Here is a 169,928-nt window from a genome sequence, read left to right on the forward strand (position 1 = left end):
GCTGTTCGGCGTCTGCCGGCGGGGGCTGGATCGAGGGCCCTGCCCACTCCGCCGCACGGCTCCTGCCGTTCAGTCGCTGCCGGCGGTGGGGAGGGCCCAGACACCTCGCTGCCCGGCCCCTGCCGCTGCCCGTCCGGCGTCTGCCGGGGGTGGGGGTGGGCTGAGGGCCCGGACCATCTCGCCGCCCGGGCTTCTGCTGTTCGGCGTCTGCCGGCGGGGGCTGGATCGAGGGCCCTGCCCACTCCGCCGCACGGCTCCTGCCGTTCAGTCGCTGCCGGCGGTGGGGAGGGTTCAGAGACCTCGCTGCCTGCCCCTGCCCCTGCCGTTCGGCTCTGGCGGCGGCGGCAGGGTGGGGGTGGGGGTGGGCTGAGGGTCCTGGCTGTTCCGCCGCCCGGCTCCTGATGCACGGCCGCGCCGGTCGAGTGGCGCGGGTCAGTCGGTCGGGTGGCATCGGGTCAGCCGGTGGGGTGGCGCGGGTCAGTCGGTCGGGTGGTGGAGCAGGGCCGCGATGTGGGCCGCCGCCGTCGACAGGTGACGGCGGGTCTGACGGAGCTGGGCATCGGTGACGCCATGGTCGCGGGCCGCGTCGCGGATGTCGTCGCGGAAGCGGTCCAGCAGACGGTCCAGGTCGCGGGCCGGGTCGCCGGTGAAGTCCTCATGGGCCCAGGCGGGTTCGTACCCGGCCGGGAAGTCCTCCGCGGTGGAGTAGTGCGGTTCGGCCGCGGGCGCGGAACCGGCCGGGGCCGCCTGGGTACGGCCGAAGGGCCGCTCCCGGGCGGACTCCTTGCCGAAGCCCTTCCCGAAATCACCGAACTCCTTGGCCAGTTCCGTCAGGCCCTCGCGGACGCCGGTCGGCCAGTCACCGCGGGCGAAGTGGTCCTGCACGCGGTCCTGGACGTGCCGGGCGATCCGCTGCATCTCCTCCTGCGCCTGTGCCCGTGCCCGAGCCTGGGCCTCCTGGGCCTGGTGGCGGGCCTGCTGGGCCTCCTCGCGGGCCCGGCGGCTCTCGTCCTTGGCGCGGCGGGCCTGCTCCTTCCACTCCTGCCTGACCCGGCGCATCTCTTCCTTGGCGGCGCGCCAGGCCTCCTTGTCACCGAGATCGCCGCAATCCCCGAAGGGGCCCGCCGCGCCGCCCGGCGCCTTGGCGCCCCGGCGCGCCTCGGAGGCGGCCGCCCGCATCTCGCGGCGCAGGTCACCCGCCGCTCCGCGCACATCGGCCTTGATCTCGGCGGCCAGTTCCGCGACCGACTCGCGGATCTCCAGCTCCAGGTCGGCCAACTCGCCGCTTCGATCGGCCAGTTCGGCGCGGCCCGCGTCCGTGATGGAGTACACCTTGCGGCCGCCCTCGGTGGTGTGCCGGACCAGGCCCTCGGCCTCCAGCTTGGCCAGACGGGGGTAGACGGTGCCCGCCGAGGGGGCGTAGAGCCCCTGGAAGCGCTCCTCCAGAAGCCTGATCACCTCGTAGCCGTGGCGCGGGGCCTCGTCGAGCAGCTTGAGCAGGTAGAGGCGGAGGCGTCCGTGGGCGAAGACGGGGGGCATGTCAGAGCACCTTCTTGTCGTTCGTGCCGTCGGCCGGGGTGTCCGTGGCGTCGGTGGCCGGGCCGGGGACGGAATTGTCCCCCGGCGTGGCCGGTGCGTCATCGACCGACCCGGGTGCCGGGTCGGTGCCCGGGTCCCGTGGCGGCTCGGCCTCCCAGGGGGCGAGGTCCTCGTCCTCGCGTGACGGGCGGCGCAGCAGGGCGATCGAACCTGACACCGTGGTCGCCCGGAGCCTGCCGGTGCCCGCGCCGAGACGGCCGGTGATCTTGTGGGCGCCCCACTGGCCGCGCACCCGCAGCCCCTCGAAGGCGTTGGAGATCGTGCCGCTCGCCGTGTTCGCCTCCACCTCGGCGTCCGCCGGATGCGGCAGGCGGATGGCGATCTCGCCGGAGACGCTCGTGAGGCCGACGTCCGTGGGGCCGTCCGGGTCCAGGTCGACGATCATGGAGCCGCTGACGGAGTCGGCGCGGACGGAGGGCCCGGAGCCGTCGACCACGGTCAGGTCCCCGGAGACGGAGTGGAACCGCAGGTCGCCGGTGACCGCCTGTGCCTCCAGGTTCCCCGAGACGGTGTCCGCGCGGACCGGGCCGGAGACACCGACCAGCGTGGTGTCACCGGTCACGCCCTTGATCACCGCCGGGCCGCGGATGCCGGAGACGACCGCGCCGGCACCGACCACGCCCACCTCGACGCGCGTGCCGGCGGGGACCGCGAGGGAGACGACGGCGCTGCGCCGCCAGCCCTTGCGGTCGAGCCACTTCAGGAAGCCCTTCCAGGGCAGGTCGTCGTAGGCCACCGTGAGGGTGCCGCGCTCGTGCGTGACCAGCAGGGGTGGGCCCTCGATCTCGGAGACCTCCAGACGGGCGGAACCTTCGTCCGTGCCCACCACGTTCACCGTGCCGTTGACGATGCGGACGTGCAGGTCGCTCACGGTGGTGTCGAAGGTCAGCTTCTGGGCTTCGGCGACGGACCACTCGGACATGTGACCTCCTGGGCAGGACTCGACCGGGACGCGCCATATCGCGTTCTCCGAGAAACACGATATATCGTGCCCTCGCGAAGTCAAGACACCCTTTCGCGTGACCGCCCGACACCTTGCCGCCGTGCCGATCCGACCGCCGGCGAACCGCGTCGGCAGGCACGTGCGGACGGGGCGGGGCAGGGCTGAGCCGGGCACGGCGGGGTCGGACGGGGGGCGTCGTGATTGCACGGAGGGCGAGGGGCCGGCCGACGGCGCCGGGTGCGCGGCGTAGCGCGCCGACATCGGGTGTGCGGGGCGGCCGGGGCGCGCCGACATCGGGTGTGCGGGGCGGCCGGGGCGCGCCGACATCGGGTGTGCGGGGCGGCCGGAGCAGGCCGAAGGCGCCGGGCGTGCGGAGTGGCGAGGGGCGTGGCGGATGGCGTCGGGCGTGTGCCGGCGTACGCGGTCATGGGGCCGACGCAGGGGAAGCGGCAACCGGTGTACGGGCCGGCTCGGGCACGGGGCCAGGGAGCCGCGGCGGGATGGCGGTCCCCTGGCCCGCGGGCGGACTACTCGTCGTCGTCCTCGTCGTCCAGCCGGGCCAGCCAGGTCGCCAGGCGTTCCACCGGGACCTCGAAGTCCGGGTTCAGGTCGACGAACGTCCGCAGCTGCTCGGCGAGCCACTCGAAGGTGATCTCCTCCTCACCGCGCCGCTTCTCCAGTTCTTCAATTCCTCGGTCGGTGAAGTACACGGATGCTCTCCTGTGAATCGGCCCGGGGGGGCCGGGGGATGTACGGCTCCAGGGTATGCGGAGACGCCGACGGCCCTCACCCGGCCGGTCGCCGGCCGGGCCCAGCCGACCCCGGCCGGCGACCGGCCCGGCAAGGCGGCCCGGCAAGGCGGGACGGCGGGCCGGACAGCGACCGGGCTCGGCGGCCGGGCAGGGGCCGGGCCAATCCACTGGGTCCTGCGACCGTCCTCGGCGGCCGGGCAGCGGCCGGGCCAAGCCACCGGGTCCTGCGACCGGGCTCGGCGGCCGGGCAGCGGCCGACCCGATCCACTGGCTCCTGCGACCGGGCTCGGCGGCCGGGCAGCGATGGCCCCGCAGTCGGACGGCGGCCCTACACCGCGGCCGGGCGGTCGTCGGGCCCCACGAGCGACGGTGCAAGCGGACGGAGGAGCGGGCCGGAGTGTTTCGGGGGCCGTACGGGAAAAGGGCCCGGCCCCGAGTCCTGGGACTCGGGACCGGGCCCTTCGATGAGGGGCCGGAGGCCTTACGCCTCGAACACCTCACGCACCAGCTGCTCCTGCTCGGCCTGGTGGCGCTTGGCCGAACCCACCGCCGGGGACGAGCCGTGCGGGCGCGAGATGCGCCGCAGCCGCTCGCCCGCCGGGATGTCCGCGCCGACCGCCAGGTCGAGGTGGTCGATCAGGTTGAGCGCGATGAACGGCCAGGCACCCTGGTTCGCCGGCTCCTCCTGCGCCCACAGGTACTTCTCGGCGTTCGGGTACTTGTTGACCTCCGCCTGGAGCTCGGCACCCGGCAGCGGGTACAGGCGCTCGATGCGGATGATCGCCGTGTCCGTGGCGCCGCGCTTGGTCCGCTCGGCCGCCAGGTCGTAGTACACCTTGCCGGCGCAGAAGACGACCTTGCGGACGGCGGCCGGGTCGGCCGTGCTGTCGCCGATGACCGGACGGAACTCGCCCGTGGTGAACTCCTCCGCCTTCGAGGCCGCGGCCTTGAGGCGCAGCATCGACTTCGGGGTGAAGACGACCAGCGGCTTGTGGTGCGGGTTGTGCACCTGCCACCGCAGGAGGTGGAAGTAGTTCGACGGGAGCGTCGGCATCGCGACCGTCATGTTGTTCTGGGCGCAGAGCTGCAGGAACCGCTCGGGACGCGCGGACGAGTGGTCCGGGCCCTGGCCCTCGTAGCCGTGCGGCAGCAGCAGCGTGACGCCGGAGGTCTGGCCCCACTTCTGCTCGGCCGAGGAGATGAACTCGTCCACCACCGTCTGGGCGCCGTTGACGAAGTCGCCGAACTGGGCCTCCCACATCACCAGCGCGTCGGGCCGGGCCAGCGAGTAGCCGTACTCGAAGCCCATCGCCGCGTACTCGGAGAGCAGGGAGTTGTAGACGTTCAGGCGGGCCTGGTCGTCCGAGAGGTACTGCAGCGGGGTGTACTCCTCGCCGGTCTCCCGGTCGATCAGCACCGCGTGGCGCTGGCCGAAGGTGCCGCGCTGGGAGTCCTGGCCCGCCAGCCGGACCGGGGTGCCGTCGAGCAGCAGGGAGCCGATGGCGAGGGTCTCGCCCATGCCCCAGTCGATCGTGCCGTCCTCGACCATCGCCGCGCGGCGCTGCAGCTGCGGCAGCAGGCGCGGGTGGACGGTCATGTGGTCGGGGACGTTGACCTGGGACTCGGCGATCCGCTTGACGGTCTCCGCGGAGATGGCGGTCGGCACCGACACCGGGAAGCCGTCCTGCGGCACCTGGGTGTCGCCGGGGGCCGGCTGCGAGGTGGCCTCGCGGACCTCGGTGAAGACCTTCTCCAGCTGGCCCTGGTAGTCCTGCAGGGCCTGCTCGGCCTCTTCCAGGGTGATGTCGCCGCGACCGATGAGGGACTCGGTGTAGAGCTTGCGCACCGAGCGCTTCTTGTCGATCAGGTCGTACATCAGCGGTTGGGTGAAGGCCGGGTTGTCCGACTCGTTGTGACCGCGGCGGCGGTAGCAGATGAGGTCGATCACCACGTCCTTGTTGAACGCCTGGCGGAACTCGAAGGCGAGCCGCGCCACGCGCACGACGGCCTCGGGGTCGTCGCCGTTCACGTGGAAGATCGGGGCCTCGATCATGCGGGCCACGTCCGTCGCGTACATGGAGGAACGCGAGGACTCGGGGGCCGCGGTGAAGCCGACCTGGTTGTTGATGACGATGTGGACCGTGCCGCCGGTGCGGTAGCCGCGCAGCTGCGACATGTTCAGGGTCTCGGCCACCACGCCCTGGCCCGCGAAGGCCGCGTCGCCGTGGATCGCGACCGGCAGGACGGTGAAGTCCGTGCCGCCCTTGTTGATGATGTCCTGCTTGGCGCGGGCGACGCCCTCCAGGATCGGGTCGACCGCCTCCAGGTGGGAGGGGTTCGCGACCAGGGAGACCTTGATCTGCTCGCCGTCCAGGCCGGTGAAGGTGCCCTCGGCGCCCAGGTGGTACTTCACGTCGCCGGAGCCGTGCATCGACTTCGGGTCGAGGTTGCCCTCGAACTCGCGGAAGATCTGCGCGTACGACTTGCCGACGATGTTCGCCAGTACGTTCAGGCGGCCACGGTGGGCCATGCCGATGACGACCTCGTCCAGGCGGGACTCCGCCGCGGAGTCGATCACCGCGTCGAGCAGCGGGATGACGGACTCGCCGCCCTCCAGCGAGAACCGCTTCTGGCCGACGTACTTCGTCTGCAGGAAGGTCTCGAAGGCCTCCGCCGCGTTCAGCCGGCGCAGGATCCGCAGCTGCTCCTCGCGCTCCGGCTTGGAGTGCTGGCGCTCCACGCGGTCCTGGATCCACTTGCGCTGCTTGGGGTCCTGGATGTGCATGAACTCGATGCCGGTGGTGCGGCAGTACGAGTCGCGCAGCACGCCGAGGATGTCGCGCAGCTTCATCATCGACTTGCCGGCGAAGCCGCCGACGGCGAACTCGCGCTCCAGGTCCCACAGGGTGAGGCCGTGCTCGACGATGTCCAGGTCGGGGTGCTTGCGCTGGCGGTACTCCAGCGGGTCGGTGTCGGCCATGACGTGGCCGCGGACCCGGTAGGAGTGGATCAGCTCGAAGACGCGGGCGGCCTTGGTGACGTCGTCGTCGTGGCTGGCGTCGATGTCCTTGAGCCAGCGGACCGGCTCGTAGGGGATGCGCAGCGCCTCGAAGATGTCGTCGTAGAAGCCGTTCTCGCCCAGCAGCAGGTTCGCGACCTGGCGCAGGAACTCGCCGGAGGCGGCGCCCTGGATCACCCGGTGGTCGTAGGTCGACGTGAGCGTCATGACCTTCGAGATGCCGAGCTTGTTCAGGGTGTCCTGGCTGGTGCCCTGGAACTCCGCCGGGTAGTCCATGGAGCCGACGCCCAAGATCACGGACTGGCCGGGCATCAGACGCGGCACGGAGTGGACGGTGCCGAGCCCGCCGGGGTTGGTCAGGGAGACCGTGACGCCGGTGAAGTCGTCCATCGTCAGCTTGCCCTCGCGGGCGCGGCGGACGATGTCCTCGTAGGCCTGCCAGAACTCGAAGAAGTTCAGCGTCTCGGCCTTCTTGATGGCGGCCACGACGAGCTGGCGGTCGCCGTTCGGCTTGACCAGGTCGATGGCCAGACCGAGGTTGACGTGCGGCGGCTTGACGAGGGTCGGCTTGCCGTCCTTCTCGCCGAACGCGTGGTTCATCGCCGGCATGGCCTTGATGGCCTGCACCATCGCGTACCCGATGAGGTGCGTGAAGGAGATCTTCCCGCCGCGGGCGCGCTTGAGGTGGTTGTTGATGACGATGCGGTTGTCGAACAGCAGCTTCACCGGGACCGCGCGCACCGAGGTGGCGGTCGGCAGTTCCAGCGAGGCGTTCATGTTCTTCGCGACGGCGGCGGAGGGGCCGCGCAGCGTCACGTACTCCGGACCGTCGGGCGCCTCGGTGGCGGGGGCCGCCTTCGCCTTCGGCTGAGCCGGCGCCTGTGCGGGCGTCGCCGGCTTGGCCGGGGCGGGGGCGGCCTTGGCCGCGGGAGCGGGGGCCGGAGCGGGAGCGGCGGCGGGCTTCGGAGCAGCGGGGGCCGGCGCGGGCGCGGCCTGGGGCTGCGGAGCCTGCGGGGCCGGGGTGGTGGGCTCTGCGGCCCCCGCGGCCGCAGGTCCCGCCGGAGCCGGGGTGGCAGGAGCACCCGGCTTGTAATCGGCGAAGAAGTCCCACCAGGCGCGGTCTACCGAATTCGGGTCCTGGAGGTACTGCTGATAGATCTCGTCGACGAGCCACTCGTTCGGACCGAACGCCGCAGCGGGGTTCTTCCCGGTGGCTTGGTCCTCGGTGGAGACGCTCGGGTTACTGGGGGACTGTGGCGACACGGCGGCAACCGCCCTCTTCCGCTTCACAAGGTGATGGACAGCGGGAATCAAGGCTACGCCTCCAAGACCGCGAAGGTCAGGTCGGGTCCGTTCATCGTCGCGTAAGTCACATCGGAAATCTTGTTTCAGGGCTTGATCTGGCGGGAAACAAGCGTGGTTCCGCATATGGGAGGGTGCACCGGCACCGGCCCTGCGCGTCTTCGTTCGACGGGTGGCGCGGGCCTGTTCCCGATCACACGTGTCCAGCTGCACGGGAACGGCGGCGATCGTCGTGGATCTTGTGCTTCCGGTTCGAACTTTACGTCAACTTGAAGCTGGGGACGCTCCCGGAAGGGTGACGATGATCCGGCAGCCCCGCTCGGATTCGGCCACACCGATCCGGCCGCCGTGCAGATCCACCGCCCACCGGGCGATCGCGAGGCCGAGGCCGGTGCCGCCGTCGCTGCCCGGTCCGTGCGGCCGGGTCACCGAGCCGCGGTTGAACCGCTCGAACACGCGGTGCCACTCCGACCTGGGGATGCCGGGCCCCTCGTCCTGCACCTCCAGCTGCAGCGACTCGGGCTGCGGTCCGCGCCGCGCCTTCAGCGTCACCCGGCCGTGCGGCGGGCTGTGCTTGACCGCGTTGTCGATCAGGTTGGCGACGACCTGGTGGATGCGCTCGGGGTCGGCGTGCGCGGTCAGCTCCGGCGGGGAGACGTCGAGGTGCAGATGCACGTCGGTGCGGGTGTGGCTGCCCGAGCCGGAGGCGATGCCCGCGCGCGCGGAGGCGACCATGTTGGCCTCCTTCAGTACGCCCGACAGATACGGCCACACCTCGAAACGCAGCATCTTCAGCGGGACGACGCCGTTGTCCAGCCGGGACAGGTCCAGCAGCGTCTCCACCAGCCGGCCGAGCCGCTCGGTCTGCTTCAGGGCCGTGCGCATGGTCTCCGGGTCGGCCTCGGTGACCCCGTCGACGATGTTCTCCAGCACCGCGCGCAGCCCGGCGATGGGCGTGCGCAGCTCATGGGAGACGTTCGCCACCAGCTCCTTGCGCTGGCGGTCCTGGGCCTCCAGCTCGTCGGCCATGACGTTGATCGTCTCGGCGAGGTCGCCGAGCTCGTCCCGCCGGTTGTCCTGCACGCGGCGCGTGTAGTCGCCCTGGGAGATGGACCGGGCGACCGTGTTCATCTCGTCCAGCGGCATGGTGAGCGAGTGCGCCACGAACTGCGTGATCAGCAGGGTGGCGATCATCGAGAAGACCGTGATGAAGCGCAGCTCCGTCTTGGTGTGCACCGCGACGATCGACAGTCCCGTCGTGATCAGCACCGCGATGACGACCAGCGCGCCCAGCTTGGTCTTGATCGAGAACGGGCGTACGCCGCCCCAGGGCTCGTCCCCGGGGCTCCTCCGTGCGGCCTGGCGCCCGTCGGCGCTCACGGTGTCGGCGTCTCCAGTGCGTAGCCCACACCGTGCACCGTGCGGATCCGCTCGGCGCCGATCTTCCGCCGCAGCGCCTTGATGTGGCTGTCGACCGTACGGGTCCCGGAGGCGTCCGCCCAGTCCCACACCTCGGCCAGCAGCTGCTCCCGGGAGAGCACCGCGCGCGGGGTGTTCGCCAGGCACACCAGCAGGTCGAACTCGGTGGGCGTCAGGTGGACGTCCTCGGACTTCACTCGCACCCGGCGCTGCGCGTGGTCGATCTCCAGCTCACCGAGGCGCAGGATGCCGGAGCGGGGCGTGGAGGCGGCGACGGCCGCCCGTTCCACCCGCCGCAGCAGCACGTGCACGCGTGCCGCCAGCTCCCGCATCGAGAACGGCTTGGTCATGTAGTCGTCGGCACCGACCCCGAGCCCGACCAGCATGTCGGTCTCGTCGTCCCGCGCGGTGAGCATCAGCACCGGCACCGGCCGCTGCGCCTGTACCCGCCGGCAGACCTCGAGCCCGTCGAAGCCGGGCAGCATGATGTCGAGGATCAGCAGGTCGGGCTGCCAGGCCTCGGCCGTGTCGACCGCGGCCGGACCGTCGGCCGCGGTCTGCACCAGAAATCCCTCGGCGCGCAGCCGGGCCGCGATGGCGTCGACGATCGTGGGGTCGTCCTCGACGACCAGCACCCGGCGCTGTGCGCCCGGGGTCGTCGTCGCGCCGCTCTGGGAGGTGTGTGTCTGCTCCATCGCCCGCCCCTGTTGTTGCTTTCCGGAACCCGTGGGGTGATCCCATGTCTGCGATTGACGCTTGAATGATCCGCGTCAGTGCAGCACATTACGGGGACTCACCGCGCTGTCGCTATCCAGGTCGGACGCCGAGGTGCACGGCGTCCGGAACGCCCCGGGCAACCGGCACCTCTTCGGTACGCACCTGTCGGAACCCGGCATTCCGCAAGGTTCCTTCAAATTCCGGAGAGGGTCTCGCCGACCACACCGCGATCACCCCGCCGGGTGTCAACATCCTTGCGCACGCGGTGAGTCCGGCCGTCCCGTAGAGGTCGTCGTTGCCCTCCGTGACGGTCCAGCCCGGCCCGTTGTCGATGTCGAGGCACAACGCGTCGAACGTGTCCGATGTCTCATTGACGTAGGTCACCAGGTCGGACTCCACGATCTCGCAGCGCGGATCGGCGAGGGCGTCCGCGGACAGCCCGGACAACGGGCCACGGCGGTGCCAGTCGATGACGGCGGGCTCCCGCTCCACGACGACGATCCGTCCCCAGCGGGCGTCGGCGGCCGCGTGTGCGAGTGAGAAGCCCACCCCCAGCCCTCCGATCAGCACGTCCGGCGCCGGGCGCCCGTCCAGGGCGGCGTACGCGGCGTCGACCAGGAGCCGCTCCGAGCGGCCGTCGGAGGTGTCCATCAGGAAACAGCCGTTGGCGATGATCTGCAGCAGCGAGCCGTGCCGGCGCAGCACCACTTCGCCGTACGGGCCGTCGCGCCGGTCCAGGACCACGGGTGAATCGTCCACGGCAGTCATGTCGTCCACGGCAGTCATGGGGCCATCCTGCTTGAACGGGGCCCTGCGTTCACGGGAATTACGGATGACGGACCGGCCGCACGGGCCCGGCCGCCCGGTCCGGCGGCCTCCCGGAGCCCGGGGTGACGGGGTCCGGACGCGGCCGGAGCCTGAGAGGTTGCTGTGAATCCGCTCGCGCGTGGCGTCGGTCATAGACACCGGACCTGTGAACGCCAAGGGTGGGGCGCGACGGAAGGAGCGCCTCACCGTGGAACGGTTCGCGACGGGCCCCGAGACGGCCGCGTCCCGGCCCTCGCCGGGCACCGCCCTTTCCGACGGCACCGCCGCCTTCCGGCCTCCGGGCGCCGACGGCACCACCGTCTTCGCATGTCCCGGTGCCGACGGCGCCGCGGCTCTCCCGCTTCGCGGCGCCGACGGCGCCACCGTCTTCCCCCTTCCCGGCGTCGACGGCGCAGCGGCCCTCCCGGCTCCCGGCGTCGCCGGACTGCTGGACGGGATGCCGCGCCAGCGCGGTGCGACGGCGCCGGCCCCGGCACCCGTCGGAGCGCCCCCGGCCGTCCGGGCCCCGCGCTGGTGGCACCTGCTGCCCACGCCCGCGGGCACCCCGTTCACCTTCGCCTACGTGGCCGTCCTGGCCGTCACCTCCGTCGTCACCACGCTGGCCGGCCCCGCCCTCGTGCACTCCCTCCACGAGGGCTCCAGCACGGACGTGGCCCATCTGCTGCGCGCCCCCGTCTCGGTGCTGCTGGCGAGCGCGGTGTGGATCGCGGGCGGGCTCCTCTCGCCGTACGCGCTGGCCTTCGTGGTCGTGCTCACCGCCCTGGAACGGCGGGCGGGCGGGGTGCGCGCGATGGGCGCGTTCCTCGCCGGGCACGTGGTGGCCACGCTCGCCACCGAGGTCCCGGTGGGCCTGGCGGTGCTGTTCGGGCACCTTCCGCCGACCTCGCTGCACCGCCTCGACTACGGCATCAGCTTCGGCGTCGCGGCCAGCGTCGGCGCGCTGGCCGGTCTGCTCCGGCCGTGGCTGCGCTGGCCCCTGCTCGTGCTGGTGGGCGGCGCGCTCGTGGACGACCTGATCGCCTTCGCGGACCCCATGACCAACTGGGGCCACCTCATCGCCCTCGCGACCGGCGTCGCCTGCTGGCCGCTGGTCCGGCCCCGGCGGCGCACCGCCGCGGCGATCGCCCCGTCGTCCCGGTGAGCTCCCGCTTCCCGGTGACCTCCTGCTTGCCGGTGACCTCTCGCTTCCCGTCGTAGGGATCACCGGTTCCGACGGCACGTCCTAGGGATCACCGGTTCCGACGGCACGTCCTAGGGATCACCGGTGCCGACGGCACGTCCCAGAGGTCACCGGTTCCGACGGCACCCCCGTGACCTGGGCGGACGCCGACGCCTTCCACTGATCGCCCACAGCGAACACCGATTCAGGAACATCGGCGACTCCCCGTGCATTGAGCCGACATAGCTCAAGTTGACTGCCTAAGGGGAGATCATGGCTGCTGAGTCCACGGCGTTCACGCTCGTCCTGCCCGTGCTGCCGCTCGACGACGAGGTCGTGCTGCCCGGGATGGTGGTTCCGCTGGACCTGAGCGACGCCGAGGTGCGGGCCGCGGTGGAGGCCGCGCAGGCCGCCGCCCGGTCGGAGCCCGGGAAGCCCAGGGTGCTGCTGGTCCCGCGCATCGACGGGACCTACGCGAAGACCGGTGTGCTGGGCACGGTCGAGCAGGTCGGCCGGCTGGCCGACGGCGATCCGGGTGCCCTGATCCGCGGCCGGAGCCGGGTGCGCATCGGCGCCGGCACCACCGGCCCCGGTGCCGCGCTCTGGGTCGAGGGTGCCCGGGTCGAGGAGAGCGTGCCCGACCCGCTGCCGGGCCAGGCCGCGGAACTCCTCAAGGAGTACAAGGCCCTCGCCACCGCCTGGCTGAAGAAGCGCGGCGCCTGGCAGGTCGTCGACCGCGTCCAGGCCATCGAGGACGTCTCCGCCCTCGCCGACAACTCCGGCTACTCGCCGTTCCTCACCACCGAGCAGAAGGTCGCACTCCTCGAGACCGCCGACCCGGTGGGCTCAGGCTCGCCACCCAGCAGCTGCGCGACCACCTCGCCGAGCAGGACGTGGCCGAGACCATCGCCAAGGACGTCCAGGAGGGCGTCGACAAGCAGCAGCGGGAGTTCCTGCTGCGCCGCCAGCTCGAGGCGGTCCGCAAGGAACTGCGCGAACTGAACGGCGAGCAGGAGGGCGAGGAGTCCGACGACTACCGGGCCCGGGTGGAGGCCGCCGACCTGCCCGAGAAGGTCCGCGAGGCCGCCCTGAAGGAGGTCGACAAGCTGGAGCGCGCCTCCGACCAGTCGCCCGAGGGCTCGTGGATCCGCACCTGGCTGGACACCGTCCTGGAGCTGCCGTGGAACGAGCGAACCGATGACGGCGCCTCCGCCTACGACATCCAGGGCGCCAAGGCCGTCCTGGACGCCGAGCACGCGGGCCTGCAGGACGTGAAGGAGCGCATCGTCGAGTACCTGGCGGTGCGCAAGCGGCGCGGCGACCGGGGCCTGGGCGTCATCGGCGGGCGGCGCGGCGGGGCCGTGCTGGCGCTCGTCGGCCCGCCCGGTGTCGGCAAGACCTCGCTCGGCGAGTCCGTCGCCCACGCCATGGGCCGCAAGTTCGTCCGGGTCGCGCTCGGCGGCGTCCGCGACGAGGCCGAGATCCGCGGCCACCGCCGTACGTACGTCGGTGCCCTGCCCGGCCGCATCGTGCGCGCGATCAAGGAGGCCGGGTCCATGAACCCGGTCGTGCTCCTCGACGAGATCGACAAGGTGGGCTCCGACTTCCGGGGCGACCCGGCCGCGGCCCTGCTGGAGGTCCTCGACCCGGCGCAGAACCACACCTTCCGGGACCACTACCTGGAGGTCGAACTCGACCTGTCGGACGTCGTCTTCCTCGCCACCGCCAACGTCCTGGAGGCCATCCCGGAGGCGCTCGCCGACCGTATGGAGATCGTCCGCCTGGACGGCTACACCGAGGACGAGAAGGTCGTCATCGCCCGGGACCACCTGCTCCCGCGTCAGCTGGAGCGGTCCGGACTGGCCGCGGACGAGGTCACGATCGACGAGAGGGCGCTGCGCAAGCTCGCCGGCGAGTACACGCGCGAGGCGGGTGTGCGCACCCTGGAGCGGTCCGTCGCACGACTGCTGCGCAAGATCGCCGCGCAGCACGAACTCGGCGAGCGGACGCTGCCGTTCACCGTCCGGGACGAGGACCTGCGTGGCCTGATCGGGCGCCCGCACCACGTGCCCGAGTCCGCCCAGGACCCGGCCGAGCGCCGGACGGCCGTGCCCGGTGTGGCGACCGGCCTCGCGGTCACCGGCGCCGGTGGCGACGTGCTCTTCGTCGAGGCGTCCCTCGCCGACCCGGAGACCGGCGCGGCGGGCCTGACCCTGACCGGTCAGCTGGGTGACGTGATGAAGGAGTCGGCGCAGATCGCGCTGAGCTTCCTGCGCAGCCACGGCGCCGAGCTGGAGCTGCCCGTGGGCGACCTGAAGGACCGGGGCGTGCACATCCACTTCCCGGCGGGCGCGGTCCCCAAGGACGGTCCGAGCGCCGGCATCACGATGACGGCGGCTCTCGCGTCCCTGCTCTCCGGCCGCCTGGTCCGCACGGACGTGGCCATGACCGGCGAGGTCTCGCTGACCGGCCGGGTGCTGCCCATCGGCGGCGTGAAGCAGAAGCTGCTCGCCGCCCACCGCGCCGGGGTGACCACCGTGATCATCCCCAAGCGCAACGAGCCGGACCTGGACGACGTCCCGGCCGAGGTGCTGGACAAGCTCGACGTCCACGCCGTGACCGACGTCCGTCAGGTCCTGGAGCTGGCGCTCGCGCCCGCCGTGAACGGCGCGACGCCGGAGGTTCCGGTGGCGGCGTGACGGACGCCGCCGGATGAGTGAGGGCCCGGGCCTCCCGAGAGGGAGACCCGGGCCTTCGCCATGCGCCGCCCCGGCGCCGGCGCCGGGGCCGTGCCCACGCATTGCGCCCCGTGCCGCGCCCAGGGATCCCAGCCGCTCATCTCGCCCTCTGACTCGGCAGGCTGTCCCTGACCGGCAAGATCCCGGGCGGCGCGGAGCACCAACGCAGAATCCGGCGACGAAAGAGGGGGACGGGTGCGGCCTTTCCGGGTGCGGTCAGGCCGCGTGGCCGGCACCGGTGTCGGGCGGTCGGGGCTGGTGTGCGGCGCACGGTGCCGGTGCCACGCGGGCGGTGCCGGTGCGAGGCGCACGGTGCCGGTGTCGCGCGGTCGGTGCGGCGTCGGCTGGTCGGCATCGGTGTCGCAGGTGGGTCGGTGGCCGGGCTCTTCCCGGCCGTGGCCCCTGCCGGGTGCGGCAGGGGCCACGGGGTCGTCCGACGTCAGCCGTTGGCCAGGGCCTGCACCCGGTCCAGGGCTCCGTTGAACACGTCGTGGTCGCCGACGGTCGGGCCGGAGGAGGTGTACTGCCACATCGTGTAGTACGCCCAGCCGGCCGGCAGCGTGCCCGGGTCGGCGGCGTACCGGGCGATCCACAGCGGGTCGTCAGCGGCGAAGCCGCCGTAGTTCCCGGTGCACTGGGACCACCAGCTGGTGGCGGTGTAGATCACCGGGTACCTGCCGGTGCGGGCCCGGTAGGTGTTGACGAAGTCGGCGATCCAGCTGGTCATCTGGCTCGCGGTCTTGCCGTAGCAGGCGGCGCCGTAGGGGTTCCACTCGATGTCGAGGACGCCGGGCAGGGTCCGGCCGTCCCGGGACCAGCCGCCGCCGTGGTCGACGAAGTAGTTGGCCTGGGTGGCGCCGCTGGTGGTGTCCGGGGTCGCGAAGTGGTAGGCGCCGCGGATCATGCCCACGTTGTAGGAGCCGTTGTACTGCTGGGCGAAGTACGGGTTCGTGTAGTACGTGCCTTCGGTGGCCTTCGTGTACGCCCAGCGCACCCCGCTGTTCCACAGGGTCGACCAGGCGACGTTGCCCTGGTACGCGGAGACGTCCACGCCCTCCGTCTGGGTGACGTCGGCCGAGCTGGGCGTGCCGCTGCGGCCGTCGTGCGCGAGGACGCCGATGCCCATGTGGGCGGAGCCGCGGGCGGGCGCGGTCGCGGCCTGGGCGACGGTCAGGGGCAGCGAGAGGGTCAGCGCCGCGAGCAGCGTGGTGAGGAGGGCGGCGAGGGGGCGCGGGCGGACGGGGCCGGGTCTGTGCACGGGCATGACGTGCCTCCGGGGGAGAGGGGTGGGGGAACCATGGCGGTGGCCGGTGCGTGGGGGACCGCACCACTGGCGTGTGCATGCCATTGCTTGCCTGCTGAAGAAGCTACGCACGTAGATACGGGGTGGGAAGAGGGTCCGGAGTCCGCCGTTGGTCTACGCCTGCGAAATACTGACGGAGCTGGGGCGATGAGGGTGAATGACGGAAACTTTCAGGACCGCGAAACCGATCAGAGGTAGTGACGTGCACGAGGACGCGAACGGCGACGCGCATCGCGTCACCGGCCAGGTGACGCCCAGTGGTGCAGACCAGGAGTTCCTGGCGCTGGAGCGCGAGCTGACCGTGCTGCTCCGGCGCGCCCGGGCCAACCAGGGCGAGATGGCCCGCGAGGTCCATCCGGACCTGGAGTCCTCGGCGTACGGACTGCTCATCCGGCTGGACGAGCTGGGCGGCCAGCGGGCCACCGAACTCGCCGCCTACATCGGCGTCGGCAAGGCCACCATGTCCCGCCAGCTGCGCGCCCTGGAGGACCTGGGGCTGATCGCCCGCCAGCCCGACCCCGCCGACGGCCGGGCCTGGCTCGTCACCCTCACCGACGTGGGGCGCGGCCGGGTCGGCAAGGTCCGCGAGGCCCGCCGCGCTCGCTACGTCAGCCAGCTCGCCCACTGGGACCGCCACGAGGTCTCGGAACTCGCCCGGCTGCTGCACGAGTTGAACGGCGTCATGGAGCGGTAGTCCCGCTACCGGGGCCACCCCGTCCGGCCTGGGGCCGCGAGGCCCCGCAAGCTCCGCGAACGCCGCTCACAGCTCCACGTACGCCACCGTCGCGTCGTCGTGCGTCTTGCTGCGCCCCAGGAACGCCCGGTCCTCCCGGTCGGCCGCCTCGAGCTCCCGTACCCGCTCGACCACCGAGCGGGCGCCGGCCTTGACGATCACGTCGAAGAGGGCCGTCCAGTCGCCCTGGTGGAACTTCTCCGTCCAGCGGGTCGCCCCGTCCGTCAGCGCGGCCAGCGCGCGGACCTCGCGTCGGGGCAGGGTGCCGGTGACCGCGCGGGCCGCCACCAGGGGGTCGGCGGCGGCGGTGAAGAAGCCGCCCTCCCTGTTGCGCAGCGTGGCGTCCACCAGAGCGCCGTCGGCCAGCGCGGACGGGGGCAGCCGGTCGAGCCGGTCGTCCAGCACCGCGGTGACCGCGCCGTCGGGCCCCTGCAGCAGCAAGGCCGAATCGGACAGCACCAGGTACTCCACCGTGTCGGCGGACCAGCGGGTCAGGACCACGGTCGCCTGCGGGGTGCGCGGGTGAGAAAGGTCACAGGTGCCGGCGTGGGCCTCGGCGGTCCGGCGGATCGCCCGCGCGAGCACCTCCGGCAGCGTCAGATCTCGCCCGGAAACGGTCAGTTCGGTCAGCGCCCCGCCCAGTCGCGCGGTGAACCAGGGAACGGAGTGGAGACAGCCCGTCGCCCCGCCCGGCGGGGTGACCCCGTCCAGGACGACCACGCAACCTCCCTGTCCGGAGGCGGGTAGTCCGACGCTCGCGAAGTCCTCGTTGGGGCGGGCGGCGGTGCCGGGTTCCGAGACGAGATCAGTTCGCATCCGGCCAGTCTGCACCAGGCCTTCACACCCTTCGCCAAAGGGTGGCAAGCACCGTGGAATCAGCACGACCTCGCAGGTCAGGCGCCTGGTTTGAGAGGGATTGAGATGCTCCGGGAAGGCGTGGTGGCGAATACTGCCAAAGCTGGCCGCCGCGCGTCCAACCGGCCCGCCGCGCAAGGCCGCCGCATGCGCCGGTGGAACTTGCCCGCCAACTCCCCTCCGATGTTCACTCCTTCGGGTGGCGGGTCAGGTGATGCGCGACCACTGCCCACCGGCGCTGGGAGGGTCGGGAACCGTACGAAGCGGGTGCATGGACCACTTGGCTCCGAAATGACGGGGCGCCACCCGGGCCCTTGGGTACACGAGTTCAGGAATGCGAGCACCGGTGCAGAAAAAGCGGCCTCGGCGCACAGGCAGGCAGACGGCCCCCGCAGGGACCGCCCAGCAGACTTCCGTGGGCACCGGCCGTCCCACCCATGTGCGCACTCGGCTGATCGTCGCCGTCGCCGTGGTGGCCGCCGCCGTCGCGGCGGCCGGGGCGCCCGCCGTACTCACGGCCTCCCAGGACGTCGGCGACTCCCAGGGACTGGTGACGCTGGCCACCCGCACCCAGGACGCGCTCTCCCTCGCCCACGCGCTCGCCGACGAGCGCGACGAGGTCACCTCCTACATCGCGGCCGGCCGCGCCAAGGCCAAGGCGCCCTCGGAGGACCGCAGCGCCCGCGTGGACCGGCAGGTCGAGGACCTGCGCGCGAACAGCGACACCCCCGCGAGCCTGCGTGCCGACCTCGACGGCATCGCCGCCGTCCGCCGGGCCGCGCTCACCGGCAAGAGCACCGCCCTCCAGGCCCACCAGGCCTACTCGCGCACCATCACCGACCTGCACCGCATCGCCGCGCAACTGGCCGAGCAGATGCCCCCGCGGGCCGGCTCCGGCGCCCACGCGCTCGTCGAGCTGGACGCCGCCGTCCAGCAGTCCGCCGCCGCCCGCGGCCTGCTGCTGGCCGCGCTGAACGTCCCGTCGAGGACCCAGACGGTGATCAGCCCCACCACCGGCCTGCCCACCACGACCGCCACCTCGACCGAGGCGGACAAAAAGCAGCGCGACGCCCTGACCGCCGCGGCCCAGCAGGCCCGGCTGCGCGCCGACTCGGCCCTCGCCGACTTCCGCGAGAGCGCCCCCGAGGCGGCCGTCGCCTCCTACGGCTCCACGGTCACCGGCCCCGAGGTCAACTCCGCCGAGAAGTACCTCGCCAAACTCACCGACCAGCCGACCCTGGCCGACGACGAGCTGGCCACCAGCACCAAGAAGCTGGACGCCGCCCTGTCCGCCCGCGTCGACCTGATGCGGGGCGCGGAGTCCGCGCTGTACGACCACCGCACCAAGGACCTCGAAAAGCTCCGCGACGACGACGTCACCGCCCTGGAGATCCACCTCGCCGCCCTGGGCGCCCTGCTGCTGCTGACGATCGGCATCGCGACCGGCATGGCCCGCACCCTCACCCGCCCGCTGTCGGTGCTGCGCCGCGGTTCGGCGCGGCTCGCGGAGGCCGAGGACCCCGCGGCCCAGGAACCCATCGCCTTCACCGGCCGCAACGACGAGTTCGCCCAGGTGGTCCGCTCGGTCAACGCGCTGCACGCGCACGCGCTGGCCCTGTACGAGCGCGTGGGCACCCTGGAGACCGACCGCAAGCACCTGGTCGGCCAGCGGCAGAAGATGGCCGACGCCCGCGAGGAACTGCGCGCCGAACTCGCCGAGTCCGCCGCCCAGCTGGAGATGCTGCGCACCAGCATCGGCTCCACCTTCGTCAACCTGGCCCTGCGCACCCTGGGCCTGGTCGAGCGCCAGCTCGGGGTCATCGAGGGCCTGGAGGAGCGCGAGCAGGACCCCGACCGTCTCGCCACGCTCTTCAAGCTGGACCACTTCGCCACCGTCATGCGCCGGCACAGCGAGAACCTGCTGGTCCTCGCCGGTACCGAGCACGTCCAGCAGCACCACGGCCCGGTGCCCCTGGTCGACGTCGTCCGCGCCGCGGTCAGCGAGATCGAACGGTACGAACGCGTCCGCATCGCCGCCCTGCCCCCGCACGCCCACGTCGCGGGCTTCGCCGCCGACGACCTCTCCCACCTCCTGGCCGAACTCATGGAGAACGCCACCTCGTTCTCCCCGCCGGACGTGCCCGTCGAGGTCTCCGGCTGGCTCCTGGAGTCCGGCGAGGTCATGCTCTCCGTCCAGGACGAGGGCATCGGCATGGCCGGGGAGCGCCTCAACCGCCTCAACTCCCGCCTCGCCGAGTTCGACCCGGCATCCCCCTACGACCAGGAGGGCGAGGACGGCCTCGGGCTGGGCCTCTACGTCGTCGCCCGGCTCGCCCACCGGTACGGCGTGCGGGTCCAGCTGCGCGAGCAGAAGCAGGGCGGGATCGCCGCGGTCGTGGTGCTGCCCCCCACCCTGTTCGCCGAGGCCCCGCCGGCCGCGCTCCCGCCCCGGACCACCGTCCCCGGCGGCACGGGCACCTTCTCCCTCCCAGGCGCCGACGCCGAGGCCAACTCCAACGTCCTGCGCGGCCGCGACATGGAGGGCGACGTCCTGGTCGCCCTCGCGGAAAGGGCGGTACGCGACGCCTCCGGCGGCCCGGCCGGGGCGAGCCGGGACGACGCCCCCAACGGCGGGATCGCCGGGAGCCGTGACGGCGCGGCGGCCGGCCCGACCGCGGAGAGCCACGAGGACGCCGTCAGCGGCCCGACCGCGCAGAGCCGGGAAGACGCCGCGGGAGGCCGGGCCGCGGAGCATGACGGCGGCGCCGTGGCCGGTCGGGGCGCGGCGCGTCACGACGACGCCCCGCGCGGTCGGTTCGAGGAGCGTCACGAGCGCGCCGCCGGCGGTCCGGCGCAGGACGGCCTGGACGCCTTCGGCGGCCCGGCGGAGCACGCGCTCCACGAACAGGGCGAACCGGGCACCGCGCACCGGAGCAGCCCCCCGAAGGCCCCGGCGGAGACGGCCGCCGAGACGACGATGGAGCTGCTGCTCCCCGAACTGTCGCAGGAGCCCGCGCGGACCATGCCGCCCGGGCCGGCGGCCGCCCCCGGCGCACCCGCCGCACAGCGGCCGGCCGCACCCGGCGACGAGAGCCGCACGGGCGGTGCCACGCGGAACGGCGACCCCGCCCAGGGCGCGGCCGAGGCGGCCCCGGAGGACCCGGTCACCAGCAAGGGCCTCCCCAAGCGCACACCCAAGATCACCACACCCTCCGCCCCGCCGCGCCAGCGCAGCACCAGCGTCGACGCCGAGGCCCTGCGCCGCAGGCTCGGCGGCTTCCGCCAGGGCGCGCAGGCCGGCTACCGCGACGTGGAGGCGGAGATCTCCGAACAGACGGCCGGCCACCAGCGGCCCGCCGGCTATGCACACGCCGAAGAAACCACGGGGGGCACAGCCGAGGAGGCAAGCAGTTGACCGCGCCCAGTACCTACGGACTGAGCAGTGAAGCCCGCAACCTGCACTGGCTGCTGACCAACCTGGTCGAAGAAGTACCCGGCATCCAGTCCGTCGCCGTGGTCTCCTCCGACGGTCTGCTCCTGCTCTCTTCCGACCCGGGGCACACGGAGGAGGCCCGCCAGGCCCGCGGAGCCCAGCGCGGCGGACCTCGCGGCTCCGCCGCCGACCTCGCCACCATCGTCTCCGGCATCGGCAGCCTCACCGTCGGCGCCGCGAAGCTGATGGACTCCGGCGCGGTCAAACACACGATGGTCGCGATGGAGGAAGGCAGCCTGTTCGTGATGTCGATCAGCGACGGTTCGCTGCTCGGTGTGCACGGTTCCGCCGAGTGCGACATGAGCGTCGTGGCCTACCACATGGCCCTGTTCGTGGGCCGTGCCGGCCACGTCCTCACCCCGGAACTGCGCTCGGAACTGAGGCAGTCGCTCGAGACCCGGCCGACCGGGGGCGAGCGATGAGCGGTACCGCGAAGCTCCCCGTCCGCGGCGGCGACCGCAAGGCCGCCCGCGTGCGCCCCTACTCGCTCACCGGCGGCCGCACCCGCTTCGGCCACGTCCTCCTCGTGGAGACGTTCGTGGCCGCGCTGGAGGCCGGCGAGGAGCGCAAGGAACTGACGAACAGCCCGCTCACCACCCGGATCATGCCGGAGATGCGGGCCATCGTCGAACTGTGCCGCCGTATGCGCACGGTGGCCGAGATCGCCGCGCTGCTGCAGATGCCGCTCGGTGTGGTCCGCGTGCTCCTGAGCGACCTCGCGGACCAGGGAAAGATCCGTGTGTACGGCACCGGAACCGGTCATGGCACCGGCCGTCCGGACCGCGCTCTGCTGGAAAGGGTGCTGAGTGGACTCCGTCGTCTCTGACGCCGTCGCCTCCGCCGGAGGCAACCCCCTCGCCGTCGGACACACCGAGCCCGAGGGTGACCTGAAGTCCTGGCAGACGGACCGCAGCCGGGCCCCCATCGCCACGAAGATCGTGGTGGCAGGCGGCTTCGGTGTCGGCAAGACCACCCTGGTCACCGCCGTCTCGGAGATCACGCCCCTGCAGACCGAGGCGCTGATGACCGAGGCCAGCCAGGAGACCGACGACCTGACGGCGACGCCGGAGAAGCTCACCACCACCGTGGCGATGGACTTCGGCCGCATCACGCTCGACGACGACCTGGTGCTCTACCTGTTCGGCACGCCGGGCCAGCAGCGGTTCTGGTTCATGTGGGACGACCTGGTGCGCGGCGCGATCGGTGCCGTGGTGCTGGCCGACACCCGCCGCCTGAAGGACTGCTTCCCGGCGCTGGACTACTTCGAGAGCTGCGGACTGCCGTACGTCGTCGCGGTGAACCACTTCGACGGCAGCGAGCGGTTCCAGCCGGAGGACGTACGGGAGGCGCTGACCATACCCGCGCACATCCCTGTCATGATCATGGATGCGCGACGGCGGATCTCGGTCATCGAGACCCTGCTGGGCCTGGTGGCCCACGCGCTGGACGAAACCCCCGAGTAGTCCCCACCCGTAGGAGAACCACCCGCATGCGGAAGATACTCGTCGTCGGAGCCGGCCAGTCCGGACTCCAGCTCGCTCTCGGCCTGCAGTCGCACGGTTACGAGGTCACCCTGATGTCGAACCGGACCGCGGACGAGATCCGCTCCGGCCGGGTCATGTCGACGCAGTGCATGTTCCACACCGCCCTGCAGCACGAGCGCGATCTCCAGCTGAACTTCTGGGAGTCCCAGGCCCCGAAGATCGAGGGGCTCGGCGTCTCGGTCGCGGCCCCCGGCTCGCACGACCCGGGCCCCACGCAGCGGGCGATCGACTGGGTGGGCAGGCTGGACGGGTACGCGCAGTCGGTCGACCAGCGCGTGAAGATGGCCGGCTGGATGGACACCTTCGCCCAGCGCGGCGGCCAGCTGGTCATCCACGGCGCGGCGGTCGGCGACCTCGACTACTTCTCCCGCACCTACGACCTCGTCCTGGTCGCGGCGGGCAAGGGCGAGCTGGTGTCGATGTTCGCCCGGGACCCGGAGCGCTCCCCGTACGCCGAGCCGCAGCGCGCCCTCGCCGTGGCGTACGTCCACGGGCTCGGCCCGCGCCCGGAGCACCCGGAGTTCGACGCGGTCCGCTGCAACCTGGTCCCCGGGGTCGGCGAGCTGTTCATCATGCCGACGTTCACCACCTCCGGCCGGGCCGACATCCTGTTCTGGGAGGGCATACCCGGCGGCCCGCTCGACGCGTTCAAGGGCATCAAGGACCCGGCCGAGCACCTCTCCCTGACCCTGGAACTCATGGAGAGGTTCACGCCCTGGGAGTACGCGCGGGCGACGAAGGTCGAACTCACGGACGCCGGCGGCACGCTGGCCGGCCGTTACGCGCCGACCGTCCGCAACCCCGTCGGCCGGCTGCCCGGTGGCGGTCTGGTCCTCGGCGTGGCCGACGTGGTCGTCGCCAACGACCCGATCACCGGGCAGGGCTCCAACTCCGCGGCCAAGTGCGCGGCCGCCTACCTCGCGTCCATCCTGGAGCGGGACGACAAGCCCTTCGACGAGGAGTGGATGCGCGCCACCTTCGACCGCTACTGGACCACCGCCCAGCACGTCACCAAGTGGACGAACGCGATGCTGGCGCCCCCGCCGGAGCACGTCCTCAACCTGATCGGCGCGGCCGGCCAGCTGCAGCCGGTCGCCGACCGCTTCGCCAACGCGTTCAACGACCCGGGCGACTTCGAGAACTTCTTCTACGACCCGGAGAAGACGGGCGCCTACCTGGCGTCGGTCACCGAGGCGTGACAGTCCGCTGACAGTTCTCCGGCCCGCCGTCGGGCTGTCGTCGACAGTCGGCGTCGGCCACCCCCGGACGCCCGGATGCGGCCCGGGGGTGGCCCGACGCATTCCCGGTCGCCGCCGCCTCCATGGCGTCACCAGAGCGACGACTCCCGCTTTCATCTTGACGTCAAGATTTCCGCCCCGGCAGGCTGTCCTGTGAGCGCTTCGACCGTCCGGCCAGAGGGCGGCCACGGGCGCTGAGGCAAGGTCAGCCGCTGTTCCTCGCGTACGGGGGACGAAGGAGGAGAACATCAGCGACGCCGGCGCATTCGCGAGCATCCCGCCCACCACCCTCGCCGACCTCCTGGGCCGGGCGCAGGTCATGGACATCGGCATCCGCCCCCTGTGGTCCTCGATGCCGCGCCTGGCGGGCCCCGCCTTCACCGTGCGGTGCCCCCCTGGCGACAACCTCATGCTGCACGCCGCCATCTACCGCGCGGAGCCGGGTTCGGTCATCGTCGTCGAGTCGGGTGATGTCGACTACGCACTCGCCGGGGGGAACGTCTGCGCCGTCGCCCAGCGTCGGGGCATCTCGGGATTCGTGCTCGACGGGGTGATCCGCGATGTCGCGGAGGCGCGCGAGATCGGCTTTCCCGTCTTCGCCCGGGGGGTGATCCCCGTCCCCGGGACCAAGGCGGCCGTCGACAGGCTGAACCTCCCGGTCCGGTGCGGCGGTGTGAAGGTGGACCCCGGCGACATCGTGGTGGCCGACGAAGAGGGCCTCGTGGTCGTTCCCGGCGCCCACCGGGACGAGGTGCTCCTCGCGGCCCGGGCGAAGCTCGCCGAAGAGGCGGCCCGATCCCTCGAAGCCTGGGAAGAGGCCCATCGAAGGCGTATCGACGAGATCCTCCACGAGAACGGATTCCGGGACTGACCGACGCCCCGCCCCGGGGGGAGAGGGACGGGTACCCCGCCCGGGCCGATCGGTCGCCGCGTGCGGGGACCGTCGTGGCGGGAGCCGCCGTGGGTCCGGTGGCGACCGGCGGCAGCGGCCGTGCGGGGCCGCCGGTCCGCCTCTCCGGGCCGGACGGGACGCAGGCCTACCCGGCCCCGGTCGCCGGGGCCTGAGCGGCGGCCGGGCGGGGGCGGGCCGCCGGCGTGGGGCCGTCCGTGGCCGGTCGCGCGGTGCCCCGTGCTCCCGGCGGTTCGTCCGGGCGCACCGCGCCCAGGACCGGATAGGAGGCCAGGGGCGAGAGCTTCACCCGCTCGCCCGGCCTCGGCGCCTGTACGACCTTGCCGTCGCCGACGTACATCGCCACGTGCGTCGCCTCGGGGAAGTAGACGACGAGGTCACCGGGGCGCAGCTCCTTCAGCGGGATGTGCTCGAGCCGGCGCCACTGCTCCTGGCTGGTGCGGGGGATCGGTGTGCCCGCGTGCTCCCAGGCCTGCGAGGTCAGGCCCGAGCAGTCGTACGCCGAGGGACCCTGGGCCCCCCACCGGTAGGGCTTGCCGAGCTGGTCCATGGCGTAGTGGACGGCGCGGTCGCCCTCGCCGGAGGCCGGGCGGTCCGTCGGCAGGGCGCCGGCGGTGGTGAGCTTCCGCTGGGCCTCGTCCACCCCCTGCTGCTCCAGCCGGGCCACCGCGGCGAGCTGGGCCGGGGTGAGGGAGGCCAGCAGGCGTTCGACGTCCCCCAGCCTGGCCTGGACGTCGTCGCGTTGCTTCCGCTGCCGGTCCGCGAGGGTGAGCTGGGTGTCGAGCGCCTTGCGGGCCGACCGGGCCAGGGTGTCCGCCCGCTTCTCCGCGGCGGTCAGCCGGGTCACCGTCCGGGCGTGCTCGCGCGTCAGCTCGCCGATGACGTGCCCCTCTTCCAGGGCGTGCTGCGGGTCGCGGGCGAGGAGCAGGCGGAGGTAGGGGCCGAGGCCGCCGCTGTTCTGGTACTGCTGGCGGGCCAGGCGGCCGGCGTCGGTCCGGCTGCCCCGCAGGGCGAGGCGGGCGCGGGCCAGTTCGCCGTCCAGCCGGGCCACCTCGGCGCGCTGCCGGGCGAGTCCGACGGCGGTGGCGTTGTAGGTCTCGGTGGCCTGTTCGGTCTTCCGGTACAGCTGCTGAAGGTCCGTCAGCAGCTGCGAGACGGACTGCTCCGAGGCCGGTGCGGCCACCGCCGGCACCGGCGCGAGGACGGCCTGGGCCGCCATCGCGGCGGTACAGGCCAGACGGAGAAGCCTTCCTGACACGTCATCACCTCCGGTGCGGCGGAAGCGGACTCCCCGCCTCTCGTGGCAACCCGATAATCAGACGTGAAGGTGCCCGTTATGTGTGACGTGTGCGCGGTTCGGCGCAGCGCTTTCACCCGTTCGCGTCATCCGGCTTGCCGAACGGCGGGACGTCCGGCTTGGACCAGGGCCACCTGAGCCGGCCGCCGGAGGTGTCGTCCGGGTCGTACCGGTACTTCCACCCCTGGACCAGTCCGAGCCGCTTGCTGTGCCCCCGGGGCACCCGGCGGTAGACCAGCACGGTGGGCGACCCGCCTCCGGAGTCCGGGACGGGGATGCGGTACGTCTTCGGGGGGTGTCCGGTGGGGCCGAGCAGTACGGGCAGCACGCGCCCGTCCATGGGGCCGTCCTCGAAGGGGATGTCCTGGCTCTTCACGGCTCCAGTCTCAGCCTTCCCCGGCGAGCGCGCCGACGACGGCCGCCGTCTGCGGGTCCCGTCCCGCGGTGACCGTGAGGACGGCGACGAACTGCTCCACCAGCCAGTCGCGCAGCTCCTCGACCGGGGGCTGCTTGTCCTCGTCCAGCCAGATCAGCGAGGCCGCCTCCACGGCCGTGATCCAGGTCCGGACCGTCATGCGCAGCCGCGGGCCCGGTGCGGGAACGCCGAGGTGGCTGTAGATGTGCTCGGCGGCGGCCCGGCGCACCCCGTCCACGATGGCGGTCGTCCGGGACGTCTCCACCACGCTGCCGCCCTGCAGCAGCGCGCTGAAGCCGGTGTCGTGCTCGTCCACGAAGGTCAGATAGCGGTCGAGGGCGTGGGACAGCCGGGGCAGCAGCGGACCCTCGCGGGGTTCGTCGAAGCACTGCCGGAGCTCCTCGGCGGCGGACCGGAGGGCGGCCTCGTACAGCTGCTGCTTGCCGCCGGGGAAGTAGCGGTACACCAGCGGACGGGAGACCCCGGCCGCCTCCGCCACGTCGTCCAGCGACACGTCCTCGGGGGCGCGGTGCGCGAAGAGGGACAGCGCGGCGGTGAGGAGCTGGCTACGGCGTTCCTCGACGCTCAGGCGGCGGTACGCGGGGGTGGCGGCCGGGGTCATGACGGGCAGCCTAATCGCCGTACGGCCACGGGAGCGGGGCGGCCGCCCGCCCTGCGACGCCCCGCGGTACGGCGCCCGACGTCCCGTTGTATGGCGCCCGACGCCCCGCTGCACGCCGTTCGAGGCCACGCTGTACGGCGCCCGAGGCCACCCTGCACGGCGCCCGGCGCCCCGCTGCACGCCGTCCGCCGGCGCCGTGGATCCTCCGTCTCAGGCCAGCAGGCCCGAGGACTTCCACAGCCGCCGTCCGACGCCCCGCAGCACCCCGATGTCGTCCAGGAAGTCGGTCAGCTTCTTCGCGCCCGTCTGCATGACCTCCCGGCGGTGCGCGCTCGCCTTCACCTGGGCCATGGCCTCCCGCTTGTCGAGGCCCACGTTCGCGTACACGTCCGGGTTCACGAAGGCGACCGAGAACACCCGCGCGAACTCCCCGGACGTGACCCGGGTGAACTCCTGGGACCACTTCGGGGCGGTCACCATCTGGCGCCGCAGCTCCTCACGGGCGTACCGGACGTGGCGCGCCTCCTCGACCACGTGGATGCGCGTGACGCCCCGGATCAGCGGCTGCACCCGCTCGTCGGGGAACGTCAGCCGCTGCATCCAGTCCAGGATCTCCTCGCCGAGCAGCGTGGCCGTGAAGGAGCCGGGGGTCGTCGAGACGGTCTTGAACAGGCGGCCGAGGTTCAGGTGGGCGCGGCTCACCGGGTACCAGGGCGTGCCGCCCCGCGAGATCAGCCGCGCGAACATCTTCGAGTGCCGGCACTCGTCCTCGATCTCGGTGAGCGCGTACCGCACGTGCGCGCTCGTCGCCGCCTTGTCGTAGATGTGCCGGACGAGCAGCTGCATCAGGATGATCTCGAACCAGATGCCGAGCGAGGCCAGGGCGGCCGCCTCGTGCTGGGAGAGCAGGATGCGCTGTTCCTCGCTCATCCGCTTCCACATCGGGGTGCCGTACAGCGACACCAGCTCCGGCGGCCAGAACCACTTGCCCTCCTCGAAGGGTGCGTCCCAGTCCAGCTCCCTGTCCGGGTCGAAGGAGTGCTTGGCTGAGGAGACCAGCAGCCGTTCGGCCACCTGCTCCCGGTCCTTGAGCAGGCCGAGCGCGTCGCGCAGGCCGTCCAGCGCGTCCGCTTCCGTCAGGGTCGTCATGGCTCCCTCACCTCGTTACCCGGGGGTACGTCGTCCGCCTCTTATGAGACTGCCTGTCAGCAAGGTCGTCAATCCCTCGCGCGGGACTTGTTGACTCCGCATCCACGGAACGCTTCGCGGCGCCGGAGCGGGGACGGGTGGCCGAGACACGAGAGGGCGGTCGAAGCGAGCGCGGGGACGGGTGGCCGAGATGCGAGAGGGCGGTCGAAGCGGGCGCGGGGACGGGGAGCCGTGCGCAGGGAGAGGGGACTGGCCGTAGCGGGCGGGAAAGGGTGAATCGGGGCGCGGTTTCCGGCCGTTCACCCGTGTGCAGTAGCGTGCTGGCGTGTCCATGCCTCCGCCGCCACAGCCGCCGCAGCATCCGTATCAGCCCCAGCCTCCGTACGGTCAGCAGCCTCCGCAGCCCCCGTACGGCCAGCAGCCCCCGCAGGCCGCCCCGGGTCCGTACGGCGCGCCGTACCCCCAGCAGCCGTACCCCCCGCAGCAGGCCCACCCCCAGCAGCCGTACCCCGCCTGGGGTGCGCCGCCCCTGGCGCCGCCCCCGAAGAAGCGCCGGGTCGGTCTGGTGCTCGGGATCGTGGGCGGTGTGATCGCGGCGGCCGTCGCGGCGCTCGTCCTGATCGGCGTCCTGGCCGACAGCGGCTTCCCCGCGGCCGAGAACAAGCTCACCCTGCCCAAGTCGCTGCTGGACGGGCAGTACCGACTGAGCCAGGACATGTCCGCGTCCGAGGGCAGGAAGATCGAGTCCGAGGCGGACGGCGCCTGGGACGCCAAGGACACCCACGGTGTCGTCGGCACCTACACCGCGGGCGGTGACGGGACGAAGGGCACCCTGGTGGTGTCGGGCATGTACGGCCGGTTCAAGAACAGCGACGCGGCGCGCAGGAACATGATGAAGGGCGCCGCCGGGAGCGGCAGCGCGACGGTCGCCGTGCCGCCGAAGGAGTTCGACCTGGACGTCACGATCAGCTGCCAGGTGCTGACCCAGGACCAGCTCGGCACCAAGGTGACCCTGCCCATGTGCGCCTGGGCCGACGGCAACACGGGTGCCACGATCGCCGAGGTGACCACGGCCGCCGTGGCGCAGAGCCCGTCGGACGTGGACCTGGAGGCGCTCGCCAGGAGGACCGTCAAGATCCGCTCGGAGATGGTCGAGCCGATCGGCTGACCGCGTGCGGCCGCGCGGCCGCACGCGGACGACCGCGGCGGGTGCGAGGGCGTACCGGTGCCACCGGCCCGTACGCCCTCGGCGCGGCCGATGTCCCCGTCCCACGCCCCCGGCGCGGCCGCGTCCCGTCCCGCGGCGCGGCCGTCCCCGTCCCACGCCCTCGGCGCGCGGCCGCGTCCCGTCCCGCGGCCGGCGCCCCCTCTCACAGGCCGAGAACCGCCCGCATCACGTCCTTCGCGATCGGTGCCGCGTCCCCGCCGCCGCTGATCTCACCGCGGTCCGCCGAGGCGTCCTCCACCACCACCGCGACCGCCACCCCCGGCTCCACGGCGTCGTCGGCCTGCGCCCAGGAGACGAACCAGGCGTACGGCACACCGGTGTTGCCGACCCCGTGCTGGGCGGTGCCGGTCTTGCCGCCGACGATGGCGCCGGGGATGGCCGCCTGCGTACCGGTGCCCTCCTCGACCACGTCGGTCATCAGCTCCTTCAGCCGGGCGGCCGTCGACAGCCGCATGACCTGTCGGACCGGACGCGGCCCGGCCCCCGCGACCGTCTCCCCGCCCTTGCGGGTGGTCCGCTCCACCAGATACGGCGTCCGCAGCTGCCCGTCACCCGCCACCGCCGCCGCCACCATCGCCATCTGCAACGGCGTGGCCCGCGTGTTGTACTGCCCGATCGAGGACAGCGCCAGCTGCGCCTTGTCCACGTGGCTGTCGAAGGTGCTGGGCGAGACGGAGAACGGGATGCGCAGCCCGGTGTCGCTGAACCCGAACGCCCGTGCCGTGGCCGTCATGTCGGCGACGCCCACGTCCACGCCCAGCTTGGCGAACACCGTGTTGCACGACCACTCGAAGGCCGTCCGCAGTGAGGCGTCACGGCAGCCGTCTGCCTCGTTGGTGAGCCGGGTCGTGGTGCCCGGCAGCCGGTACGGGTCGGGCGAGTCCGTCCGCGCGTCCGGATCCTGAACCACGCCGGCGTCCAGCGCCGCCGCCGCGGTGACCACCTTGAACGTCGAACCCGGCGGATACGTCTGCCGCACCGCCCGGTTGAGCATCGGCTTCTCCGGATCGTGGTTGAGCCGCGCCCACGCGGACGACACCGCCTCGCCGTTGCCGGAGAGCGCCGAGGGGTCGTACGACGGGCTGGTCACCAGGGCCAGCACCCGGCCCGTGGCCGGCTCGATCGCCGCGACCGCGCCCTTGCGCCCGGCCAGACCCCGGTACGCCGCCTCCTGCGCCCGGCGGTTCAGGGTCGTCACGACGTCCCCGCCCGGACTCCGCTTGCGCGTCACGTCGTTCCACAGGGGCAGCGGCGACAGCATCGGATCGGTGCCGGAGAGCAGCCCGTCGTGGCTGTGCTCCAGGAAGGTGGTGCCGTACATCTGCGAGGCGAAGCCGGTGACCGGGGCGAACAACGGGCCGTCCCGGTAGGTGCGTTCGTAGCGCAGCTGCTCCCCGGTGTCCACGGACCCGGTGACCGGCTCGCCGCCGACCAGGATGTCCCCGCGCGGCTGCTGGTAACGGGCGATCGTGGGGCGCCGGTTGGCCGGGTTGTCGTCGTAGCGGCGCGACTGCACCAGCTGCACGCGGGCCGCGTTGACCAGCAGGGCCGCCAGCAGCAGGGTGCAGAACGCGCAGGCGTGCCGGATGTACCGGGCCATCGGCCGTCCGCCGGAGTAGTCGGTCACGGGGCCTCCTGCCCGTCGTACTGGCTGCGTGCCGAGTCGCTCACCCGGATCAGCAGGGCCACGATCGCCCAGTTGGTGACCACGGAGGAGCCGCCCTGGGCGAGGAACGGCATCGCCATGCCGGTCAGCGGGATCAGCCCGGTGACCCCGCCCGCGATCACGAACACCTGCAGCGCGAGGATGGAGGCCAGCCCCACCGCGAGCAGCCGGCCGAACGGCTCGCGCAGGGCCAGCCCCGCCCGGTAGCCGCGCTCCACGAGCAGGGCGTACAGCAGGATGATCGCCGCGAGCCCCGCAAGGCCCAGCTCCTCGCCCGCCGTTGCCAGGATGAAGTCCGACTTCACGGCGAAGCCGATGAGGATGGAGTGCCCGAGCCCGAGCCCGGTGCCGAGGAAGCCGCCGGCCGCGAAGGCGAACAGCGACTGGGAGAGCTGGTTGGGCCCCAGTCCGGCCTCGATGGTGGCGAACGGGTGCAGCCAGTCCTCGATCCGGCCGTTCACGTGCGGCTCGACACGGCCGACGGCGACCGCGCCGAGGACCGCCAGCACCAGCCCGACCGCGATCCAGCCGGTACGGCCGGTGGCGACGTACAGCAGCACCACGAAGAGGCCGAAGAACAGCAGCGAGGTCCCCAGATCGCGCTCCAGCACGAGCACGCCGACGCTCAGCAGCCAGATCGTCACGATCGGGCCGAGCACCCGCCCGGTCGGGAACTGCATCCGCCACACCCGGCGGCCGGTGTACGCGAGGGCGTTGCGGTTGTCGGCCAGATAGGCGGCGAAGAACACCGCCAGCAGCACCTTCGCGAACTCGCCCGGCTGGATGGAGAATCCGGCGACGCGGATCCAGATGCGGGCGCCGTTGACCGCCGGGAAGAGGATCGGCAGCAGCAGGAGCGCCAGCGCCGCGACCACGCACACGTACGAGTACCGCTGGAGGATGCGGTGGTCGCGCAGCACAAGGACGACAGCGATGAACAGTCCCACCCCGAGCGTCGACCACACCAGCTGGGTGGGGGCCGCCCGGTCGCCCGGGGTCTCCAGGTCCAGCCGGTAGATCAGCACCAGCCCGAGCCCGTTGAGCAGCACGCCGATCGGCAGCGGCAGCGGATCGGCGTACGGCGCCCGGACACGGACCGCGATGTGCGCGAACAGGGCGAGCACCCCGAGTCCGGCGCCGTAGCCGACGGCACCCGGCGGGACGGTACCGGTGCGCGCCAGACCCACCGCGCAGTAGCCGTACACGGACAGCAGCACCGCCAGCACGATCAGCGCGAGTTCGACGCCCCGGCGCCGGGGGAGGCGTACGGCACGCGCGGGCGCCTGGGCCGCCGCCACGGTGGTTCCGGCGTTCGTCATGCCCGGAACCTACCCAAACGTGACGTCTTGCGCCCCAAGCCCATCACCCCCGCGTGGCGAGCCCCGGCTCCGGCGGAGCCGGGCGGGGGAGCGCCGACTTGCGGAGCGCCGGCTTCGGCGGAGCCGGACAGTGGGGGGGCGCCGGCTCCGTCGAAACCGGCGGAGCCGGACAGGGCAGCCCCGTGGCACCCGTACCCGGACTCCCGGCATCGGCGTCAGCCCCTTCGGGCCCGACCCCCTGCCCCGGGCACCCCCCGCCCCTCACTCCTCCTCGGCCGCGGGCAACGTCAGTGTCGCCACCGCGCCCCCGTCCGCCGCGTTGCCGAAGCAGAGCCGGGCACCCAGGACCTCCGCCTGGCCCAGGGCGATGGTCAGCCCGAGGCCGTGGCCCTTGGACCCGCCCTCCGTGCGGAAGCGCTGCGGCCCGTGGGTCACGAGGTACTCCGGATATCCGGCCCCGTGATCCCGCACGGTCACGACGGGCCCGTCCACGGTCAGCACGACCGGAGGGTGGCCGTGCTTGTGCGCGTTGGCCACCAGGTTGCCCAGCACCCGCTCCAGCCGCCGCCGGTCGGTCTCCACGCGCTGGTCCCGCACGATCCGCACCTCGGTGTCCGTGCCCGACGCCCGGACCACCCGCCCGGCCAGCGCCCCCAGCCCCTCGGTGTCGGCCTCCAGCCGCTCCCGGCCGGTGTCCAGCCGGGAGATCTCCAGCAGGTCCTCGGTGAGCGTGCGCAGCGCCGCCACCCGGTCCCGGACCAGCTCGGTCGGGCGGCCCGGCGGCAGCAGCTCGGCCGCCGCGTGCAGCCCGGTCAGCGGGGTGCGCAGCTCGTGCGCCACGTCCGCGGTGAACCGCTGCTCGCTCAGCAGCTTGCCCTGCAGCGACGACGCCATGGTGTCCAGGGCCGCCGCCACCGCGGCCACCTCGTCCTGCGGGCGGCTGGCATCCCGCGTACGCGGGTCGTGCACCCGGGCGTCCAGGTCCCCGGCGCTGATCCGCCGCGCCACCCGCGCGGTGCCGTGCAGCCGCCGGGTCACCCGGGTCACCGCGAACACGCCGACCAGCACCGTCGCCCCGATGGCGAGCACGGAGGACCACAGGATCGCGTTGTCGAGCCCGGCGATGGTGCCCGACTGCTGGGAGTAGTCGACCTCCACGGCGAGGGCCCGGTGCCCGGCCGCCGGACCGGCCGCCCACATCGTCGGGTGCCCCCGGTGCCTCGACACCATCGTGCCGCGCTCGCCGGCCGCCGCCAGGGACCGCAGCGGCGCGGGCAGCCCCCCGGGGTCGACCCCGGCACCCGGCAGCAGCCGGTCCCCGGCCTCGTACGCCTCGGTCGCGTCCGCGAGCCGGGACAGCGCGAGGTCGCGGGCCTGGCCGACGGTCTGGTTGGTCACCGAGACGTGCACCAGGACGCCGAGCAGCGCGGCCAGCGCACAGCACATCACCGTGATGAACGCGGCGGCCTTCACGGCGAGCGTGCCGGCCCACTGGGGCAGCCCCGGTCTCACCGCGTGCTCGCGGACGGGCTGACCGACGGGGAGGGCGACGGCGCCGGCTTCTTGCCGTGCCGGCGGCCGTCGGTGTGCAGGTACTCGTCGCGGGAGAACGTCATCGCGCGCTCATGGGGATCCCACACCCACGTGGTGCGGTACTCGTAGCCGGAGATGTCGGCCGGGGAGCGTTCGATCAGCGCCCGGTCGGCCAGCTCCACCCCGATGATCGCGTCGTTGTCCGACAGCACCTGCACGAGCCGGTGCTTCTCCACGGTGTAGACCCGCACCCCCGTCTGGTTCGTCGGGTAGAGCCGGAAGCCGAGCGTCAGATCGGCCTTGCCGTCCCCGGTGAGATCGCGGTAGTACGGCTTCAGCAGCGGGCAGCGCGCCTCGTCCCCGCCCGCCCGGCACTCCTTCATCCGGTCCGGGGTCCCGCCGTAGGCGCCTTTGCCGGCGTAGTCGTCGGGATGCGCCTTGATCTCCGCCTCCACGACGTCCACCGGGTCGACCCTGCGGATGTCGTCACCGGGCACCCGCACCCCCTCGACGATCGCCCTGGTCGCCACGTCGTAGGGGTAGGCGGGACTGGACGCCGGCCTGAGGTCCGGCCAGAGCCGGGCGGGGCTGACCGCGGTCGGGGTGGACCCCGCGCCCTGCAGTGCGCCGGTGTCCCCGCAGGCCGTCGCCGTCGCCGACAGCAGGGCGACGGCGGTCACGGCGAGGGCGGTGCGCTGCAGGCGGCGGGATGACACGGTGCTCCTGGGGGCGTCGGGATCGGTCGGGGCCCGTCCACCTTAATTCGTCGTTTCGTATGCAAGTGTTCCAAGATTCCGAGAGAAGTCCGTTTTGCTCGGTCGCGGCGAGTGCCCGTTTCGGGGCATTCGCCGCGGCCGAAGACCGGGGAGCGTCCGTCTCCCGGGCGTCCGGTCGCGGCCGGAGCCCGGGGGCGTCCGATGTCCCAGTATCCGGGGCGGGGCCGGAGACCCGGGCCGGAAACCGCGGCCGGAAACCGGGGGACCGGTTTCCGCGGCAGCCGGTCGGCGGCCGGGAGAGAGGCTACTCGGCCAGCTCCTCCAGCAGCCGTACCGTGGACAGGCCCGCCCGCAGATACTCCACGAACAGCTCGTTGTGCAGCGCCCACGCCGAGCGCCGGTCGCGGATCAGCCGGATCGCCTCGTCGGGCGAGCGCCCCCGCTGCACCAGGGCGTGCGCGATGACCAGGCCCGAGCGGTTGTACCCGTGGTAACAGCGCACCAGCACCCGGCGGCCGGCGTCCAGCGCCTCGTTCACCGCGCCCGCCAGGCGCATCACCCCGGCGAGCTGCGTCCCGTCCAGCGGGCCGTCCGGGATCGGCCACACATGGTGCTCCACACCCGGATCCGGCCCGTACCCCGGCAGCCGCAGCAGCGACTGCACCAGATCGAACTCGGCACCCACGACGGCGACCTCCAGCCGCCCCGCACGGCCCCGGAACTCGTGCCCACCCATCCACAGACCGGGCACGATCTCGCTCCACGGGCACTCCGGCACCGGCACGTCGGGCTGCTCTCCGCGGGTCCGCACCGGCGCCTCCCCAACTGCCCCTCGCAGGGCCCGCATCCAAGGTAACCGGTCTTGCCCCGGGAGCACCCCGCCTGTTCCCATGGACGAGGGGTGATGGCGCATGAGCGGACTGCGCGTGGTGCCGGCCTTCCGGCACGGCCGGGAACGGCTGTACGTCTGCCGGCCGGACGGAAGCAGCGTCGCCTGGTACGACCGTGAGACGGCCCGGGTCAACCTGCTCGGCGAAGACAGCCGGGACGATGTCCTCGCGGCCCTGAAACCATTCCTGACCGGCCCGGTCACCGTCGGCCCGCCGCCGGTCCCCACCCCGGCCGAACTCGCCCGGCTGACCCTGCACCCGGACGACGACCTGGCGCCCAACCGTCCCGGCGAGGCCCTGCTCGTCGACCTCGACCGCGCCCCCGGCCCCGCCCACCGGCTGCGCCCCGACCCGCGCCGGCGCGCCCTGGCCGCCGAGCAGACCGTCGGCGAGGCCCTGGACCGGCTCGAGGGCGCCGGCTGGCACACCCTGCACTCCGTACCGCTCCCCGGCGGCGACCGCATCCACCACCTGCTGATCGGCCCCGGCGGCCTGTTCGCCGTCCAGGCCCTGTACGCCCACAAGACCCGGGTGCTCGTCGCCGGCCCCATGGTCACGGTGGGCCGCCGCGCGGCCGAGCCGCTGCTGCGCCGGCTGCGCTCCGTCGCCGACCGCGCCTCCTACGCCCTGACCGCCGAGGTCCGCCCGGTCCTGGCACTGGCCGGCCCGGCCCAGCTGACCGTCACCGCCGAGCCGCGGGGGATACGGATCCTGCAGGACCCGGAGCTGGAAGCGCTGGCCCGCCCGGGCGGGGTGCTGAAACCGGCGGACGTGGAGGCGCTGCACGCGATGGCACGGGACCGGAACACCTGGGGGAGGGTGTAGCTCAGGGCAGCGGAGCCGCCGTGGCGGGGTCCAGCAGCGGCGCCAGCAGATCGCCGTGGTCGCGCAGTCGCGCCGCCATGTCGTCGGCCAGGAACTCCAGCCGGCCGGGGCTGTCGCACTCCTCGACCTCCTCCCAGGTCACCGGCGCGGACACCAGCGGGGCCGCGCGGGCGCGCAGGGTGTAGGGCGCCGCGGTGGTCTTGCGGGCCGCGTTCTGGCTCCAGTCGACGAACACCTTCCCCGGCCTGAGGCTCTTCGTCATCCGGTGCACCACGAGCCGCGGCATCGCCCGCTCCGCCTCCACCGCCAGCGCCTTGGCGTACTCGGACGTCTGCTCCGGCGAACTCCCGCGCACCGCCGCCAGCAGGTGCAGCCCCTTGGAGCCGGCCGTCTTCACCAGCGCCTCGATCCCGTCCGCCGCGAGCCGCTCCCGCAGCCACAGGGCGACCTCGCAGCAGTCGACGACGGTCGCCGGTGCGCCCGGGTCGAGGTCGAAGACCAGCCGGTCGGCCGTGTCCGGGCTCTGCACCAGCCACTGATGGGTGTGGAACTCGGTGACCAGGTTGGCCGCCCACATCAGGCTCGGCAGGTCCTGCACGACCACCATCCGGGCCGGTCCGCCCGAGGACGAGCGGGGGACCTTCGCGGTCGTGACCCAGTCGGGCGTACCCGGCGGCACGTTCTTGGTGAAGAACAGCTGCCCCTCGGGACCGTCCGGGTACCGCAGGAACGACACCGCGCGGTCGCGCAGATGCGGCAGCAGGGCACCGGCGGTGGTCGCGTAGTAGTGCAGCAGCTCTCCCTTGGTGAAGCCGGTCTCCGGATAGATGACCTTCTCCAGGTTGCTGAGCGCGACCCGCCGCCCCTCCACCTCCGTGATAGGCGTCATAAGATGACAATCCCAGATGAACCGGAAAAAACGGGAAAGGGAGGGTGCGGCACGTGCGATCGATATGGAACGGCGCCATCTCCTTCGGACTCGTCAGCATCCCGATCAAGCTGGTGAACGCGACAGAGAGCCACTCGATCGCCTTCCGCCAGATCCATACCGAGGACAACGGCCGCATCCGCTACCGCAAGGTCTGCGAACTGGAGGACCGCGAGGTCACCCAGGCCGAGATCGGCAAGGGATACGAGGACGCGGACGGCACGATCATCCCGATCACCGACGAGGATCTTTCCCACCTGCCCATCCCGACCGCCCGCACGATCGACATCGTCGCCTTCGTGCCGGCCGAGCGGATCGACCCGCTGCAGATGGGCTCCGCCTACTACCTGGCGGCGAGCGGCGCCCCGGCGGCCAAGCCGTACACACTCCTGCGCGAAGCCCTCAAGCGCAGCAACAAGGCCGCCATCGCCAAGTTCGCGCTGCGCGGCCGGGAGCGCCTCGGCATGCTGCGCGTGGTCGGCGAGGCCATCGCCATGCACGGGCTGCTCTGGCCGGACGAGGTACGCGCCCCCGAGGGCCTGGCCCCGGACACCGACGTCACCATCCGCGACAAGGAACTCGACCTCGCGGACGCCCTGATGGACACGCTCGGCGAGGTCGACCTGGCGGACCTGCACGACGAGTACCAGGAGGCGCTGGAGCAGGTCATCGCCGCGAAGGCCTCCGGCGAGGCACCCCCGCAGGCGCCCGAACCGGCCGCCGGGGGCAAGGTGCTGGACCTGATGGCGGCCCTGGAGAACAGCGTGCGGGCGGCCCGGGAGTCGCGCGGCGCGGCGCCCTCCGGTGACGAGGCCGAGGTCAGGCCACTGCCCCGGCGCCGGGCGGCGCCCAAGGAGACCGGGGGCAAGAAGTCGACGTCCACCGCGAAGAAGACGGCCGCCGCCAAGAAGCCGGCGGCCGCCCGCAAGTCGACCTCCAGGTCCACGGAACCGACGAAGAAGACGGTGGGGAAGAGCACGACGGCGAAGAGCACGGCGGTGAAGAGCACGACGGCGGCGAACAGCACGGCAAGGTCCAGCGCGAAGAGCGCGGCACCGGAGAAGAAGACGGCGGCGAAGAGGACGGCTGCACGGAAACGGTCGGCGTAGGGGCGGGGGAGGGGCTTTCCGGCGCCAGGTCCCGGTTGCTGCCGCTGTCGTACGCAGCTGCCTCTGCCCCCGTCCCTGTCCGTGCGGGCGCTGGACGCGCTCCGGCGCTGCCGCTGCCGCACGCAGCTGCCTCTGCCCCCGTCCCTGTCCGTGCGGGCGCTGGACGTGCTCCGGCGCTGCCTCCGCGGTACGCAGCCGCCTCTGCCCCCCGTCCCTGCCCGTGCGGACGCTGGACGCGCTCCGGCGCTGCCGCTGCCGTACGCAGCCGCGTCTGGCCCCTGCCCCTGCCCGTGCGGGCGCTGCCGCTGCCGTACGCAGCCGCCCCTGCTCCTGCCCCTGCCCCGTGCGGACGCTGGACGCGCTCCGGATGCGGGCCACTTACCGGGATCCGATCAACAGTCCTCCGTATGTCAGGCATGGGGAGTTCAGGCGATTTGCGGCATTCACGAGATATGCAAGGTATAGGAACCGGGCGGCAGGCACGGCCGAAATGGACTCTTCCCTTTCGACTGGTGGAGGCGTAGGTTCCGGTTACCCCGCGAAGGCGCCTCTCGAGGCGCTGGCCCGCCAGTTCCGGAACGGTGGGCCGCGCGGGGGCCAACTTCCCGACCGTCGTAGCGGTACCCGGCGCACGCGGCCCGGCCGCCGGGTTCGGCCCAACTCCGCCGCCCGGTCCGCCAGGAGGACGAAGTCGTCGGCGGTCAGCCCGATCCGTCGATCCGCCCGATGGGCAAGAGCGGGTCTTGGGCACCACGTCCCGGCTGACGCTCCTTGCCGTCTCAGCGGCCTCTCTCCTCGATGTGCGAGACGCTGTGAGAACTCCGAGAATCAGCGGGTGGGAAAGTCCTCGAAAGATCTCGTCCGACCGTTCTTCGGACTCCCACTGCCGGCGCCCTTGCCTTCCTCCCGGCTGTTGGGCGAGCACTCTGCCGGGACGCGGTGCGCCGTCCACTTCGCGGCCCCGCCGCCGGACGTCGAGCGCCAGTGAAGGAGGGCTCTCATGCCCACCCCGCGATCCATGAGAGCGCTCGTGGCCGAAAAGGTCGGCGAGCCGAGTGACGTCCTTCGGCTGGAGACCCGGCCCGTTCCCACGCCGGGATCCGGACAGGCGTTGATCCGCGTGAAGGCGACTCCGATTCACGCCAGCGATCTGCATGTGCTGCGGGGCCGCTACGGTTTCTCCCCGGAATTTCCCACCGTCGGGGGTCACATGGAGTGCGTGGGCCGTATCGAGGCCCTGGGCCCGGACACCGAGGGACTGGAGATCGGCGAGCGCGTGGTGGTCGCCGCCGTCCCCGCGGTTCCGGGGCCGCCCGTAGAAGGCACGTGGCAGGAATACCTTGTCGCTGACACCCACAGGCTTCTGCCGGTACCCGACCGTCTGAGCGACTCCAGTGCCTGCCAACTCGCCGTCAACCCGTTGACCGCACTGCTCCTGGTGACGCGCGAACTCGACGTACGGCAGGGCGAACGGCTGGTGCAGACGGCCGCGGGCTCCACCGTCGGCCGCCTCGTCATTCAGCTGGCAAGGCATCTGGGTATCCGCACGATCAACGTCGTGCGGCGGCGCGACGCCGTCGAGGAGATCAAGGCGTTCGGCGGTGACGAGGTCATCTGCACCGAGGACGAGGACCTGGCGCAGCGCGTGGCTGAGATCGCGGGACCCGCCGGCGTGCGCAAGGCCGTCGACTGTGTCGCGGGCCCCGTGGGCGCCCAGGTGTCCCAGGCGTTGGCGCCGGGAGGAGAGCTCGTGATCTACGGCGCGCTCTCCACCCATCGGCAGACGGACCCGGCGGCGCTGACCGTCCCGCTGCAGGCACGCTCGGTCATCTACGAGACGAAGGCGGTCCGTGGCTTCTGGCTGAACCGCTGGTTCGGCACCGCGTCACCAGCGGACGTGCGGCGCGCGCTGTCCGAGGTCCGCGGCCTGGTCACCGAGGGTGTGCTGAGCATCCCCGAGGGCCGGCCGTTCCCGCTGGAACGCCTCACCGAAGCGATCTCGCTCGCCGAGGCACCGGCACACGGCGGCAAACCGTTCTTCGTCCTCGAAGACGGCCAGGGCCGGGCCGACGGGTAGGCCGCGGCAGCCGGGCAGGGGAAGGCTTCGGCGGCCGGGCCGGCTGAAAGCGCGGCAGGTCGGACCCGTCACCGGTACGGCCTCGGTCCCGTGGACCGGCGGCCAGGTCACGAGCCCCTCGACCTCCCGGGGGGTGCCGACGGTACGGACCGGCTCCCTTCAACTCTCCTCCCACCAGGCCACGGAGACGCGCAGGGGGAACCCTCCACGGGGGGCAGCCACCTCGTGCAGGGAAGCGGGTCGGCCCCTCGTGCAGGGAAGCAGGTCAGCCCCCTCGTGCAGGGACCCCTCGTGCAGGGAAGCGGGTCGGACAGCTCGTGCAGGGTCGCAAGCGGCTCTGACCATGCGGGGGCACGACATGGTCAGTGCTTGAACGAGCCTTTGGACCTCTCCTTCGCCCCCCGCATCTTGCCCCGTGCCTCCAGGGCGGCGCCCTTTGCCGCGAGGGTGTCCTTGTGCACCGCGTGGGCGGCCTTTCGCACGGCCTTTCCGGCGACCTGTTCGGCCTTTGCCTTGGCCTTCTCTCCAGCACTCATCTCAGGACCTCCGTGCTCACGGACCCAGTGCCTGTGAAGCAGGGGCGAAACCTGTACAGGCGGTGTCCCCATGTCCCACCCCCTCTCCCCGGGGGTGCCCGACGGCAGCAGCGCCTCTCCCGCACATGCTCTTCCCTGCTGCACCTCCAGCGCCGGGACGGCGTCCGATGGCTGCGGCCCCGGGCCCACAAGCACGTGCCCTGAGCCCGTATGCGCAGCCGATGCTTTGAATATCGCACATATGGCATATGTGGCAATATGGCAAACGGGGTATCTGACGCGAGAGGAGTGCATAGTGATCGCCAAGCTGCTCGGCAAGCTGTCCTTCACCCGGCACTACGGTGCGTACGGGGAAAACGAATGGAACGCGTACGCCGGCGACGACTGAGTCCGACCCCACCGCCGACGGGCGCTCACGGGCGCCCGCCGGCTTCCGGCAGGGCAGCCGACGACATCGGCCTGGACTCGTAGGGGGGTCGGGAACGATCTCATGGGCCAAGTGCATGAGCCGCCGCGGTTGCCCGACGGCGGCTTCGCCGCCTGGAGCCGCGACCGGCTGGCGGTGGCGCGCCGCGGCGCTGACGAGTGCGGGGACGTCTGGCAGCTGGAGCCGGGTGTCTACGTAGCCGCTGCGGCCGAACCGTGCGAGGCGGTCCTGCGCCGCGCGCACGACTTTCCCAAGGCGCCCTCTCCTCTCTTCCCGCCCTTGAAACGGTCGAGCGGAGCGCCGACGCGCGAGGAGCGCGCACACGCCCACGCCGCCCGCATGCGCGGACTACGCGCGCAGGCGGTTGCCGCCCGGATCGGTGAGATCGCGCCCGGGATCGCCCGATTCGCCGACCACTGGCCCACGGGTCAGGACGTCGAGATCCTGCCCCCGCTCCGGCGTACCCTGGCGGAGATCGGAGTGCGCTACCTCTTCTCCGAGGACGCTCCCACGCTGCTGCCCTTCGTCCCGCAGCTCTTCCTGGCCCGGGAGGTGCTCGCACGCCCCTCGCGCTGGGTATGGCCGCGCTGGGTCCCCACGCCGGCACGGCGGTTCCGCACCCGGCAGCAAGTCGCCTTCACCGACGCCCTGCGGCCCGTCGTCCGCCGGCGCCGTTCATCGGGCCGGCTCGGTGACGACGTGCTGGGGCAGATGCTCCGGCCCTCCTCCCGCCACGGCCCGCTGTCGGAGGAGGCGATCCTCGACACTCTCCCCGGGATCACCGTCGCCACCTTCGAGACACCCTCCCGGGCAGCCGGATGGATCCTGCTCCACCTGGCCCGGCACCCCGAGGCGGCGGCCCGCGTCGCGGCCGAGGCCGCCTTGCTGCCCGCGGACCCGGCCGCGACGACCAGCACCCACCTCGACAGCCTGCACTACACCCAGGCAGTGGTACGCGAGGTGCTCCGACTGCACCCCCCGAGCTGGCTGCTGACCCGCCACGTCACGCGGCGGACCCAGCTCGCCGGCTACACCATCGACGCCGGGTCCACCGTTCTCGTCTGCCCCTACACCGCCCACCGCGACGCACGGGAACACCCCGAGCCGGACCGGTTCCGGCCCGAGCGCTGGCTGGATGCCACGGGATCGCCGACGGAACCCGGGGCCTTCCTCTCCTTCGGTACCGGACCCCACGGCTGCGAGGGTGTCGCCCTGGCCATGGCGATGCTGACGCTCCTGACCGCGCAGACCGCCCGCCGCCACCACTTGAGCGAACCGCCCGGACCGGAACCGGCCTTCCAGGTCACCACCTTCGAAGGCCTCACACCGGTCGGCTTGCGCCTGCGTGCGACCTTGCGCAACTGAGGTCGGTCCTGCAATCGATGACGGGCTGCCCACCCAGGCGAGGGGCGAACGACGAACGGCGACGGCGACGGCGAACGACAGACAGCGAACGGCGAACGGCGAACGAACGGGCTGCGAAAGTCGGGCAGGTTCGGGTGCCGTTCCGCACACGCTCGGACGACTGGCGACCTGACGACCTGGCGACCCGACGTCCTGGCGACCCGACGGCCTGACACTGATGGCCTGATGGCCTGATGGACTGGCGGCCCGACGGCCTGACGACCGGCTTACGATTCGCTCACCATGTCTCGCTGCTCGAACTCGCTGGCGAGCACGCCCATCAAGACGAGGTCGTGGTGCCGGCCGCCGAAGAAAACGTGCTCCCGCAAGCGTCCCTCCTCGGTGAAGTCGAGCCTGTGGGCAAGTGCCAGAGAAGCCTCGTTGTGGGCGAATGTCGCCCCCAGGGCTTTGTGATAGCGCCGCTCGGCGAACATGAAGCGCAGCAGCAGTACGACGGCTTCCGTCGCGTGACCCCTGCGCCGGTGGTCGGCGCCGATCGTGACATCGAACTCGAACCAGCCTGAACGAGGGCCGGTGCGGTGAGAGCCGATCGTGCCAACCGCCTCGCCGGTGGCTGTCGTCTCGATCACCAACCGGAAGCGGTCGTCATCGCACTTGGCCATGGACTGCTCCTTCGCCCAGGCACGGTAACTCTCGGCGGACCGCGGCAACTTCAGCCGACTCCCTACCCGCCCGTCATCGTCGGCCAAGCGCATGAACGCGGTCCAGTCATCGGGCTCGACAGCACGCAGCCGCACCTGTCTACCAGTCCAGGACGATGCCATGCCCCATTCGATCACGCTGCACTCCGCACGAGCCCGAGAGGCACGCCGAGGTGGATGCCATCCCTCTTCCCCGGGCACGGAGGACGACAAGGCGGCGGTCACGCTGCCCGCGCGTCGATCCGTTGCTCTGCCTCACCGCCACCGGAGCGGAACCGGCGCCCATGCCACACGAAGTGCCGTTGCCCCACTCCAGTGCACCGCAGCCGGGGCCCGCGGGGCTATCAAGATCCTTGCGTGGGTTGCGTGAGCACGGGCGAACGGCTGCTTCCGGCGGCCATCCGCACGCACACACGCGAAGGCCCCGTCCACAGCGAAGCCGCTGTCGGCCGAGTCTCGAGACACTTCATACGAATCAGACGAAGTGCCCCGGCAAATCGGACGATGTGCCCCGGCCGCACTGGAACCTGCGCACAAGGCGTCCGGATGGTCTGTGTTGGACCGAGCGTATCCACTGGTCGGAGCCCAGTGGCGGTGCGTGGCGGGGCCTGCGTCGCGCACACGAGTGACGGCCACCCGACCGTGCCCGAGGCCCTGGGCATCCGCCGGATTCCGGGGGTCGGCCTCGTCGCCGCCGCTCAGGCCGCTCGCGTGGCGTACGACGCCAGGCCTTACCGGAAGGCCAGATCCAGCGGTGGATGAGCGCTCGTCCTGCATGCCTCACCTCTCCCGGCCACTTCCCCTGTTGTCGCGGGCTTGAGCTGATCGATTAGCGGGGGGACGGCGGCTCAGGCGAGAAACATGCGAAGTAGTTGAGCGTTGTAACGTCACAACTGGGTCACTTTGTTTACCGAGCCCTCACATCGGGCGTGGCCGCACAGATAGCTTCACCCCCCACGTACCAAACAGGGGGGATCCCATGAGCTACTACCCGCCCCAGCCGCCGTACCAGCCCCCGTCCGGACCGCCGGCCCCCCGTCCCGCACCCAAGTGGGCCCGCAAGCGATTCGTACTGCCCGCCCTGGGCCTGGCGTTCATCATCGGCATGGGCAGCGCCGGCGCCGACGGCCAGAACCCGAACACGACGAAGGCGGTGGCTGACGACAAGGCGCGGCCGGCCGTCACGGCCACGGTGACCGCGACAGCCACGGCGACGCAGACCGCGAAGCCGAAGCCCGCGCCGACGGTGACGAAGACGGTCAAGGTAAAGGTGACCGTCACCGCGCACGCCGCCGCCGCGGGGTCGGGAACGGGCGGCAGTTCGACGTCTGGCGGGTCGTCGTCGAGCGGCGGGACCAGCTCGTCGGGCGGCTCCAGTTCCGCGGGCGGCGGTGCGACGGCACTGTGCAACGACGGCACGTACTCGTACGCGGCCCACCACCAGGGGGCCTGCTCGCACCACGGTGGCGTGGCCGTCTTCTACCGGTAGTCAAGGTCGCAGGTCGGTGCGGAGGTGTGAACAAGGGCCACCTGCCCTCCACCGGCAAAAATGGTGCTGCGACTCCGGGACCTGGGGCCCCGCGCGACGTGTCAGGGCAGCAGCAGCGCCTCGGCGTGCTGGCGTTCTTCTCGTCGCTGCTCCGCGGCGGCCTGCAATTCCGGACGCTTTGTTCGGTCCGCGCGGTTCTGTGTCAGCAGCGCCACTCCTAGCATGCCCACCACGGCCGCCACGGCGATCAGCAACCCCGCCCAATTGCGGCCCGTAGTCCCTGCCTTCTGCCGCTGAAGACCTTCGACCAGCCTCACGCCCTTGACCGGGGCACCTGGCGCCTCTCGGAGGCGAAGCGTGAAATCTCGACGCCTTCGACATGCATTCAACAGAGGGGCGGGCGACACGGGTCGGCTGAAGCCGCCCGCCGGGGGTATCCGCCTGAACATGCTTGCTTTGATCGCCTACCGCTCGTACCACGGTGCAACGACCTTATGGGCCTTCGTCGTTGCCATTCTCATCGTGCTGATGGCGGGTTGGTACATCCGGCGTCGCAGGTAGGTTCGACGACCGCGTGAGGAGTGAGGCAAGGAGATCTGCGGACTGAGCCGCGACTGCGCCGGCCGAGGAAGCGAGTGGCTACCCGACCGTGAGGCAACGGTGTTGGCGCTGGTGGAGTTGTCGGTTGTCGAGGTCGATCTCACGGCCGCTCACTCTGGCGGCGCATAGGTGGCCGATCGAGTACCTCGACGTACATGATCCGCTCATCCACGACGTCCAGGCACAGCATGCCCGTCGAGGGCAAGAGAGGCACGCACCGATGGCCGGCGCCGTACGGCTCTCCCTGCGGATGGGCCGCTGTCCTGAAGCTCTGGCAAAAGTCATCGCCGCAGCCGCACTCGTCGACCAGCCGAAGATCCCACGCGCAGATGGCTAGCTCACGTTCTCCTTCGTTCTCCAGGAGAGTGATCAGCTCTGTGACGAGCTCCGGGAAGACGGTGCGGACAAGGGGGTGGTCCTGCTCCATGACCGGAGGGTAGCTGGAGACGGAACGATCCCTGGGCCCACCGTCGACCATCACCTGGAACCGGAATGTCAACCATCACCTGGGATCCGACACGGTCGCATGGGGCGTGTCTCGTCTCGGCTGATGCTTGACGTTGTGGCTTCAGCGGCCGCCGCAGAGCTGATCTCGATCGTGGCCCACGCCTCGGATACGAGGAGGTGGGCCTCAGATACGAAAGAAGCCGGGCCTCAGTTGCAGCTGCCGCTGCCGGAGTCGCTGTACTGCAGCGCTGTGGAGTCGAAGCCGGGGCCGGGCAGGACGGGCTTGTAGTCCCAGCTGTAGCCGTTGGGCTTGAGGGTCAGCTTCATGACGCCGAAGGCGCCGGCCTGGGCGGTGACCACGTTGGGGTTGTCGTAGTTGCCGGGCGAGCCGGCGAGGGTGTCGAGGGCCTCCCCGCCGGAGCCGACGATGAACTCCGGGATGCCGTGGGCCGGGTCGTACTGGCCGGCGGGGTTCATCGGGCGCAGTCGGGCGTACGCGTGCTCGTGACCGTTGAGGACGAGCGTGGCGCGGTGCTGGTAGAGGAGCTTCCACCACGCGTCGGTCGCCGCACCCTCCGCGCCGCCGGCGCCCGGCGCGGACGCGGGCACCGTGGCCGTCGAGGCCGTGGTGGCGCTGAAGGTCGCCTGGTGCCAGTACGCGACCGTGCACGGACGCTTGTTGGCGGCCAGGTCGTTCGACAGCCACTGGGTCTCCTGGCCGAGGAGGCCGCTGCCCGTCGTGGAGCAGTCGTGTTTGAACGCCTCGGAGTTGCACTCGGCGTTGAGCGAGATGATGTGCCAGTTGCCGAGGTTGTAGGAGTACCACCCCTGCTTGTCGGCGGTGTCGTCGCCGGCCTGGCCCTGGGTCTCCGGCGTGCCGGCCTGGTCGTGGCCGTTGAAGTAGCCGAAGTATCCGGCACCGTTCTGGCCGGCCTCGTTGTCGCCCTTCTTGGTGTACGGGTAGTACTCGTGGTTGCCCGGCGCCGGACGCTCGAGCAACCTCAGGCCGCCCCATGCCTGCTCGAAGGACTGCTCGAAGTCAGTCAGTTTGCCGACCTGGTACTGCTCGTCGCCCAGCAGTGCCACGGCATCGGGGTGCATGTCCGTGGTCTGCTTGGCGGTGGCGAACTCGGCGCTCATGCCGCCCAGAGTGGGGCTGCCGCACTTGAGCGACGCCGGGGTGGCGGCGTTCTCGGCGTCGTCGGGCTCGCAGGCGATGTCGCCGACAGCCGCGAGGGTGTACGAGACCGCGCCGTGGTGGGCGTAGGGCCAGTCGTTGTCGCTCTGGTGCGCGGCGGCGACGGCGGTGCCGGTGACCGCGAGGACGGCCAGGCCGACAGCTGCGGAGGAGATCTTGGTGACGCGTCTCATGTGCGGTGTCCTTCGACGGCGGGAGTGGCCAACGCACGTTAGGCCGCCGAACTATCAGTTGACACAAACACGTTCCAACGGTTCGGTGAACTCCGTTCGCGGCAAGGCGACCACGGCATCCCTGCCCCCTGCTGTGGCGGCTGCAAGGCATCCGTCTGGCCTGCCTGCCACACGCGGCCTCGCCGCTCGCGAGTGGGCCGTACGACCTTCGGCACTCGGCGCCGTCGACGTGGCTCGATGCCGGAGTGGATCCCACCGAGGTTGCCGAGCGCGCCGGCAACGGCGTTGAGGTCCTGCCGACCCGGTACGCGAAGTGCCTCGACGGTCGGCAGGACGCCGCCAACCGCCGCATCGAGGACCTGCGCCGCGAGTACGAGTGATGCGACGCGCACTCACACCGAGGCCCCAGAGGTGCTGCCTGGCGCCGCCATCGTTCCGTGCCCACCTGCGGCGATGCTTCGAACGGAAGGACGCGAGCCGGATCGCGCCGCTCGCCCTGCGGACTTGTGGCTATCCGCGGTCACGTCATGTGGTTCGCCCCGGTCGGCTCGGTCGATAAGAGCTGGTTCGCGCCCCGTCTCGTGCCTCAGAATTCTCGGCGTGACAGACACGGGACCCACCCAGGAAGAGACGCCGGACGGGCTGCTGGGCTGGTGCCTCGTGGCCAACGTGGTGCGAGAAACCGCGCACGGCGAGAGCGGCCTCGACATCCAGCACGGCATGAAGCACTTCCGCGCAGGCGCCCTGCTATGGCTCCCGCCCGTCCGCTGGGACCCCGGCCACGGTCGCTGGCCTGCGGTGGGCCGGCACCGAGGCAACGGCCGCCGGTACGTCAACATGGTCGTACGCGCGGGGGATCTGGAGAACTTCCGAGTCAAAGGTGTCTACAGCGAAGCTCTCGTCCGCAGCCTCAACGGCTACGAGCACGACCCGGCCGCCCCACGGACCCTGCAGAACCCGTGGACCCGCGAGCGGGCCCAGACAAGGGCGGACGCCTGGAACCAGCCCCGGGAGCTCGTCCGCATCGACGGCCACTCTCGCCCGTGGATCTCTGTGCTCAACCCTCCGCCGGCCGAGCTCCAGGTCGACGGTGAGACCCTGCACCTCGCCCACTACGGCACCAGGGGTGCCCACTACAGCCGCACACCCCCTCCCGTGGAACGGACCCCCGAGCCCTGAGCGGGGCGTTCGAAGGACCGAGCGGGGAAGTCGACGCCACTGGTGGGGCTCAAGTGGCTCTCCACGGTGGCCTCGTCTCACTCGCTGTCGGCATGTCGGCAACGTCGATGCGGGAGCACAGGGGGGCCTTGTTGGAGCTGCACGTCACGCGCTGGAAGCGGTACGGGCATGACCGTCTCTACGCCAACCTGCCTGATGGCACCGCGGTCGGTTGGGCGGACGTCACGACAGGGGACATCACGGTCTTGCGGGCCGAGTATCGCGACGACGTGATCGCCGTACTCACGACGCACTTACAGAACCTCACCGAGCCTGTCTCGTCAGGCAGGGCGCCGGAGAGTAAGGCGCGTCCGGTGCTGCCGCCTCTGACGCCGGCCGACGACCTGGCCGTCAACCCTCCTGGGCGGTCCTTGCGGGACCTGTTTGACGAATCCGGCCCAGGTCTGATGGAGCGAGTCGTCTCACGGCTTCTGCGGCGGCCCTCGGAATGGGACCGCTGGCGGAAGGGATTGGCGGGACGCCAAGTAGCGGCACTGGCGCCACTCTCAGGCGTGCTGACGGCGGAGCGTGTCGAGCAGGTCTACAGCGTGGCTCGCCACCGCCAGGCTTGGAGCCGGGCCTAGCGGCAGCACTCGGAAAGACACTGGACGCAAGATCGTGGGATCGGCCATGATCCCGGCGTGTACATACCGAGACGATACGCCGGGGCCCTCGCCGCCACCTTTCTGACGGCAGTGCTGGCCGGCTGCTCAACGCCACGCTCCCAGCCTTCGCCGGCGGCCACGGTCTCGGCGGCTTCATCTCCGTCGGCCTCCATTCCCCCCTCCTCGACCTCGGGCGCACCTGCGTCTGGGGCGGGAGCACGACTCATGGCCGCCATCGTGCCGGTACCGGCAGGCGCGCATGCCTGGACCGATCGCAACGGCGCGCTGGATCTGGACGGCTTCGCCCACGGGCTCTTCAAGGCGGAGGCCGTCTCGCAGGAGAAGGCCGTGCTCGTACGCCGGCGCTTCGTCGCGGCCGCGCGGCAGGGCTGGATCGCCAACGACGGAAGCCAGGCCGACATCTTCCTTGTTCGGTTCGCCGCACCCACCGGTGCCGAGAGCATGTACAAGTCCACGGCAGCCAGCTGGCGGACCAAGAGCACGCCGCACCAGCGGACCTTCGCGGACCCCGCGGACCACGCCACCGGGTGCGTCATCAGCAGCCTCGACAACCTTGGCAACGCGAGTGTCAAACTGATCAGCTTCCGCAGCGACCTGTTCGTCTACGTCCACTACTTCACCGCCGCGACCCCCGACCGCAGCGGGGCGCAGAAGCTCCTCCGTCGCCAACTCGACGCCCTCGACAAGTAGGAGGCGACCCGTCGCCACCGCCGATGGCCAGGCGGGCGGCAGGCTGCTTCTGGGCCTGGCATCGGGACGACCCCGAGGGTCGCCGGAGGTAGGCGGCCAGGCCGGTGCCCTCAGTAAGTACTGGCTCTCCTCGCATGCGCCTGTGAGAGCCCCGCGTCGTGACGGTTCGGAGTGGGCGGGGGCGCCTAGCCCTGGTTGCGGGTCCACGCCCATCCCGCCGTCACCTGCGGCGATGCTCCAAGATCCCGTCCACGACCGTAAACAGCTCACCGAGCGGGGAAGACGAGTCGCAGAACGATCTCGCCGTCGTCGATCTCCCCGGTGGGCTCGAACCCGAACTTCTGGTAGAAGGGCCACGGCTCGCCGTCGCCGGGCTCGTAGCTGGTCAGCAGCTCGGTGGCGCCGTCCGCGCGCACCAGGCTGGCGACCTGCGTGAGCGCCTCCCGGCCGATCCCTCGCCCCTGGTACCGCTTGTCGACGAGGAGGCGCCAGAGGAAGTGTCGCCCTTTGTAAGGACCGGCCGGCGGTTTCCACGACAGCATCACGAAGCCGACTGGCTCATCACCGCGGTACACGGCGCGGTACCAGGGATTGGCCTTCGGTTTCTTCGCCGCCTCCTTGAGGGAGTGGGACACGGAGGCGACGAATTGCTTCTGGTCACCTCGGACGCGGAGGGCACGGACGGCATCGCGGTTGTCGTCGGTGATCTCCCGTAGGTGCACACTCGGGGATCTCATGCCACACCCCTTCCGCATCCGACAGCTGCGCCGTCCCGGCCCGTCCCGGCCTACGTGAAGAGCCGCCACCGGGCGGCACTCCCGTGCATCCGCGAGGCCTCCCGGTCGGACGTCTTCGCAGCGTATTCGACCCAGGCGATCGGGAGCGGGACTGGCACGCCCGGCTGTGACCGCGCCCAAGGCAGCTCCCAGGAGAGCAACCTGGCCTGACGCGGCGATGCGCATGCGCAGGCACCTTCGTCGGCTAGATGGGCTGACCTGGGTAAACGCTCGGCCGCGATCGGCTCCCCGCCGACCCGCGGACGAGCCGCATGCCGCAGTCGGACGTGATCGAGAGAGGTTTCCTTCGAAATTTACCGAAAGACTATTGACTTATGTCATCTGGTGCGCATGGTGATGAGTAGGCCATAACACCGAAAGAGTTGCAAAGTCGCTGAGGACGTCTAGCCGGCTGTGGTGACTTGGACAGGATGTGGTTCAGGCCCCCGGCAAGCCGGCGCGATACCGACGCGACAGTGACGACTGAAACTTCAGGACACGAGCAGTACTACCGGGGACTGTTTTCCACCCTCAGGGTGCGGCCACTGCACTGCGCTCTACCGCGACGGTCAGCCGACCGAGATCGGCTACTGCGGGCGGGCAGCGCCGATGAACCGACCCTCAGGCCCCTGGACGTGTCCCGGGGCCTTGCCCCCTTGGGCTTGTCCCGGGGCCGTGCCGTCTGCCGGAGCTGACCTGGGCAGACGCCTCAAGATCCCGTCCACGCCTCGTCCACGGACCCCGGCATACGCCCGCTCCGAGCGACACACGCCTGCACATACGCGAAGACCCCGGCCTGCGTTTCCGCTGGTGACGGGGTCTTTGGGCACCTCATGCCGGGTGCCCCCGGCAGGATTCGAACCTCCGGAGGCCCCCTTGCATGTTGCGAGATTCGGCTGGTCAGAGCGTTGTGCGCCTTGCGGTAGCCAGTCTCATCCCGCAAACCCGCCGCGGGTGCCCCCAGCAGCCGCTGCCGCAATGATCACTGGAAGGGGCAGCCGGGGTTCGGCGCATCCTCCGAGAACGGGGCGCCGTGCGGCAGGACGTAGAGCACGTCCAGGACGAGGGGTGTGTCACCCATGTTGCGGCCGATGTGGACGTGGCCGGCTCCGGCCGGTTCCTGAATGGCACTGCCTGTGGGGTACACGCCGTCGGAGGCGCAGGTGGAATCGAAGTGGCTGAGGGTGCCCTGCTTGACGATGCCGTACAGCGGGCCGTCGTGGTAGTGCCAGCCTGTGCTCTGCCCGGGCGGGACGGTGATCTCTCGCAGGGTGTAGTCGGTGCCGTTCACGGTGGTCTGACGGATCACGCGGGCGGTGACCCCCGGTCCCGGAGGCGTGGCCTGGGCGGTGCCGCAGACCAGGACGGTGGCAGCGGTCACCACCCCTGTTATGGCGGTACGGAGAGCGTGGCGCATGCGGGGCCTCCTGCAGGTACGAGAGCCGATACCGCCGTGAACATAAGGCCAGACGGGACCTGTTGGGGCCGGAACCCACTCTTCCGCAGCCGACCTCGGGCGGTGGCACCTCATGAGAGAGGAGGATTGCCCGGTCCGTCACTCCTCGCCGCTCTCCTCGGCAACCTGGCCGAGTGTGCCGCCGGTGCGGACCGAGCGGGCCCGGCGCGGGCCGGGCGTACCGTGCCCGCTCGGCCGTCCGCCGTCCTTCTTCGGCAAGGCCCAGGTTCCGGACTTCCGCCGGAAGACCTGGTCCTTCCTCGTGACGTGGGGCTGGTGGGCACAGACGGAATTCTCGAACCGCCGGCATCGGCCTCGGCCTGGCGAATCCAGTTGGCAGCTCGTCACGATCCTTCGGGAGCACGTGACCACGTTCGGCACGGCCGAGGACGGGCGGCTGTTCGCGAACGAGCGTGGGGGAGTGGTCGGCTCGTCCACGTACTACCGCGTCTTGCAGGAAGCGCGCGGGCTGGCGCTTCCACCGGCCGCGGTCGCCTCACCGCTCGCTGCCCGGCCATACGACCTTCGCCACTCGGCGCTGTTGACGTGCCTCAACCCCGGAGTGGACCCGACCGAGGTGGCCGAACGCGCGGGCACTAGTGGCGAGTTCCTTCTGTCCCGCTACGCGAAGAAGTGCATCGACGGTCGACAGGAGATCGCCAATCGCAGGATCCAGGCGCTGTTGCGTGAGTAGGAGTAATCACGCCCGGCGCTAAGCCGAAGGCCCCCGGACACGTCCGGGGGCCTTCGGCTTGGTTCCCCATAAGGCGCCGGGCGCGGACCTGCCCGCAGCACCGGCTGAGGGCGGCCCGCTCACACGCCCGCCCCAGCCGTCGACAACGCTGCTTCTCCCCACCGGCCTGACCGGCTTCCACGGTCCCGAGGGCCTCGCCAGGCCCGATCGGCGTCGGTGCCTGGGTGGGGGATCAGAGCGCGTTCATGGTGTATCCCCACCAAGGAGCGCGCTCACCGTCCGAGGTGACCCGGCCGCTGTCAGGGCTGACCCATTCACGCTTGGCGGAGGAGAGGTTGTAGAGCGCCCGCTGGTAGTCGTCCCAGGTGCCTTCCCACCCGCCTGCAGGTGTGTCGTTGTAGCCCGACGCTGCCGTCCAGATGTGGTTGTTGTCGTACCACGTCGGCACGGGGCCGTTGACCCCGATCGCGCCGTAGTCGTGTGCGTTGCCGAACCCGTCGGCGTCGGTGATGACGGTGTGCAAGGAATTGTCGGGCTGCGGGGCGTAGTGGGCGATACGGGTACCGTCCGGGGAGGCTGACGACACTGCCGGGGCCGCTACGCGGCTGGGGTCCGATGGGTTCCCCGGGGTACCGACATAGTCTGCAATGGCGCTATTGGGGGTCAGGGCGCCGGTGTCCAGGTGATAGATCCACTGCCCGTTCGGTGCCTCATCGCTTGTGTTGCCTCCGTAGACCGCTACTTCATCACCTGCGGGGTCCGGGACGGGTAGGTTCTCCGGTTCCATGCCCCACCCGTTGAGGGTGTTCGCGCTGTCCGGGGGCGTCGGGTAGGTCGCCGCTGAGGTGTCCGGGTCGTAGAAGACGCGCCCCACGCCGCCGTAGGCGCCGATGACACGGGCGGTCACCAGGTGGCTGACCGTCCCGGCGTTCACGGGCGTCGGCAGGAAGACGATGTTGGTGAAGGCGTCTCCATCCTGCTGGCCGGTGAGGGCCTTCGCCGGCGCTGTGCCCGTCAGGTTCTGCACGTGGATGGTCTGGGTGTTTGTGCCCTGGTAGGGACCGGCGAACGGCACGGTTCCCCAGGCCGCCCAGGTGGCGTCGTCGTTGAGCGCGACCTCGGTGACGCTGCTGGTGGACGGAACCGTGGCCAGCGTGCGCACTGCCTGGCCGGGGCGTCTGGCTTTGACCTGCCACGAGTGGTCCTGCCGCATTTCGCTCCACAGCATGGTGCCGTCGGCGCCTGCGGCGTGGGCCTTGATGGTCGTGCTGTAGCCGGAGGCGGTGTACAGAGTGCGGGTCGCTCCTCCGGAGGGGGAGTACGCCACGAGGCGGGCCGCGTTGGCGGTGTCGACGCCGAATACATACGGGGCGGTGAACGGTCCGGTGACGGTCTGCTTGACCGTCGCGCTGGTGGCTGCGCGCGCGTAGCCCGCGGCGGGAGCCACGACTCGATAGGAGGTCGTGCCGCGGGATGAGGTGTCCAGGGAGAAGGCGTGCTTCCCGCTGGACGAGGTGGTGGCGTTCACGAGGGTCTTCCAGCTACCGCCGGAGTAGCGTTGCAGGGTGACCGGTCTGACCGCAGCAGGAGAGAGGGTGACGGTCAGGGTGGCCGGCGCCGCCAGCTCGGCTGTCGGCGTACTGAGACGCGCGGTAGCCGTGGTCTTCGCATATGCGGTCCACGAGACGGCGCGGGAGGTTGCCGAGGCGTACCTTGAGGTGTTCAGCGCGAACAGGCGAGCGGAGTGACGGCCGGCGGTGGTGTTCTTCTGGCTGAAGTAGGCATCGCCATGGGAGTTGGTCTTCCCGGACGCGACCTTCACCCAGTGCCCGGAAACGAGCTCCTGCCACTGGTAGGCACGGCCGGTCGACGGGGAGATGTGTCCGCGCAGGCTCACCGTTCCCCCGACCGACGTGGACAGTGACGATGACGTGATGGTGGCAGTGGACTTGGTGGCCGCCTCTGCTGGCGCGGTCACTACGACGGTTGCTGCTACCGCCAGCACGGCAGTAACTGCAAGGCGGCGTATGGGCACGGAGTCTCCTGGTTGATAGAGCGATGACATAGCCACTCTCTACGGCGTTGGTCAACGTACTGGCATATGCGTGTCGCCGGCCACGGCCAGGCCCGGCCGCTCGGGAGCGATGGCACAGGCGGCCATGAGGTCGACGGAGACTGGGTAGGCCCATGCCTTCCACCCGGCTTGCCGCCTCTGACGCCGGCCGACGACCTGGCCGTCGACCCTCCAGGGGCCAGGAACTTGATAGGCCGATCCAGAGTGCCGGTCGCGGTCTCTGCTCCCTTGGTGGCGTACTTGGCGATGTACGCCGTTTCGTGATCGCCCTCGCCGCCTCGCTCGGCGCCAACGGCGCCCTTGCCCAGCTCGGCGCCGAAGCGCTGCCCGCAGACAGGCGTGCTCCCGGCCGACCAGGTGGAGCACGTCTACAGCGTGGCTCGCCATCGCCAAGCTTGGAGCAATGCCTGATTCGGCGTGCCTCAGCAAGAGGCTCCACTTTGCCAGTCCCGTATTTCACGCGTCCCAGCGAGTGGTGATGGCTTCCGCGACGCTGAAGACCTCGTCGCACTCGGCGCACTGTGCTTTGCCGAAAACGTAGGTCAACTTATACACGACATTCGTCTGACCGTCTGCGAGTGCGCGACTGTGGAGCCTTTGGGCCAGCCCTTCCAGGGCTGAGGTGTCCGCAGGCTGCAGCGGAATTTTCCTTACCGTGGTCTCGTTCATGTACATGCTGTCCGTGGTCGAGAAGAAGCCGTGCTCGCCGAAAGCTACGAAGTTCTCCGTGCTGCAGGAGGGGCACGGGACTTCGAACTCATCGTCGTTCAGTCCGTCGAGCTGCTCACCCCAGACCTCGTCCCCCTCGAAGCTGAGGAGCGCAGCCAGTAGGTAGACGTAAGTAGCGGGGTCGTTGGCGAGGATGGGATCCCGAAGAGCCTCCTCGGTCAGTTGCACCAGGTCCGACATCTCCGAGGCGTAGGCCACGTGGGGATCTTGCTCCTCGTATGGCCGATCAGTGCTGGCTGCGATGGCGCCGGCGAGCGTGAGTGGCATCTGTCTGTCCGCGGGTGACCACTGGCGTGCCATGTCGCGCAGGGCGGGCAGGGCCGCGTAGCTCGCTGAGTAGACGGTCCCTTGATGGCACAGCCGGGACCAAAGGTCGGTCCATCCTGAGTCCTTCGGGGCCGGGCTCACTGCGTCGAGCAGGCCGGGAATGTCTTCCGCCGTGCCGTAGACGTGGTGGAGTTGGGACCAGTCCGTCATGCCAGCGATCTAAGCAGTCGGCTGCGCCGGACCTCACGGCTGGGGCCGTGCCGGTCGCCCGACCTTGAGGGCAAGCCGAGCCCAGGGCCAGAAAGCAGCCAGCGACCTGCGACGATGCCCCAAGATCCCGTCCAGCACGTACGCGAAGACCCCGGCCTCAGCGTTTCCGCTGGTGACGGGGTCTTTGGGCACCTCATGCTGGGTCCCCCGGCAGGATTCGAACCTGCGCACACGGCTCCGGAGCCCAGGTGAGCGCGAGGGGCCGTATGGGCTCTGACCTGCTCCGGAGGAGGTGACGGAGCATGCGCTGACCAAGATCATTACGCCCCTATTACGTGGGCGGCCTGTCGGGTGGTCTGTCTGGCCCGTATGGTCGAAGCATGATCTCGGGCAGCAGCGGGACACCGGACGGCGGCGCGGAGTTCACGGCGGAGGGCCTGGAGCCAGTCCTCCGGGAGGCTTGTGGGAAGACGGGACTGGACTCCGGTGGCGCTGAACTGCTGCGCCTGGGGTCGAACGCGGTCTATCGCCTGACGTCCCGACCCCTGATCGTGCGCATTGCCCGTGATCCGTCGACGCTCGCCGAGATGGAACGGGCTGTGAGCGTCGCCCGGTGGCTTGCGACGCAGGACTTCCCGTCCATGCGCGTGCCGGCGTCGGTCGCGCAGCCGCTCATCGTCGATGGCCTGGTGGTCACCTTCTGGGAGAGCGTCCAGGACCGCGAGGAGTACGCGACGGTCGGCGAGCTGGCTGATCTCCTGCGGCGCCTGCACTGGCTTGAGGAGCTCGACTCCCTGGGCCTGCCGTACTTCGACCCGCTGGCCAAGCTGGCGGCGTCCCTCGCCGGCCTGGACGGCGTATCCGCGGAGGACCGGGCCTTCCTGGAAGAGCGGGCGGCAACTCTCGCCAAGGATTACGACCGCCTGGACTTCGTCCTCCCCTTCGGCATGATCCACGGTGACGCCAGCATTGGGAACATCCTCCGGCACAGGGACGGGCACGCGGTGCTCATCGACCTGGACGGCTTCGCCCTCGCCCCGCGCGAGTGGGACCTGATCCAGACGGCGATCTTCTACGACCGGTACGGCTGGCACACGAAGGCGGAGTACGCCGAGTTCGTGCACCGTTACGGCTTCGACGTGATGAACTGGCCGGGCTACGAAACGCTCGCCAACCTGCGTGAGCTGATGATGGTCTCCTGGCTTGGCCACCAGGTCACGACGAGCGAGCGCTCTGCCGCTGAGTTCGCTCGGCGGGTGCGGTCCCTCCGCACGGGGGAAGGTCGAGACGAGTGGGGTCCGTTCTGAGCGCGCGGCGACATGCGGTCAGGCACCGACAAGATCCTCAGAGGATACCCACAACCTGTGCTCTCTGACCTGTTCGGTGAACGCCCTCACGTCCGTACTGTTGCCGGCCATAGCGAGGCCCTGCCGGAACTCGGCCAGGTAACTCACACACCGCACTGACTTCAGCTGCTCGCCCAGGTCGAGGGCATCGAGCGCTACCCGACACGCCTCCTCGATGTCGCCGACGCGGAGGTGAGCGTCAGCGAGAACCATGGTCGCGAAGAAGTCGCTCCGCACATGGGTGCCGCTCATGGCGTTCTCGGCGTAGGCGACTGCCTGCCGGGCACTGTTGACGTCGCGGAAGCAGTGGGCGGCCTCGGCGGCGAGTTCGGCTTCGTCGAAGTAGGTGATCCACTCCGGCTCGTCGTCGCGGTTCCGGCTTTCCAGCGACTTCATGGCTGCGCTCAAGGCGGCCTGGCATGCGGCGACATCTCCAGTGCGGGCAAGGGCGCGGGCTTCCATCGCGTGGAACTGAGCACGCAGTGTCGGTGTGGCTACCGGTGAGATCCCCATGAGCGCCGCACGCGCGAGAGTGGCGGCCTGGGTGTATCGACCGAGGAATGTCGCCTGGTGGCTCATCGCCGACAGAATGCTGCCCGCAAGCCGGCGGTCGTTGGCGTCCTGGGCAAGGCGGAGCGCTTGGAGGAAATACCGCTGGGCGAGTCCGTGATGGCAGGCGTCGTAAGACATCCAGCCGGCAAGAAGCGTGGCTTCCGCCACGGTGGAGAACAGGGCTCGGCCCACCTGCTCGGTGAACCGGCCCCGCAGAAGGGGGGCCACGTCGTTGTTCAGGTACTGGATGACCGAGTGCCGCGCGTGCTCACCGCCGAACTGGTCGTCGAGCCGGGCGAACATGTCGGCGGTGGTCTTCACGGCTGCCACATCGCCGAGGCCGACTCGGATCCCCTCGGATCGTGGGCGGGGGACACCCGGCTCGGGTGCGACCAGCCATCGAAGGGAGGCCTCGCTCCAGGCGGGCTCCGACGGCTCCGCCGTGAGCAATGGGTCGTACTGGTTGAGGTCCGCACGCCACAACTGGCTGACCGTCTGAATCGCGTCATCCGGGCTGGCGGGGTAGACGGCGTCGAATACCGGAGCGTCCTTCGGCTCTCCGTAACTCAGTCCGAGTTCTGCCGCACTTGCAGCGAACGCAACGCAGAGCAGCGGACCATAGAAGTCGTCGGGGGTGCTGTGTCCGTTCTCCCAACTTGCGATACGACGCTTCACGCTGGCGTCCGACGGGAGCTGATGCCCGCGCTGAGCGGCTACCTGGCGCAACTCCCTGACGAGCCTTGGCTGGCTCCAGCCCCGGCCGGCTCGGGCCTCACGTAAGCGGACACTGGTCGGCTTCATCGCGTGGCGCCCCTTCACTCCCGTGCGCATGCGCCGGTGTGGCAACTCCCCTTGCTGACCGAATGTACGCGCTGGTCATCGCTTCTTGCAGGCAGTAACCGGAGATCGTCCGTCTGGATGCCGGTGACGGGGGATGACGTGACGTGCGTCGACGCGTCATCCCTCGTCACCTCTCGTCATCTGCCCTGGTCAGGTACTGAGCCGTGAATCTGGTCCTACGGCGGCATGAGGGCCGCACGGTAGTCCGACCGAGGGTGAGATGACGTGCAGAGGATGACCAGGCGGGGCATGGAATGGCTGTCCGCAGCGGCGGACAACCCGGTCGAGTGCCAACAGATCTGGGCGGATGACCCACGGATGCCCGTCCTGCTTCCGACCGGGCGCTTCTTCGACGTCTTGAGCGTGGACCAGCGCCTCGGGTTGGCGATGTACGACCGGCTCACGCGCAGTGGGATGCCGTTCGGGCCGACGGTCGTCGACCGCAAGGCGCAGCGAGCCGGGTTCTTCCTCAACTCCCGGAGCCGCAAGTCCTTCACGCACTACCTCGAACGCGAAACCTCGACTCCTCTGACATACCGGTACCTCGACGAGGGTTCCGCCGTAGTCGTCCCCGGCCCCATCCCGCTCTCTGATGACCGCTACCAGTGGCTCCGTCCGCCTACGCGTCGGCCGGAGGCTAATCCGCTACGCCCCGTCGCCCTCGCGACAGCGCTGGTGGCCTCCGCGGAGTTGCTGGCAAGGATCGACCGCTTCGAAGAGCAGTACCCGACTCCGTACGCGGCGGTCGCTGCGCTCCCCGAGGAGAGCGATCACTGATGCCGCATGAGTCGACCGATGGGCGCGACGCGGCGGCGTGGTCGCCCCTGGAGAGCGAGGGATGGTACGCAGCACGCAACGCGACGACCGCATTGCGGGACGCCCTGGTGCGGGCCGGTCTGGAGAAGGACTTCCCCTACCTGCGCGCGGACATGAACGCCTTCGGGCACGGCCTCGTCGAGCTGGGCCGGGTATCCCCCAACACCGCCGAGCGCCTCGCGGAACTCCTGTGCTTGGCACTGGACGGCGGATTCCGCCGGGACCGTGACGGCGACGAGCATGAGCATGCACCGGCCACAAGTGAAGAGCACAAGGGAAGGATCTAAGACTATGACCGACCGGCGAGGAGTGGTGGCCAAGCGAGCGGAGGACTTGGTCCCCGGAGTGCCCTACGTCCGCGGCTGGGCGCGCGCACGACGAAGCGCCGGCACCTTGGCCGATCAGCTCATGCTGCTCGGGCTGGACTCCGACTTCCCCGGTCTGATGGCCGATGTGAACGTTTCCGGTGACGGGTTGGTGCAGCTCGGGACCGTTCGTCCCGAAGCGGCCGAACTCCTGGCCGAGCTGATCACGGCGGGACTGTATGCAGACCTGGACGACCCTGAGAGTGAGAAGGGTGATTTCCCACGCCGACGGGAAACGCCAGGGGCCTGAATAGCGGCGGACGCCGAATGTCCACGGTTCGAGCGTGCCCCTGTGATCAGTCGGCGCGGCTCCGTACGACATCGTTCCCCGCGCTGTCGTACGGGGCTACTTACTGTCCTGGCCCACTTGGTCGGCCTGCCGCTCGGCCGGGACCGGCGCCCCAGCGCCGCAGCCCGGACGAAGCGGCAGGCCGACGGGTGACATCAGCCTATGAAGCTTGAGTGTTCCCGCCGCGCTTGCAGGGTTGACCTGGGACGAAGCGGCTTCGATGCCGCGTCGGTCGTCACCTCAGTGCCCGACGCTCCCCGTGGCTCCCCGTACGGTCCGGCACAGGTCTGGCACGACGACTCGGTCTCGAGGTAACCGCTGGGTGTGGCTGGCGCAGTCCCGCTGTCAGAGGCGTCCTCTACAGTCTCCGCCCATGACGAGACGGTCATTAACGGATGCAGAGGCCCGTTGGGCACTGCAGATGGTTCGTTCCGGCAAGATGACGCAAAAGCAGGTCGCAGCGATACTCGGCGCGACGCTGTCGAGAGTCAATCAGTTGGTCAACGGGCGGACCTACAAGCATCTTCACGGCACGGCCGGCACCAGGACTTCCGACGGCGGTATCCGGTACGGACTCGATGAGACGCCGGAGCGCCGCTTGTGGCGGGAGGCGAAGTTCTGGGCGCGGGTAGATAGATCCGGGGGTGCCAACGCTTGTTGGCCGTGGATTGGCGGTACGCCCAACAATTACGGACAGACGGCTGCTGGGCAAGGCATGACCGGATCACCGCTGGCGCATGTGGTTGCGTTCACCCTAGCCAAAGGCCTGCCCAAAGCGCCGGACTGGGCGCTCGTATTGCGACACTTGTGCGATTACAAGCCGTGTTGCAATCCTGCTCACCTCAAACCCGGTACTGTTGCGGAAAACATCGCTGACCGGTGGCAAGCCCACCGTGAACGCCGCACTGGAGCCCGGGATGTGGCCGAGCCGGTAGCGGCCCCCCTCGATGGCTGGATCATTGCAGTGGGTGACCTCACTGAACTGGACCGCCTTGCTCGTGTCTCAGAGTTCCACGCCCGCGTGGACAGCTCTGGTGGCCCGGACGCCTGTTGGCCGTGGATCGCACGATCCCGGCACCGTTTCGGTTACGGCTTCATGCGGTTCGAGGGACAGGCCACCGTCCCTGCACACCGCATCGCGTATGTGGTCGCCCATCGACTATCTCTCGCTGATATTCGACACCAGGTGATCAGGCATAAGTGCGCGGACGAGACTCACAGGAACAATTGCAACAATCCGGCCCACCTCCTAGCTGGGACGCAGGCTGAAAACATCGCCGATAAGAAGACGCATGGGACAATGCCGTTAGGGGAGCGGCACCACATGGGTCGGCGCTACGCCGACTCGCTGATAGCCGAGCTACGCGAGCGCTATTGGCGTCCGAAGGGGAAACGGCCCACCATCACGGCGCTCGCCGCAGAAGTTGAGGCGCCGATCGGCGTTGTGAGCAAGTGGCTCAAGGGCGCCTCTCGCCGTGAAGCGGGCGGTCCAATCGCCCCTGAGCAGTAGCCAGTCGCCGGGAATGGACATGGGACACCGCTGGCCTGGAGCCAGAGAACTTCTGACCCTGCGTTTTGCAAGGGATCTTGTCTACTAAGTTTCGCTGCTCAGGAGCGGTTGGCGCCTGCGCCTGGTGGTCGTCGTTTGTCGTCATTGCCACTGTCGAGCGGCTCCGGACACCTAGTGACGGCCCAGCTTAGGGCGCGCTCAATTGACGACCAGCACCCGCGACGCACGCCGCCCGGCCTCAGCCGACGAAAGTCAGCCACGGCGGCGGGCGCGCTGACCGAGCAGGTGCGCTATGTATCGCTTCACCCCCACTGGCCTCCGCAACGGCGCAGTGCCGTCGACAAGCACCGCCTGTCAGCTATATGTCGTAGGAACTGCGCAGATTCCCGCTTTTAGGAGAGAGGCTGGGTGATCTCGCGCCTGAGCTGCGGCTTTGTTGGCCGAAGAAGCGGGAGGCTACTCGACCGCAGCGCACCAGTGTTGGCCGTGGCTGATCCCTGCATCTGGCACGGTTGTGGCACGACCTCAGCCGACGACAGTCAGGCGTGGGAACTCGAATATATTAGTCATGACCAAAGTTCGACTTCTCTCTGCCGAGCGACAGCAAGAATTGAGGAGTCTAGCGAAAAGGCCACCGACGAAACGTCGCCAATTTTCTTTTGATAGACCAGACGTCGATCGATTAGGCTGAAAACAGAAACTCCTGAACTATCAACGCAGGCTAGATGTCCATTCAATGAGAATGTGACACTATGGGTATGCGCTCCCCCAAGTACGGCCTGTTTTAGGCGGCTCGGATTGCTGAAATCGAGGATCTCAACTCCCTTCCAGCCGGCGCACGCCAAAATTTTGCCACCCTGATCAAATTGCAACGCGTTCACTTGACCAGTGCGGCAAGGTGCTTCGAAGATAGGAGTAAACACCGATGGGCTGTCGTTAAGATCCCTAACAGAGGCCACGGACACCATGTCGCCTCTGGCCCAGGCCATCATTTGGCCATCTGAAGATACCGTGAGCGCGGTCAGCTTGTCGCGTCTGTGCTCGGCGACAGATAAATCCACAGGAACATGCGCGACTTTACTATCGCTTGGCAGGGTGAGTCGGATACCGGAACTTGTGGCACCGCTAACGACAGTCCCGTTGTCGGATATCGACAACAGTTCTTCCCTAGGTGGGGATCCGGTGACTGAAAGAGGTGAGCCAAGGGTAAGCGAAACTTGGTACCCGTTGGACTGCTCATCTCGACACCAGGCGGTCAATGGGTCGGCCATTCGGGTGCAAGCGAATCGGCGACCGTTCTCGGAGAAAGTGAAATGAGTGACATTTCCCGATCTCCTTTTCCTTGGATCCAAATTGAACGGCTGGACTATTTCAAGTTTTTCGACATCCCACCCCAAGACGTCGCCGTCGCTTAGAGCGACAGTGAGGAGATCGTCGACTGTGGAGAAAGAAATTGCCACGATCAGATCGTCGCAATGGATGCTGGCCAGATATATAGGGTTTTGATTCCGCCTCGCCAGAAGGACTCGCATCGCCAGAGGCAAGTCTGGCTCCGCTGGGGCACGAAAAGTTTTTAGGATGGGTGGTTCCCGGTCCGGTCTGTGAGGCTGCTGAGCGAGTGACCTGCTAGGTGGCAGATGGCCTCGGGGTGGATTCGAAGAGGAACTGGCGGGAGTGCGCTGAGCCTGGCGTGCGTCTTGAAGAGTGTTCCAGCGCTCGCGCCACGGATCGAGCGCTGGATCCCGACGGCTTGGCGGATCGACCTCGTGGCCATCCTCGAACGCCATCAGAGCGCGTACGAGCCATAGGAGACGGTCGATAGTCTGCGGGGCTCGCTTGCCAGCAAGGACCTCGCTGACTGGACCCTTTGCCATCACGGAAGTACCAGGCATCACCCTAGCCCCCCACTTGATGATGCGGTCCATGGAGGGCATACCAGCCTGACGCCGCAAATCGCGTAGTGCCATGCCCAATTCTCCGCACGCCCGTGAGTAGGGTGTGTCCTCTGCCGCAGCCATGTCCCCCCAACAGTCTCGACACTGGACTGTAGCGTCGAACAGGTCGGAACGACCCAGGACATTGCCGAACAGTGATTCAGTATGTTCCGGGATGACCCGGCTTGGTCTGACAGGGCACCAGTTTGTTCCATATGTGCTGGTCAGGGGCTTACAGGCGGTCAGGATGGTCGCATGACTCAGATGATGTCGCCTCAAGCAGGTTCCGTCCCTGAACGTTCGGAACCAGATTCGTTCCTCTCCCTGCGCACCACGGTCCTCCTTCTGGCAGCCATGTTCCTGGGCAGTGTCGTGGGCCTCCTCAGCTATCTGACAGGCGTTGGCATTGCAAGCGCGCTTCTTGCCGGCCTTACGAGCGCCGGGGCATGCCTACCCGCGCTCAACTCCTTGGTGGGCCATCATCGGTGAGTCGTGCAACGGCTCTCGCTCGTTGTTTCTCCGGTGGGCCTCCTGTCATGGCCAGCCGTGAGGACGCGTCGACAACCACCGGCGCTGGCCGCGCGGCCAGTAGCCGGTCTACTGATCACGGGTCTCGCTGACCAGCGGGACTGACGAAGCCCACGGCTCTGAACTGCTCGGATGCTGTGGGCTTCTGTCGTTGTCGGTCGGCGTCGGGTGGCCTTGGACGGCCCAGAGACGGCCCAGGGCGCTGGTGGCGCCGGGAACCCGCGAGGAAGCGGTGTCGTAGGAATCGGCTACGTTGCACGGATGACTGACACGGATCCGCTCGTGCCGGCACTCACCGGCCTGCTCGTTGACATCGTTTGGTGGCTGGAGAGCTGCGGGGATGAGGAAGTGGATCCGGACTCCGCAGTGAAGATGATGGAGAGCGTGGGCTGGGTGCTGCTGCAACTGCCCTCAGACCAACGCGAACGACTCCTGCACGTGCTCGCAGCCTTGGCCGAAGCGGAGCAGGATCCTGTGAGGCGCGAGTTCCTGCAAGCATTCCCCGGCGCTATCGGCATGGTCGAGGGCGAGGAGAGCTGAGCACGAGTCTGGCTGCTGGGAGCTAGTTCAGCCACAACTGATCACCGGCGGCCGTGACCTGCGGCCGCCTACCCGATCACCGCTCTGACCTGCTGCCGAGCTGTCGGCACCTGTCGACGTTGGTCACCATTGAGCGCCCTTCCACGGCCCAAGGACGGCCCGGGAGGGCGTTCTTACCTGGGCACCGCTCCAGGAGCGACCTCGCCCTGGGGCTAAGTCGAGATCGTTTCGCACGGAACCGTCGCAACCGCACAAAGATGCGCCGGGGCGGCGTTAAGATCCAGCAACCTACGTCACTGAGGGGGGCCTGTGGGGCTTGCACTGGCACTGGCAGTTGGTATCACTTCCTACCGCGACAGGTGGACCTCTCTACCCAGTTGTGAGCACGATGCAGATCAAGTGGCCGAGATCCTTACGATGCCAGAGTACGACTTCTCGGTAACTCGATTGGTGAATGAGGAAGCCACTAAGACGTCTATCTTGCGGTGGCTAGTTGAAGCTCGCAATTCCGGAGCAGACAAGATCCTGTTCTATTTTTCAGGGCATGGCGCTTCCACCGATCTCGGAACCTTCCTTGTGACCCATGACAACAGGGAGTTCGAAGAAGGCATTCCGCTTTCTGACATCCTGAGAATCTTGGAACCTTCAGAGGAATCAAGTACGCAAGTTCTTGTGCTGTTGGACTGTTGCCATGCAGGCGGTGCGCTTACAGGAAAGGTCAAGCCGACTCTCCGTGTTGAGAACCTGAAGAACGCCGAAATTACGCAGGCTGTGCGGCAAGTGAATCCCTCTTCTGCCGTTATCGCGGCCTGTACTGAAAACCAGGTAGCTTGGGAGGTTAGTAACCTAGGCCATGGCGTATTCACCTACTACTTGATCTCTGCGCTGGCTGGAGCTGCAGCAGACCATGTAGGCCTGGTAACTGCTCACAGCGTCTATAGCATAATTTCCCGTGGGATGTCCGAGCGTGAGGGCCGAGATCAGCTCCCTGTGTTCGGTGGACGTGTCCAGGGCGAGTTGGTGATCGGTCGGGGGTTCACGCCACAACTGGCACCTCCCAGGATTGAATCGGAATATGCGCGGTTCGAGGCGGAGGCCCAAGAATTCCTAGACGGCTACAATCATTTTAAGTCTAGGTACGATATTTCTTCGTGGCGGACGGATGGCCACTATGCTGCGTCCAGGAGGCTAGAGCACATCTCGACGTGGTTCGATGAAAAGGATAAAATTCAAGGCCTCCCGACCCGCCCTCTCTACAAGCAAGCCAGAGACACGCTCACTAGATATCAGACAGAACTCGGCCTGATCGAAGTGGGCACTAAAATGCGGGAAGGGGTCGTTGAGTCGCAGATTGGTGCAGGTGGATTCGGAACTGTTTGGAAGGTTCAAGACGAAGAAACCGCGGACAAGTCCTACGCCTACAAGGTTTACCACCCGTACGAACTCCACGACCGTGAGAAGGTGAAGCGCTTCCGGAATGGGTATGAAGCGATGAAGCTGCTCTCGCACCCGCGAATCGTGAAGGTGTCTCGATACAGCACATGCCCGACTGGGTTCGTCATGGACTATGTGGACGGCAGTGACTTGCGAAAACTCCGCCCATCCACATTCATGTCACCTAGTGACATCACAAACCTCCTTCTGGAAGCAGCGGAAGCAATCGAGCATGCACACGATCACGGCGTAATTCATCGCGATATTAAGCCCGAGAATATTGTCTGCAGGTATACCGAGGACGGCGTCTATCGCCCCTATCTGACAGATTTTGACCTGGCGTGGTTCAGTACTCAAACCCAGAGAGCCACAAAGAGTGCTATGGGGGTTGTATATTATGCTGCGCCTGAGCAGTACATCTCCTTTGACCCGAGGGCTGCGCACAGTCGGAATCCTACTCTGGATGTCTTCTCGTTTGGCCAGCTAATGTTTTTCTGTTTCGCTGACCGTGACCCCGACCCGCTCAACATCGCAGGTAATGCAGATATTTTGTCTCGCAAAATAGGCGCATTGTGCCCCAATGAGGCGGTCGTAAAATACGTTTCGCTGTACGAGGGCTGCACGCAGTTCGAGCCGAGGGAGCGAATTCAGAGCTTTTCAGAAATCGTCGCGAGGTTGCGAGAGATTGGCGCGGAACTAGAGCACACCGATCTCGAAAGAGTGTTGACGAACTCTCAGTACATCAACGAAGTAATCTACCAGTTGACACACGAGATTCAGCGACGGCCTGACATTACGTCCTTCACAAATGCTTCGGGTAGTTGGCAGGCTTCAGTGGAGTGGAAAGAAAAGCCTAGAGGGAAGGAGTTTCATCCTCTTCTCATGCTTCGTATCGAGTCAACGAGTCGCGCATCCCTGGAGAACGTTAAAAATGAAAAAATGCGGAAGATCCTTAATCGAAGAGTGGAGCAAGCGATAGCGGCCGAGAAGGGGAGGGCGCGTAGATTTGATGGCAAAAAGGGAACCTATGAAGTGTTCATAGAGTGGTTCCCGGATCGCATGGTGCGTAGTGACGCGATAGACCTGGCAGAGACTCTGCGCAAGGTGTTTGGGACCCTTGAGTCATAGTCTGAGAGGTCGTTCTCTTTCCGAACCTTGTGTGTGACTTTTGCTGGTCAGACATGAGATCGCGGCTGTCGCGGGAGTCTCGGTTCGTTGCTGGCTGAGATGTCGTGGGGGGTGGCGGGTGGCGTCGATGCGGGCGGTGTTGGAAGCGCGGCAGAAGGCCGCGGCGGTGCGGGTGGAAGACCTCGAAGCCGAGCTGGAGCGAGTGCGGGTGGCTCTGGCGGAGGCAGAGGAGGTGCTCAGGCGCCGGGTGATCGGCCTGGAACAGTATCTGGAGGCGCTGGCCGAGGGGGATGCACCCGCCGTGGCCGTCGTCGTGTCGCAGACGAAGCCGGTAGGTCCGCGCCGGGCGGTGCCTCACCGCCAGGACGCGGCCGGAACCGAGGTGCTGTCGGTGGACTACCAGGCGTTGATGGCCGCCGCCCTGGAAGCGGGAGCCGATGGGCTGGGTGCCCGGCAGGCGGCGGTGGTGCTGGGCTGGGACAGCGCCTCCGCCTCCCGTGTCGAGGGAGCGCGGGCGCGGCTGAAACGGCTCGTGGAACGGGGCTGGCTGGTCGAGGAGAAGCCAGGCAGATTCACGCTGCCCGCGGCGGAGCAGGACGCTGCTGCTGGGCGGCCAGGCGGCGGCTCATGAGCACGGTCATCAACCACAGGACGACGCTCTCGCTGGTGTCGGCGCGCCGTTCGTAGTCACGGACCAGGCGCCGGCTGCGCAGGAGCCAGGCGAAGGATCTTTCGACGACCCAGCGTCGGGGCAGGACCTCGAAGCCGCTGACGTCGTCGCTGCGGCGGACGATGTCGAGGACGACTCCGAGGTGCTGGACGGTCCAGTCGGTGAGGTGGCCGGTGTAACCGCCATCGGCCCAGACCCGCACCAGCCGCCGGAAATGATTCTTCGCCGCGGGCAGCAGGCTGCGGGCGGCGTCCCGGTCGGTCGTGGACGCCGGCGTGACCAGCACGGCCAGAAGCAGTCCGAGGGTGTCGGTGAGCAGGTGCCGCTTGCGCCCGTTGATCTTCTTCCCGGCGTCGAAGCCCCGCCAGGCGTGGGTAACGGTGGCGTCCGCCTTCACCGACTGCGAATCAACGATGCCTGCGGTCGGCTCCGGACTTCGGCCCTCAGCTGTGCGGACGGTCTCGCGCAGCCGGTCATGCAGTTCGGCCTCCAGCCCCGAATCCCGCCAGCGGGCGAAGAAGGCGTAGACCCGGTCCCACGGCGGGAAGTCGGCGGGCATCGCCCCCCACTTGATGCCGTTGTCGACGAGGTAGCGCACGGCGTCGATCATCTGCCGGTGGCAGTAGCCCTCCGGCCGGCCGCCCCGGCCTGCCAGCCATCCAGGCACCGGCAGCAGATCGCGCACCAGTGCCCACTCCGCATCGCTCATGTCCGAGTCGTATCGGGGCCGGCGCTCCGGCCGGTCGACCGCGTTCCCGAACCGATGGGCGAGGCAGTCACACCCAGGAGTGGACGAACTGGACTCGGCGACCAAGACCACGCGACACTTCGACAACAGGGCCTCTTGCTTCTCGCTGGATTCGACAACCGCGAGCTACCAAGAGGCCCTTCTTCCATGCATCTGCACCGGCCGACTCACCCGAACCAGGCCCTTGTTCGAACCCCTCCGACCACACGGACGGATAGAGAACAGCCAGTCAATGGATGGTCAAGTCCCAGGTGCGGCGCACCGTACACAGCCGGGCCGGCCAACCGCGAGCCTGCGCCTAGCTCTGTATGCCCGCACCGGGGCGGCTGGGCCACGGTCCAGGCCCACGGTTTACGTGCGGCAGGTGGGCGGCGGTGCTGCCAGTTGCGGCGCGAGGCAGTCGGGAAAGACGTCCTGGGCGTGTGTCGGAGGTGTGTCGCGAACTCTGAGAGACAACGAGAGAGGGCGGGAGTCAGTGAGACTGACTCCCGCCCTCTTCTGTCGGCATCCGCCCTGGTCAGCGCTTGATTTCTGCTGATCCTGGGCGAGTGCCCCCGGCAGGATTCGAACCTGCGCACACGGCTCCGGAGGGCTCGTGAGCTCCTGACATCGATGCTGGTCGGGGTGCTGCGCGTGGCGGAAGCGTCTAGCTCGGTCCACAAATGGTCCACGCCTCCCACATGCGCCGGTGCGCCCGGTCATGCGGCGCAGTTGCGTTCTGACAGAGGCCGCTGGTGGTGAGCCGTGACAGGCACGCCTCGCATGCGTCGAGCACACCTCATGACGTGCCTACACACCCAGTCGTATCAGGACGCGTGACCGCCTCAGCTGCCCACTGCAGAGATGATCAAGCGATCCCCGATATGGGACGCATTCGATCAGCTTCGGACTTTTGTGGGCAGCTTCCGTCGATTCAACCCCCCTGCTTGCTGTTCTCCTTGAGTGCTGGCAGGCTCAGATTCAAGAAGCGGTTCCGGTAAGCGGAATCCGATTGAGAGGGGGGGCTATGCCCACGCTCAACATCCACTTCGAGTCCGAGATCATGGCTCACTTGGCGAAGGCGTCCGCCAACGACACGATCCACCTCAGCGTGTCGCTGGGAGGAGGGGAAGAAGCGGCAACACCAAAGCCTGTTGTCCCTCGTGGTCCTTTGGCTGACCTAATGAAGGCTGACTTGCTGGAGGCCGGCGCGGTCCTCACCTTCCACCAGCCGCGCGTGGACCGGCGGGGTCGAGCGGTTGTCACCGGGGACGGTCAGCTGATTGTCGACGGCCATCCCGCGCCTTTTCCGTCTCCGTCCAAGGCGGCCGCGGCCGTGACGGGTAACCCGATCAACGGGTGGACGCTTTGGCATCTCGAGGATGGTCAGACGCTGGACGACCTTCGAAAGGTTCTCAAGCGCAAGAAGCAAAAGTGACATAATACCGCTGATCGGTGCGGAAGTAACATTTCGCCTCGCCTCCTGGCAGTTCGTGACCAGAGCGACTGCCAGGCAGGGGCCCTGCTTCTGTCCCGCTGGCGGGGCCCACTTGACGCGGAGCAGTGCCAGTTGCCGAGTTCATCCCTTAGCCTGCTCGCATGGTGACCCGTGGATCTGAGACCCTGCGCGCGCAGCTCGACACCTTCGTCAAGTACCGAAAGGAGCATTTGGCAGGTGACGAAAAAGGCGAGGCTCAGGTCTTCCTGGACCGCCTCTTTCGAGCGTTCGGGCATGAAGGGGTCAGGGAAGCGGGAGCCACCCTGGAAATGCGGATTAAGAAGAGAGACCAGAAGGGAACCGCATTTGCCGATTTGATGTGGAAACCTCGATGCTTGGTCGAGATGAAGAAGGTAGGAACGAATCTCAAAAGGCATTACAGGCAGGCTTTTGACTATTGGGTGCAGGCGGTTCCCGATAGACCACGGTATGTGATACTCAGTAATTTTGATGAGTTTTGGATCTATGACTTTGATCAACAACTTGATGAGCCTGTAGATCGTGTTGCGCTAGAAGATCTGCCGCAACGTTCCGACGCGTTTGCTTTTCTCCTTCCGTACGAAGAAAAGCCTATCTTCCGTAATGATCTCGTCGCTGTAACTCGGGAAGCGGCCACCGATGTAGCGCGAGTTTTCAAGCAGATCCATGCTCGTGGCATTCCGCGAATGAAAGCCCAACTGTTCACGCTGCAGTCCGTGATGGCGATGTTTGCCGAAGATATAGGGATGCTGCCCACCCATTCCTTTTCAAGAGCGCTTGACGAGTCCGCAACAGGCAGTGACGCCTATGATCTTCTTTTTGGCCTCTTCCGTGAGATGAATACGCCGGGCTTCACTCCTAGCGGACGGTATAAGGGGACGCCATACTTCAACGGCGGCTTGTTCGCCGAGGTATATCCTGTTGAGCTGACAACCGATGAACTCAACGATTTGCGGCATGCTTGCGAGACAGATTGGTCGGCGGTTCGTCCAGAAATCTTTGGCACCCTATTCGAGGGTTCCATGGACGAAGGGGAGCGGCATGCTCAGGGTGCTCACTTCACCAGCCAAGCGGACATTGCAAAGATCGTAGGTCCGGTCATTGTCAACCCTTGGCGCGAGAGGGTCAGTCAGGCTGGCACAATTTCCGAACTCGAAAGTCTGCTTATTGAGCTGAGTCACTATCGGGTCCTGGATCCGGCGTGCGGCTCGGGTAACTTTCTGTACGTCGCCTATCGCGAACTCCGCCGTATCGAGCATGAGATCAAGACCCTGGTTGCCGAAAGGCGACGCGGGCGTCATGCGGGTCAGCAAACCATCTCGTACGTGCCAACAGATCACTTTTTCGGCCTAGACGTCAATCCATTCGCGGTCGAGGTAGCTAAAGTCACCATGATGCTGGCCAAGAAGCTTTCGACTGTTGAACTGGAGGACCACCAAGAGGTGCTGCCGCTCGACAACCTTGACAATGTGATAGTTGCGGCCGATGCGCTCTTCTGTAAGTGGCCCCAGGCCGACGCAATCATTGGCAACCCTCCGTATCTCGGTCGCAGAAAGATGGTTGCGGAGCTAGGTGCCGAGTACTGCCAGCGACTGTTGAGGGAGCACCCAAACGTTGCCGGTGTGTCTGACTTCGTGACCTATTGGTTTCCGTTGGCGCATGACCATTTGCCCCAAGGTGGGCGCGCAGGGATGGTTGCTACTAAGACTATTCGGGAGAATGACTCCAGGAAGTCGAGTCTGGACTACGTCGTAGATAATAACGGAACCATTTTTGATGCGGTGTCGAGCCAGCCGTGGTCAGGGGACGCAGTCGTGCACGTTTCCTTGGTCAATTGGGCGAAGGGGATCGATGTGCATCCCAAGGTCCTTTGGTTGAATGATGGGCAATTGCGTCTTGAGGTAGACGAAATCTCACCCACCCTGCGGCCTGGCTTTGACGTTCGTAAGGCTTGCGACTTGAAAGCGAACGCGAAACCGCAAGTCTGCTTCCAGGGGCAAACGCCCGGGGTTACCAAGGGATTCGTAGTTGACCGCACCACTCGGCGTGGAATTATGCGTGACGCGCAGGCTAAGAATACTATTCACCCGTTCTTGGGTGGTCGAGAGATGCTGCGCGACACATCGATTGCGCGTTGGGTTATCGATATCGAGGATACGGATCTGTTGCGGGCTGAATCTCGGTATCCGACCCTCATGCGGCATTTGGAAGATTCGGTGCTGCAGGAACGGGAGAAGGCCGCAACAAAGGAGAAGGTGAGGAACGAGAAGGCCGTCAAGGCCAACCCTAAGGCTAAGGTGAATAAGCACCACGCAAACTTTCTCGCCAAATGGTGGAATTTGTCCTACAGGCGCAGCGACATGCTCGAAGCGATTTCACCTCTAGACAGGTATCTCGCCACCTCGCGAGTGGCGAGCGTAAATCGACCTACGGTTTTCACCTTTGTCGACTCAGGCATTCGTCCTAGTGATTCTATGACGATCTTTGCCCTAGATGATGATTACTCATTCGGTGTACTAAGCAGTGAATTTCATGGTGCCTGGGTTAGGGCTCGGTGCTCATACTTCAAGGGCGATCCCCGCTACACCTCTACGACCGTCTGGGAAAGCTTTCCCTGGCCGCAGTCACCGTCTCAGGCTCAGGTTAAGGGTGTAGCTAAAGCGGCTGCCGAGATTTTGCGGTTGCGTCAGAGCTATCTGGATCAGGGAATCCCCCTAGAGCGACAGTACGCCTCTTTGTTGCGCCCGGGGCAGAATGAGTTGAAGAATCTGCACGAACAGCTGACCGAGGCCGTGCGTAAAGCCTACGGCTTCACTAAGGCAGATGATTACCTTGCTCAGCTGTTCGCACTGAACCAGAACCTATCCGAGACCGTAGAGGAAGTGCGTGGACCTGGAGCAAAGGGTTTCAATGGCGTCCGTTTGACGGACTATAAGATTCTCCCGCCGATTGGATGAGAGGTCTCAGCGGTGAGCCAAGTGAGCTTCCGGCAGTGATAGCAGCGCTGACCTGACCTGAGTGCCGGTGCCCCGATCGCCTGAAGGGACAGAGCGGTCGACGGAAGCTCGGAAGCGTGGAGGGCGCCGGCGACCGGCGCCCGGCCCTCCTACGTGCTGTGGCAGGTACGGCTGCCCCTGCTGCTGCCCTCGCTCACCGCCGCGGCCGGCCTGTGCTTCGCCCTGGCCATGGGCGAGCTGAGCGCCACGATGATGCTTTACCCGCCCGACTGGACCCCGCTGCCCGTCTTGATCTACGCGGCCACCGACCGCGGCGCCCTCGGCCGTGTTCCTGGGCGGCCATCCGCCGGGGTCCGGCGCCGGCCGTTGCTGTCCGGGGCTGTTGGTGTCAGACGTAGTGGGCAGACTTGACGCATTCGCCGCTCACCTTCAATCCCAGAAGCCGTGAGCGTCCATGAACTGGATCAAATGAGCCAGGCCGTGTTGTGTCATGTAGCGCCGCATGATGTCGCGCGGCGGCCAGACCCTATGGTAGGGATTCGCGCAAGGGCCGGCGTACAGGCCGCCACCAGGGCCGTTGTTGGTTTCCTGGGCGGGGGCCGTTCTCGTGCTCTGTTCTCCGTGACTGACCGTGGCCCACCGCTCGATTGGGCACGGCAGGGGCACGGGCTTCGGGAGGCTATGCCTTGTCGGCGGTAGGCTCGGCGGCTTCTGCGTTCTGCTGCACGGGGATGTGCGCCCCGGCGCCCCAACGGCTCTCGATGAGGCTTCGCAGTTCCTCGCTGACAGCCAGAACCGGGTGTTAGGTGCCAGGGTTGGCTCCGCGCGGATAATCTGGGGGGTTTATGGCATTTTGGTGCCTAATGGTCTACAGCCTTCTGGTGTGCGGCTACTCACGACGTTGGTCTGCACGCTGGTAGCCGCGCCGCCTCAACTCAGCACCCCGCCGACAGGTCGAACCCCTCGTCAAAGTCGAACCCCGATCACTACGCTGTACGCATGGTGGCTGAGTCCTCACACAGGGAAGGGGAGGCTGGTGTCCTCCTCGCCAAGCAGTGCCTTGAGAGCACGACGCATATTGAACTGCCGTTCGATGTGTACGAGTGCCCGGAACAGACCACTGTGATTCGACTCGATAACAAAATAAAACGCTTCGACCTGGCGGGGCACATTATTGCCACCAAGCGGCCCCTATTTGTCGAGGTCAAGGCATACAATGTGGTCGGCAAGCAGCCGGAAGAATACACCGAATATCTGGCAAACGCTTACAGTGCTACGGCTCGCGATATTCGTGACGGAATTGACCGCAAACGCGAGTTCATGTGGGTGACGTGGCACCCGTTCAGCCAAACTAAGTGGGTGAATCTCACCACCAAGAGTGAGATCAAGAATGCGCTCGCGGTGCATGAGGAAAGCCTTGGCGGAGCTGAAATTGATGACGACATCGTAGATCTGCTTACGAGTCGCCTGTGGTTGATGATGGTGAGCAAGCGGCAGGAGCAATTGCTGTTGACTCGCGAAGAGCTCTATACGGTGCAGGGCGCTCTCAAGCGCAAAGGAGCCTGACGGTGATCAACGAAACCATGCGTTCGGCCATTCACGAGGCTTTGGGTGCACACAACGGTGACGATTTGATCCGTGGCGTCAAGAGCGTCCTAATTCATGAGATCTCCGCACTCGATCCAGCGGTAAAGATCGAGAACACTGGATACTTCAACCATACGTTCGTGCCAGACTTGGTGATGACGTGGGGAGAGGGCAACCGTAAGCAGGAGCGTGACGTCTTTCTTCGGTTCAGCCTTCGAGCGGCGACCGTCGGGCGCGACGTGCAAGCGCTGGCCCAAGGGTCCCCTGTATTGCTAGCCCTCAAAGGCAGCGACACCGGTGACGAAGTCACAACTGTCCAGCAGGAGCTTGCCGAGGCCGGCGAGGTTCTGGTGACGGACGTCCCGGCGTTGGATGAGATCAGGTCCTCTGGGACCGTGCCAACCCCCGGGGAACCGGATGGCGTGTCGGAGCTCCATCCTCGGGGCGGCTCCCCCCTGCTGAACCTCGTACGCACCAGTGTCATGCGTGGTGGGCGTGGCCTACTGACCGCCGCAACGGCGCACGAGTTGAGGGGGCAGGCGCGGGGGCGCACCAGAGAGACAGAAATCAGCGAACTGCAAGAGTTCAGCGGTACTGTCCGAAATCTCTTTCGTGGAGAGACTGCTACTCGACTGGAAAGAGCTGCCCAGCTCATGCAAATGGGGCTGACGGGAGATGTAAGCCTCATTGAGCAGGCGCAGATGGTCGACCCCTCCGAAGATGAGTTGATTCGCGGTCGACTCTCCGAGAGTGAATTGCGGGTAATGCTGCCTTATCTATTGAGGCGGGATGATGTTACGAGTAATCCGCGTTATTGGCGCCACTTGGGGTCGATGGTCACACTGGAGCTCCTGGAAAGCATTGCCAGTGATCTCCAGGGTATTGATCTGACTCGTCTCGTCGAGCCGAATAAGGATTCCTGGCTAGCTTTGCGTGCAGCGCTCTCCTATAACGTCGAACCCAATCAAGAGGGAAATGAGTCCGGTCCTGCGAAGCGATGGGAAATCCGCGCGCGAATGCTCAATCTAATCTTGGGGCAGTATCGCGTGATGGTAACGGCAGATCGGCGGCGGATTCGGACACGTGAGGATAATCCTCCCGCTCGGTGGTCGGACATCGAAGAATGCCTTCAGGCGTTCCATTTGACTGGCGTTACCCTTGACGGCCTGGTTAGGCGCGTTCAGGTCACTGGCGAAAATCGAGCCGACGTTTATCGGGACGTACAGTCCATCACTGCGAGCATCCAAGACGACTTCCACGTACCAAGGGTGGAAATCGCGGCGTCAGATCATGAAGGTGCTCCGAAGATCTCGGCCGACTTCAGTACGTGGGCCGCAACCTCTGATAACGGCGTTTCTGTCGACAAGCTGACGGAAATCGCGACCAAAGTGCTTGGATATCGGTTCGAGATGCCCTCGGACTGATCGGAGACTGCGCGTTCGCCGGTCCACCTTCCCTCACCACCCCTCACCTAGCTCCCATCCCGTCCGCCGTCGACCCACACACCGTGGAGCGGGCGTGGTTCATGGCGTCCAGGTGGAGCGCGCCACTGTACGAACGACCTGGACGCCATGGGCCGCGTCTGCTCGGCTCTGCCTGGGTCGACGGTGGACGGGATGGGAGCACCCCACGCACGCCACTACGAACCCGCGGGCGGCAACGGCGCCCCCTCCATCCCGGTGCCGGCCGATCCCCCGCCGGAGGCATTGCCTTGACCGCGGGCCGCTCTGTGCGGTGCTCCCCTCATGGCTTCCGGCCCTATCCGCATGTGGGCGCGCGTCGGCGCAGCGCGGGCGGAGCGGGCCGAAGGCAGGAGCGGCGCCCGCAGCTGCGCCGACGCGCGCCCGGCGGAGCGGAGCGGAGCCGGGGCTTGAACCCGTAGAGAAAGTTGTTACTCAGGAAGTCCTAGTGATGCGCCACAAGGGCGCGTCGTACTGCTCCGGGCGGCTGTCGATGAGCAGCTGGCGCAGGGTGCTGCGCTGCGAGCCGTTGAGATTCAGAGCTTCGGTGATGCGGCGGAACGTCGTGTGGGTGACTCCACGGCTGCGGGCGTCTGCCTCGAACTGGTCCAGCTGCGGCAACACGACTTCGGCATCCAGCTTCACGGGTGATTGGTCCTTCAGCCACGCGGCCTTGTTGCGCTCATAGTCGATCTCGGAGAAACCGCAGATCTCGCGGCTGTGCGCCTCGACCTCGTCCAGGGCGGCCGTCGTCATGATGGCCCGGGCCAGGTTGTTGCGGCTCACCGCTTCGTCCAGGTCGACCTCGTGGACCCGTGGGCCCTCGTCGGTGAGAGCCACAGGGAGGCCGGCATCGCGTACCTCGCAGGTGCCCCGGACGCCTCGGGCCGTAGCGGCGAGCATCGCGGTTGCCTCGGAGGGGTGCCACTCCAGGACTTTGCTGATCCGCTGCACGTCGTCCGCGGTGAGGGTGTGGACGACAGTGCCGAGCATCGGGCGGAGGTCGTCCGGGGAGAGTTCGCCGTCCAGGCCGGGGCCGGCGACCAGGAGGCGGACCGACGCGTTCACTTGGCAGGCAGCGGCCAGGGTGAGGGCATCGGCGAGAGGGCTCTTCAGCGTCGGCTCGTCGCCCCGGGCAAGGATGTCACCGCCCACGTCCAGGAGGTCGATGGACTCTGGCTCGAAGTGACTGACCAGTTCTTCCAGCTGACGCGTTACGCCTTCGGCACCTTGGTATGGGTCGAGCAGTGCGAAGGTATGCGGGAGTTCCGCGGCGAGCCTCGGCAGTGTGGAACCGGCTGGTGCGATCGGACGGGCCTCGGCCGGCACTGCCGAGACGGCCGGGGTGATCTGCTGGAGGCCGGTGAAGTCGCGGGCTCCTCGTGGGCCCGGTACCGGGTCGATGAGCAGGCGGTCCCACGCGTACGTGAGGATCACCGCCTGGTCCTCGTCACCGTAGAGGGCGGCGTGAAGCATTGCGGCGGCGACTGCGTCGCCACCTCCTCCTGCTGCGACGATCAACCGCGTCATGCTGCCCAGCGTACGGGTTCGAATACTGGCCACTCAGCCTATAGTGGCTAGAGGCCATAGCCACTTGGGCGAGGAGGGCACATGCCTCAGATCGAGGAGGCTCAGCCGAAGTATCTCCAGATCGCGCATTTCATCCGTGATCAGATTCTTCGGGGAGACTTGCGACCGGGGGAGGAGGTCCCCTCGGAGCGTCAACTTGCGGCGGTTTGGAAGGTGTCCAGGCCGACGGCTGCCCGCTCGTTGGAGGCGCTGAGTCATCAGGGGCTTGTCGAGAAGCGGCAGGGATCGGGTACCTACGTCCGGAGCCTGGAAGTCAATCGCCGTGCGCGGGAGTTGTACGGGCGCGCTCGCCAGACGGGGAAGATCTACACCCCTGGTGAGTACGCGGTGATCACGTCGGCCGGCTGGATGGAGGCGCCGGACCACGTCGCCGAGGCGCTGGGGCTGACGAAGGACCGGCGGGCCGTGCATCGGCGGCGTGTCACCAACAACCAGGAGGGGCCCATCACCCTGTCCACCTCCTGGTTCGCGCCGGACGTCGGTCAGAAGGCGCCCAAGCTCATGGACCCGGAGCGGATTCAAGAAGGCACCCTGATGTACGTAGAGACCATGACGGGACGTCAAGGGAGCTACGCGGAAGACCGCATGTGCGCTCGTTCGGCGACCGACGAGGAGGCGGCGGACCTCCAGCTGGAGGGCGGTTCGGCCGTGCTGGTGGTTCATCACGTGGTCTTCGACCTCCAGGACCGTCCGCTGGAGTTCGCCGAGGCGACGTACCCGCCTCACCGTTGGGCGTTCGAGCAGAGCTACCCCCTCACCTGATGGTTGGTCCGATTGCGTCGAACCGCTTGCACGTCACAAGTGGCTAATGCCACTATCCAGTAAGTGGCTAAGGCCACTTAGGGAAGGGGGCACGGGTGTGACGAGTCAGCGGCGGCAACAGGACGCGCGCTTAGTTTGCCGGGGTTGCAGGGGGCGCGGATGGAAGCGTGTCAGCTCGCGCACCACGCTGGCGCTCTCCACCGTGAACAACCGTGCCCGTGTCACATCGAAGCGACGGTGCCTCGACTGCGACGGCACCGGCAAGGAGTGAGCACGGATGGCCTACTTGCTCGACCGCAACCCGTCTCCGGAGTCACCTCGGCTCGGGGCGATGACTCTGCACCCGACCCCTGAATCGGTGCCCCGGGCTCGACGCTGGTTCAAGAAGTTCATCGCCCCCTACAGCCCGGCCTGCTCGGTTGACGACTGTGTGCTGATGATCTCGGAACTGGTGACCAACGCCATCCTCTACGGCCGGTCCGATGAGCCGTGGCTCGTCCGGGTGGAGTGGTTCCGTGACGGGGCCTCGCTTCGGGTGGAGGTCCACAACCCGGGCTTCCCTGTGAACGTGCGGCTGCGCCGGCTGGACGCCGAGGAAGCGCACGGGCGCGGCCTGCTGCTGGTCGATTCCATCGCCGACTCGTGGCACTCAGGGCCGAGCGCCTTCGGCGGCACCGTTGTGTCCTTCGTGATGGCCGATGCCTGGCTCTGACCGGAGCACCCGCTATTTCATTGCATTGCAATGGCCCGCTAGTCTGGTTGACCAGTTGACTTGGCCAATCTCGATGGGCGGCGTTCATGGCGTATGAGGTGGAGGCACCGAAGTACGTACGCCTCGCGCAGACCATCCAGCGGCGCATCGAGGACGGTACGTATCCGCCCGGCACCCGCGTCCCCAGCGAAAATCAGCTGGTGCAATCCTTCGGGATGTCCCGCCCGACCGTCGTGCGGGCGCTGGAGCTGTTGAAGCGGGACGGCTGGCTGGAGTCTCGCCAGGGCTTCGGCACGATCGTGCGTGGGCGGCCGACCGCCGCGGAGCAGAAGGACCGCAGAGGCCGTGAGGCGCTGGAGCGCGACGAGTCACGGACTCCCGGTCGCCTCGTGGGGGTCGGTGAAGTACCTGTTCCCGCCCGTGTCGCCTCTGCGCTTGGTTTGCCGAGGCGTGCCAAGGTGCTCATGCGCCGGTTCCTCGTCGAAGAGGAAGGCGAAGCTGCCGAGCTGGTCTCGTCCTACTTCCCCGCGGCCCTGGTCGACGGCACGCAGTTGGCGAGCAGTGAGGCCTTGGGTGGAAGTCTGCGTGATCATCTGGAGTCGCGGAAGAAGGTCCGCTTCGACCACGTGACGGAACGGGTCTCGGCCCGGCTGCCAGAAGCGGGTGAAGCCGGCCTTCTCGGCATCCCCGACGGCGTTCCTGTCCTCAGCGTCCTTGTAGTCGCCTGTGATGCCGCAGGGCAGGCGTTGCAGGTCTCTGACGTGCTGCTGCCTGCCGATCGGCAGGAACTCGAAGACACCTACCGCCTGAGCTGACCCAGGCCCGAAGTCGCGAAGCCACCGTTTTCACTTGACAAGTCAAGTTGGCATCCCTAGCTTCGAACTTGCTAAGTCAACTTGTCAGGTGACGGTTGACTGACTTCGAAGGAGAGATCTTCTGTGCGTGTGATCCGCATTGACGCTTCGGCCGCCACGATCCTGCTGACCGAAGCCCCGGCCCCCAAGGTGCGCGACCGACAGACCGGTGAAATCGCCAAGGACGCCGTGACCGGTGAGGCGCTGATGACTGTCGGCGTCGTTTACATCGACGAGGGCGAGTCGTCGCTGATCCAGGTCACCGTGCCCGAAAGCGGGGTGACGGACGGTCTGACCGTCGGCGCCCCGGTCTCGCTGCCGGGCCTCGTCGCCCGTCCGTGGGAAAGCGTGTTCAACGGCCAGCAGCGTCACGGCATCGCCTACCGGGCCACCGCAGTGACGCCGGGCGCCTTCCCGATGGCTCAGGCGGGCTGATCCGCGTGACGGACCTGATGACGGTTGCCGAGGTGAGCGGGTCGCTCGCTGCGATAGGCGGCGCGGCCTACGCCCGGCGCGCCCATCCGGCCGTGTACTGGTCCACAGTCGGCCTCCCCGTCTCGGTGGCCCGGCTGCTGGCCTCGTACTCCTCGACCATGGACGCCTGCGGCCTGACCGTCGAGCCGTCCCGATGGCGGGCGCTGGCCGTCAAGGCGACGACTCGCCGTGAGGTTCGACCTGTGCCGCCCCGCCGGGGTCTCATCCGGCCCACCCCGACGGGCCTGCGGGTTCGGCTGCGGCTGGCGCCGGGGCAGGAGCCGGCGGATGTGGCGGCTTCGGCTGAACGGCTCCGGCACGCCTGGGGCGTGCACGCCGTGTACGTCCGGGAGATCAAGCCCGGTGTCGTCGAACTGCGGCTCGTCGGCTTCGACGTCCTGCGGAAGGTCCGCATGCCCCGTCGGATCGATGGCGGGCTGCTGCGGGTGCCGGTGGCCCTGCGAGAGGACGCGACCGCGTTCTTACGCGACTACCGCGCCGTACCGCACGAACTCGTCCTCGGCGCCACGCTGTCCGGCAAGTCCATGTACCTGCGGAACCTGCTTACCGAGCTGGCGGCTCAGCCCGTGGTCCTGGTCGGCATCGACTGCAAGCGCGGGGTCGAGCTGTCGCCGTTCGCCGCCCGGCTTTCTGCCCTGGCAACCGATCCGGAGCAGGCGGCCGAGCTGCTGCCCGTGCTCGTGAAGGAAATGGAGGACCGCTACGACCTGATCAAGACCCGACAGGGCATCACGCCCGGCACGCCGGATGAGCTGATCACCTCGGACATCTGGGGCCTGCCCGAGAGCGAGCGCCCCGCTCCCATTGTCCTGTTTATCGACGAGGTGGCCGAACTCTTCCTCGTCGCCACGCGGAAGGAGGAGGAACGGCGGGACGAGATGGTCACCCAGCTCATCCGCCTCGCCCAGCTCGGCCGCGCTGCCGGGATCTACCTGGAGGTGTGCGGACAGCGGTTCGGCGCCGAACTGGGCAAGGGCGCGACCATGCTCCGCGCACAGCTCACCGGACGTGTCTGCCACCGGGTCAACGACGAAGCGTCCGCCAAGATGGCGCTGGGCGACATCGCCCCTGAGGCAGCCCTCGCCGCCTGCGCTATCGCTGCAGAAAGCCCCGGCCTGGCCGTGGCTGGTGACACCTCCGGCGGATGGTCTCGCATCCGCACTCCGTACCTGTCCCTCGCCGACGCTGCGGCAGCTTGCCGGAGAACGGCGCACATCGCCCCCGACATAGCGGCGCTCAAGCCCTTCCGGCCGTACGTCCCGCCTGCGCCCGCGGGGCTCTCGGGGCCAGTCGCCACCGCCAAGCCGGTCACCGAGTAACCGAGCCCATCTCACGGCCGGCGCAGCCGTCCCGCGCCACGTCCCTACCCCGCCATGCCCGAAGAAGGGAGAGAGATGGCCCGCCCTACCGTGCGTGTGGACGCCGTGTTGGTCCACGCGGTCATTGCCGGTGCTCTGTCCTTCGCCCACCTCCACGACCTGGCAGCCGCTGCCGGACAGGCCGGTTGGAAGGCGTGGGCGTACCCGATCAGCGTGGACCTGCTCCTGGTGGCTGCCTGGCGGCGGCTCCGTTCCGGCGGAACGAGAGCGGCGGCCTGGTGCTGGTTCGTCGTCGCACTGACCGCGTCGCTCGGGGCCAACGTAGCCACGGCCGGGCTCCTCGACCTGGGCGACGTACCGGCTTGGCTCCGCATCCTCGTCGCCGGGTGGCCGGCCGTCGCCTTCCTCGGCGGAACCCTGCTCGTCCACGGCTCCAACGAGCCGGACGAAGAGCCGCTTCAGGAAGCCACCTCGCCCCATTCGGCCCCCTCAGTCCCTGCACTGCCCGCCAAGGAAACCGAACCGGCTCCGACCTCGACGGCCCCTGTCCCGCCCGCCCTCGTCGCCCTGGCTCGCAAGGTCGCCGACGAGCACCGCGCGCGGACCGGATCCGCCATCGACACCCCGACCCTTCGCGCCCGGCTAGGCGTCCCGCTGCCACTCGCTGAAGCCATCGCCGCACAGCTCACCTGACCACGGAGGAACCACCCTTCATGCGCCCGTCCACGCTCCGCGCGCTGAAACGCGCCGCCGAGCTGACCCGCCAGAACCGCCTCACCGAAGCCGTACTGATCGCCGAGCCGGTGATCCTCACCGCCGACAGCTACGAGGGCGACGAGATCTTGCGCTGGCTCGCCGAGCACGTCACCGACTTCACCAGCGACAACAAGGAGGCCCGCTGATGGCCGCCAAACGCCGCTTCCGCAGCGTGATCCGCATCGGCCCCGTTCAGGTCGGCACGTACTACGACGGCCGGGGCCGCGAGAAGCACACCGCCGCCTGTACGGCTCCGCGCTGCGGCTTCTCGACCGACTACGACAGCCGTGCCGCTGCCGAACTGGCCGCCCGTACCCACCGCTGCGCCGTCCGCTGAGGAGACCCCTGTGACCGTCTCGCTCCCGCTCGTCTTCGTCCTGGGCGTCATCGCGTGGGCCGCGATCAAGTTCCTCGGCGTCCGCCTCTGGGTTGCCGTCGTGATCGCCATGTTCGGCTTCTGGCTCTCGCACACCTTCCTCGCCCCCGCCATCGAGTCCGGCACCCGCTCCGGCGTCGGCGTCGTCAACGGCACCCACAAGTGACAAGGAGGTTCCCCATGCTGCGCCCCAAGCTCCCCGACGTCCCGACCCTGCCGACCACGATCCCGACGTCTCAGCAGGTCCAGGCTCCGGCTCCCTCCGCCGGCCGTCCGGTCGCCCCGTACGTGGGTATGGGCGCCGGAGCCGTGGCCGCCGTGGTCGTCGTCGGCATCGTGCTCACCGCGCTCCTGGCCGCGGTCGCCATCTCGGCCGTCTCCGTGGCCATCGCCGCCGTGGTCCTGCGCTCCCTCGTCAGCAACGCGCACAAGCGCTGACCGGCCTCCGGGGCGACAACAACGCCGCCAAGCATCCCGTCGCCCCGGGGCCTTCGCTCCCGACCGCAGAAACAGCCGAAAGGAACTCCCATCATCACCCGGCAGACTCCGCCCCCGCTGGCGGAACTCTCCATGCTGGCCTCGCTGGGCACCATGCCCGAGCTGGCCCGACAGCTCTCCGGCCTGGGCGGCTGCACCAACCCCGTCCGCCTCGACGGCCACCGCACCGAATACGAGGTCAACCCGACCACCGGTGAGATCGGTCGAGTCCTGCACCACCTCGACTCCGGCTCGCTTGCCGCCGGCCAGCTCCTCATCCGCTGCAACAACCGCCGCGCCACCCGCTGTGCCGCCTGCGCCGAGACCTACCGCCGCGACACCTTCCACCTGATCACCGCTGGTCTGCGGGGCGGCAAGGGCACACCGGAACAGGTCGGCACACACCCGCGTGTCTTCGCCACCTTCACCGCCCCCGGCTTCGGCCCAGTTCACAACCGCCCCTCCGGCGGACGTGACTGCCGCTGCGGCATCCGGCACGAGGAAGCGGATCCCGCCCTGGGCTCGCCTCTCGACCCGGGCACCTACGACTACGAAGCGGCCGTGCTCTGGAACGCGCACGCCGGAGCCTTGTGGCGGCGCTTCTCGATCTACCTCCGCCGCGAGGTCGCCAAGCGCGCCGGCCTCACCCAACGCGACTTCCGCGATCACGCCCGGATCTCGTTCGCCAAGGTCGCCGAGTACCAAAAGCGGGGCGCCGTCCACTTCCACGCGGTCATCCGCCTCGACGGCCCGGAAGGTGGCGACACGCCTCCACCGGCCTGGGCCACCACCGAGCTGCTGACCGACGCCATCGGTGCGGCTGCCGCTGCTGCACGCGTCGACGGACCGGAGATCGACGGCCGGGCGCACTCGTTCGTCTTCGGCCGCCAGCTCGACGTCCGCCCGATCCGCTCCGCCGACTTCAACGACGGCCAGGAGCTGACCGAACGAGCCGTCGCGGCATACATCGCCAAGTACGCCACCAAAGGCGCCGAGACCGCGACCGGCACCCTCGACCGGCCGATCAGGTTCCTCGCCGAACTGGCCCAAGCCAGGATCACTGAACACGCCCGACGCATGATCCGTACCGCCTGGACCCTCGGCGCACGCCCCGAGCTGGCGGACCTCCGGCTCCGTGCCTGGGCGCACATGCTCGGCTTCCGCGGCCACTTCTCCACCAAGTCCCGCCGCTACTCCACCACCCTCGGCGCCCTCCGCGACGCCCGCGCCGAATGGCGCCGAGCCCAAACCAGTTCGGTTGTCCCGCAGGACGACGAAACCACCCTCGTCCTCACCCACTGGGTCTTCGCCGGCACCGGCCTCTCCCGCGCCGAAGCCTGGCTCACCGCATCCCTCGAACCCGCCCCCGGAACGGAAGGAGAACCGACATGGACGCCCGCCGCGACGAGCTGATGACCGTTCGCGAGGTCTTGGACGAACTGGGCGGCGTTTCTCGCCGGACGTTCTACCGCTGGCGTGAGCTGGGGTTGGGGCCAGCCGCTTTCAAGCTCCCCAACGGTGAGCTTCGGGTCTGGCGCAGTGATTTCACCTCGTGGCTACGGCAGTTAGAGGAGGCGGCGTGAAGTCTCTGGACGTCAAGGTCTGGGGCGTACGCAAGCGGGACACCAAGACTCCCTCGTACGGCGTTCGCTGGTCCGTCGCGGGCAACGTCTTCTCTGACTCGTTCCGCACCAAGGCGCTCGCCGATCACTACCGCGCGAAGCTCATGAGTGCCATGCGGGGCGGCGAAGAGTTCGACACGGAAACTGGTCTTCCGGCTTCGATGGAAGAAAAGAAGTCGCCATTGTCCTGGTACGACTTCGCCCTCAGGTATCTCGCAATGAAGTGGCCGCACGCTGCACCCAATACGCGAGACGGTATCAACGAATCTCTGACCACCGTGACCATGGAACTGCTCGCGGAGCGCGCAGGACGACCGTCCGACGAGGAGATCCGCAAGGCCCTACGTAACTGGGCCTTCGTGCTGCCAGGCGTCGACGACCGGGAAGCCCCGGACAATGTCCGGAACGTCCTGCACTGGGTAGTGAAGGCTTCCCGGCCGCTCGCGGACCTCGCTGAACCGGCAACGGCCCGCGCGGTGCTCGATGGGCTGAAGCTCAAGCTCGACGGCACCGCGGCAGCTGCCGAGACCGTGCGGCGGAAGCGGCGGACCCTCGTCAACGCTGCGAACTACGCGGTCGACCTGGGGGAGCTGCGGGAGAATCCGATCACGGCGGTTCGCTGGCAGAAGCCCAAGGTCTCGAACCAGGTCGATCCGCGTGTTGTGGCCAACCCGGAACAGGCCCGCAATCTCCTGGCGGCGGTGTCCTACGTGGGCGGCTACCGGCGTGCTCGCGGCCGGCGTCTCGTCGGGCTGTTCGCAGCGATGTACTTCGGTGGCCTCCGGCCCGCTGAGGCGGTCGGCCTGGTCGAAACTGACCTTGTCCTTCCTGAGCGGGGCTGGGGATCGGCGCTGCTCCATCGGACCCGTCCTTCGGTCGGCAAGCAGTGGACGGACTCGGGGGAGACCCACGACGACCGCGGGCTCAAGAATCGACCGGCCGAGGACGTTCGGCGTGTGCCCATCCCGCCCCAGCTCGTCGCCGTGCTGCGCGAGCACCTGGCCACGTTCGGCACGGCGGAGGACGGGCGGCTCTTCTTCAGTGAGAAGGGTTCGGTCGTCCCGTCCTCGACCTACTACCGCGTGTGGCAAGAGGCTCGGCTTCTGGCGCTTCCGCCAGCTGTCGCGGCCTCGCCGCTCGCGAGCAGGCCGTACGACCTTCGGCACTCGGCGCTGTCGACGTGGCTCAATGCGGGAGTGGATCCCACCGAGGTTGCCGAACGCGCCGGCAACAGCGTTGAGGTCCTGCTGACCCGCTACGCGAAGTGCCTCGACGGACGGCAGGACGTCGCCAACCGTCGCATCGAGGACCTGCTCCGCGAGTACGAGTGAGACAACCTGCACCCACACTGAGGCCTCAGGCATGCCGCCTGGGGCCTCCCTCGCGATGGCCCTAACTGCGCCGATGCCTCGTTCGGGAGCGGCGAGCTGAGTCGAGCGGCGCACCCTGCGGTCTTGTGGCCTCGTCTCGCTTGCTGCTGGCATATCTGCAACGGCAACTCGGGAGCACAGGGAGCCTTATGGAACTGCACGTCACGCGCTGGAAGCGGTACGGGCATGATCGCCTGTACGCCAACCTGCCTGATGGCACAGCGGTCGGTTGGGCGGACGTCACGACGGGGGACATCACGGTTTTGCGGGCCGAGTGTCGTGACGACGTGATCGCCGTGCTCGCGAAGCACTTACAGAACCTCACCGAGCCTGTCCCTCCAGACAGGGCGTCGGAGGTTCAGGCGCGTCCGATGCTGCCGCCTCTGACGCCGGCCGACGACCTGGCCAACAACCCTCCCGGGAAGTCCATACGTGATCTGCTCGATGAATCCGGACCGGGTCTAATGGAGCGAGTCGTCTCACGGCTTCTGCGGCGGCCCTCGGAATGGGACCCCTGGCGAAAGGGGTTGGCGGGGGAGCGCCGAGTGGGAGCTGAGTTGAACCGCTTGGGGCGCCACGGCTGGCGCGTCCTGCACTCCGTCCCCTTGGCCAACAAAGTGGATATCGATCACTTACTGATCGGGCCGGGCGGAGTGTTCAGCATCAATACGAAGCACCACCACAAGCGAGCCGTATGGGTCGGGGACGATTCCGTAAAAGTCGATCACGGGAAACCGGCGCCCTACGCACGCAAGAGTCGGGCAGAGGCCAAGCGGGTCACCCGAGTGCTTGAGCGCTATTGCGACTTCCCGGTACTGGTGGAGCCGGTGCTCGTCTTCGTCGGTGTGACCGAGCTGAAGGTGGTCGCTACGCAGCTCGATGTCAGGGTGTATCAGGAGCGCCAGGTATCGGCCCTTGGTCCGCTCTCAGGCGTTCTCACGGCCGACCAGGTGGAACGGGTGTACAGCGTTGCTCGCCACCGTCAGGCTTGGAGCCACACCTGATTTGGTGGACAGCGGCTGGCGGGCGAGGTCTTAGGGCTGAGGGGTGACCACCGAATGAAGAACGCGAAGCTGATGGCGCTGACTGGTCTGGCGGGTGCGGCTGTGGTCTCGGGACTGGCTGTACTGATGAAAAACGACGTGGTGAAGAGCCCGCTGTTCAGGGCTGCAGCGGAGAAGTTGCAGAACGAGACAAGGAAGCGGCAGGAAGAGGAGGCGCGGCGCCGGCGTGCCATCAAGCGGAAGGACGACTACTTCAGGAAGCAGCGCGAGGAGGCGGCACGCCAAGCCCGCAGCAACAACCACGATTAGGTGTCGGCAGTCCTCGTGGGAGCCCGTTGGTCGCCTTGGTGGCGTGATGGTGTGTATCAAGGCGGCGGCACCTGGCGCCGGTGCCGGCCTCGCCCTTTCATGGGCCTCACCTGCGGTGATGCTCCAAGATCCCGTCCACGCCTCGTCCACAGACCCCGGCATACACCCGCTCCGGGCCGCACACGCCTGCACATACGCGAAGACCCCGGCCTCAGCGTTTCCGCTGGTGACGGGGTCTTTGGGCACCTCATGCTGGGTGCCCCCGGCAGGATTCGAACCTGCGCACACGGCTCCGGAGGCCGTTGCTCTATCCCCTGAGCTACGGGGGCGTGTCGGTTGTTGAGCTGCTCGCTCGCGGCGACGGGTAGAACACTAGCAGGTCCGGCGGGGTGATCAGGAACCCGTTTCGTCGGGGTGGGGGAGTGCAGGGCCATGTCCGGGGTGGAGGTGGGGGAGGGCGGGTCCTCTGCGGGGGTGGGCGCGGAGGGCGGGAGGTCCTCTCGCGGGTGGCACTGCAGTCGCCTGTACGGGGTGGAAGTGGGGAAAACCCGGACGCGGTGGCCGGTCCGGACCTACTCTCGACGTGTGTCAGGCGCGTCGGGCCGGGTGCTTGTTGTGGACGACAACAAGGTCATCCGCCAGCTGATCAGGGTCAACCTCGAGCTTGAAGGGCTCGAGGTCGTGACCGCGGCCGATGGTGCCGAGTGTCTGGATGTGGTGCATCAGGTACGGCCTGATGTCGTGACCCTCGATGTCGTCATGCCCCGGCTGGACGGCCTGCGCACCGCCGCCCGGCTCCGCGCCGATCCCCGTACGCATCACCTGCCCCTCGCCATCATCAGTGCGTGCACGCAGTACGAGGTCGAGACCGGCCTCGACGTCGGTGTCGACGCCTTCCTCGCCAAGCCCTTCGAGCCGGCCGAACTCGTGCGCCTCGTCAAGGACTTGATCGGCCGGCGGGCCGGGCCCGGGGGAGATGGGCACCGAGGAGGCGCACGTCCTGGAGGCGCCGGCAATGGTGGCGGACATGCGTCTGATGGGCACGGAGGCCCCGCGCCCGGAGACGGGCGTGCGGATGAAGGGCATGTGGGTGACGAGCACGGAGGTCCTGCTCGTGGAAGAGAGGCGCGTGGGCGGCGGGGAAGCGAGCCGGGGTCCGGTGGGGGCGGTGACGGAGAAGCCGACGATGACGGTGTCCCCGGCGAGGTGCCGGGTGGGATCTCCTTCGGCGGTGGATAGCGGCTCAGTCACGGACGAGGTTCCGCGGTGCGATCCTCTTCGGCGCGGGTAGCGCGGCTGAGGCGGTGACTAGCGGCTAAGTCTGTCGCCGACGCCGACGCCGGGACCGGGGACAGACGCCGACACCGAGGCCCACGCTGCCGGTGCCAGAGGGCGTGCCGGTCGCGGCACCAGGCACGTGGTTTCGCGTCCGCGATCTTCTCGGTACCCGGAGTGTCGCGCCCTCCGCGCCCGGCCAGGGTGTGTCGTAGCCCCGTAGCCCCGTAGCCCCGTAGCCCCGTAGCCCCGTAGCCCCGTAGCCCCGTAGCCCCGTAGCCCCGTAGCCCCGTAGCCGTAGGTCTCCCTGGCCGTTGGTCTCCGCGGCCCTCCGCCACCAGCGGGTCCGGCTCCGGCATGGGAATCCCCGTACCGTCCGCCATTCGCCCGTTCCACAGGCTGAACCGGCTCGCCTACCCGCCCCCCTCCTCCCCTACGCTTGTCCCGTGACCCCCGTCGAGCTCTCCCGTACCGTGCTGCGCGCGGTGCGTCGTGCTGTGGACGACGGGGAGCTGAGTGTGAGCGTTCCCGAGCGGGTGGTGGTGACCGAGCCGGGGCCCGGAGGATGCGGGGACTACGCCACCAACATCGCCCTCCAGCTCGCCCGGCCGGCCGGGATGCCGCCGCCGCGGGTCGCCGAGATCCTGTGGGCCCGTCTCGCCGGCGCCGACGGTATCCGGGACGTCGTCGTCACCGGGCCCGGGTTCCTCAACATCACCCTCGACGCGCAGGTCGACCTCCTCACCGGCCTGGTCCGGGAGATCCGCGAGCGCGGAACCGCCTACGGGCACGGTGACGCGCTTGCCGGGCAGGTCCTCGCGCTGCGCGTGCCCTACGAGGTCCGGGCCGAGGTCGTCGCCGACGCGGTGGTGCGGATCGTGGCCACCCAGGGCGGCCGGGCCACAGTCGAGCACGGTGAGCCCGTCAACCTGCGGCCCGTACCCGCTCCGGAGGACCCCGCCCCGCTCGGCCCCGACGCCGCCCAGTGGGCGCTCCTCCACCCCGCCCCGCACGACCGGCCCCGGATCACCGCCGACCACCTGGTCCAGCGGGAGAGCAACCCCCTCTTCCGCGTCCGGTACGCCCACGCCCGCATCCGCTCCCTGAGCCGCAACGCCGCCCGCCTGGGCTTCACCGCCGAGCCCGGCCCCGTCGACCTCGGTTGCACCCGCACAACATCCCGTCCGGGCCTCCCCGCCGAGCCCAGCCCCGTCACCCTCGGCCGCACGCACAGCGAGTCCGGATCGGGCCCCATCGCCGAGCCCGGCCCCGTCGACCTCGGTTGCACCCGCACTACATCCCGCCCGGGCCTCCCCGCCGAGCCCAGCCCCGTCACCCTCGGCCGCACGCACAGCGAGTCCGGCCCGGGCCTCCCCGCCGAGCCCGCCCCCGTCACCCTCGGCCGCCCCCCGGCGCAGCCGTCCGCCGGTGCTCGCGAGGCCGGCGGGGCCCACCCGACCCGGCCGCACGGCGGCGTGCCCATCGGTTCCGGCGCCCCGAGGAACCCCGCCGCACCCCCGGCCCCCAGCGCCCCCAGCGCCCCCGGCGCTCCCCCGAGCGTCCGCCCCCTCATCACCCCCCTCACCGACCACCCCCGCATCCTCGCCGCGGCCGCCACCCACCGTGCCCCGGACCGGGTTGCCCGGCATCTGGTCAGCCTTGCCGATGCCGTGCTGCCTCTGCTGGCCTCCGTGCTTCCCCGCGGTGAGGAGAAACCCTCGGCCGCCCACCGTGCCCGGCTGGCTCTCGCCGAAGCCGTCGGGACGGTGCTGGCCGGTGGCCTGTCCCTGCTCGGCATCGACGCACCCGAACACCTCTGAGGGCCGCGGAAGACATGGGCCCCGGAGAGACACAGAGAGTCTGAGAGTCACGTCATGAGCCGTTCCGCGCACCCCGCCGGGCCCCGCCACGCCGACGTCCTGCCCGAGGGGCACTACTCGGCGCCGCCCACGGACCTCAACGCCCTCGACCGCAAGGTGTGGGCCCAGACCGTCACCCGCGACGCCGACGGTGTCGTGACCGTGGGCGGGATCGGCGTCACCCGGCTCGCCGAGGAGTTCGGCACCCCCGCCTACATCCTCGACGAGGCCGACTTCCGGGCCCGGGCCCGCGCCTGGCGTGCCGCCTTCGGGGCCGACGCCGACGTGTTCTACGCCGGCAAGGCATTCCTCTCGCGCGCCGTCGTGCGCTGGCTGGACGAGGAGGGGCTGAACCTGGACGTGTGCTCCGGCGGCGAGCTCGCCACCGCGCTGTCCGCCGGCATGCCCCCCGAGCGCATCGCCTTCCACGGCAACAACAAGTCCGCCGAGGAGATCGAGCGGGCGGTCGCCGCCGGCGTCGGACGTATCGTCCTCGACTCCTTCCAGGAGATCGTGCGCGTCGCCCACACCGCGCAGTCCCTCGGGAAGCGGCAGAAGGTCCAGATCCGGATCACCGTGGGGGTGGAGGCGCACACGCACGAGTTCATCGCCACCGCCCACGAGGACCAGAAGTTCGGCATCCCGCTCGCCGGCGGGCAGGCCGCCGAGGCGGTACGGCGGGCCCTGACGCTCGACGGGCTCGAACTGATCGGCATCCACAGCCACATCGGGTCGCAGATCTTCGACATGTCCGGCTTCGAGGTCGCCGCCCACCGGGTGGTCGGGCTGCTGAAGGACGTCCGGGACGAGCACGGGGTCGAACTGCCCGAGATCGACCTCGGTGGCGGCCTCGGCATCGCCTACACCAGCGACGACGACCCCCGCGAGCCGCACGAGATCGCCAAGGCGCTCACCGAGATCGTCGGCCGGGAGTGCGAGGCGGCCCGGCTGCGGACGCCCCGCATCTCCGTCGAGCCCGGGCGCGCCATCGTGGGCCCCACCGCCTTCACCCTCTACGAGGTCGGCACCGTCAAGCCGCTGGAGGGGCTGCGTACGTACGTCTCCGTCGACGGCGGGATGTCGGACAACATCCGGACCGCGTTGTACGACGCCGAGTACAGCGTCGCGCTCGTCTCCCGGGCCTCCGTCGCCGAGCCCATGCTCGCCCGCGTGGTCGGCAAGCACTGCGAGAGCGGGGACATCGTGGTCAAGGACGCGTTCCTGCCCGCGGACCTCGCGCCCGGTGACCTGATCGCCGTACCGGCCACGGGTGCGTACTGCCGGTCCATGGCCAGCAACTACAACCACGTGCTCCGGCCGCCGGTCGTCGCCGTGCGCGACGGTGAGGCCCGGGCCATCGTCCGGCGGGAGACGGAGGAGGACCTCCTGCGTCTCGACGTCGGGTGAGCACACCGCGGGCGACCCCGGAGACGTCCGCGAGGATTTCCCGGGCGACCCCCGGGAGACCCCCGCAAGGATTTCCCGGGCGGCCCCGGGGAGGCCCCCGCGAGATTCCCGCGAGACCCCCGGGAAGGCGCCGGAAAAGGATCACCTCGGGGGCGGGGGCACCAGGGAACGGCCCGGAACACCGGGGGTGGAAGATCTACGGTCTTCGGCCGCCGTGCAAATGAAATAGATGTCTCACGATCCGGACGAAGGGTAGAAACTCCCGTCCGGTGAGTGAGACTGGTCCAACCGTAGACGGTATGAGGAAACGAGGTCGGATGATGCGTACGCGTCCGCTGAAGGTGGCGCTGCTGGGCTGTGGAGTGGTCGGCTCAGAGGTGGCGCGCATCATGACGACGCACGCCGACGACCTCGCCGCCCGGATCGGCGCCCCGGTGGAGCTGGCGGGCGTGGCCGTACGGCGGCCGGGCAAGGTGCGCGAGGGCATCGACCCCGCCCTCGTCACCACCGACGCCACCGCCCTCGTCAAACGCGGCGACCTCGACGTGGTCGTCGAGGTCATCGGCGGGATCGAGCCCGCCCGGTCGCTGATCACCACCGCCTTCGCGCACGGCGCCTCCGTCGTCTCCGCCAACAAGGCGCTGCTCGCCCAGGACGGCGCCGCCCTGCACGCCGCCGCCGGGGAGCACGGCCGGGACCTGTACTACGAGGCCGCCGTCGCCGGCGCCATCCCGCTGATCCGGCCGCTGCGCGAGTCCCTCGCCGGGGACAAGGTCAACCGGGTGCTCGGCATCGTCAACGGCACCACCAACTTCATCCTCGACAAGATGGACTCCACGGGGGCGGGCTACCAGGAGGCCCTCGACGAGGCCACCGCCCTGGGGTACGCCGAGGCCGACCCGACCGCCGACGTCGAGGGGTTCGACGCCGCCGCCAAGGCCGCCATCCTCGCCGGGATCGCCTTCCACACGCGCGTGCGTCTCGACGACGTCTACCGCGAGGGCATGACCGAGGTCACCGCCGCCGACTTCCAGTCGGCCAGGGAGATGGGCTGCACCATCAAGCTGCTCGCCATCTGCGAGCGCGCCAAGGACGGGGCGTCCGTCACCGCGCGCGTGCACCCGGCGATGATTCCGCTCAGCCATCCGCTGGCCTCCGTGCGCGGCGCGTACAACGCCGTCTTCGTGGAGTCCGACGCCGCCGGTCAGCTGATGTTCTACGGCCCCGGCGCCGGCGGTTCGCCGACCGCCTCCGCGGTCCTCGGCGACCTCGTCGCCGTCTGCCGCAACCGGCTGAGCGGCACCACCGGACCCGGCGAGTCGGCGTACGCGGACCTGACCGTCTCCTCCATGGGGGAGGTCGTCACGCGCTACCACATCAGCCTCGACGTGGCCGACAAGCCGGGTGTGCTCGCCCAGGTCGCCACCGTCTTCGCCGAGCACGGGGTGTCGATCGACACCGTTCGGCAATCGGGCAAGGACGGCGAGGCCTCCCTCGTCGTCGTCACCCACCGGGCCTCCGACGCCTCCCTCACCGGGACCGTCGAGGCACTGCGCAAGCTCGACACCGTGCGGGGTGTCGCCAGCATCATGCGGGTTGAAGGAGAGTAACCAGCAATGACTCACCAGTGGCGCGGAATCATCGAGGAGTACCGGGACAGGCTGCCGGTCTCCGACAGCACGCCGGTCGTGACGCTCCGCGAGGGCGGCACGCCCCTCGTGCCCGCGCAGGTGCTCTCCGAGCGCACGGGGTGCGAGGTCCACCTGAAGGTGGAGGGCGCGAACCCCACCGGGTCCTTCAAGGACCGCGGCATGACCATGGCCATCTCCAAGGCCAAGGAGGAGGGGGCGAAGGCCGTCATCTGCGCCTCCACCGGCAACACCTCCGCCAGTGCGGCCGCGTACGCCGTACGGGCCGGCATGGTCTCCGCCGTGCTCGTGCCGCAGGGCAAGATCGCCCTGGGCAAGATGGGCCAGGCCCTCGTGCACGGCGCGAAGATCCTCCAGGTGGACGGCAACTTCGACGACTGCCTCACCCTCGCCCGGGAACTGAGCGAGAACTATCCCGTGGCGCTGGTGAACTCCGTGAACCCGGTGCGGATCGAGGGCCAGAAGACGGCCGCCTTCGAGATCGTGGACATGCTCGGCGACGCGCCCGACATCCACGTCCTCCCGGTCGGCAACGCGGGCAACATCACCGCCTACTGGAAGGGGTACCGGGAGTACGCCGCCGACGGCATCGCCGCCGGGACCCCCCGCATGTGGGGCTTCCAGGCCTCCGGCAGCGCCCCGATCGTGCGGGGCGAGGTGGTCAAGGACCCGTCGACCATCGCCACCGCCATCCGCATCGGCAACCCGGCCTCCTGGAGCTACGCCCTCGCCGCGCGCGACGAGTCCGGCGGCTTCATCGACGAGGTGACGGACCGTGAGATCCTGCGGGCCTACCGGCTGTTGGCCGCGCAGGAGGGCGTCTTCGTGGAGCCCGCCTCCGCCGCCTCCGTGGCCGGTCTGCTCAAGGCCGCCGAGCAGGGCAAGGTCGACCCGGGCCAGCGCATCGTGTGCACCGTCACCGGCAACGGCCTGAAGGACCCCGACTGGGCCGTCGCCGGCGCCCCGCAGCCGGTCACCGTTCCGGTCGACGCGGCCACCGCCGCCGAGCGCCTCGGACTCGCCTGACCGCCGGCGGCCCGGGGCTCCCGACGGGGAGCCCCGGGCCGCCCCGGCACGGAGCACGACGGGCCGACGACACGCATCGTGCGCCTCCTGTGCGCCCTATGTCGCCACAGAACCTTCCTTCGATAGGCTGTACCGAACCCGCCTACCGCATATGCCCCCGCGTGTATGGCACGGCGCCGCGCCGTCTCCGCGGCCCGACGGGTCTTCGTACGTCATCGGATGTCCACCGAACATCGGCCGGATGCCATCGAGTCCTTCGACCGTCGTCCGACCGCACGCAGCTCAAGGAGAGTCAACGAGCGATGGCCGGTCCAGCGTTCCGCGCCGCCGCCGTCCGGGTGCGCGTACCCGCCACCAGCGCCAATCTCGGCCCGGGCTTCGACGCCCTGGGTCTCGCGCTGGGGCTCTACGACGACGTGGTCGTCCGGGTGGCCGACTCCGGGCTGCACATCGACATCGCGGGTGAGGGCGGCGAGACCCTGCCCCGGGACGAACGCCACCTGCTCGTCCGCGCCCTGCGCACCGCCTTCGACCTGCTGGGCGGACAGCCGCGCGGGCTCGAGATCGTGTGTGCCAACCGCATCCCGCACGGCCGCGGCCTGGGCTCCTCCTCCGCCGCCATCTGCGCCGGGATCGTGGCCGCCCGCGCGGTGACCATAGGCGGCGAGGCCCGCCTGGACGACGCCGCGCTGCTGGAGCTGGCCACCGAGATCGAGGGCCACCCGGACAACGTGGCGGCCTGTCTGCTCGGCGGCTTCACCCTGTCCTGGATGGAGTCCGGCGCCGCCCGGGCCATCAGGATGGAGCCGAACGATTCCATCGTTCCGGTGGTTTTCGTGCCCGGTAAGCCGGTCCTGACGGAGACCGCGCGCGGCCTTCTCCCGCGCACCGTGCCGCACGTCGACGCCGCCGCCAACGCGGGCCGCGCCGCCCTGCTCGTCGAGGCCCTCACCCGGCGCCCCGAGCTGCTGCTGCCGGCCACCGAGGACCGTCTCCACCAGGAGTACCGCGCCCCGGCCATGCCGGACAGCGCGGCACTGGTGGACCGGCTGCGGGCCGACGGCATCCCGGCCGTGATCTCGGGTGCCGGACCCACCGTCATGGCCCTCACCGACGTCGGCACCGCCGACAAGGTGGAGGCCCTGGCCGGCACCGACTGGGCCGCCAACCGGCTGAGCCTGGACCTGCAGGGAGCGAGCGTGCTGCCGCTTGCGACCTGAGACACGGTTGCCGGATTTCGAGAGGGGGAATGTTTGTTGGATCCGGTAGTGTTAACCTCAAGTCTGCACCCGACCCCACCATGGCGAGGTGCCTTGTGTCCCCGTCCGGGACAGACATTCTTCCGGGAGCCTCCCAAGCCACTCCGTGTCCCTTGCGCCGTACCTGGGCAGTACGTCGTATGCGGGCACTGAGCGGGTCGCCGGGCACGCTCCGGAATTGGTGCTACCACGCCACGTGACACCAGGTGCCACGGCTCGCGGCAGCGCCATCACCAGCAAATCTCTTTCCGCCGCTTTGGCGGACCACCGCCCCGGCACGGTTCGCAGAAGACAGGACCGTAGCCGGACAGCACAACCGGTCGCCGAGCCAGACAGGCCGACGTCCGCTCCAGGGAAGGACCCTTCGTGAGCGACACCACCGATCTGATGGGCGCACGTGTCGAGGAGACCGCTGCCGCGCCCTCCACGGACGCCTCCGCGCCTGCCACCGGTGCCGGCTCCCGGCGGCGCCGCGGTACCGGCCTCGAGGGCATGGTGCTGGCCGAGCTGCAGCAGGTCGCCTCGGGCCTCGGCATCAGGGGCACCGCGCGGATGCGCAAGAGCCAGCTGATCGAGGTCATCAAGGAGGCGCAGGCCGGCGGCGGCGCCAAGGCCGCGTCCGCCCCGGCCGGGGACGCCGCCGAGACCAAGCCCAAGCGCCGGACCACCTCCAAGGCCCGCACGGGCGAGGCCGTCGACGGCGACAAGAAGGCCGAGGCCCCCAGCGAGGCGCCCGCCGACAAGGCCGTGGCCCAGCAGCAGATCGAGATCCCCGGCCAGCCGGCCAGCGACGACGTCCCGAGCGAGCGCCGCCGCCGCCGCGCCACCGCGGAGGCCGGCACCCCCGCCGCGGGCAGCGCCGAGACCGTCGCCGCCGAGGCGAAGAGCGAGCCCAGGGCCGAGACGACGAACGCGACCCAGCAGTCGGGTGACGCCAAGGGCGACGCGGGTGACGGCGAGGGCCGTGGCCGGCGCGACCGCCGCGAGCGCGGCCGTGACCGCGACCGCCGTAACAAGGGCGACGACCAGCAGGGTCAGGGCGGCGGCCGCCAGGACCGGCAGGAGCGCCAGGACCGGCAGGACCGTCAGCAGCAGGGCGGCCAGCAGCAGGGCGGCGGCCGGCAGGACCGGGACCGCGACCGCCAGCAGCAGGACGACGACGACTTCGAGGGCGGCCGCCGTGGCCGCCGGGGCCGCTACCGCGACCGCCGTGGCCGCCGTGGCCGCGACGAGATCGCCGAGCCGCAGGTCGCCGAGGACGACGTCCTGATCCCCGTCGCGGGCATCCTGGACATCCTCGACAACTACGCCTTCATCCGGACCTCCGGCTACCTGCCGGGCCCGAACGACGTGTACGTCTCCCTCGCCCAGGTCCGCAAGAACGGCCTGCGCAAGGGTGACCACATCACCGGTGCGGTCCGGCAGCCGAAGGAGGGCGAGCGCCGCGAGAAGTTCAACGCGCTGGTACGCCTCGACTCCGTCAACGGCATGGCGCCCGAACACGGCCGTGGCCGACCGGAGTTCAACAAGCTGACCCCGCTCTACCCGCAGGACCGGCTCCGCCTGGAGACCGACCCGGGTGTGCTCACCACCCGCATCATCGACCTCGTGTCGCCGATCGGTAAGGGCCAGCGCGGTCTGATCGTGGCCCCGCCGAAGACCGGTAAGACCATGATCATGCAGGCGGTCGCCAACGCGATCACCCACAACAACCCCGAGTGCCACCTGATGGTCGTCCTCGTCGACGAGCGTCCGGAAGAGGTCACCGACATGCAGCGGTCGGTGAAGGGCGAGGTCATCTCCTCGACCTTCGACCGCCCGGCCGAGGACCACACCACGGTCGCCGAGCTGGCCATCGAGCGCGCCAAGCGGCTGGTGGAACTGGGCCACGACGTCGTCGTGCTGCTCGACTCCATCACGCGTCTGGGCCGTGCCTACAACCTGGCCGCGCCGGCCTCCGGCCGCATCCTGTCCGGTGGTGTCGACTCCACCGCCCTGTACCCGCCGAAGCGCTTCTTCGGTGCGGCGCGGAACATCGAGGACGGCGGCTCGCTGACCATCCTCGCGACCGCGCTGGTGGACACCGGGTCCCGCATGGACGAGGTGATCTTCGAGGAGTTCAAGGGCACCGGCAACATGGAGCTCAAGCTCGACCGGAAGCTCGCCGACAAGCGCATCTTCCCGGCGGTGGACGTGGACGCGTCCGGTACCCGTAAGGAAGAGATCCTGCTCGGCAGCGACGAGCTGGCCATCACCTGGAAGCTGCGCCGGGTGCTGCACGCGCTCGACTCGCAGCAGGCGATCGAGCTGCTTCTCGACAAGATGAAGCAGACCAAGTCGAACGCCGAGTTCCTGATGCAGATCCAGAAGTCGACGCCGGCTCCGGGCAACGGCGACTGAACGCCGTAGCACCGAGCACGTCCGGGCCGCCCCCTGTCATCCGATGACAGGGGGCGGCCCCTTTGCGTGCCCGGAGTGCGGGCCGGTGCGCGTGGACGTACGCGCCGATCGGGCGGGCCGGTGTGCGCCTGACGTGCGCGCCGATCGGGCGGACCGGTGTGCGCCTGACGTGCGCGCCGATCGGGCGGACCGGTGTGCGCCTGACGTACACGCCGATCGGGCGGGCCGGTGCGTGCGTGGACGTGCGGGCTGACGGGGCGGCCCGGTGCGCGTGGACGCGCCGGCCGGGGTGCGCCCCGGGTGCCGAGACCTTTGCCACACGGGAGCCGGTCGGCGCCGTACGGCCACCGCGCCGGAAACCGCAGGTGAGCGCGGTTCTGTCGGACTGTGCCGACTACGGTCCGTGCCGGTCGCCGCACGCGGTGGGCACAGGGCGCTGTGCAACCCTTTGCCGAGTTTCTCCGTCTGACCCGGCGGAGCGACGATGGAGCGGTGACGACCGCGCCTGACCCTGAAAGCAGGGGGTAACCGACACCGACGAGACCTGGGAGAGATGTGTCCGCCGAGAGCACGCCGGAGCCCGGCATACCGGATCCGGCCCAGACCGGCCCCCACCGTCGTGGCAAGGGCCGCCGCCGCAGGCCCCGCACCGGGAGCCGCAAGGCCCTGCTCGTCACGGCCTGGACGGCCGCGGGTCTGGTCGTGCTGGGCGGTACGGGCGCCGGGTACGTCTACTTCAAGCTCAACGGCAACCTCAAGAGCGTCGACATCAACCAGGCCCTCCGCGGCGACCGCCCCGCGAAGATCGACAACGGCTCGGAGAACATCCTGGTCCTCGGCTCGGACACGCGCACCGGCAAGAACAGGAAGCTCGGCGGCGGCGTCGACGACGGCAGCGCCCGCTCCGACACGGCGATGATCGTCCACGTCTACCAGGGCCACAAGAAGGCCAGCGTGGTCTCGGTCCCGCGGGACACCCTCGTCGACCGCCCGCAGTGCACCGACACCAAGGGCACCGCTCATCCGGCCGCGTCCGGCGTGATGTTCAACGAGGCGTACTCCACCGGCGGTGCCGCCTGCGCGATGAAGACCGTCGAGTCGATCACCGGCATCCGCATGGACCACTACCTCGAGGTCGACTTCCAGGGCTTCCAGAAGCTCATCGACGACCTCGGCGGCGTCCGCGTGACGACGGCCAGGAACATCGCCGACCCGCAGAGCCACCTGAACCTCAAGGCGGGCCCCCACACCCTCGACGGCGCGCAGGCCCTCGGCCTGGTCCGCACCCGGCACGGCGTGGGCGACGGCTCCGACCTGGGCCGCATCCAGCTCCAGCAGGCGTTCGTCAAGGCCCTGATGGACCAGGTGAAGCACGTCGGCGTCTTCTCCGACCCCAAGAAGCTGTACGACCTCGCCGACACCGCCACCAAGGCCGTCACCACCGACTCCGACCTCGGCTCGGTCAACTCCCTGATCGACTTCGCCGACGGTCTCAAGGGCATCGGCTCGTCCCACATGAAGATGGTCACGATGCCGGTCCGGTACGACCCGGCCGACCCCAACCGGGTCCTGCTGGAGAAGACCAAGGCCCAGCTGGTGTGGGACGCCCTGAAGCACGACAGGCCGATCCCCGAGGCGGCCACCCGGGGTACGGCCACCGGCTCGGCCAAGGGCGTGGTGAGCGCCGGCTAGCGGCGCCGGACAGCGAAGCGGGCGAGCGAGCCGCCGCCAGCCGTCCCGCCCGCGCCCGACGGGCCCGCGGCCCCGCGCGGCGCGCACCCGCCCACCGCCAGGAATAGAACAACCGCACCCCCGGTTTGGGTGGATGGCCCCAGTCCTGGCAGACTGGTACGTCGGCTCCGGTTCACGCTCCCGCATCCCGTGGCGGCGACCCGGCGCCCTCCCGAAACCTAGGAGAAACCTTGAAGCGCGACATCCACCCCGAGTACGTCGAGACGCAGGTCAGCTGCACCTGCGGTGCGTCGTTCACCACTCGTAGCACCATCGACTCCGGCACCATCCGGGCCGAGGTCTGCTCCGAGTGCCACCCGTTCTACACGGGCAAGCAGAAGATCCTCGACACCGGTGGCCGTGTGGCCCGCTTCGAGGCCCGCTTCGGCAAGGCCGCCGGCTCCAAGAAGTAGCGAGCCCCATTTCGCCGGTCCACGGTCACGCCCTTTTCCCGGGGGCGTGCCCGGGACCGGCGTTTTTGGTCGCCCGCCCCTTCCCTTCACCGCAGTACAGGAGCCGAAAGATGTTCGAGGCAGTCGAGGACCTCGTCGCCGAGCACGCCGACCTGGAGAAGAAGCTCGCCGACCCGTCGGTGCACGCCGACCAGGCGAACGCGCGCCGGCTGAACAAGCGCTATGCCGAGCTGACCCCGATCGTCGGCACGTACCGCTCCTGGAAGCAGACCGGCGACGACGTCGAGACCGCGCGCGAGTTCGCCGCCTCCGACCCCGATTTCGCCGCCGAGGTGAAGGATCTGGAGAAGCAGCGCGAGGAACTGACCGAGAAGCTGCGCCTGCTGCTCGTACCGCGTGACCCCAGTGACGACAAGGACGTCATCCTGGAGATCAAGGCGGGCGCCGGCGGTGACGAGTCCGCGCTGTTCGCCGGCGACCTGCTGCGCATGTACCTGCGCTACGCCGAGCGCGTCGGCTGGAAGACCGAGATCATCGACGCCACCGAGTCCGAGCTGGGCGGCTACAAGGACGTCCAGGTCGCGGTGAAGACCAAGGGCGGCCAGGGCGCCACCGAGCCCGGCCAGGGCGTCTGGGCCCGGCTGAAGTACGAGGGCGGCGTGCACCGCGTGCAGCGGGTGCCGGCCACCGAGTCCCAGGGCCGTATCCACACCTCCGCCGCGGGCGTCCTCGTCACGCCGGAGGCGGAGGAGGTCGACGTCGAGATCAACCAGAACGACCTGCGCATCGACGTCTACCGGTCCTCGGGTCCGGGCGGGCAGTCCGTCAACACCACCGACTCCGCCGTGCGCATCACGCACATCCCGACCGGAGTCGTGGCCTCCTGCCAGAACGAGAAGAGCCAGCTGCAGAACAAGGAGCAGGCGATGCGTATCCTGCGCTCCAGGCTGCTCGCCGCGGCGCAGGAGGAGGCCGAGCGGGAGGCCGCCGACGCCCGCCGCAGCCAGGTCCGCACGGTCGACCGCTCCGAGAAGATCCGCACCTACAACTTCCCGGAGAACCGCCTCTCGGACCACCGCGTCGGCTTCAAGGCCTACAACCTGGACCAGGTCCTGGACGGCGACCTCGACGCGGTGATCCAGGCCTGCGTCGACGCCGACTCGGCAGCGAAGCTGGCGGCCGCGTAAGAGGCGTCCGCACGCACGAGTACGACACGGAGGACTTGCGTGAACCTGCTGCTCGCGGAGGTGGCCCAGGCCACCCAGCGGCTGGCCGACGCCGGCGTGCCCTCGCCGCGCAACGACGCGGAGGAGCTCGCCGCGTTCGTGCACGGGGTGAAGCGCGGCGGACTGCACTCCGTGAAGGATTCGGACTTCGACGCCCGGTACTGGGAGGTCGTCGCCCGGCGTGAGCAGCGCGAGCCGCTGCAGCACATCACCGGCCGTGCCTACTTCCGGTACCTGGAGCTCCAGGTCGGGCCGGGCGTCTTCGTGCCCCGGCCGGAGACCGAGTCCGTGGTCGGCTGGGCCATAGACGCCGTACGCGCCATGGACGTCGTCGAGCCGTGCATCGTCGACCTGTGCACCGGCTCCGGAGCCATCGCGCTCGCCCTCGCCCAGGAGGTCCCGCGCTCGCGCGTGCACGCCGTGGAGCTGTCCGAGGACGCCCTGGTGTGGACCCGCAAGAACATGGCGGGGTCGAGGGTCGACCTGCGGCAGGGCGACGCGCTGACCGCCTTCCCCGACCTCGACGGCCAGGTCGACCTGGTCATCTCCAACCCGCCGTACATCCCGCTCACCGAGTGGGAGTACGTGGCACCCGAGGCCCGGGACTACGACCCGGAACTGGCGCTCTTCTCCGGCGAGGACGGCCTCGAACTGATCCGCGGCATCGAGCGCACCGCGCACCGGCTGCTGCGCCCGGGCGGGGTCGTCGTCATCGAGCACGCCGACACCCAGGGCGGCCAGGTGCCGTGGATCTTCACCGAGGAGCGGGGCTGGGCCGACGCGGCCGACCACCCCGACCTCAACAACCGGCCCCGGTTCGCCACCGCCCGCAAGGCGCTGCCGTGAGCACGCCCCCGACCTTCATCCCGCAGTACGTGTACGAGGAGGCCCGCTAGCTATGGCACGGCGATACGACACCAACGACGCGACCGACCGCGTGACGGGTCTGCGCGAGGCAGCGTCCGCCGTCCGCCGGGGCGAGCTGGTGGTGCTGCCGACCGACACCGTGTACGGCATCGGTGCCGACGCGTTCTCCTCGGAGGCGGTCACCGACCTGCTCGCCGCCAAGGGCCGGGGCCGCAACATGCCCACTCCTGTCCTCATCGGCTCCCCGAACACGCTGCACGGCCTCGTCACGGACTTCTCCGAGCTGGCCTGGGAGCTGGTCGACGCGTTCTGGCCCGGCGCCCTGACGCTCGTCGCCAAGCACCAGCCGTCGCTGCAGTGGGACCTCGGCGACACCCGGGGCACGGTGGCCGTCCGCATGCCGCTGCACCCGGTCGCCATCGAGCTGCTCACCGAGGTCGGCCCGATGGCCGTCTCCTCGGCGAACCTGACCGGCCACCCGGCGCCGGAGGACTGCGACGCCGCCCAGCAGATGCTCGGCGACTCCGTCTCCGTGTACCTCGACGGCGGGCCCACCCCCGGCAACGTGCCGTCGTCCATCGTGGACGTCTCCCGCGAGGTGCCGCTGCTGCTGCGCCAGGGTGCCATCTCCCCGGACGAGCTGCGCAAGGTCGTACCCGACCTCGAGGTGGCGAATTGACGGCCCCTGAAGCGGGGCGTGGCATAGGCATCGGGGAGCGTGTCGCGGAGGAGACCACCACCTTCGGCTTTCCGCGCGACACCTTCCGCATCCTCCATGTCAGCACCGGAAACGTGTGCCGCTCACCCATCACCGAGCGGCTGACCCGCCATTTCTTCGCGGAGCGGCTCGGCGTGCTCGGCGGTGGGCTGATCGTGGAGAGCGCGGGCACCTGGGGCCACGAGGGAGCGCCCATGGAGGCCAACGCGGAGGCCGTGCTGGCCGAGTTCGGCGCGGACGCCTCCGGGTTCACCGGCCGGGAGCTGCTGGACGAGCACGTCATCAGGGCCGACCTGGTGCTGACCGCCACCCGCGACCATCGCGCCCAGGTCATCTCCATGGGCCACTCGGCGGGCCTGCGCACCTTCACCCTGAAGGAGTTCACCCGCCTGGTGCGGGCCATAGACCCCGCCACCCTGCCGCCGCTGGAGGAGGGTGTGGTCCTGCGGGCCCGTGCGCTGGTGCGCGCCGCGGCCGCGCTGCGCGGCTGGCTGCTGGCCCCGACCGCCGAGGCGGACGAGGTGTACGACCCCTACGGGGCGCCGCTGCCGTTCTTCCGGTCGATCGGTGACGAGATACACCAGGCGCTGGATCCGGTCGTGACGGCACTGACCGGGGTACCGGCACGGGCCTAGGGCGCGTGCGCCCGTCCGGGAGCCGGCACCCTGTCACGGCGACCTGCACGGCCCCACGGCCCCGCGCGTCCGGCCACGGCGAACTCGGCGGGAACGGCCCGCAGCCCCGCGCGTCCGGCCACGGCGAACTCGGCGGGAACGGCTCGCGGACCCGCGCGTCCACGTGTGGCTCCATCACCGGGCGTCCCCGATGCACCGGGCCTACATTGGACCTACGTCACCGTCGACCGCCCGGAGCCCGCCATGTCGGTTCCCACTCTCCACGAGACCGACGTCCTGCGGGAGCAGGACCCGGAGCTCGCCGACATCCTGCTCGGAGAGCTGACGCGGCAGTCGACGACGCTCCAGCTGATCGCCGCGGAGAACTTCACCTCGCCCGCCGTCCTGGAGGCCCTCGGCTCGCCGCTGGCCAACAAGTACGCCGAGGGCTACCCCGGCGCCCGGTACCACGGCGGCTGCGAATTCGCGGACGCCGCCGAGCGCCTCGCCGTCGAGCGGGCCAAGAAGCTGTTCGGCGCCGAGCACGCCAACGTGCAGTCCCACTCGGGCTCTTCGGCCGTGCTGGCCGCCTACGCGGCCCTGCTGCGGCCGGGCGACACCGTCCTCGCCCTCGCGCTGACGCACGGCGGGCACCTCACCCACGGCTCACCGGCGAACTTCTCCGGCCGCTGGTTCGACTTCGTCGGCTACGGCGTCGACGCCGAGACCGGGCTCGTCGACCACGACCAGGCGCGCCACCTGGCCCGCAACCACCGGCCCAAGGCCATCGTCTGCGGCTCCATCGCCTACCCCCGCCACTTCGACCACGCCTTCTTCCGGGAGGTCGCCGACGAGGTCGGCGCCTATCTGATCGCGGACGCGGCGCACCCGATCGGCCTGGTGGCGGGCGGTGCCGCGCCGAGCCCGGTGCCGTACGCGGACATCGTGTGCGCCACCACCCACAAGGTGCTGCGCGGCCCCCGCGGCGGGATGATCCTGTGCGGGGCCGAGCTGGCCGAGCGCGTCGACCGGGCCGTCTTCCCGTTCACGCAGGGCGGTGCGCAGATGCACACCATCGCCGCCAAGGCCGTCGCCTTCGGCGAGGCGGCCACTGAGGCGTTCGGCGGGTACGCCCGTCAGGTGGTCGCCAACGCGCGCGTGCTGGCCGGTCACCTCGCCGCCGAGGGGCTCACCGTGACCACCGGCGGCACCGACACCCATCTGATCACCGCCGACCCCGCTCCGCTCGGTGTGGACGGGCGCACCGCGCGTGGCCGGCTGCTCGCGGCCGGCCTGGTGCTGGACTGCTGCGCGCTGCCGCACGGGGACGGCCGCGGGCTGCGCCTGGGCACGGCCGCCGTCACCACGCAGGGCATGGGGGAGCCGGAGATGGTGCGGATCGCCGCCCTGCTCGGCTCGGTGCTGCGCGGTGAGACGGACGCCGTCCGGGTCCGCGACGAGGTGCGCGACCTGACCGGCAGGTTTCCGCCGTATCCCGGCTGAGCGGGGGTAGGCGGACGTCGGTGGAACCGGGCGTGCCCGGTCACGGAGCGTGATGCACAGCCTGGCATGCAACCATCGTCGCTACCCGGAAGTCCTCATCCATATGCGTCGCTCGCTAGGGTGTGGGGCTGTGATGGCCAGCGAGACCTGTGGGGAAGCCCGTGCGTGAATACCTCCTGACGCTCTGCATCACGGCCGCGGTGACGTATCTGCTGACAGGGCCGGTACGCAAGTTCGCGATCGTGGCCGGGGCGATGCCGGAGATCCGGGCGCGTGACGTGCACCGGGAACCCACTCCGCGCCTCGGCGGTATCGCGATGTTCTTCGGTCTGTGCGCGGGCCTGCTGGTCGCCGACCACCTGACCAACCTCAACGAGGTCTTCGAGAAGTCGAACGAGCCGCGCGCCCTGCTCTCCGGGGCCGCGCTGATCTGGCTGATCGGTGTCCTCGACGACAAGTTCGAGATCGACGCGCTGATCAAGCTGGGCGGGCAGATGATCGCCGCGGGCGTGATGGTGATGCAGGGCCTGACGATCCTGTGGCTGCCCATCCCGAGCGTCGGCACGGTCGCGCTGACCCAGTGGCAGGGCACCCTGCTGACGGTGGCGCTGGTCGTCATCACGATCAACGCGGTGAACTTCGTGGACGGCCTCGACGGCCTCGCCGCCGGCATGGTGTGCATCGCGGCGGCCGCGTTCTTCATGTACACCTACCGCATCTGGTACTCGTACGGCATCGAGGCGGCCGCGCCCGCGACGCTGTTCGCGGCGATCCTGATGGGCATGTGCCTGGGCTTCCTGCCGCACAACATGCACCCCGCGCGGATCTTCATGGGCGACTCGGGCTCGATGCTGATCGGGCTGGTGCTGGCGGCGGGCGCCATCTCGGTCACCGGGCAGGTCGACCCGGACAACCTCTTCGGCGCCTCCGAGCGCAGCACCGTGCACCAGATGGTGCCGGTGTACATCCCGCTGCTGATGCCGCTGACCATCATCGCCGTGCCGGCCGCCGACCTGGTGCTGGCGATCGTCCGGCGCACCTGGCGCGGCCAGTCCCCGTTCGCCGCCGACCGCGGCCACCTGCACCACCGGCTGCTGGAGATCGGCCACTCGCACAGCCGGGCCGTGCTGATCATGTACTTCTGGTCGGCGCTGATCGGCTTCGGGGCGCTGGCGTACTCGGTCAACTCGGCGTCGATGTGGATCGTGCTGGGCGTGGTCTTCCTCAGCGCCGTCGGACTCGTCCTCCTGCTGCTCCCGCGCTTCACCCCCCGGGTCCCGGCGTGGGCACACCACTTCGTACCGCCGCGCTACCGCAGGCGAGGACGGCCGGCCGAGGAGGCCCTGGCCGTGGAGACGGGCGCGGAGACGGGCGCGGAGACGGGCGCGGAGGCCTCCGGGCACGAGGCCCCGCAGAACGGGGAACGGGCGCCCGTCACGGCCGGTTACCCGGGCGTCAACGGGGCGACCGCGATCGGTCCCCGTTCGCGTTTCGTGGATCGTCACTGAGACGGTCAAGGTAAGAATCTGACTAGAGCATTGCCAACTCGTGGGGTAACAAAGCGCCCTAATACCAGACAAGTGGGCGTGGTTTCTGCACAGACGTGCACTGTCACTCTCATGTGTGACACCCAGCACACCCACCAGGTAAAGACCTCATCAAATAGTTTGTGATACGGTTCACGAGAACCCCGGATAGAGCCGAAGGACCCGAGTGCGAAGGTCCATTGGTGTGAGGTCTCGATCACTCAGCCCGGGACTACGCTCGTCCATGACGACACCTGCCCCCCTGTGAAAGCGGAGTTGCCGCCATGCCGTCCAATGACGCCCGGATCCTGGCTCAGGCCGCCGTACCCACGGCTGTCGCCGGCGCGATTGCCGCCGTCGTCAGCGGTGTGGTCGCGGGCGGCAAGGGAGCCGTCGGAGCCGTCGTCGCGACGCTGGTCGTGATCCTGTTCATGGGACTGGGTCTCTACGCCCTGCAGCGCACCGCCAGATCGCTGCCGCACCTCTTCCAGGCCATGGGCCTGATGCTCTACGCGGCGCAGATCCTGCTGCTGTTCGTCTTCATGGCCGCGTTCAAACACACGACGCTGTTCCACCCCAAGGCTTTCGCGTTCACGCTCCTCGCCGGCACCCTCGTCTGGATCGCCGCGCAGACGCGAGCGCACATGAAGTCGAAGATGCTGTACGTCGAGCCCGAACCGGCCTCGTCCTCGACCGCCGAGAAGTCCCACACGTCGGGGCACTCGTCGTGAGAGGTAGGGCCGGTGTAAAGGCGCATGAGCGATCCTGCTATCGTCCGGTGCCAACTGCGGCATCGCGGGCGCGGGCATCCGAGCTGACGCCTGTTCCATCGCGAGGCGAGATGCCCCACAGCCGCCCCCACATCCGTAACACCAGTCCCGTGCCGAACCGCGGCCGTGCGCCGCGCCGACACAACGAGGTTGCCGTACCTATGCGCCACGCTGAAGGAGCCCGCGGTGAGTGCTGACCCGACGCAGGTGCTCGCCTTCGAGACCGACTGCCACATCTTCAACGGCTGTGGCTTCCCGGCTCCCGGCCTGCACTCGTTCCTGTTCAAGCCCCTGTGGGGCAACGGCGACAGCAACGTGTACTTCAACAAGACGATGCTGCTGGCGCTGCTGGGCTCGATCATCATCGTCGGCTTCTTCTGGGCCGCCTTCCGCAAGCCGAAGGTCGTCCCCGGCAAGCTGCAGATGGTCGCCGAGGCCGGATACGACTTCATCCGTCGGGGTGTCGTCTACGAGACCATCGGCAAGAAGGAAGGCGAGAAGTACGTCCCGCTGGTCGTCTCGCTGTTCTTCTTCATCTGGATGATGAACCTGTGGTCGATCATTCCGGTCGCCCAGTTCCCGGTGACGGCGATCATCTCGTACCCGCTGGTCCTGGCGCTGATCGTCTACGTCCTGTGGGTCTCGCTGACCTTCAAGCGCCACGGTTTCGTAGGGTTCTTCAAGAACGTCACCGGCTACGACAAGTCGCTCGGTCCGGTGCTGCCGCTCGCGATGCTCATCGAGTTCTTCTCGAACCTGCTGGTGCGGCCCTTCACCCACGCGGTCCGGCTCTTCGCCAACATGTTCGCCGGGCACACCCTGCTGCTGCTCTTCACGATCGCCAGCTGGTACCTGCTGAACGGCATCGGCATCGCCTACGCCGGCGTCAGCTTCATCATGACCGTCGTGATGACGGCCTTCGAGCTCTTCATCCAGGCTCTGCAGGCGTACGTCTTCGTCCTCCTGACGTGCACCTACATCCAGGGCGCCCTCGCCGAGCACCACTGAGCGCCCACACCACATCCCCGTGATCGTCCGGTGGCCAACCCCCACCGGTCCGTAAAGAAGAAGGAAGAATCGGCATGTCCGCTCTCCAGACCCTTGCTGCCGACGGCGTCCACGGCTCCCTCGGCTCCATCGGCTACGGCCTCGCGGCCATCGGCCCCGGCGTCGGCGTCGGCATCATCTTCGGTAACGGCACCCAGGCCCTGGCCCGCCAGCCCGAGGCCGCCGGTCTGATCCGTGCCAACCAGATCCTCGGCTTCGCCTTCTGTGAGGCGCTCGCCCTGATCGGCCTGGTCATGCCGTTCGTCTACGGCGCCTGATCTGCCGATCAGCGAAGCCCCCTAGACGAAAGGCACTGACATGAGCCAGCTGCTCATCATGGCGGCCGAGGGCGGGGAAAACCCCCTCATCCCGCCGATCCCCGAGCTTGTCATCGGCCTGCTCGCCTTCGTCATCGTCTTCGGTTTCCTCGCCAAGAAGCTCCTCCCGAACATCAACAAGGTTCTGGAAGAGCGTCGAGAAGCCATCGAGGGCGGTATCGAAAAGGCCGAGGCCGCGCAGACCGAGGCCCAGAGCGTCCTTGAGCAGTACAAGGCCCAGCTCGCCGAGGCCCGGCACGAGGCCGCGCGCCTGCGCCAGGAGGCGCAGGAGCAGGGTGCCGCGCTCATCGCCGAGATGCGGGCCGAAGGCCAGCGTCAGCGCGAGGAGATCATCGCCGCCGGCCACGCGCAGATCGAGGCCGACCGCAAGGCCGCCGCGGCGGCGCTGCGTCAGGAGGTGGGCAAGCTCGCCACCGAACTGGCCGGCAAGCTCGTCGGTGAGTCCCTCGAGGACTACGCCCGGCAGAGCCGTGTGATCGACCGCTTCCTCGGCGAGCTCGAGGAGAAGGCCGAGGCCACGCGATGAACGGAGCGAGCCGCGAGGCACTGGCAGCCGCACGTGAGCGCCTCGACGCGCTGACGGACTCCACGTCCGTGGACGCCGTGCAGCTCGCCGACGAGCTGGCGGCCGTCACCGCGCTGCTCGACCGCGAGGCCGGTCTGCGCCGGGTCCTCACCGACCCGGCGCAGCCCGGAGAGGCCAAGGCGGAGCTGGTCCGGCGTCTGATCGGTGGCCAGGTCAGCGGTGCGACCGTGGACCTGGTGTCCGGCCTGGTCCGCTCCCGCTGGTCGCAGCCCCGCGACCTGGTGGACGCGCTGGAGGAACTGGCGAACATCGCCGACCTCACGGCCGCGGAGAAGACGGACACGCTCGACGACGTCGAGGACGAGCTGTTCCGGTTCGGCCGGATCGTCTCCTCCAGCCCCGACCTGCGTGCCGCGCTGACCGACCGAGCCGTCGGCCCACAGGCCAAGGCCGAGCTGGTGCACCGGCTGCTCGGCGGGCGTGCCAAGCCGGTCACCGAGCGACTGGTGACGCGCCTCGTGATCGCGCCGCGCGGACGTAGCCTGGAGGCGGGACTGGAGTCCCTGTCCAAGCTCGCCGCGGAGCGCCGGGACCGTATGGTCGCCGTCGTCACCTCGGCGGTGCCGCTGAGCGAAGGACAGAAGCAGCGCCTCGGCGCCGCCCTGACCAAGCTCTACGGTCGTCGGATGCACCTCAACCTCGACGTGGACCCCGAGGTCCTCGGCGGAGTCCGGGTGCAGGTCGGTGACGAGGTCATCAACGGCTCCCTCGCGGACCGGCTGGACGAGGTCGCCCGCCGCATGGCGAGCTAGCAGCAACTCGATACTTCGAAAAAAAGCAGTACGCATTGACGACGGCCCGGTTGGGCCGTGCAGAGGATTCACCTCCTGATGGGGGGAGTCCCCATCCCCCCAAGTGAAACTTCGGGCCCAACAAGGAGAGCAGGGAACCCAGATGGCGGAGCTCACGATCCGGCCGGAGGAGATCCGGGACGCGCTGGAGAAGTTCGTCCAGTCGTACAAGCCGGACGCGGCCTCGCGCGAGGAGGTCGGTACGGTCACCGTCGCCGGCGACGGTATCGCCAAGATCGAGGGCCTGCCCTCGGCCATGGCGAACGAGCTGCTGAAGTTCGAGGACGGCTCCCTCGGTCTCGCGCTGAACCTGGAAGAGCGCGAGATCGGCGCCGTCGTACTCGGTGAGTTCAGCGGCATCGAGGAGGGGCAGCCGGTCACCCGCACCGGTGAGGTCCTCTCCGTCGCGGTCGGCGAGGGCTACCTCGGCCGCGTCGTCGACCCGCTCGGCAACCCGATCGACGGCCTCGGCGAGATCGAGACGTCCGGCCGCCGCGCCCTCGAGCTGCAGGCCCCCACGGTCATGCAGCGCAAGTCGGTGCACGAGCCGATGGAGACGGGCTACAAGGCCGTCGACGCGATGACCCCGATCGGCCGTGGCCAGCGTCAGCTGATCATCGGTGACCGTCAGACGGGCAAGACCGCCCTGGCCATCGACACGATCATCAACCAGCGCGACAACTGGCGCTCGGGCGACCCGAAGAAGCAGGTCCGCTGCATCTACGTCGCCATCGGCCAGAAGGGCTCCACCATCGCCGGCGTGCGCCGCGCGCTGGAGGAGAACGGCGCGCTGGAGTACACGACCATCGTCGCCGCCCCGGCGTCCGACCCGGCCGGCTTCAAGTACCTGGCGCCGTACACCGGTTCGGCCATCGGTCAGCAGTGGATGTACGAGGGCAAGCACGTCCTCATCGTCTTCGACGACCTGTCGAAGCAGGCCGACGCCTACCGTGCCGTGTCGCTGCTGCTGCGCCGCCCGCCGGGCCGTGAGGCCTACCCGGGTGACGTCTTCTACCTGCACTCCCGCCTGCTGGAGCGCTGCGCCAAGCTCTCCGACGAGATGGGCGCCGGTTCGATGACCGGTCTGCCGATCGTCGAGACCAAGGCCAACGACGTCTCGGCGTTCATCCCGACCAACGTCATCTCCATCACCGACGGCCAGTGCTTCCTGGAGTCGGACCTGTTCAACGCCGGTCAGCGTCCCGCGCTGAACGTCGGTATCTCCGTCTCCCGAGTCGGTGGTTCCGCGCAGCACAAGGCGATGAAGCAGGTGTCCGGCCGTCTGCGTGTCGACCTCGCCCAGTTCCGTGAGCTGGAGGCGTTCGCCGCCTTCGGTTCCGACCTGGACGCGGCCTCGAAGGCCCAGCTGGAGCGCGGTCAGCGCATGGTCGAGCTGCTGAAGCAGGACCAGTACCAGCCGATGCCCACCGAGGACCAGGTCATCTCCATCTGGGCCGGCACCACCGGCAAGATGGACGATGTGCCGGTCGCCGACATCCGCCGCTTCGAGCGCGAGTTGCTGGACTTCCTGCACCGGAAGTACCAGGGCCTGCTCACCTCCATCCGTGAGGGCGGCAAGATGTCCGACGACACGCTCACGGCCATCGCCGACGCGATCGCGGAGTTCAAGAAGCAGTTCGAGACCTCGGACGGGAAGCTGCTCGGCGAGGACACTCCTGCCGCCGCTTCCAAGTGACGTAAGGAAGGGACCTGACTCATGGGAGCCCAGCTCCGGGTCTACAAGCGTCGCATCCGATCCGTCACCGCGACCAAGAAGATCACCAAGGCGATGGAGATGATCGCCGCCTCGCGCGTCGTCAAGGCGCAGCGCAAGGTGGCGGCCTCCACGCCGTACGCGAGCGAACTGACGCGTGCGGTCACGGCGGTCGGTACGGGTTCGAACATCAAGCACCCGCTCACCACGGAGGCGGAGAACCCGAGCCGTGCCGCGGTCCTGCTCCTCACGAGCGACCGCGGTCTGGCCGGCGCCTTCAACTCCAACGCCATCAAGGTGGCGGAGCAGCTGACCGAGCGCCTGGAGCGCGAGGGCAAGCAGGTCGACACGTACATCGTCGGCCGCCGGGGTGTCGCCCACTACAACTTCCGTGAGCGCAAGATCGCGGAGTCGTGGAGCGGTTTCACCGACGAGCCGTCGTACGCGGACGCCAAGAAGGTGGCGGCGCCTCTCATCGAGGCCATCGAGAAGGACACGGCCGAGGGTGGTGTGGACGAGCTCCACATCGTCTTCACCGAGTTCGTCTCGATGATGACGCAGACGGCGCTCGACGCCCGGCTGCTGCCGCTGCGGCTCGAAGAGGTCGCCGAGGAGGCCGCCCCCAAGGGGGAGATCCTCCCGCTGTACGACTTCGAGCCGTCGGCGGAGGACGTCCTCGACGCCCTGCTGCCGCGCTATGTGGAAAGCCGCATCTACAACGCGCTGCTCCAGTCGGCCGCTTCGAAGCACGCCGCCACGCGGCGCGCGATGAAGTCGGCCACCGACAACGCGGGCGAGCTGATCAACACGCTCTCCCGGCTTGCCAATGCGGCCCGCCAGGCCGAAATCACCCAGGAAATCAGCGAGATCGTCGGTGGCGCGAGCGCCTTGGCCGACGCGACCGCGGGGAGTGACCGCTAATGACCACCACTGTTGAGACCGCGACGGCTACGGGCCGCGTCGCCCGGGTCATCGGCCCGGTCGTCGACGTGGAGTTCCCCGTCGACGCGATGCCGGACATCTACAACGCTCTGCACGTCGAGGTCGCCGACCCGGCGAAGGACGGCGAGAAGAAGACGCTGACCCTGGAGGTCGCCCAGCACCTGGGTGACGGCGTGGCCCGCACCATCTCGATGCAGCCCACCGACGGCCTGGTCCGCCAGGCCCCGGTGACGGACACCGGCGCCCCCATCTCCGTCCCGGTCGGCGACTTCACCAAGGGTAAGGTGTTCAACACCCTCGGTGAGGTGCTGAACGTCGACGAGCAGTACACCGGCGAGCGCTGGCCGATCCACCGCAAGGCGCCGAACTTCGACGAGCTCGAGTCGAAGACCGAGATGTTCGAGACCGGCGTCAAGGTCATCGACCTGCTCACCCCGTACGTCAAGGGTGGCAAGATCGGCCTGTTCGGTGGTGCCGGCGTCGGCAAGACGGTGCTCATCCAGGAGATGATCTACCGCGTCGCCAACAACCACGACGGTGTCTCCGTGTTCGCCGGTGTCGGTGAGCGCACCCGTGAGGGCAACGACCTCATCGAGGAGATGTCGGAGTCGGGCGTCATCGACAAGACCGCGCTGGTCTTCGGTCAGATGGACGAGCCCCCGGGCACCCGTCTGCGCGTCGCGCTGGCCGGCCTCACCATGGCCGAGTACTTCCGTGACGTCCAGAAGCAGGACGTGCTGTTCTTCATCGACAACATCTTCCGCTTCACGCAGGCCGGTTCCGAGGTCTCCACGCTGCTCGGCCGCATGCCGTCCGCGGTGGGTTACCAGCCGAACCTGGCCGACGAGATGGGCCTCCTGCAGGAGCGCATCACCTCGACCCGTGGTCACTCGATCACCTCGATGCAGGCGATCTACGTCCCCGCGGACGACCTGACCGACCCGGCCCCGGCCACCACCTTCGCCCACCTCGACGCGACGACGGTTCTCTCCCGTCCGATCTCCGAGAAGGGCATCTACCCGGCCGTGGACCCGCTGGACTCCACGTCCCGCATCCTGGACCCGCGTTACATCTCCGCGGAGCACTACAACGCGGCCATGCGGGTGAAGTCGGTGCTGCAGAAGTACAAGGACCTGCAGGACATCATCGCGATCCTCGGTATCGACGAGCTGGGCGAAGAGGACAAGCTCGTCGTCCACCGGGCCCGTCGCGTGGAGCGCTTCCTGTCCCAGAACACCCACGTCGCCAAGCAGTTCACCGGCGTCGACGGGTCGGACGTCCCGCTGGAGGAGTCGATCGCGGCCTTCAACGCGATCATCGACGGCGAGTACGACCACTTCCCGGAGCAGGCGTTCTTCATGTGCGGTGGCATTGAGGACCTGAAGGCCAAGGCCAAGGAGCTGGGCGTCTCCTGAGCCTCGTGCTCCCGGTGAGGGGGCGGGTGCGTCCCGCCCCCTCATCCACGCCCACTAGAATTGACCCCAACACCCGGCACTACCGCCGGGTGGTGACCCGAGGAGCCACCCTTGGCTGCTGAGCTGCACGTCGAGCTGGTCGCCGCGGACCGCCAGGTCTGGTCCGGCGAGGCCACCCTGGTCGTCGCGCGTACCACGTCCGGCGACATCGGCGTCATGCCCGGTCACCAGCCGCTGCTCGGTGTGCTGGAGTCGGGCCCGGTGACCATCCGTACGAGTGATGGTGGGACGGTCGTCGCCGCGGTGCACGGCGGTTTCATCTCGTTCGCGGACGACAAGCTGTCCCTGCTGGCCGAGATCGCCGAGCTGTCGGACGAGATCGATGTCCAGCGCACGGAGCGGGAGCTGGAGCGCGCGAAGGCGGAGGGCGACGCCGCCGCCGAGCGCCGCGCGGATGTCCGCCTGCGTGCGGCGACGTCGCGCTGACCCACCCGCGCGGTACGTTGACGTCACTCAGCCGCGGCCGGCCCGGAGTAATCCGGTGCCGGTCGCGGCTGAGGCAGATGTGGGTGTTTTTCCCGTTTCATTACTCAGTCGCAGATGCAGTTCCCCTACCTAGGAGACGAGGAGGTCGGTGCCGATGATCCTCGCTCTGACTGTGTGCGGGATCGTGGTCGCGCTCGTGGTGGTGGGGCTGTTCCTGTTCGGGCTGCGGCGCAGGCTGATCCAGCGTTCCGGCGGGACCTTCGACTGTTCCCTGCGCTGGGACGTGGCCGAGAAACCGGACTCCGGCGGCAAGGGCTGGAGCTACGGCGTCGCCCGCTACAACGGCGACCGCATCGAGTGGTACCGCGTCTTCTCCTACGCCTTCCGCCCCCGCCGCACCCTGGAGCGCGCCCGGATCGAGGTGGTCGGCCGCCGGCTCCCCGAGGGCGAGGAGGAGCTGGCGCTGCTCTCCGACGCGGTGATCCTCGTCTGTGTCCACCGGGGCACCCGGCTCGAACTCGCCATGAGCGAGGACGCGCTGACCGGGTTCCTGGCGTGGCTGGAGGCGGCCCCACCGGGTCAGCGAGTGAACGTGGCGTAGCCGCGTTCACTCGCTGTGTGTGGGGGGTCTCCCCCGGACGGGAGTCCGGGGGAGCGTCGGCCCGGCTCGGCGCCGTACCGCCTTTCCCGAGCCGTTCCTACAGGTTGTCGCTGATGGCGCTCACCAGTTCGCCGTTGCCGGTGTCACCGCTGAACTCCCAGAAGAACGCACCGCCGAGGCCCTGGTTCCTGGCCCACGCCATCTTGCCGGCGACCGTGGCCGGGGTGTCGTAGGACCACCAGTTGCTTCCGCAGTGCGCGTACGCCGTGCCGGCGACGGTGCCGGTGGCCGGGCAGGACGACTTCAGGACCTTGTAGTCCTCGATGCCCTGCTCGTAGGTGCCCGTCGCCGGGCCCGTGGCCGTGCCGCCCGGGGCGTCCTGGGTGACACCGGTCCAGCCGCGGCCGTAGAAGCCGATGCCGAGGAGCAGCTTCTTCGCGGGGACACCGATCGCCTTGAACTTGGCGATCGCGTCGGCGGTGGTGAAGCCGGCCTTCGGGATGCCGTTGTACGAGGTGAGCGGGGAGTGCGGGGCGGTCGGGCCCTTGGCGTCCCAGGCGCCGAAGAAGTCGTACGTCATCACGTTGTACCAGTCGACGTACTGGGCGGCGCCCGCGTAGTCCGCCGCCTCGATCTTGCCGCCGGCCGAGCCGTCGGCGGTGACCGCGGAGGTGACCAGGTTGCCGGAGCCGAACTTGGCGCGCAGGGCCGCCATCAGGTTCTTGTAGGCGGCCGCACCGCTGGTGTCACAGCTCAGCCCGCAGGCGTTCGGGTACTCCCAGTCGATGTCGATGCCGTCGAAGACGTCGGCCCAGCGCGGGTCCTCGACCAGGTTGTAGCAGGACTGGGCGAAGGCGGCCGGGTTGGCCGCGGCCTGGCCGAAGCCGCCGGACCAGGTCCAGCCGCCGAAGGACCAGAGGATCTTGATGTTCGGGTACTTGGCCTTCAGCTCGCGCAGCTGGTTGAAGTTGCCGCGCAGCGGCTGGTCCCAGGTGTCGGCGACACCGCTGACGGACTGGTCGGCGGTGAAGGCCTTGTCGTAGTCGGCGTAGGAGTCGCCGATGGCGCACTGGCCGTTGGTCACGTTGCCGAAGGCGTAGTTGATGTGCGTGATCTTCGCCGCCGAGCCGGACGTCACCAGGTTCTTGACGTTGTAGTTGCGGCCGTAGATGCCCCACTCGGTGAAGTAGCCGAGCTTGACCTTGTCGCCGGTGGGCGGGGGAGTGGTGCCGCCGCCGGTGGTGTGCACGGCGGTGGCGCCGCTGACGGGGCCGGTCTGGTCGGCGGTGTCGCGGGCGCGCACGGTGTAGGAGTAGTCGGTGCCGGCGCTCAGGCCGGTGTCGGTGTAGGAGGTCGTCGTCACGGTGGAGACGACCTTGCCGTCGCGCAGGACGTCGTAGTTCTTGACGCCCTTGTCGTCGGTGGCCGCACCCCAGCTCAGTTTCACCGAGGTGTCGGTGACGCCGGAGGCGGTCGGGGTGCCGGGGGCGGAGGGCGCCGCGTCACCCGGGACCGTGGTGCCGTCGCAGCTGTCGCCGTTGAGCCTGCAGTTGGACGGGGAGCCGGGGCCCGCCCCGTTGAAGCCGAAGGAGACGGAGGCGCCGGGGGCGAGGGTGCCGTTGTAGGACTTGTTCTTGGCGGTCCAGTGGGTGCCCGAGCCGGTGACGTCCGCGTCCCAGGCGGAGGTGACGGACGTGCCGGAGGGGAAGTCCCACTCGACGGTCCAGGAGCTGATGCTGGAGGAACCGGTGTTCTTGATGGTCCACTGACCGCCGAACCCGGTGCCCCAGTCGCTGGTCTTGGTGAAGTTCGCCGTCGCGTTGGTCGCGGCCTGGGCGGGGCCCGCGAGACCGACCAGACCGGCCAGGGGGAGCACCAGGGTCGCGAACCCTGCCGCGGCTCTGTGTCTGAAGCGCATGCTGCGCCTCCCTCTTCGTTGGGAGTGTCGGGGGCATGACTGAGCCTCCATGCCCACAGTGCTGCGAGAGTAGAAAGGTCTGGACCACAGGTCAATAGGTCTGGACCAGTCACTCCCTCGGCCGGGCTCGACTCCCAACTCCTGTGCCGGCCCGGCCGCTTGGACCCGGCCGCGCGGCTCCGGCCTGGCCGGCGGAGGGCTGACGTGCGACTTCACCGTGCCCTGCGCCGTCTCCGGCCGCACCGCGATCCCGGCGTCGGACCACCCCTCCCCGATGCACGCCGGCACCTGGTGTCCGCGCCGGGTGAGCGCCCCCGCAGCACGGCCGTATCGGCCTTCGGCCCCCGCACCGCTCCGGCCGCGAACCCGGCGATCAGCCGCCGGGTGACGGCCGGCGCGACGGTCCCCTCCCCGCGCGCCACCGTCCGCACCGCCTCCGGCGGATCCCGCGCCGGCCCGGGGCCGTACCCTGGCCGGCGACGAGGAGGGCGCATGGGTGACACGGCAGGCCCCGGCACGGTCCTGGTCGTGGACGACGACGCGGCGATCCGCCGCTCCCTGGAGCGCGGACTGAGACTGAACGGCTTCGCGGTGCGGACCGCGGCCGGCGGCGCCGAAGCGCTCGGTCTGATCGAGGCCGCCGCGCCGGACGTCCTCGTGCTGGACGTGTCGATGCCGGGCATGAACGGTATCGAGCTGTGCACGCGGCTCCGGGGCGCGGGCAGCGACCTGCCGGTGCTCATGCTCTCCGCGCTCGACGAGACCGCCGACCGTATCGCCGGACTGCAGGCGGGCGGCGACGACTACCTGGTCAAGCCCTTCGCCCTGCGGGAACTGGTGCTGCGGCTGCACGCCCTGCTGCGCCGCCGGCCCCCGGCCGACCGGGCGGTGCTGCGGGTCGCGGGCCTGTTGATCGACCCGGCGGCCCGTACCGCCGAGCTGCACGGCCGCCCGCTGGAGCTGACCCGCCGCGAGTTCGAACTGCTGGAGGTGCTCGCCCGCAACGCGGGGCTGGTGCTCACCCGTGACCAGTTGCTGGAGCGGGTGTGGGGCTACGACTTCGACGTGCGCACCGACACCGTCGACACCTTCGTCAGCTATCTGCGGCGCAAGCTGGAGGCGGACGGCAGCGGCCGGCTGGTCCACACGGTCCGCGGGGTCGGATTCGTGCTCCGGGAAGCGCGGGGCGCCCGGTGAGACTCTCCACCCGCATCGGTCTCGCCGTCGGCTGCACCGTCCCGCTGCTGGTCCTGGCCTGCGGCTGGCTGCTGCTGCACCTGGTCGCCCGCGACCTGCACCGCGCCGAGGACCAGCTCCTGCGCCAGCGGGCCACGGCCCTCGCCCCGGCTGCCCGGTCCGTGGTGCGGGCCTCGACGAACGGCCGCCCCAAGGCCGCCGACACCAGGGAACGGCGGCTGTTCAGCGCCGCCCTCGACGTCGGCGTACGGGTCGTCGGACCGGACGCCGACTTCAGCGGCGGCCCCCAGCCCGGCCGCTCGGTGGCCCTGCCCGCCCGCACCGCAGGACCGGTCACCGTCCGCGCCGGCGGCCGCGGCTGGCGCGTCCTGGCCCGGCCGGTGCGGGGCACCGCCGCGTCCGGCACCCTGTGGGTCTTCGCGCCCGACACCGCCGACCGCGCCCAACTCGGCCTCGTCCGGCGCCGGGTGCTGCTCACCGCGCTGCTCGCCGCGCCCCTGTCCGGTCTGCTCGCCTGGGGCCTGGCCGCCGGTGCGAGCGCCCCGCTGCGCCGGCTGACGCGCCGTACCGCGGGCCTCGACCCGCGCGCCAGCAGCGCCCGGCTCGACCACCGGCGCACCGGGGTGACGGAGGTCGACGAACTGGCGGCGACCGTACGGACCGTCCTCGCCCGGTACGACGAACAGGCCGCCCGCACCGCCGAGGCCCTGGAGACCGCCCGCTCCTTCTCCTCGGCCGCCGCGCACGAACTGCGCACCCCGCTGATGAGCATGGGCACCAATCTCGACATCCTCGCCGGCCATCCCGCTCTGCCCGGGCCGGACCGTGCCGAGGTCGTCACCGACCTGCGGCGTGAACACGCCCGGCTGCTCGGCCTGCTGGTGATGCTGCGCGAACTGGGGCGCGGCGACCTGGTGGAGGCCGACGCCCTGCGGAGCGTCGACCTGTCCGACGTGGCCGAGGCCGCCGTCGCCGAGGCCCGCCGCGGCGCACCGGACGCCGACGTCCGCCTGGACGCCGCGCCCGGGCTCACCGTGCACGGCTGGGAGCCCGGCCTCCGGATGCTGCTCGACAACCTGGTCGGCAACGCGCTCGCCCACGGCCGCGACGGGCGGGGCCGGGCCCGGGTGCGAGTGGGGGTGCGCGGCCTGCCGGACCACGTGCTGATCACGGTCGACGACCAGGGGCCCGGTGTGCCCCGCGACGCCCGCGAGCGCGTCTTCGGGCGGTTCCGGCGCGGCCCGGACAGCGCGGGTTCCGGACTCGGCCTCACCCTCGTCGCCCAGCAGGCGGCACTGCACCGAGGACGCGTCACCGTCCTGGACGGGCCGGACGGCGTGGGAGCCCGCTTCGAGGTGCGGCTGCCCTCGGACGGCGGCGGCCCGCCTGGCCGGCGGAACTGGCTGATCGGGACAGCCCGGGCGAACCGGTCACAGAGTTTCCCCAAAGACCTTCCCTAGCCTGTCGTCGCGACGGACGGCCGACCGTGGCCGTCGGGAAGTGAACGGAGGGGCAGATGCACGTACGACGACACACCCGGACGCTGCTCGCGGGGCTCGCCGCGACGGCCGTCCTGGCCGGCACGGCGGGGACGGCGGCCGCGCACACCGGCACGCCCTCGGCCGCGCCGGCCGGGGACGGGGCGAAGGCGCTGTGCAAGCGCGTGCCGAGGATCGACCGGCGAGTCGAACGGGCCCTGAGGCGACTGGACGCCGAGGCGGGCACACGCGGTTCGGTGGCCCGGCTGCAGAAGCGCGTGGACAACGCGGCGAAGGCGGGGCACACCGAGATCGCCACCTATCTGCGCAACCGGCTGACCGCCCGCACGTCCCTGCGCACCGAGCTGCGGCAGCGGAAGCAGGACCTGACCGCCGTCAAGACGTGGTGCCGGGACCACGACGGCGGGAAGGCGGCGAGCTGATGCGCCCGCGGCGGCCGGCGGCGGCCGCCGCGGTGGCAACCGCCCTCGTGGCGCTCACCGCGGGCTGCACCGGCCAGGGCGGCGCTTCCTCCCACCCGGCACCGGGTTCCCCCTCGGCGACGGCCCCCGCCGGCACGCCCACGGGATACGCGGACATGAGGAAGAAGGTCGACGCGGCCGAGTCCGCGGCGGCCGCCGCCGACCGGGACGCGGCCGACCCGGCCGACCGGTGACCGGGGCGGGGAACCGCGCTCAGCGGTCCCCGCCCGGCACCCACAGCACGTCCCCGGTCTCCTGGTTGGCGCACCGGGCCAGGATGAACAGCAGGTCGGAGAGCCGGTTCAGGTAGGTCGCGGTCAGCTCGTTCATCGTCTCGCCGTGGACCTCCAGCGCCGCCCAGGTGGAGCGCTCGGCACGGCGGACGACCGTGCAGGCCTGGTGCAGCAGGGCGGCGCCCGGCGTGCCGGCCGGGAGGATGAAGGAGCGCAGCTTCTCCAGCCGCTCGTTGAAGCGGTCGCAGTCCGCCTCCAGCCTGTCGACGTAGAACTGCTCGACCCTGAGCGGCGGGAACTGCGGGTTCTCCACCACCGGTGTCGACAGGTCCGCGCCCACGTCGAACAGGTCGTTCTGGACACGGGTGAGCACCTGGACGACCTCCGGCTCCAGGTCGCCCAGGGCGATCGCGGTGCCGATCACCGTGTTGGCCTCGTTGGCGTCCGCGTACGCGGAGATCCGGAGGTCCGTCTTGGGCACCCGGCTCATGTCGCCGAGGTTGGTGGTGCCCTTGTCGCCGGTCCTGGTGTAGATGCGCGTCAGATTGACCATGGGCCCAGCGTAGTTACGCGCCGGCGGTCCGGAAGACGCGTGTGCCCACCGTCACGGCGAGTGCCGCGAAGGCGACGGCGACGAGGACGCCGTAGAGCATGTGCGCACTCGTGTACTGCCCGACGTAGGCGTCGCGCACCGCGTCCACCAGGTAGCGGAACGGCACGAAGTGCGAGAGCACGTCCAGCCAGCCCGGGGCGAGGGTCATCGGCAGCATCAGGCCGGACAGCAGCATCGACGGCATCGACACCGCGTTGATCAGCGGACCGAACGCCTGCGGGGTGCGGATCCGCATCCCCAGCGCGTACGACACCGAGGCCAGCGAGAGCGTCAGCAGGGCGACGAAGCCGAAGCCGATCAGGATGCCCCAGAGCGGCGCGCGCAGCCCCATCACCAGTGCGGCCAGCACCAGCAGCACCGCCTGGAAAACGAAGAGCGTGGCATCGCGCAGCACCCGGCCGAGGAGCAGGGCGAGCCGGCTCACCGGCGTCACCCGCATCCGCTCCACCACCCCGTGACCGTTCTCGAGGATGACCGAGAAGCCCGCGAACAGCGCGCCGAACAGGCCGAGCTGGAGCAGCAGTCCGGGGACGAGCACCTGCCACGAACCGGCCTCGCCCCCCAGCGGCAGGTCCGTGAGCAGCGGGCCGTAGAAGAGCAGGTACAGCAGGGGCGTCAGCACCCCGAACAGCAGGGCGAAGCGGGAGCGCAGGGACTGGCGCGCGTAACGGCCGTAGACGAGGGCCGTGTCGTGGAGAAACATGTCCAGGGGTCCTGTCCGGGTCGGGGCCGTCACACGGCCACGGGTGCGGTGCCGGCCGCCGGTGCGGGGCCGCGGCCGGTGACGGCGAGGAAGGTGTCCTGCAGGGTGGCGTCGATCGAGCCGCCGTACGCCAGCTTGAGCGCGCTCGGCGTGCCCTCGGCGGCGACCACGCCCCCGTCGACGATCACCAGGCGGTCGGCGAGGGCGTCGGCCTCGTCCAGGTAGTGGGTGGTCAGGAACACGGTGGTGCCGTACGTGTCGCGCAGCCGGCGCACCAGGTCCCACAGGTCGGCGCGGCTGCCGGGGTCCAGTCCGGTCGTCGGCTCGTCGAGGAAGAGCACCTTGGGCCGGTGGGTGAGTGCCATCGCGAGGTCGAGGCGGCGCCGCTGGCCTCCCGAGAGCGCGCCGGTGCGCCGGTCCAGGAGGTGGGTCAGGTCCAGCTCGCGGGCGAGTTCCGCGGCGCGTCGGACCGCCTCGGCCTTCGGCAGGCGGTACATCCGGCCCTGGGTGACCAGTTCCTCCCGCACGGTGATGTGCGGATCGACTCCGCCGGACTGGGCGACGTAACCGCTCGCCCGGCGCACCCCGACCGGGTCGGTCGCCAGGTCGTGCCCGGCCACGGTGGCCGCGCCGCCGGTGGGCTTCAGCAGGGTGGTGAGCATCCGCAGGGTGGTCGTCTTGCCGGCGCCGTTGGGTCCGAGGAGGCCGAGGATCTCGCCCTCCCGCACGGTGAGGTCCACGCAGCGCACGGCCGCCACGGGCCCGGTCTTGGTCCGGAAGGTGCGGGCGAGCCCCGCCGCACTGATGACTGCTGCCATGCCCACAGGAAAACAGAGTCACTGAAAAATTGCAACGCCTCCAAGTTTTCAGGCGGCCCAGCGAAGTTAGGATACGGGCATGGCAGAGGGACTCAGGGAGCGCAAGAAGCGGCAGACCCGGCAGTACATCTCCGATGTCGCCACGGGACTGTTCCTGGAGCGCGGCTTCGACGCGGTGACCGTCGCGGAGATCGCCGAGGCCGCCGACGTCTCCGTGAACACCGTCTACAACTACTTCCCGGCCAAGGAGGACCTCTTCCTCGACCGCTCGGCCGGGGTGACCGACCGGCTCGCGCGCTGGGTGCGCGGCCGGCGCGAGGGCGAGTCGGCCGCCGTCGCCGTCCTGCGCGAGCTGCGCGAGGAGGCCGAAGCGGTCTCTCCGCGGATCGGCCTGATGCCCGGCTACGCGGCCTTCATGAAGGTCATCGAGGAGGCACCCGCGCTGCGCTCCCGGCTGTGGGCGATCGCCCAGGAGGTGCAGGCCAACCTGGAGCAGGTGCTGCGCGCGGAGACCGGCGCGGCGGACGGTGACGAACTGCCCCACCTGGTGGCGGGCCAGATCGGCTGGGTGCACGGCACGGTCATGGCGGTCATCGGACGCGAGATGGTCAAGGGCCGCGAACCGGACGAAGTGTCACGAGAGGTGCTCGTCCTGCTGGACGACATGGAGGACCTGTTGAGCGAGCGGGTCCTCAACTACGCCGTCCGCGCGGCAGGCTGAGCGGGACACGGGCGTGCGGCGCCCCGCGGCCCGGCCGGCGCCCTCCGGCCCCGCCCGGTCCACACGGCGCCAACCGGGGCGAACCGGCGAGAGATTGGCGTCCGGGGCACGGTGACCGGACTCCCGCCGGCCCGGCCGCCGGAAGCGTCACCGGGCCCGTCATCGGACGTGACCGGTGTCTCACGTCCTGAGACCGTGACACGCGTTACTTACCGCTCACACAGCGCCGCCGGACCGCTAGGGTCCGCCGGAGAAACAGACTTGGAGAGCGTTCTAGGGAGTCGGAGTGGCACGGAAGCTCGCTGTCATCGGGGCCGGTCTCATGGGGTCCGGAATCGCCCAGGTCGCCGCGCAGGCGGGCTGGGACGTCGTCCTGCGTGACGTCACCGACGAGGCGCTGCGGCGTGGCACCGACGGCATCAAGGCCTCGTACGACAAGTTCGTCGGCAAGGGCAGGCTGGCGGCGGACGACGCCGAGGCCGCCCTGGCCCGCATCACCCCGACCACCGATCTGGACGCGGCCGCCGACGCCGACATCGTCGTCGAGGCCGTCTTCGAGAAGCTGGAGGTCAAGCACGAGATCTTCCGCGCGCTCGACAAGCTCGTGCGCGAGGACGCCGTGCTCGCCTCCAACACCTCCGCCATCCCGATCACCAAGATCGCGGCGGCCACCGAGCGCCCCGAGCGGGTCGTCGGCGTGCACTTCTTCTCGCCGGTGCCGATGATGCAGCTCGTCGAGCTGGTCCGCGGCTACAAGACGAGCGACGAAGCCCTCGCCACCGCGCGGGAGTTCGCCGAGTCCGTCGGCAAGACCTGCATCGTCGTCAACCGGGACGTCGCCGGCTTCGTCACCACCCGGCTCATCTCCGCCCTCGTCGTCGAGGCGACCAAGCTCTACGAGTCGGGCGTCGCGACCGCCGAGGACATCGACCTCGCCTGCAAACTGGGCTTCGGCCACGCCATGGGCCCGCTCGCCACCGCCGACCTGACCGGCGTCGACATCCTGCTGCACGCCACCGGCAACATCTACACCGAGTCCCAGGACGAGAAGTTCGCCCCGCCGGAGCTGATGCGCCGGATGGTGGACGCCGGTGACATCGGCCGTAAGAGCGGGCAGGGCTTCTACGCGTACTGAGAAGCACCGGTGCGTCGTAGCGGCACTCGCCGGTACGACGTAGCGAGGCCCATCCGTACACGCATACGCCGGACATTCACCCCAGGGGGATCACCCTCAGGGGTGAATTCGGTATCGGTTCGCTTACAAGCAGCAACCGCACCGCCACTCACACAGTCAGACGGTGCACAGCACCGTCACGGAGTACGCCAACCGCACTCAACGGGGAGCGCATATGTACATCAGGGGCGACCACGCCGAGCTGGTCGTCGGGGGCCGCCTCGACGTCCGCAGCGCGGCGGACGCCCGTACGGCCCTGCACTCGGCCGTCGACGGCGGAGTCGGTGACCTGGTGCTCGACCTGTCCGGACTGGACTCCTGGGACGCCACCGGCCTCGGGGTGATCATGGGTGCCCACCGCAGGGCCGGCCGCTGCGGTCGCCGTCTGGTGCTGCGCGGGGTGCCCCAGCAGATGCAGCGCCTGCTGGTGGCCACCCGGCTGCACCGCATCCTCGCCATCGAGGGCGGCATCGGCGTGGAGTCGCTGCCCCGCGTGTGACGCTCCGGCCGGATGTGCGGGAGGCGACGGGTGAGACCCGGGCGCAGCCGTCGAAGCGCACGTCAGGGGCAATCCTCACAAGACCGTGACGTCTCGGGCCGCACGGCACCCCACCCTGTCGGAGATACTGAGCGAGGGTTTAGGGTTCGGTCGCCCGCCACCTCGCAACCCTCGGCCGAGCGGGCCCGGGCCGGAAGCGGCAGCGCGGTGTGCGTCAAGGCCGGGAGGGACCGGATCACGGGCACACGACGCTTTTGGGGGGCTTGAACCCATGGACCCGAACACCCCGGGACCCGAGGAGCACGGACCGGCGTACAGCCGGCGCTCGCCTCGGGAATCCCTCACCTCCGACTTCGTCCCGGGCGCGCCCGCACTCGCCCGTACGGCGCAGGTCGTCTGCGGTGATCTGCTGCTCACGGTCAACCCGGTCGACGGCAGCGAGATAGAACTCTGCCCGCCCTGGGGCACCGCCCGCCCGGGCGAGGCCGGGAGCGGGGGAGGGCACCCGGGTCGGCCCCGCAGGCGCACACTCGCCGAGCGTGCGGAGGCCGAACGCGCCGCCCGGCCGCCGGTGCCGCCCGGCCCCGCCCTGCCGGCCCACGCCCTGCTGGAGCGCCAGGACGAACGCGAGCGCCTGGTCCGGCTGCTGGCCCGAGGCCGTTCCGTCCGGCTCACCGGGCCCGGCGGTTCCGGCCGCACCGCCCTGCTCGACCTGGTCGCCGAGGACTGCCGGGACCTCGCCCCCGACGGCGTGGTCCGCCTGAGCGGCTTCCACCGCACGTCCGCCGAGGTCCTCGACGACCTCTTCCACGCCGTGTACGACGCCCCCGGCCACCGCCCGGGACGGGACGAACTGCTCGACTCCCTGCGGGATATCGGTGCGGTCGTCCTCCTGGACGACGCCGAGTTCGGCGGCCCCGCCCTGGACGAACTGCTCGACGCCACCCCCGAGTGCGCGTTCCTGCTCGCCGTCACCCCGGACGTGCCCGCGCCCTCGGCCGAGTCCGAGATCGAGGAGGTGTTCCTCGGCGGCCTCGACCGCGCCGCGGGCGTGGAGATCCTGGAGCGGACCATCGGCCGGGTCCTCACCGAGGACGAGGCCAACTGGGCCGGCGACCTCTGGTTCGAGTCCGAGGGACTGCCACTGCGGTTCGTCCAGGCCGGCGCCCTGCTCCGGCAGCGCGAGGAACTGCGGGCCAGCACCGGCGCGGTGGACGAGTACGGCGTCTTCGAGGACGCCCGTCCGCCGGTGGACCTGCCCGTGGAGCCGGACGAGGGCGCCCCGCTGCCCTCCCTCGGCGAGGCCGCGGCCGCCGCCCCGCTGCTCGCCTCGCGGCTCAGCGCCTCGGCGCGCGCCACCCTCCGGTTCGCCGTCGCGCTCGGCGATGAGGTGCCCCATCAGGCACACCTGCCGGCCCTGGTCGGCGACACGCACGCGGACGCCGCCCTCGGGGAGCTGGTGGAGTGCGGACTGGTGTCCCCGGTCGGCTCCCGCTACCGCCTCGCCGCCGGCGTACTCACCCAGCTCGAGGCCGCCGGATTCGCCGACGACGCGCCGGCCCACGCCCTCATCGCCGCCCGGCACTACACCTGGTGGGCCGGTCATCCCTCGGTCACCCCCGAGCGGGTGTGCGCGGAGGCCGACGCGGTTCTCGCCGCGCTCACCGCCGCCGTGCCGCAGACGTCCCCGCCCGCCGAGGGCGAGGAGGCGATCGCGGTACGGCTGGCCCGGACCGCCGCGCCGGCGTTCGCCGCCGGACTCCACTGGGGCGCCTGGGAGCGGGCCCTGCGCGCCGGCGCGGAGGCGGCACGTCCGGCCGGTGAGGTGTCCGAACAAGCCTACTTCCACCACGAGTTGGGGGTGCTCGCGCTCTGCGGCGGGCAACTCGACCGGGCCCGCGCGGAGCTGGAGGCCTCCATCGGGCTGCGCGGGGCGCTCGCCGACAAGCGGGGCACCGTGGCCGGCCGCCGGGCACTGGCGCTGGTCGCCGACCGCTCGGGCGAGGCGACGGGGGCGGTGTCCGCGGGAGGTGAGGTGACCCCGGCGGGGTTCGCGGGGGACGAGGTGACGCGGGCCGGGTCCGTGGCGGGCGAGCTGACCCGGGCGGGGTCCGCGGCGGGCGAGGAGGTGCCGGAGGCACGGCTCGGGGAGTCGGGGCCGCGGCCGTACGGCTTCGCCGGCGCCCCCCTGGCCACCCGCCGGCTCCCGGCCGCCGAGCCGCACGGCGGTGGCCTGCGGCGCCTGGCACGCCGCAATCTGGTGGCGGTCGGCTCGGGCGCGCTGCTCGTCGCCGTGCTCGGTACGGTCGTCACCCTCGGCATGACGTCCCCGGACGCGGGGAAGGACCCGGCCGGCAGGGCCGACGTCCACCCGCCGGCGAGCCAGGACCTGGACGACGGCGGCCTGGGTACGGACCCGAAGGACACCGGCGCCGGCGGTGGCGCCGGCAGCGCGACCGGCAAGGGGCGGGCTACGGCCGCCTCCCGGCCCACGGCGCCGGGTCCCGACGGCACGTACGGCACGGCCGACGATCCGGCACCGCAGGTTCCCGCCGGGCCCTCCTCCGGGTCGGGGTGGACGAAGGGGCCGCACACCGGGAGCGCGTCGCCGAAGCCGTCCAGGCCGAGTACGACGAAGCCGGGTTCGCCGTCCCCGACGAAGGAGACGCCGTCGCACTCGCCGTCCTCACCGTCGTCGTCCTCCGGTACGCCTTCGCAGACCGCGACGCCGTCGGGTTCGTCGACGCCGTCCACCACGGACACGGCGAGCGGCCCCCTACCCTCCGGCACGCAAACCGACACGAGGACACCGGGAGCCGGCGGTGCCGAACCGGCCTGAGGTGCCGTGAGACACCGCCGCCCGCCGCGGCACGGGCTGAGCACCGCCGCTCGCCGCCGCACGGGCTGAGCACCGCTGCGGCGGTCAAGCGGTGGGCCGGCGGCTCGTGTGCCAAGCCCTCGGGGCCGGGCAGTCAGAAGAGGCGGAGCTTGTCGTCTTCGATGCCGCGGAGGGCGTTGTAGTCGAGGAGCTGGCAGCTGATGCCGCGGTCGGTGGCGAGGACGCGGGCCTGGGGCTTGATCTCCTGCGCGGCGAAGACGCCGCGGACCGGCGCGAGGTGCGGGTCGCGGTTCAACAGCTCCAGGTAGCGCGTGAGTTGCTCCACCCCGTCGATCTCCCCGCGCCGCTTGATCTCCACGGCGACCGTCCCCCCGTCGGCGTCCCGGCAGAGGATGTCCACGGGGCCGATCGCGGTCATGTACTCGCGGCGGATCAGCGTGTAGCCGTCGCCGAGCGTCTCGATGCGGTCGGCGAGCAGTTCCTGCAGGTGCGCTTCCACGCCGTCCTTGATCAGGCCGGGGTCCACGCCCAGTTCGTGCGAGGAGTCGTGGAGGATCTCCTCCATCGTGATGATCAGTTTCTCGCCCGCCTTGTTGACGACGGTCCACACACCCTCGTCCTCGCCCGCGCCCACCTTCAGCGTGCAGGGCGGCGACATCCAGTTGAGGGGCTTGTAGGCCCGGTCGTCGGCGTGGATGGAGACGCTGCCGTCCGCCTTGACCAGGATCAGTCGGGGCGCCGAGGGCAGGTGGGCGGTGAGCCGGCCGGCGTAGTCGACCGAGCATCGGGCAATGACGAGACGCATGGTCGGCAACGCTACTCGACGCCCGTCGGTGCGCGCGATCCGCCCGTCCGCTCTCCGGCGATCACCCCATTTGTCCCTGGAAACTCTTGTTCATCCCTGGCCGATTGTGGGCGTAACGGGACCGTTCTATATACGCATTCTGCTGGTGTGGTCACCGACCGTTGCCTACCGTAGTGAACTGGAGGTCGCGGTGCCTGTACTCAGAGTGTTCGAAATCGCGAACCTCCCTTATCTGTCCGGCAACCCCCGCTGTTCGGGGGTGCGAGAGGAGAACCCATGTCGCTCGACGTCTCACCGGCCCTACTCGAACAGGCCGAGCGAGGCGAGGTCGACGAAGCAGCATTCGTCGACTGCGTCCGGACCTCCCTGCCCTACGCATGGGAGATGATCAGCTCCCTGGTGGCCCAGCTGAAGGTGGACGGCGGTCCCTTCGCCGACAACCAGACGCCCCCGCCGGACGAGCAGGCACGCGGTCAGCTGCTGCGTGCGCTGGCGAGTGACGCCATACGCGGTGCGCTGCAGCGGCACTTCGGGGTACGGCTGGCCTTCCAGAACTGCCATCGCGTGGCGGTGTTCCCGCTGGACGCCTCGGTGGACGAGACGCTGGCCCGCTTCACGTCGGCGCGCAACCAGTTGCTCAACCAGTCGCCGGAGCTCCGGGACTGCTGACGCGCGGCTTCGGCACGGCCGAGGCATCCAGTCGCCTGCTTGCCGCTCCACCCGGGGGAGGTGCATCCGTTACGGGGCGGCAAGCCCCCCAGGTGGCTTGTGCGCGGGGACGCCTCAGCGCAACCGGGGCAGCACCTCGGCGCCCAGGCGCCGGAGGTTCTCCTCCGTGGCGGCGAGGTCGCCGGAGCCCTCCGTGAGGAGGGCGAAGCGGGTGATGCCGGTGCGCTCCGAGGTGGCCGCGAGCCGGTCGGCGGCGAGCTGCGGGGTGCCCACCGGGTGCAGCCCGCAGAGCAGTTCGGTGTAGGCGTGCGGGTCGCGCATCGCGCGCGCCCGCCCGTCCACCGTCACATGGGCGCCGAGGCCCTGCTTCAGCCAGCCCGGCATCGCCTTCAGCAGCGTCTCCACGGCGTCCGTGCGCCGGTCGGCGAGCTGGCAGACCCCGGCCGACACATGGGCGGCGCCCTCGATCTCCTCGGCCGGCCGGCCCGCCGCGCGGGCCGAGCGCCGCCACGCGGCGACCATCTCGGCCTTCTCCTCGTCCCCGACGTGCATCCCGAGCAGCATGGGCAGGCCGCGCTCGGCGGCCAGCCGCACGCTCGCCGGCGAGGTGCACGCGAGCACGACCTCGGGCCCGGGCGCGTCCGTCAGGGCCTCCGAGGGGCGGGGTACGACCGGCACCTCGCGGAAGGTGAACCGCTCGCCGGAGGCCGACACGGACGGTTCCCGCAGCCAGCGCAGCAGCAGATCGAGTGATTCGGGGAATCCGTGTTCGTACGCCTCGAGGCTCGTGCCGAAGACCTCCAGGTCCACCCAGGGGCCGCCGCGGCCCACGCCGAGACTGAACCGGCCGCCGCTCGTCAGGTGCAGCAGCGCGGCCTGCTCGCCGAGCGCGACCGGGTGCGCGGTGGGCAGTACGCTGACCGCCGTACCGACGCGGATGCGGCGGGTGCGGCCGAGCAGCAGGGCGGCCAGGGTGACCGCCGACGGACAGGTGCCGTAGGGCACGAAGTGGTGCTCGGCCAGCCAGACGGCGTCCAGCCCGGCCTCCTCGGCGACCTCCGCCGAGCGGACCGCCCGGTGCAGCGGCTCTCCCTGGCCCTGTCCGGGGAACTGGGCCGCCAGCACAAAACTTCCTACGCGCATCGCTCTTCCCGCTTCCTTGGCTCCGGCTCGGAGCTCCCCCACCCGGCATAACCGTCTGACACGTGCCGAGGACACGGTCTCGCGGAGAGATTTACGGATTGTCTGCGGAATGGGCCGCCCTGGAGGGGGACTTGTACGGTTTGCCGCTCTACGCGTACCCCTCTCGGCGGCGCGTAGGCTGGATGCAGCCCGTGCTTCCTGTATAGCCCCGAGAGGTGTCCCGTGTCCCCGCGCCGCAACCGACCGAAGGCAGCCGGATCGTCGGGCCGGAGCGCCGAGGACGACCCCACCGGCCGGTACGGCGGCTGGCAGTCCTCGGAGAGCTGGCAGGGCGAGGCGTGGAGCGTGCGCCATGTCGCCGGTGCCAGCGCCGAGGGAAAGACCTACCGCTGCCCCGGTTGCGACCAGATGATCCCCTCCGGCGTCCCGCACGTGGTGGCCTGGCCGGAGCACTCGGGCGTCGACGACCGCCGGCACTGGCACAAGGCGTGCTGGAACGCGAAGGACCGCCGCACCACGCGGGTGCAGCGGTCCCGTAACGCGCCGAGGTTCTGAAGCGGCCGGGCTCCCGCGCGCGGGAGCCCGGCACGGGCGCGGGCTAGACGTCCCGGTGGTGCAGCAGTGCGTAGGCCCCGGCGTAGGCCGCCGCCGTCAGGCCCAGCATGATCCACAGGGGCTCCCAGCCCGAGGGGCCGGAAGTGCTCAGGGAGTTGTCGTAGAACACGCTCAGCTGGCTCGGGATCGAGTACTCGAAGAGCCACTCGCGGAGCTTGTTGAGCGACTCGGTGGCCATGAACAGCGCGAGCACCAGCGGCGCCAGCAGCACGCCGATCATGATGGTGATGGCGCCCGCGGAGTGCCGGATGACCGAGCCGATGAGCAGCGAGAACAGGCCGAGCAGTGCGATGTAGAGGCTGACGCCGACGGTGGCCTTGAACCAGTCCCCGCCGCTGGGGGTCCGCGCGTCGGTGCCGCTCAGCATGGACGCGTGCACCATGGCCACGAAACCGGACGTGACCAGGGTGACGGCGAAGGCGAGGGCGAAGAACACGATCGCCTTCGCGGCCAGCACCCGGGCCCGGCTGGGGCACGCGGTCATGGTCGTCCGGATCATGCCGGTGCCGTACTCCGACGCCGTGGTCAGCACGCCGAGGGTGATGACGCAGATGCTGCCGAGCAGCAGCCCGAAGAAGCCGAACGACAGCGGGTTCTCACCGCTGAGGCTCCCGGAGTCGGAGTTGGCCTCGACCAGCGCGCCGGACAGCAGGCCGATGCCGAGGACGAGCACGACGAAGACGCCGAGCGTCCACATCGTCGACCGCACGGACCTGATCTTCGTCCACTCGGACGCCAGCGCGTGCCCGAGGTGGGTGCGCACGACCGGGATCGGCGAGGTGTAGCCGGGGTACGAGCCGCCGGGAGCCGCCTGCCAGTCGGCGGCGGGTGCCTGCGGCATCGGGGGCTGGTGGGTGCTCATCGGGCGTCCTCGGGCTGGGTGGTGTCGGCAGGGGCAGACGCGGAGGCGGCGGCCGGGTCGGAGGCGGGCGCCGGGGGAGTGGCGGGGGCCGGCTGGGGCGCGGGCGCGCTCGCGGGCACGGCCGGCGTGGCGGCCGGGGCCGGGGCATCCGGGGCGGCGGCCGGCGGCAGGCTCTGCGCGGGCTGCGCGGACGGCTGGGCAGGCGGAACCGAGGCGGGCTGGGCGGCCTGCGGGGCCTGGGCGGGCTGGGCGACCGGCTGGGCCGGAGCGGGCTGCGGGGCCGCCGGGGCCGGCTGCGCGGGCTGGTGGGCGTACGGGTTGGGGGCCGGGGCGCCGGGAGCGCCGTACGCAGCCGCCGGGGCGCCGCCGTACGGGCCCGTGGGCGCGGCCGGCATCCCGAAGGGCTGCCCGCCCTGCTGGGGCGGCGGCGGGGCGTACCAGCCGGGCTGGCCCTGGCCGGGCACCGGCATGGGCGGCTGCGCGCCGGGCGGCAGCGGCTGCTGCAGGCCCGCCTTCAGGTCGACGGACGAGCGGTAGTCGACGGCGGCCTGCGTCATCCGCATGTACGCCTCCTCCAGCGAGGCCTGGTGCGGCGACAGCTCCCACAGCCGGACGCCCGTCTCGTGGGCGAGGTCGCTGATCCGGGGCAGCGGCAGCCCGGTCACCCGCAGCGCGCCGTCCTGTTCCGGCAGCACATGGCCACCGGCCTCGGTGAGCGAGGAGGACAGCTTCTCGCGCAGCTGCGGCTCGCCGTCCGGGGTGCGCACGCGCGCGAAGTCCGCGGAGTTGGCGGAGATGAAGTCCTTCACGCTCATGTCCGCGAGCAGCTGCCCGCGCCCGATGACGATCAGGTGGTCGGCGGTCAGCGCCATCTCGCTCATCAGGTGCGAGGAGACGAAGACCGTACGGCCCTCGGCCGCGAGCGCCTTCATCAGGTTGCGGACCCAGAGGATGCCCTCGGGGTCCAGGCCGTTGACCGGTTCGTCGAACAGCAGCACCTGCGGGTCGCCGAGCAGCGCGGCGGCGATGCCGAGGCGCTGGCCCATGCCGAGCGAGAAGCCCTTGGAGCGCTTTTTGGCCACGTCCTGGAGGCCGACGACACCGAGGACCTCGTCCACGCGGCGGGCCGGGATGCCCGACAGCTGGGCCAGGCTCAGCAGATGGTTGCGGGCGCTGCGGCCCCCGTGCACGGCCTTGGCGTCGAGCAGGGCACCGACCTGGCGGGCGGCGTTGGGCAGGTTGCGGTACGGGTGCCCGGCGATGGTCACCGCACCGGACGTGGGATTGTCCAGCCCGAGGATCATCCGCATCGTCGTGGACTTGCCCGAGCCGTTAGGCCCGAGGAAACCGGTGACGGCGCCCGGCCGCACCTGGAAGGAAAGGTTGTACACGGCGGTCTTGTCGCCGTAGCGCTTGGTCAGGCCGACAGCCTCGATCATGCTCCGCACCCATCGAAAGGTTCAGGACAGCGGGGCACACGCCCCCGTAAGGGTTAGGAGGATATCCAGGAGCTGACGGTTCCGCCCAAAGGAAGGTAAAGCCAGAACACCACGTTGTGTGATCAACGTCTCTACTGGGCGTCCCGGCGCTTGAGGAGGGCGTAACCGCCGGCGAGTGCGGCGATCACCCACAGTGCCATGATCCCGAGCCCGCCCCAGGGGCCGTACGGCGTGTCGTCGCCGACTCTCGGCACCACCTGCATGATGTGGCTGCCCGCCTGGTCCGGCAGGAACCGGCCGATCTTCTTCGTGGCGTCGACGTTGCCGAGGATGTTGGAGATCAGGAAGAAGAACGGCATCAGGATGCCCAGCGACAGCATCGGCGAGCGCAGCATCGCGGCGACCCCCATGGAGAACATCGCGATCAGCGCCATGTACAGCCCGCCGCCGCACACCGCCCGCAGCACCCCCGGGTCGCCGATCGCGCTCCGGTGGGGGCCGAGCATGGCCTGACCGAGGAAGAACGCGGCGAAGCTCGTCACCATGCCGACGGCCAGCGCGAGCGCGGCGGCCACCGCGATCTTGCTGAACAGGAAGGTGCCGCGCTGCGGCACGGCGGCCAGCGAGACCCGGATCATGCCGGTGCTGTACTCGTTCGACACGACCAGCACACCGAACACGATCATGGCGAGCTGGCCCAGGGTCATGCCCGCGAAGCTGATGACCGTGGGGTCGAAGGAGAGCCGCTCCCGCGCGGGCATGTCGTCGTACTGACTCCTCGTCAGCGCCGAGATCAGCATCCCGAGCGCGACGGTGACGACCACGGCCAGCGACAGCGTCCACACCGTGGACGACACCGACCGGATCTTGGTCCACTCGGACCGGATCACCTGTACGGCCGCCATGGCTCACGCACCTTTCCAGCCGGCGCCCCAGTCCTGCGCGGCGGGGCCGGGCTCGAACTCGGGACCGGAATGCGCGTGGTACTCCACCGCCCCTGCCGTCAGCTGCATGAACGCCTCCTCCAGTGAGGCCTGCCGCGGGCTCAGCTCGTGCAGCACGAGCCCGTTGCGGGCCGCCAGCTCACCGATCTGCTCGGCCTTGCCGCCCGCCACCTCCAGCGCCCCGCCGCCCGCCTCCACCACGGTGATCCCGGCCTGGTGCAGTGCGTCGAGCAGCCGTTCGCGCTGCGGGCAGCGGATCCGGACGTACGACCGCGAGTTCTGCCGGATGAAGTCGGCCATGGAGGTGTCCGCGAGCAGCCGGCCCTGCCCGATGACCACCAGGTGATCCGCCGTCAGCGCCATCTCGCTCATGAGGTGGCTGGAGACGAACACCGTCCGCCCCTGCGCGGCCAGCGACTTCATCAGGTTCCGGATCCAGTGGATGCCCTCCGGGTCGAGCCCGTTGACCGGCTCGTCGAACATCAGGATCCGCGGATCGCCGAGCAGCGCGCCGGCGATCCCCAGCCGCTGCCCCATGCCCAGCGAGAACCCCTTGGCCTTCTTGCGCGCCACCGCCGTGAGCCCGACGGTGTCCAGCACCTCCGCCACCCGGCGGGGCGCGATGCCGTTGCTCTGCGCGAGGCACAGCAGGTGGTTGCGGGCGCTGCGGCCGCCGTGCACGGCCTTGGCGTCCAGCAGGGCGCCGATGTACGTCAGCGGGTCCTTGAGCCGGTCGTAGTGCGTGCCGTCGATGCGTACGTCGCCGGCGGTGGGGCGGTCGAGCCCGAGGATCATCCGCATGGTCGTGGACTTCCCGGCACCGTTGGGTCCGAGGAAGCCCGTCACGATGCCCGGCCGGACCGTGAAACTGAGACCGTCGACCGCCACCTTGTCGCCGTACCGCTTGGTCAGCCCCTCCAGCTCGATCATGCGGCCACGCTAGGACGGGGACCGGAGCCCTGCCACTCGGGCGTCCGCCTGGATCGCCGTACCGGTGACAGGGGGTGGGTCGCGGCAGGCGTCCGCCGGGATGGCCGTGCCGGTGACAGGGGGGCGCGCGTCGGGCGTCCGCCGGGATGGCCGTACCGGTGACAGGGGGTGGGTCGCGGCAGGCGTCCGCCGGGATGGCCGTGCCGGTGCGAGGGGTGGGTCGCGCGGGCGGCGACCCGGGCGACCCGCCGGCGCCGGGCTGGTGCCGGGCGCGTCGTACACGCGGGCGGTGCGACGCGCGGGACACGCTCGCGCGCGAGGGGCGGCGGGACCTGGTCCCGCCGCCCCTCGCGGCGTCGTACGGCTGCGCGGTCCTTACCGGGTCTGCTGCGCCGGAACGCCCCGGGAGATCGGCTCGTCGTCGGTCGTCGTGCCGGCCGCGGCCACCGCGGCACCGGTCAGCGTGGCGAGCATCTCGCGGACGTTCGTCAGCTGGGCGTTGATCGAGTCGCGGCGGTTGGTCAGGGCGGCCAGCTCGCGCTCGGATTCCGAACGGATGCGGTCGGCCTTGGCGTTCGCGTCGGCCACGATGTCCTCGGCCTGGCGCTGGGCCGTCTCCACCGTCTGGCGGGCGCGGCGCTCGGCGTCCGTGCGCAGCTTCTCCGCCTCCAGACGCAGCTGCTCGGCCCGGTGCTCGATCTCGGCGAGGCGCTTCTCGGCCTTCTGCTGACGCGAGGCCAGGTCGCGCTCGGACTGCTCGCGGCGCTTGGCCAGGTTCGTCTCGAAGTCGGCGGCGGCCTGCGCGGCCTTGGCGCGGGTCTCCTCGAAGAGGGCGTCCGCCTCCTCGCGCTTGGACTGCGCGTCCTTCTGCGCCTCGGAACGCAGCTGGGAGGCGTCGGCCTTGGCCTTCTCGACGATCCGGACGCCCTCGTCCTCGGACTTGGCCTTGCGCTCGGCCGCGTACGTCTCGGCGTCGTTGCGGACCTGCTGGGCCGCCGACTCGGCGAGGTCACGGTGCTGCTCGGCCGCCCGGCGGGCCTCCTCACGCAGCTCCTTGGCCTCTTCCTCGGCCAGACGCAGGATCTTCTCGACCCGCGCGCCGAGACCCGCGTACGACGGTTCGGCGTCGGTGACCTGAGCCTGCGCGTTCTGCGTCTCGAGGTGCAGCTCCTCGATGCGCTTCTCCAGCGCGGTGATGCGGGCGAGAGCGCTGTCACGGTCGGAGACGAGCTTGGAGATACGTTCGTCCACCTGAGCGCGGTCGTACCCACGCCGCACAAGCTCGAAGCCGTAGGGGGAAGTGTCGCTCATGGGGTTCCTGTCGAATGAGACCGGTGAGGTGATAGGTGGAATCCTAGGGGCCGAAGCGGTGTGTCATCGAGCGGATACGTGTTTGATCTGGAGAATGACACCTCTTTTGGGTGGCTGACCGTCGGACGACTTGCCAAGGACTCGGGCAAAGCACCCAGAAGACACCGGAATCCCTCCCGGAGGCTACCCCTCTGACGGCTTGCCACCCGATCGGGGGGCGCCCACGGTCGCTCCCGCCTTGACTCCGCTGTCCTTGCCGCCCGGGGCCTCGAAGGACTCCAGCGCCTCCAGGACGTCCTGCACCCGGGAGATCTCGGCGTTGATGTCCTCGCGCCGGCGCACCAGGATCTCCAGCTCGCGCTTTCCCTCCTCGACCGTGCGCCGGGCCTCGCGGATCGCCTCGGCCTTCAGCTCCTCGGCCTCCTTGACGAGGGTGGCCTTCTTCGTCTCGGCCTCCTTGAGCAGCCCCTCCGCCTTCTTGACGGCGGCGATGCGCACCTTGCCCGCCTCGGAGTTGGCGTCGGAGAGGATCTCCTTCGCCTTGGCCTGCGCCTTGGCGTGCTGCTCCTCGGCGGCCTTGATGAGCGCGTCGCAGCGGTCACCGGCGGTCTTCATGGTCTCGGCGGCCTCCCGGCGGGCCCGCTCGTGCAGCTCCTCGACCTCGGCGGTGATGCGGTCGCGCAGCTCCTCCGCGCGCTCCCGGATGGCGGTGGCGTCCCGGCGGGCACCGACCAGCAGTTCGTCGGCGTCCGTACGGGACTTCTCCACCAGCGAGTTGCCCTCGACGGTCGCCTCGCCGACGATCCGCTCGGCCTCGCTGCGCGCGGCGCCGACCATCGTGTCGGCCTGCGACTCGGCGTCCGCGGTGGTCTTCAGCGCCTGCTGCTGTGCCTCGGTGAGCAGCTTGTCGGCCTCGGCCGCGGTCTCCGTGATGAGCGTGTCGACCTGCTCGGCCGCCTCCGAACGCCGCTTGTTGGCCTCCTTGCGGGCCTCGTCCAGCGTCCGGTCGGCCTCCTCGCGCGCGGAGCCGACGAGCCGTTCGGCCTCCGCCTCCGCGTCCGCCCGCAGCCGCTGGGCGTCCGCCCGCAGCCGCTCCGCGTGCTGCTGGGCCGAGCCGACCGTCTCCGCGGCCTCGGCGCGCAGCCGCTCGGCGTCGCCGGTGGCGTCCCCGAGGAGCTGCTCGGCGGCGGCGACGGCCTCCGTACGGACCCGGTCGGCCTCGGTGAGCGCCTCGGTGCGCACCCGGTCGGCCTCCGCGACCGTCTCGGTCTGCAGCCGCTCGGCCTCGCTGCGGGCCTCGGTGATCAGGGTGTCCGCCTGGGTCGCCGCGTCGGAGCGGATGCGGTTGGCGTCCTCGCGGGCGTCCGCCCGGGTACGGGTGGCGGCCTGGTCGGCCTCGGCGAGGGCGTCCGACGCCTCGGTGCGCACCCGCTGGGCGTAGTCGGACGCCTCCGAGCGCAGCCGCTCGGCCTCCCCGATCGCCTCCGCGACCGTACGCTCGGCCAGCGTCCTGGCGGCCTCGGACTCCTCGTTCGCCTCGCGCCGCAGCCGGCTCGCGTCCTCGCTCGCCCGCTCCCGCTCGGCGTAGGCGTCGGCGCGGACCCGGTCCGCCTCCTCCTCGGCCTCGCGCTTCGTGCGCTCCGCCGCGTGCTCGGCGGCCGAGCGCAGCCCGGTGATCTCCTCCTGGGCCTGCTCGTGCAGCCCGGCGACGGAGTCCCGCACCTGCTGGGCGTGCTGCTCGGCGGCGGAGACCATCTCGGTGGCGCGCCGGTCGGCCTCCTCCACCAGACGGGTCGCCTCGGCCTGCGCCTCCTCCACACGCTTGCGTGCGGAGGCCAGCAGCTCCTCGCTCTGCTCGCGGGCCCGCTGGCGCTCCTGGTCGGCCTCCTCGCGCGCGGCACCGAGGAGTTCCTCGGCCTCGCGGCGGCGCCGGGCGGCCTCCTCCTGCGCGGCGGCCAGGGTCTCGGACGCCTCGGTGCCCAGCCGCTCGGCGGCGGCCTGCGCCTCGGCGCGCATCCGGTCGGCGCTGTCCTGCGCCTCCGCCTTCAGCCGCTCCGCCTCGGCGGCGGCCTCGGAGCGCAGCCGTACGGCGACGGTCTCGGCCTCGGCACGCGAGGCGGACGCGTCGGCGGCGGCCTCGTCGCGCAGCCGGTCCGCCTCCGTCTCCGCCTGCTGCTGCAGGGTGCGGATCCGCTCGGCGGCCTCCGCGCGCAGCCGCTCGCTCTCCTCGGCGGTCTCCCGGCGGATCCGGGCGGCCTCCTCGCGGGCGTCGGTGAGCGCCTGCTCGGCGGCGGCCAGCCGGTCCTGGGTCTCGGTCTGCAGCCGGGTCAGTTCCTCGGCGGCCTCGGCGCGGCGGGCCTCGACGGCACGCTCGGTCTCCTCGCGCAGCTCCCGCGCGGCCCGCTCGGCGTCGGCCCCGACCGTCTCGGCACGCTCGGCGGCCTCGGCGCGCAGCCGCTCGGCCTCCCTGCGGGTGCGCTCCAGGGTCTCGTCGGCCTGCCGGCGCAGCGCGGTGGCGCGCTCGATGGCCTCGGTGCGGACCTTCTCGCTGTCCGTGGTGGCCTTCTGCCGCAGCTCGTCGGCATCCGCCTTGGCCTTGGCCAGCAGCTCCTCGGCGGACTTGGCCGCCTCCTCGATCTGCGCGACGGCCTCGCGGCGGGCCTCGGCGCGGATCGACTCGCCCTCGGCGACCGCGTCGGCGCGCAGCTGCTCGGCCTCGCCGCGCAGCCGGCGGGCCTCCTCCTGCAGCTCGACCGTCTTGGCGCGGTACTCCTTGGTGTCGTCCTTCGCCGCGCCCTTGAGCTGCTCGGCGATGTCGTGCGCCTCGGCGCGCAGCCGGTCCGCCTCGGCCTCGGCCTCGCTGCGGATCCGCTCGGCCTCCTCGGTGGCGGCCCTGGTGGTCTTCTGGGCGTCCTCGGACGCCTTGTTGAGGACGTCCTCGGCGGTCCGGGCCGCCTTCGCCAGCTGGCTGGCCGTCTCCTCGGCGGTGATCGAGCGGGCCTTCTCGGCGGCCTCGGCGACGATCTTCTCGGCCTCGGCGCGGGCGTCCGCGATCGCCTGCTCGGCCTCGGACCTGGTGTTCTCGGCCTCCTTGGTGGCCTCCTCGACCAGCCGGGCGACCTGCTCCTTGGCCGTACGGGTACGCGTCTCGTTGGCGGCCGCGGCGCTGGCGAGGGCCTTGGCGGCGGCCTCCTTCGCCTCGGTGACCACCTTCTCGGACTCGGCCTGCGCCTTGCGCAGCGCCTCCTCGGCCGCCGCCATCCGCTCCTCGGCGGCCCGGCTCAGCTCGGTGGCCTGGCGGCGGGCGGTGTCCGACTCGGTGGCGGTGGCGGTACGCAGCTGCTCGGCGTGCTCGGTGGCCTCCTGGGCCTGGGTGGACGCGGCGTTCAGCAGGCGCTCGGCGTCCGTGCGGGCGCGGCGCAGGATCTGCTCGGCCTCCGCGCGGGCGGCCTCGGCGTCGCTCTGCAGCCGCTCCCGGGCCTCCCGGGTCAGCCGCTCGGCCTCCGCGCGGGCGGCGGCCATGGCCTGCTCGGCCTCGGCGCGGGACTCGTCCAGCAGCCGGCGGGCCTGCTGCTCGGTGCGGGCCCGCAGCTGCTCGGCCCAGGCCACGTTCTCGTTGACGTGCGACTCGACCGTGGAACGGCGCTCGGCCAGCTCCTGGTCGAGCTGCTGGCGCCGGGTCACCGCCTCCTGGTGCAGCTCCGCCTGGAGCCGGGCGGCCTGCTCGGCGTGCTCCTGCAGGATGCGCTGGGTCTGCGCGCGGGCCTGGCTCAGCTCCCGCTCGGCGTCCTGGCGCAGCTGCTCGGCCTGCATCTGGGCATTGCGGAGCAACTGCTCGGCCTGGTAGCCGATGTCACCGCCGTCGTAGGCGGGCCGGGTCATGAGGGTGCGCCGCGCCTCGTGCAGCTTGGCGCGCAGCACCTCGACCTGGTAGCCGAGGTCCTCGGCGTGCTGGATCGCCTTTTCCCGCTCGGTCTTCAGCCGCTTCATCTCGGCCTCGAACCGAGAGAGGTGGTCGACGTCAGCCGCCGGCTCTCGCTCCTGGCTCTCGTAGCCCCGCACTGCGCGGTCCCATCCGTCCCCTGGTCAGCTTCTTCGACGAGCTCCGTCCATCCGCCGAACGGGGCCCCCGGGGAATGGTGTCAGATCAACGGCGGAGCACGGGCTGCTGCCCCGACGCTCGTCCCCCGAAACCCGGACCCCGGCATGCGGCCGCCCCCGCGTTCAGGGACGACCGCCCCCAACCCTACCGGCCCATATGTACGGGGGTCAGTGCTCAGGCGACTCAACAGGGGCCGAAGTGACCAGTTCTGTGAGAACGCCGTGGCAATCCTTGGGGTGCAGGAAGGTGATCCGGGACCCCATGGACCCGATCCGCGGCTCGTCGTACAGCACGCGTACGCCCTTGCCGCGGATGGCGGCGGCGTCCCCGTCGACGTCCGCCGTACCGAAGGCGATGTGGTGGACGCCCTCCCCGTTCTTCGCCAGCCACTTGCCCACCGCCGAGTCCTCGCGGGTCGGCTCCAGCAGCTGGAGGTAGGAGGCGCCGCCGTCCGAGGTCCCGTTGATCCTGAGCATGGCCTCGCGCACGCCCTGCTCCTCGTTGACCTCGGTGTGGAACACCTCGAAGCCGTAGGTGGCCCGGTAGAACTCGACGGTCGTGTCGAGGTCGTGACAGGCGATCCCGATGTGGTCGATTCGCGTCAGCATGGATTCAGTGCAGCGCTCCTGGGATGGTTACGCAACGTGCGCGCGATCACACCGACGGGCCGATGACGGCGTGCTCTACCGCTCAGTACATTCGAAGTAAACCCTCGTTCACTCCTCGGCCCGTACGGGCCGGTAAGGGGATCGCAGCTCATGCCTTCTGGAACGACCAGCTCGGTGATCGTCGCGGGTGCCCGTACGCCCATGGGGCGACTGCTGGGCTCGCTGAAGTCCTTCTCCGGAGCCGACCTCGGCGGCTTCGCGATCAAGGCCGCCCTCGACCGTGCGGGGATCGGTGGCGACCAGGTGCAGTACGTCATCATGGGGCAGGTGCTGACGGCCGGCGCGGGCCAGATCCCGGCCCGCCAGGCCGCGGTCAAGGCCGGCATCCCGATGAACGTGCCGGCGCTCACCGTCAACAAGGTGTGCCTGTCCGGCCTGGACGCGATCGCGCTCGCGGACCAGTTGATCCGTGCGGGTGAGTTCGACATCGTCGTGGCGGGCGGTCAGGAGTCCATGACCAACGCCCCGCACCTGCTCCCGAAGTCCCGTGAGGGTTTCAAGTACGGCGCGGTCCAGATGCTCGACGCGATGGCCCACGACGGCCTGACCGACCCGTGGGAGAACATCCCGATGGGCGAGTCCACCGAGAAGCACAACACGCGCCTGGGCCTCGGCCGCGCCGAGCAGGACGAGATCGCCGCCCTCTCCCACCAGCGGGCCGCCGCCGCGCAGAAGAACGGCGTCTTCGAGGCGGAGATCACCCCGGTGGAGATCCCGCAGCGCAAGGGCGAGCCGGTCGTCTTCAGCAAGGACGAGGGCATCCGCGGCGACACCACCGCGGAGTCCCTGGCCAAGCTGCGCCCGGCCTTCACCAAGGACGGCACGATCACCGCCGGCTCCTCCTCGCAGATCTCCGACGGCGCGGCGGCCGTGGTCGTGATGAGCAAGGCCAAGGCCGAGGAACTGGGCCTCACCTGGCTCGCCGAGATCGGCGCCCACGGCAATGTGGCCGGTCCGGACAACTCCCTGCAGTCCCAGCCGTCCAACGCCATCCTGCACGCCCTGAAGAAGGAGGGCCTGGAGGTCTCCGACCTCGACCTCGTCGAGATCAACGAGGCGTTCGCCGCGGTCGCCGTGCAGTCAATGAAGGACCTCGGCGTGTCCACGGAAAAGGTGAACGTCAACGGCGGCGCCATTGCGCTGGGTCACCCGATCGGCATGTCGGGCGCCCGGCTCGTGCTCCACTTGGCGCTGGAGCTCAAGCGGCGCGGCGGCGGTGTCGGCGCGGCCGCGCTGTGCGGTGGCGGCGGTCAGGGTGACGCGCTGATCGTGCGGGTACCGAAGGCCTGAAACCCCCGGTACGCGGGGTCCGAGTGCCCCTGTACTTCTCATGAGCGAACGGAGCTGTGATGCAGGACGTCTCCTCTCTGGTGGCCCAGGCCAGGGAAGGCCGGCCACGGGCCGTGGCCCGGCTGATCTCCCTCGTGGAGGGGGCGTCCCCGCAGCTCAGGGAGGTCATGGCGGCACTCGCCCCGCTCACGGGCAACGCCTACGTGGTGGGCCTGACGGGCTCGCCGGGCGTCGGCAAGTCCACCTCCACCACCGCGCTCGTCACGGCGTACCGCAAACAGGGCAAGCGGGTCGGCGTCCTGGCCGTCGACCCGTCGTCCCCGTTCTCCGGGGGCGCCCTGCTCGGTGACCGGGTCCGGATGTCGGAGCACGCCTCCGACCCCGGCGTCTACATCCGCTCGATGGCCACCCGGGGTCATCTCGGCGGGCTGGCCTGGGCCGCGCCGCAGGCCATCCGGGTGCTGGACGCGGCGGGCTGCGACGTGGTCCTGGTCGAGACGGTCGGCGTCGGCCAGTCGGAGGTGGAGATCGCCGCCCAGGCGGACACCTCCGTCGTCCTGCTGGCGCCCGGCATGGGCGACGGCATCCAGGCGGCGAAGGCCGGCATCCTGGAGATCGGTGACGTCTACGTCGTCAACAAGGCGGACCGCGACGGCGCCGATGCGACGGCCCGCGAACTCAACCACATGCTGGGCCTGGGCGAGTCCCGCGGTCCCGGCGACTGGCGTCCGCCGATCGTGAAGACGGTCGCCGCGCGGGCCGAGGGGGTGGACGAGGTCGTCGAGGCCCTGGAGAAGCACCGCGCGTGGATGGAGGAGCGCGGCGTCCTCGCCGAGCGCCGCAGGGCCCGGGCGGCCCGCGAGGTCGAGACCATCGCGGTCACCGCGCTGCGGACACGCATCGGCGACCTGCACGGCGACCGCCGCCTCAGCTCCCTCGCCGAGCGCATCGTCGCCGGCGAACTGGACCCGTACCGTGCGGCGGACGAGCTGGTGGCCGGGATCACGGAGAGCTGATCGCGCCGACCGCGGCCCGGCACTGCTAACTTCCCCCTCGTGTTCCCCGCCCTGGCATAGAGCGCACACCGCGCCCGCGTCCGCCACCGACGAACGACCGCCGGCCGACGCGGCGCCCCGGTGTCCCCTCTTCCGCCTCGACGCGAGGAACCCGAGCGATGTCCGCACCCGCTTCGCCCTGCCCCGCCCCGCCCACCTACGCCGCCGTGCTGCGCGTCCCGCACGCGCGCCGCACGTTCGCCGCCGCGCTGACCGCGCGCCTGTCCTACGGCACGGTCGCACTCGCGGTCCTGCTCTCCGTCACCCGGGCGACCGGGTCCTACGCCGTCTCAGGCGCCGTGATGTCCCTGTTCGGGGCCGCCACCGTCTTCCTGATGCCGCTGCGCGCGTCCCTGATCGACCGGTACGGCCCACGCCGGGCCCTGCTGCCCATGGCGTCGCTCTACGGCGCCCTGCTGTGCGTCCTGGCCGCGCTGACCTGGCGGCCCGGGGCACCGGCCCCCGCCGTCGCCGCGGCCGCGGTTCTCGCCGGTGCCTGCGCGCCGCCGCTCGGTCCCACCATGCGCGCGCTGTGGACCGAGCTCGTCGACGACCGGCTGCTGCTGCAGCGCGCCTACAGCCTGGACGGCGTCGCCGAGGAACTGCTCTACGTGTCCGGGCCGGCCCTCGTCGGCCTGCTGGTGGGCTTCGCCCCGCCCGCGGCCGGCATCCTGCTCAGCGCCCTGCTGGTGGTCGCCGGCACCGGTGCCTTCGTCTCCTCCCCGGTGATGACCGGGCCGCGTCCGGTCACCCGCGGTGCGAGGCCCGGCCGGGTCGCCGGCCTGCTGCCCGCGGTGGCCGTGGCCGCCGGCGCAGGTCTCGCGCTGAGCGGGGTGGACCTGCTGGTGCTCGCCTTCGCCGGCCGGCGGTCGTACGACCCGGCCGTGGTGCCCTGGGTGCTGGGAGCGCTCAGCGCGGGCAGCGCGGTGGGCGGGCTGGCGAGCGGGGCGGTGCGGTGGCGCACGGGCACCCGGGCACGGCTGTGCTGGTTCGCCGGGTCGCTCGGGGTGGTGGTCGCCCTGGCGGGCGTCGCGCCCGGCCTGTGGACGCTGACCGCGGCCATGGTCTGCGCGGGGGCGTTCGTCGCTCCGGCCCTGACGACGGCGTACCTGCTGGCCGACGAGACGGCGGCGCGGGAGGACCGGACCCGGGCCGGGGCGTGGGTGAACGCCGCGGTCAACGCGGGCGGCTCCGGCGGTGCGCTGCTGACCGGCCTGCTGATCGGCGCCCTGCCGCTCGGCGGGTGCTTCCTGGTGTCGGGCGCGGTGGCGGTGTCGGCCGCGCTGCTCGCGGCGCCCTGGCGGCGCGAGGCGGCGAACCGGGGGCCGGCCGGGGACGATTCCCGCTCCTGAAGCACGGCGGCGCCCGGAGAGCCCGTGGCGTTCACCGGGCTTGAGGGTGCGCACGGAGGCGCGGGTGCGGGGGCGGCGGCCCAGCGGGCCTCGCCGCCCCCGCACCCGGGCACGGCCGGGTCAGGGACGCCCGCGCTGCCCCCGAAGGTGCTCGGCGATCGGCCTGAGCTCCTTGTCCAGCTCTATCAGGGCCTCCGGTGACAGCAGGTCGATGAAGTGCCGCCGCACCGATGCCACGTGGTGCGGCGCCACCTTCTTCATCGTCTCCATGCCGTGCTCGGTCAGCACGGCGTACAGTCCCCGCCGGTCGGACTCGCAGTTCTCACGGCGGACCAGGTTCGCGTTCTCCATGCGCGTGATCTGGTGCGAGAGCCGGCTCTTGGACTGCAGGGTCGCGGAGGCGAGATCGCTCATCCGCATCCGTACGTCGTCCGACTCGGACAGGTTCACCAGGATCTCGTAGTCGTTCATTGTCAGGCCGAACGGCTGCAGGTCCTTTTCGAGCTGGTACGTCAACAGCCTGTTGACCTCCAGGTGGGTGCGCCAGGCGCACTGCTCCGCATCGGTCAGCCAGCGCGTGGCCGTCTCGGTCTCCATGAATGAAGTCTACCTAAGAAGTTGAATGGCGAACTATTTCGGGTGGTGTGACAGTGCGCACGCGTTCGACGTCACACTCCGCAGACTACCGCTCACAGCCCGAAGCGACGCTGGAGGTCTCCCAGCTGTCCGGGAAGGCGCGGTGCACCCGGCGATTGCGGACGGTGTCCGCCCGGTGCCGTTCCGCCACCGCCGGGCACCCCCGGCTCGGGTGGAACCGCCCCCGTCGCCGCCTCGGCCATGAGGGCCTCGGACGACTGCAGCAGGACCGTCCCGGCGCCCGCGAACTCGAACTGGTGCTCCTCGCCGGATACCCCGCCGAGCCCAGTCGCCGCACGTAGACCGCCCAGTACGCCCGTCAGGTACCCGTGGTCGTAGTGATGGCACGGAGACGGGCAGTCGGCCCAGCCGACGAGGGCCTGAGGGGCGACCCGGATCGGAGGTTCCATGAACACCACCGGACCGTTAGAGGCGGCGACGAACTTTCCGGTTCCGATCAGCGTCAGAAAACCCGGCACGATCGATTGTTTCAGCGCGAGACTTGGCTGAAAAGCGAGCAGATTGCCCGCGCGAATGGTCAAGTTCCCGTCGTCCAGGTCGTAGGAGTTGACGTCGAAAGCCCGGTCGGCCAGCAGCATCTTGCCCGAGCCCGCCGCCACGACCCAGTCGCTCGCGTGCAGTGGCGAATGGAACGACGTACGGACAAGTCGGTCGAGCCGGCCGTGCCCGATGCCGTTGAACTCGATCGCCCCGTAGTAGGCGATCATCTTCCCCTTCTGCAGGAACCACTGCCCGCTCTTGAGCTCGACGCAGAACGTGTACCTGTTCACGTTGTCGTCGACGGGCAGCGTCGTCGGGTCGTGCACCACCGGGCCGCCCGGGGTCGCGTACGCGCTCACAGCTTCTCCTCCGAGGCCTGGACGTACACCGTGCCGTTGCCGCTCAGCTCCAGCTGGAAGGCCTCGCCGGAGCCCCGGCCCACCATGTCCCGCCAGCCGAGCGCGGTGGACAGCCTGTTGCGGACGTCGCCGTGGTGGGCGACGTAGGCCTGCGGGTCGACGTGCACCGGGCGCTGGGGGGTGACCGGGATCTCGAAGGCACCGCCGTGCGCCATCACGGCGACGGAACCCTGTCCCTGCAGCGTGGTGGTGAACAGCCCCTGGCCGGTGACCTGGCCCCGGACCAGGCCCATCACGCCGCCCTGCGAGCCCATGAACATCGTGCCCTGCCGGAGCGTGCCCTCGAAGGCGAGCAGCCGGTCGGCCTCGACGTACAGGGTGTCGCCCGAGAGGGTGATGACGTGCACGTGGTGGCCGCCGTGCCCGAAGAAGACGGTGCCGCTGCCCTCCACCGACATCAGCGGGGCCGCCTCACCGGCCACCCGGCGCCCGAGCATGGACATCACGCCGCCCTGGCCGCCCTGCACGTTCGGGGTGAAGGACACCTCACCGCGGTAGGCGAGCATCGCCCCGCGCTGGCTGAACAGCCGCTGCCCGGGCAGCACGGTCGCCTCGACCATCTTGGAATTGATCTCCCGGAAGGCCATGTCACAGATCCCCCGCGATCGTGTTCCGCTCGCTCGGCTGCACGTACACCAGTCCGTCGCCCTCGAAGCGGATCTGGAAGGCCTCGCCGCCGCCCTCCCCGAGCAGCGTGCGGAAGGTCACACCCGACTGGAAGGACTGCCGCACGTTGCCCTGGTGGGCCACGTAGGCACCCGGGTCGACGGACAGCGGGTACTGCGGGCTGACCCGCAGCACCACCGCCGGCCCGTCGGACGTGATCGCCGCCTGGCCGTGCCCCTCGACGGTCGTCGTGAACAGGCCGTTGCCCTGCGAGGCGCCGCGCAGTCCGGTGAACGTCGTGCCCGTCCGCAGCCCCGCGTCGGTCGCGAGCAGATTGCTCGACTCGACGTAGAGCTTGTCCCCCTGGAGGGCGACCAGGTTGATCTCGGCGGCCCGGTCCGCGAACCAGCAGGTCCCCTGCCCTCTCACCTCCATCACCGTCATCTGCTCACCGGTGAGCCGCCGGGTCACCATCCCGCGCAGCCCCTCGCCGCCACCGCTCAGCTTCTTGAAGGTCATCTGCCCGTCGTACGCGACCATCGAGCCGTTCTTCGCCTTCACGGCGTCCCCGGTCATGTCGACGGCGAGGACCTTGCTCCCCTGGAGCCGGAACATCGCCACCCGGCGAAGGTAGCGGCGCGACGGGTGGGCCGAACAGGGCCTGTGGGCGGACGCCGACCCCGACGCCGACCCCGACGCCGACCCTGAGCGCATCCCCGGGGCCGTCGTTTGCCACAATGGGTGAACGCTTGTGCTTCCGTTCACAAAGCGGACCGCCGGCTACCGCGCCCTCAGCGACTCTCACCCGAAGGTGACCCGTGGACCTCAAGACAGCCTCCGCCATCCGCCGCCTGCGCCTGATCTCCGTACCGGAGGGCATCTCCTGGATCGTCCTCGCGGCCTGCACGATCATCAAGTACACGGTGAACGACGGTTTCGACGTCGCCCCGGTCCTCGGGCCGATCCACGGCGTGCTGTTCGTCCTCTACGTGCTCTTCTGGGCCGACGCCTGGAACCGCACCAAGTGGAACAAGGGGAAGGCCGCCCTGTACTTCGCGTACTCGGTCATCCCCGGCGGCGGCTTCATCATCGAGCGCAAGCTGCGCCGCGAGGCCGAGGACGCCGTCATCGCCGCCCGTGCCCGCAAGGAAGGAGTGGTGAACGCGTGATCGTCGCCTTCTCCGTGACGCCGCTGGGCGTGGGCGAGGACGTGGGGGAGTACGTCGCCGACGCCGTGCGGGTGGTCCGCGAGTCCGGTCTGCCGCACCGCACCGACGCCATGTTCACCTCCGTCGAGGGTGACTGGGACGAGGTCATGGACGTCGTGAAGCGGGCGGTCGCGGCCGTCGAGGCCCGCGCGCCGCGGGTCTCGCTGGTCCTCAAGGCGGACCTCCGGCCCGGTGTGACCGACGGGCTCACCTCCAAGGTCGAGACGGTCGAGAGGCATCTGGCGCAGCGCGCACAGTAGCCGTCAGCCGTCAGCCGTCAGCCGTCAGCCGTCAGCCGTCAGCCGTCAGCCGTCAGCCGTCAGCCGTCAGCCGTCAGCCGCCCGACGCCCGACGCCCGGGTCATGCCCAGCGGGGTCCGCTCGTGCCTCGGGTACGCCCTGCGCCCCGGCCTCACCGCCTCGCCGCCGCTTCTGCCGCTTCTGCCGTTCCTGCCGCCGTGACCGGGCCGCCCGGCCGCGCCGGGGGCGGGGCCGGCGTACGCCCTGGGCCCGGACCGTGGTTCGCGCGCGCCCTGCCGGAGCGGCCCGGGCGACCGAAGGTCGAGACGGGGCTGCCCCGCATATGACCGGCCGGTAGGGTCTGATGACGTGCCGAAGCCTCTGAGCCTCTCGTTCGACCCCATCGCCCGCGCCGACGAGCTGTGGAAGCAGCGCTGGGGAAACGTGCCGTCCATGGCCGCGATCACTTCGATCATGCGGGCCCAGCAGATCCTGCTCGCCGAGGTGGACGGGGTGGTCAAGCCGTACGGGCTGACGTTCGCCCGCTACGAGGCGCTGGTGCTCCTCACCTTCTCCAAGGCCGGTGAGCTGCCGATGTCCAAGATCGGTGAGCGGCTCATGGTGCACCCCACGTCCGTGACGAACACCGTGGACCGCCTGGTGAAGTCCGGTCTGGTGGCCAAGCGCCCCAACCCCAACGACGGCCGCGGCACCCTCGCCGTCATCACCGACAAGGGCCGCGAGGTGGTCGAGGCGGCCACCCGTGACCTGATGGCCATGGATTTCGGGCTCGGGGCGTACGACAGCGAGGAGTGCCAGGAGATCTTCGCGATGCTCCGCCCGCTGCGGATCTCGGCACACGACTTCGAGGAGTGACCCGGGGCAAGATCTCCCGGAACGGGTGGTTACGCTCGGCTCCATGAAAAAGAGCGTGCTGACCCGCTACCGCGTCATGGCCTACGTCACCGGTGTGCTGCTGGTGCTGCTGACTCTCGGCTGCGTCGCCAAGTACGGCCTGCACATGGACGGTGCCGCCGACTTCACCCGGGTCGTCGCCATCGCCCACGGCTGGCTGTACGTCGTCTACCTGATCTTCGCCTTCGACCTGGGCTCCAAGGCGAAGTGGCCGGTCGGCAAGCAGCTGTGGGTGCTGCTCGCCGGCACGATCCCCACGGCCGCCTTCTTCGTCGAGCGGAAGATCAGCCACGAGCTCCAGGCCCAGGTCGCCGACGAGGCCCCGGCCGTCGCCAAGGCGTAGGTTCCACCGCCGTACGGGTGCCGTACGGCGGTCAGCCATCGACATTTACTAGGACGTCCAAGTAAATTCGAGGGTATGGACGCTCACGCCATCGAGGAAGGCCGCCGACGCTGGCAGGCCCGCTACGACGCCGCGCGCAAGCGCGACGCTGACTTCACCACGCTCTCCGGTGATCCCGTGGAGCCGGTGTACGGGCCCCGACCGGGCGACACGTACGAGGGATTCGAGCGGATCGGCTGGCCCGGGGAGTACCCCTTCACCCGCGGGCTGTACCCGACCGGCTACCGCGGGCGTACCTGGACCATCAGGCAGTTCGCCGGGTTCGGCAACGCCGAGCAGACCAACGAGCGGTACAAGATGATCCTCGCCGCGGGCGGCGGGGGCCTGTCCGTCGCCTTCGACATGCCGACGCTGATGGGGCGCGACTCCGACGACCCGCGCTCGCTCGGCGAGGTCGGGCACTGCGGGGTCGCCATCGACTCGGCCGCCGACATGGAGGTCCTCTTCCGGGACATCCCCCTCGGCGACGTCACCACCTCCATGACCATCAGCGGGCCCGCCGTGCCCGTCTTCTGCATGTACCTGGTCGCCGCCGAGCGCCAGGGCGTGGATCCGGGGGTGCTCAACGGGACCCTCCAGACCGACATCTTCAAGGAGTACATCGCACAGAAGGAGTGGCTCTTCCAGCCCGAGCCGCACCTGCGACTGATCGGCGACCTGATGGAGCACTGCGCCGCCGGCATCCCCGCCTACAAGCCGCTGTCCGTCTCCGGCTACCACATCCGCGAGGCCGGGGCCACGGCGGCGCAGGAGCTGGCCTACACGCTCGCCGACGGCTTCGGCTACGTCGAGCTGGGGCTCAGCCGCGGCATGGACGTGGACGTCTTCGCGCCCGGCCTCTCCTTCTTCTTCGACGCGCACGTGGACTTCTTCGAGGAGATCGCCAAGTTCCGTGCCGCGCGCCGGATCTGGGCCCGCTGGATGCGCGAGGTGTACGGCGCGCGGAGCGAGAAGGCGCAGTGGCTGCGGTTCCACACGCAGACCGCCGGGGTCTCGCTGACCGCGCAGCAGCCGTACAACAACGTGGTGCGCACGGCCGTGGAGGCGCTGGCCGCGGTGCTCGGCGGCACCAACTCGCTGCACACCAACGCCCTGGACGAGACCCTCGCGCTGCCCAGCGAGCAGGCCGCGGAGATCGCGTTGCGCACCCAGCAGGTGCTGATGGAGGAGACCGGGGTCGCCAACGTGGCCGACCCGCTCGGCGGCTCCTGGTACGTCGAGCAGCTGACCGACCGGATCGAGGCCGACGCGGAGAAGATCTTCGAGCAGATCAGGGAACGCGGACTGCGGGCGCACCCGGACGGCAGGCACCCGATCGGCCCCATCACCTCCGGCATCCTGCGCGGGATCGAGGACGGCTGGTTCACCGGGGAGATCGCCGAGTCCGCCTTCCGGTACCAGCAGGGCCTGGAGAAGGGCGACAAGCGTGTCGTCGGCGTCAACGTCCACACCGGGTCCGTCACCGGCGACCTGGAGATCCTGCGGGTCAGCCACGAGGTGGAGCGCGAGCAGGTGCGGACGCTCGCCGAGCGGAAGGCGGCGCGCGACGACGGGGCCGTACGCACCGCCCTCGACCGCATGCTGGCCGCCGCGCGGGACGGCTCCAACATGATCGGGCCCATGCTGGACGCGGTGCGCGCCGAGGCGACGCTCGGCGAGATCTGCGGAGTGCTGCGGGAGGAGTGGGGGGTGTACACGGAGCCGGCCGGGTTCTGACGGGCGGACCCGCGGCGCGAGGCGGTTCCGCGTCCGGCGCGAGCGGATCCGCGTCCGTCACCTGGCACCGGTGTACCTGGCGACGGCGCGCCTCGCACCGACCGGCCGTCGGTGACCTGGGCCCGGCGGGCGGTGCCCTTTCGCATCCGGCCGCCGGTGACCTGGGCCGGGCGGGCGGTGCGCCTTCGCATCCGGCCGCCGGTGACCTGGGCCAGGCGGACGGTGCCCTTTCGCATCCGGCCGTCGGTGACCCGGGCCGGGCGGGCGGCGGAGTGTCTTCGCCGGCCCGCCTCGCCGTGTGCGCAAGGCCCCGCCGTATGTGCAGGGGGGGCCGCCGCGTTGTCAGGGCCCCCGCCCGGTCAGGCTCCGGCCGCGGCGAGGCCGTCGAGCAGCACCGTGGTGAACCGTGCCGCCCAGCCGGCGTCGACCGGCTCGCAGGAGACGAGGGTGCGGTGCACCACCGCCCCGGCGATCATGTCGAAGATCAGGTCGATCTGCGGGGCCGGGTCGGTCACGTCCGCGGGGATCTCGCCCCGGCTCTGGGCGCGCCGGCGGCCCTCGAGAACCAGCCGTTTCTGCCGGGCGACGATCTTCTCGCGGAGCCGCTGCCGCAGCGCCTCGTCGTGGGTGGCCTCGGCGACCACCGCCATCAGCGCCGTCTTGGTGGCCGGCTGCTCCAGCAGTTCGGCGAACTGGAGCACCACGCCCTCGATGTCCGCGCGCAGGCTGCCCCGGTCCGGCAGGACCAGCTGGTCGAAGAGGGTGGCGAGGGCGTCGGTGACCAGTTCGCTCTTGCCCGCCCAGCGGCGGTAGACCGTCGTCTTCGCGACCCCCGCGCGCGTCGCCACGTCTCCCAGGGTGAGCCCGGACCAGCCCAGCTCCACCAGAGCCTGCCGGGTCGCGGCCAGGATCGCGGTGTCCGCGGCGGCACTGCGCGGGCGCCCGGTACGGCTGGCGGGGGTGCGGCTCTGCATCCCACGACCATAACCGGCGGGAACTGTGCGGTCGTGAGGGAGATCACCGGGGAGTGGTGTCGCGCGGGTTCCGCATGGCATTACGCTACGACTCGTAGCGAAAGCTCGCGATGGACGTTCGCGGGCCATGACCACGGCGTGGGGTGGGGACCCGGCGCCGACCACATCGCTTTTTTTCCGTCAGGCGCGTTAACGGGGGAGGATAGACGCATGCAGCCACGGAACATGTCCATGAGCGGCGTCGTCGACCTCGCCGCGGTCAAGGCGGCCCAAGAGGCCAAGGCCAAGGCCGAGCAGACGCGCGCCGAAGCCGCCCGGCAGGGCGGGACGGGGGCCGTCTCCCCGGCCGATCTCGTCATCGACGTCGATGAAGCCGGATTCGAGCGGGACGTCCTCCAGCGATCCGCCGAAGTGCCCGTCGTCATCGACTTCTGGGCCGAGTGGTGTCAGCCCTGCAAGCAGCTGAGCCCGGTCCTGGAGCGGCTCGCCGTCGAGTACAACGGGCGCTTCCTCCTCGCCAAGATCGACGTCGACGCCAACCAGATGCTGATGCAGCAGTTCGGCGTGCAGGGCATCCCGGCGGTGTTCGCCGTCGTCGCCGGGCAGGCGCTCCCGCTGTTCCAGGGGGCGGCCGCGGAGGACCAGATCCGGCAGACCCTGGACCAGCTGGTGCAGGTCGCCGAGGAGCGGTTCGGGCTGACCGGTCTGACCGTCGACCCGGACGCCGAGCCGGGCGGTGCCACCGCCGCGGTGACGGAGGGGCCGTACGACGCGACGCTGAACGCCGCCGCCGAGGCGCTGGACGCCGGTGACCTGGACGGCGCCGTGCGCGCCTACCGGAACGTGCTCGCCGACGACCCCGCCCACCCGGAGGCCAAGCTCGGGCTGTCGCAGGCCGAGCTGCTCCAGCGGGTGCAGGGCCTCGACCCGCAGAAGGTGCGCCGGGAGGCGGCGGAGAAGCCCGCCGACGTGGACGCGCAGATCGCCGCCGCCGACCTGGACCTGGTGGGCGGCCACGTCGAGGACGCCTTCGGGCGGTTGATCGAGACCGTGCGGCGCACGGCGGGCGACGACCGGGACGCGGTACGGCGCCGGCTGCTGGAACTCTTCGAGGTCGTGGGCCCCGAGGATCCCCGCGTGGTGGGGGCGCGACGGGCACTGGCCCGCGCCCTGTTCTGACCAGTCGCTAAACCCCACGGCTTGTGATGCCGGGGTGAAAGATTCACCGACGAGCCGTCAGGCGGCCGTACTTTGCCAAATCTTGGTAATCCCGGCCGCTGTTACTCGGAGTAAGACAAGGCCGTTGATCTGTCTGGATTCGTCCAGGGATCAACGGCTTTGCTCTGCCCTGTGATGCCACCGAGTGTGGCGCTCCGAGATCGGTCGGTCGTCCTCCGGTTATCCAGCCGTTACTAGCCAGTAACGAACCCCCTTGTGTCCAGGCCGAGAATGCACCACGATCGGCGACGCTCGGTCCATTCCCGCACCCCGGCAGCCGGCCGGGTCACGGGAGACTCTGGGTCCCCACCGAGCAGGGCCGGCGGCAGTGGCGCCGGCTCTGGGCAGGGGGGTCTTCGCCGGTCGGCGAAGCCTGTCCAGCAAGGTTGTGCGTGATGCGTGTCAGGCGCGACCAGTGGTTGTCGCTCGGGGGTGATCGCCGGTGATTCGGGCGCTGTTCGCGCCACCGAGCGCAGGCGCTCTCCTTCCCGAGGACGTAGCACTTCTCCCATCCCTGCCTGGCTGAGCCCCGACCGGGGCGAGTCCGGGTCAGGAGATGTACGTCCGAGAAGGAGGAAATATGGAGTCCCAGGTGCGTGGCGGGACCAGATGGAAGCGGTTCGCTGTGGTCATGGTGCCCAGCGTCGCCGCTACGGCAGCGATAGGTGTCGCCCTCGCGCAGGGTGCCCTCGCTGCCTCGTTCAGCGTGTCGGGCCAAGAGTTCAAGGTGACGGCCGACTCGCTGCACGGTACGGGCTTCGCACAGTACGGGGCGGTCGACAGCGGTTACGGGCTCGACGGGAAGAAGACGGCCCACGCCGTCGCCGTCTCGTCGTTCACCGACGCAACGATCACCAACATGTGCCAGTCCGTGGTCACCCCGGATGTGCCGTTCCTCGGCCCGATCACCCTCCGGCTGGAGGCCGGTGGGCCGGGGCACGACAAGGTCCAGGCGCACAACCTCTACATCGATGTCAGCGACCTGCAGGCCGATGCGACGTTCAACGGCATCGACATCGGTGTGGCCGCCAAGGACGCCAGCAAGGGTCCGGGCATGAAGGGCAACGGCGAACAGGCCAACCCCTTCGGCTTCGCCCAGCAGGCCGACTCGGCCGACCTCACCGGCGTGAAGCAGACGGCGTGGGCCACCACCGCCGGAACCTTCAAGCTGAGCGGTCTGCACATGTCGCTGCACAAGGGCACCGGCGGCCCGAAGATCGAGTGCTACTGAGCCCTCGGTGACGGGCGGGGGAGCCGACGGCGCCCCCGCCCGTTCCATCATCGGCCGCGTCTTCACGCGCGGCACACGTCACCACCACAGCAACGCCGCACCAGGGAGCTGTTTTCCATGAGCGCCGAGACTCCTGCCGCCGCATCCGGCCAGTTCAGCCGTCGGAGGCTGCAGTTCCGCGCCTGGCGGGGCGCGCGCCCGTTCTGGGCCGGTCTGTACATCCTGCTCAGCGGCCTTCCGATCATGTACTTCCCGTACTACCACCTTCGGTTCGGTCATCTGACGGTGGCGATGGCGACCACGGCGGGGGCGGGCTCCCTGATCATCGGTGTGCTGCTCGTCGTCCTGGGTGTCAGCCTCTGGTTCCAGAAGCACGTGCGGACGTTCGCCGGGGTCGCCGCGATCCTGCTGGCACTGGTGTCCCTGCCCGTGTCCAACTTCGGCGGCTTCATCGTCGGCTTCCTGTTCGCGCTCATCGGCGGGGCGATGGCCGTCGCCTGGGCGCCGGGTGCGCCCGAGGAGCCGCAGCCGCCGGCCGAGGCGGCGTCGGGGCAGGACGGTGCTCCCGAGACCGCCCCGCTGCCGCCACTGCCCCACCAGAGCGCGCACCCGCTGAACGAGTCGAACGACCTGTCAGGAACGAGCCCGGCCAACGGGGCGAACGGGAGGCACAGTGCCGGCTGACGAGGCGACCCGCGGGAGTGACGTGGACAGGTCCCGCGCGAGAACCGGGGCCCGCCACGCGGCACCCAAGAAGCCGCTGTTCACCAGGTTCCACATGCCGGCCGGCAAGGCGATAGCCTCCGTGGCGATGCCGACCGCGGTGATCGTGGGCATGGGCTTCACGTCCACGCTCGCCCTCGCCGACAACAACGGCACGCCGTCCCCGTCGACCTCGGCCAAGAGCCTGACGGCCGACGAGTACAAGGACTGCGTCAAGGCGCTGGACGACTCCAAGAGCCCTTCGGCCTCGCCGTCGCCGTCCGCCTCCCAGAGCGGGTCCGCGGCCGCCGACAAGCCCTCGGCGGACACCACCGGCGATGGCAAGGGCGGCAAGGACGCCGCGGGCGGCAAGGACGCCGGGGGATCGGGCAACTCCTCTTCGCCGGATTCAGGTTCCGACGACAAGGCCGAGCCCACGCCGACCGCGACCGCCGGCTCCCCGGCCCCGGGCACAGGTTCCGGCTCCGGCGGGGATGCCGGCACGCCCGCCCCGTCCGCCTCCCAGGGCAGCGGCAACCTGCTGGACACCATCGGAGACACGCTCGGTGGCATCCTCACCGGCGGCAAGAAGGACTCCGGTACCGCCTCCGCGAGCCCGACGCCGTCCGCGTCCACCTCGTCCCCCTCGTCCGGCGCGCCCTCGGCCCCGGCCACCGGCAGCGACACGTCGTCCTCCGGTTCCAAGGCCGCCGACACCGCCAAGAACACCGTCGGGGACACCGTCGCCAAGGCCGGCAAGACGGTCGGCGACACGGTGAAGAAGGCCACCGAGAAGGTGTCCAGGACCGCCGCGGACACCGTCGAGGCGGGCAAGGACGCGACCGGGTCGGCCACCCCGACCCCGTCCGCGAGCGCCTCCGCCGCCGCGCAGGACTGTCCGCTGGCCACCGAGGACGAGAGCGGCGTCGACAACAAGACGCTGGTGGCGGACGACCCCTGGTACCTGAACGCCAGCTCCCTGCTCCTCAAGGGCGCCGACTACCAGGGCGTCGTGGAGGTGAAGACGGCCAACGGCACCAAGAAGAAGGTGCTGAAGTACGTCATCTCCGGCGGCACGGACATCGGGGACCTGCACCAGACCGTGCAGGACAAACAGGCGAACAAGACGTACCACGTGCAGGCGTCCAAGGGGTCGACGTCCACCATCCGCGGTGGCGACACGGTGATGTACACGCAGAGCATTTCGGGCAACCTGTTCGGTCTGATCCCGGTGACCTTCAGCCCCGACAGCCCGCCCCCGCTGAACATCCCGCTGATCTACTTCACCAACGTGAAGGTGGTCCAGGCGGCCCAGTTCGGCGGCAACCTGCACATACCCGGCATGCACGTGTACACGACCGACTGAGCGGTCACACAGGCCCGTTCGGGAGCCGCACACGGCTGAGGGCGCCCCCTGCTCCAGGGGGCGCCCTCAGCGCGTCGGGAAGCCCTCGTGCGGCTCGTCAGTTGCTCTGCTTGCCCAGATGGTGGACCCGCAGCATGTTGGTGGTGCCGGGGACGCCGGGAGGCGAGCCCGCGGTGATGATGACGGTGTCGCCCGTGTCGAGCCGGCCCAGCTTGGCGATCTCCTGGTCCACCAGGTCGACCATCTCGTCCGTGGTGTTCACGAACGGCACGATGTACGGCTCCACGCCCCAGCTGAGGGTCAGCTGGTTGCGGGTGGACTCGTCCGTGGTGAAGGCGATGATCGGCTGGCAGGCGCGGTACCGGGACAGCCGGCGCGCGGTGTCACCGGACTGGGTGAAGGCGACCAGGCCCTTGGCGCCGAGGAAGTCGGCGATCTCGGCGGCCGCGCGGGCCACCGCGCCGCCCTGGGTGCGCGGCTTCTTGCCCGGCACCAGCGGCTGCAGGCCCTTGGAGAGCAGCTCCTGCTCGGCCGCGACGACGATCTTCGACATCGTCTTCACGGTCTCGATCGGGTACGCGCCCACGCTCGACTCCGCCGACAGCATGACCGCGTCGGCACCGTCCAGGATCGCGTTGGCCACGTCGGAGGCCTCGGCGCGGGTCGGACGGGAGTTGGTGATCATCGACTCCATCATCTGGGTCGCGACGATCACCGGCTTGGCGTTGCGCCGGCACAGCTCGATCAGGCGCTTCTGCACCATGGGGACCTTCTCGAGCGGGTACTCGACGGCGAGGTCACCACGGGCGACCATCACGCCGTCGAACGCCATCACGACGTCCTTCATGTTCTCGACCGCCTGCGGCTTCTCCACCTTGGCGATGACCGGGACCCGTCGGCCCTCCTCGTCCATGACGCGGTGGACGTCGTGGACGTCCTTGGCGTCGCGGACGAAGGACAGCGCGACCAGGTCGCAGCCCATGCGGAGGGCGAAGCGCAGGTCCTCGACGTCCTTCTCGCTCAGCGCGGGCACGTTGACGGCCGCGCCGGGCAGGTTGATGCCCTTGTGGTCGGAGACGACACCGCCCTCGATGACGATGGTCTTGACCCGCGAGCCCTCGACGTCCACGACCTTCAGCTCGACGTTGCCGTCGTTGATCAGGATCTGGTCGCCGCGCGAGACGTCGCCCGGCAGGCCCTTGTACGTCGTGCCGCAGATGTGCTTGTCGCCCGGCACGTCCTCGGTCGTGATGATGAACTCGTCGCCGCGATGCAGCTCGACCGGACCCTCGGCGAAGGTCTCCAGGCGGATCTTCGGGCCCTGCAGGTCGGCGAGGACGCCGATGGGCCGGCCGGTCTCCTTCGACGCGGCCCGGACGCGGTCGTACCGCGTCTGGTGCTCGGTGTGGGTGCCGTGGCTGAAGTTGAACCGGGCCACGTTCATGCCCGCCTCGATCATGGCGACGAGCATCTCGTGGGAGTCGACCGCGGGGCCGAGAGTACAGACGATTTTCGAACGGCGCATGGGGCGATCCTATCGGTTTGTTTCGCTACGGAATATTCCGTCTGGTGGAAGATACAAATGAGTGCCGCACCGCTCAGGTGCTATTCAGTTGTTCTTTCCGACCAGTGCGTAGGTCTGCGTCGCGATCTCCAGTTCCTCGTCCGTCGGCACCACGGCCACCGCCACCCGTGCCGACGCCGGTGAAATCAGCCGCGGCCCGCCGCCGCGCACGGCGTTCAGGTCCGGGTCGACCACCAGGCCGAGCCCGTCCAGGCCCGCGATCGCGGCCTGGCGCACCGGTGCCGCGTTCTCGCCGACCCCGGCGGTGAAGGCGACCGCGTCCACCTTCCCGAGGACGGCGTAATAGGCGCCGATGTACTTCCTGAGCCGGTGAATGTAAATGTCGAAGGCGAGCTCTGCTTCCGCGTCGCCCTCGTCGATCCGGCGGCGGATCTCGCGCATGTCGTTGTCACCGCACAGGCCGAACAGTCCGCTCCTCTTGTTGAGAAGAGTGTCGATCTCATTCATGGACATTCCGCCAACACGTGCCAAATGGAAGATGACCGCCGGATCCAGATCCCCGGATCGCGTACCCATCACGAGTCCCTCCAAAGGCGTCAGCCCCATGGAGGTGTCCACGCACCGGCCCTTCTCCACCGCGGAGGCCGAGGCGCCGTTGCCCAGATGCAGCACGATGACGTTCACCTCGGCCGGATCCTTGCCCAGCAGCCGCGCGGTCTCCCGGGAGACGTACGCGTGCGAGGTGCCGTGGAAGCCGTAACGGCGGATGCGGTGGCGGTCGGCGATCTTCGGGTCGATCGCGTACCGGGCTGCGGCCTCCGGCATCGTCGTGTGGAACGCGGTGTCGAAGACGGCGACCTGGGGCAGGTCGGGGCGCATCGCCTGCGCGGTGCGGATGCCGGTGAGGTTGGCCGGGTTGTGCAGCGGGGCGACCGGGATCAGCCGCTCGATCTCGGTGAGCACCTCGTCGTCGACGACGGTCGGCTCGGTGAAGAACATGCCGCCGTGCACCACCCGGTGCCCGACGGCCGCCAGTTCCGGGGAGTCGAGGCCCAGCCCGTCCCGGCCCAACTCCTCGGCGACCGCCTTGAGGGCGGCGTCGTGGTCGGCGATCGGCCCTCTGCGCTCGCGGGTGTCGCCGCTGGTGAGGCAGGTGTGCTCGAGCCGGGAGGTCTGCTCGCCGATGCGCTCCACCAGGCCGCGGGCGAGCCGGCGCGCGTCGCGCATGTCGAGGAGCTGGTACTTCACCGACGAGGAGCCGGAGTTCAGGACGAGGACACGGGTCGCGGTCACGGGGGAGGCGCTTTCTCGCTCGGGGATGTGGTCTTCGGGCGGGGCGGGAGGCGCGCCCGGAGAACGCGGCCTCGGCGGCCTCAGCCGGCGGGCGTCCGGGCCTGGATCGCCGTGATGGCGACGGTGTTGACGATGTCCTGCACGAGAGCGCCCCGGGACAGGTCGTTGACCGGCTTGCGCAGACCCTGCAGGACCGGGCCGACGGCGATGGCGCCGGCCGAGCGCTGCACGGCCTTGTAGGTGTTGTTGCCGGTGTTGAGGTCGGGGAAGATCAGCACGCTGGCCTGTCCCGCCACCTCGGAGCCGGGCAGTTTGGTGGCGGCGACGGAGGGTTCGACGGCCGCGTCGTACTGGATCGGCCCCTCGATCTTCAGGTCCGGCCGCCGGGAGCGCGCCAGCTCGGTGGCCTCGCGCACCTTGTCGACGTCGGCGCCCGACCCGGACGTGCCGGTGGAGTACGACAGCATCGCGATCCGCGGCTCCACCCCGAACTGCGCGGCGGTGTCGGCCGACTGGACGGCGATGTCCGCCAGCTGCTCGGCGTCCGGGTCCGGGTTGACCGCGCAGTCGCCGTAGACCAGCACCTTGTCGGCCAGGCACATGAAGAACACGGACGACACGATCGCGGAGTCCGGCCTGGTCTTGATGATCTCGAAGGCCGGCCGGATGGTGGCCGCCGTGGAGTGCACCGAGCCGGACACCATGCCGTCGGCCAGGCCCTCCTGGACCATCAGGGTGCCGAAGTAGTTCACGTCCGAGACGACGTCGTGGGCCAGTTCGACCGTGACGCCCCGGTGGGCGCGCAGCTCGGCGTACCTCTTGGCGAAGGAGTCGCGCAGCTCGCTGGTGGCCGGGTCGATCAGCTCGGTGTCGCCCAGGTCGATGCCGAGGTCGGCGGCCTTCTTGCGGATCTGGTCGACCGGACCGAGCAGGGTCAGGTCGCACACGCCCCGGCGCAGCAGCACCTCGGCCGCGTGCAGCACCCGCTCCTCGGTGCCCTCCGGCAGGACGACCCGCCGCCGGTCCGAGCGGGCCTGCTCCAGCAGCTTGTGCTCGAACATCATCGGGGTGACCCGGTCGCCGCTCGGCGCCGAGACCCGGCGGGCCAGGTCGGCGGTGTCGGCGTACCGCTCGAACAGGCCGAGCGCGGTCTCCGCCTTGCGCGGGGTGGCCGCGTTCAGCTTGCCCTCCAGGGAGAACAGCTGCTCGGCGGTGGGGAAGCTGTTGCCGGTCACCGAGAGGACCGGGGTCCCCGGGGCCAGGCGGGCGGCGAGGGTGAGGACCTCCTGGCTCGGCACCTCGTTCAGGGTGAGCAGCACCCCGGCTATCGGCGGGGTGCCGGCGCTGTGCGCGGCCAGCGAGCCGACGACCAGGTCGGCGCGGTCCCCGGGCGTGACGACCAGGCAGCCCGGGGTCAGGGCGCCGAGGAAGTTCGGCAGCATCGCACCGCCGAAGACGAACCCCAGTGCGTCCCGGGCGAGCCCCGAGTCGTCGCCGAGCAGCACCCGGGCGCCGAGGGCCTGGCCGATCTGCGCGACCGTCGGGGCGGACAGCGCGGGCTCGTCGGGGACCACGTAGCAGGGCACGGGCAGCCGGTCCGCGAGCCGGCCGGCGATCTCGTCGCGGTCCTCGGGGGCGACCCGGTTGGTGACCATGGCGAGCACGTCGCAGCCGAGGCCGTCGTACGCGCGGTAGGCGTTGCGCGTCTCGGCCAGCACCGACTCGGTGGTCTGCCCCCGGCCGCCGACCACCGGGATCACCGAGGCGCCGAACTCGTTGGCGAGGCGGGCGTTGAGGGACAGCTCGTCCGGCAGCTGGGTGTCGGCGAAGTCGGTGCCGAGGACGAGGACGACGTCGTAGTCCCGGGCCACCAGGTGGAAGCGGTCGACGAGCGTGGAGACCAGCTCGTCGGTGCCCTGCTCGGCCTGGAGCGCGGACGCCTCGGGGTAGTCCATGCCGTAGACGGTCGACGGGTCCTGGGAGAGGCGGTACCGGGCCCGCAGCAACTCGAACAGCCGGTCGGGGCCGTCGTGGACGAGCGGGCGGAAGACTCCCACCCGGTCGACATGCCGGGTGAGGAGTTCCATGACTCCCAGCTCCACGACCTGGCGGCCGTCACCGCGGTCGATCCCGGTCACGTACACGCTGCGCGTCACGTGTCCACTCCGTTCCTCATGTCGTGTCCGTCGCCTCTGCGGCATGAAAAACGCCCACCGGGGTGAGCAGAACCCTCTTGACGGTACCCCCGGTGCCGGATACGGCGCCCGCCAGGAACCCGCCGCACCGGCGGACGTGAAACAATCGGCACTGGCTCACCGGCACCGACAGCGAGCAGGAGACACAGCACGATGCGCATCGGAGTCCTCACCGCAGGCGGCGACTGTCCCGGCCTGAACGCCGTGATCCGGTCGGTCGTGCACCGGGCGGTGGCGCAGTACGGCGACGAGGTCATCGGCTTCGAGGACGGCTACCGGGGCCTGCTCGACCGCCACTACCGCGCCCTCGACCTGGACGCGGTCAGCGGCATCCTGGCCCGCGGCGGCACCATCCTCGGCTCCTCCCGGCTGGAGCGCGACCGGCTGCGCGAGGCCTGCGAGGGCGCCGCCGACATGGTCGAGGAGTTCGGCATCGACGCGCTGATCCCGATCGGCGGCGAGGGCACCCTGACCGCGGCCCGCATGCTCTCCGACGCCGGCCTGCCGGTGGTCGGCGTCCCCAAGACCATCGACAACGACATCTCCTCCACCGACCGCACCTTCGGCTTCGACACCGCCGTCGGCGTCGCGACCGAGGCGATGGACCGTCTGAAGACCACCGCCGAGTCCCACCAGCGTGTGATGGTCGTCGAGGTCATGGGCCGGCACGCCGGCTGGATCGCCCTGGAGTCCGGCATGGCCGCCGGCGCCCACGGCATCTGCCTGCCCGAGCGGCCCTTCGACCCGGCCGACCTGGTCAAGATGGTCGAGGAGCGCTTCGCCCGCGGCAAGAAGTTCGCCGTCATCTGCGTCGCCGAGGGCGCCCACCCCGCCGAGGGGTCCATGGACTACGGCAAGGGCGACATCGACCAGTACGGCCACGAGCGCTTCCAGGGCATCGGCACCGCGCTGGCCTACGAGCTGGAGCGGCGCCTGGGCAAGGAGGCCAAGCCGGTCATCCTCGGTCACGTGCAGCGCGGTGGCGTCCCCACCCCGTACGACCGCGTCCTCGCCACCCGCTTCGGCTGGCACGCCGTCGAGGCCGCGCACCGCGGCCAGTTCGGCCGGATGACCGCGCTGCGCGGCACCGACGTCGTGATGGTGCCCCTCGCGGAGGCGGTCACCGAACTGAAGACGGTGCCGAAGGACCGGATGGACGAGGCGGAGTCGGTCTTCTAGCGGGATCGGGGCCCGGCCCGCACCGGCGCGCCCGGTCAGGCGGTCAGGGCCGCCACGGCCGACCAGAAGTTCCCGACGATCCGGTCGAGGAAGTCCCGGCCGGACTCGCTCGCGCTCCGGCTGCCGCCGCCCCAGCTGAGCGTGGCGGCCATGTGCCCCTGATAGTCCTGGTGAAGGCCCTGGAGGACCTCCTCCACGACGTCCTTGTCCAGGGGGGCCAGCTTCATGACCGGCCGCACATAGGCCTGCCAGCGGGTGGTCACCGCGCTGTGCAGCAGGTCGGCGAGCTTCGCCTCGCGGCCGGTGACGGCCACGAAGTCGGGCAGGTCGAGATCCAGCACCCGCGCGAGTGCGGCCGACTGGCGCTCGTTGCCCCGCCAGTCCTCGCGTGCCTCCATCCGCAGATACCCGCGCAGGTCCATGCCGATGGCGTGGGCGACGTCCTCCGGCGCGACGGCACGGGCGATCCGGTGCTCGCGCAGGGTCCGCGGCCGGCCGATGAGTTCGCCCGGGGAACACCACAACACGCTCGCGAGCGCGGTGAGTTCGGGATTGCTGGGGGTGACGGTGCCGCGTTCCCAGGCGGTCACGAGGTCGGGGGTGACGTACGGCAGGCCGTAGGAGACGCGCATCCCGTAGGCGACGTGCTCGGGCCCCATGCCGAGTGCGGCGCGGAGCCTGCGGGCGGCCGGGGCGTTGAACGGCGGAGCCGAGGGGTCGGGTTGGGCTGAGGGTTGGCGCACCTCGCACAAGGTAGGGCTGCCGGGGTGCGCTGACTACGGTCGGTTCGGACAAGATCACGCATCGTAGATTCCTACGTCTTGATCGCCACCTCCCTGGTGGCACCCGGTGTCACCACCGTCACCTGGGGTTACCCGGCGTCACCCCTTCACGGCGCCGCCCAGGGCGAAGCCGCCGCCCAGTCTGCGCGCGACCAGCACGTAGAGCAGCAGCACGGGCGTGGAGTAGACGACGGAGAACGCGGCGAGCTGCCCGTAGGCCACCATGCCGCGGTTGCCGAAGAAGTCGTTGACGCTCACCGAGGCCGGCATCCGGTCCGGGGTGAGCAGCAGCATGAACGGGACGAAGAAGTTCCCCCACATCATCACGAACGAGAACACGGTGACGACCGCGACACCCGGACCCATCAGCGGCAGCACGATCCGGACCAGGGACTGCAGCGAGGACGCCCCGTCCGTCCAGGCCGCCACCCGCCGGCCCCGTCCACCTCCGCTTCTCGAACTGCCTCTTCACACCGGCGAGGTAGGTGTCCATCACCTTGATCGAGTTGTCCGTCGACTGCTTGTAGGACACCTTCACGGTGTCGGGGCTGCCCCCGGGCCCGGGGAGCACGCGGTGAGGGCGGTGGCGGCGAGGGCGGCGGCGAGCAGGGTGGAACGAGCGGCGGTGGGGCGCACGGGCATGACCTCCTGCGGGCGCACATCGTTGTGGCGTGGCGTGGAGATGGCTGCCGTGTGAACGTAGGAGGAGTCGTCTGGTCGGGTCAATGCGCGTGCGCGGGCCGGGCGGAGCGGATCTCCGCGCGGGGCGGGGCCGGAGATCTCGGCGCGGGGCGGGGCCCGAGGTCTCGGCGCGGGGCGGGGCCCGAGGCCTCCGGGGCGGCGCGGGGCGCCGCTGATCTGATACTGGGGCGGGGTCGTGCAGATCCTCGGTCGCGGGACGCCGCGGCCTCACCGTGCCTGCGGCGCCCACCGGTACATCAACTCCGGGCGGCCCACCTGTCCGTACTGCGGGCTCCGGCCGGCCCGGCCCGCCTCGACCAGGTGTTCCAGGTAACGGCGCGCGGTGATCCGGGAGATGCCCACCGCCTCCGCGACGCCGGCCGCGGTGAGCCCCTCCGGGGCGTCCCGCAGCGCGCCCGTCACCCGCTCCAGCGTCGGCCCGCTCAGTCCCTTGGGCAGGGCCGCCGGCGACGGGGCGCGGAGCACCGACAGGGCCCGGTCCACCTCGTCCTGGCCGCTCGCCTCGCCGGCCGCCGCGTGGAACTCGGCGTAGCGGACGAGGCGGTCCCGGAGGGTGGCGAAGGTGAACGGCTTCAGCACGTACTGGACGACGCCGAGCGAGACGCCCTCGCGGACCACCGCCAGGTCCCGGGCCGACGTCACCGCTATGACGTCCGCGTGGTGCCCGGCCGCGCGCAGGGAGCGGGCGAACTGCAGTCCGTGCACGTCCGGAAGGTGCAGGTCCAGCAGCAGCAGGTCGACCGGGGTGCGGTCCAGCACCCGGCGGGCCTCCGCGCCCGTGTGGGCCTTGCCGACGACGGCGAACCCCGGCACCCGGCCCACGTACATCACGTGGGCGTCGGCGGCCACCGGGTCGTCCTCCACCACCAGCACTCTGATCGGCCGGGCCTGCGTCATGCCGTACCGCCTCCCGCCGCCGGGGAGGAACCGGCCCGCGCCGTGCGCAACGGCAGCCGCACCTCGAACACCGCTCCGCCCTCACCGTCCGCCCCGGACTCCGCCACCGTCAACGAGCCCTCGTGCCGGGTCACCGCCTGCCGGACCAGGGCGAGCCCGAGGCCCCGCCCGCCGGGACCGGCCGGCTTCGTCGAGTACCCCCGCTGGAATACCAGGTCGGCGTGGGCGGGGTCGACACCGGGGCCGGTGTCCGTCACCCGCAGCACGAGCGCGTCCGCCGTCGTGTACGCCGTCACCGTCACCCGCGCCCCGGCGCTGCCCTGCGCCGCGTCCACCGCGTTGTCGATCAGATTGCCGAGGACGGTCACCAGGTCCCGCGCGGACACGCTGTCCGGCAGCACGCCGTCGTCCAGCCGGCTGTCCGACGACACCACCAGCTCCACGCCCCGCTCGTTGGCCTGGGCCGTCTTGCCCAGCAGCAGCGCGGCCAGCACCGGTTCGCTCACCGCCGCGACCACCTGGTCGGTGAGCGCCTGGGCCAGTTCCAGTTCGGCCGTGGCGAACCCCACCGCCTCGTCGGCCCGGCCCAGCTCGATCAGCGACACCACGGTGTGCAGGCGGTTCGCCGCCTCGTGCGCCTGGGAGCGCAGGGCCTGGGTGAACCCCCGCTCGGAGTCCAGCTCGCCCATGACGGACTGGAGCTCGGTGACGTCCCGGAGGGTGACGACCGTGCCGCGGCGCTCCCCGCCCGAGACCGGCGAGGTGTTCACCACCAGGATCCGCGAGGCCGTCGGATGGACCTCGTCCACCCGCGGCTCGGACGCCAGCAGCGCGCCCGTCAGCGGGGCCGGCAGACCGAGGTCCGCCACCGAGCGCCCGACCACGTCCCGCTGCCCGCCCACACCCAGCAGCTCCCGGCCACCGTCGTTGATCAGGGCCACCCTGTACTGGCCGTCCAGCATCAGCAGGCCCTCGCGGACCGCGTGCAGGGCCGCCTGGTGGTAGTCGTACATCCGGCTCAGCTCGGTGGCGTTCATGCCGTGGGTGTGCCGGCGCAGCCGGGCGTTGACGACGTACGTGCCGACCGCGCCCAGCACCAGCGCCCCGCCGGCCACCACGAGCAGCGCCGCGACCTGGTCCTGGACCCGCGCGCTGATCGCCTCCACCTTGATCCCGGCGCTGACCAGGCCGACCACCCGGCCGCCGTCCCGCACCGGGGTCACCGCGCGCACCGACGGGCCGAGCGTGCCGGTGTAGGTCTCGGTGAAGGTGCGCCCCTGCCGGGCGGGGCCGATACGGCCGAGGAAGCGCTTGCCGATCTGCTCGCGGTCGGGGTGCGTCCAGCGGATGCCGTCCGGGTTCATGATCGTGACGAAGTCGACGCCGGTGTCCCGGCCGACCCGCAGGGCGTACGGCTCCAGGGCGGCCGTCGGGTCGGGGGTGCGGATCGCGGCGCGGACCGAGGGGGCGTCCGCGATCGACCGGGCCACCGCCGTGACCTGGCGGACCGCGGCGTCCTCGGCCTGCCGCCGGTCGCTGACGTAGGTGAACAGCGCGTAGCCGGCCACCACCACCGCTATCAGCACGGCCTGCATGGCGAGCAGCTGGCCCGCCAGGCTGCGGGGTCGGGAGAGGACGGGGACGCGCATGTCAGCAGTGTGCCTCCGCCGCCGTCCGTGAACTAAATGAACGGAAGGGTGACCGCTCTCACAGCCCGGGAGATAGTCACGGCATTCCCAACAACGCCCGGACGTGAGCCGCACGCCGGTTGTTCGCCGACGAAGACGTCAAGGAGGGCAGTCGTGGCCGCCAGCACTCCCGGTACGGCACCTGCCGCAGCCCGCGGTAAGCGGGACCGGACCCATTACCTGTACATAGCCGTCATCGTGGCGGTCGCGCTCGGCATCGTCGTGGGCCTCGTCTGGCCCGACGCCGCGGTCGAGCTCAAGCCGCTGGGGACCGGCTTCGTCAACCTGATCAAGATGATGATCTCGCCGATCATCTTCTGCACGATCGTGCTCGGGATCGGGTCCGTGCGGAAGGCCGCCAAGGTCGGGGCCGTCGGCGGTATCGCCCTCGGCTACTTCCTGGTGATGTCGCTCGTGGCGCTCGCCATCGGCCTGGTCGTCGGCAACGTGCTGCACCCGGGCGAGGGGCTGCACCTGACCGACGCGCTCCGGCAGACCGGGCACGCCCAGGTCTCCAGCGACGCGCTGCCGCCGGTCGACTTCGTGCTGTCGATCATCCCGACCACGTTCGTCTCCGCCTTCACCGAGGGCCAGGTGCTGCAGACGCTGCTGGTCGCCCTGCTCGCCGGGTTCGCGCTGCAGGCCATGGGGCAGGCCGGGCAGCCGGTGCTGCGCGGCATCGAGCACATCCAGCGGCTCGTCTTCCGGATCCTGTCCATGGTCATGTGGGCCGCGCCGATCGGTGCGTTCGGCGCCATCGCGGCGGTCGTCGGCTCGGCCGGCCTGGACGCGCTCAAGAGCCTCGCCGTGCTGATGCTCGGCTTCTACGTCACCTGCTTCCTGTTCGTGTTCGTGGTGCTCGGCGCGGTCCTGCGGATCGTCGCGGGCCTGAACGTCCTCTCCCTGTTCAAGTACCTCGCCAGGGAGTTCCTGCTCATCCTGTCCACCTCGTCCTCGGAGTCCGCGCTGCCGCGGCTGATCGCGAAGATGGAGCACCTGGGGGTCAGCAAGCCGGTCGTCGGCATCACCGTGCCGACCGGGTACTCCTTCAACCTCGACGGCACGATGATCTACATGACCATGGCGTCGCTGTACATCGCCGACGCGCTGGGTACGCCGATGTCCGTCGGGGAGCAGATCCCGCTGCTGCTCTTCCTGCTGCTGGCGTCCAAGGGGGCGGCCGGGGTCAGCGGTGCGGGTCTCGCGACCCTGGCCGGCGGCCTGCAGTCGCACAAGCCCGCGCTGGTCGACGGTGTCGGGCTGATCGTCGGCATCGACCGGTTCATGAGCGAGGCGCGGGCCCTGACGAACTTCGCGGGCAACGCGGTCGCGACGGTGCTGATCGGCACGTGGACGAAGGAGATCGACCAGGACCGCGTGCGGCGGGTACTCGCCGGGGACCTGCCGTTCGACGAGACGACGCTGCTCGACGAGGACCGGCCGGCGGTGGGCGAGGCGCCCGAGGCCCACGAGGAGGGGCTGGTCAAGGCCTAGGCCCGGCCGGCGGCCCGCCGCGGACGGTGGGGGCCGCCCGGGCGGCCCGCCACGCCCCTGCGGGGCTGCCGCGGAACCGCCGGGTGCGGGTCCCCGCACCCCTTCCGGGCTGCCGCGGCCCTCTTGCCCCGGACGTCCGGCCCCGCCTGAACCGGGGCCCGGGGGGCGGGGGTTAAGGGCTGCAGGGTACAGTACCCCGCCCCCCCGT

General features: G+C 70.1%; 148 protein-coding genes, 1 tRNA gene and 7 pseudogenes. 97 read left to right on the top strand and 59 right to left on the bottom strand.

Going from position 1 to position 169,928, the window contains the following annotated elements:
• Positions 1-477: 477 nt before the first annotated feature.
• The 7 genes from ABVB68_RS12890 to ABVB68_RS12920 all read right to left on the bottom strand — a co-directional run bounded on the left by ABVB68_RS12890 (position 478) and on the right by ABVB68_RS12920 (position 10,519).
• A complete protein-coding gene (locus ABVB68_RS12890) occupies positions 478-1,539 on the bottom strand; it encodes a PadR family transcriptional regulator (protein ID WP_353601094.1) in 1,062 nt (353 codons plus the stop codon).
• 1 nt (position 1,540) lies between these two features.
• Positions 1,541-2,521, bottom strand: coding sequence for a DUF4097 family beta strand repeat-containing protein (locus ABVB68_RS12895; protein ID WP_353601095.1), 981 nt, complete (start codon positions 2,519-2,521; stop codon positions 1,541-1,543).
• Positions 2,522-3,069: 548 nt separating this feature from the next.
• Positions 3,070-3,252 carry a DUF6104 family protein gene (locus tag ABVB68_RS12900; RefSeq protein WP_128381182.1) on the bottom strand — a complete coding sequence of 61 codons (183 nt, stop codon included), beginning with the start codon at positions 3,250-3,252 and terminating at the stop codon, positions 3,070-3,072.
• Positions 3,253-3,775: 523 nt separating this feature from the next.
• Positions 3,776-7,576 carry a multifunctional oxoglutarate decarboxylase/oxoglutarate dehydrogenase thiamine pyrophosphate-binding subunit/dihydrolipoyllysine-residue succinyltransferase subunit gene (locus ABVB68_RS12905; protein WP_353601096.1) on the bottom strand — a complete coding sequence of 1,267 codons (3,801 nt, stop codon included), beginning with the start codon at positions 7,574-7,576 and terminating at the stop codon, positions 3,776-3,778.
• A gap of 303 nt (positions 7,577-7,879) precedes the next feature.
• Entirely contained in the window at positions 7,880-8,995 is a 1,116-nt protein-coding gene (locus ABVB68_RS12910) for a HAMP domain-containing sensor histidine kinase (protein WP_353601097.1), read from the bottom strand.
• A complete protein-coding gene (locus tag ABVB68_RS12915) occupies positions 8,992-9,729 on the bottom strand; it encodes a response regulator transcription factor (protein WP_353601098.1) in 738 nt (245 codons plus the stop codon). The genes ABVB68_RS12910 and ABVB68_RS12915 overlap by 4 nt, the downstream gene beginning before the upstream one ends.
• Before the next feature lie 112 nt (positions 9,730-9,841).
• A complete protein-coding gene (locus ABVB68_RS12920) occupies positions 9,842-10,519 on the bottom strand; it encodes a spermine/spermidine synthase domain-containing protein (RefSeq protein ID WP_353601239.1) in 678 nt (225 codons plus the stop codon).
• 247 nt (positions 10,520-10,766) lie between these two features.
• Here ABVB68_RS12920 and ABVB68_RS12925 point away from each other — a divergent pair, with 247 nt between their 5' ends.
• Together ABVB68_RS12925 and lon are read left to right on the top strand one after the other, a co-directional pair.
• The gene (locus ABVB68_RS12925) at positions 10,767-11,720 is read left to right on the top strand and encodes a rhomboid-like protein (RefSeq protein WP_503006095.1); all 954 of its coding nucleotides are present in this window, start codon (positions 10,767-10,769) and stop codon (positions 11,718-11,720) included.
• A gap of 291 nt (positions 11,721-12,011) precedes the next feature.
• Positions 12,012-14,437 (top strand): annotated as a pseudogene (lon, locus tag ABVB68_RS12930) (endopeptidase La).
• A 478-nt stretch (positions 14,438-14,915) separates the two neighbouring features.
• Here the strand turns inward: lon and ABVB68_RS12935 are convergent.
• On the bottom strand, positions 14,916-15,740 hold the full coding sequence (locus ABVB68_RS12935; RefSeq protein ID WP_353601099.1) for a lysozyme: 825 nt from the start codon (positions 15,738-15,740) through the stop codon (positions 14,916-14,918).
• Positions 15,741-15,981: 241 nt separating this feature from the next.
• On the opposite strand from ABVB68_RS12935, the gene ABVB68_RS12940 reads away from it, so the two are divergent.
• On the top strand, positions 15,982-16,473 hold the full coding sequence (locus ABVB68_RS12940) for a MarR family winged helix-turn-helix transcriptional regulator (RefSeq protein ID WP_353601100.1): 492 nt from the start codon (positions 15,982-15,984) through the stop codon (positions 16,471-16,473).
• A gap of 66 nt (positions 16,474-16,539) precedes the next feature.
• On the opposite strand, the gene ABVB68_RS12945 is transcribed toward ABVB68_RS12940, so the two are convergent.
• Positions 16,540-17,328, bottom strand: a complete 789-nt coding sequence (locus tag ABVB68_RS12945; protein WP_353601101.1) for a protein phosphatase 2C domain-containing protein — start codon at positions 17,326-17,328, stop codon at positions 16,540-16,542.
• A gap of 373 nt (positions 17,329-17,701) precedes the next feature.
• Here ABVB68_RS12945 and ABVB68_RS12950 point away from each other — a divergent pair, with 373 nt between their 5' ends.
• From ABVB68_RS12950 to ABVB68_RS12975, 6 genes are all read left to right on the top strand, one after another.
• The gene (locus ABVB68_RS12950) at positions 17,702-20,782 is read left to right on the top strand and encodes a sensor histidine kinase (protein ID WP_503006096.1); all 3,081 of its coding nucleotides are present in this window, start codon (positions 17,702-17,704) and stop codon (positions 20,780-20,782) included.
• Positions 20,779-21,282, top strand: a complete 504-nt coding sequence (locus tag ABVB68_RS12955; RefSeq protein WP_353601103.1) for a roadblock/LC7 domain-containing protein — start codon at positions 20,779-20,781, stop codon at positions 21,280-21,282. The genes ABVB68_RS12950 and ABVB68_RS12955 overlap by 4 nt, the downstream gene beginning before the upstream one ends.
• Positions 21,279-21,686 carry a DUF742 domain-containing protein gene (locus tag ABVB68_RS12960; protein ID WP_353601104.1) on the top strand — a complete coding sequence of 136 codons (408 nt, stop codon included), beginning with the start codon at positions 21,279-21,281 and terminating at the stop codon, positions 21,684-21,686. The genes ABVB68_RS12955 and ABVB68_RS12960 overlap by 4 nt, the downstream gene beginning before the upstream one ends.
• Positions 21,667-22,323 (top strand): GTP-binding protein, encoded by a 657-nt coding sequence (locus tag ABVB68_RS12965; RefSeq protein ID WP_353601105.1) that lies wholly within the window; start codon positions 21,667-21,669, stop codon positions 22,321-22,323. Before ABVB68_RS12960 ends, ABVB68_RS12965 begins: the two co-directional genes overlap by 20 nt.
• 26 nt (positions 22,324-22,349) lie before the next feature.
• Complete coding sequence (locus tag ABVB68_RS12970; RefSeq protein WP_353601106.1) at positions 22,350-23,603, top strand: styrene monooxygenase/indole monooxygenase family protein; 1,254 nt, start codon at positions 22,350-22,352, stop codon at positions 23,601-23,603.
• A gap of 286 nt (positions 23,604-23,889) precedes the next feature.
• Positions 23,890-24,513, top strand: a complete 624-nt coding sequence (locus ABVB68_RS12975) for an RraA family protein (RefSeq protein WP_353601241.1) — start codon at positions 23,890-23,892, stop codon at positions 24,511-24,513.
• A gap of 166 nt (positions 24,514-24,679) precedes the next feature.
• On the opposite strand, the gene ABVB68_RS12980 is transcribed toward ABVB68_RS12975, so the two are convergent.
• From ABVB68_RS12980 to ABVB68_RS12995, 4 genes are all read right to left on the bottom strand, one after another.
• Positions 24,680-25,810, bottom strand: coding sequence for a C40 family peptidase (locus tag ABVB68_RS12980; RefSeq protein ID WP_353601107.1), 1,131 nt, complete (start codon positions 25,808-25,810; stop codon positions 24,680-24,682).
• Between the two features lie 112 nt (positions 25,811-25,922).
• Positions 25,923-26,225: a DUF8847 domain-containing protein gene (locus ABVB68_RS12985; protein ID WP_353601108.1), complete on the bottom strand. Its 303-nt coding sequence runs from the start codon at positions 26,223-26,225 to the stop codon at positions 25,923-25,925.
• Positions 26,226-26,235: 10 nt separating this feature from the next.
• Positions 26,236-26,886 carry a TetR/AcrR family transcriptional regulator gene (locus ABVB68_RS12990; protein WP_353601109.1) on the bottom strand — a complete coding sequence of 217 codons (651 nt, stop codon included), beginning with the start codon at positions 26,884-26,886 and terminating at the stop codon, positions 26,236-26,238.
• Positions 26,887-27,096: 210 nt separating this feature from the next.
• Positions 27,097-28,035, bottom strand: a complete 939-nt coding sequence (locus tag ABVB68_RS12995; RefSeq protein WP_353601110.1) for an AurF N-oxygenase family protein — start codon at positions 28,033-28,035, stop codon at positions 27,097-27,099.
• A 325-nt stretch (positions 28,036-28,360) separates the two neighbouring features.
• Here ABVB68_RS12995 and ABVB68_RS13000 point away from each other — a divergent pair, with 325 nt between their 5' ends.
• Positions 28,361-29,203, top strand: a complete 843-nt coding sequence (locus ABVB68_RS13000) for a hypothetical protein (RefSeq protein ID WP_353601111.1) — start codon at positions 28,361-28,363, stop codon at positions 29,201-29,203.
• Positions 29,204-29,405: 202 nt separating this feature from the next.
• On the opposite strand, the gene ABVB68_RS13005 is transcribed toward ABVB68_RS13000, so the two are convergent.
• The 5 genes from ABVB68_RS13005 to ABVB68_RS13025 form a co-directional block, all read right to left on the bottom strand.
• Complete coding sequence (locus tag ABVB68_RS13005; RefSeq protein ID WP_353601242.1) at positions 29,406-30,863, bottom strand: penicillin-binding transpeptidase domain-containing protein; 1,458 nt, start codon at positions 30,861-30,863, stop codon at positions 29,406-29,408.
• 23 nt (positions 30,864-30,886) lie between these two features.
• On the bottom strand, positions 30,887-32,248 hold the full coding sequence (locus ABVB68_RS13010) for an FtsW/RodA/SpoVE family cell cycle protein (RefSeq protein WP_353601112.1): 1,362 nt from the start codon (positions 32,246-32,248) through the stop codon (positions 30,887-30,889).
• 261 nt (positions 32,249-32,509) lie between these two features.
• Positions 32,510-33,760 carry an ATP-binding protein gene (locus ABVB68_RS13015; protein ID WP_353601113.1) on the bottom strand — a complete coding sequence of 417 codons (1,251 nt, stop codon included), beginning with the start codon at positions 33,758-33,760 and terminating at the stop codon, positions 32,510-32,512.
• Positions 33,757-34,497, bottom strand: coding sequence for a hypothetical protein (locus tag ABVB68_RS13020; protein ID WP_353601114.1), 741 nt, complete (start codon positions 34,495-34,497; stop codon positions 33,757-33,759). The genes ABVB68_RS13015 and ABVB68_RS13020 overlap by 4 nt, the downstream gene beginning before the upstream one ends.
• 304 nt (positions 34,498-34,801) lie before the next feature.
• A complete protein-coding gene (locus tag ABVB68_RS13025) occupies positions 34,802-35,308 on the bottom strand; it encodes a protein-tyrosine phosphatase family protein (RefSeq protein WP_353601115.1) in 507 nt (168 codons plus the stop codon).
• A 100-nt stretch (positions 35,309-35,408) separates the two neighbouring features.
• Between ABVB68_RS13025 and ABVB68_RS13030 the strand changes: the two genes are divergently transcribed.
• Positions 35,409-36,212: a nuclease-related domain-containing protein gene (locus ABVB68_RS13030; protein ID WP_353601116.1), complete on the top strand. Its 804-nt coding sequence runs from the start codon at positions 35,409-35,411 to the stop codon at positions 36,210-36,212.
• A 1-nt stretch (position 36,213) separates the two neighbouring features.
• Here the strand turns inward: ABVB68_RS13030 and ligD are convergent, their stop codons facing one another.
• Positions 36,214-37,101 (bottom strand): non-homologous end-joining DNA ligase, encoded by an 888-nt coding sequence (ligD, locus tag ABVB68_RS13035; RefSeq protein ID WP_353601117.1) that lies wholly within the window; start codon positions 37,099-37,101, stop codon positions 36,214-36,216.
• Between the two features lie 53 nt (positions 37,102-37,154).
• Between ligD and ku the strand changes: the two genes are divergently transcribed.
• Positions 37,155-38,249: a non-homologous end joining protein Ku gene (gene ku / locus ABVB68_RS13040; protein ID WP_353601118.1), complete on the top strand. Its 1,095-nt coding sequence runs from the start codon at positions 37,155-37,157 to the stop codon at positions 38,247-38,249.
• Positions 38,250-39,249: 1,000 nt separating this feature from the next.
• Complete coding sequence (locus tag ABVB68_RS13045; protein WP_353601119.1) at positions 39,250-40,326, top strand: zinc-dependent alcohol dehydrogenase family protein; 1,077 nt, start codon at positions 39,250-39,252, stop codon at positions 40,324-40,326.
• A 362-nt stretch (positions 40,327-40,688) separates the two neighbouring features.
• Here the strand turns inward: ABVB68_RS13045 and ABVB68_RS13050 are convergent, their stop codons facing one another.
• Positions 40,689-40,862 (bottom strand): hypothetical protein, encoded by a 174-nt coding sequence (locus ABVB68_RS13050; protein WP_353601120.1) that lies wholly within the window; start codon positions 40,860-40,862, stop codon positions 40,689-40,691.
• A gap of 490 nt (positions 40,863-41,352) precedes the next feature.
• Between ABVB68_RS13050 and ABVB68_RS13055 the strand changes: the two genes are divergently transcribed.
• Positions 41,353-42,654 (top strand): cytochrome P450, encoded by a 1,302-nt coding sequence (locus ABVB68_RS13055; RefSeq protein ID WP_353601121.1) that lies wholly within the window; start codon positions 41,353-41,355, stop codon positions 42,652-42,654.
• Between the two features lie 266 nt (positions 42,655-42,920).
• On the opposite strand, the gene ABVB68_RS13060 is transcribed toward ABVB68_RS13055, so the two are convergent.
• On the bottom strand, positions 42,921-43,493 hold the full coding sequence (locus ABVB68_RS13060; protein WP_353601122.1) for a GNAT family N-acetyltransferase: 573 nt from the start codon (positions 43,491-43,493) through the stop codon (positions 42,921-42,923).
• An 841-nt stretch (positions 43,494-44,334) separates the two neighbouring features.
• On the opposite strand from ABVB68_RS13060, the gene ABVB68_RS13065 reads away from it, so the two are divergent.
• Positions 44,335-44,844, top strand: coding sequence for a DUF3761 domain-containing protein (locus tag ABVB68_RS13065; RefSeq protein WP_353601123.1), 510 nt, complete (start codon positions 44,335-44,337; stop codon positions 44,842-44,844).
• 101 nt (positions 44,845-44,945) lie between these two features.
• Here ABVB68_RS13065 and ABVB68_RS13070 read toward each other — a convergent pair whose 3' ends face one another.
• The 3 genes from ABVB68_RS13070 to ABVB68_RS13080 all read right to left on the bottom strand — a co-directional run bounded on the left by ABVB68_RS13070 (position 44,946) and on the right by ABVB68_RS13080 (position 47,262).
• A complete protein-coding gene (locus ABVB68_RS13070; protein WP_353601124.1) occupies positions 44,946-45,161 on the bottom strand; it encodes a hypothetical protein in 216 nt (71 codons plus the stop codon).
• 383 nt (positions 45,162-45,544) lie between these two features.
• A complete protein-coding gene (locus tag ABVB68_RS13075; protein ID WP_353601125.1) occupies positions 45,545-45,871 on the bottom strand; it encodes a hypothetical protein in 327 nt (108 codons plus the stop codon).
• A 227-nt stretch (positions 45,872-46,098) separates the two neighbouring features.
• A complete protein-coding gene (locus ABVB68_RS13080; RefSeq protein WP_353601126.1) occupies positions 46,099-47,262 on the bottom strand; it encodes a metallophosphoesterase family protein in 1,164 nt (387 codons plus the stop codon).
• A 155-nt stretch (positions 47,263-47,417) separates the two neighbouring features.
• Between ABVB68_RS13080 and ABVB68_RS13085 the strand changes: the two are divergent.
• The 4 genes and pseudogenes from ABVB68_RS13085 to ABVB68_RS13100 all read left to right on the top strand — a co-directional run.
• Positions 47,418-47,642, top strand: a pseudogene (locus tag ABVB68_RS13085) (tyrosine-type recombinase/integrase); the annotation flags it as partial.
• 220 nt (positions 47,643-47,862) lie between these two features.
• Positions 47,863-48,441, top strand: a complete 579-nt coding sequence (locus tag ABVB68_RS13090; protein ID WP_353601127.1) for a hypothetical protein — start codon at positions 47,863-47,865, stop codon at positions 48,439-48,441.
• Between the two features lie 128 nt (positions 48,442-48,569).
• The gene (locus tag ABVB68_RS13095; RefSeq protein ID WP_353601128.1) at positions 48,570-49,064 is read left to right on the top strand and encodes a hypothetical protein; all 495 of its coding nucleotides are present in this window, start codon (positions 48,570-48,572) and stop codon (positions 49,062-49,064) included.
• 246 nt (positions 49,065-49,310) lie between these two features.
• Positions 49,311-49,796: a hypothetical protein gene (locus ABVB68_RS13100; protein ID WP_353601129.1), complete on the top strand. Its 486-nt coding sequence runs from the start codon at positions 49,311-49,313 to the stop codon at positions 49,794-49,796.
• Between the two features lie 266 nt (positions 49,797-50,062).
• Here ABVB68_RS13100 and ABVB68_RS13105 read toward each other — a convergent pair whose 3' ends face one another.
• Both ABVB68_RS13105 and ABVB68_RS13110 read right to left on the bottom strand, forming a co-directional pair.
• Positions 50,063-50,533: a GNAT family N-acetyltransferase gene (locus ABVB68_RS13105; RefSeq protein WP_353601130.1), complete on the bottom strand. Its 471-nt coding sequence runs from the start codon at positions 50,531-50,533 to the stop codon at positions 50,063-50,065.
• A 1,021-nt stretch (positions 50,534-51,554) separates the two neighbouring features.
• Positions 51,555-51,989 (bottom strand): cupin domain-containing protein, encoded by a 435-nt coding sequence (locus ABVB68_RS13110; protein WP_353601131.1) that lies wholly within the window; start codon positions 51,987-51,989, stop codon positions 51,555-51,557.
• A gap of 376 nt (positions 51,990-52,365) precedes the next feature.
• On the opposite strand from ABVB68_RS13110, the pseudogene ABVB68_RS13120 reads away from it, so the two are divergent.
• Positions 52,366-52,722: pseudogene (locus tag ABVB68_RS13120) on the top strand (tyrosine-type recombinase/integrase); the annotation flags it as partial.
• A gap of 232 nt (positions 52,723-52,954) precedes the next feature.
• Here the strand turns inward: ABVB68_RS13120 and ABVB68_RS13125 are convergent.
• Positions 52,955-54,757, bottom strand: coding sequence for a hypothetical protein (locus ABVB68_RS13125; protein ID WP_353601132.1), 1,803 nt, complete (start codon positions 54,755-54,757; stop codon positions 52,955-52,957).
• Between the two features lie 495 nt (positions 54,758-55,252).
• A complete protein-coding gene (locus tag ABVB68_RS13130) occupies positions 55,253-56,002 on the bottom strand; it encodes a hypothetical protein (protein ID WP_353601133.1) in 750 nt (249 codons plus the stop codon).
• Between the two features lie 380 nt (positions 56,003-56,382).
• Here ABVB68_RS13130 and ABVB68_RS13135 point away from each other — a divergent pair, with 380 nt between their 5' ends.
• Complete coding sequence (locus ABVB68_RS13135; RefSeq protein WP_353601134.1) at positions 56,383-57,309, top strand: phosphotransferase enzyme family protein; 927 nt, start codon at positions 56,383-56,385, stop codon at positions 57,307-57,309.
• A gap of 18 nt (positions 57,310-57,327) precedes the next feature.
• On the opposite strand, the gene ABVB68_RS13140 is transcribed toward ABVB68_RS13135, so the two are convergent.
• On the bottom strand, positions 57,328-58,731 hold the full coding sequence (locus tag ABVB68_RS13140; RefSeq protein ID WP_503006099.1) for an NsdA family TPR-like regulatory protein: 1,404 nt from the start codon (positions 58,729-58,731) through the stop codon (positions 57,328-57,330).
• A 234-nt stretch (positions 58,732-58,965) separates the two neighbouring features.
• Between ABVB68_RS13140 and ABVB68_RS13145 the strand changes: the two genes are divergently transcribed.
• The 4 genes from ABVB68_RS13145 (at position 58,966) to ABVB68_RS13160 (ending at position 61,720) form a co-directional block, all read left to right on the top strand.
• Positions 58,966-59,517, top strand: coding sequence for a bifunctional DNA primase/polymerase (locus ABVB68_RS13145; protein ID WP_503006101.1), 552 nt, complete (start codon positions 58,966-58,968; stop codon positions 59,515-59,517).
• Positions 59,517-59,843: a hypothetical protein gene (locus tag ABVB68_RS13150; RefSeq protein ID WP_353601137.1), complete on the top strand. Its 327-nt coding sequence runs from the start codon at positions 59,517-59,519 to the stop codon at positions 59,841-59,843. The genes ABVB68_RS13145 and ABVB68_RS13150 overlap by 1 nt, the downstream gene beginning before the upstream one ends.
• A gap of 4 nt (positions 59,844-59,847) precedes the next feature.
• Positions 59,848-60,171: a hypothetical protein gene (locus ABVB68_RS13155; protein WP_353601138.1), complete on the top strand. Its 324-nt coding sequence runs from the start codon at positions 59,848-59,850 to the stop codon at positions 60,169-60,171.
• 412 nt (positions 60,172-60,583) lie between these two features.
• Entirely contained in the window at positions 60,584-61,720 is a 1,137-nt protein-coding gene (locus ABVB68_RS13160) for an HNH endonuclease (protein WP_353601139.1), read from the top strand.
• A gap of 566 nt (positions 61,721-62,286) precedes the next feature.
• On the opposite strand, the gene ABVB68_RS13165 is transcribed toward ABVB68_RS13160, so the two are convergent.
• Positions 62,287-63,180 carry a WD40 repeat domain-containing protein gene (locus ABVB68_RS13165; RefSeq protein ID WP_353601140.1) on the bottom strand — a complete coding sequence of 298 codons (894 nt, stop codon included), beginning with the start codon at positions 63,178-63,180 and terminating at the stop codon, positions 62,287-62,289.
• Between the two features lie 1,263 nt (positions 63,181-64,443).
• Here ABVB68_RS13165 and ABVB68_RS13170 point away from each other — a divergent pair.
• The 3 genes from ABVB68_RS13170 (at position 64,444) to ABVB68_RS13180 (ending at position 67,915) form a co-directional block, all read left to right on the top strand.
• On the top strand, positions 64,444-64,722 hold the full coding sequence (locus ABVB68_RS13170) for a hypothetical protein (protein ID WP_353601141.1): 279 nt from the start codon (positions 64,444-64,446) through the stop codon (positions 64,720-64,722).
• Between the two features lie 309 nt (positions 64,723-65,031).
• Positions 65,032-67,284 (top strand): protein kinase domain-containing protein, encoded by a 2,253-nt coding sequence (locus ABVB68_RS13175; RefSeq protein WP_353601142.1) that lies wholly within the window; start codon positions 65,032-65,034, stop codon positions 67,282-67,284.
• A 127-nt stretch (positions 67,285-67,411) separates the two neighbouring features.
• Positions 67,412-67,915 carry a hypothetical protein gene (locus ABVB68_RS13180; RefSeq protein WP_353601243.1) on the top strand — a complete coding sequence of 168 codons (504 nt, stop codon included), beginning with the start codon at positions 67,412-67,414 and terminating at the stop codon, positions 67,913-67,915.
• Here ABVB68_RS13180 and ABVB68_RS13185 read toward each other — a convergent pair.
• Positions 67,857-68,663, bottom strand: coding sequence for an IS5 family transposase (locus ABVB68_RS13185; protein WP_353601143.1), 807 nt, complete (start codon positions 68,661-68,663; stop codon positions 67,857-67,859). The two genes, ABVB68_RS13180 and ABVB68_RS13185, sit on opposite strands and share 59 nt — an antisense overlap.
• A 1,045-nt stretch (positions 68,664-69,708) precedes the next feature.
• Here ABVB68_RS13185 and ABVB68_RS13190 point away from each other — a divergent pair.
• From ABVB68_RS13190 to ABVB68_RS13210, 5 genes and pseudogenes are all read left to right on the top strand, one after another.
• The gene (locus ABVB68_RS13190; RefSeq protein WP_353601144.1) at positions 69,709-70,119 is read left to right on the top strand and encodes a DUF4357 domain-containing protein; all 411 of its coding nucleotides are present in this window, start codon (positions 69,709-69,711) and stop codon (positions 70,117-70,119) included.
• Between the two features lie 161 nt (positions 70,120-70,280).
• Positions 70,281-73,115: a DNA methyltransferase gene (locus ABVB68_RS13195; RefSeq protein ID WP_353601145.1), complete on the top strand. Its 2,835-nt coding sequence runs from the start codon at positions 70,281-70,283 to the stop codon at positions 73,113-73,115.
• Positions 73,116-73,238: 123 nt separating this feature from the next.
• Positions 73,239-73,436: pseudogene (locus ABVB68_RS13200) on the top strand (ABC transporter permease); the annotation flags it as partial.
• A 678-nt stretch (positions 73,437-74,114) separates the two neighbouring features.
• Positions 74,115-74,681, top strand: coding sequence for a hypothetical protein (locus tag ABVB68_RS13205; RefSeq protein ID WP_353601146.1), 567 nt, complete (start codon positions 74,115-74,117; stop codon positions 74,679-74,681).
• A 2-nt stretch (positions 74,682-74,683) separates the two neighbouring features.
• On the top strand, positions 74,684-76,126 hold the full coding sequence (locus ABVB68_RS13210) for a hypothetical protein (protein ID WP_353601147.1): 1,443 nt from the start codon (positions 74,684-74,686) through the stop codon (positions 76,124-76,126).
• Positions 76,127-76,597: 471 nt separating this feature from the next.
• Here ABVB68_RS13210 and ABVB68_RS13215 read toward each other — a convergent pair whose 3' ends face one another.
• Complete coding sequence (locus ABVB68_RS13215) at positions 76,598-77,638, bottom strand: DUF1152 domain-containing protein (protein WP_503006106.1); 1,041 nt, start codon at positions 77,636-77,638, stop codon at positions 76,598-76,600.
• 135 nt (positions 77,639-77,773) lie between these two features.
• Between ABVB68_RS13215 and ABVB68_RS13220 the strand changes: the two genes are divergently transcribed.
• The 15 genes from ABVB68_RS13220 (at position 77,774) to ABVB68_RS13290 (ending at position 87,808) form a co-directional block, all read left to right on the top strand.
• The gene (locus tag ABVB68_RS13220) at positions 77,774-78,514 is read left to right on the top strand and encodes a GntR family transcriptional regulator (RefSeq protein ID WP_353601149.1); all 741 of its coding nucleotides are present in this window, start codon (positions 77,774-77,776) and stop codon (positions 78,512-78,514) included.
• Between the two features lie 277 nt (positions 78,515-78,791).
• A complete protein-coding gene (locus ABVB68_RS13225) occupies positions 78,792-79,226 on the top strand; it encodes an ATP-binding protein (RefSeq protein ID WP_353601150.1) in 435 nt (144 codons plus the stop codon).
• An 86-nt stretch (positions 79,227-79,312) separates the two neighbouring features.
• Positions 79,313-80,041 carry a GntR family transcriptional regulator gene (locus ABVB68_RS13230; RefSeq protein ID WP_353601151.1) on the top strand — a complete coding sequence of 243 codons (729 nt, stop codon included), beginning with the start codon at positions 79,313-79,315 and terminating at the stop codon, positions 80,039-80,041.
• A gap of 123 nt (positions 80,042-80,164) precedes the next feature.
• Positions 80,165-80,515: an SCO3933 family regulatory protein gene (locus ABVB68_RS13235; RefSeq protein WP_353601152.1), complete on the top strand. Its 351-nt coding sequence runs from the start codon at positions 80,165-80,167 to the stop codon at positions 80,513-80,515.
• 5 nt (positions 80,516-80,520) lie between these two features.
• Positions 80,521-81,894: an FtsK/SpoIIIE domain-containing protein gene (locus tag ABVB68_RS13240; protein ID WP_353601153.1), complete on the top strand. Its 1,374-nt coding sequence runs from the start codon at positions 80,521-80,523 to the stop codon at positions 81,892-81,894.
• A 75-nt stretch (positions 81,895-81,969) separates the two neighbouring features.
• Positions 81,970-82,587 carry a DUF2637 domain-containing protein gene (locus tag ABVB68_RS13245; protein ID WP_353601154.1) on the top strand — a complete coding sequence of 206 codons (618 nt, stop codon included), beginning with the start codon at positions 81,970-81,972 and terminating at the stop codon, positions 82,585-82,587.
• A gap of 20 nt (positions 82,588-82,607) precedes the next feature.
• Entirely contained in the window at positions 82,608-82,796 is a 189-nt protein-coding gene (locus ABVB68_RS13250; RefSeq protein ID WP_353601155.1) for an RING finger protein, read from the top strand.
• Positions 82,796-82,987, top strand: a complete 192-nt coding sequence (locus ABVB68_RS13255) for a mobile element transfer protein (RefSeq protein ID WP_353601156.1) — start codon at positions 82,796-82,798, stop codon at positions 82,985-82,987. Before ABVB68_RS13250 ends, ABVB68_RS13255 begins: the two co-directional genes overlap by 1 nt.
• A 10-nt stretch (positions 82,988-82,997) precedes the next feature.
• The gene (locus ABVB68_RS13260; protein ID WP_353601157.1) at positions 82,998-83,192 is read left to right on the top strand and encodes a hypothetical protein; all 195 of its coding nucleotides are present in this window, start codon (positions 82,998-83,000) and stop codon (positions 83,190-83,192) included.
• 14 nt (positions 83,193-83,206) lie between these two features.
• Complete coding sequence (locus ABVB68_RS13265) at positions 83,207-83,464, top strand: SpdD protein (protein WP_353601158.1); 258 nt, start codon at positions 83,207-83,209, stop codon at positions 83,462-83,464.
• A 132-nt stretch (positions 83,465-83,596) separates the two neighbouring features.
• Positions 83,597-84,916, top strand: coding sequence for a replication initiator (locus tag ABVB68_RS13270; protein WP_353601159.1), 1,320 nt, complete (start codon positions 83,597-83,599; stop codon positions 84,914-84,916).
• Positions 84,892-85,086 carry a helix-turn-helix transcriptional regulator gene (locus ABVB68_RS13275; RefSeq protein ID WP_353601161.1) on the top strand — a complete coding sequence of 65 codons (195 nt, stop codon included), beginning with the start codon at positions 84,892-84,894 and terminating at the stop codon, positions 85,084-85,086. The genes ABVB68_RS13270 and ABVB68_RS13275 overlap by 25 nt, the downstream gene beginning before the upstream one ends.
• Positions 85,083-86,456 (top strand): tyrosine-type recombinase/integrase, encoded by a 1,374-nt coding sequence (locus tag ABVB68_RS13280; RefSeq protein ID WP_353601162.1) that lies wholly within the window; start codon positions 85,083-85,085, stop codon positions 86,454-86,456. Before ABVB68_RS13275 ends, ABVB68_RS13280 begins: the two co-directional genes overlap by 4 nt.
• Before the next feature lie 188 nt (positions 86,457-86,644).
• A complete protein-coding gene (locus tag ABVB68_RS13285; protein WP_353601163.1) occupies positions 86,645-87,499 on the top strand; it encodes a nuclease-related domain-containing protein in 855 nt (284 codons plus the stop codon).
• 54 nt (positions 87,500-87,553) lie between these two features.
• Positions 87,554-87,808, top strand: coding sequence for a hypothetical protein (locus ABVB68_RS13290; protein WP_353601164.1), 255 nt, complete (start codon positions 87,554-87,556; stop codon positions 87,806-87,808).
• A 257-nt stretch (positions 87,809-88,065) separates the two neighbouring features.
• Here ABVB68_RS13290 and ABVB68_RS13295 read toward each other — a convergent pair.
• Positions 88,066-88,137, bottom strand: a tRNA-Arg gene (locus tag ABVB68_RS13295).
• 208 nt (positions 88,138-88,345) lie between these two features.
• Between ABVB68_RS13295 and ABVB68_RS13300 the strand changes: the two are divergent.
• From ABVB68_RS13300 to ABVB68_RS13420, 25 genes and pseudogenes are all read left to right on the top strand, one after another.
• A pseudogene (locus ABVB68_RS13300) lies at positions 88,346-88,840 on the top strand (response regulator); the annotation flags it as partial.
• A 689-nt stretch (positions 88,841-89,529) separates the two neighbouring features.
• Entirely contained in the window at positions 89,530-90,903 is a 1,374-nt protein-coding gene (nrtL, locus tag ABVB68_RS13305) for an ArgS-related anticodon-binding protein NrtL (RefSeq protein ID WP_353601165.1), read from the top strand.
• A 54-nt stretch (positions 90,904-90,957) separates the two neighbouring features.
• Positions 90,958-92,349 carry a diaminopimelate decarboxylase gene (gene lysA, locus ABVB68_RS13310; protein WP_353601166.1) on the top strand — a complete coding sequence of 464 codons (1,392 nt, stop codon included), beginning with the start codon at positions 90,958-90,960 and terminating at the stop codon, positions 92,347-92,349.
• A gap of 317 nt (positions 92,350-92,666) precedes the next feature.
• Positions 92,667-93,959, top strand: coding sequence for a homoserine dehydrogenase (locus tag ABVB68_RS13315; protein ID WP_353601167.1), 1,293 nt, complete (start codon positions 92,667-92,669; stop codon positions 93,957-93,959).
• A gap of 6 nt (positions 93,960-93,965) precedes the next feature.
• On the top strand, positions 93,966-95,024 hold the full coding sequence (gene thrC / locus ABVB68_RS13320) for a threonine synthase (protein ID WP_353601168.1): 1,059 nt from the start codon (positions 93,966-93,968) through the stop codon (positions 95,022-95,024).
• A 302-nt stretch (positions 95,025-95,326) separates the two neighbouring features.
• The gene (gene thrB, locus ABVB68_RS13325) at positions 95,327-96,244 is read left to right on the top strand and encodes a homoserine kinase (protein ID WP_353601170.1); all 918 of its coding nucleotides are present in this window, start codon (positions 95,327-95,329) and stop codon (positions 96,242-96,244) included.
• A gap of 405 nt (positions 96,245-96,649) precedes the next feature.
• A complete protein-coding gene (gene rho, locus ABVB68_RS13330) occupies positions 96,650-98,683 on the top strand; it encodes a transcription termination factor Rho (RefSeq protein ID WP_353601171.1) in 2,034 nt (677 codons plus the stop codon).
• Between the two features lie 555 nt (positions 98,684-99,238).
• Entirely contained in the window at positions 99,239-100,375 is a 1,137-nt protein-coding gene (locus tag ABVB68_RS13335) for an LCP family protein (protein WP_353601172.1), read from the top strand.
• A gap of 230 nt (positions 100,376-100,605) precedes the next feature.
• Positions 100,606-100,827: a 50S ribosomal protein L31 gene (gene rpmE, locus ABVB68_RS13340; protein ID WP_030042685.1), complete on the top strand. Its 222-nt coding sequence runs from the start codon at positions 100,606-100,608 to the stop codon at positions 100,825-100,827.
• Between the two features lie 110 nt (positions 100,828-100,937).
• Complete coding sequence (gene prfA, locus ABVB68_RS13345; protein ID WP_353601175.1) at positions 100,938-102,014, top strand: peptide chain release factor 1; 1,077 nt, start codon at positions 100,938-100,940, stop codon at positions 102,012-102,014.
• Between the two features lie 39 nt (positions 102,015-102,053).
• Complete coding sequence (gene prmC / locus ABVB68_RS13350) at positions 102,054-102,899, top strand: peptide chain release factor N(5)-glutamine methyltransferase (protein WP_353601176.1); 846 nt, start codon at positions 102,054-102,056, stop codon at positions 102,897-102,899.
• A 52-nt stretch (positions 102,900-102,951) separates the two neighbouring features.
• A complete protein-coding gene (locus ABVB68_RS13355; RefSeq protein WP_353601177.1) occupies positions 102,952-103,599 on the top strand; it encodes an L-threonylcarbamoyladenylate synthase in 648 nt (215 codons plus the stop codon).
• Positions 103,596-104,273 (top strand): arsenate reductase/protein-tyrosine-phosphatase family protein, encoded by a 678-nt coding sequence (locus ABVB68_RS13360; RefSeq protein WP_353601178.1) that lies wholly within the window; start codon positions 103,596-103,598, stop codon positions 104,271-104,273. Before ABVB68_RS13355 ends, ABVB68_RS13360 begins: the two co-directional genes overlap by 4 nt.
• Positions 104,274-104,516: 243 nt before the next feature.
• On the top strand, positions 104,517-105,755 hold the full coding sequence (gene glyA / locus ABVB68_RS13365) for a serine hydroxymethyltransferase (protein WP_353601179.1): 1,239 nt from the start codon (positions 104,517-104,519) through the stop codon (positions 105,753-105,755).
• A 161-nt stretch (positions 105,756-105,916) separates the two neighbouring features.
• Positions 105,917-107,263 (top strand): MraY family glycosyltransferase, encoded by a 1,347-nt coding sequence (locus ABVB68_RS13370; RefSeq protein ID WP_353601181.1) that lies wholly within the window; start codon positions 105,917-105,919, stop codon positions 107,261-107,263.
• 302 nt (positions 107,264-107,565) lie between these two features.
• Complete coding sequence (locus tag ABVB68_RS13375) at positions 107,566-108,012, top strand: Cg1360 family ATP-synthase-associated protein (RefSeq protein WP_353601182.1); 447 nt, start codon at positions 107,566-107,568, stop codon at positions 108,010-108,012.
• A gap of 225 nt (positions 108,013-108,237) precedes the next feature.
• The gene (gene atpB / locus ABVB68_RS13380; RefSeq protein ID WP_353601183.1) at positions 108,238-109,059 is read left to right on the top strand and encodes a F0F1 ATP synthase subunit A; all 822 of its coding nucleotides are present in this window, start codon (positions 108,238-108,240) and stop codon (positions 109,057-109,059) included.
• A gap of 74 nt (positions 109,060-109,133) precedes the next feature.
• Positions 109,134-109,376 carry an ATP synthase subunit C-like protein gene (locus tag ABVB68_RS13385; protein WP_353601184.1) on the top strand — a complete coding sequence of 81 codons (243 nt, stop codon included), beginning with the start codon at positions 109,134-109,136 and terminating at the stop codon, positions 109,374-109,376.
• A 40-nt stretch (positions 109,377-109,416) separates the two neighbouring features.
• Positions 109,417-109,962: a F0F1 ATP synthase subunit B gene (locus tag ABVB68_RS13390; protein ID WP_353601186.1), complete on the top strand. Its 546-nt coding sequence runs from the start codon at positions 109,417-109,419 to the stop codon at positions 109,960-109,962.
• A complete protein-coding gene (locus ABVB68_RS13395; RefSeq protein WP_353601187.1) occupies positions 109,959-110,774 on the top strand; it encodes a F0F1 ATP synthase subunit delta in 816 nt (271 codons plus the stop codon). The genes ABVB68_RS13390 and ABVB68_RS13395 overlap by 4 nt, the downstream gene beginning before the upstream one ends.
• Positions 110,775-110,916: 142 nt before the next feature.
• Positions 110,917-112,509 carry a F0F1 ATP synthase subunit alpha gene (atpA, locus tag ABVB68_RS13400; RefSeq protein ID WP_353601188.1) on the top strand — a complete coding sequence of 531 codons (1,593 nt, stop codon included), beginning with the start codon at positions 110,917-110,919 and terminating at the stop codon, positions 112,507-112,509.
• Positions 112,510-112,530: 21 nt separating this feature from the next.
• Positions 112,531-113,448: a F0F1 ATP synthase subunit gamma gene (locus ABVB68_RS13405; RefSeq protein WP_353601189.1), complete on the top strand. Its 918-nt coding sequence runs from the start codon at positions 112,531-112,533 to the stop codon at positions 113,446-113,448.
• Positions 113,448-114,884: a F0F1 ATP synthase subunit beta gene (gene atpD / locus ABVB68_RS13410; RefSeq protein WP_353601190.1), complete on the top strand. Its 1,437-nt coding sequence runs from the start codon at positions 113,448-113,450 to the stop codon at positions 114,882-114,884. Before ABVB68_RS13405 ends, atpD begins: the two co-directional genes overlap by 1 nt.
• Positions 114,885-114,995: 111 nt before the next feature.
• Positions 114,996-115,370 (top strand): F0F1 ATP synthase subunit epsilon, encoded by a 375-nt coding sequence (locus ABVB68_RS13415; protein WP_353601191.1) that lies wholly within the window; start codon positions 114,996-114,998, stop codon positions 115,368-115,370.
• A gap of 154 nt (positions 115,371-115,524) precedes the next feature.
• Positions 115,525-115,971: a DUF2550 domain-containing protein gene (locus ABVB68_RS13420; protein WP_353601192.1), complete on the top strand. Its 447-nt coding sequence runs from the start codon at positions 115,525-115,527 to the stop codon at positions 115,969-115,971.
• 97 nt (positions 115,972-116,068) lie between these two features.
• Here ABVB68_RS13420 and ABVB68_RS13425 read toward each other — a convergent pair whose 3' ends face one another.
• Together ABVB68_RS13425 and ABVB68_RS13430 are read right to left on the bottom strand one after the other, a co-directional pair.
• Positions 116,069-117,889 carry a glycosyl hydrolase family 18 protein gene (locus ABVB68_RS13425; protein ID WP_353601244.1) on the bottom strand — a complete coding sequence of 607 codons (1,821 nt, stop codon included), beginning with the start codon at positions 117,887-117,889 and terminating at the stop codon, positions 116,069-116,071.
• A 129-nt stretch (positions 117,890-118,018) separates the two neighbouring features.
• Positions 118,019-118,341: pseudogene (locus ABVB68_RS13430) on the bottom strand (transcriptional regulator); the annotation flags it as partial.
• A gap of 40 nt (positions 118,342-118,381) precedes the next feature.
• Here ABVB68_RS13430 and ABVB68_RS13435 point away from each other — a divergent pair.
• Genes ABVB68_RS13435 through ABVB68_RS13450 form a run of 4 tightly spaced genes read left to right on the top strand, consistent with a single transcriptional unit; the run spans position 118,382 to position 121,240 of the window.
• The gene (locus tag ABVB68_RS13435) at positions 118,382-119,086 is read left to right on the top strand and encodes a response regulator transcription factor (RefSeq protein WP_353601193.1); all 705 of its coding nucleotides are present in this window, start codon (positions 118,382-118,384) and stop codon (positions 119,084-119,086) included.
• Positions 119,083-120,546: an ATP-binding protein gene (locus tag ABVB68_RS13440; protein ID WP_353601194.1), complete on the top strand. Its 1,464-nt coding sequence runs from the start codon at positions 119,083-119,085 to the stop codon at positions 120,544-120,546. Before ABVB68_RS13435 ends, ABVB68_RS13440 begins: the two co-directional genes overlap by 4 nt.
• A gap of 56 nt (positions 120,547-120,602) precedes the next feature.
• Positions 120,603-121,007 carry a hypothetical protein gene (locus ABVB68_RS13445; protein WP_353601195.1) on the top strand — a complete coding sequence of 135 codons (405 nt, stop codon included), beginning with the start codon at positions 120,603-120,605 and terminating at the stop codon, positions 121,005-121,007.
• Positions 121,007-121,240 carry a hypothetical protein gene (locus ABVB68_RS13450; protein ID WP_353601196.1) on the top strand — a complete coding sequence of 78 codons (234 nt, stop codon included), beginning with the start codon at positions 121,007-121,009 and terminating at the stop codon, positions 121,238-121,240. The genes ABVB68_RS13445 and ABVB68_RS13450 overlap by 1 nt, the downstream gene beginning before the upstream one ends.
• A gap of 19 nt (positions 121,241-121,259) precedes the next feature.
• On the opposite strand, the gene ABVB68_RS13455 is transcribed toward ABVB68_RS13450, so the two are convergent.
• The 3 genes from ABVB68_RS13455 to ABVB68_RS13465 are packed head-to-tail and all read right to left on the bottom strand — an operon-like array spanning position 121,260 to position 123,413.
• Positions 121,260-121,832, bottom strand: a complete 573-nt coding sequence (locus ABVB68_RS13455; protein WP_353601197.1) for a cob(I)yrinic acid a,c-diamide adenosyltransferase — start codon at positions 121,830-121,832, stop codon at positions 121,260-121,262.
• Between the two features lie 13 nt (positions 121,833-121,845).
• On the bottom strand, positions 121,846-122,595 hold the full coding sequence (locus ABVB68_RS13460; protein WP_353601198.1) for an ABC transporter permease: 750 nt from the start codon (positions 122,593-122,595) through the stop codon (positions 121,846-121,848).
• Between the two features lie 29 nt (positions 122,596-122,624).
• Positions 122,625-123,413, bottom strand: coding sequence for an ABC transporter ATP-binding protein (locus ABVB68_RS13465; protein ID WP_353601199.1), 789 nt, complete (start codon positions 123,411-123,413; stop codon positions 122,625-122,627).
• A gap of 79 nt (positions 123,414-123,492) precedes the next feature.
• Between ABVB68_RS13465 and ABVB68_RS13470 the strand changes: the two genes are divergently transcribed.
• From ABVB68_RS13470 to ABVB68_RS13485, 4 genes are all read left to right on the top strand, one after another.
• Positions 123,493-124,134: a TetR/AcrR family transcriptional regulator gene (locus ABVB68_RS13470; RefSeq protein WP_353601200.1), complete on the top strand. Its 642-nt coding sequence runs from the start codon at positions 123,493-123,495 to the stop codon at positions 124,132-124,134.
• A gap of 286 nt (positions 124,135-124,420) precedes the next feature.
• Positions 124,421-125,269: a 3-hydroxyacyl-CoA dehydrogenase family protein gene (locus ABVB68_RS13475; RefSeq protein WP_353601201.1), complete on the top strand. Its 849-nt coding sequence runs from the start codon at positions 124,421-124,423 to the stop codon at positions 125,267-125,269.
• A 214-nt stretch (positions 125,270-125,483) separates the two neighbouring features.
• Positions 125,484-125,807, top strand: coding sequence for an STAS domain-containing protein (locus tag ABVB68_RS13480; protein ID WP_353601245.1), 324 nt, complete (start codon positions 125,484-125,486; stop codon positions 125,805-125,807).
• A 271-nt stretch (positions 125,808-126,078) separates the two neighbouring features.
• Positions 126,079-128,646 carry an ATP-binding protein gene (locus tag ABVB68_RS13485; protein ID WP_353601202.1) on the top strand — a complete coding sequence of 856 codons (2,568 nt, stop codon included), beginning with the start codon at positions 126,079-126,081 and terminating at the stop codon, positions 128,644-128,646.
• Positions 128,647-128,779: 133 nt separating this feature from the next.
• Here the strand turns inward: ABVB68_RS13485 and nucS are convergent, their stop codons facing one another.
• A complete protein-coding gene (gene nucS, locus ABVB68_RS13490; RefSeq protein ID WP_353601203.1) occupies positions 128,780-129,451 on the bottom strand; it encodes an endonuclease NucS in 672 nt (223 codons plus the stop codon).
• 276 nt (positions 129,452-129,727) lie between these two features.
• Here nucS and ABVB68_RS13495 point away from each other — a divergent pair, with 276 nt between their 5' ends.
• Entirely contained in the window at positions 129,728-130,120 is a 393-nt protein-coding gene (locus ABVB68_RS13495; RefSeq protein WP_189891712.1) for an SCO5389 family protein, read from the top strand.
• A 114-nt stretch (positions 130,121-130,234) separates the two neighbouring features.
• Here ABVB68_RS13495 and ABVB68_RS13500 read toward each other — a convergent pair whose 3' ends face one another.
• Positions 130,235-131,263: an LLM class flavin-dependent oxidoreductase gene (locus ABVB68_RS13500; RefSeq protein WP_353601204.1), complete on the bottom strand. Its 1,029-nt coding sequence runs from the start codon at positions 131,261-131,263 to the stop codon at positions 130,235-130,237.
• A gap of 222 nt (positions 131,264-131,485) precedes the next feature.
• Here ABVB68_RS13500 and ABVB68_RS13505 point away from each other — a divergent pair, with 222 nt between their 5' ends.
• Entirely contained in the window at positions 131,486-131,818 is a 333-nt protein-coding gene (locus ABVB68_RS13505) for an Rv1322 family protein (RefSeq protein ID WP_353601205.1), read from the top strand.
• Positions 131,819-131,861: 43 nt separating this feature from the next.
• Here ABVB68_RS13505 and ABVB68_RS13510 read toward each other — a convergent pair whose 3' ends face one another.
• The 7 genes from ABVB68_RS13510 to mce all read right to left on the bottom strand — a co-directional run bounded on the left by ABVB68_RS13510 (position 131,862) and on the right by mce (position 142,074).
• Positions 131,862-132,740, bottom strand: coding sequence for an ABC transporter permease (locus ABVB68_RS13510; protein ID WP_353601206.1), 879 nt, complete (start codon positions 132,738-132,740; stop codon positions 131,862-131,864).
• Complete coding sequence (locus ABVB68_RS13515; protein WP_353601207.1) at positions 132,737-134,179, bottom strand: ABC transporter ATP-binding protein; 1,443 nt, start codon at positions 134,177-134,179, stop codon at positions 132,737-132,739. The genes ABVB68_RS13510 and ABVB68_RS13515 overlap by 4 nt, the downstream gene beginning before the upstream one ends.
• A gap of 131 nt (positions 134,180-134,310) precedes the next feature.
• Entirely contained in the window at positions 134,311-135,084 is a 774-nt protein-coding gene (locus tag ABVB68_RS13520) for an ABC transporter permease (protein WP_353601208.1), read from the bottom strand.
• A gap of 3 nt (positions 135,085-135,087) precedes the next feature.
• Positions 135,088-136,053, bottom strand: coding sequence for an ABC transporter ATP-binding protein (locus ABVB68_RS13525; protein WP_353601209.1), 966 nt, complete (start codon positions 136,051-136,053; stop codon positions 135,088-135,090).
• Positions 136,054-136,428: 375 nt separating this feature from the next.
• A complete protein-coding gene (locus ABVB68_RS13530; RefSeq protein WP_353601210.1) occupies positions 136,429-137,364 on the bottom strand; it encodes a coiled-coil domain-containing protein in 936 nt (311 codons plus the stop codon).
• Between the two features lie 183 nt (positions 137,365-137,547).
• Positions 137,548-141,426 carry a polarized growth protein Scy gene (scy, locus tag ABVB68_RS13535; RefSeq protein ID WP_353601211.1) on the bottom strand — a complete coding sequence of 1,293 codons (3,879 nt, stop codon included), beginning with the start codon at positions 141,424-141,426 and terminating at the stop codon, positions 137,548-137,550.
• Positions 141,427-141,633: 207 nt separating this feature from the next.
• A complete protein-coding gene (gene mce / locus ABVB68_RS13540; protein ID WP_353601212.1) occupies positions 141,634-142,074 on the bottom strand; it encodes a methylmalonyl-CoA epimerase in 441 nt (146 codons plus the stop codon).
• 150 nt (positions 142,075-142,224) lie between these two features.
• Between mce and ABVB68_RS13545 the strand changes: the two genes are divergently transcribed.
• The 3 genes from ABVB68_RS13545 to ABVB68_RS13555 all read left to right on the top strand — a co-directional run bounded on the left by ABVB68_RS13545 (position 142,225) and on the right by ABVB68_RS13555 (position 145,831).
• Complete coding sequence (locus ABVB68_RS13545) at positions 142,225-143,424, top strand: acetyl-CoA C-acetyltransferase (RefSeq protein ID WP_353601213.1); 1,200 nt, start codon at positions 142,225-142,227, stop codon at positions 143,422-143,424.
• Positions 143,425-143,483: 59 nt separating this feature from the next.
• Positions 143,484-144,440, top strand: a complete 957-nt coding sequence (gene meaB / locus ABVB68_RS13550; protein ID WP_353601214.1) for a methylmalonyl Co-A mutase-associated GTPase MeaB — start codon at positions 143,484-143,486, stop codon at positions 144,438-144,440.
• 158 nt (positions 144,441-144,598) lie between these two features.
• Complete coding sequence (locus tag ABVB68_RS13555) at positions 144,599-145,831, top strand: MFS transporter (protein ID WP_353601215.1); 1,233 nt, start codon at positions 144,599-144,601, stop codon at positions 145,829-145,831.
• Between the two features lie 120 nt (positions 145,832-145,951).
• Here the strand turns inward: ABVB68_RS13555 and ABVB68_RS13560 are convergent, their stop codons facing one another.
• The 4 genes from ABVB68_RS13560 to ABVB68_RS13575 form a co-directional block, all read right to left on the bottom strand.
• Positions 145,952-146,428 carry a MarR family winged helix-turn-helix transcriptional regulator gene (locus ABVB68_RS13560; protein WP_353601216.1) on the bottom strand — a complete coding sequence of 159 codons (477 nt, stop codon included), beginning with the start codon at positions 146,426-146,428 and terminating at the stop codon, positions 145,952-145,954.
• A gap of 92 nt (positions 146,429-146,520) precedes the next feature.
• On the bottom strand, positions 146,521-147,327 hold the full coding sequence (locus ABVB68_RS13565) for an AIM24 family protein (protein WP_353601217.1): 807 nt from the start codon (positions 147,325-147,327) through the stop codon (positions 146,521-146,523).
• The gene (locus ABVB68_RS13570) at positions 147,324-147,974 is read right to left on the bottom strand and encodes an AIM24 family protein (protein ID WP_353601218.1); all 651 of its coding nucleotides are present in this window, start codon (positions 147,972-147,974) and stop codon (positions 147,324-147,326) included. Before ABVB68_RS13570 ends, ABVB68_RS13565 begins: the two co-directional genes overlap by 4 nt.
• A 1-nt stretch (position 147,975) precedes the next feature.
• Entirely contained in the window at positions 147,976-148,608 is a 633-nt protein-coding gene (locus ABVB68_RS13575; protein WP_353601246.1) for an AIM24 family protein, read from the bottom strand.
• 203 nt (positions 148,609-148,811) lie between these two features.
• Between ABVB68_RS13575 and ABVB68_RS13580 the strand changes: the two genes are divergently transcribed.
• The 5 genes from ABVB68_RS13580 (at position 148,812) to icmA (ending at position 152,474) form a co-directional block, all read left to right on the top strand.
• Positions 148,812-149,162 carry a DUF3817 domain-containing protein gene (locus tag ABVB68_RS13580; protein WP_353601219.1) on the top strand — a complete coding sequence of 117 codons (351 nt, stop codon included), beginning with the start codon at positions 148,812-148,814 and terminating at the stop codon, positions 149,160-149,162.
• Positions 149,159-149,461, top strand: coding sequence for an MTH1187 family thiamine-binding protein (locus ABVB68_RS13585; RefSeq protein WP_353601220.1), 303 nt, complete (start codon positions 149,159-149,161; stop codon positions 149,459-149,461). Before ABVB68_RS13580 ends, ABVB68_RS13585 begins: the two co-directional genes overlap by 4 nt.
• Positions 149,462-149,809: 348 nt before the next feature.
• A complete protein-coding gene (locus ABVB68_RS13590; RefSeq protein WP_353601221.1) occupies positions 149,810-150,316 on the top strand; it encodes a MarR family winged helix-turn-helix transcriptional regulator in 507 nt (168 codons plus the stop codon).
• 43 nt (positions 150,317-150,359) lie between these two features.
• Positions 150,360-150,698, top strand: a complete 339-nt coding sequence (locus tag ABVB68_RS13595) for a DUF3817 domain-containing protein (protein WP_353601222.1) — start codon at positions 150,360-150,362, stop codon at positions 150,696-150,698.
• A 75-nt stretch (positions 150,699-150,773) separates the two neighbouring features.
• Complete coding sequence (icmA, locus tag ABVB68_RS13600; RefSeq protein ID WP_353601223.1) at positions 150,774-152,474, top strand: coenzyme B12-dependent isobutyryl-CoA mutase large subunit; 1,701 nt, start codon at positions 150,774-150,776, stop codon at positions 152,472-152,474.
• A 359-nt stretch (positions 152,475-152,833) separates the two neighbouring features.
• Here the strand turns inward: icmA and ABVB68_RS13605 are convergent, their stop codons facing one another.
• Positions 152,834-153,448, bottom strand: coding sequence for a TetR/AcrR family transcriptional regulator (locus ABVB68_RS13605; RefSeq protein WP_353601224.1), 615 nt, complete (start codon positions 153,446-153,448; stop codon positions 152,834-152,836).
• 210 nt (positions 153,449-153,658) lie between these two features.
• Between ABVB68_RS13605 and ABVB68_RS13610 the strand changes: the two genes are divergently transcribed.
• The 4 genes from ABVB68_RS13610 (at position 153,659) to ABVB68_RS13625 (ending at position 157,965) form a co-directional block, all read left to right on the top strand.
• A complete protein-coding gene (locus ABVB68_RS13610; RefSeq protein WP_353601225.1) occupies positions 153,659-154,627 on the top strand; it encodes a tetratricopeptide repeat protein in 969 nt (322 codons plus the stop codon).
• A 619-nt stretch (positions 154,628-155,246) separates the two neighbouring features.
• Positions 155,247-155,897, top strand: a complete 651-nt coding sequence (locus ABVB68_RS13615; RefSeq protein ID WP_353601226.1) for a DUF6230 family protein — start codon at positions 155,247-155,249, stop codon at positions 155,895-155,897.
• A gap of 117 nt (positions 155,898-156,014) precedes the next feature.
• A complete protein-coding gene (locus ABVB68_RS13620; RefSeq protein WP_353601227.1) occupies positions 156,015-156,581 on the top strand; it encodes a DUF6114 domain-containing protein in 567 nt (188 codons plus the stop codon).
• Positions 156,571-157,965, top strand: a complete 1,395-nt coding sequence (locus ABVB68_RS13625; RefSeq protein ID WP_353601228.1) for a hypothetical protein — start codon at positions 156,571-156,573, stop codon at positions 157,963-157,965. Before ABVB68_RS13620 ends, ABVB68_RS13625 begins: the two co-directional genes overlap by 11 nt.
• Before the next feature lie 97 nt (positions 157,966-158,062).
• Here the strand turns inward: ABVB68_RS13625 and pyk are convergent, their stop codons facing one another.
• The 3 genes from pyk to pta all read right to left on the bottom strand — a co-directional run bounded on the left by pyk (position 158,063) and on the right by pta (position 162,939).
• A complete protein-coding gene (gene pyk / locus ABVB68_RS13630) occupies positions 158,063-159,490 on the bottom strand; it encodes a pyruvate kinase (RefSeq protein ID WP_353601229.1) in 1,428 nt (475 codons plus the stop codon).
• Between the two features lie 84 nt (positions 159,491-159,574).
• Positions 159,575-160,783: an acetate kinase gene (locus ABVB68_RS13635; RefSeq protein WP_353601230.1), complete on the bottom strand. Its 1,209-nt coding sequence runs from the start codon at positions 160,781-160,783 to the stop codon at positions 159,575-159,577.
• Between the two features lie 80 nt (positions 160,784-160,863).
• Complete coding sequence (pta, locus tag ABVB68_RS13640; RefSeq protein WP_353601231.1) at positions 160,864-162,939, bottom strand: phosphate acetyltransferase; 2,076 nt, start codon at positions 162,937-162,939, stop codon at positions 160,864-160,866.
• Positions 162,940-163,131: 192 nt separating this feature from the next.
• On the opposite strand from pta, the gene ABVB68_RS13645 reads away from it, so the two are divergent.
• Positions 163,132-164,157 carry an ATP-dependent 6-phosphofructokinase gene (locus ABVB68_RS13645; RefSeq protein WP_353601232.1) on the top strand — a complete coding sequence of 342 codons (1,026 nt, stop codon included), beginning with the start codon at positions 163,132-163,134 and terminating at the stop codon, positions 164,155-164,157.
• 35 nt (positions 164,158-164,192) lie between these two features.
• Here the strand turns inward: ABVB68_RS13645 and ABVB68_RS13650 are convergent, their stop codons facing one another.
• The 4 genes and pseudogenes from ABVB68_RS13650 to ABVB68_RS13665 all read right to left on the bottom strand — a co-directional run bounded on the left by ABVB68_RS13650 (position 164,193) and on the right by ABVB68_RS13665 (position 168,187).
• On the bottom strand, positions 164,193-164,909 hold the full coding sequence (locus ABVB68_RS13650) for a helix-turn-helix domain-containing protein (RefSeq protein WP_353601233.1): 717 nt from the start codon (positions 164,907-164,909) through the stop codon (positions 164,193-164,195).
• Positions 164,910-165,038: 129 nt separating this feature from the next.
• Positions 165,039-165,365: pseudogene (locus ABVB68_RS13655) on the bottom strand (carbohydrate ABC transporter permease); the annotation flags it as partial.
• Between the two features lie 483 nt (positions 165,366-165,848).
• Positions 165,849-166,538: a response regulator gene (locus ABVB68_RS13660; RefSeq protein ID WP_353601234.1), complete on the bottom strand. Its 690-nt coding sequence runs from the start codon at positions 166,536-166,538 to the stop codon at positions 165,849-165,851.
• Positions 166,535-168,187 carry a sensor histidine kinase gene (locus ABVB68_RS13665; RefSeq protein WP_353601235.1) on the bottom strand — a complete coding sequence of 551 codons (1,653 nt, stop codon included), beginning with the start codon at positions 168,185-168,187 and terminating at the stop codon, positions 166,535-166,537. The genes ABVB68_RS13660 and ABVB68_RS13665 overlap by 4 nt, the downstream gene beginning before the upstream one ends.
• 153 nt (positions 168,188-168,340) lie before the next feature.
• Between ABVB68_RS13665 and ABVB68_RS13670 the strand changes: the two genes are divergently transcribed.
• A complete protein-coding gene (locus ABVB68_RS13670; RefSeq protein WP_353601236.1) occupies positions 168,341-169,720 on the top strand; it encodes a cation:dicarboxylate symporter family transporter in 1,380 nt (459 codons plus the stop codon).
• The last annotated feature ends 208 nt before the right edge of the window (positions 169,721-169,928 follow it).

It is taken from the genome of Streptomyces sp. NPDC096012 (assembly GCF_040426375.1).
In the GTDB taxonomy this organism is placed as follows: Bacteria; Actinomycetota; Actinomycetes; order Streptomycetales; family Streptomycetaceae; genus Streptomyces.

Coding starts and splice junctions, on each gene's coding strand:
- ABVB68_RS12890 (WP_353601094.1), bottom strand. CDS start 1,539: ATGCCCCCCGTCTTCGCCCACGGACGCCTCCGCCTCTACCTGCTCAAG.
- ABVB68_RS12895 (WP_353601095.1), bottom strand. CDS start 2,521: ATGTCCGAGTGGTCCGTCGCCGAAGCCCAGAAGCTGACCTTCGACACC.
- ABVB68_RS12915 (WP_353601098.1), bottom strand. CDS start 9,729: ATGGAGCAGACACACACCTCCCAGAGCGGCGCGACGACGACCCCGGGC.
- ABVB68_RS12920 (WP_353601239.1), bottom strand. CDS start 10,519: ATGACTGCCGTGGACGATTCACCCGTGGTCCTGGACCGGCGCGACGGC.
- ABVB68_RS12935 (WP_353601099.1), bottom strand. CDS start 15,740: ATGCCCGTGCACAGACCCGGCCCCGTCCGCCCGCGCCCCCTCGCCGCC.
- ABVB68_RS12945 (WP_353601101.1), bottom strand. CDS start 17,328: ATGCGAACTGATCTCGTCTCGGAACCCGGCACCGCCGCCCGCCCCAAC.
- ABVB68_RS12950 (WP_503006096.1), top strand. CDS start 17,702: ATGCGAGCACCGGTGCAGAAAAAGCGGCCTCGGCGCACAGGCAGGCAG.
- ABVB68_RS12960 (WP_353601104.1), top strand. CDS start 21,279: ATGAGCGGTACCGCGAAGCTCCCCGTCCGCGGCGGCGACCGCAAGGCC.
- ABVB68_RS12970 (WP_353601106.1), top strand. CDS start 22,350: ATGCGGAAGATACTCGTCGTCGGAGCCGGCCAGTCCGGACTCCAGCTC.
- ABVB68_RS12990 (WP_353601109.1), bottom strand. CDS start 26,886: ATGACCCCGGCCGCCACCCCCGCGTACCGCCGCCTGAGCGTCGAGGAA.
- ABVB68_RS12995 (WP_353601110.1), bottom strand. CDS start 28,035: ATGACGACCCTGACGGAAGCGGACGCGCTGGACGGCCTGCGCGACGCG.
- ABVB68_RS13005 (WP_353601242.1), bottom strand. CDS start 30,863: ATGGCCCGGTACATCCGGCACGCCTGCGCGTTCTGCACCCTGCTGCTG.
- ABVB68_RS13010 (WP_353601112.1), bottom strand. CDS start 32,248: ATGACGAACGCCGGAACCACCGTGGCGGCGGCCCAGGCGCCCGCGCGT.
- ABVB68_RS13030 (WP_353601116.1), top strand. CDS start 35,409: ATGAGCGGACTGCGCGTGGTGCCGGCCTTCCGGCACGGCCGGGAACGG.
- ligD (WP_353601117.1), bottom strand. CDS start 37,101: ATGACGCCTATCACGGAGGTGGAGGGGCGGCGGGTCGCGCTCAGCAAC.
- ABVB68_RS13045 (WP_353601119.1), top strand. CDS start 39,250: ATGCCCACCCCGCGATCCATGAGAGCGCTCGTGGCCGAAAAGGTCGGC.
- ABVB68_RS13050 (WP_353601120.1), bottom strand. CDS start 40,862: ATGAGTGCTGGAGAGAAGGCCAAGGCAAAGGCCGAACAGGTCGCCGGA.
- ABVB68_RS13055 (WP_353601121.1), top strand. CDS start 41,353: ATGGGCCAAGTGCATGAGCCGCCGCGGTTGCCCGACGGCGGCTTCGCC.
- ABVB68_RS13065 (WP_353601123.1), top strand. CDS start 44,335: ATGAGCTACTACCCGCCCCAGCCGCCGTACCAGCCCCCGTCCGGACCG.
- ABVB68_RS13075 (WP_353601125.1), bottom strand. CDS start 45,871: ATGGAGCAGGACCACCCCCTTGTCCGCACCGTCTTCCCGGAGCTCGTC.
- ABVB68_RS13080 (WP_353601126.1), bottom strand. CDS start 47,262: ATGAGACGCGTCACCAAGATCTCCTCCGCAGCTGTCGGCCTGGCCGTC.
- ABVB68_RS13100 (WP_353601129.1), top strand. CDS start 49,311: ATGGCCGCCATCGTGCCGGTACCGGCAGGCGCGCATGCCTGGACCGAT.
- ABVB68_RS13105 (WP_353601130.1), bottom strand. CDS start 50,533: ATGAGATCCCCGAGTGTGCACCTACGGGAGATCACCGACGACAACCGC.
- ABVB68_RS13110 (WP_353601131.1), bottom strand. CDS start 51,989: ATGCGCCACGCTCTCCGTACCGCCATAACAGGGGTGGTGACCGCTGCC.
- ABVB68_RS13130 (WP_353601133.1), bottom strand. CDS start 56,002: ATGACGGACTGGTCCCAACTCCACCACGTCTACGGCACGGCGGAAGAC.
- ABVB68_RS13135 (WP_353601134.1), top strand. CDS start 56,383: ATGATCTCGGGCAGCAGCGGGACACCGGACGGCGGCGCGGAGTTCACG.
- ABVB68_RS13140 (WP_503006099.1), bottom strand. CDS start 58,731: ATGCGCACGGGAGTGAAGGGGCGCCACGCGATGAAGCCGACCAGTGTC.
- ABVB68_RS13150 (WP_353601137.1), top strand. CDS start 59,517: ATGCCGCATGAGTCGACCGATGGGCGCGACGCGGCGGCGTGGTCGCCC.
- ABVB68_RS13155 (WP_353601138.1), top strand. CDS start 59,848: ATGACCGACCGGCGAGGAGTGGTGGCCAAGCGAGCGGAGGACTTGGTC.
- ABVB68_RS13160 (WP_353601139.1), top strand. CDS start 60,584: ATGACGAGACGGTCATTAACGGATGCAGAGGCCCGTTGGGCACTGCAG.
- ABVB68_RS13170 (WP_353601141.1), top strand. CDS start 64,444: ATGACTGACACGGATCCGCTCGTGCCGGCACTCACCGGCCTGCTCGTT.
- ABVB68_RS13180 (WP_353601243.1), top strand. CDS start 67,412: ATGCGGGCGGTGTTGGAAGCGCGGCAGAAGGCCGCGGCGGTGCGGGTG.
- ABVB68_RS13185 (WP_353601143.1), bottom strand. CDS start 68,663: ATGAGCGATGCGGAGTGGGCACTGGTGCGCGATCTGCTGCCGGTGCCT.
- ABVB68_RS13190 (WP_353601144.1), top strand. CDS start 69,709: ATGCCCACGCTCAACATCCACTTCGAGTCCGAGATCATGGCTCACTTG.
- ABVB68_RS13195 (WP_353601145.1), top strand. CDS start 70,281: ATGGTGACCCGTGGATCTGAGACCCTGCGCGCGCAGCTCGACACCTTC.
- ABVB68_RS13205 (WP_353601146.1), top strand. CDS start 74,115: ATGGTGGCTGAGTCCTCACACAGGGAAGGGGAGGCTGGTGTCCTCCTC.
- ABVB68_RS13215 (WP_503006106.1), bottom strand. CDS start 77,638: ATGCTTCACGCCGCCCTCTACGGTGACGAGGACCAGGCGGTGATCCTC.
- ABVB68_RS13220 (WP_353601149.1), top strand. CDS start 77,774: ATGCCTCAGATCGAGGAGGCTCAGCCGAAGTATCTCCAGATCGCGCAT.
- ABVB68_RS13225 (WP_353601150.1), top strand. CDS start 78,792: ATGGCCTACTTGCTCGACCGCAACCCGTCTCCGGAGTCACCTCGGCTC.
- ABVB68_RS13230 (WP_353601151.1), top strand. CDS start 79,313: ATGGCGTATGAGGTGGAGGCACCGAAGTACGTACGCCTCGCGCAGACC.
- ABVB68_RS13245 (WP_353601154.1), top strand. CDS start 81,970: ATGGCCCGCCCTACCGTGCGTGTGGACGCCGTGTTGGTCCACGCGGTC.
- ABVB68_RS13250 (WP_353601155.1), top strand. CDS start 82,608: ATGCGCCCGTCCACGCTCCGCGCGCTGAAACGCGCCGCCGAGCTGACC.
- ABVB68_RS13255 (WP_353601156.1), top strand. CDS start 82,796: ATGGCCGCCAAACGCCGCTTCCGCAGCGTGATCCGCATCGGCCCCGTT.
- ABVB68_RS13265 (WP_353601158.1), top strand. CDS start 83,207: ATGCTGCGCCCCAAGCTCCCCGACGTCCCGACCCTGCCGACCACGATC.
- ABVB68_RS13270 (WP_353601159.1), top strand. CDS start 83,597: ATGCTGGCCTCGCTGGGCACCATGCCCGAGCTGGCCCGACAGCTCTCC.
- ABVB68_RS13275 (WP_353601161.1), top strand. CDS start 84,892: ATGGACGCCCGCCGCGACGAGCTGATGACCGTTCGCGAGGTCTTGGAC.
- ABVB68_RS13285 (WP_353601163.1), top strand. CDS start 86,645: ATGGAACTGCACGTCACGCGCTGGAAGCGGTACGGGCATGATCGCCTG.
- ABVB68_RS13290 (WP_353601164.1), top strand. CDS start 87,554: ATGAAGAACGCGAAGCTGATGGCGCTGACTGGTCTGGCGGGTGCGGCT.
- lysA (WP_353601166.1), top strand. CDS start 90,958: ATGAGCCGTTCCGCGCACCCCGCCGGGCCCCGCCACGCCGACGTCCTG.
- ABVB68_RS13315 (WP_353601167.1), top strand. CDS start 92,667: ATGATGCGTACGCGTCCGCTGAAGGTGGCGCTGCTGGGCTGTGGAGTG.
- thrC (WP_353601168.1), top strand. CDS start 93,966: ATGACTCACCAGTGGCGCGGAATCATCGAGGAGTACCGGGACAGGCTG.
- thrB (WP_353601170.1), top strand. CDS start 95,327: ATGGCCGGTCCAGCGTTCCGCGCCGCCGCCGTCCGGGTGCGCGTACCC.
- prfA (WP_353601175.1), top strand. CDS start 100,938: ATGTTCGAGGCAGTCGAGGACCTCGTCGCCGAGCACGCCGACCTGGAG.
- ABVB68_RS13355 (WP_353601177.1), top strand. CDS start 102,952: ATGGCACGGCGATACGACACCAACGACGCGACCGACCGCGTGACGGGT.
- glyA (WP_353601179.1), top strand. CDS start 104,517: ATGTCGGTTCCCACTCTCCACGAGACCGACGTCCTGCGGGAGCAGGAC.
- ABVB68_RS13375 (WP_353601182.1), top strand. CDS start 107,566: ATGCCGTCCAATGACGCCCGGATCCTGGCTCAGGCCGCCGTACCCACG.
- ABVB68_RS13385 (WP_353601184.1), top strand. CDS start 109,134: ATGTCCGCTCTCCAGACCCTTGCTGCCGACGGCGTCCACGGCTCCCTC.
- ABVB68_RS13390 (WP_353601186.1), top strand. CDS start 109,417: ATGAGCCAGCTGCTCATCATGGCGGCCGAGGGCGGGGAAAACCCCCTC.
- ABVB68_RS13395 (WP_353601187.1), top strand. CDS start 109,959: ATGAACGGAGCGAGCCGCGAGGCACTGGCAGCCGCACGTGAGCGCCTC.
- atpA (WP_353601188.1), top strand. CDS start 110,917: ATGGCGGAGCTCACGATCCGGCCGGAGGAGATCCGGGACGCGCTGGAG.
- ABVB68_RS13405 (WP_353601189.1), top strand. CDS start 112,531: ATGGGAGCCCAGCTCCGGGTCTACAAGCGTCGCATCCGATCCGTCACC.
- atpD (WP_353601190.1), top strand. CDS start 113,448: ATGACCACCACTGTTGAGACCGCGACGGCTACGGGCCGCGTCGCCCGG.
- ABVB68_RS13420 (WP_353601192.1), top strand. CDS start 115,525: ATGATCCTCGCTCTGACTGTGTGCGGGATCGTGGTCGCGCTCGTGGTG.
- ABVB68_RS13425 (WP_353601244.1), bottom strand. CDS start 117,889: ATGCGCTTCAGACACAGAGCCGCGGCAGGGTTCGCGACCCTGGTGCTC.
- ABVB68_RS13435 (WP_353601193.1), top strand. CDS start 118,382: ATGGGTGACACGGCAGGCCCCGGCACGGTCCTGGTCGTGGACGACGAC.
- ABVB68_RS13445 (WP_353601195.1), top strand. CDS start 120,603: ATGCACGTACGACGACACACCCGGACGCTGCTCGCGGGGCTCGCCGCG.
- ABVB68_RS13450 (WP_353601196.1), top strand. CDS start 121,007: ATGCGCCCGCGGCGGCCGGCGGCGGCCGCCGCGGTGGCAACCGCCCTC.
- ABVB68_RS13455 (WP_353601197.1), bottom strand. CDS start 121,832: ATGGTCAATCTGACGCGCATCTACACCAGGACCGGCGACAAGGGCACC.
- ABVB68_RS13460 (WP_353601198.1), bottom strand. CDS start 122,595: ATGTTTCTCCACGACACGGCCCTCGTCTACGGCCGTTACGCGCGCCAG.
- ABVB68_RS13465 (WP_353601199.1), bottom strand. CDS start 123,413: ATGGCAGCAGTCATCAGTGCGGCGGGGCTCGCCCGCACCTTCCGGACC.
- ABVB68_RS13470 (WP_353601200.1), top strand. CDS start 123,493: ATGGCAGAGGGACTCAGGGAGCGCAAGAAGCGGCAGACCCGGCAGTAC.
- ABVB68_RS13480 (WP_353601245.1), top strand. CDS start 125,484: ATGTACATCAGGGGCGACCACGCCGAGCTGGTCGTCGGGGGCCGCCTC.
- ABVB68_RS13485 (WP_353601202.1), top strand. CDS start 126,079: ATGGACCCGAACACCCCGGGACCCGAGGAGCACGGACCGGCGTACAGC.
- nucS (WP_353601203.1), bottom strand. CDS start 129,451: ATGCGTCTCGTCATTGCCCGATGCTCGGTCGACTACGCCGGCCGGCTC.
- ABVB68_RS13495 (WP_189891712.1), top strand. CDS start 129,728: ATGTCGCTCGACGTCTCACCGGCCCTACTCGAACAGGCCGAGCGAGGC.
- ABVB68_RS13500 (WP_353601204.1), bottom strand. CDS start 131,263: ATGCGCGTAGGAAGTTTTGTGCTGGCGGCCCAGTTCCCCGGACAGGGC.
- ABVB68_RS13510 (WP_353601206.1), bottom strand. CDS start 132,740: ATGAGCACCCACCAGCCCCCGATGCCGCAGGCACCCGCCGCCGACTGG.
- ABVB68_RS13515 (WP_353601207.1), bottom strand. CDS start 134,179: ATGATCGAGGCTGTCGGCCTGACCAAGCGCTACGGCGACAAGACCGCC.
- ABVB68_RS13520 (WP_353601208.1), bottom strand. CDS start 135,084: ATGGCGGCCGTACAGGTGATCCGGTCCGAGTGGACCAAGATCCGGTCG.
- ABVB68_RS13525 (WP_353601209.1), bottom strand. CDS start 136,053: ATGATCGAGCTGGAGGGGCTGACCAAGCGGTACGGCGACAAGGTGGCG.
- ABVB68_RS13530 (WP_353601210.1), bottom strand. CDS start 137,364: ATGAGCGACACTTCCCCCTACGGCTTCGAGCTTGTGCGGCGTGGGTAC.
- mce (WP_353601212.1), bottom strand. CDS start 142,074: ATGCTGACGCGAATCGACCACATCGGGATCGCCTGTCACGACCTCGAC.
- ABVB68_RS13545 (WP_353601213.1), top strand. CDS start 142,225: ATGCCTTCTGGAACGACCAGCTCGGTGATCGTCGCGGGTGCCCGTACG.
- meaB (WP_353601214.1), top strand. CDS start 143,484: ATGCAGGACGTCTCCTCTCTGGTGGCCCAGGCCAGGGAAGGCCGGCCA.
- ABVB68_RS13555 (WP_353601215.1), top strand. CDS start 144,599: ATGTCCGCACCCGCTTCGCCCTGCCCCGCCCCGCCCACCTACGCCGCC.
- ABVB68_RS13560 (WP_353601216.1), bottom strand. CDS start 146,428: ATGGAGACCGAGACGGCCACGCGCTGGCTGACCGATGCGGAGCAGTGC.
- ABVB68_RS13570 (WP_353601218.1), bottom strand. CDS start 147,974: ATGGCCTTCCGGGAGATCAATTCCAAGATGGTCGAGGCGACCGTGCTG.
- ABVB68_RS13575 (WP_353601246.1), bottom strand. CDS start 148,608: ATGTTCCGGCTCCAGGGGAGCAAGGTCCTCGCCGTCGACATGACCGGG.
- ABVB68_RS13595 (WP_353601222.1), top strand. CDS start 150,360: ATGAAAAAGAGCGTGCTGACCCGCTACCGCGTCATGGCCTACGTCACC.
- icmA (WP_353601223.1), top strand. CDS start 150,774: ATGGACGCTCACGCCATCGAGGAAGGCCGCCGACGCTGGCAGGCCCGC.
- ABVB68_RS13605 (WP_353601224.1), bottom strand. CDS start 153,448: ATGCAGAGCCGCACCCCCGCCAGCCGTACCGGGCGCCCGCGCAGTGCC.
- ABVB68_RS13610 (WP_353601225.1), top strand. CDS start 153,659: ATGCAGCCACGGAACATGTCCATGAGCGGCGTCGTCGACCTCGCCGCG.
- ABVB68_RS13615 (WP_353601226.1), top strand. CDS start 155,247: ATGGAGTCCCAGGTGCGTGGCGGGACCAGATGGAAGCGGTTCGCTGTG.
- ABVB68_RS13620 (WP_353601227.1), top strand. CDS start 156,015: ATGAGCGCCGAGACTCCTGCCGCCGCATCCGGCCAGTTCAGCCGTCGG.
- pyk (WP_353601229.1), bottom strand. CDS start 159,490: ATGCGCCGTTCGAAAATCGTCTGTACTCTCGGCCCCGCGGTCGACTCC.
- ABVB68_RS13645 (WP_353601232.1), top strand. CDS start 163,132: ATGCGCATCGGAGTCCTCACCGCAGGCGGCGACTGTCCCGGCCTGAAC.
- ABVB68_RS13660 (WP_353601234.1), bottom strand. CDS start 166,538: ATGACGCAGGCCCGGCCGATCAGAGTGCTGGTGGTGGAGGACGACCCG.
- ABVB68_RS13665 (WP_353601235.1), bottom strand. CDS start 168,187: ATGCGCGTCCCCGTCCTCTCCCGACCCCGCAGCCTGGCGGGCCAGCTG.